This window comes from Paraburkholderia steynii, assembly GCF_900100565.1.
GTDB lineage: Bacteria > Pseudomonadota > Gammaproteobacteria > Burkholderiales > Burkholderiaceae > Paraburkholderia > Paraburkholderia terrae.
This window is the reverse complement of record NZ_FNDI01000015.1, coordinates 1-229,950: the sequence shown is the minus strand read 5'-3', so window position 1 is coordinate 229,950 and position 229,950 is coordinate 1. Positions and strand designations below refer to the sequence as shown.

Annotated in this window: 195 protein-coding genes, 3 tRNA genes and 1 pseudogene (1 of these 199 only partly in view); 97 read left to right on the top strand and 102 right to left on the bottom strand. The window is 62.7% G+C overall.

The annotated features are described in order from the left end of the window. The 8 genes from BLT65_RS26110 to BLT65_RS26075 form a co-directional block, all read left to right on the top strand. Positions 1–524: the 3' portion of a cytochrome b gene (locus BLT65_RS26110; RefSeq protein WP_091782645.1), read on the top strand. The gene continues 16 nt to the left of window position 1, outside the view; 524 of the gene's 540 nt are visible here — the last part of the coding sequence; its start codon lies beyond the left edge, outside the window; the stop codon is at positions 522–524. Between the two features lie 202 nt (positions 525–726). After that, complete coding sequence (locus BLT65_RS26105) at positions 727–1,086, top strand: hypothetical protein (protein ID WP_091782642.1); 360 nt, start codon at positions 727–729, stop codon at positions 1,084–1,086. 78 nt (positions 1,087–1,164) lie between these two features. Continuing rightward, positions 1,165–2,397, top strand: a complete 1,233-nt coding sequence (gene hpnI, locus BLT65_RS26100; protein WP_091782639.1) for a bacteriohopanetetrol glucosamine biosynthesis glycosyltransferase HpnI — start codon at positions 1,165–1,167, stop codon at positions 2,395–2,397. A gap of 57 nt (positions 2,398–2,454) precedes the next feature. Next, on the top strand, positions 2,455–3,879 hold the full coding sequence (gene hpnJ, locus BLT65_RS26095) for a hopanoid biosynthesis associated radical SAM protein HpnJ (RefSeq protein WP_042311430.1): 1,425 nt from the start codon (positions 2,455–2,457) through the stop codon (positions 3,877–3,879). Then, positions 3,876–4,739 (top strand): hopanoid biosynthesis-associated protein HpnK, encoded by an 864-nt coding sequence (gene hpnK / locus BLT65_RS26090; protein ID WP_091782636.1) that lies wholly within the window; start codon positions 3,876–3,878, stop codon positions 4,737–4,739. The genes hpnJ and hpnK overlap by 4 nt, the downstream gene beginning before the upstream one ends. After that, positions 4,736–5,725, top strand: coding sequence for a lysylphosphatidylglycerol synthase domain-containing protein (locus tag BLT65_RS26085; protein ID WP_091782633.1), 990 nt, complete (start codon positions 4,736–4,738; stop codon positions 5,723–5,725). The genes hpnK and BLT65_RS26085 overlap by 4 nt, the downstream gene beginning before the upstream one ends. Positions 5,726–5,921: 196 nt before the next feature. Then, positions 5,922–6,389 carry a Fur family transcriptional regulator gene (locus BLT65_RS26080; protein ID WP_091782630.1) on the top strand — a complete coding sequence of 156 codons (468 nt, stop codon included), beginning with the start codon at positions 5,922–5,924 and terminating at the stop codon, positions 6,387–6,389. A 408-nt stretch (positions 6,390–6,797) separates the two neighbouring features. Then, positions 6,798–7,502, top strand: coding sequence for a carbonic anhydrase (locus BLT65_RS26075; RefSeq protein ID WP_042311436.1), 705 nt, complete (start codon positions 6,798–6,800; stop codon positions 7,500–7,502). A 30-nt stretch (positions 7,503–7,532) separates the two neighbouring features. Here BLT65_RS26075 and BLT65_RS26070 read toward each other — a convergent pair whose 3' ends face one another. Continuing rightward, on the bottom strand, positions 7,533–8,939 hold the full coding sequence (locus BLT65_RS26070) for an aminotransferase-like domain-containing protein (RefSeq protein WP_042311437.1): 1,407 nt from the start codon (positions 8,937–8,939) through the stop codon (positions 7,533–7,535). Between the two features lie 725 nt (positions 8,940–9,664). Here BLT65_RS26070 and BLT65_RS46560 point away from each other — a divergent pair. The 10 genes from BLT65_RS46560 (at position 9,665) to BLT65_RS26025 (ending at position 23,837) form a co-directional block, all read left to right on the top strand. Continuing rightward, a complete protein-coding gene (locus BLT65_RS46560; protein ID WP_131240041.1) occupies positions 9,665–9,886 on the top strand; it encodes a hypothetical protein in 222 nt (73 codons plus the stop codon). Positions 9,887–9,935: 49 nt separating this feature from the next. Further along, positions 9,936–10,922 (top strand): iron-containing redox enzyme family protein, encoded by a 987-nt coding sequence (locus BLT65_RS26065; RefSeq protein WP_091782627.1) that lies wholly within the window; start codon positions 9,936–9,938, stop codon positions 10,920–10,922. Further along, complete coding sequence (locus BLT65_RS26060) at positions 10,919–11,917, top strand: iron-containing redox enzyme family protein (protein ID WP_244186600.1); 999 nt, start codon at positions 10,919–10,921, stop codon at positions 11,915–11,917. The genes BLT65_RS26065 and BLT65_RS26060 overlap by 4 nt, the downstream gene beginning before the upstream one ends. Before the next feature lie 8 nt (positions 11,918–11,925). Then, positions 11,926–13,428: a heme oxygenase-like domain-containing protein gene (locus BLT65_RS26055; protein WP_091782623.1), complete on the top strand. Its 1,503-nt coding sequence runs from the start codon at positions 11,926–11,928 to the stop codon at positions 13,426–13,428. Beyond that, positions 13,418–14,692 (top strand): aspartate aminotransferase family protein, encoded by a 1,275-nt coding sequence (locus tag BLT65_RS26050; protein ID WP_244186599.1) that lies wholly within the window; start codon positions 13,418–13,420, stop codon positions 14,690–14,692. Before BLT65_RS26055 ends, BLT65_RS26050 begins: the two co-directional genes overlap by 11 nt. Then, complete coding sequence (gene rarD / locus BLT65_RS26045) at positions 14,689–15,771, top strand: EamA family transporter RarD (RefSeq protein WP_091782617.1); 1,083 nt, start codon at positions 14,689–14,691, stop codon at positions 15,769–15,771. The genes BLT65_RS26050 and rarD overlap by 4 nt, the downstream gene beginning before the upstream one ends. A gap of 594 nt (positions 15,772–16,365) precedes the next feature. Next, the gene (locus BLT65_RS26040) at positions 16,366–18,663 is read left to right on the top strand and encodes a tellurite resistance TerB family protein (RefSeq protein ID WP_091782614.1); all 2,298 of its coding nucleotides are present in this window, start codon (positions 16,366–16,368) and stop codon (positions 18,661–18,663) included. After that, positions 18,660–19,970 (top strand): ATP-binding protein, encoded by a 1,311-nt coding sequence (locus BLT65_RS26035; RefSeq protein ID WP_091782611.1) that lies wholly within the window; start codon positions 18,660–18,662, stop codon positions 19,968–19,970. Before BLT65_RS26040 ends, BLT65_RS26035 begins: the two co-directional genes overlap by 4 nt. Then, entirely contained in the window at positions 19,942–22,170 is a 2,229-nt protein-coding gene (locus BLT65_RS26030) for a DEAD/DEAH box helicase (RefSeq protein ID WP_091782608.1), read from the top strand. The genes BLT65_RS26035 and BLT65_RS26030 overlap by 29 nt, the downstream gene beginning before the upstream one ends. A 164-nt stretch (positions 22,171–22,334) precedes the next feature. After that, positions 22,335–23,837 (top strand): MDR family MFS transporter, encoded by a 1,503-nt coding sequence (locus tag BLT65_RS26025; RefSeq protein WP_042311453.1) that lies wholly within the window; start codon positions 22,335–22,337, stop codon positions 23,835–23,837. A gap of 45 nt (positions 23,838–23,882) precedes the next feature. On the opposite strand, the gene BLT65_RS26020 is transcribed toward BLT65_RS26025, so the two are convergent. Next, on the bottom strand, positions 23,883–24,812 hold the full coding sequence (locus BLT65_RS26020) for a LysR family transcriptional regulator (RefSeq protein ID WP_091782605.1): 930 nt from the start codon (positions 24,810–24,812) through the stop codon (positions 23,883–23,885). 97 nt (positions 24,813–24,909) lie between these two features. On the opposite strand from BLT65_RS26020, the gene bla reads away from it, so the two are divergent. The 3 genes from bla to BLT65_RS26005 are packed head-to-tail and all read left to right on the top strand — an operon-like array spanning position 24,910 to position 27,413. Further along, positions 24,910–25,821 carry a class A beta-lactamase gene (bla, locus tag BLT65_RS26015; RefSeq protein ID WP_091782602.1) on the top strand — a complete coding sequence of 304 codons (912 nt, stop codon included), beginning with the start codon at positions 24,910–24,912 and terminating at the stop codon, positions 25,819–25,821. A gap of 18 nt (positions 25,822–25,839) precedes the next feature. Then, positions 25,840–27,009, top strand: a complete 1,170-nt coding sequence (ampC, locus tag BLT65_RS26010; RefSeq protein WP_091782597.1) for a class C beta-lactamase — start codon at positions 25,840–25,842, stop codon at positions 27,007–27,009. Then, on the top strand, positions 27,006–27,413 hold the full coding sequence (locus tag BLT65_RS26005; RefSeq protein WP_091782594.1) for a cupin domain-containing protein: 408 nt from the start codon (positions 27,006–27,008) through the stop codon (positions 27,411–27,413). Before ampC ends, BLT65_RS26005 begins: the two co-directional genes overlap by 4 nt. Before the next feature lie 18 nt (positions 27,414–27,431). Here the strand turns inward: BLT65_RS26005 and BLT65_RS26000 are convergent, their stop codons facing one another. The 3 genes from BLT65_RS26000 to BLT65_RS25990 are packed head-to-tail and all read right to left on the bottom strand — an operon-like array spanning position 27,432 to position 31,293. Further along, positions 27,432–28,502 (bottom strand): serine hydrolase domain-containing protein, encoded by a 1,071-nt coding sequence (locus BLT65_RS26000; RefSeq protein ID WP_091782591.1) that lies wholly within the window; start codon positions 28,500–28,502, stop codon positions 27,432–27,434. Positions 28,503–28,547: 45 nt separating this feature from the next. Further along, positions 28,548–29,861 carry an MFS transporter gene (locus tag BLT65_RS25995; protein ID WP_091782588.1) on the bottom strand — a complete coding sequence of 438 codons (1,314 nt, stop codon included), beginning with the start codon at positions 29,859–29,861 and terminating at the stop codon, positions 28,548–28,550. 10 nt (positions 29,862–29,871) lie between these two features. Continuing rightward, positions 29,872–31,293: a M20 family metallopeptidase gene (locus BLT65_RS25990; RefSeq protein ID WP_091782585.1), complete on the bottom strand. Its 1,422-nt coding sequence runs from the start codon at positions 31,291–31,293 to the stop codon at positions 29,872–29,874. A 132-nt stretch (positions 31,294–31,425) separates the two neighbouring features. On the opposite strand from BLT65_RS25990, the gene BLT65_RS25985 reads away from it, so the two are divergent. Together BLT65_RS25985 and BLT65_RS25980 are read left to right on the top strand one after the other, a co-directional pair. Next, a complete protein-coding gene (locus BLT65_RS25985) occupies positions 31,426–32,331 on the top strand; it encodes a LysR family transcriptional regulator (protein ID WP_042311467.1) in 906 nt (301 codons plus the stop codon). A 96-nt stretch (positions 32,332–32,427) separates the two neighbouring features. After that, positions 32,428–33,189 (top strand): Fic family protein, encoded by a 762-nt coding sequence (locus BLT65_RS25980; RefSeq protein WP_091782737.1) that lies wholly within the window; start codon positions 32,428–32,430, stop codon positions 33,187–33,189. Positions 33,190–33,195: 6 nt separating this feature from the next. Here BLT65_RS25980 and BLT65_RS25975 read toward each other — a convergent pair whose 3' ends face one another. After that, positions 33,196–34,572 carry a GntT/GntP/DsdX family permease gene (locus tag BLT65_RS25975; RefSeq protein ID WP_042311472.1) on the bottom strand — a complete coding sequence of 459 codons (1,377 nt, stop codon included), beginning with the start codon at positions 34,570–34,572 and terminating at the stop codon, positions 33,196–33,198. Between the two features lie 559 nt (positions 34,573–35,131). Here BLT65_RS25975 and BLT65_RS25970 point away from each other — a divergent pair. Both BLT65_RS25970 and BLT65_RS25965 read left to right on the top strand, forming a co-directional pair. Continuing rightward, the gene (locus BLT65_RS25970; RefSeq protein ID WP_091782582.1) at positions 35,132–36,271 is read left to right on the top strand and encodes a porin; all 1,140 of its coding nucleotides are present in this window, start codon (positions 35,132–35,134) and stop codon (positions 36,269–36,271) included. A 208-nt stretch (positions 36,272–36,479) separates the two neighbouring features. Then, positions 36,480–36,935 (top strand): lipoprotein, encoded by a 456-nt coding sequence (locus BLT65_RS25965; protein WP_091782579.1) that lies wholly within the window; start codon positions 36,480–36,482, stop codon positions 36,933–36,935. An 84-nt stretch (positions 36,936–37,019) separates the two neighbouring features. Here the strand turns inward: BLT65_RS25965 and BLT65_RS25960 are convergent, their stop codons facing one another. The 3 genes from BLT65_RS25960 to BLT65_RS25950 form a co-directional block, all read right to left on the bottom strand. Then, complete coding sequence (locus BLT65_RS25960) at positions 37,020–37,679, bottom strand: response regulator (protein WP_091782575.1); 660 nt, start codon at positions 37,677–37,679, stop codon at positions 37,020–37,022. Continuing rightward, positions 37,676–37,966: a DUF3303 domain-containing protein gene (locus BLT65_RS25955; protein WP_042311482.1), complete on the bottom strand. Its 291-nt coding sequence runs from the start codon at positions 37,964–37,966 to the stop codon at positions 37,676–37,678. The genes BLT65_RS25960 and BLT65_RS25955 overlap by 4 nt, the downstream gene beginning before the upstream one ends. Before the next feature lie 186 nt (positions 37,967–38,152). Beyond that, positions 38,153–39,559, bottom strand: coding sequence for a sugar porter family MFS transporter (locus BLT65_RS25950; protein WP_091782572.1), 1,407 nt, complete (start codon positions 39,557–39,559; stop codon positions 38,153–38,155). 287 nt (positions 39,560–39,846) lie between these two features. On the opposite strand from BLT65_RS25950, the gene BLT65_RS25945 reads away from it, so the two are divergent. Continuing rightward, positions 39,847–40,050 carry a DUF3563 family protein gene (locus tag BLT65_RS25945; protein ID WP_091782569.1) on the top strand — a complete coding sequence of 68 codons (204 nt, stop codon included), beginning with the start codon at positions 39,847–39,849 and terminating at the stop codon, positions 40,048–40,050. A gap of 248 nt (positions 40,051–40,298) precedes the next feature. Here the strand turns inward: BLT65_RS25945 and BLT65_RS25940 are convergent, their stop codons facing one another. From BLT65_RS25940 to BLT65_RS25925, 4 genes are all read right to left on the bottom strand, one after another. After that, a complete protein-coding gene (locus BLT65_RS25940; protein ID WP_042311487.1) occupies positions 40,299–41,552 on the bottom strand; it encodes a multidrug effflux MFS transporter in 1,254 nt (417 codons plus the stop codon). A 139-nt stretch (positions 41,553–41,691) separates the two neighbouring features. After that, complete coding sequence (locus BLT65_RS25935) at positions 41,692–42,696, bottom strand: aldo/keto reductase (RefSeq protein WP_091782566.1); 1,005 nt, start codon at positions 42,694–42,696, stop codon at positions 41,692–41,694. Between the two features lie 17 nt (positions 42,697–42,713). Beyond that, on the bottom strand, positions 42,714–43,475 hold the full coding sequence (locus BLT65_RS25930; protein WP_091782563.1) for a glucose 1-dehydrogenase: 762 nt from the start codon (positions 43,473–43,475) through the stop codon (positions 42,714–42,716). A gap of 114 nt (positions 43,476–43,589) precedes the next feature. Further along, the gene (locus BLT65_RS25925; protein WP_091782560.1) at positions 43,590–44,483 is read right to left on the bottom strand and encodes a LysR family transcriptional regulator; all 894 of its coding nucleotides are present in this window, start codon (positions 44,481–44,483) and stop codon (positions 43,590–43,592) included. Positions 44,484–44,776: 293 nt separating this feature from the next. Here BLT65_RS25925 and BLT65_RS25920 point away from each other — a divergent pair, with 293 nt between their 5' ends. Next, positions 44,777–45,496, top strand: coding sequence for a carboxymuconolactone decarboxylase family protein (locus BLT65_RS25920; RefSeq protein WP_244186598.1), 720 nt, complete (start codon positions 44,777–44,779; stop codon positions 45,494–45,496). Positions 45,497–45,579: 83 nt separating this feature from the next. Here the strand turns inward: BLT65_RS25920 and BLT65_RS25915 are convergent, their stop codons facing one another. Further along, positions 45,580–46,926 (bottom strand): MFS transporter, encoded by a 1,347-nt coding sequence (locus BLT65_RS25915; RefSeq protein WP_091782557.1) that lies wholly within the window; start codon positions 46,924–46,926, stop codon positions 45,580–45,582. A 95-nt stretch (positions 46,927–47,021) separates the two neighbouring features. Next, positions 47,022–47,939, bottom strand: a complete 918-nt coding sequence (gene kdgD / locus BLT65_RS25910; protein ID WP_091782554.1) for a 5-dehydro-4-deoxyglucarate dehydratase — start codon at positions 47,937–47,939, stop codon at positions 47,022–47,024. A gap of 208 nt (positions 47,940–48,147) precedes the next feature. Between kdgD and garD the strand changes: the two genes are divergently transcribed. The 3 genes from garD (at position 48,148) to dctA (ending at position 52,557) form a co-directional block, all read left to right on the top strand. Next, positions 48,148–49,734 (top strand): galactarate dehydratase, encoded by a 1,587-nt coding sequence (gene garD / locus BLT65_RS25905; protein ID WP_042311501.1) that lies wholly within the window; start codon positions 48,148–48,150, stop codon positions 49,732–49,734. 550 nt (positions 49,735–50,284) lie between these two features. After that, positions 50,285–51,253 carry a LysR family transcriptional regulator gene (locus BLT65_RS25900; protein ID WP_042313716.1) on the top strand — a complete coding sequence of 323 codons (969 nt, stop codon included), beginning with the start codon at positions 50,285–50,287 and terminating at the stop codon, positions 51,251–51,253. After that, on the top strand, positions 51,250–52,557 hold the full coding sequence (gene dctA, locus BLT65_RS25895) for a C4-dicarboxylate transporter DctA (protein ID WP_091782551.1): 1,308 nt from the start codon (positions 51,250–51,252) through the stop codon (positions 52,555–52,557). The genes BLT65_RS25900 and dctA overlap by 4 nt, the downstream gene beginning before the upstream one ends. Positions 52,558–52,591: 34 nt before the next feature. On the opposite strand, the gene BLT65_RS25890 is transcribed toward dctA, so the two are convergent. From BLT65_RS25890 to BLT65_RS25840, 11 genes and pseudogenes are all read right to left on the bottom strand, one after another. Then, complete coding sequence (locus BLT65_RS25890; protein WP_091782732.1) at positions 52,592–53,374, bottom strand: substrate-binding domain-containing protein; 783 nt, start codon at positions 53,372–53,374, stop codon at positions 52,592–52,594. A 53-nt stretch (positions 53,375–53,427) separates the two neighbouring features. Beyond that, positions 53,428–54,726 carry an MFS transporter gene (gene tcuC / locus BLT65_RS25885; RefSeq protein WP_091782548.1) on the bottom strand — a complete coding sequence of 433 codons (1,299 nt, stop codon included), beginning with the start codon at positions 54,724–54,726 and terminating at the stop codon, positions 53,428–53,430. A 196-nt stretch (positions 54,727–54,922) separates the two neighbouring features. Then, on the bottom strand, positions 54,923–57,622 hold the full coding sequence (locus tag BLT65_RS25880; protein ID WP_091782545.1) for a CoA-binding protein: 2,700 nt from the start codon (positions 57,620–57,622) through the stop codon (positions 54,923–54,925). A 10-nt stretch (positions 57,623–57,632) separates the two neighbouring features. Continuing rightward, positions 57,633–58,931 carry an ATP citrate lyase citrate-binding domain-containing protein gene (locus tag BLT65_RS25875; RefSeq protein ID WP_091782542.1) on the bottom strand — a complete coding sequence of 433 codons (1,299 nt, stop codon included), beginning with the start codon at positions 58,929–58,931 and terminating at the stop codon, positions 57,633–57,635. A 666-nt stretch (positions 58,932–59,597) separates the two neighbouring features. Beyond that, a complete protein-coding gene (gene chrA, locus BLT65_RS25870) occupies positions 59,598–60,833 on the bottom strand; it encodes a chromate efflux transporter (RefSeq protein ID WP_091782539.1) in 1,236 nt (411 codons plus the stop codon). A 646-nt stretch (positions 60,834–61,479) separates the two neighbouring features. Next, positions 61,480–61,683 (bottom strand): cold-shock protein, encoded by a 204-nt coding sequence (locus BLT65_RS25865; RefSeq protein ID WP_007577962.1) that lies wholly within the window; start codon positions 61,681–61,683, stop codon positions 61,480–61,482. A gap of 233 nt (positions 61,684–61,916) precedes the next feature. Next, positions 61,917–62,009 (bottom strand): annotated as a pseudogene (locus tag BLT65_RS47995) (zinc-binding dehydrogenase); the annotation flags it as partial. Between the two features lie 543 nt (positions 62,010–62,552). After that, positions 62,553–63,080, bottom strand: coding sequence for a MarR family winged helix-turn-helix transcriptional regulator (locus BLT65_RS25855; RefSeq protein ID WP_244186597.1), 528 nt, complete (start codon positions 63,078–63,080; stop codon positions 62,553–62,555). A gap of 52 nt (positions 63,081–63,132) precedes the next feature. After that, a complete protein-coding gene (locus BLT65_RS25850; RefSeq protein ID WP_091782536.1) occupies positions 63,133–65,025 on the bottom strand; it encodes a feruloyl-CoA synthase in 1,893 nt (630 codons plus the stop codon). A 158-nt stretch (positions 65,026–65,183) separates the two neighbouring features. Then, positions 65,184–66,635, bottom strand: coding sequence for an aldehyde dehydrogenase (locus BLT65_RS25845; RefSeq protein ID WP_091782533.1), 1,452 nt, complete (start codon positions 66,633–66,635; stop codon positions 65,184–65,186). Between the two features lie 63 nt (positions 66,636–66,698). Then, positions 66,699–67,535 (bottom strand): p-hydroxycinnamoyl CoA hydratase/lyase, encoded by an 837-nt coding sequence (locus BLT65_RS25840; protein WP_042313692.1) that lies wholly within the window; start codon positions 67,533–67,535, stop codon positions 66,699–66,701. Between the two features lie 472 nt (positions 67,536–68,007). Here BLT65_RS25840 and mhpT point away from each other — a divergent pair, with 472 nt between their 5' ends. From mhpT to BLT65_RS46555, 6 genes are all read left to right on the top strand, one after another. Continuing rightward, positions 68,008–69,216, top strand: coding sequence for a 3-(3-hydroxy-phenyl)propionate transporter MhpT (gene mhpT / locus BLT65_RS25830; RefSeq protein WP_091782527.1), 1,209 nt, complete (start codon positions 68,008–68,010; stop codon positions 69,214–69,216). A 44-nt stretch (positions 69,217–69,260) separates the two neighbouring features. After that, positions 69,261–70,403: a porin gene (locus tag BLT65_RS25825; protein WP_091782524.1), complete on the top strand. Its 1,143-nt coding sequence runs from the start codon at positions 69,261–69,263 to the stop codon at positions 70,401–70,403. Positions 70,404–70,413: 10 nt separating this feature from the next. Next, positions 70,414–72,120, top strand: coding sequence for a tannase/feruloyl esterase family alpha/beta hydrolase (locus BLT65_RS25820; RefSeq protein WP_091782521.1), 1,707 nt, complete (start codon positions 70,414–70,416; stop codon positions 72,118–72,120). A gap of 281 nt (positions 72,121–72,401) precedes the next feature. After that, positions 72,402–72,887 (top strand): hypothetical protein, encoded by a 486-nt coding sequence (locus BLT65_RS25815; protein WP_091782518.1) that lies wholly within the window; start codon positions 72,402–72,404, stop codon positions 72,885–72,887. A 33-nt stretch (positions 72,888–72,920) separates the two neighbouring features. Continuing rightward, entirely contained in the window at positions 72,921–73,409 is a 489-nt protein-coding gene (locus BLT65_RS25810; RefSeq protein ID WP_167306539.1) for a hypothetical protein, read from the top strand. Between the two features lie 59 nt (positions 73,410–73,468). Next, positions 73,469–74,035 carry a hypothetical protein gene (locus BLT65_RS46555; RefSeq protein ID WP_143036549.1) on the top strand — a complete coding sequence of 189 codons (567 nt, stop codon included), beginning with the start codon at positions 73,469–73,471 and terminating at the stop codon, positions 74,033–74,035. Positions 74,036–74,146: 111 nt separating this feature from the next. Here the strand turns inward: BLT65_RS46555 and BLT65_RS25805 are convergent, their stop codons facing one another. Beyond that, complete coding sequence (locus BLT65_RS25805) at positions 74,147–75,055, bottom strand: sterol desaturase family protein (RefSeq protein WP_091782511.1); 909 nt, start codon at positions 75,053–75,055, stop codon at positions 74,147–74,149. Between the two features lie 649 nt (positions 75,056–75,704). On the opposite strand from BLT65_RS25805, the gene BLT65_RS47990 reads away from it, so the two are divergent. Then, positions 75,705–77,186, top strand: a complete 1,482-nt coding sequence (locus tag BLT65_RS47990; protein WP_244186596.1) for a dipeptidase — start codon at positions 75,705–75,707, stop codon at positions 77,184–77,186. Positions 77,187–77,425: 239 nt separating this feature from the next. Here BLT65_RS47990 and BLT65_RS25795 read toward each other — a convergent pair whose 3' ends face one another. Both BLT65_RS25795 and BLT65_RS25790 read right to left on the bottom strand, forming a co-directional pair. After that, entirely contained in the window at positions 77,426–77,674 is a 249-nt protein-coding gene (locus BLT65_RS25795) for a hypothetical protein (RefSeq protein ID WP_042313672.1), read from the bottom strand. A 251-nt stretch (positions 77,675–77,925) separates the two neighbouring features. Beyond that, positions 77,926–78,240 carry a DUF4148 domain-containing protein gene (locus tag BLT65_RS25790; RefSeq protein ID WP_091782508.1) on the bottom strand — a complete coding sequence of 105 codons (315 nt, stop codon included), beginning with the start codon at positions 78,238–78,240 and terminating at the stop codon, positions 77,926–77,928. 409 nt (positions 78,241–78,649) lie between these two features. Between BLT65_RS25790 and BLT65_RS25785 the strand changes: the two genes are divergently transcribed. The 6 genes from BLT65_RS25785 (at position 78,650) to BLT65_RS25760 (ending at position 84,256) form a co-directional block, all read left to right on the top strand. Beyond that, on the top strand, positions 78,650–78,847 hold the full coding sequence (locus BLT65_RS25785) for a hypothetical protein (protein ID WP_007577192.1): 198 nt from the start codon (positions 78,650–78,652) through the stop codon (positions 78,845–78,847). 231 nt (positions 78,848–79,078) lie between these two features. Then, on the top strand, positions 79,079–79,636 hold the full coding sequence (locus BLT65_RS25780; protein WP_091782505.1) for a phasin family protein: 558 nt from the start codon (positions 79,079–79,081) through the stop codon (positions 79,634–79,636). Between the two features lie 527 nt (positions 79,637–80,163). After that, a complete protein-coding gene (locus BLT65_RS25775) occupies positions 80,164–81,243 on the top strand; it encodes a sugar ABC transporter substrate-binding protein (RefSeq protein WP_091782502.1) in 1,080 nt (359 codons plus the stop codon). An 11-nt stretch (positions 81,244–81,254) separates the two neighbouring features. Further along, complete coding sequence (locus tag BLT65_RS25770) at positions 81,255–82,238, top strand: ABC transporter permease (protein WP_425273150.1); 984 nt, start codon at positions 81,255–81,257, stop codon at positions 82,236–82,238. After that, positions 82,238–83,017, top strand: a complete 780-nt coding sequence (locus tag BLT65_RS25765; protein WP_042313661.1) for an ATP-binding cassette domain-containing protein — start codon at positions 82,238–82,240, stop codon at positions 83,015–83,017. The genes BLT65_RS25770 and BLT65_RS25765 overlap by 1 nt, the downstream gene beginning before the upstream one ends. Before the next feature lie 420 nt (positions 83,018–83,437). Beyond that, positions 83,438–84,256, top strand: a complete 819-nt coding sequence (locus BLT65_RS25760; RefSeq protein ID WP_091782497.1) for an alpha/beta fold hydrolase — start codon at positions 83,438–83,440, stop codon at positions 84,254–84,256. A gap of 299 nt (positions 84,257–84,555) precedes the next feature. On the opposite strand, the gene BLT65_RS25755 is transcribed toward BLT65_RS25760, so the two are convergent. Next, positions 84,556–85,458, bottom strand: coding sequence for a LysR family transcriptional regulator (locus tag BLT65_RS25755; protein WP_091782494.1), 903 nt, complete (start codon positions 85,456–85,458; stop codon positions 84,556–84,558). Positions 85,459–85,641: 183 nt separating this feature from the next. On the opposite strand from BLT65_RS25755, the gene BLT65_RS25750 reads away from it, so the two are divergent. Further along, entirely contained in the window at positions 85,642–86,436 is a 795-nt protein-coding gene (locus BLT65_RS25750; RefSeq protein WP_091782491.1) for an SDR family NAD(P)-dependent oxidoreductase, read from the top strand. Between the two features lie 45 nt (positions 86,437–86,481). Further along, positions 86,482–87,177: an NADPH-dependent F420 reductase gene (locus tag BLT65_RS25745; protein WP_091782488.1), complete on the top strand. Its 696-nt coding sequence runs from the start codon at positions 86,482–86,484 to the stop codon at positions 87,175–87,177. 181 nt (positions 87,178–87,358) lie between these two features. Here BLT65_RS25745 and BLT65_RS25740 read toward each other — a convergent pair whose 3' ends face one another. From BLT65_RS25740 to BLT65_RS25730, 3 genes are all read right to left on the bottom strand, one after another. Next, on the bottom strand, positions 87,359–87,730 hold the full coding sequence (locus BLT65_RS25740; RefSeq protein WP_091782484.1) for a YciI family protein: 372 nt from the start codon (positions 87,728–87,730) through the stop codon (positions 87,359–87,361). A 172-nt stretch (positions 87,731–87,902) separates the two neighbouring features. Continuing rightward, positions 87,903–88,070 carry a hypothetical protein gene (locus tag BLT65_RS25735; protein WP_244186595.1) on the bottom strand — a complete coding sequence of 56 codons (168 nt, stop codon included), beginning with the start codon at positions 88,068–88,070 and terminating at the stop codon, positions 87,903–87,905. Continuing rightward, positions 88,067–89,869: a sigma-54-dependent Fis family transcriptional regulator gene (locus tag BLT65_RS25730; RefSeq protein WP_341865835.1), complete on the bottom strand. Its 1,803-nt coding sequence runs from the start codon at positions 89,867–89,869 to the stop codon at positions 88,067–88,069. The genes BLT65_RS25735 and BLT65_RS25730 overlap by 4 nt, the downstream gene beginning before the upstream one ends. 405 nt (positions 89,870–90,274) lie before the next feature. Between BLT65_RS25730 and BLT65_RS25725 the strand changes: the two genes are divergently transcribed. The 7 genes from BLT65_RS25725 to BLT65_RS25695 all read left to right on the top strand — a co-directional run bounded on the left by BLT65_RS25725 (position 90,275) and on the right by BLT65_RS25695 (position 95,906). Continuing rightward, positions 90,275–90,544, top strand: a complete 270-nt coding sequence (locus tag BLT65_RS25725) for a phenol hydroxylase subunit (protein ID WP_042313746.1) — start codon at positions 90,275–90,277, stop codon at positions 90,542–90,544. A 23-nt stretch (positions 90,545–90,567) separates the two neighbouring features. Beyond that, positions 90,568–91,575, top strand: a complete 1,008-nt coding sequence (locus tag BLT65_RS25720; protein ID WP_091782481.1) for an aromatic/alkene monooxygenase hydroxylase subunit beta — start codon at positions 90,568–90,570, stop codon at positions 91,573–91,575. Next, a complete protein-coding gene (locus tag BLT65_RS25715; protein ID WP_042313648.1) occupies positions 91,568–91,840 on the top strand; it encodes an MmoB/DmpM family protein in 273 nt (90 codons plus the stop codon). Before BLT65_RS25720 ends, BLT65_RS25715 begins: the two co-directional genes overlap by 8 nt. A gap of 25 nt (positions 91,841–91,865) precedes the next feature. Next, positions 91,866–93,455, top strand: a complete 1,590-nt coding sequence (locus BLT65_RS25710) for an aromatic/alkene/methane monooxygenase hydroxylase/oxygenase subunit alpha (protein ID WP_091782478.1) — start codon at positions 91,866–91,868, stop codon at positions 93,453–93,455. Between the two features lie 81 nt (positions 93,456–93,536). Next, positions 93,537–93,899, top strand: coding sequence for a phenol hydroxylase subunit P4 (locus BLT65_RS25705; protein WP_091782475.1), 363 nt, complete (start codon positions 93,537–93,539; stop codon positions 93,897–93,899). Positions 93,900–93,914: 15 nt separating this feature from the next. Continuing rightward, positions 93,915–94,979 carry an NADH:ubiquinone reductase (Na(+)-transporting) subunit F gene (locus tag BLT65_RS25700; protein ID WP_091782473.1) on the top strand — a complete coding sequence of 355 codons (1,065 nt, stop codon included), beginning with the start codon at positions 93,915–93,917 and terminating at the stop codon, positions 94,977–94,979. A 447-nt stretch (positions 94,980–95,426) separates the two neighbouring features. Further along, positions 95,427–95,906, top strand: a complete 480-nt coding sequence (locus BLT65_RS25695) for a hypothetical protein (protein ID WP_143036548.1) — start codon at positions 95,427–95,429, stop codon at positions 95,904–95,906. 98 nt (positions 95,907–96,004) lie between these two features. Here the strand turns inward: BLT65_RS25695 and BLT65_RS25690 are convergent, their stop codons facing one another. Together BLT65_RS25690 and BLT65_RS25685 are read right to left on the bottom strand one after the other, a co-directional pair. Beyond that, on the bottom strand, positions 96,005–96,967 hold the full coding sequence (locus BLT65_RS25690; protein WP_091782720.1) for a D-2-hydroxyacid dehydrogenase family protein: 963 nt from the start codon (positions 96,965–96,967) through the stop codon (positions 96,005–96,007). Between the two features lie 144 nt (positions 96,968–97,111). Then, positions 97,112–98,581 carry a mannitol dehydrogenase family protein gene (locus tag BLT65_RS25685; RefSeq protein WP_091782468.1) on the bottom strand — a complete coding sequence of 490 codons (1,470 nt, stop codon included), beginning with the start codon at positions 98,579–98,581 and terminating at the stop codon, positions 97,112–97,114. A 95-nt stretch (positions 98,582–98,676) separates the two neighbouring features. On the opposite strand from BLT65_RS25685, the gene manD reads away from it, so the two are divergent. Genes manD through BLT65_RS25660 form a run of 5 tightly spaced genes read left to right on the top strand, consistent with a single transcriptional unit; the run spans position 98,677 to position 104,614 of the window. Then, the gene (gene manD, locus BLT65_RS25680) at positions 98,677–99,885 is read left to right on the top strand and encodes a D-mannonate dehydratase ManD (RefSeq protein ID WP_091782465.1); all 1,209 of its coding nucleotides are present in this window, start codon (positions 98,677–98,679) and stop codon (positions 99,883–99,885) included. 38 nt (positions 99,886–99,923) lie between these two features. After that, a complete protein-coding gene (locus tag BLT65_RS25675; RefSeq protein WP_091782463.1) occupies positions 99,924–101,294 on the top strand; it encodes an MFS transporter in 1,371 nt (456 codons plus the stop codon). 51 nt (positions 101,295–101,345) lie between these two features. Continuing rightward, the gene (locus BLT65_RS25670; protein WP_091782460.1) at positions 101,346–102,383 is read left to right on the top strand and encodes an L-idonate 5-dehydrogenase; all 1,038 of its coding nucleotides are present in this window, start codon (positions 101,346–101,348) and stop codon (positions 102,381–102,383) included. Between the two features lie 57 nt (positions 102,384–102,440). Further along, positions 102,441–103,739 (top strand): MFS transporter, encoded by a 1,299-nt coding sequence (locus BLT65_RS25665; RefSeq protein ID WP_042313626.1) that lies wholly within the window; start codon positions 102,441–102,443, stop codon positions 103,737–103,739. A 29-nt stretch (positions 103,740–103,768) separates the two neighbouring features. Next, the gene (locus tag BLT65_RS25660) at positions 103,769–104,614 is read left to right on the top strand and encodes a GntR family transcriptional regulator (RefSeq protein WP_091782458.1); all 846 of its coding nucleotides are present in this window, start codon (positions 103,769–103,771) and stop codon (positions 104,612–104,614) included. Between the two features lie 313 nt (positions 104,615–104,927). Here the strand turns inward: BLT65_RS25660 and BLT65_RS25655 are convergent, their stop codons facing one another. The 4 genes from BLT65_RS25655 to BLT65_RS25640 all read right to left on the bottom strand — a co-directional run bounded on the left by BLT65_RS25655 (position 104,928) and on the right by BLT65_RS25640 (position 110,090). Then, complete coding sequence (locus BLT65_RS25655; protein WP_091782456.1) at positions 104,928–105,617, bottom strand: ProQ/FinO family protein; 690 nt, start codon at positions 105,615–105,617, stop codon at positions 104,928–104,930. A 279-nt stretch (positions 105,618–105,896) separates the two neighbouring features. Further along, positions 105,897–107,114, bottom strand: a complete 1,218-nt coding sequence (locus BLT65_RS25650; protein ID WP_244186594.1) for a porin — start codon at positions 107,112–107,114, stop codon at positions 105,897–105,899. A 200-nt stretch (positions 107,115–107,314) separates the two neighbouring features. After that, positions 107,315–109,207: a bifunctional sugar phosphate isomerase/epimerase/4-hydroxyphenylpyruvate dioxygenase family protein gene (locus BLT65_RS25645; protein ID WP_091782451.1), complete on the bottom strand. Its 1,893-nt coding sequence runs from the start codon at positions 109,205–109,207 to the stop codon at positions 107,315–107,317. A 37-nt stretch (positions 109,208–109,244) separates the two neighbouring features. Further along, entirely contained in the window at positions 109,245–110,090 is an 846-nt protein-coding gene (locus BLT65_RS25640) for a 3-oxoadipate:acetyl-CoA acetyltransferase (RefSeq protein WP_042317187.1), read from the bottom strand. Positions 110,091–110,467: 377 nt separating this feature from the next. Here BLT65_RS25640 and BLT65_RS25635 point away from each other — a divergent pair, with 377 nt between their 5' ends. Then, positions 110,468–111,238: an IclR family transcriptional regulator domain-containing protein gene (locus BLT65_RS25635; protein WP_007585999.1), complete on the top strand. Its 771-nt coding sequence runs from the start codon at positions 110,468–110,470 to the stop codon at positions 111,236–111,238. Positions 111,239–111,274: 36 nt separating this feature from the next. After that, complete coding sequence (locus BLT65_RS25630; protein WP_091782448.1) at positions 111,275–111,946, top strand: phosphoribosyltransferase; 672 nt, start codon at positions 111,275–111,277, stop codon at positions 111,944–111,946. A gap of 73 nt (positions 111,947–112,019) precedes the next feature. Here the strand turns inward: BLT65_RS25630 and galU are convergent, their stop codons facing one another. After that, on the bottom strand, positions 112,020–112,913 hold the full coding sequence (gene galU, locus BLT65_RS25625; RefSeq protein WP_091782446.1) for a UTP--glucose-1-phosphate uridylyltransferase GalU: 894 nt from the start codon (positions 112,911–112,913) through the stop codon (positions 112,020–112,022). A gap of 263 nt (positions 112,914–113,176) precedes the next feature. After that, positions 113,177–113,320: a hypothetical protein gene (locus tag BLT65_RS47295; protein WP_007749838.1), complete on the bottom strand. Its 144-nt coding sequence runs from the start codon at positions 113,318–113,320 to the stop codon at positions 113,177–113,179. Between the two features lie 241 nt (positions 113,321–113,561). Between BLT65_RS47295 and BLT65_RS25620 the strand changes: the two genes are divergently transcribed. Next, positions 113,562–114,749, top strand: coding sequence for an acyltransferase family protein (locus tag BLT65_RS25620; protein WP_091782443.1), 1,188 nt, complete (start codon positions 113,562–113,564; stop codon positions 114,747–114,749). 926 nt (positions 114,750–115,675) lie between these two features. On the opposite strand, the gene BLT65_RS25615 is transcribed toward BLT65_RS25620, so the two are convergent. The 3 genes from BLT65_RS25615 to BLT65_RS25605 are packed head-to-tail and all read right to left on the bottom strand — an operon-like array spanning position 115,676 to position 121,871. After that, positions 115,676–118,147, bottom strand: a complete 2,472-nt coding sequence (locus BLT65_RS25615) for a glycosyltransferase family 4 protein (RefSeq protein WP_091782442.1) — start codon at positions 118,145–118,147, stop codon at positions 115,676–115,678. Next, complete coding sequence (locus tag BLT65_RS25610) at positions 118,144–119,622, bottom strand: oligosaccharide flippase family protein (protein ID WP_091782440.1); 1,479 nt, start codon at positions 119,620–119,622, stop codon at positions 118,144–118,146. Before BLT65_RS25610 ends, BLT65_RS25615 begins: the two co-directional genes overlap by 4 nt. Positions 119,623–119,681: 59 nt before the next feature. Continuing rightward, positions 119,682–121,871 carry an NHL repeat-containing protein gene (locus tag BLT65_RS25605; protein ID WP_091782436.1) on the bottom strand — a complete coding sequence of 730 codons (2,190 nt, stop codon included), beginning with the start codon at positions 121,869–121,871 and terminating at the stop codon, positions 119,682–119,684. Positions 121,872–122,391: 520 nt separating this feature from the next. On the opposite strand from BLT65_RS25605, the gene BLT65_RS25600 reads away from it, so the two are divergent. The 3 genes from BLT65_RS25600 to gmd are packed head-to-tail and all read left to right on the top strand — an operon-like array spanning position 122,392 to position 125,296. Then, positions 122,392–123,477 (top strand): acyltransferase family protein, encoded by a 1,086-nt coding sequence (locus tag BLT65_RS25600; RefSeq protein ID WP_091782434.1) that lies wholly within the window; start codon positions 122,392–122,394, stop codon positions 123,475–123,477. Continuing rightward, the gene (locus BLT65_RS25595; protein ID WP_091782432.1) at positions 123,474–124,256 is read left to right on the top strand and encodes an SGNH/GDSL hydrolase family protein; all 783 of its coding nucleotides are present in this window, start codon (positions 123,474–123,476) and stop codon (positions 124,254–124,256) included. Before BLT65_RS25600 ends, BLT65_RS25595 begins: the two co-directional genes overlap by 4 nt. Next, positions 124,253–125,296, top strand: a complete 1,044-nt coding sequence (gmd, locus tag BLT65_RS25590) for a GDP-mannose 4,6-dehydratase (protein WP_042314227.1) — start codon at positions 124,253–124,255, stop codon at positions 125,294–125,296. The genes BLT65_RS25595 and gmd overlap by 4 nt, the downstream gene beginning before the upstream one ends. 55 nt (positions 125,297–125,351) lie before the next feature. On the opposite strand, the gene BLT65_RS25585 is transcribed toward gmd, so the two are convergent. The 12 genes from BLT65_RS25585 to BLT65_RS25530 form a co-directional block, all read right to left on the bottom strand. After that, positions 125,352–126,707, bottom strand: a complete 1,356-nt coding sequence (locus BLT65_RS25585; RefSeq protein ID WP_091782429.1) for a HipA domain-containing protein — start codon at positions 126,705–126,707, stop codon at positions 125,352–125,354. Further along, complete coding sequence (locus BLT65_RS25580) at positions 126,707–126,976, bottom strand: helix-turn-helix domain-containing protein (protein ID WP_091782426.1); 270 nt, start codon at positions 126,974–126,976, stop codon at positions 126,707–126,709. The genes BLT65_RS25585 and BLT65_RS25580 overlap by 1 nt, the downstream gene beginning before the upstream one ends. Positions 126,977–127,296: 320 nt before the next feature. Then, on the bottom strand, positions 127,297–128,457 hold the full coding sequence (locus tag BLT65_RS25575) for a glycosyltransferase family 4 protein (RefSeq protein ID WP_042314222.1): 1,161 nt from the start codon (positions 128,455–128,457) through the stop codon (positions 127,297–127,299). A 51-nt stretch (positions 128,458–128,508) separates the two neighbouring features. Beyond that, entirely contained in the window at positions 128,509–129,738 is a 1,230-nt protein-coding gene (locus BLT65_RS25570) for a glycosyltransferase family 4 protein (protein ID WP_091782423.1), read from the bottom strand. Further along, on the bottom strand, positions 129,739–131,217 hold the full coding sequence (locus BLT65_RS25565) for a glucose-6-phosphate isomerase (protein WP_091782421.1): 1,479 nt from the start codon (positions 131,215–131,217) through the stop codon (positions 129,739–129,741). A gap of 3 nt (positions 131,218–131,220) precedes the next feature. After that, positions 131,221–132,372, bottom strand: a complete 1,152-nt coding sequence (locus tag BLT65_RS25560) for a glycosyltransferase family 4 protein (protein ID WP_091782418.1) — start codon at positions 132,370–132,372, stop codon at positions 131,221–131,223. Next, complete coding sequence (locus BLT65_RS25555; protein WP_091782416.1) at positions 132,369–133,331, bottom strand: glycosyltransferase family 2 protein; 963 nt, start codon at positions 133,329–133,331, stop codon at positions 132,369–132,371. The genes BLT65_RS25560 and BLT65_RS25555 overlap by 4 nt, the downstream gene beginning before the upstream one ends. Positions 133,332–133,397: 66 nt before the next feature. Then, positions 133,398–135,674: a polysaccharide biosynthesis tyrosine autokinase gene (locus tag BLT65_RS25550; RefSeq protein WP_425273149.1), complete on the bottom strand. Its 2,277-nt coding sequence runs from the start codon at positions 135,672–135,674 to the stop codon at positions 133,398–133,400. A 92-nt stretch (positions 135,675–135,766) separates the two neighbouring features. Further along, positions 135,767–136,948, bottom strand: coding sequence for a polysaccharide biosynthesis/export family protein (locus BLT65_RS25545; protein ID WP_091782414.1), 1,182 nt, complete (start codon positions 136,946–136,948; stop codon positions 135,767–135,769). Further along, positions 136,942–137,394, bottom strand: coding sequence for a low molecular weight protein-tyrosine-phosphatase (locus tag BLT65_RS25540; protein WP_091782412.1), 453 nt, complete (start codon positions 137,392–137,394; stop codon positions 136,942–136,944). The genes BLT65_RS25545 and BLT65_RS25540 overlap by 7 nt, the downstream gene beginning before the upstream one ends. A gap of 33 nt (positions 137,395–137,427) precedes the next feature. Continuing rightward, positions 137,428–138,846: a UDP-glucose dehydrogenase family protein gene (locus BLT65_RS25535; protein ID WP_091782410.1), complete on the bottom strand. Its 1,419-nt coding sequence runs from the start codon at positions 138,844–138,846 to the stop codon at positions 137,428–137,430. 75 nt (positions 138,847–138,921) lie between these two features. Then, positions 138,922–140,319 carry an undecaprenyl-phosphate glucose phosphotransferase gene (locus BLT65_RS25530; RefSeq protein WP_091782408.1) on the bottom strand — a complete coding sequence of 466 codons (1,398 nt, stop codon included), beginning with the start codon at positions 140,317–140,319 and terminating at the stop codon, positions 138,922–138,924. A 623-nt stretch (positions 140,320–140,942) separates the two neighbouring features. Between BLT65_RS25530 and BLT65_RS25520 the strand changes: the two genes are divergently transcribed. Next, positions 140,943–142,472, top strand: coding sequence for a mannose-1-phosphate guanylyltransferase/mannose-6-phosphate isomerase (locus BLT65_RS25520; protein WP_091782406.1), 1,530 nt, complete (start codon positions 140,943–140,945; stop codon positions 142,470–142,472). Positions 142,473–142,699: 227 nt separating this feature from the next. Here the strand turns inward: BLT65_RS25520 and BLT65_RS48760 are convergent, their stop codons facing one another. Together BLT65_RS48760 and BLT65_RS25510 are read right to left on the bottom strand one after the other, a co-directional pair. Next, on the bottom strand, positions 142,700–143,962 hold the full coding sequence (locus BLT65_RS48760; RefSeq protein WP_091782404.1) for a DUF6566 family protein: 1,263 nt from the start codon (positions 143,960–143,962) through the stop codon (positions 142,700–142,702). Positions 143,963–144,524: 562 nt separating this feature from the next. Next, positions 144,525–144,821, bottom strand: coding sequence for a YciI-like protein (locus tag BLT65_RS25510; protein WP_091782401.1), 297 nt, complete (start codon positions 144,819–144,821; stop codon positions 144,525–144,527). 264 nt (positions 144,822–145,085) lie between these two features. Here BLT65_RS25510 and BLT65_RS25505 point away from each other — a divergent pair, with 264 nt between their 5' ends. The 3 genes from BLT65_RS25505 (at position 145,086) to BLT65_RS25495 (ending at position 147,189) form a co-directional block, all read left to right on the top strand. Further along, positions 145,086–145,388 (top strand): PsiF family protein, encoded by a 303-nt coding sequence (locus tag BLT65_RS25505; RefSeq protein ID WP_042314200.1) that lies wholly within the window; start codon positions 145,086–145,088, stop codon positions 145,386–145,388. Positions 145,389–145,724: 336 nt separating this feature from the next. Next, on the top strand, positions 145,725–146,171 hold the full coding sequence (locus BLT65_RS25500; RefSeq protein WP_091782398.1) for a hypothetical protein: 447 nt from the start codon (positions 145,725–145,727) through the stop codon (positions 146,169–146,171). A 430-nt stretch (positions 146,172–146,601) separates the two neighbouring features. After that, the gene (locus BLT65_RS25495) at positions 146,602–147,189 is read left to right on the top strand and encodes a BPSL1445 family SYLF domain-containing lipoprotein (protein ID WP_042314197.1); all 588 of its coding nucleotides are present in this window, start codon (positions 146,602–146,604) and stop codon (positions 147,187–147,189) included. Positions 147,190–147,414: 225 nt separating this feature from the next. Here the strand turns inward: BLT65_RS25495 and BLT65_RS25490 are convergent, their stop codons facing one another. The 10 genes from BLT65_RS25490 to mltG form a co-directional block, all read right to left on the bottom strand. Beyond that, positions 147,415–148,485: a glycosyltransferase family 4 protein gene (locus BLT65_RS25490; protein ID WP_042314194.1), complete on the bottom strand. Its 1,071-nt coding sequence runs from the start codon at positions 148,483–148,485 to the stop codon at positions 147,415–147,417. Positions 148,486–148,875: 390 nt separating this feature from the next. Continuing rightward, positions 148,876–150,039, bottom strand: a complete 1,164-nt coding sequence (locus BLT65_RS25485; protein WP_091782395.1) for an AAA family ATPase — start codon at positions 150,037–150,039, stop codon at positions 148,876–148,878. Between the two features lie 85 nt (positions 150,040–150,124). Next, positions 150,125–151,570: an alpha,alpha-trehalose-phosphate synthase (UDP-forming) gene (otsA, locus tag BLT65_RS25480; protein ID WP_042314190.1), complete on the bottom strand. Its 1,446-nt coding sequence runs from the start codon at positions 151,568–151,570 to the stop codon at positions 150,125–150,127. Between the two features lie 266 nt (positions 151,571–151,836). Further along, positions 151,837–152,193, bottom strand: coding sequence for a Rap1a/Tai family immunity protein (locus tag BLT65_RS25475; protein ID WP_007585951.1), 357 nt, complete (start codon positions 152,191–152,193; stop codon positions 151,837–151,839). A gap of 141 nt (positions 152,194–152,334) precedes the next feature. Continuing rightward, the gene (locus tag BLT65_RS25470) at positions 152,335–153,072 is read right to left on the bottom strand and encodes an ankyrin repeat domain-containing protein (protein WP_091782391.1); all 738 of its coding nucleotides are present in this window, start codon (positions 153,070–153,072) and stop codon (positions 152,335–152,337) included. A gap of 51 nt (positions 153,073–153,123) precedes the next feature. Further along, entirely contained in the window at positions 153,124–153,915 is a 792-nt protein-coding gene (locus tag BLT65_RS25465) for a TatD family hydrolase (RefSeq protein WP_091782388.1), read from the bottom strand. A gap of 54 nt (positions 153,916–153,969) precedes the next feature. Continuing rightward, complete coding sequence (locus tag BLT65_RS25460; protein WP_042314184.1) at positions 153,970–154,476, bottom strand: GNAT family N-acetyltransferase; 507 nt, start codon at positions 154,474–154,476, stop codon at positions 153,970–153,972. Positions 154,477–154,541: 65 nt separating this feature from the next. Further along, positions 154,542–155,600 (bottom strand): DNA polymerase III subunit delta', encoded by a 1,059-nt coding sequence (locus tag BLT65_RS25455; protein WP_091782385.1) that lies wholly within the window; start codon positions 155,598–155,600, stop codon positions 154,542–154,544. A 93-nt stretch (positions 155,601–155,693) separates the two neighbouring features. Continuing rightward, a complete protein-coding gene (tmk, locus tag BLT65_RS25450) occupies positions 155,694–156,314 on the bottom strand; it encodes a dTMP kinase (RefSeq protein ID WP_007733170.1) in 621 nt (206 codons plus the stop codon). Continuing rightward, positions 156,314–157,324 (bottom strand): endolytic transglycosylase MltG, encoded by a 1,011-nt coding sequence (gene mltG / locus BLT65_RS25445; RefSeq protein WP_091782381.1) that lies wholly within the window; start codon positions 157,322–157,324, stop codon positions 156,314–156,316. The genes tmk and mltG overlap by 1 nt, the downstream gene beginning before the upstream one ends. A gap of 77 nt (positions 157,325–157,401) precedes the next feature. Between mltG and ygfZ the strand changes: the two genes are divergently transcribed. Together ygfZ and BLT65_RS25435 are read left to right on the top strand one after the other, a co-directional pair. Continuing rightward, positions 157,402–158,463 (top strand): CAF17-like 4Fe-4S cluster assembly/insertion protein YgfZ, encoded by a 1,062-nt coding sequence (gene ygfZ / locus BLT65_RS25440; protein ID WP_091782377.1) that lies wholly within the window; start codon positions 157,402–157,404, stop codon positions 158,461–158,463. Positions 158,464–158,567: 104 nt separating this feature from the next. Continuing rightward, a complete protein-coding gene (locus tag BLT65_RS25435; protein WP_091782374.1) occupies positions 158,568–159,389 on the top strand; it encodes an NRDE family protein in 822 nt (273 codons plus the stop codon). Between the two features lie 21 nt (positions 159,390–159,410). On the opposite strand, the gene BLT65_RS25430 is transcribed toward BLT65_RS25435, so the two are convergent. From BLT65_RS25430 to BLT65_RS25410, 5 genes are all read right to left on the bottom strand, one after another. Beyond that, complete coding sequence (locus tag BLT65_RS25430; protein ID WP_091782715.1) at positions 159,411–160,370, bottom strand: alpha/beta hydrolase; 960 nt, start codon at positions 160,368–160,370, stop codon at positions 159,411–159,413. Positions 160,371–160,458: 88 nt separating this feature from the next. Next, on the bottom strand, positions 160,459–161,328 hold the full coding sequence (locus BLT65_RS25425; RefSeq protein WP_091782712.1) for an SDR family oxidoreductase: 870 nt from the start codon (positions 161,326–161,328) through the stop codon (positions 160,459–160,461). A 52-nt stretch (positions 161,329–161,380) separates the two neighbouring features. Further along, entirely contained in the window at positions 161,381–162,379 is a 999-nt protein-coding gene (locus BLT65_RS25420) for an NADP-dependent oxidoreductase (protein WP_091782371.1), read from the bottom strand. 59 nt (positions 162,380–162,438) lie between these two features. Continuing rightward, on the bottom strand, positions 162,439–162,912 hold the full coding sequence (locus BLT65_RS25415; protein ID WP_042314243.1) for a PaaI family thioesterase: 474 nt from the start codon (positions 162,910–162,912) through the stop codon (positions 162,439–162,441). 6 nt (positions 162,913–162,918) lie between these two features. Next, positions 162,919–163,218, bottom strand: a complete 300-nt coding sequence (locus BLT65_RS25410; RefSeq protein WP_042314241.1) for a Dabb family protein — start codon at positions 163,216–163,218, stop codon at positions 162,919–162,921. 436 nt (positions 163,219–163,654) lie between these two features. On the opposite strand from BLT65_RS25410, the gene BLT65_RS25405 reads away from it, so the two are divergent. Continuing rightward, on the top strand, positions 163,655–163,948 hold the full coding sequence (locus BLT65_RS25405; RefSeq protein ID WP_007585937.1) for a GYD domain-containing protein: 294 nt from the start codon (positions 163,655–163,657) through the stop codon (positions 163,946–163,948). Positions 163,949–163,998: 50 nt separating this feature from the next. Here BLT65_RS25405 and BLT65_RS25400 read toward each other — a convergent pair whose 3' ends face one another. After that, the gene (locus BLT65_RS25400) at positions 163,999–164,622 is read right to left on the bottom strand and encodes a trimeric intracellular cation channel family protein (RefSeq protein ID WP_091782365.1); all 624 of its coding nucleotides are present in this window, start codon (positions 164,620–164,622) and stop codon (positions 163,999–164,001) included. 259 nt (positions 164,623–164,881) lie between these two features. Here BLT65_RS25400 and BLT65_RS25395 point away from each other — a divergent pair, with 259 nt between their 5' ends. Next, positions 164,882–165,373, top strand: coding sequence for an LEA/WHy family protein (locus tag BLT65_RS25395; protein WP_091782709.1), 492 nt, complete (start codon positions 164,882–164,884; stop codon positions 165,371–165,373). A gap of 31 nt (positions 165,374–165,404) precedes the next feature. On the opposite strand, the gene BLT65_RS25390 is transcribed toward BLT65_RS25395, so the two are convergent. Beyond that, positions 165,405–166,253, bottom strand: coding sequence for an SH3 domain-containing protein (locus BLT65_RS25390; protein ID WP_091782362.1), 849 nt, complete (start codon positions 166,251–166,253; stop codon positions 165,405–165,407). A gap of 157 nt (positions 166,254–166,410) precedes the next feature. Here BLT65_RS25390 and BLT65_RS25385 point away from each other — a divergent pair, with 157 nt between their 5' ends. After that, positions 166,411–166,629, top strand: coding sequence for a hypervirulence associated TUDOR domain-containing protein (locus tag BLT65_RS25385; protein WP_091782359.1), 219 nt, complete (start codon positions 166,411–166,413; stop codon positions 166,627–166,629). A 103-nt stretch (positions 166,630–166,732) separates the two neighbouring features. Here the strand turns inward: BLT65_RS25385 and BLT65_RS25380 are convergent, their stop codons facing one another. From BLT65_RS25380 to BLT65_RS25365, 4 genes are all read right to left on the bottom strand, one after another. After that, positions 166,733–167,911: an acetyl-CoA C-acyltransferase gene (locus BLT65_RS25380; protein WP_042314168.1), complete on the bottom strand. Its 1,179-nt coding sequence runs from the start codon at positions 167,909–167,911 to the stop codon at positions 166,733–166,735. A 50-nt stretch (positions 167,912–167,961) separates the two neighbouring features. Next, on the bottom strand, positions 167,962–168,588 hold the full coding sequence (gene pncA / locus BLT65_RS25375) for a bifunctional nicotinamidase/pyrazinamidase (RefSeq protein WP_079485684.1): 627 nt from the start codon (positions 168,586–168,588) through the stop codon (positions 167,962–167,964). A gap of 39 nt (positions 168,589–168,627) precedes the next feature. Beyond that, the gene (locus tag BLT65_RS25370) at positions 168,628–170,712 is read right to left on the bottom strand and encodes a 3-hydroxyacyl-CoA dehydrogenase NAD-binding domain-containing protein (RefSeq protein ID WP_091782355.1); all 2,085 of its coding nucleotides are present in this window, start codon (positions 170,710–170,712) and stop codon (positions 168,628–168,630) included. A gap of 181 nt (positions 170,713–170,893) precedes the next feature. Further along, positions 170,894–172,597, bottom strand: coding sequence for a 3-(methylthio)propionyl-CoA ligase (locus BLT65_RS25365; RefSeq protein ID WP_091782352.1), 1,704 nt, complete (start codon positions 172,595–172,597; stop codon positions 170,894–170,896). Positions 172,598–172,794: 197 nt separating this feature from the next. On the opposite strand from BLT65_RS25365, the gene BLT65_RS25360 reads away from it, so the two are divergent. The 4 genes from BLT65_RS25360 (at position 172,795) to BLT65_RS25345 (ending at position 176,183) form a co-directional block, all read left to right on the top strand. Continuing rightward, a complete protein-coding gene (locus tag BLT65_RS25360) occupies positions 172,795–174,312 on the top strand; it encodes a protein adenylyltransferase SelO (protein ID WP_482811880.1) in 1,518 nt (505 codons plus the stop codon). Positions 174,313–174,546: 234 nt separating this feature from the next. Next, a complete protein-coding gene (locus tag BLT65_RS25355; RefSeq protein ID WP_007585925.1) occupies positions 174,547–175,077 on the top strand; it encodes a septation protein A in 531 nt (176 codons plus the stop codon). Between the two features lies 1 nt (position 175,078). Beyond that, positions 175,079–175,393, top strand: coding sequence for a BolA family protein (locus BLT65_RS25350; RefSeq protein ID WP_007746662.1), 315 nt, complete (start codon positions 175,079–175,081; stop codon positions 175,391–175,393). 10 nt (positions 175,394–175,403) lie between these two features. Beyond that, entirely contained in the window at positions 175,404–176,183 is a 780-nt protein-coding gene (locus BLT65_RS25345; RefSeq protein ID WP_007585921.1) for a peptidylprolyl isomerase, read from the top strand. A gap of 921 nt (positions 176,184–177,104) precedes the next feature. Here the strand turns inward: BLT65_RS25345 and purL are convergent. Then, positions 177,105–181,184: a phosphoribosylformylglycinamidine synthase gene (gene purL / locus BLT65_RS25340; protein WP_091782346.1), complete on the bottom strand. Its 4,080-nt coding sequence runs from the start codon at positions 181,182–181,184 to the stop codon at positions 177,105–177,107. A 457-nt stretch (positions 181,185–181,641) separates the two neighbouring features. On the opposite strand from purL, the gene BLT65_RS25335 reads away from it, so the two are divergent. The 3 genes from BLT65_RS25335 (at position 181,642) to pgi (ending at position 186,520) form a co-directional block, all read left to right on the top strand. Next, on the top strand, positions 181,642–182,943 hold the full coding sequence (locus BLT65_RS25335) for an FAD-dependent oxidoreductase (protein ID WP_042312280.1): 1,302 nt from the start codon (positions 181,642–181,644) through the stop codon (positions 182,941–182,943). Positions 182,944–183,050: 107 nt separating this feature from the next. Next, positions 183,051–184,628, top strand: coding sequence for an NAD(P)H-hydrate dehydratase (locus BLT65_RS25330; protein WP_091782343.1), 1,578 nt, complete (start codon positions 183,051–183,053; stop codon positions 184,626–184,628). A 269-nt stretch (positions 184,629–184,897) separates the two neighbouring features. Further along, on the top strand, positions 184,898–186,520 hold the full coding sequence (gene pgi / locus BLT65_RS25325; RefSeq protein WP_091782341.1) for a glucose-6-phosphate isomerase: 1,623 nt from the start codon (positions 184,898–184,900) through the stop codon (positions 186,518–186,520). Between the two features lie 72 nt (positions 186,521–186,592). Here pgi and BLT65_RS25320 read toward each other — a convergent pair whose 3' ends face one another. Beyond that, a complete protein-coding gene (locus BLT65_RS25320) occupies positions 186,593–187,279 on the bottom strand; it encodes an ABC transporter ATP-binding protein (protein WP_042312273.1) in 687 nt (228 codons plus the stop codon). Between the two features lies 1 nt (position 187,280). Here BLT65_RS25320 and BLT65_RS25315 point away from each other — a divergent pair, with 1 nt between their 5' ends. Then, entirely contained in the window at positions 187,281–188,009 is a 729-nt protein-coding gene (locus BLT65_RS25315) for an arylesterase (protein ID WP_425273148.1), read from the top strand. A gap of 141 nt (positions 188,010–188,150) precedes the next feature. Next, positions 188,151–188,492 carry a hypothetical protein gene (locus BLT65_RS25310; RefSeq protein WP_007585909.1) on the top strand — a complete coding sequence of 114 codons (342 nt, stop codon included), beginning with the start codon at positions 188,151–188,153 and terminating at the stop codon, positions 188,490–188,492. A gap of 100 nt (positions 188,493–188,592) precedes the next feature. Here the strand turns inward: BLT65_RS25310 and BLT65_RS25305 are convergent, their stop codons facing one another. The 8 genes from BLT65_RS25305 to tig all read right to left on the bottom strand — a co-directional run bounded on the left by BLT65_RS25305 (position 188,593) and on the right by tig (position 197,801). Further along, positions 188,593–190,521: a SurA N-terminal domain-containing protein gene (locus tag BLT65_RS25305; RefSeq protein WP_091782336.1), complete on the bottom strand. Its 1,929-nt coding sequence runs from the start codon at positions 190,519–190,521 to the stop codon at positions 188,593–188,595. Positions 190,522–190,619: 98 nt separating this feature from the next. After that, positions 190,620–190,696 (bottom strand) — tRNA-Asp (locus BLT65_RS25300). A gap of 41 nt (positions 190,697–190,737) precedes the next feature. Continuing rightward, a tRNA-Val gene (locus tag BLT65_RS25295) sits at positions 190,738–190,813 on the bottom strand. A 70-nt stretch (positions 190,814–190,883) separates the two neighbouring features. After that, positions 190,884–191,156: an HU family DNA-binding protein gene (locus BLT65_RS25290; protein WP_007585907.1), complete on the bottom strand. Its 273-nt coding sequence runs from the start codon at positions 191,154–191,156 to the stop codon at positions 190,884–190,886. 375 nt (positions 191,157–191,531) lie between these two features. After that, complete coding sequence (lon, locus tag BLT65_RS25285) at positions 191,532–193,949, bottom strand: endopeptidase La (protein ID WP_091782333.1); 2,418 nt, start codon at positions 193,947–193,949, stop codon at positions 191,532–191,534. A gap of 183 nt (positions 193,950–194,132) precedes the next feature. Further along, entirely contained in the window at positions 194,133–195,404 is a 1,272-nt protein-coding gene (gene clpX, locus BLT65_RS25280; protein ID WP_007585899.1) for an ATP-dependent Clp protease ATP-binding subunit ClpX, read from the bottom strand. A 207-nt stretch (positions 195,405–195,611) separates the two neighbouring features. Then, positions 195,612–196,271 carry an ATP-dependent Clp endopeptidase proteolytic subunit ClpP gene (clpP, locus tag BLT65_RS25275; protein WP_007585897.1) on the bottom strand — a complete coding sequence of 220 codons (660 nt, stop codon included), beginning with the start codon at positions 196,269–196,271 and terminating at the stop codon, positions 195,612–195,614. A gap of 183 nt (positions 196,272–196,454) precedes the next feature. After that, positions 196,455–197,801 (bottom strand): trigger factor, encoded by a 1,347-nt coding sequence (tig, locus tag BLT65_RS25270; RefSeq protein ID WP_042312265.1) that lies wholly within the window; start codon positions 197,799–197,801, stop codon positions 196,455–196,457. Between the two features lie 523 nt (positions 197,802–198,324). Here tig and BLT65_RS25265 point away from each other — a divergent pair. Then, the gene (locus tag BLT65_RS25265; protein ID WP_091782330.1) at positions 198,325–199,470 is read left to right on the top strand and encodes a glycerate kinase; all 1,146 of its coding nucleotides are present in this window, start codon (positions 198,325–198,327) and stop codon (positions 199,468–199,470) included. Positions 199,471–199,533: 63 nt separating this feature from the next. Next, a complete protein-coding gene (locus BLT65_RS25260) occupies positions 199,534–199,989 on the top strand; it encodes a MarR family winged helix-turn-helix transcriptional regulator (RefSeq protein ID WP_042312261.1) in 456 nt (151 codons plus the stop codon). Positions 199,990–200,126: 137 nt separating this feature from the next. On the opposite strand, the gene BLT65_RS25255 is transcribed toward BLT65_RS25260, so the two are convergent. Then, positions 200,127–200,900 carry a class II aldolase/adducin family protein gene (locus BLT65_RS25255; protein ID WP_091782327.1) on the bottom strand — a complete coding sequence of 258 codons (774 nt, stop codon included), beginning with the start codon at positions 200,898–200,900 and terminating at the stop codon, positions 200,127–200,129. Between the two features lie 220 nt (positions 200,901–201,120). Here BLT65_RS25255 and BLT65_RS48465 point away from each other — a divergent pair, with 220 nt between their 5' ends. Beyond that, on the top strand, positions 201,121–201,255 hold the full coding sequence (locus BLT65_RS48465) for a hypothetical protein (RefSeq protein WP_255221899.1): 135 nt from the start codon (positions 201,121–201,123) through the stop codon (positions 201,253–201,255). 171 nt (positions 201,256–201,426) lie between these two features. Here the strand turns inward: BLT65_RS48465 and BLT65_RS25250 are convergent. Beyond that, positions 201,427–201,513, bottom strand: a tRNA-Leu gene (locus BLT65_RS25250). Between the two features lie 279 nt (positions 201,514–201,792). Here BLT65_RS25250 and BLT65_RS25245 point away from each other — a divergent pair. Then, positions 201,793–202,626 (top strand): squalene/phytoene synthase family protein, encoded by an 834-nt coding sequence (locus tag BLT65_RS25245; protein ID WP_042312258.1) that lies wholly within the window; start codon positions 201,793–201,795, stop codon positions 202,624–202,626. A gap of 3 nt (positions 202,627–202,629) precedes the next feature. Here BLT65_RS25245 and BLT65_RS25240 read toward each other — a convergent pair whose 3' ends face one another. Next, entirely contained in the window at positions 202,630–203,793 is a 1,164-nt protein-coding gene (locus BLT65_RS25240) for a DUF1501 domain-containing protein (protein ID WP_091782324.1), read from the bottom strand. A 99-nt stretch (positions 203,794–203,892) separates the two neighbouring features. Continuing rightward, positions 203,893–204,228: a hypothetical protein gene (locus tag BLT65_RS25235; RefSeq protein WP_091782321.1), complete on the bottom strand. Its 336-nt coding sequence runs from the start codon at positions 204,226–204,228 to the stop codon at positions 203,893–203,895. A 229-nt stretch (positions 204,229–204,457) separates the two neighbouring features. Between BLT65_RS25235 and ompR the strand changes: the two genes are divergently transcribed. From ompR to BLT65_RS25215, 4 genes are all read left to right on the top strand, one after another. Continuing rightward, complete coding sequence (ompR, locus tag BLT65_RS25230) at positions 204,458–205,192, top strand: osmolarity response regulator transcription factor OmpR (RefSeq protein WP_007585880.1); 735 nt, start codon at positions 204,458–204,460, stop codon at positions 205,190–205,192. Between the two features lie 43 nt (positions 205,193–205,235). After that, positions 205,236–206,585 (top strand): ATP-binding protein, encoded by a 1,350-nt coding sequence (locus BLT65_RS25225; protein ID WP_007585878.1) that lies wholly within the window; start codon positions 205,236–205,238, stop codon positions 206,583–206,585. 272 nt (positions 206,586–206,857) lie between these two features. Continuing rightward, the gene (locus BLT65_RS25220; RefSeq protein ID WP_007585877.1) at positions 206,858–207,406 is read left to right on the top strand and encodes a peroxiredoxin; all 549 of its coding nucleotides are present in this window, start codon (positions 206,858–206,860) and stop codon (positions 207,404–207,406) included. A 76-nt stretch (positions 207,407–207,482) separates the two neighbouring features. After that, complete coding sequence (locus BLT65_RS25215; RefSeq protein WP_091782318.1) at positions 207,483–208,007, top strand: carboxymuconolactone decarboxylase family protein; 525 nt, start codon at positions 207,483–207,485, stop codon at positions 208,005–208,007. Between the two features lie 73 nt (positions 208,008–208,080). Here the strand turns inward: BLT65_RS25215 and BLT65_RS25210 are convergent, their stop codons facing one another. From BLT65_RS25210 to ispD, 3 genes are all read right to left on the bottom strand, one after another. Then, positions 208,081–209,247, bottom strand: coding sequence for an acyltransferase family protein (locus tag BLT65_RS25210; RefSeq protein WP_208545802.1), 1,167 nt, complete (start codon positions 209,245–209,247; stop codon positions 208,081–208,083). A 187-nt stretch (positions 209,248–209,434) separates the two neighbouring features. Continuing rightward, the gene (gene ispF / locus BLT65_RS25205) at positions 209,435–209,914 is read right to left on the bottom strand and encodes a 2-C-methyl-D-erythritol 2,4-cyclodiphosphate synthase (RefSeq protein ID WP_007737832.1); all 480 of its coding nucleotides are present in this window, start codon (positions 209,912–209,914) and stop codon (positions 209,435–209,437) included. Between the two features lie 96 nt (positions 209,915–210,010). Then, positions 210,011–210,721 (bottom strand): 2-C-methyl-D-erythritol 4-phosphate cytidylyltransferase, encoded by a 711-nt coding sequence (ispD, locus tag BLT65_RS25200; protein ID WP_091782312.1) that lies wholly within the window; start codon positions 210,719–210,721, stop codon positions 210,011–210,013. Positions 210,722–211,006: 285 nt separating this feature from the next. On the opposite strand from ispD, the gene mfd reads away from it, so the two are divergent. The 5 genes from mfd to mscL all read left to right on the top strand — a co-directional run bounded on the left by mfd (position 211,007) and on the right by mscL (position 218,856). Then, entirely contained in the window at positions 211,007–214,492 is a 3,486-nt protein-coding gene (gene mfd, locus BLT65_RS25195; RefSeq protein WP_091782309.1) for a transcription-repair coupling factor, read from the top strand. Positions 214,493–214,501: 9 nt separating this feature from the next. Then, positions 214,502–215,689, top strand: coding sequence for a M20 family metallopeptidase (locus BLT65_RS25190; RefSeq protein ID WP_091782306.1), 1,188 nt, complete (start codon positions 214,502–214,504; stop codon positions 215,687–215,689). A 146-nt stretch (positions 215,690–215,835) separates the two neighbouring features. After that, complete coding sequence (argE, locus tag BLT65_RS25185) at positions 215,836–217,083, top strand: acetylornithine deacetylase (RefSeq protein ID WP_091782303.1); 1,248 nt, start codon at positions 215,836–215,838, stop codon at positions 217,081–217,083. Positions 217,084–217,157: 74 nt separating this feature from the next. Beyond that, positions 217,158–218,180 (top strand): threonine/serine dehydratase family protein, encoded by a 1,023-nt coding sequence (locus BLT65_RS25180; RefSeq protein ID WP_042312243.1) that lies wholly within the window; start codon positions 217,158–217,160, stop codon positions 218,178–218,180. Between the two features lie 226 nt (positions 218,181–218,406). Then, complete coding sequence (gene mscL, locus BLT65_RS25175) at positions 218,407–218,856, top strand: large conductance mechanosensitive channel protein MscL (protein WP_091782706.1); 450 nt, start codon at positions 218,407–218,409, stop codon at positions 218,854–218,856. A 123-nt stretch (positions 218,857–218,979) separates the two neighbouring features. Here mscL and BLT65_RS25170 read toward each other — a convergent pair whose 3' ends face one another. The 3 genes from BLT65_RS25170 to BLT65_RS25160 form a co-directional block, all read right to left on the bottom strand. Further along, positions 218,980–220,971 (bottom strand): hybrid sensor histidine kinase/response regulator, encoded by a 1,992-nt coding sequence (locus tag BLT65_RS25170; RefSeq protein ID WP_091782300.1) that lies wholly within the window; start codon positions 220,969–220,971, stop codon positions 218,980–218,982. Between the two features lie 92 nt (positions 220,972–221,063). Further along, a complete protein-coding gene (locus BLT65_RS25165; protein WP_091782703.1) occupies positions 221,064–221,558 on the bottom strand; it encodes a response regulator in 495 nt (164 codons plus the stop codon). Between the two features lie 152 nt (positions 221,559–221,710). Beyond that, complete coding sequence (locus tag BLT65_RS25160) at positions 221,711–223,321, bottom strand: sensor histidine kinase (RefSeq protein WP_091782700.1); 1,611 nt, start codon at positions 223,319–223,321, stop codon at positions 221,711–221,713. Between the two features lie 501 nt (positions 223,322–223,822). Here BLT65_RS25160 and BLT65_RS25155 point away from each other — a divergent pair. Next, a complete protein-coding gene (locus BLT65_RS25155) occupies positions 223,823–224,320 on the top strand; it encodes a hypothetical protein (protein ID WP_007750376.1) in 498 nt (165 codons plus the stop codon). A gap of 133 nt (positions 224,321–224,453) precedes the next feature. Here BLT65_RS25155 and BLT65_RS25150 read toward each other — a convergent pair whose 3' ends face one another. Next, positions 224,454–226,907, bottom strand: coding sequence for an AsmA family protein (locus BLT65_RS25150; RefSeq protein WP_091782295.1), 2,454 nt, complete (start codon positions 226,905–226,907; stop codon positions 224,454–224,456). A 120-nt stretch (positions 226,908–227,027) separates the two neighbouring features. Between BLT65_RS25150 and BLT65_RS25145 the strand changes: the two genes are divergently transcribed. Together BLT65_RS25145 and BLT65_RS25140 are read left to right on the top strand one after the other, a co-directional pair. Then, a complete protein-coding gene (locus tag BLT65_RS25145; protein ID WP_091782697.1) occupies positions 227,028–227,762 on the top strand; it encodes an ABC transporter ATP-binding protein in 735 nt (244 codons plus the stop codon). Then, positions 227,759–228,562, top strand: coding sequence for an ABC transporter permease (locus BLT65_RS25140; RefSeq protein ID WP_007585855.1), 804 nt, complete (start codon positions 227,759–227,761; stop codon positions 228,560–228,562). The genes BLT65_RS25145 and BLT65_RS25140 overlap by 4 nt, the downstream gene beginning before the upstream one ends. Positions 228,563–228,665: 103 nt before the next feature. Here the strand turns inward: BLT65_RS25140 and BLT65_RS25135 are convergent, their stop codons facing one another. After that, positions 228,666–229,232, bottom strand: a complete 567-nt coding sequence (locus BLT65_RS25135; protein ID WP_042312235.1) for a DUF6013 family protein — start codon at positions 229,230–229,232, stop codon at positions 228,666–228,668. Between the two features lie 403 nt (positions 229,233–229,635). Continuing rightward, positions 229,636–229,950 (bottom strand): integrase core domain-containing protein (locus BLT65_RS25130; protein ID WP_143036547.1); only part of this gene is annotated, 315 nt, incomplete at its 5' end.

Below are 229,950 nucleotides of genomic sequence, written 5' to 3'. Positions count from 1 at the left end.
TTGCCCAACGCCCCGCCTATGACGGCGTTGCACGCCTGTTGCACTGGCTGGTCGCGCTGCTCGTCGCCGCGCAGTTCGTGATCGGCTGGACGATGCCCGACGTGCATCGCGATACCTTGCCCAACGGCTTGATCGCGTGGCATCTCGGCGTGGGCGCGGCGATCGTCGCGGCGGTGGCGTGCCGCATTGCGTGGCGCGCGACGCATGTGCCGCAGCCCGCGGAAGTGTCGCGCGCACTCAGCGTGATTTCATCCGCGACGCATGCGCTGCTGTACGCGCTGCTGGTCGCCGTGCCGCTTGCGGGATGGGCGAACGCGTCGTCGCGCGGCTGGACGGTGAAGCTGTTCGGGACGGTTCGCTATCCTGATCTGACGGCGTCCGGCTCGCCGACGGGCCACGCACTCGGCGACGTGCATAGCTGGCTTGCATGGGTGCTGCTTGCGCTGATCGTGCTGCATGTCGGCGGCGCGTTGTTTCACCGCATCGTGCTGAAAGACAACGTGTTGCAGCGGATGCTGCCGTAAGCCGCAAGCAATGTGATGCAAGCCACCTGAAACGCACGTCGAATCTAAGTGCTTAATATTCCCTTCAGACTCCGCTCGCTACCATCGGTGCGTCGTGTCCAGCATGGCTGGGCACGCTCGAATCTGTCGCACCGTCACGCAGGCTTCACATCAGCGAAGTAGCAGCAGCGGGCCGGTGCGCGCCACGTAGGGCTGGCTCGCCATGAAGCAAACCACTGTTCAGATGATCCGCGCGCACCTCGTCACGGCTTCTGTTGCCGCGACGGCCATCGACGTCTGTGTCGTGAGCCTGCTTTTCTTCTGCAAGTTTCCACAGACGCTGTTCGAGACGGCAACGTTCCGCGTGCTGACATTCGGCCTGTTGCTGGCTGCCGTTCTGATTACACGTCACGCGGCGCGCAGGGCGTTTCGCGCGGCTGTGAAAAGACGTCATGCGCATTTCATCGGACCACGGCGCGATGCCGTTTGCGTTTCCGCAATCTGTCCCGCGCGCGGACTCGTCATCCTTCATCTGCATTTCACCGGCATGCCTTACGTTCCCGTTCAAGCGACGGGATGGTGATGCCGGTTGTGTCTTCGTGGCTGCGCGCGTCGACACGACGGCCGGCCTGCATTCATTTCAGCGGGAGCAATCGACAACATGCAGGACACGCTGTTACGTATTGACTGGTTGCCGATGATGCTTGTGTGCGGCGCAGCGCTGTATGCCGTTATGGCCGTGCTGGCCTCGCTCGTGTCGGCGGCGCGTGCCGCCGCGCGCGAACGGCGATTTTTGCCAGCGCGTGCGCCAACGCCCGTCAGCGTGCTCAAGCCGCTGTGCGGCGCCGAGCCACGGCTTTTTGACAATCTCGCGACCTTCTGTGAGCAGACGCATCCGTGCTTCGAACTAATCTGCGGCGTATCGAGCGCGGACGATTCCGCCATCGCGATCGTCCATCGTTTGCAGGCCGCGTATCCGCAATGCCGGATTTCGCTCGTCGTCGATCCGCGCGTGCATGGCACGAACCTGAAGGTAAGCAACCTGATCAATCTCGCGCAATGGGCGCACCATGACGTGTTCGTGATCGCGGACAGCGATATCGCCGTCGAAGCGGATTATCTGGAGCGCGTCTGCGCGCCGCTCGCCGATCCGCAGGTCGGCGTCGTCACGTGTCTCTACCGCGCGAAAGGCATTGCCGGATTCTGGTCGCGCGTGGGCGCGCAGTTCATCAACGAGTGGTTCGTGCCTTCGGTGCGGATCGCGCATGCGTTCGGCTCGACGCGCTTCGGCTTCGGCGCGACGCTCGCGCTGCGGCGCTCGACGCTGGCGGGCATCGGCGGCTTCGAGCGGCTGCGCAATACGCTCGCCGACGACTACTGGCTGGCCGGTCACGTGCGCGAGTTGAATCTGCAAACGGTGCTGTCGCCTGTCGTCGTCGAGACGGATGTGACCGAGTACACGCTCGCCGCGCTGTGGGATCGCGAGACGCGCTGGCTGCGCACGATCCGCTCGGTGAACCGCACGGGCTTCGCGGCGCTGTTCGTGACGTTCACGCTGCCGTGGATAGCCTGCGGCGCGTGGCTCGCATTCGAGTTGCATCGGGTGAACGCGCATCCCGCCGTGTCGATCGCGCTCGTCGTCGCTGCCGTGGCGGGCGTGTCGGCGCGCGTCGTTCTGCATGCGCTGATGGGCGCCGAACGACGCCTGTTGTGGCGCGATCTCGCGCTGATGCCCGTGCGCGATGCATTGCTGTTCGCGCAATGGATGGCAGGGTCGTTCGGCTCGACGGTAGTGTGGCGCGGCGTACGCGTACCCGTCGAAGCCAGGGACAACGCCACGACGGTTTTCCGGCCCGAGCCGGCCAAGGCACTCGAAGTATCCGATGGACGCTGAGCGCGTCGCGAGAACATCGCGCGCGCCTGGCTAAACTACAACTCGTGAAAAGAGAATATGAAGAAGACGTTATTTTTGCAGGCGCCGTCGTACGACGGTTTCGACGGGGGTGCGGGTTCGCGCTATCAGGCAAAGCGCGAGATCCGTTCGTTCTGGTATCCGACGTGGCTTGCGCAGCCGGCCGCGCTGGTGCCAGGCAGCCGCGTGCTCGACGCGCCCGCTGATGGTCTTTCCGTTGAAGCGTCGCTTGCGATCGCGCAGGAATACGAGCTCGTTGTCATTCATACGAGCACGCCGTCGTTTCCGACCGACGCGCTGTTCGCCGAGCAGCTGAAAGCGCGCGCGCCGAAGGTGTTGATCGGCATGGTCGGCGCGAAGGTCGCCGTCGATCCGCACAACTCGCTCACAGCGAGCGAGGCAATCGATTTCGTCTGCCGCGAAGAGTTCGATTTCACCTGCAAGGAGATCGCCGAAGGACTGCCGTTTTCGCAGATCAAGGGCCTGAGCTATCGCGCCGCGGACGGCTCGATCGAGCACAACGAAGCGCGCCCGATCCTTGAGAACATGGACGAGCTGCCGTTCGTCGCGCCGGTGTACAAACGCGATCTGAAGATCGACAACTACTTCATCGGCTATCTGAAGCATCCGTATGTGTCGATCTATACCGGGCGCGGCTGCCGGTCGAAATGCACGTTCTGTCTGTGGCCGCAGACGGTGGGCGGGCATCGCTATCGCACGCGCTCCGTCGAGAACGTGCTCGAAGAAGTGAAGTGGATTCGCGACAACATGCCCGAAGTGAAGGAGATCATGTTCGACGACGACACGTTCACCGACTTCAAGCCGCGCGTCGAAGAGATTGCGCGCGGTCTCGGCAAGCTCGGCGTCACGTGGTCATGCAACGCGAAGGCGAACGTGCCATACGCGACGCTCAAGATCATGAAAGAGAACGGCCTGCGCCTGCTGCTGGTCGGCTACGAATCGGGCGACGACCAGATTCTGCTGAACATCAAGAAGGGCCTGCGCACCGACATCGCGCGACGCTTCTCCGAAGACTGCCGCAAGCTTGGCATCAAAATTCACGGCACCTTCATCCTCGGGCTGCCGGGCGAAACGAAAGAGACGATCCAGAAGACCATCGAGTACGCGAAGGACATCAATCCGCACACCATTCAGGTGTCGCTCGCGGCGCCCTATCCGGGCACCACGCTCTACAAGCAGGCCGTCGAAAACGGCTGGCTCGAAGAGAACAAGGTGATCAACCTGGTGAGCAAGGAAGGCGTGCAGCTGGCGGCGATCGGCTATCCGCATCTGTCGCGTGAAGACATCTATCACCATCTCGAACAGTTCTACCGGCAATTCTATTTCCGTCCGTCGAAGATCTGGGAGATCGTGCGCGAGATGCTGCTGAGCTGGGAAATGATGAAACGGCGTCTGCGCGAAGGCGTCGAGTTCTTCCGTTTCCTGCGGGCACGCGAGGCATGACGCGACAGTCGGCGCAGCGCTCTATAAACGCACCGCGACGCGCGCTGATCGTGACGGCCGACGACTTCGGTCTGCATGTGCGGATCAACGAAGCCGTCGAGCGCGCGCATCTGCATGGCGTGCTGACGTCGGCGAGCCTGATGGTGTCCGCGCCCGCCTCGGCGGATGCCGTGCGCCGCGCGCACCTTTATCCGAGCTTGCGCGTCGGCTTGCATCTCGTGCTCGCGGACGGCGTGCCCATGCTCGCCACGCATCTGATTCCCGCGCTCGTCGACAAACATGGGCGGCTCGGCCAACGGATGGTGCGCGACGGCTTTCGCTTTTTCCTCCTGCCTGAAGTGCGGCGCCAGTTAAAGGCGGAAATCCGCGCGCAGTTTCAGGCCTTCGCGCGCACGGGGCTCACGCTCGACCACGTCAATACGCACAAGCACTTTCATCTGCATCCGACGGTGCTCGCGCTGATTATCGAAGTGGGTAGCGAATATGGGCTGAAGGCGATGCGGCTGCCGTACGAGCCGGGCTCGCCTGCGTGGATCAGGCCGTGGATGGCACGCGTGCGCAAGCAGCTGGATAATGCAGGCATCGCACACAACGACTACGTGATCGGCATGTCGCAGACAGGGCATATGGACGAGGCGGTGCTGCTCGCCGCGCTTGCACGGCTGCCGGAAGGCGTCGGCGAGATTTACAGTCATCCCGCCGTGGCCGGAGAAGGCGCGATCACGCCGACGATGCAGACCTACCGGCACAGCGACGAACTGGATGCACTGCTGTCCACGCGTGTCGCGTCGGCGATTGCCGCGAGCGGGGCGATCACGGGCGGTTTCGCCGACGTGTTCGCGCAGCCGTCTTATCTATGATCAAGTGGCTCACATGGCTGGGATTGCCCGCGGGCATCGCGGTGCTGATCGCATTGGCGTTGCACAGCGGCATCGACGACGTGCTGCACGCGATCCGTTCGGCAGGCTTCGCGCTGCTCTGGCTCGTGCCGCTGCATGCGCTGCCGTTGCTGCTGGATGCGCAGGCGTGGCGGCTTCTGCTCGGCAGAAGTGCGTCGCTCGCGTATCTGTGGTGGGTCGCGACGGTGCGTGAGGCGGTGAGCCGGCTGCTGCCTGTCGCGAGCATCGGCGGGGAGTTCGTCGGCGTGCGGCTCGCGCGCTGGAAAGTCGACGAGACGAGCTTGGTGTGCGCGTCGGTGATCGTCGAGGTGCTGGTGACGCTGGCCGTCCAGTATGTGTTCGCCGCACTCGGGCTCGTGTTGATCGTCGCGCAGACGGGCCACGATGGTTTGCTCGCGACCGTCGGCGCGGCGTTGCTGCTGTCGTTGCCGCTGCCCGTCGTTGTGTTCCTGCTGCTCAGGCGCGGCGGGCTATTTCACGCGATCGAGCGCTGGTCCGCGCGTCTACCGATGAGCGCGCACTGGAACGTCGAGCGCATCGGCGGCGCGCAGCTCGATGCCGCGATCGATGCGTTGCTGCGTGAGCCGCGTCTGCTGTTGCGCGCGTTTGTCTGGCAGTTTGCCGGCTATCTGCTCGGCGCGTCGGAGGTGTATGTCGCGCTGTGGATGCTCGGGCATCCCGTTTCCATTGGTGGCGCGATCGCCGTCGAAGCGCTTACGCAGGCGGCGCGCCATGCGGCGTTCTTCGTGCCGTCGGGGCTCGGCGTGCAGGAGGCCGTCGTCGTGCTGCTCGCGCGGATGTTCGGCGTCGATGAGCAGACGGCGCTGTCGCTTGCGCTCGTCAAGCGGATGCGCGAAGTCCTGTTCGGCTGTGTGGCGCTGGCATCGTGGCAGGCGGCAGAGCTTGTGCGCAACCGTGGCGGCGGTGTCGCGAGAAACCTTCGCTGAGTCCTGTCGAGCATCGCGCGGAAGCTTCCGGGCGGAAGCGTGCTCGCTGGTGATCCTGTTCTTCAGGCCACGCATGCTGTGCGTCGCGCGTGCATGTTGCCGAATGCGAATCGCAATCAACTAGGTTCCGGAAATATTCGTGCCGATGTCATAGGCTGAAAGCCGGTTCCCTCGATTCGATTCAGAACGGCTGCGCATGCCGCCCTTGTCAACGTCTCCGACCCGAACGCTCGACGCGCTCAAGCGAGCCGGCCTGCTAGGCACGGCTGCGCAAGTCGCCGTGCTCGACTATCTGCAACGCACGGAGCACGGCCATTTCAGCGCGGAAGAGATTCACCGCCGCATCGCTGCGGGCGGCGAACGTATGAACCTGTCGACCACCTATCGCGTGCTCAGTCAGCTGGTGGAGGCGGGCTTCGTCGCGAACGTCCCGCTCGGCAAGCATCACAGTCTCTACGAACTGAACTCGGGCAAGGCGCACGATCATCTCGTGTGCGTCGTGTGCGGGCGCGTTGAAGAGTTCTCCGACCCGAAGATCAATCGCCGGCGCATCGCGATCGCGAAGAAGTTCGGCTTGCGCATCGTCGGCAAGACGCTGGCGTTGCACGGGGTGTGCGCGGATTGCGCGGCGCGCGCGCATCCACCGAGACCGCGTGCGAAGTGAGCGTTGGACATTGGTGTGAGACATCAGCGCCGCGCCCGTTTGTGCGCGCTGGAAAGGAGTGTTTCCGCGCGACCCGTTAATCCGCGGCGCGCGAACCGCTAAAGTGGCTCTTGTGCGCGGTGCTTCCCTTCGCGCGCGAGAGAGCTTCCCCCGGTCGCCGCACCCGGCGTCCGGGGTTTTTTTCGATTGCTCCGTTTTTTTGACGCGCGTAACGTGAGCCTGCCTCTTGAGAACAGGCGAGCTTTTTGTCAAGCCCCGCGCCGCTCCGATCACGTCCGGCCGGGGCTTCTTTTATGGCGTCTCTGCGTTCGCGCGCCGTGGCTCAGCGCGCGTGACTGCCCGCTGACGCATTCCCGTCGTACACTCCCTGATCCATGATCCAGCTGCGCTGCGAAGGGGGACAGCCTCATGTCGGACGATATGTTCAACACCAGACGGCTTCGCGACCCCGCGAAGTCGGACCTGCTGCACCTGCTGGACGGCGTCGAGCAGTTTAGCGACGAGGTGTTTCCCGCCACCCAGGCGCTATTCGAAAGTCTCGCGCAAGGTCAGGCGCCGCACACGCTGTTCATCACGTGTGCTGACTCGCGTGTCTCGCCGGAAATGATTACGCAAACGCATCCGGGCGAGCTCTTCGTGTGCCGCAATATCGGTAATATCGTCCCCGCTTACGGCGAAATGCTGGGCGGCGTGTCGGCCGTTGTCGAATACGCGGTGCTTGCGCTGAACGTGCGGCAGATCGTGGTCTGTGGACATAGCGACTGCGGCGCGATGCGCGGCCTCGCGGGCACCGCGCCGATGACAGCGGAAGACATGCCGACCGTCAATGCGTGGCTGCGCAATGCGGAGACGGCGCGCAGCGTCGTGCAGGCACGCAAGGTCGACAGCGATCATCTCGTTCAGGCGCTCGTCGAGGAAAACATCCGGCTGCAACTGATGCATCTGCGCACGCATCCGTCCGTCGCTGGGCGTCTCGCGCAAAAGCGCCTCGATGTCCAGGGCTGGGTGTACGACATAGGGCATGGGCGCGTTTCAGTGTTCAACGAAAACGACGACCGCTTCGAAAGTCTCGGCGAAGCGCGCACGCGGATTCAGCGGGAGCAGGGCGGTTGATTACGCGGTGCCCGGTGCGGCCGTTTCGCTTCAATCGCCCATCGCCGCGGCGCGCCGCAGAAATCCCAGCGCCCGCTCATTGTCGAGATACGCGGTATTGAACCGGACCCACGGCGTCACCTCGCCGTGCGGCCGGTAGTAGCTGCCCGGCTGCACCGTAATGCCGGCGCGGGCCGCCTCGGCGACGAACACATCCGAATTCGGCACACCCGGCACGCGTGCCCACACTAGCGTGCCGCCGCACGGCTCGTCGAACACTTGCCAGCCGATGCCATTGAGCAATTCCACCGCGGTCGAAATGGCGCCATTCACGCGCCGCCGCAGCCGTTCCAGATGCTTGCGATACGTGCCGCGCTCGAGCAGCGCGGCCACGACGCGTTCGCTAAAGCGCGTGCCGCCGAGGCTGGTGAGCGCCTTCACTTCGACGAAGTGCTTGACCAACCCCGCTTCGGCGGCGATATAGCCCAGCCGTAGCGACGACGACAGGCTCTTCGAAAACCCGCCGATATACACGACGCGCGTCAGCCGGTCGAGCGACGCGAGACGTTGCGTGGGAATCGCCTGGAAATCCGCGTAGACGTCGTCTTCGACGATCATGAAGTCGTGTTCCTGCGCGAGTTGCAGCAACCGGAAGCCGACGTGCGGCGCGACGTTCGTACCCGTCGGATTGTGAAAGACCGTGTTGATGAAAAAGAGCTTCGGCCGATGTTCCTTCAGCAGCGCCTCGACGGCTTCGACATCCGGCCCGCTCGACAGACGCGGCACGCCGACCAGTTCGATACCTTGAAGCTTGAGCAGCCCGAACAGGTTGAAGTAGCCGGGATCTTCGACGAATACGGTATCGCCGGGCTTGAGCAGCATCCGCACGACGAGGTCGAGCGCCTCGCTCGCGCTGTTGGTCACCATGATGTTCTGTGGCTCAGCCGCCACGCCGACGAAAGCAAGACGCTGCTCGATCTGCACCCGCAACACCGGGTCGCCCTGTGGGATCGCGTAGTCGATCAGACTGCGTGCGTCGGTGCGGGACGCCTGGCGGATCGCCTGCGCAATGCCTTCGACGTCGCGCCACGCCTCGGGAATGAAGCCGATCGACAGGTTCAGCACCTCGTCGGGCCGCTCGAACTGCCGCAGGATCTGGTCGGATTCGGGCGTCGCGCGGATCGCGTCGAGCCCGCGCGTGGCGCGCGGCGCCTTTTCGAACTGTTCGGCTACGTAGTAGCCGGAACCGTGCTTGGGCTGCAGCAGGCCGCGCGTGGCGAGCCGGTCGTAGGCCTCGATGACGGGAAAGCGGCTGATGTTGTGCTCGGCCGCGAACTTGCGGATAGACGGCAGGCGCATGCCGACGCGCAGTTCGCGCGCCAGGATCAGCGCTTCGACCTGACCGACGATCTGTTCCGTCAGCGGGGTAGCCGTTGCGACGTCGAGGGTGATCTTCATTCGCCTCCCTGTCGACCAGAGTGGGCGCGCTAGCACCTTACTTTGGTCCCATCAAGATGATTGCTCTGAAAGTGTTCATGCGAGTTTGCCGAACACTTCACGCAAATTGATCGAAAGTGTTCATTCCAGTTATCGCAGTTTACCGGAACAATAGGCCCAACGAGTTAGTTTGTTTGCATGAATTTTTAAGTGAAAGTCTCGGTAAATCAGTGAGTTAGTGGAAATTCGACGAATTCCTCGAACACTGGCCAAAGCGAACGAACACTTTATCTGATTCCGCAAAAACGGAACTGTACAAACTGAATTTCCGAGGCCGTGCAAAAAAGATACGGCCCAGCAGAACCTGAGAGAAAGCAGAACCTGAGAGAAACAACGAACGGCGGCCATTGACGGGAATCCGGCTGGACCGCCCAGACCTATATCGACCTTCAGGCGCGCTCCCTTTTGCGGGAGCGCCCGTTTTGTTCGTCGAAAGGGTCTGGCTGCGGCGTGAGTCCGACACTCGGGCACGCATTCGGTGACAGCGCGCGAGGCTGCGATCGGCGGCATCGGGCCGATAAACAACACACACGTCTGACTGCGCCGCAGCGGCCGGGAAGCCGCGCAAGGCGACAGATCCACGGCGGAGAACGGGGCTACAAGTTAAGCCTGTTGCGCTCATCGGCCTGCCGCCATTGGCGAGGCGATGCTGCCCGCCACACGGCTTTGGGTTTCTGGCTTCGGGTGTGAAAGAACTGGCCACGGTGGTGGACAGCTTGTTAAGCAGTACAGAGTTAACGCCAACCCCAAAGGAGATTGAGATGACGACCCAAGTGCAGGTTCAGCAAGCGCAGCCGCAACAACAATCGCAGGCGCAGTCGCAAACGGACAGGCAAGACGACAAGAAAATCACTGTCGTGGTCAAGCCGCGCAAGGCGCGTCCCGTCCTGATCCCGGTTCACCTGTGATGAACGCGCCGGCACCGTTGCGTGCCGGCCACGAACGGAGGCCGTCGTGATGGACGACATTTTTGAACCACAGGCGTTTGTGCTGGCGGGGAAGTGTCTCAGCACGTCGCCTTCGCTCGTCATCGAAGACGACGAGAACCAATACGAATTTCCGGCGTCCGTCGACGGTGAAGACGCGGCGTCCCTGATCAGCGCGCTGCGCTCCGGCGTCAAGGCGGAGGAGGTGATCTCCCGCTATTCGCCGTACGAACAGAAAGTGTTCGACCGTCTGAAGGAGCTGCAACTCGTGCGCGCGGTGAAACCCGCGCTGGCGCGCAGTGGCCTCGACGTGCTGCTCGAACTCGAAGATCTCGCCAACGATCTGCTGTATCGCACGCTCTATACGAACGTGTTCTGGGAGAAGTGCGCGTCCGCGAGCACGGGCACTGACATTCCCCTCAATGTGATCCACGGGATGATCGTGGAGAACTACCATTTCCTGTTCCGCGAAAGCTATTTCGACGCGCCTGTACTGTCGTATGTCGCCAATACGGGTGTGCGGCTGTCGATGAACGAGTTCTACGCGGAAGAGTACGGCCACGACGAACTGTTGCTCAAGGCGCTGACCACGCTCGGCGTCACGCGTGAGGATCTCGCGCGCACGGTGCCGCTGCCGCAAACCATGGCGCTGTGTAACTCGCTGGCTTTCTGGGCACATAGCGACCCGCTGTTCTTCTTTTCGACGCTCGGCATTCTCGAAGGCAAGGACATCAAGCAGGATTCCTTCCTCGATGCCGCGTATCGGATCGGCGTCGATCCCGCGCTGCTCAAGCCCGTGAAAGCGCATTCCGACATCAACCTTAACGGCGGACACGGCAGCCTTACGCGCAAGATCTTCTCGCGCATTCCCGCCATCGCCGATGCGGACGTGCGGCGCATGCGCGCGCAAACGCATCTGTTCATCGAACTGTACGACCAGTTCTATACGGGCATCTGGGAACACTATTCGACGTCTCCGACGCTGTTGCGCACACTCGACGTCGACGGGGAGGCATGATGCAGGCCACGACCGCAGCAGATCTTTTCGCCGCGCCGCGCTTTCGTCCCGGCGTACAGCTGATTGAAGAGCACAACGGCCTGACGCTCGACTATCGCGAGCAATCGTGTTCCGTCGTCGCCGACAGCCAGGGCGCGCTCAAGGCGTTCGTCGATTCGCTGCGGCGCGGCGACACGTCAATCCCCGAACTGAAGCGCCGCCATCCGGAGCTTGCGTCTGAAGTCGACGGGCTGCTGGAGGAGTTCGACCGGCTCGGCCTGTTGACCGAGAGCGCGTTTCCCGCGCCGCGAGGCTGTTTGTCGGGCGAGGAGTTCTATCACCGGCTCAGAAAGTTCGCCGCCGAAACGATCGAGGCGAATTCGAAGTCGCGTCTCTATCAGGGGCTGTGCGACCGCACGTTGCCGAAGAGCGCGCTGATCGGCTATGCGCTCGAATACTTCTATATCGTGCGCGAGGCGCCGGGTCTGATCGCGCCTTCGCTCGCGCACGCCGAACCCGTCAAGGTGCAAAAGCTGCTGCAAGGCTTTCTCGCCTCGGAACTGAACCACGACGACATGCTGCGGCAGTCGCTGCAGGCCGTTTCCATCCGCACCGACAATCTCGACTATCTGGTGCCGCTGCCCGCCACGTTCGCGCTGTGCGCGTCGTTGGGCGTGTATGCGCGTCAGCATCCGTTGAGCTTCAAGTCGCTGCTGTTCCTGTTCGAGCAGCCGAGCGTCAGCTTTCATGTCGAACTGGCGAACTATTGCCGCGAGACGGGCATCCCGGAAGGCTTCTGGCGTCCGATCGCCCGCCACGCGACGATCAACGACGAGTTCGATCACGAAGACATTTCGCTGAGCTTGCTTGCTGAAATCGAGGCGATCTCGCCTGAAGAGCAGATGACAGTGAAGAAGCACGTGATGCTCGCCATCGAAACCATGGTGCTGCAGGAGAACCAGATTCTCGATTACTACGGCCGCCAGACCGTCGTCAAACCGCGCATCTTTGCCTGAGAGCCGTCATGGAACGCTGGGATTTCGATCGATACAGACGGCCGGCGCTGGTGCCGTGCGAAGTGTCGGCTCTCGACGGCGACGGCTTGACGATCGGCGTGGGTGACGATGCCATCGACCTGTCGTTCGAAGGCGTCGCGCGCGACGAGGTGGCCGAGGTCGTCACGCAACTGATGCGGCCTTCGTCTGATATCTGGATTCGGCTCAACGAAGGCGCATGTCCTGCGTGGATTCGCACGCTGACGGTGCAACTGGACGCGCTGTCGCTGATCGAAGAGACGGATAGCGGCATCGACAGCATCGCATCGGATGCGCAACGTGCGATTGCGTTGTGCAGCGATGTCGGGCAGCGCCTCGCCGCTGTCGTCGGGCGTCGGCTTGGGATATACGAGGATGTGCTCAGCGTCGTCAATCAGATGCTCACGAACGACGCACACGATCGCGACACGACGCCTGGCGCGTTCCCGTTTTCGGGCAAGAGTGGGCAGTTCGCCGGCAACTTCGCGCTTCAGTCGCTCCATTTCCAGTTGGCGTACGCGCGCCAGAACGCGCCGGAACTCGTGTTCGCGTGGCAACGCGTGCTCGACGAAGTGTTCCGGCATGTGGGCTGGCATCCCTCGACGGCCGTTTCTGAAGATATTTCGCAGGAACATTTCCGCAGCGTCGCATCGCTCGATCCCGTCGATCTGGAAATGTATCTGCTGTCGTTCGCGCATTTCGTCGAGATAGCGCCGCTGCGTGTCGGCAGGCGCATGACGTCGGTGGATGCGGATCGCTTCAGCGAACCCTGCAGCGGTCTCGCGCTTGCCGCGCGTGCCGAGCGCCTGCTGCTCAGCGCGCTCGATCAATTGGGCAGCAACGCATATGCATCGGCCGCGCTTGAGAGTCATGAAATCACGCCGCTCGTGAAGGGGCTGTACATCGAGCAGTATCACGTGACCGACCGCTTCGTCGAAATACTTGGACCGCTGCTGTCGCGCCGCCTCAAACGCAATCTGCGCGCGCGGCTGTTTCAGTACTTCCAGGAAGAATACGGTCACGAAGCATTCGAACTCGCCACCTGTGTCGCGCTCGGCATGAACGAAGCCGAGGTGCGTGCGTCGGTGCCGCTGCCGCTTACCGCGCTCTATATCGACGCGTACACGGTGCTTTCGCATCGCCTGCCGACCGCATTCTTCACGTCGATCATGGTCACGGAAGGTTTGCGCGACCAGCACAGTCCCGTTCACGAACACATTGCCACGCTGGTCGAAAGCGCGCTGCACGCGGGCGATATCGTCGCGAAGCACGGCGAGACGAACGACGAACTGAATCATCCGAGCCTGTCGCGCCTGTTCCTCGCCGACGTCCCGCACGTGAGCGCGGCGGAGCAGCGCTACAGCCTCGAAGCGGCGCTCTTCATGCTCGAAGTGAACATGCGGCAACTGGAGTCGGTCGCGTTCTTTTACGGCGATCAGACGCAGCTCCAGTTTCATGGGCTTCGCGATGGCAGGAGGCCGCTTGAAATCTGACGACAGTGCAGACGAAGGAGACGAACGCGGGGTCGATCACGCGCCGCGCTTCGATCCCGTCAATCCCTATTGGGAAAGGTTCCTCGACGAAGCGGGCCTCGACATGACGGGCGCGCGCGGCGACGGCTGCTATATCGAAACAGCCGATGGCCGCGCGTTGCTCGATTGTCTCGCCGGTTTTGGCACGGCGAATCTGGGGCACGCGCATGAGTCGCTGCTCGCGCGGTTTGCCGATGCGTTGCAGCGCACGTCGGTGAATGTGTTTCCGTTCGAATGCGCCGAGTCTCAACTCGCGCTCGCCGACAAGTTGCTCACGCTCAGCGGCCAGCGCTTCCAGAAAGTGTTCTTCGCGACCACGGGCGCAGAGGCCGTCGAAAGCGCCGTGAAGTTCGCGATGACGAGCACGGGACGCACCGACGTCGTCGCATTCCGCGACGGCTTCCACGGCCTGTCGATGTTCTCGTCGTTCATGACGGGCAATCCGTTCTGGACCGAGGCGCTGCGCTGGAAGCCGGGCAACGTCCATCACGTCGATGCGCACAACTTCGCCGCGCTCGAAGACGTACTCGCGAGCCGCAAGATCGCCGCCGTCGTGTTCGAGCCGGTGGCGGGGTCGTCGGCGGCGCAGCACTGGTCGGCGGACACCGCGTCGCGCCTCGCTGCGCTGTGTCGCTCGACGGGAACGAAGCTGATTGCTGACGAGGTGTATTGCGGCCTCGGCCGTACGGGCACCTGGTTCGGCATCGACGCAATCGGCATGGACGGCAAAACCCCCGCGGCACCCGACATGCTGGTCGTATCGAAAGGACTGACGGGCGGGCTGGTGCCGCTCTCAGCCGTGCTGATGAACGACGGCGATTTCGATGCCGTGTTCGGCGCACCCGGCAAGGCGAAAGTGCAGGGCTCGACCTTCGGCGGCAACCGGCTCGCGATGCAGTGCGGGCTGATCGTGCTCGACCTCGTCGAGCGCGGACGGCTGGTCGAGAACGCGGCCGCGATGGGCGCGCTGATCGGCGAGCGTATCGCAGCGCGTTTCGATTCGCGCGTGACCTTGCACGGCAAGGGCCTCGCGCTCAGCCTCAAGCTCGACCCGGGGCTCGACCTGAGCATGACCGACGTGTGGCTCGATCTGATCGACGGCGGCGTGCTGGCGATGCCGAATTCCGCCGCGCCGGATTCGCTACGCCTGTCGCCGCCGCTGATTTTCGGCGTGGATGAAGTGGAAGTTCTGATCGACCGACTCGACGAGGCGCTACAGCCATGAACGCGAATAATCAGAAGCAGAAGGAGGGCGCCGGCTACGCTGCGCTGCTCGTGGCGCTGTGCTGGTGGGGCCTGATGCCGCTGTACTACTGGCATCTGAAGGAAGTGAGCGCGCCGGAGATGCTCGCGCATCGCGTGTTCTGGTCGTTCGTGGTGCTGTCGGCCGTGATTGCGCTCAAGCCCGCGTTGCGGCAACACATGGGCGACTGGCGCTCGTTCGCGCTCGCGCTGTTGCCGGCGATTTTGCTGTCCGCGAACTGGGTTGTGTATATCCTGGCTTCGGTGACGGGCAACGCGTTACAGGCAAGTCTCGGATACTTCCTGAATCCGCTGCTGTCGGCTGCGCTCGGCATCGTTTTTCTGAACGAGCGGCTTAACGGTCTGAAAGCGGCGGCGCTGGCGCTCGGGCTGGCCGGCACCTTCGTCCAGTGCTACGCGCATGGCGGCGTACCCGTGTTCGCCGTGATGCTGACGGTGACGTTCTCGCTGCTCGGCCTCACGCGCAAGGTGTGGCCGACACGGAACGCGATCGTCAGCACGTGGCGCGAAACCGTCGTGATGATGCCGTTCGCGCTCGGCTATTTCGGCTATCTGACGTCGCATCATGCGCTCGCGTTCACGTCGTTCGGCGTCGACGCGTCCGTGCTGATGATGCTGGCAGGGCCGCTGACCGTCGTGCCGCTCGCGCTCTACGCGTACGCGATGCCGCTCGTTTCGATGACGGAATCGGCCGTGATGCAATACGTGACGCCGACCGTGACGTTCGTCCTCGCGCTCACGGTCTTCCACGAACGGCTGACGACCATCGATCTGACAGGCTATGGGCTGATCTGGTGCGGTCTCGCGCTCGCGACCTATGCGTCGGTCCGGCGTCGTCCGCTTGCGCTCGCTGTCGCAGCGCCAGGAACGGCGCAGGGAACGCAAAGTGTGCAGGGCGTGCAAGGTGCGAGCGTCGCAGGACAGAACGTGTCCTTTCTTACGTCGCACAAAAAGACGCCAGCTTCCGCTGGCGTGAATAGGTTCTGGCATTCCGAGGGCCGTCCAGAACCTGAGAGACGGTGCGAAAAGTCTGACGCATAAGGCGTCGAAGACCGAGGTTCAGATTTCGGCGCGCTCGATCGAGAATCCGGCGCGCTAGACGCATGTCGCCGAGTGTAACTCCAGTTCGCAAAATGAGCTTGCAAAATATGCGATTTAGTTGGGGTCGGATTGTACGCTTGCGCACCAAGGCATTTGTAAGCAAAACTCCGAAATCACTCGCTTCGATTCCTGTTCGACAGGGCACGAATCGGCATTTTCGCGCCATCGGAGCGATCCTGAAAAAGAACATATAATCAAAGGTCGCGACCGCGCCGGGCAACGGATTCCCGGCGACGTGGACGGGAGAACAATGAGCCGCGGGCGAAGCAGTTTTGGGAGGGGCGTGGTTGTCGACATCGGCGTTTCGATGGGACTTGCCTTTCTTGCGTCGGATGCGAGCGCGCATGCCCGCCATCCGATCGTTCTGGCGCCGGCTGTGTGGGCTGGCCCGTCCGGGCTGGCTTTCGTTGGTTCCCCTTCAAGCTTGCATCGAAAGACACGTTGGGCGGTATGCAGCGTGCCGGCAAGCCATTGCGCTTTGTGTCGCAGTTTTCATCCGGATCTCACAGGGCTCCCGAGGAGCCAGGCAATTTCATGACAAGTTCTCCCGGCTCATATGACGACGAGCCGTTGGTATCGATAGACATGGCGGGCTCAGCCGCCGACGCTTACCGCATCAGTCCCGCGCCCGGTGGCGCGCGGCCTGCTGCGCGCTCGTCCGCGCGCTTTGTCGCGCCCGGCGAAAGCATCGATATCCACGGCCTGACGGTCACGGGAGGCTTCTTCTACACGGGCGACGCGCAGCGCCTGCACGCAGATTCGATCGAAGCCTGCGTGATCGACGCACGCTTCGAAGTCGCCCGCGATTGCGCGGACCCGGCAGCCGGGCTTGGCAGCGTCGCGCTCAGCTATAACGGGCTCACGCCGGAGCAACGCCGCACGTATCTCGACTGGCTCGCCTCCGATCGCAAGAAATCGGACATCAACACCGGCTATCTGTTTTTTTACCTGTACGGGCTGGAGCGGCGCGTGCTCGTCGACGGCGCGGCGGGCAAGGTGAGCGGCGAGGAATTCGACGCGATCGCCAGAGAACTGCGGCGTCTGCTCAATCTCGATGCGAACTACGGCTGGCAAAAGCATGTGCGCGGGCTGATCGACGCGCTGTCGCTGGTGGCGTCGCGGCACACGCGGATGTATCTGCAGCCCGCGCCCGACGGGCTCGCGACGGGCTATCAGGTGCCGCTGAACGTGCGCGTCGCGTTCGGCCAGGCGGCGCTAGACCAGCATCCGTTGCCCGCCGACTGGGCGCTCGCATGGGTGAAGCTCGATCCGATGATGGTGCGGCGCACGGCGGTTGCGCGTTGCCCCGAGGAATTCGACCGGGTGTTCATGCGGCAGTATCGCGACCGCTTCGGCGCCGGCATGCTGTTGCCCGCCAACCGCACGAAGCTCGACGCGTCGCCGCAACCGTCGTTTCGCGCGTTGAAGAACGTGCCCGTGCCAGGCTTTCTGGTCGGTCTGCCCGATATCGCCGCTGTGAACGGCACGCGCAACAAGCTGCAACTGCTGATGCACGAGAGCGCCGTCGCGCTCGACGCGTACAGCCGGTATCTCGGCCGCTATCCGGAGGCGCAGGGCACGCTGGAAGCGACGCTGACGCTGCCCCCCACGTTGTGGCCGCAGGCGACGCATGACGCGATCGACGCGCTCGCCGCCGAAGTCGCGCGCGAGACGGCCGTCAGCACGTTTGGCGCGGTGCTGGCGCGCTTCAAGTCGGGCGGCAAGATGACGCGCGACAAGGCCGTGGTATTCACGACCGCGCTTGCGGAAGCGGGCATCGCCGTCGAACCCGACGTGCGGCTGGGCGCGCGCACGCCGAAGCCGACGGACGCCGTCGCGCTGTTCGCCGTCGCGCCCAGCGCGAACCCGCTGCCCATCGACGAAGCGTACGACGTCGCGACGATCATCGTCGATCTGGCCGCGACGGTCGCACGCGCGGACGGCGACGCGACGCAGCGCGAAACGGCCGTGATCGAATGGCAGATCGACCAGTGGCCGCATCTGTCCGATGCGCAGCGTGTACGGCTGAAAGCGCGCAATCTCGCGCAACTCGCACAGCCGACGGCGAGCGCCGGCTTGAAGAAGAAACTGGAACCGCTTGCGCACGACGTGAAGGCGACGATCGCGTCGTTTCTCGTGCATACCGCGAATGCCGATGGCGTCGTGTCGCGCGAAGAAGTGCGCTTGCTGGAGAAGGTGTACCGGATGCTCGGCATCGATCCGCAGCGCCTGTACACCGACCTGCATCAGCACGCGAGCGGCGCGGGCATCACGCCAGCGGGCGTGAAGCCGGCGAGGAAGCACGGCCATACGCCCAAGCCTGTTGCGGTGAAGCACGAGTTCGTGCTCGACGCGACGCGTATTGCCGCGCTGAAGGAAGAGACGGCGCGGGTCTCGTCGATGCTGGCCGATGTGTTCGTCGACGAAGCGCACGGCACAGTTACAGCCATGCACATCCACGCGACGGAGCAACCGGTCGCCGTCGAGGAACAGGACATGCTTGAGGCACAGGCAGCGGCCGCGGCGCATGACAAAGAGCCTGCGCCTGAACCGCAAACAGAACCGGCACCGAAAACGTCTGAAACGTCAGAAGCAACCGAGCCGCTGCTCGGCCTCGACGACGCGCATTCGTCCTTTCTGCGTCTGCTCGTGACGCGCGAGTCGTGGACGCGCGCCGAACTCGCCGATGCCGCGTCGCAACTCGAACTGATGCTGGACGGCGCGATCGAACAGGTGAACGAGGCGTCGCTCGACCGCTGGGACGAGCCGCTCACGGACGGAGACGATCCCGTCGAAATCAATCAGGAAGTCGCACAAAGGTTGGCTGCATGACAACGATCCGCCCCAGGGACCGCGACGCGGTCCTGCAATCCCTGCGCGCCGGCGTGGTGCCGCGCATCGGGCAACATCTGATCCAGGTCGGGCGCGCGCACGAACTCGAAGCGTTGCTGAAGGACATCGAGCGCGTCGCGGACGGCGGCTCGGCGTTTCGCATCGTCGTCGGCGAATATGGCGCGGGCAAGACGTTCTTCCTGAACCTCGTGCGCGCGATCGCGCTCGAAAAAAAGCTCGTCACCGTTCACGCGGACCTGAATCCGGACCGGCGCCTGCATGCTTCGAGCGGCCAGGCGCGCTCGCTGTACGCGGAACTCGTGAAGAACATGGCGACGCGCACGAAGCCCGAAGGCGGCGCGTTGGCCGGCGTGGTCGAGAAGTTCATCGGCCAGGCGAAGACGGAAGCGAAGGCGACGGGCCGCACCAGCGACGAAGTGATCCGCGCGCAGTTGTCGCAATTGACGGAGATGGTCAACGGCTACGATTTCGCCGATGTGATCGCCGCCTATTGCCGCGGTTTTGAAGAAGGCAATGAGAAGCTCAAGAGCGATGCCGTGCGCTGGCTGCGCGGCGAGTTCACGACGCGCACCGACGCACGCCAGGCGCTCGGCGTGCGGACGATCGTCGACGACGCGAGCATGTACGACCAGTTGAAGCTGCTCGGGCGTTTTGTGCGGCTCGCGGGCTATAGCGGGCTGATGATCTGCCTCGATGAAATGGTGAACCTGTACAAGCTCGCGAACGTGCAGGCGCGCAACGCGAACTACGAACAGATCCTGCGCATCCTGAACGACTCGCTGCAAGGCACGGCGGAAGGCCTCGGCTTCGTGCTGGGCGGCACGCCCGAGTTTCTGCTCGACACGCGCCGCGGCCTCTATAGCTATGCCGCGCTGCAATCGCGTCTCGCGGAAAACGCATTCGCGACCAATGGCCTCGTCGACTACAGCGGCCCCGTGATTCGCCTCGCCGCGCTCACGCCGGAAGATTTCTACGTGCTGCTCGACAAGCTGCGCATCGTCTACGCATTCGGCGACGCAAGCAAGGCGCTCGTGCCCGAGGAAGCGACACCCGCGTTCATGGCGCATTGCGCGACGCGGCTTGGCGAAGCGTATTTCCGCACCCCGCGCACGACGATCACCGCGTTCATCAATTTTCTCGCGGTTCTGGAGCAAAACCCGTCGGCGGATTGGCGCGAGCTGATCGGCAGCATGGACATCGAGCGCGACACGGGCGGCGCGGCCGACATCGTCAACGACGCCTCTCCCGATAGCGACGATGAGCTGGCAAGCTTCCGGCTCAACTGAGTCGCGCAGCTTCGATCTGCTCGACGAACGCATTCGCCGCTGGATCTGGCGCGAAGGCTGGACTGAGCTGCGCGACGCGCAGGAGCGCGCGGTGCCCGCGCTGATCGATGCCGACCGCGACGTGATCATCGCGGCGGCGACGGCAGCGGGCAAGACAGAAGCGGCATTCCTCCCCATTCTTTCGAACCTGCTGCGCGACGATCCATGCAGCGGCTCGGTGCTGTACATCAGTCCGCTGAAAGCGCTGATCAACGATCAATGGTCGCGCCTCGACAATCTGTGCGATGCGCTGGAGATTCCCGTCACCGGCTGGCATGGCGATGTGTCGTCGGGACGCAAGCACCGCTTCGTGAAGAAGCCGACGGGCGTGCTTTTGATCACGCCAGAGTCGCTCGAAGCGATGTTCGTCACGCGCGGCGCGTCGCTCGAAGCGACGTTTGGCGCATTGCGCTACTTGGTCGTCGACGAGTTGCACGCGTTCATCGGTTCCGAGCGCGGCATGCAGTTGCAGTCGCTGATGCGGCGCGTCGATCGCGCGTGCGGGCGCAATGTGCCGCGCGTCGGTTTGTCGGCGACGCTCGGGGACATGCGTCTTGCGGCGGAATTTCTGCGCCCACGCGCCGCGCAGGATGTGCAGATCATCGAGTCCGGCAGCGCAGGCCAGGAACTGAAGATTCTGATCAAGGGCTATGTCGAGAAGCCGCCGCGCATCCAGTTCGAGCCGGGCATCGAGAATCCCGGTCTTGAAGACGTCGTGCCCGCGAGCACCGTCGATGTCGCGAATCATATGTACAAGGTGCTGCGCGGCTCGAACAATCTGATCTTTCCAAACAGCCGCCGACAGGTCGAGCTATACGCCGACCTGTTGCGCCGCGCCTGCGAGCGCGATGGCTATCCGAACGAGTTCTGGCCGCATCACGGCAGTTTGTCGAAGGAATTGCGCGAGCAGACCGAACAGGCGCTGAAGGCAGGCGACCGCCCAGCAAGCGCCGTCTGCACGACGACGCTTGAACTCGGCATCGACATCGGCGCGGTGAAAAGCGTCGTGCAGGTGGGTGCGCCGCCGTCGGTGGCGAGCTTGCGGCAGCGGCTCGGGCGCTCCGGTCGGCGCAAGGGCGAAGCGGCGATTCTGCGCTGCTATGGCGTCGAAGCGGAACTGCACAGCGGCTCCGATCTTTCGGACCGGCTGCGGGAAACCCTCGTGCAATCGGTGGCGATGGTGAACCTGCTGCTGCGCGGCTGGTTCGAGCCGCCGCGTGCGCGCGGCATGCATCCGTCGACGCTCGTGCAGCAGATTCTGTCGATCATCGCCGAACGCGGCGGCGCGAGCGCGGGTGAACTGTGGGACACGCTGGTCGCGACAGGCCCGTTCGGCACGATCGACAAGCCGACCTTCGCCGCGATTCTGCGCGGCCTCGGCGCGAAAGACCTGCTGGTGCAGGAAGCGGGCGGCTTGCTGCTGCATGGCGTGGCGGGCGAGCGCCTCGTCAACCACTACGAGTTCTACGCATCGTTTTCGACGGACGACGAATTCCGCATCGTCGCGGGGGCGAGGGTGCTCGGGTCGGTGCCTGTGTCGCGACCGCTGTCGCCAGGGCAGGGGCTCGTGTTCGGCGGCCAGCGCTGGCGCGTGCAGGACGTCGATGCGGGCAAGAAGACCGTATACGTGACGCCCGATCAGGGCGGTGTGCCACCCGTGTTCGACGGCGGCGGCTCGCTCGTACACGACGAGGTGCGGCGCGAAATGTTCAATGTGCTGAAGGACGGCGCGCCCGTCGTGTTTCTCGATACCACGGGTCGAGAGCTACTCGAAGAGGCACGCCGCTACTTCGCGTCGAACGAACTGGCCACGCGCTCCGTGTTCACGCACGGCGGCAGCACGGTGCTCGCGACATGGTCCGGCGACTGGATCAACGATGCGCTCGTCGTGCTGCTGCGCGCCGAAGGGCTTGACGCGTGGAATCAGGGGCCGACGATCAGCGTGCGCGTAGCGGGTTCGGTGAAGGACACGCTGCAACGCATTGCCGCGCTGACGCCCGCGCAGACCACGGACGCACTGCGCACGATCGGCAACATCGACAACGAAAAGTGGGACTGGACCTTGCCCGACGACGTGAAGCGCAACGCGTACGCGTCGCTGCGGCTCGACATGCCGGGCGCGCAGGCATTGGCGCGGCGGCTCGCGACAGCGTGCGATTGACACCCGCACGCGCGGGCGCAACGTGAATGCGCGCACAATCCAAGTGCAAGCAGCGCAATTAAGCGGTAGCATACATTTCTTTGCGCGCATCGAATGGCTCGCCTGAAGCACCATGTTTCAGGGAGCTTTCGACGTTCCAGCGCCGCACACAACTACATCCCCCCATGTCGACTCATCCTCAGACGAAGCGTCATCTCGTCATCGCGGCGGTGATGGCCTCGATGGCGATGGTGGCCATCGAAGCCACCATCGTCTCGACGGCCATGCCGCAGATCGTCACCCAGCTCGGCGGCCTGCGTCTCTACAGTTGGGTCTTCTCATCGTTCCTGCTGGCACAGACGGCGATGACCGTCGTGTTCGGCAAGCTCGCCGACCTGTACGGCCGCAAGCCGACCGTGCTGGTGGGCATCGTGATTTTCCTGATCGGCTCGATCGGCGCGGGTTTCGCGTGGTCGATGCCCGCGATGATCGTGTTCCGCCTGATTCAGGGCATCGGCGCGGGCGCGATCCAGCCCGTCACGCTGACCATCGTCGGCGACCTGTATCCGGCGCGCGAGCGCGGCAAGATCCAGGGCTATCTCGCGAGCGTCTGGGCGATCTCCGCAGTGATCGGTCCGATGGCGGGCGGCTTGCTGATCCGCGATCTGTCGTGGTCGTGGATTTTCTGGATCAACGTGCCGATCGGCATTCTGGCCGCGTTTGGCTTCATCAAGTACCTGCACGAAGAGAAGCGCCATCAACGGCCGTCGATCGACATCATGGGCGCCGTGCTGTTCACCATCGCAATCGGCGCGCTGATGATGGCGCTCACGGACGCCGGCTCGGAAAACGATGCACGCGCACTGTTCGAAGTCGCGCTGTTCGTCGTCTCCTCCGTGCTGTTCGTGTGGCATGAGCGACGCGTGCCGGAGCCGATGATCTCGTTCAAGCTGTGGAGCCATCGTCCCATTGCGGCGTGCAATGCCGCGACGGTGCTGTCGGGCATGGCGCTGATGGGTCTCACCACCTTCCTGCCGATGTACGTGCAGGGCGTGCTGCATCAATCGCCCGTGGTCGCGGGTCTCGCGCTGACGATGGTGATGCTCGGCTGGCCGTCGGGCGCGACCTTTACCGCGAGGTCGTTTCATCGGCTCGGGCTGCGGCGGACGATGGTCGGCGGCAGCTTCTTCCTGCCGCTTGGCGCGATTGCGTTTGCGCTGCTGCAACCGGACGGCTCGCCCGTGCTGGCGGGTGTCGGTTCGCTCGTCATGGGACTGGGCATGGGGATCGTGAGCGTCAGCTCGCTGATCCTGATTCAGGAAATCGTGCAGCCGCTCGAACGTGGCTCCGCCACGGCATCGAACCTGTTCTCGCGCAATCTGGGCAGCACGCTCGGCGCGGCGATTTTCGGCGCGGTGCTGAATTTTGGGTTGAGCCACTACAAGGGCATGGCGATCACGTCCGACCAGTTGCGCTCGCTGCTAGACGCGACGCCGAACGCAGCGCAAGCGGCGATCTCCAGCAACGACATGGTGCGCGCAGCGCTGCATCACTCGCTGCATCTGACGTTCCTGTCGATCTTCGTGATCTGCGTGGGCGCGGTGCTGTCGGTGATGATGGTGCCGCACATCAAGCTCGGCGGACAGCCGCGCGAAACATCGGCGGCTGCGCATCTGACGGAGATGTGATTTACCTCGGGCGCACGCGTGTTGCCGCAACGGCTATACGCGTGCTCATCCCGCCGAGGCAGGCGTCTTTCTGAAGCCCAGCTCGCCTGGCGCATCGCCGCTCGCTGCGCCTTCATCCACTTCCTTCACGATCCATTGACTGAACGCGCGCATCGCGGGCGTCGCCGGTTTTGCCTTTTGCCAGGTGAGCCAGTAGCTGCCCGCGTACACGTCGATATCGAATGGACGCGCGAGACGTCCCATCGACAGATCGCGTTCGAACATCGAAGCGGGCGCGAGCGCCACGCCTGCGCCTTGCATCGCCGCTTCGACCATCAGCCGCGACGAATCGAACACCGGGCCGCGCACGGGACGCGGCGCGAGGCCCGCTGCCGCGAACCAGTTCGCCCAGTCGTCGGCGCGATATGAACGCAGCAGCTTTTCATTGATGAGATCGGCGGGCGTCTGAAGGCGTTGCGCGATCTCCGGTGTGCATAGCACGGAGAGTGGTGCATCGAAGAGTTTTTGCGCGCGCGAGCCGGGCCACGTGCCGTCGCCAAAACGGATCGCGAAGTCGAGACCTTCGGCGGCGAGATCGACGAGATTGTTGTTGGTCAGCAGACGCAACTCGATGAACGGATGCGCGTCATGAAACGCCTTCAGGCGCGGCATCAGCCAGCCGACCGCGAACGTCCCCACCGCGCCGACCGTCAGCACCTCATGAAAATGCCCGCCTTCGAACTGCCGCAACACGGCCTCGATGCGATCGAACGCGTCGCTGAGCACGGGGCGCAGCGCGAGTCCTTCATCGGTGATCGCGAGGCCGCGCGGCAGGCGCTTGAAAAGCGTCGCGCCGAGGCGCTCTTCGAGCATGCGCACCTGCTGGCTGACGGCCGCCTGCGTGACGTTCAGTTCGAGCGCGGCGCGCGTGAAGCTCAGATGCCGGGCCGACGATTCGAAGGCGCGCAGCGCGTTCAGCGGGAGATACGGTCGCATGTTCGAGCCATAAGAAATTCTGGGGCATCGAGCAATTTATCATCGTTTGTCACCCGGCTGCGAAAACGCGATAGTGGCGGCACTTCAAGGAGGAGCAATGGTCACAAGGCGGGCATTCACATTCACGTTGATGGGCAGTGGGTTAGCTGGCGTTGCGGCTCATGCGTTCGGCGCAGCGGCGAGCGCGGCGGCATCGGCGCCACGCGGCGCGTCGCACGCGAGCGCTTTGGAAAAGCAGCTCGCGCAGATCGAAGGGCAAACGGGCGGGCGCATGGGTGTCGCGATACTCGATACGGCAAGCGCGAAGCCGCAGGGCTGGCGCATGCATGAGCGCTTTCCGATGTGCAGCACATTCAAGTTCCTGCTCGCGTCGGCGGTGCTGGTGCGCAAGGACCAAGGCAAAGAACAGCTTGAACGCAAGATCGTGTATTCGAAGGACGTCGTGGTGGCCAATTCGCCCGTCAGCGGTCCGCGCGCAGGCAGCGACGGGATGACGGTCGCCGAGTTGTGCGAAGCGGCCATCACGCGCAGCGACAACACGGCGGCCAATCTGCTGCTCGATAGCATCGGCGGGCCGGCGGCGCTGACGGCTTTTGCACGTGGTATCGGCGATCGGATTACGCGGCTCGACCGCAACGAGCCGACGCTCAACGAAGCGCTCGAAGCCGATCCGCGCGATACGACCACACCCGCCGCGATGCTCGCCGACATGCGCGCGCTGTTGCTCGGCGAGCATCTGTCCGCCGCTTCGCGCGAGCAGCTCACGGCCTGGCTCGCAGCCAACAAGACGGGCGATGCCCGGCTGCGCGCCGGCTTGCCGAAGGCCTGGCGTATCGGCGACAAGACGGGCACGGGGGAGCGGGGCACGTCGAACGATATCGCCGTCATCTGGCCTGAAGGCCGCGCGCCGATTCTGGTCGCGGCGTATCTGACGGGCGCGACTCAAGCTACCTCGACGCAGCGCGACGCGGCGATCGCGCAGGTCGGGGTGCTGGTCGCGAACATTTGAACGAGGGGAAACGAAGCGATGAAGTCAGGTACGGTGAGTGCGCGGGTTGCAGCCATGCTCTGCGCGATGTGGATGACATCGGGCGCGAGTCATGCGGCCGATACGCCGCAAGAGAACATCAAACGTGCGGTCGACGCGGCGATACAACCGCTGATGACGAAAGACAAGATTCCCGGCATGGCCGTTGGCGTGATCGTCGATGGCCGGGCGGTGGTGTTCAATTACGGCGTGGCATCGACGGAAACGGGCAAGCCTGTGACCGACGCAACGCTGTTCGAGCTCGGCTCGGTCAGCAAGACCTTCACGGCGACGCTGACATCATGGGCGCAGGTCGACAAGCAATTGTCGTTGACCGACAGCGTAGCGAAGTATCTGCCGACGCTGCGCGGCACACAGTTCGGCAGCGTGAGCCTGCTGAATCTCGGCACGCATACGCCGGGCGGTCTGCCGTTGCAAGTGCCCGACGAGATTCAGAACGACGATCAGATGATCCGCTGGTTCAAGGCCTGGCGTCCCGCCCATGCGCCCGGTACGGTCCGAACCTATGCGAACCCCGGTATCGGCGCGCTGGGCATGATCACGGCGAAGAGCATGGGACAGGATTTCACCGCGCTGATCGAGCGGCGGCTTTTTCCTGCGCTCGGCCTGAAGAACAGTTTCATCGACGTTCCTGTCGACAGAGCGCCTGACTACGCGCAAGGCTATACGAAGACGGGCCAACCGATCCGCATGGCGGGTGGCGAGTTTGCGCCCGAAGCGTACGGCGTCAAATCGACAGCCGCCGACATGCTGCGCTTCATCGAAGCCAACATGAAGCAGGTCAAGCTCGACGCACAACTGCAACGCGCGATCACCGACACGCATACCGGCTACTTCCAGGCAGGCCCGATGACGCAGGATCTGATCTGGGAGCAATACCCGTATCCCGTTTCGTTGAACTCGCTGATGGAAGGCAACTCATCGGCGATGGCTCTCGATGCAACACCCGTCACGAAAATCGAGCCGCCGGAAGCGCCGAAGGACGACGTGTGGATCAACAAGACGGGCTCGACGAACGGTTTCGGATCGTACGTGGCGTTCGTGCCGCAGAAGCAGATGGGCATCGTGATTCTCGGCAACCGGAATTTCCCGATTCTCGACCGGGTTGCCGCCGCGCACAGGATATTGACGTCGCTGGAGCAGCCATGAACCGCTTGCGTTTCATCACAGCGGCGCTTGTCACGTGCGGTTGTGCTTGCGCGCAGTCCGCACATGCCGCGGATAAAGCGCCCGAAGCAAAAGAGACAGTCGTCCTGCAACGAGCGCCCGTCTTGCAAACCGATCGCGAGCTGGGCATGGGAATCGCCGAATTTCCGCCGAATGCGTCCAAGCCGCGCCACAAGGCGACGGGGCCGGAACTCTGCTACGTGCTCGAAGGCGAGGTCACCGTGCAGATCGACGGCAAGGCGGCGCATGTGTATCGCGCGGGAGAGTCGTTCGCGCTGCCGGCCAATCTCGTGCATGTCACGAAGACCGGCCCGTCCGGCGCGAAGGTGCTCGCAAGCTGGGTCCATACGCCGGGTAAGCCATTCAACGTCCCGGCGCCGGATTGATCGATACGACGCGGCGCGCTATCGCGAGCACACCGTATCGATTGCTTCGAGCATCTTGCCGAAGAACGCATCGGCGAACTGCGAATCGAGCCAGCGCACGATCAATGCGATGCGCCGCTCCGGCTCGATCCACATGAACGAACTGCCCGCGCCGACGCCGAAGTAACTCGTTTCCGGCACGCCCGGAAACACGCGGCGACCCGTGTTGAGCCACACCAGATAGCCGTAGTACGGCGCGAGCGCGCAGGGCGTTTGCATTCGCGCGATCCATTGCGCCGACAGCACGCGGCGTCCGTTGGCGACGCCGCCGTCGAGCAGCATCTGTGCGACTTTCAGCTGATCGTTCGCGCTCACCGACATGCCGCCGCCCCAGTGCGAACCGCCTGGCACCGACTGCACGCGCGTGCCGTCGATGTCGATCCACGCGTCGTCATAGCCGACCCATTGCCAGTTCTCGCTCGCGCCGACGGGCCGCATGATGGCCTCGCGAAACACCTCGGGCAAGGGCTTGCCGAACAGATGCAGCAGCGCGAGCGACAACTGGTTGATACGCACGTCGTTGTATTCCCAGTACGTGCCGGGCGGCTGCAACGGGCGCAGATCGCCCTTGTTGCCATTGGGCGGCTCGCCGAACGTCACGGCGCGATAGTGATCGGCCTGATCGGTCAGGCTGAAGCACTTGCCTTGCCATTCGCTCGTCTGCTGCAACAGCTGCGTCCACGTGATTGGCGCGTTGTGCGGATCGTCGAAGCCGATGCCTGGCACGCGCACGCGTACGGCCTCATCAGGATCGGGCAGCAGGCCGCGATCGTGCGCGACGCCCGCCAGCAGCGCCAGATAGGTCTTAGCGATGCTGAACGTCAGGTCGGCGCGATCCGGCTCGCCCCATGTCGCGAGCAGCCGGCCATCGACGGCCACGGCACCCGACACCGGCCCGCGGTCATGAATCGGCCCGAGCAGCCGGTTCCACGGCGGCGGATCGTTCACATGCACGCCGAACTTGCCGTCGGCATTGCGATCCCACTGCGATTCGTGGTCGATCGAAAACTGGATAGCGTCGCGGAGTTCCTGCGGCAAATCGTGTTGCATAGTTGCCTGTTCCTTGCTGATGGATTCGATTCAATGTGATCCGCTTCAATGTGCGTTCAGCCGCGCCCGCGCCCAGACCAGCGTCAACAGGCTCACGACGGCGGCCATCATCAGATAGAGACCCGGCGCGAGGTTGTTGCCCGTCGCCGCGATCAGCGACGCCACCGCGAGCGGCGTGAAGCCGCCGAAAATCGTCGTGCCGATGTTGTAGCCGAATGCCATGCCCGTGGTGCGCGTGCGGGGCGGAAAAAGCTCGGCCATCAACGCGGGAATCGGCGCGAAGTAAGTGGCCTTCAGCAACGCGACCCACGTGACGGCGGCGAGCAGCGTGGGCAGCGACGGGTGCGCGTTCATGAACACGAACGCCGGATAGACCGTCAGGAAAAACAGCGCGCCCGCGCCGAGCATGATGCGCGTGCGGCCCACCTTGTCCGACCAGTGTCCGACGATGGGCGTGAGCACCGTGACGACCAGCCCCGCGATCAGCGTCGCGATGAAGCCGGACGAGGGCGCCAGACCGAGTTGCCGCGCCGCGTAGGTCGGCATGTAGAGAATCATGTAGTTGGCCGTCGTGGTCAGTACCAGCGCGCCGATCGACGCCAGCACGCGCGACTTCTGTGTCGCGAGCATTTCGCGCACGGGCGAATGGGCTTTTTCGATGCGCTCAAACTCGGGCGTCTCATCGATGCGCCGGCGAATGTACAGCCCGACAGGGCCAATCAACATGCCGAACAGGAACGGAATGCGCCAGCCCCAGCCTTCGAGTTGCGGCTGCGTCAACATGCCCGTCAGCACCGCGCCGAACGCCGACGCGAGCAGCGTGCTGGCGCCCTGGCTGGAGAACTGCCAGCTCGACATGAAGCCGCTGCGCTCTGGCGCGTGTTCGATCAGGAACGCCGTCGAACTGCCGAACTCGCCGCCCGCCGAAAAACCTTGCAACAGCCGCGACACGAAAATGCCGATGGGCGCGAGCAGTCCGATCGACGCGTAGGTGGGCATCAGCGCGACCATCCCGGTGCCGACTGTCATCATCGCAATGGACAGCGTCAGCGATGCCTTGCGGCCCTTGCGATCGCTGTACGAGCCGAGCACGAGCGCGCCGACGGGCCGCGCGAGATACGACAGCGCGAAGGTGCCGAGCGTCAGCAGCAGCGAGACGGTCGCGTTGTGCGCCGGAAAGAACAGCTTCGACAGCGTGGTCGCGAAGTAGCCGTATGCAATCAGGTCGTAGAACTCGAGCGCATTACCGATCGATGTCGCGATGATCAGGCGCGAGACGCTCTTGCCCGACATCGGCTGCGCAATTGCTTCGTGCGACGAATGACCCGGATGATGCGCGGTGACGGAATCCATGTTCATTACGACTTCCTTATGCAAGGGTTGTCGAAGCATGCGGTGCGGGATTGGTTGCGTGGGTGTCCTGCGCGCCGAGATCCCAGAAGAGTCCAGCCATGATGCGAAGTCCGTCGCGCACGACGGGGCCAAGCAGATGCTCGTTCGGCGCGTGCTGCGAGCAGCCGGGATACGAGTGCGGCACCCATAGCGTCGGCATGCCGAGCACGTCGGCGAACACGTCGTTGGGTAGCGTGCCGCCCAGGTTCGGCAGCAGCACGGGTTCATCGCCCGTCGTTTGACGCAGCGAGCGCAGCGCCCACTGGACCCACGCGTTGTCGGGATCGACGCGCGTCGCGGGCGCGCCGCGCTCCACCTCCAGTTCGACCATGCCGAAGCCATGCCGGTCCAGATGCTCGCGGACGACGCGTTCCAGCGCCTGCCAGTCCGTGCCGACCACGAAGCGGATCTGCATGTACGCGACGGCCGATGGCGGAATCGCGTTGACGGGCTTGTCGGGGTTCCCCGTGCGAAACGCGAGCACTTCGAGGTTGTTCCAGCCGAACACGCGCTCGGTCGGCGTGAGGCCCGGCTCGCCGTAGTCGGTATCGACGGTGGGTTCGCCGGGATTGCCGCCCACGGCGATGCCGGCGAGCGCGCGGCGCACCGAGTCGGGAATGGGCGGCGGGCGCAGCCCTTCGACGAGAATCTTGCCGTTCGCATCGACCATCGACGCGATCGCATTCGCGAGCACGACGCCTGGATTGCGCAGCAGGCCGCCCCAGTTGCCCGAATGATGGCCGCCGTCGCGCAGCGTCAGTTCGAGCTTGAAATTGACGAGACCGCGCGAGCCGAGAAAGAGCGTCGGGCGATGCGCGGACAGGCGCGGGCCGTCGGAGGCGATCAGCACGTCGGCGGCGAGTTCATCGCGCAGTTGCGTACACAGTGCGTGCAGACCGGGCGAGCCGACTTCTTCGCCCGTTTCGAACAGCAGCTTCAGGTTGAAGCCGAGCTTGCCGCCGCGCGTGTCGAGCACGGCCTTCAGCGCGGCGAGATTGATGCTGTGCTGGCCCTTGTTGTCGGCGGTGCCGCGGCCGTACCAGCGTTCGCCGTCGACGGTGACGTCCCACGGCGTGAGGCCGTCGCGCCACTGCGCGTCGTAGCCGCGCACGACGTCGCCGTGGCCGTAGCTGAGCACCGTCGGCAGCGCGTCGTCTTCGTGGCGATGCGCGATCAGGAACGGGCCTGCGCCCTGCGCCGGGTTGTCGACGACGCGGCAGGTGAAGCCCCATTGCGTGAGCAGCGGCGTGAGTTCGTCGTCGAGATAGCCGCGCAGGCGCGCGCCGCTGTCGGCTTCCTGGCTCTCCGTGCGATACGCGACGCGGCGGCGCAGATCGTCGAGGAAACGGCCGGAATCGTATTGGCTGGCTGCGTTTTGAATGGCGATGTTACGAGTCAACTGAGCACCTATTCCTCGCGCGGTGGTCTGCGCACATTCGTGGGGTAGTAGTCGAATCGATCGTGCGGTCGCCGTTATTTCTGCACAATTACAATATTTGCCACGAATCGTTGCCGAAACGGCAAAGCGGACATGGACAACACTGCACTGCGTTACTTTCTGGAAGTGGCCCGCAGCGGGTCGCTGAGCAAGGCTTCGGAGCGGCTCTTCGTCGCCGTATCGGCGTTGAGCCGGCAGATCGGCAAGCTCGAAGAGGAACTGGGCACGCCGTTATTCGAGCGGCGTCCGCGCGGGATGGTGCTGAGCGACGCGGGACGGATGCTGGCCGACTATGCGCGGCGCAGCCTGCTCGAAACCGAGCGCGTGGTCGGCGAGATTCGCGGGCTGGCCGAGGAGGGCCGCGCGACGATACGCGTCGCCAGTTCCGAAGGCGTCGCGCCGCATTTTCTGCCGCAGGTGTTTGCGCATTTTCTGAAGACGTATCCGTCGACGCATTTTCAGCTCGACGTCTCCGCGCCTTCCGTGGCGACGCAGCGGGTAAGAGAGGGGACGACCGATATCGCCGTGTGTTTCAGCCTTGCGCCGGAGAAGGAGATCAACGTGCATTATTCGCAGCGCGCGCCGATTTTCGCGCTGGTGCGGCGCGGCCATCCGCTTGCCGCGCGCGAGTCGGTGTCGTTGAAGGATCTGACGCCGTGGCCGCTTGCCATGGACAACCAGGGCGTGACGATCCGGCAGTTGTTCGATATTTCATGCAGCCTCGAAGGGCTGATCTTCGAGCCGGTGTTCGTCAGCAACTATCACGCGGCGCTGCAGAGCTTCGTGCGGCACACGGATGCCGTGACGCTGACGGGCTATCTGACGGTGCGCAGCCGGCTCGACGTCGATGGGCTTGCCGCTGTACCGATTACGAATGCGGAATTGCATCAGCGGACGCTGCAGGTTCAGACGATGGCGGGCCGCACGCTGCCGCACACGATGCAGGCGTTTCTCGAACTGTTGATGCAGGCGATCGAAGAGCCGGAGGTGGTGGATTGAGTGCGTTGTCGTATCGGACGTGCGGTGCAAGCGCGATGCTATGATCTGGCACATGCGAACTGCCGATACGACTTTCCCTTCGCGCCCATAAAGCAGATGACACTCCATCCTACCGTGCCATTCGAGGCAATCGATAACGACAAGTCGACGCTCGATGCGGCTCGTCCGTTGCCCAAGCACTCGCTCGCAACCTTGCGCGAGAAGCTGGCGCTTGAGTGGACGTATCACTCCAATGCTATCGAAGGTAATACGCTCACGCTGCGCGAGACCAAGGTAGTGCTGGAAGGAATCACAGTAGGTGGCAAGTCGCTTCGCGAGCATTTCGAAGCAACCAATCATCGCGATGCAATCCTGTTTGTCGAAGAGCTTGTCGCCAAACAGGAGCCATTGTCCGAGTGGCAAATCCGGAACATTCATGCGCTCGTTCTGAAGGGCATCGATGACGGCGAAGCCGGGCGATATCGCCAGGAGAATGTGGTGATTGCGGGTGCAAGCCCGACGCCGCCGGATTTTCTTCATCTGCCGGCGGAAATGGCGTCACTTATCGAGTGGTACGCGCAGGCGCAAGCGCTGCACGCCATCACGCGTGCAGCCGAATTGCACACGCGTTTCGTCAAGATTCATCCGTTCGTCGACGGAAACGGGCGTACGGCTCGTCTGTTACTGAATTTCGAGTTGATGAAGGCGGGCTATCCGCCGGCGATCATCCGTAAGGAAGATCGCCTTGCCTACTACGATGCGCTGGATGAGGCCTGCGTGAGCGGCGACTACAGTGCGATCACGTTACTGGTCGCGCAAGCCGTTCAGCGTTCGCTCGACACCTACCTGCAGGTGCTGGGCTTGCGTAGCGAACGCTGAGCTTCGTCAGCTCAACACACCCCACAACACCAACGTCCCCACCAGCCCAACCACCGACACGATAGTCTGCAAAATCGACCACACGAACACCGTCTGCTTCAGTTGCAGCCCGAAGTATTCGCGGACCATCCAGAAGCCCGCGTCGTTGACGTGGCAGAAGAACACCGAACCAGCACCGATGGCGAGCGCCATCAACGAATTGTGCGTCGCCGATAGCCCCACGACGACGGGCGCCACGATGCCCGCCGTCGTCGTGGTCGCAACCGTGGCCGAGCCCGTCGCCTGACGCAGCGCGACGGCGATCAGCCACGCGAGCAACAGCAGCGGCATGTGCGCGCCGACGGCGATCTTGCCGATCGTCGTGCTGATGCCCGCGGCGACGAGCGTCTGCTTCAGGCCGCCGCCCGCGCCGATGGTCAGCAGCAGCGCCGCGATGGGCGGCAGGCTCTTGCGCAGGATGCCGCCAACGCGATCGCGCGACATGCCACGCGACCAGCCGAGCGCGACGATCGCGAAGATCACGGTCAGCCCAAGCGCGATGATCGGCTCGCCGAGAAAGTCGAGTGTGTCGAACAGCAGCGTGTCTTTTGCAAGCGCGAGTTTCGCCACCGTGCGCCCGAGCATCAGCACGACGGGCATCAGAATCGTCACCAGCGATATGGCGAAGCCGGGCAGTTCGGTTTGCGTCGACGCGGCGCGAAACAGCTTGCCCATTTCTTCCGGCTCGGCGATCTGCATGCGCTTCGACAGCGCGATGCCATAGAGCGGACCCGCGAGAATCACCGCGGGAATCGCGACGATCAGCCCAAGGCCGAGCGTGATGCCGAGATCGGCATGCAGCGCGCTCACGGCGATCAGCGGACCCGGATGCGGCGGCAATAGCGCATGCAGCGTGGTCATGCCGGCCAGCGCGGGAATCGCGATACGCAGGATCGGCTGCTGCGAGCGGCGTGCCATCACGAAGATGATGGGCACCATCATCACGAGACCCACTTCGAAGAACAGCGGCAAGCCGATAATGATCGCGACGAGCGCCATCAGCCAGGGCAGGCGACGCGGTGTGGAGTGTTCGAGGATCGTCGACACGAGCCGGTCGGCCGCGCCCGAATCGGCCATCAGCGCGCCCAGCATCGCACCGAGCGCAATGATGATGCCGACGTCGCCGAGCAGCGCGCCCGCGCCTTTGCTGAACGAGCTCGCGACGACATCGAGCGGCAATTGCGCGGCGAAGCCCGCGGCGAACGTGCCGATCAGGATCGACAGGAACGGCGCGAGCTTGAGCGCGCTGATGAAGACGATGATGAGCGCAAGGCCAAGCGCGCACGAGAGAATGAGGCGTGTGTCGTGGGCGGACCACGGAGTCAGGGCGGCGGTGAGATGCACGGGATGTCTCTTTCGGTTCGAGCGTAGGTGGTGTTGTTGGAGGAATCGAAGGTGCGTGCTGGAAGCACGGCGGCTGGCGCAGAGCGACCGATGGTAACAGCGGCTGCTTTCAGATGCCTGCTGGCGGGCAAGGGCGTCAAGTATCGATGCGCGCAATGCCTGGATACCGGGCAAAAATCAATACGCGGATTTATCAATTATTTATTGACCGATTTAAACTGTCTTGAAATACGGCAATCCAATTTCATTGTCTTACCATTATAAGAATGAGAAAGATAAATATGCAACGCACAGCTTGCAGAGTTAATGGTCGATCCCATAAAATCCGCAGGCCTGTATTCCGAGAACAGCTAGAATTGGGCACTTGGGGCGCATCCGCGAGAGGGATGCGCGCCATTTCATATGAAGTCCTGCACCATCAAAATTACGAATGCCATTACAAGGAAGATTGAGAAAGCATTTAAAGGGTGGTTTAAACACAACGACAAAGTCGAAAAGCCGATTCAATCAGATATTCTCCGCGCCACGATAGCATTCGTTATCGGAAAATGGAGAAAAGATGAAAAAGCTCGTACTCTCGACCCTCTCGCTCGCATTGTTCGGCACGGCCGGTGCCGCGCACGCTCAAAATTCCGTCACGCTCTACGGCCTGCTCGATACGGGCCTGACGTACTCCAGCAATTCCGGCGGTCATAGCAACATCCAGCAGGCCAGCGGCATCCTGAACGGCAACCGCTGGGGCCTGCGTGGCTCGGAAGATCTCGGCAATGGTCTGAAGGCGATCTTCACTCTGGAAAGCGGCTTCAATCTGTCGACTGGCAACATGGGCCAGAACAGCCGCCTGTTCGGCCGCCAGGCATTCGTCGGCCTCGCGAGCAACCAGTACGGCTCGGTTACGCTCGGCCGCCAGTACGACAATCTCGTCGACAACCTGGGCCCGCTGTCGCTGAACGGCACGCAATACGGCGGCACGCTCGCCTCGCACCCGTACGACAACGACAACCTGAACAACTCGTTCCGCGTCAGCAACTCGGTCAAGTATCAGAGCGTCGATTACGCCGGCTTCAAGGTCGGCGCGATGTATGGCTTCTCGAACGAAGCGGACGGCTTCGCGGACAACCGCGCATATAGCGTCGGCGCGACGTATACGTTCGGCGGCCTGAAGGTTGCGGCGGCTTACCTGCAACTGAACGGCGCCGGCACGAGCAACTCGAGCGGCGCCGTGAGCAGCGACGCGACCTTCACGGCTTCGCGTCAACGCACGTACGGCGCGGGCGTCAGCTACGCGTTCGGCCCGGCTAACGTCGGCTTCGTGTTCACGCAGACGCAGCTCGCGAACGCAACGTCGATCGGCGCAACGGCGTCGGGCACGTCGAGCGGCTTCACGTTGAACGGCTCGGGCGCGCACTTCACCAACTTCGAACTGAACGGCCGTTACGCACTCACGCCGGCATTGACGCTGTCGGGTGCGTACACGTACACGGATGCAAGCCTGCAAGGCGTCGATCCGAAGTACCACCAGCTCACGCTGCAAACGGACTACGCGCTGTCCAAGCGCACCGATGTGTATGCTGAAGCGGCGTATCAGCACGTCGGCAGCACGGGCAGCTCGGGCATTACCGCGCATATCGTCGGCGTAAGCGCGTCGTCGACGGATTCGCAAGTGGTTGGCACCGTGGGTATTCGCCACCGCTTCTAAGCGGCAACGTCCAGGCGATATTCGCTGCGCGTGATGCACGGGACGCCGTGATATCGCGCGCCGGGTTTCGTCGGCCGATCTGCGACCGCGCGTTCCCTGTGAGTGGGGCGCGCGTTTTTGCATTTCGGGCGGGCAGCCGAACGGATCTGCGATTGCCCAGGACACGCAGCTATAATCGCGCTCGACCGTCGCAAAGGAAGCCCCGCTCGTGAAAAAAATCCATGTCGTTGCGCTCGCCGCGCTCGTGCTCGCCGGATGCTCGTCTGCCGAAAAGGAGGCGCGCCAGGCCCAGGAATACTCGAATAACGAAACCAGCCTTGCCGCTGCGCAGCGCAATGCGGCCGTCACCTGCGACGGCGCGCAGTGCGATGCCGCATGGGTGGCGACGAAGCGCTACGTCGAGCAGCATTCCGATACATCCGTCACGCGCGCGGACGCCGTGGCGATCGAAACCGATGTGCCTTACAGTTCGGGCAAGGTGTCGTTCTCGGCGACACGCGTCGCGAGACCGGGTGGCGCGACGCTCACGCTGTTTGCGCAGTGTCGGGGCATGTATGGTCCCGACAACGCGAAGGGCTCGGATTATGACGACTGCGCAAGCAAGATCCTGAAAACGCAGAATGGGTACGTCGCGTTTATCAGGAAGCAGATGGCGGCGCAGTAAGTCGCGCTGATCCGGCGGCGCGCGCAGGCCGGTTGCGGCATGTCGTCGAGCAGGGCAGTTGCGTGGACAACGCACGCGTCGCACTCACAGTTCTTCGCTGTCGCCGAAAAGTTTGTGGCGCATCGCATAACGCACCAGCGCCGCGGCGTGCGGCATGTGCATCTTCTCCAGAATACGCGCCTTGTAGGTGCTGACGGTCTTCGTGCTCACGCATAGCTGGGCTGCAATCTCACCGATCGTTTCACCTGCCGTGATGCGCCGGAATACGTCGAGTTCCCGGTCGCTCAAACATTGATGCGGCAGCGTATCGGGTGGCTCATGAAGATTGAGTGCAAACCGCTCGGCCATCGCGAGACTCATGTATACGCCGCCGTTCGCGATCTTGGTCAAAGCGCTCACGAGTTCACTGCTCGCACTTTCCTTGGTGAGGTAGCCGGATGCGCCGGCCTTGAACGCGCGGACTGCGTACTGGTGCTCGCCGTGCATCGTCAGCACGAGAATGCGGAGCGCGGGTTCGATGTCCTTGACGACGCGGATCACCTCGATACCGTTGCGGTCCGGCATCGACAGGTCGAGTATCAGGATCTGCGCTTGCGTCGAGCGCACCAGCTCGATCGTGCCGGCGGCATTGGCCGCTTCGCCGACGACTTCGAAACTCGGGCAACTGTTCAGGATCTGACGAAGGGCTTCGCGTATCAGCGCGTGATCGTCGGCGAGGAGGATGCGGATCGCGGGCGATGTCATAGTGGGGCGTCGTCGGGCACGGTTGCGAGCGTTGCCTCCCATTCTTCGCGGGACAGTGCCGGGGTCACGGTAAAGCGGACGAGATTGCCATATCTGGCGATCTGCACCGCGATATCGCGCGCATCGTCGGCTTCCACGATTCCAACGCCTTCGGGCTCGCCAACCGCATACCATGCGTCAAGTACCTTCAACCCGGCGGGACGCAGCGCCTCGACTTCCTTTCTTCGCTGACCTGTTTCGAACGGTGTCACACCCGGATTTCTGACCCAATGCACGATGAATTTCATGGCGTCGCTCCTGGTTGGTGTCCGCGTCGTGTGGGGTGGCGCGCGCGTTGTTTCCTTTACTTTAGTACTTCGCGCGGCGCAGATCGACGGGATGCCAGTTCAGACGCTACCTCACCAGGATCTGACCGCCGAACGATGACCACGCACGCCAATGGTGAGTGCCCGGCGGCCGCTTCGAGCCACTCGTCAGTTCCCCTTGCCCAGATCACGCAGGCGCTTGCCAGCCATCAGGTCGTTACCCAGCTTCTCGAGCGAGACGCCGCGAGTCTCGGGTACATAAAAGAACACCACGATCGCGAAGATCACGTTGAGGACGGCATAGAGCACGAAGGTGTTGGCTTCGCCAACCGTGGACAACAGGCTGAGGAACGTGGCCGCGACGGCCATGTTGGCCACCCAGTTGACCAGGGTCGAGACAGCGATGCCGAAGTCCCGTCCCTGCTGGGGTTGAATCTCCGAGCAGAGAATCCACACGAGCGGACCAGCGGACATGGCGAAGCCTGCGATGAAAAGCAGCAGTGCCGCAACGGCCAGAATCTGTGCCGTGAGACCTGCCACACCGGCATGCAGCAGAAACCCGAGCGAGCACATCCCGAATGCCATGACCGCGCATCCTGCATAGAGAATCGGCTTGCGGCCCCAACGATCGACGAAGGCGATCGCGCCAAACGTTGCCACGACGTTGACGAGGCCGACGATGACGGTAGCCCACAATTGCTGTTCATGGGTGCCGAAACCGGCCAGCTCGAAAATGCGCGGCGCGTAGTACATCACGACGTTGATGCCGGTGAGTTGCTGGAAGACCTGCAGCACGATGCCGAGCAGCACGGAACGACGAAAGTTCGGGTTCTTCCGCAGCAGGCTCCATCCGCGCTGGGGTCGCGTGTTGTCCTCGGTGACCTGTGCGAGTTCGGCTTGAACGTCAGCCGGATTGCCGTGCAGGCGCTCAAGGACGGCGCGAGCTTCCGCTGCCCGGTTGCGCTGAAGCAGCCAGCGCGGACTGTCGGGGAGGGCGAGAACGCCGGCCAGGAAGAACGCAGCGGGGATCGCGATAACGCCCAGCATCCAGCGCCAGTCGGCCACGTAGGAAAGCCCGATGTTCGACAGGAAGGCCGCCAGAATCCCGACTGTAATCATCAGTTGATACGTGGAGATCATGGCCCCGCGCACCTGTCGTGGCGCCACCTCCGAAAGGTATAGCGGCGCCGTGAAGGACGCCATGCCGACCGCAAGGCCGAGCAGCAAGCGCGCTCCGATCAGATCGGCCGGGCTGCCCGCGAACCCCGACCATAGCGAGCCCACGATGAACAGTACCGCCGCCAGCGCAAGCGCGTAGCGGCGTCCGAGCCGCCACGACAGCCAGCCGGCACCCAATGCGCCGATCGCCGCGCCAACCATCATCGAACTGACGATCCATTCCTGCGCACGGTCGTTCAGAACGAAATGCTTCGCGATAAAGGGCAGGGCGCCTGAAATCACGCCGATGTCGAGACCGAACAGCAGGCCGGCGAGCGCTGCCATGAGGCAGACGAAGAGGCCATAGCGTTTGGATCTCGAATGGGTGGGGGCGATGGTGTCGGCGAGAGTGCTCATTTGATGTGTCTCCAGGGTGCTTCTCATACCAGTCACGGTCACGGGCGGGCGCTTACGCATCAATCGCCCATCTGTGTCCATGATCGAATATGAGAATTAGCGCTGGATGAGGGCACTGAATCCTTTCCGTCCTTCGCAATGCTCATTCGAAGCTAATTCACGGGACTTAATCTGCTTCACATCAGCGGTGCATGTGAAGCGGGTTCACCGACCCCATGTCATGTGCGCTGTGTCGGGTGGTGACGCAATACGGCGAACGCCGCCTTTCATACGACAAGGAGCACATCATGTTTGCACGTCTTTCCCACTTCCTCGGAAACATGGTTTCCAGCCACGACGTTTCTTCGCACGCCGACTATCTCGCGTCGTCGAGCGATCTGGCTGATCTCGAACGCCGCATGCGGCAGGTCGATGAGGAAGACCACGCGTACCGCATGCCGTTTTGCGGAGCCGTATCTCGCGATCAAAATTCGTTTGGTTCGAAGCATTGAGGGCTGGAGATAGCGCATTTCCGTGCTTGCGGGAATCATTCGGTGCGTGCGGTTGCATGCGCCTATGGCAGATCATTGAGTCGTTGAAGTATCGCGGCTAACGCGGCTGAGAGGCAGGTCGAATCGTCCTCACGGCCGCGCCTCGTTGGCGAAGTTCGATGCGGCGCTCCAGCGATGTGGTGTGGCGTTTGAGCGGGCAGCGTAGAGACGTCACCGCGAGTCAAACGCTACGCCCAACCCGCTGCGCGTCAGGCGACGGTATTCGCACATGTTTGCTTCACGTTTTCGCGCGGCACGAGAAGGCGCGTCGAGAGCCAGCAGCCGATGCCCATCAACGCAATGACGTACGCCATCGGGCGGGGCGTGCCGTCCGCAAGGAAACCGATCAACGCCGACCCCGCGATACCGGCGCCATACTGTATCGAGCCGATCAGTGCAGAGACGGCGCCTGCGCGCTCGGGGCAAGCGCCAAGCGCACCCGCGATTGCATTGGCGTTGATGAACCCGTTGGTCGAGACGAAAAGGAAGAGCGGTAGCACGAGGCCGATCAGGCCGCCCCATCCCGATCCCGCATCGAACGCGAGGAGAGCACCCGCGAGCCCGGCTACGATTGCGCCAAAACGCATCAGACGATCGCTGCCAAAACGCGCGACGAGCCGGGCGTTGATCTGGTTGGTGATCATGATGCCGACGATTCCCGCAGCGAACAGCACGCCGTAGTGCTGCGGCGACACGTGATGGTAGGTGATGTAGGCGAACGGCGTACCCGCAACATAAGCAAAGATGCCGCCGTAAAAAAATCCTACGCTCACGGAGTATCCGAGCACGCTTCGATTGCGCAACAGGCTGGCATAACCGGCAAGTGAGTTCCCGAGTGGGCCGCGAATGCGACGCTCGCCGGGCAAGGTCTCAGGGAGGCAGTAAAGCCCTGCGAGCGTCGCGATACCGACGGCGACGAGTACCCAGAAGATCGCCCGCCATGACGCAACGTGGAGAATCAAGCCGCCGACGCTCGGTCCTATCAACGGTGCAACGGCCATGACGGTCATCAGGGTCGACATCATTTGCGCGGCGCGTACACCGCTGTACAGATCGCGCACCATTGCGCGGGAAATGACCACGCTCGCGCATGCGCCGACTGCTTGCAGCACCCGCCAGCCGATGAGGGTGTGTGCGTCCCCCGATATCGCGCAGCCAGCGGAGCCGAAGATAAAAAGAACAAGGCCGATCGCGACGGGTAACCGGCGGCCGTGACGATCGCTGACAGGTCCCCACAAAAGCTGGCCCAGGCTGAAGCCAATGAGATAACCGGAGATCGTCAGTTGCAGCGTGCCGGGGTCGGAGTGGAGCGCATCGGCCATGGCCGGCAACGCGGGAAGGTACAGGTCCGTCGAGATCGACGCGAAGGCCATCAGCGTACTGAGGATCAGCAGCGTCCGCACGCGATGATGTTGCGCATCATGCTTCGTGGCAGCGGCGGTCGATTGATGGTCTGTTGGCATGATGGGAGGCGGTGGCGATACCTGGCAATAGTATGTGCTACATGAGAAGCGTGACGTGCCAGTCGCGTCCGTCAGTAAGCGGCGCGATGCTCCGGGCGTAGTCGAATGCCTCGGCAATCGCCGCTGACGGACTACGCACCTAGCGCGCCCGGCGACCTTCGACCGGGTAGCCGGGATCCGTGTAACCCGGCGTCGACGCGTGTCCAGGCGGCACCAGGCTATCGACGAACGTTTCGTCGTTGGGTCCGAGTTGCAGTTTCAGCGCCTCGATATAGCTGTCCCAATGCGCTTCCGTACGCGGACCCGCAATCGCCGCACTGACGAGCCGATTCTTGAGCACCCACGCCAGCGCGAACGCGATCGACGTCGTGCCGCGCCCGGCGGCGTGGGCCGCTACCTTTTGCGCAATCGCCAGCGACTCCGGCCGCCATTCCGTCTGCTGGATGCGCTTGTCGCCGCGGCCCGCCCGCGTGTCTGAGGGCGGGGGAGCATCCACGGCATACTTGCCCGTCAGCACGCCACGGGCGAGTGGGCTATACGAGACGATACCCACGCCGTAGTGCGCCGCCGCCGGCAACTGTTCAACCTCGGCGGTACGGTCCACCAGGTTGTAAAGCGGCTCGCTCGCAACCGGCCGGTCGATGCCGAGCTGATCCGCAAGCCGCACGATCTCGGCGATGCGCCAGCCACGGAAGTTCGACACGCCGAAGTAGCGCACTTTGCCCTGACGGATCAGATCGCCAATCGCACGCACGCCTTCTTCAAGCGGTGCATCGAGCAACGCGCGGTGAAAGTACAGAAGGTCGATGTAGTCGGTGCCCAGGCGTTTGAGGCTCGCCTCGACCGACTGCATGATCCACTTGCGCGACTGTCCCTGTTCATTTGGACCTTGCGTGGTCGGATAGCCGAACTTCGTCGCGACCACCCAGCTATCGCGGCGCTCGGCGATCGCACGGCCGACGATTTCTTCCGAGCGGCCGGCGTGATAGACATCAGCCGTATCGATGAAATTGATGCCTTGATCGAACGCCTTGTCGATGATGCGTTTCGAAGTCGCTTCGTCGGTTTCGCCGCCGAACATCATCGCGCCCAAACACAAGGGCGAAACCTTGAGGGCGCTGCGGCCCAGATATCCGTATTCCATGTCGTGCTCCTTTTGATTTAACGGGCGGTGTAGCCGCCATCGACGGCGAGTGCGTGACCGATCACGAAACTCGCGCCTGGGCTGCACAACCAGAGCACTGCCGCGGCGATCTCATCGGGCCGTCCGAGCCGGCCGATGGGCTGCTCCTTCATGAGTTCTTGCATCGCTTCGGGCTCGCGCTCCAGCATGTCCGCGACCATCGGGGTTTCGATGATGCCGGGGCACACGGCGTTGATGCGGATGCCTCTCGCTGCGTATTCGAGCGCGGCGCTTTTCGTGAGTCCGATGACGCCATGCTTCGATGCGTGATACACGCCACGGCCTGCAATGCCCACGAGCCCGCCGAGCGACGAGCAGTTGACGATCGCACCGCTTCCCTGTTCGCGCATCTGCAGCAGTTCGTATTTCATGCAGTTCCACACGCCGCGCAGGTTCACGCCGTGTACGCGTTCAAACTCGTCGCCGCTGGCGTCGGCCGTTTCGGCGACAGGGCTGTTGATGCCTGCGTTGTTGTACGCCGCATCGAGACGTCCGTAGGTGGCGACAGTCAGATCGACCATCGCTTTGACTTGCGCCTCGTCGGCAACGTTGCAGTGGACGGCGAGCGCCTGATGCCCCGAAGCGACAAGCCGGGCTGCTGCCGCTTCAACCGCGCCTTCGTCGACATCCGCGAGTACGACGCAAGCGCCTTCGGCGGCAAATGCCCGTGCTGCGGCAAGTCCCAGTCCTGAACCCGCGCCTGTCACCAGCGCGACCTTCCCTTGAAACATTCCGTCCATGTCCGTCTCACCTGAATGCTGACCAGGTGAAATGATAGGAATTGACGGTCTATCGATAAAGACCGTAAAACCGCAAGATCTTATGCACCTCATTCATGAATCAAGCGACCGCGTTCAGGGGCTGTAGCGGAGCGCATCGATCACCACCTTCATCGCGCGCGAGGACTGGCGGCGGCTTGCGTAATACGCATGGAGGCCGGCGAATGTCGGCGACCAGTCTTCGAGCACGCAGACAAGGCGGCCCGCTGTGATATGCGGCTGAGCGATGTCTGCCGGAATGTAGGCGAGTCCATAACCCGACAAGGCCGCATCAAGCATCTGATAGGTGCCATTGAAGGCAAGTTGCCCCTCTACACGCACCTGAATCTCCCGCTTTCCTTTCTTTAGCTCCCATGCGTAGAAGCCGCCATGTGTAGGTAGACGCAGGTTGATGCAATTGTGAGCGATCAGGTCTTGCGGTGTCCTGGGGGCCGCGTGCTTTTGCAGGTAAGCGGGCGTGCCGACGACGGCCATGCGCATGTCGGGGCCGACACGGACGGCGATCATGTCCTTCGCGACCTGATCGCCGTTGCGAACGCCGATGTCATAGCGATCCGCGACGATATCGGTGAGACCGTAGTCGGTGATGATTTCGACCTTGATCTCAGGATAGCGACGAAGCACTTTAGACAGCCTTGGCCAGAGGATGGTCCTGGTCGCATAGTCGGTTGCTGTGATGCGGATCGTGCCCGTCGGCATGTCGCGAAGTTCGGTGACGGCGGCCAGTTCGGCCTCGATTTCCTCGAAACGAGGCGCGACGGTCTCGAGCAGCCGCTCGCCGGCCTCGGTCGGGGCGACGCTGCGCGTCGTGCGGGTCAGCAGCCGAAGGCCGAGCCGCGTTTCGAGCGCCCGGATCGTGTGGCTCAACGCTGATTGCGAGACACCCAGTTGCGCGGCGGCGCGCGTGAAACTGCGCTCGCGCGCGACGGCGATGAACGCAAGCAGGTCGTTGAAATTTTCGCGTGGCATTGATGAACCCGTTTCATAGGTGTATGCCGATTTTAGCGCCTAGTCAGACGAGGTATGGCTGGATATCTTTGTAGGGTTCGTGTTGGCTCGAACGTTCAATGGATGGAGAAGGTGAGCGACGAGCAATACGACCAATGACGCAAGGTCCCGATTGTCCGCCAGACCTTGATTCGGCATACCGATGCAAGTTCTCCGCTCGCGCAAGGAAATCACACGTGAACAGGTTCGTCATATTGCTTGCGTCGTTTTGCCTGACGCTTTCCGCCTGTTCGCATATGCAAAGGAATATCAGCATGGAAAAAAGCCATTCGCTTTCCCCCGTTCCGACGCTCGAGGACGTGCATGCCGTCTCGCCCGCGCTCGAAAACTATACGACAGGTGCCCTTCTCGGAAATGTTTGGAAGCGTCCACAATTGTCGCCGCGCGATCGCAGCATCGTGACGCTGTCAGTACTGATCGCACGCAATCAGACCGTCGAATTGCCGTACCACCTCAACCTCGCACTCGACAACGGCGTAAAGCCTGGTGAGATCTCGGAGATCATCACGCATCTTGCGTTTTACTCGGGCTGGGCCAATGCGACATCGGCGGTCGGCGTCACGAAGGCTGTGTTCGACCAGCGCGGCATCAAGGCAGATCAAATACCGCCTGCCACGGGCAAGATGCTGCCGCTCGACGAAGCCGCTGAGGCGAAGCGAGCGAGCGCCGTGCAGCAAAATTTCGGCGCCGTCGCGCCGGGCGTCGTGCAATTCACGACCGATGTGCTGTTCCGGGATCTCTGGTTGCGTCCCGGTCTCGCGCCACGCGACCGCAGTCTGGTGACGGTCAGCGCGCTCGTCGCCACGGGGCAGGTTGCGCAGATCACCTATCACCTCAATCGTGCGATGGATAACGGCCTGACCAGAGATGAAGCGTCGGAGGCGATGACGCAACTCGCTTTCTATGCCGGTTGGCCTAACGTGTTTTCCGCGCTGCCGGTGGTCAAGGACGTCTTTGAGAAGCGTGCTCAGTGAGCGGCTGCCTTAAAAAGCCCGCAGCCACGCGGGCTTTTTGTCTAACGCTATGCGAGGTTCATCAACGTGCTGAACACGCGGACCTACGACGGGCTCAATTCGACGCGCCTGATATCCCTGACAATCACGAGATAACTGAAGATGGTTATCAGCGCGTTGACACCCACAAACGCGAGGGCGCCGTTGAACGATCCCGACTGGGCAACCAGATAGCCGATCACAATAGGCGTGACGATCCCCGCCATGTTGCCGAACATGTTGAAGATGGAGCCCGAAAGTCCGATGGCCTCCTTCGGCGACGTATCTGCAACGACTGCCCATCCCAATGCGCCCAGGCCTTTGCCAAAGAACGCCAGCGACATCAACGCGACCACCAGCCAATCCGTGTCGACGTAGTTGCATCCGATGATGCAGGCCGACAGCAGCATGCCGCCGACAATCGGCACCTTGCGGGCGACCGTCAGTGAATGACCGTGGCGAATCATGGTGTCCGACAGAACGCCACCGAGCACACCGCCGAGAAAGCCACAGATTGCAGGCAGCGATGCGACGAGACCCGCTTGCAGGATGGTCATGCCACGCGCCTGCACGAGGTAGATCGGGAACCACGTGAGAAAGAAGTAGGTGAGCACGTTGATGCAGAACTGCGCGAGATAGACGCCGAGCAACATCCGGTTAGTCAGCAATTGCCGCATGACAGACCAGCGTGCATGGCCACCATGTGAACCTGCCGCTGTCTGGTGCCCGTGAATCAGACCGCCTCCCTGCTCGATATGTTCGAGTTCGGACCTGTTGACGCCAGGATGATTGGCGGGGTTCTTCATTACCTTCAACCACGTCAACGCCAGCAGGAACCCCGCGAGACCCATCACGATATACACGTGATGCCAGCCAAATGCATGGGTGAGCCACGCCATCAATGGAGTGAAGATGACGGCCGCAAAATATTGCGCGGAGTTAAAAATTGCCGATGCCGTGCCACGTTCCTTGGTAGGAAACCAGCTGGCAACAACCTTCGCGTTGGCGGGGAAGGCAGGTGCTTCGGCCGCGCCCATCACGAAGCGTAAGACGAACAGTGCCGTTACGGCCGCCGCGCCACTGCCGAGCACGCCGATCGTACTCTGCAGCAATGTGAAGAGCGACCACAGGAAGATACTCGCCGCATACACGCGACGCGCGCCGAAGCGATCGAGCAGCCATCCGGCCGGCACTTGCGAGAGCACATAGGCCCAACTGAACGCCGAAAAGATGTAGCCCATCCGGATCGCGTCGAAGCCGAACTCGGCGCGCATCGCCGAGCCGGTGACTGACAGCGTCGCCCGGTCGGCGTAATTGAAGGTGGTGATCGCAAAGATCAGCAGCAGGATGACGTAGCGAATACGCGTGGGTGCCACGACGTCCGCCGGGTTCGCAGTACGGCTTATCGCCATGATGTCTCCTCTTGATTGCGGTGCGCGAGGCGCCCTGGCTGCCGGCTCATGCGGTAGCCGTCCAGTGCCGCCCCGCGTGTCTCCTTCACGAGCGCTTATTGCGCGCCGAGCTTGCGGATCAATGCGTCGAGTTGCGCGTGCTCTTCTTCAGTCAGGTCCGTAAGCGGCGCGCGCACGGGACCCGCATCGCGGCCAACGAGTTTGGCCCCCGCCTTCACGATGCTCACCGCGTAACCCGCACGACGGTTGCGGATGGCCAGATACGGCAGGAAGAATTCGTCGAGCAGCCGGTCAGTGGTGGCGTGATCGTTAGCGGCGATCGCGCGATAGAACTCCATGGCCGTTTTCGGAATGAAGTTGAAGACGGCCGACGAGTACACGGGCACGCCAAGGGCCTTGTACGCTGCCGCGTAGACTTCCGCCGTCGGCAGGCCGCCTAGATAGGAAAAGCGGTCGCCGAGCCGGCGCCGGATCGACACCATGCTCTCGATGTCGCCCACTCCATCCTTGAAGCCAATCAGGTTCGGGCACTTGTCCGCGAGTTGCGCCAGCGTCTCGGCGTTCAGCCTGGAATTGGCGCGGTTATAAATGATCACGCCCATGTCCGGAACCGACTTGCACACCTGTTCAGCGTGCAGGGCAATGCCCTCCTGCGACGCTTCAGTGAGGTAGTGCGGCATCAGCAGGATGCCGTTCGCACCTTTGCGCTGTGCCTCCTGCGCGAAGGCAATGGCGGTGCGGGTGGGTCCGCCAGCGCCGGCGAGAATCGGCACCTTGCCCTTGCAGACTTCCGTCGCCGTATGCACGACGTTCGAGTACTCGCTGTGCGTCAGCGAGAAGAATTCGCCCGTGCCGCCCGCGACGAACAATGCCGATGCGCCATAGGGCGCCAGCCATTCGAGGCGCTGCGCGTAAGTGTCGGCGCGGAAATCGCCGTTCGCGTCGAAGTCGGTGACGGGGAAGGAAAGCAGGCCTTCGGAAACAATCTGCTTGAGCTCTTGGGGTGTCGTCATAATCTAGTCTGTCAGAGTGTGTTGTTAGACATGTGTGTGTCGATCTGTGAAGTGATCGTACAACTGTGAACCGACAGAATCAAACAAAATCCTTGATTTCAGGCTATTTAGAGGGTTTACACGTAGCCACATATCAGGCGTTTGTTGTACGATGACGTCTAAAGTTGTTTGACGAAATGTTGGCGTCGAACCGTTCGAGTTGAAGGCAATGAAACAGTCTCCGCTTTACATTCGCGTACACCCCGATGACAACGTCGCGATCGTTGTCAATGACGGCGGTCTGGACCGTGGCGCCGTTTTTTCTGACGGCCTGACTTTGTGCGAGCGTGTTCCGCAGGGGCACAAGGTCGCGCTTCAGGATCTGGCTGAAGGCGACGCCGTCGTGCGCTACAACGTGGTCATCGGGTATGCGCTCAAGGCGATCCCGAAGGGCAGCTGGGTGAACGAGCACGTCATCCGGATGCCGACACCGCCCGCTCTGGACGATCTGCCCATTGCGACGATCAAGGCCCCCGACATGCAACCGCTAGAGGGCTACACGTTCGAGGGCTATCGCAATGCTGATGGTTCGGTCGGTACGCGCAACATTCTCGCGATCACGACGACGGTGCAGTGTGTCGCCGATGTGGTTCAACACGCGGTGACCCGCATCAAGGCCGAGCTGTTACCGAACTACCCGAACGTGGACGATGTCGTGAGTCTCGGGCACACGTACGGATGTGGCGTCGCGATCGATGCACCCGACGCGATGGTGCCCATCCGCACAGTGCGCAACATCAGCCTGAATCCGAACTTCGGCGGTGAAGTCATGATGGTGAGCCTCGGTTGCGAGAAACTGCAGCCCGAGCGCCTCATGCCGCCCGGCACGATTCCGATTTCAACGGTCGCGGACGAGGTTGCGGATATCGGCGATCTTTCGACAGAGTCGGGCAACGGCGACGTGGTCACCTTGCAGGACGAATCGCACGTCGGCTTCCAGTCGATGATCGATTCGATCATGAAGATGGCCGAAGGGCACCTGAAGCGGCTCGACAATCGACGTCGGGAAACCTGTCCGGCGTCCGATCTCGTGCTCGGCGTCCAGTGCGGCGGCAGCGACGCGTTTTCCGGACTCACAGCCAACCCTGCCGTTGGTTTCGCAACGGACCTGCTGGTTCGCGCGGGCGCCACGGTGATGTTCTCTGAAGTGACGGAAGTACGCGACGGCGTCGGGCAACTTACGGCTCGCGCGGCCAATGCCGATGTCGCGGCAGCCATCATCCGCGAAATGCAGTGGTACGACAGTTACCTCAAGCGCGGCGGCGCGGATCGCAGCGCTAACACGACGCCCGGCAACAAGAAAGGCGGCTTGTCGAATATCGTTGAAAAGGCCATGGGCTCGATCATCAAGTCGGGCAATTCGGCGATCTCCGGCGTTCTCTCGCCGGGCGAGAAGGCCACGCAAAAAGGCTTGATCTACGCGGCAACGCCTGCAAGCGATTTCATTTGCGGCACGCTGCAGGTCGCTGCCGGCATCAATCTGCACGTCTTTACCACGGGCCGCGGCACGCCTTATAGCCTCGCGGAAGTGCCGGTGATCAAGGTCGCCACGCGCTCGGACCTCGCACGCCGCTGGTTCGACCTGATGGACATCAACGCTGGCACGATCGCAACCGGCGATACAACGATCGAAGACGTGGGCTGGGAACTGTTCCACCTGATGCTCGAGGTTGCAAGCGGGCGGAAAAAGACCTGCGCCGAAGCGCTCAAGCTTCATAACGCACTCGTTCTTTTCAATCCCGCGCCGGTGACGTGATCGCAGACACGGCGGGGACGAGATGGGGGCGCCGGCAACGTATCGGTGGGGCGCTCGAAGCACTACACCGATGGCCCCAAAAAGCCATGTGCGTGCGCCATCGCGATCGATAAACAGAAGGGGACATGACGTCCCGTTATCGTCGTTGCCGTATTGCTCTTTTTCGCTGGGATGCTGAACTGTGCTGGTGAGCGCGTTAGCGGCGCTTGTTCTTTCGCGAGCGATGCATCCAGTTTGCACTTGGTCCCGGATACAGTACTGTAAGGCGGGTAGGGCGCCAACCGCATGTGCCTCGGTGGTGACCTGCGTCGCTGAGCTAACTGGTTGACCAGTCCCGTAGCTCCCGGCGTGGACAAACAGTACCTCGTTTTTATATTTTGCGGAGTGGCGTAGGGGCCATTACTCGACGGGTGGACATAATCAGCCTTAATGTAAGCCCATCGCTCCTCAACTGCGGCATTCCCGGAATCTAACGCGGCACTAGCAATATTCTCGGTCGAACTTGTCTGGATTCACGCAAAATATCAATACCGATAATGCGGAGATAGGCGTGGGCGTAAACTTCGACCTGAACGACTTGCAGGCGTTTCGAGCCGTTGTGGAACTGGGAAGCTTCCGCAAGGCCGCCGATGCGGTCAACATTTCTCAGCCGGCCTTGAGCCGCCGCATCGACAAGCTCGAGGCGGCACTCGGCGTGCGCCTCTTCGAGCGCACCACGCGCAGCGTCACGCTCACCACCGTCGGACGCGTGTTCGCCCCGAGCGCCGAGCAACTGCTCGACGATCTCGACGTCGCACTGCTTGGCATCCGGGATGTCTCGTCGAGCCGCCTGGGCCATGTGACGATCGCCTGTGTACCGTCGGTGGCCTACTATTTCCTGCCGAATGTCGTCGCGAGCTATCACAGCCGCTTTCCGCGCATCAGGGTCAAGCTGCTGGATTCGAGCGCAAATGAAGTGCTTGGCGCCGTCATCAGTGGCGAAGCCGATTTTGGTGTGAGCTTCATGGGCAGCCAGGAGTCCGAGGTGGAGTTCAAGGTCCTATTGCAGGAGCGCTTCGTTGCCGCGTGCCGTCGTGACCATCCGCTCGCGCGCAAGAAGCGTGTGTCCTGGAACGAGCTTTACGAGCACGAGTATGTGTCCGTCGACAAGACCTCCGGCAATCGCCTGCTGCTCGATCAGGCGCTCTCCGCCGTGGCCCCGCGCGTGCCGAGCGTCTGCGAGACGCGCCACGTCACTACCATGCTCGGGCTGGTCGAAGCGGGGCTCGGCGTCGCGGCGGTGCCTTCGATGGCCATGCCCGGGCGCGATCACCCCATCCTCACGAGCGTGCCGCTGGTCGATCCCGTGGTGAAAAGGCGCGTGGGAATCGTGACACGGCGCGGACGGCCGCTAACGCCGGCCGCGCAGGAGTTTTACCGGACGATCATTGAAATGAAGCGCGCCGTTGTCGTGAACGGTGATGTCAAGGGCAGTGGTGTGAACACGAAAGAGAAGACTGGAAGGAAGACAGCATCGTGACGTTGGCAAGGCCACTTCGGTTGCTTTACGTGCAGGTCTTGCTGGGCATGGCGCTCGGCATGAGTTTGGGCCACGTGTGGCCACAAGCCGGCGCTTCGCTCAAGCCACTCAGTGACGCGTTCATCGGTCTGGTGCGGATGATGATCGCGCCGATCGTGTTTTGCACTATCGTCTCAGGGATCACGTCGCTCGCAAGCGGCACAACGATCGGACGCACGATCCTCAAGGCACTGGCGCTCTTCTATTTCCTGACGGCCATCGCGCTCCTGATCGGCCTTGCAACCGCATACGCGTTGCGCCCCGGCGCGGGCATGCACATCGATCCGCATCATCTGGACACGAACCTCCTCGCGCAGTTTGCCGCACGCTCGCAGCCGCGCGGGGTCGAGGAGTTTGCGTTGAGCGTGATCCCCGAGACGCTCGTCGGCGCATTCGTGAAGGGCGAAGTGCTGCCCGTGCTTCTGCTTTCTCTGCTCTTCGGCTTCGCGCTGAACGCGAACCCGCGTGCGGGGCGGCCCGTGCTCGAACTCATCGAAGGGGTCGCCAATCTGCTCTTTCGCATTCTCGCGATGATCATGCGGCTTGCTCCCATCGGCGCGTTCGGCGCGATGGCATTCACCGTGGGCCGCTTCGGTATCGGCTCGGTCAGCTCGCTCGGCATGCTGATGGTGTCGTTCTATACGGCGTGCCTGCTATTCGTCGCACTGGTCCTTGCGCCGCTCGCACGGCTGCATGGCTTCGCGCTCTGGCGATTGCTACGCTACCTGCGCGAGGAGCTCGCGATCGTTCTCGCAACCTCTTCGACGGAACCCGTCTTGCCGCGACTGATCGTGAAGCTGGAAGCACTTGGCTGCGACAGGGGGATCGTCGGCCTCGTCCTGCCCGCAGGCTACTCATTCAACCTTGACGGCACGGCGATCTATCTGACGCTCGCTTCGGTGTTCATCGCGCAGGCGTGCGACGTACCACTTACCTGGCCGCAGATTGCGACGATGCTCGCCGTCATGCTGCTCACTTCCAAGGGCGCGGCCGGTGTGTCCGGCAGCGGGCTCGTCGCGCTCGTCGCGACGTTGACCGTGATTCCGGACTTGCCCGTCGCCGGGGTGGCGCTGCTGGTGGGGATCGACCGGTTCATGTCCGAGGCGCGCGCCCTGACAAGCGTGATCAGCAATGCCTGCGCGGTAATCTTCGTTTCGCAGTGGGAGGGGGCTTGCGACCGTGGGCGTCTTTTCCAGATGCTGCGCGGCCCAGCGCCGCGCGACGCGGACGACATTGACGCCCCCGCCACGAACACGCCAGGCTGACCGGCAGGCGGCTCTCGGCACGCATTCCGGCGTATCAATGCATGGTGACGGAATCGAGCCCTGTTGATTTCACTTCGGGCTGCGCTTCGGGCGAAGCGAGATAGTCGAGGAGGGCTTTGGCCTCCTTCGGATGCTGTGCGCCGATGGGGATGCCGGCCGCGTAACGCGTGACGGACTGGAGGGACTCGGGAATCTTTCCGACGTACGTCGCGCCCTTGATGGGCAGCAACTCGCTCACCTGCTGGAAGCCGATTTCGTAGTCGCCGTTTGCCACCACCGACGCCACCGGAATCCGCGGGATCATCTTCGCCTTCGGCTTGACCTGATCCTCGATGCCGAGCCGCTTGAAGAGCTCGCGCTCGATATAAACGCCGCTCGCGCTATCCGAGTAGGCGATCGACCTGGCGTGGAGCAGGGCTTGCCTGAGTGCCTCGACCGAGCCGATGTCGGGCTTCGCCGCGCCTTCGCGCACGACCATGCCGATGCGCGAATCCGCCAGTTCGACCCGCGATCCGGGGACGATCTTGCCTTCCTTGATCAGATCGTCGAGTGCGTAACCGACCATGATCACGACGTCGGCGGGCTCGCCGCGTTCGAGGCGGTTGGGAATCGCCTCGGGCGATTTGCCCATCGAGGGCCCAAGCGCGGTGTCGAGCGTATTGCCCGTAGTGGACGCGAATCTCGGGCCGAGCAACTTATACGCGGCGGTGAAACCGCCCGAGCTCATGACGTGCAGGTCGGCGGCCTGCACGTTCGCTGCGGCGGTGGACATTGCCACGAGCGCCACCGTACAAAGTTTCAGAAGCAGGTTTTTCATGGATGAAGGCGTGTCGGGTTGCGCGTTCAGGAATATGCGGGACGAGAGCAGCATCAGTGCGCTGGCGTCAGCGTCACTGCGCGGCGGCGATAGAGCGCGAACGTCGCGCACAGGGCGCAGACGGCGGCGAAGCTCATCCAGTATCCGGGTGCGGCCTTGTCGCCGGTAACGTGAATGAGGGCGGTCGAGATCGCGGGAGTGAAGCCGCCGAACACAGCCGTCGCGAGACTATAGGCTAGCGAGAACCCTGCGACGCGCACTTCCACTGGCATCACTTCCGTCAACGCGACGACCATCGCGCCGTTGTAGATGCCATACATGAACGAGAGCCACAGGAGCACGAGCAGCATGTTGACAAAGCTCGGCGCGTGAGCGAGCAGCGACAGTGCAGGGTACGCGGTCGCGATGGCGAGCGCCGTCATGGCGAACAGCAGCGGCCGGCGGCCGATCCTGTCGGAGAGCGCCCCGCCAATCGGCAGCCAGACGAAGTTCGACACGCCGACGCACAGCGTCACGAGCAGGCTGTCCGCGGTGCTCAGGTGCAGGACCGTCTTGCCGAAGGTGGGCGCGTAGATCGTGATGAGGTAGAAGCTCGTGGTGGTCATCGCCACCAGCATCACGCCGGCGACTACGACGGCCCAGTTGTGGACCAGCGTGCGGAACACCTCCTTCATGGTCGGGCGATGCTGGCGCGCCTTGAACTCCTGCGTTTCCTCGAGATTGCGGCGCAGCATGAAGATGAACGGCACGATCATGCAGCCGACGAAGAACGGCGCACGCCATCCCCACGCCGCGATGGCCGTCGCGTCCAGCCATTGATTGAGCGCGAAGCCGAGGCCTGCGGCCACGACGATCGCCACCTGCTGGCTCGCGGACTGCCAGCTCGTGAAGAAGCCCTTGCGGCCGGGCGTGGCCATCTCGGCGAGATACACGGACACACCACCCAGCTCCGCGCCCGCAGAGAAGCCCTGCAGCAGCCGCCCGACCAGCACGAGCGCCGGTGCCATGAGGCCGATCGTGGCATAGCCCGGCACGAATGCGATCAGGATGGTGCCGCTCGCCATGATGGAGAGTGTGACGATGAGGCCCTTGCGGCGGCCGACATCGTCGATGTAGGCGCCGAGCACGATCGCGCCCAGCGGCCGCATCAGGAAGCCGGCGCCGAAGACCGCGAAGGTCATCATCAGCGAGGCGAATTCGCTCGCGGCGGGAAAGAAGACGTTGGCGATCTGGGTAGCGTAGAAGCCGAACAGAAAGAAGTCGAACTGCTCCAGGAAATTCCCGGCCGTCACGCGGAATACCGCAGCGGCCTTCGACTGTCCGGGCGAAAGGGTAGAGGACGAGGGGTGCATCGAGGTGTCTCCTGAAATCCTGTAAATGCGCGGTGATCCGGCGGATTGTCGTTTCGGGAATGTTCGCCCGGAACCGGCAAAACGATAAGTGCAATGTTCTGAACGATTGATGTTCATTGGTTATCAATCGATGCTGTCGCGTCGCCACGCCTTCCATTGCGGAAGCGCGTGGCGGCGACCGTCAGGGGCCTTCCGGTCAGGCCACGAAGCGGCACTGCGAAGCGGCCGTGCGCGTGTCCATGTTGCGGCCGCGATTGAGGTGATCGTCGATTTCCGCGGCGCAGCCGAGCATGCGCGGATACAGGAAGATCGTGAATGCGGCGGTTTCGAGGTCCGCCTCGCTGAACTCCCCGCGTCGCAGCGGCTGCCATAGCATCTTCAACAACAGCGCGGCGATGACCGCATCGACGTTGACGCAATAGACATTGCGCGACACGCCCGCGTCGAACAGCGCTTGCACCAGGGCACGGTAGTACGCATGAAACGCGTTGTATTCGCCGCGCCCTTCATACAGATTGGCGATGAACACCTCGCGCGGATCGTGGTTCACCGGCTTGTCCTTGAAGACCGGGTGATTCACGCCCGGAAGCTTGGCGATGTCGAGGCTGCCCGCATGCTTCTGACGCGCCTTGTACTGCGCATACTGCTCGACGGATCGCCGTGCGAGCGCTTCGAGGTCCACGCCGTGTTTTGCGTCGGCAGGATCGTCGAGGCCGCTGTCGCGAAACGCCTCGTTGAGGAACGCAATACCTTCGTAGCCGTTGCCGCCATGCGTATAGCCGGTGTGCGTGAGAAAGCCGGCCAGCGCCTTGTTCAGTTGCACCCGCTCGGGGCTCTCGGGGCCGTCGGCGGATACCGCGCCCTTCGCGCCTTGCGCCGAGATTGCGCCGGGTCCGTTCGTGAGCAGCAGGCCGACGAGGGTCTTGAACGCAAACAGGTCGTCCGCGGTAGGCCTGCGGTTGAGAAGCGCCGCAAAGGCGACCTCGGTCAGCGTGCGTTCGCCGAGCAACGCTTCGGCGCCGATGCCGCAGAAGCTGTCGGGGCCGTGACGCGATGCTTCCGCCGAGGCGCCGATCAGCGTGCCGAAGAGCTGCGTCCACCACGGCAGGCTCTCCGCCGTCAGACGCGAGATGCGTTTGCGCATGAGCGGGCCCCAGGCGAGGGTCGTCGTGATCGCGGCGAGTACCGCGTCCGCACGCGGATGGCCAGGGCCGCACGCAAGCCAACGAACAAACGCGGAACTCACGCCGCGCGCAGCCAGACCCGCAAGCAATGCTTCGGCCTTCGGGTCGCGTGCTTCAGAGAAGAGCGCTTCGCTGCCGGTGGTATCGACGGCTTCGACATCGAAAGTCACGTCGAACGCGTTCGTGAGCTTCGCCGCCGCGAAGCGGTCGATCATCAGCTTTGCCGCTTCGCGCGCCGCACGCTGGCGATTCGGCCCGACAATCACCGCCGCCGCCGCGAGCACCGCGTTGGGCGCATTGCCCGCCTCGCGCGCGGCCTGCGCCGCCGCCAGTTCGGGCGTGCCGTGCAGGTTCACCGCTGCGCCTACCGCCACATTGATGAGCATCTCGTCGTTTGTTCCACCGAACTCGTGCAACAGCGCGAGGCAGACGTTCGCTTCGAGCGAACGCGTCGCTGCTTCTAGCATCGATGCACCGTGCAGGCTGCTCACCTGCGTCTTCGCGTCCATCTGCGAGGCGCCCGAGGCGTCCTTCAGTGTCTGGCGCGGCGGGATCGCGCCGATCTGGCCGTTCACCCGCGCCACTTGCTCGTTGTAGGGCGCGACCGCCTCCACCACCGGAATGGCGAGTTCGTTGGGCAGTTCAAGCCCCTGGTCCGAGCCGAACCACGGCTTGAGCGCGAGGCTGCCTTCTGGTTCGAAATCGGGCATCGTCGCGTTGGCGCGCATCACCGCCGTGAGCGCGGCGGGAATGTGCGCGATGTTCGTCACCACCGCGCCCCTGGCCGAGCAGCACGGTTCGTCCGGTGTAAAGAGCCGCTCGACGCCGAACTTTTCCATGAACCAGCGCTCCTTGGCGAGCGCGTCGTCGGCGCCGCCCGCCATCGCGCCCGCATGTCCGACCGCGCGCGTGAGGCGGCTCTTCCAGCGGCCCACCACGCACGCGACCACCGGCTTGGTGAACGTGGCGTCGGCCTCGTAGTAGCCGCCCGGCTCGCAGTACAACACGGCAGCCTTGCTGCGCGCGTCGTTGGCGAGAGCGAACGCGAACTCCGGCGCGGCGTAGTGGATGTAGACGTCTTTGCCGCTGGAAATGACGGTTGACGTACCCCAGCCGCTCATCCGGAGATACTGCGCGATGGTGGTGCTGAAGCCGCCCGAGTTCGAAAAGATTGCGATCGAGCCCCGGCGCAATGTCGCAGCGGGATCGTCGCCGCCGAGCGCGCCGCCGATGCGCACGCTCTGCCACGAATCCGCGACACCCAGCCCGTTCGCGCCGAAGATGTCAATGCCCGCCTGCTGGCCCATCGCCCGGATCTCACGAGCGTCATGCACGGCGATCTTCTCCGTGATGATGAAGATCTTGCGCAGATCGGGATTCACGCGGATCAGCTCGGCCACACCGTCGCGCGCAGCCGACGGCGGAAGGTACACGACGCCGCAATTGAAACGGTGCCCGGCTTCGAGGCCTTCGCGGACGTTGTTGTAGACCGGGATGTCGCCGGAGGGCGTCGCTAGCACCTGGCCACCTTTGCCGGGGGCGGTGCCGAACACGATATTCCCGCCCGAGAACGCATGGCTTACGGGTGTCACGTCCGACGATTCACCACCGAGAATATTGAGCACGCACACGCGGTCCTCGCGCGTGGCAATCTGCGCGAGCGACTGGATGCCGACGAAATACTTGAAATGATTGCTGGCTTGCCTGTACATGTCAGTCTCCTTACGCCTTTGCCGTTTCAGACTGCGACTCGCGTGCGCCGATGCTCGCCGCGACCTGCGCGCGCCCGCCCGATTGCATCCACGCATCGGCCTTGCGTGCGTACTGGATCACTTCGCTGATGTCGGAATCGAAGCCGAAGAGGCGATAGGGGAGGCCGAGCGAATCGCAGGTGTCGCGCAGCGCCGACATGCCACGCACGAGGTTCGGACCGCCGCGCCCGAGGACGACGTAGAGTGGTGTCGGGCCGTGCTCGCTGAAGTGCTCACGCAGTGCGTCGGCCATCGCGCGCAGTGTCTCGTAGATATCGGTGTTGTTGGATTTGCCACCGATGATGAACAGCACATTCGACTGTTTCAGCCAATGCCTGAAGCAGATGCGCGCCACTTCCTTCATCTTCTCGTAGGGGGGATTGCCGCCGAAGTCCGACGAGATGACGGCCGCGTCGCCAAGCATCTCAGTCACAAGTGAGTTCGCGCCGCCGCCGAAGGTGGGCGCGAGGATCGTGCCGCGGTCGTTGATCACGTACACATCGCTTTGGCCCTGATGCGTGCGAAGCTGGTTGATCTCCTGCTCGAAGTCCGAGTAGTCGGCGGCGAATAGATGCGCTGGCAGGCCGAGGCGCGAGAAGCGCGGATCATCGCGATCGAAGCCGCATTTGAAGTCGCACGCCACGGGCGTGAGACGCCCTTTCTTGTCTTCGCGCATGCGGATCGGATTGAGTTCGAGCGTCGTCATGCCGAAGTCGTGAAAGAGCTCCCAGAGCTTCGGCAACTGCTGCACGAGCGGCGAGATGATCTCGCGCGGCGCGCCGATCTCGCTGAGTGCGTTTGCGACGACGAACGCCTTCAGCCCGGTCAATGCATCGAAAGGCACCATCGCGACGTGCTTCGGATCGACTTCCTCGATGTCCATGCCGCCCATGTGAGAGAGCGTCATCGTGGGGGCGCGGAAGCGGGTGGAATCGGTGATCGAGAAATAGACTTCGTGCGTTGCCGGCACGCCCGCTTCGAACGTCACGCCGTTCGCCTTTGCCCTCATGTGGCCCACGACGTGCTCGGCGAAGTAGAGCCGCTCTTTTTCGGCGAGGGCCGTCTTGAGGTCGGACGCGCGGCCGAGCAGGCCAGCCTTGCCCTTTTTGCCGACGCCGCCCTTGAACACGGGCTTGATAAAGACCTGGCCGTGACGGTCGATCAGTGACTTGATCTCCTCTTCGCTTGCGCCGGGGCCCAGCACTTCGCTGGCCGGGAATCCGACGAATTGCAGCAGGCGCGCGCCGTGCAACATTCCGGTGATCTGCATGTGAGTGTCTCCTGAATTTTCAAGGCAATGACGAATGAAGTAAGTACGCGGAATTCATCCCGCTCGCTGCAGCAGGCGCAAAAAGCACCGCTGCCCTGGGCGCGCTCGAAGCGGCGGCAGAAATAACAAAGCGAAGTGTTGTGATGCGAGACGCGCGTCGGTGACGGGTCGCGGCGCCCATGACCGGGCTCGCGCTGGAATACGGCGAAACGCTGTTCACGTTTCGAGCCTGTCTCCGATGCGTTCTTCTGTAGATGTGTTTATGAACCTCTTGAGCACCGATATTTGCTCAAGACGTCAGAAACGAGAAGTGCGATTTTTGGATGCATTGATGTTCAATGGTTATCAATGCGAGTGCGGCCTGCTACGCCTAAATCGAACTAGCGACGTTGTTATATGGATGACTAATTAAATTGAAGTGGGATTGATCCGGGATGGTCATCTCAAACCGGTGGTCACTATGTCGAATTGATGCCCATTGACGGCGAAGGCGTAAGACACTTGTCGGCCGCTTCAGCCTTCGCCTGGGGCACCGCACGGCGAATAGCGTCGGCACAAACGGTTTCATGACAAACCGTTCGCTATCGCAGCATTGTGCGATCAGCCGGTTGACGATCGTCGGTCATGATCCCAGATACTTGCTGCGTTGCCTATGCACTCACCGATTCAGCGCAAGGTCACCTCGGCAACGCCGGCCAGCGCACAGAGCGCGACGACGGCGAGCGGTGGAATCTTCCAGCGTGTCAGCAAGAAAAAACCGATGGCCGCGATGGCAAAGTCGAGTTCAGAGAGAACCGCGCTGGTCCAGACCGGCGAGTACAGCGCGGTGGCCAGCAGTCCAACGACCGCCGCATTCACCCCCGCAAGCAGTGCAGCCATCGACGGAAGATCGCGCAGCGCTTGCCAGTAAGGTAGCGCCGCAAGCACGAGCAGAAGACCCGGCAAAAAAATGCCCACTGTGGCGAGCAACGCGCCGGTCCAGTGATTCGGCGCTTCGGTCATCGTCCATCCGAGAAATGCAGCAAACGTGAATAAGGGGCCCGGGACAGCCTGTGCGGCGCCGTAGCCAGCGAGAAAATCGTTCGACGAGACCAGGCCGGCCTCAACGGTTTGCTGCTGAAGAAGCGGTAGCACAACGTGACCGCCGCCGAAGACAAGCGCGCCCGATCGATAGAACGCATTGAAGACCTCGAGTGCCTGGCCCGCATGGAGTCGGACCAGCGCGGGAAGCCCGAACAGCAAGACACAGAAAAGGATCAACGCGACGGCACCCACCGTGCGGGATACACGGATTTCGAGCGTGTGTCGTGGTACTCGACTGGCGTCTGACGATGTCGTCGTCTGGCAAAACGCGAGTCCGAGCACAGCACCGAGGGCGATAACGATGAGTTGCGCATAGACGGTCGTCAGAATGCTGAGCACCCCGATGGCGATGAGCGCGATGGCAGCACGACGTTGATCCGGACACAGGCGCCGCGCCATATCCCAAACTGCTTGAGCGACGACAGCGACAGCGACGAGCTTCAGGCCATGGATCAAGCCGCCACCGACCAGGCCGCCAAGACTTGGGGCGATGGCAGCAAAGCTGAGCAACAACAGGACTGAAGGCAGCGTGAATCCGCACCACGCCGCGAGTCCCCCAAGCCACCCCGCTCGCAAGAGACCGATCGAGTACCCCACCTGGCTGCTGGCCGGTCCCGGAAGGAACTGACAGAGCCCGACCAGATCCGTGAAGGTTTCGTCATCAAGCCAGTGGCGCCTCTCAACGAATTCCCGGCGAAAGTATCCCAGATGGGCAATGGGACCGCCGAAGCACGTCAGCCCCAATCTGAGAAAAACCGCGAGAACCTCCGGTGCGGAACCCTCCCGAGTCGAGTGCGCAGAGGTGACACCAGTTTCCATGATTGCCGGTTTTCCAGATTGAGAAGATCAGCACGCCCGCATGAAGATCTCGGTCATCTATCGTTGTTCGGGGGCGACAGCATCGGGATTATGACTCGATCTGGTCTCACGGTGCAGCGGCGTGAACGGTCCATGTCGGGCGTTCGCGGATATCTCGTGACTGTCTCAAAACGGGACCGACTTGAGACGCCGGCGCTCCGCGGAGCCGCAAGCGCGCGCGTTGATGCCCGATGAACGCGGCGTGCTGAACTTCCCGACTGCAAAACGGGTCACCGGGAGGACTGTTGTTTGAGAGGCCGTGCGTGGTGATGACACTTTGCGCCAGCGAGAACGCGGCGATAAGCGGAAGTGGACGAGGGGGAATTGCGAGGACGAGAAAAGCGGGGGCAAGCAACGCAACCGCGGAGGACGTGCCCCATAATCGGGCAGTGCCTGCGCCGACCAGTGATAGCGCCTCGGCGCTGGTCGTCGCGTAATTTATGCGCCTTGATTGTGCGTGCGGTGATGGGTCACGAGCAGGACTTGTCCGTCCTGCCCGTATCGGGGCACCTGGAATGCCGTCACGCTCACGGACTCCTGACACGCCGAACGTGAGAAACGTGACCCGCGCGGGGCGGGTTACGCGCCAGGATAACGCCCGTGCCGGTTACACAGGCTTGATATTTGCAGCCTGCTTGCCCTTCGGTCCCATCTTCACTTCGAAGCTTACTTTCTGGTTTTCCTGCAATGACTTGAAGCCTTCAGTCTTGATTTCGGAGAAGTGAGCGAACAGGTCTTCGCCACCTTCGTCCGGCGTGATGAAACCAAAGCCCTTCGCGTCGTTAAACCATTTCACTGTACCAGTTGCCATTTTTTGAACCTGTAGATGTTGAAAATCGCATTTGCGAACGCGGTACGGCACGGAGCGACCGCCCGCGGTGGAGACTTTTTACCATGTCGGGATGAAACCTGCCAACCAGGAGGTGCACGGACAGCACACCGGCACGCTTTCCGGTGGCCCGAACCGGTTCAGGCGCTGGTCGCTCTGGCCAACGGCGGCTGCGTCACCGGGTGATTTTTCGCGCACCGGGCCCGGCCGCCCTATCAGATCTTGATGACAACCTTACGCTTTGCACGTCCAGTTTCCACGTAAGCCAAAGCCTCTCGTGTTGACCCGAACGGGAAAACCCGATTGATCGATACGATAACCGTTGGGGAAGCCCTCAATGTCGATGATGCATCAGATCGACGTAATGGGTATCAAGCCATCGGCTTGATCGTCCCTCGCTTGTGTTCCTGTGATGGCGGGTGGCAAGCCACAACACCACGCCGACTATCAACATCACAGCCGGACCCATCAGGTACGCCATAAACGTTTCACTCACGACATCCTCCTTCAGGTCGGTCGCCGCACTTACATTCTAGGCGACGGTCGATGCCAACGCGCACCCGCCCGTTGCCACTCGCGTTGAATCCCGCCATTGCAATGTCCAGCCTGACGCCAGCTGCGGATGGCAGATTGATGCAAGTGTTCGCCGCTCAAGCACGGGTTGGGAAAGGAGATTCCGGTGAGTGCGTCAGCTTCATCAAGGATCGGATGGAAAGGTTACCGGCTGGAGGCCCACCGACAAAGCGAGGGGGCGTGCGCGCGCCAGTTCTCGACCGCGCCGACGTACGTGGGTGGAAAGGGAGTGAGGGCGACGTTACCCGGGCGCCGCAAAAGAGCCAGAGGACCGACCGTTACTCCCGAAGGTTCCGGACGAAGCGTTCGAGCATCTCTTGCACGGCCGACGCATCGCTCGCCTCTGTCCCCGAGAGCATCCGGGCCTCCAGAACCCGCACCGCACTCATGCACCGATGTAGCACCTCGCGTCCTTCATCGGTGAGGCGAAGTACAACGATACGCCCATGATTCGGATCCGGTTCGCGCGTGATCCAGTTGCGCGACGCCATCACGCTCATGACTTCGTTGGCCGATTGCGGCGTGATGAACGATCGCTCGGCGAGTTGCGCGTTTGACGCCTCGCCCCGCGCTTCCAGCACCGAAAGCGCGGTGAATTGTGCAAGAGTCAGACCCAACGGTGCGAGTGCTTCCGTCATCTTGCGGCGCAAAATGCGATCCAGGCTGCCGACCAGATAGGTGAGACGGGGACGCGCCGCCGCCTTGCGCGCTGTCGGCGCCGGGCGCTGGCGACCGGCGCTTGCGGATGCTGCTTTCGTCGTTTTTGCAGGAGATTTGCCCGTCATCAGATCGCCGGATGCTGTCATCGAAGACGCCATGTTACCGCGCGATTCGCCCGGTACATCGTCCTGTTGGCTTTCACGCCTTGCAACGCGCGGCATAGATCACGGTTGGATCGTCGCGCCGCGCATCGTGCATTGCCTCGACGAGTTCCGCACGATGCGTCAACACCGCGCGCTGGTTGATCGAGCCCTTGTCGGTGATCTCGCCGAGATCGAGCGACGGAGCCACGTCGAGCAGTTGCAGCCGTGCGATCGCCGTCGCGCTACCGGTCGATTCGCGGTTGAGCCGGTCGAGCAGATCGATGAAGAACGCGCGCACGGCCGGGGCGCCGACAATCTCGCCAGCACCCGCCGATGCAGGCAACTGCGCGAGCCGCCGGCAATCGTCGAGCCTCGGAAACACGAGCAGCCCGACATCGTCGCGGTTCAGGCCCGTGACGACCACGTCCTGCACATATGGTGTACCCGCCGAAATGACGCGCGCCCTCATGGGCCCGACGCTCACGAAAGTGCCCGAACTCAGCTTGAAGTCTTCGGCGATGCGTCCGTCGAACGCCAGGCCGAGTTCCGGGCGCTGCGGATCGACGAACTTCAGCGCGTCGCCGCTGCAGTAATAGCCTTCTTCATCGAACGATCCGGCGGCGGAGGCGTCGTTCATTCGCCAGTATCCGGACATCACATGCGGGCCGCGAAAGCGCGCCTCCAGCTTGCCGGAGACGGGCACGAGCTTCACTTCGCAGCCGGGCGCGGGCATGCCGACGTAACCCGCGCCCATGACGGGGCCCGTCGTGAACAGACACGAAGGCGATGTCTCCGTCATGCCCAGACCGGCCATGATGCGGATGCGCTCCCCGCAAAAACGTTCAGTGACGCTCTGAAGCCGATCCCACGCGGCCTGTGACAGTCCCGCGCCCGCGAAGAAATACACCTTCACGCGCGAAAAGAATGTCTCGCGCAGCTGCGCGTCGGTTTCGAGCGCGCTCGTCAGTTCTTCCCATCCCTTGGGCACGTTGAAGTAGATCGTCGGCGCGATCTCGCGCAAATTCCGCAGCGTTTCGTCGAACTTCTTTGCAACGGGTTTGCCGTCGTCGATATACAGCGTGCCGCCGTTATAGAGCGCGATGCCGACGTTATGACTGCCGCCGAACGTGTGATTCCACGGCAACCAGTCGACCAGCACAGGTGGCTCGTCGGCGAACTCCGGGAACGTGTCGAGCAGCATCTGCTGATTGCTGCACAGCATGCGATGCGTCGTCGGCACGGCTTTCGGCAGCATCGTCGAGCCGGAGGTGAACAGGAACTTGGCGATGGCGTCGGGCACGATCGCGTCATGTGCGGCATCGACTGTCGTGGGAAGCGTGTCGAGCAACGCTGACAGGGGCGTCGCGTTACGTGCTCCGCACGTACCCGTGGCCGTGACCACTTCGACATTGCCCGGTACGGTGGCGTCGATGGCGGCGGCGAATGTGTCGCCATCGGTGGCGAACACGAGTCCGGGCGTCAGCAGATCGAGCGTGTGGCGCAGCTTGCCATAATCGCTGGAGACGAGCGAATAGGCGGGCGAGATCGGCGCATAGGGCACGCCCGCCCACATCGCGCCGAGCGCGACCATCATGTGCTCGAGATCGTTGCCGGAGAGAATCACGACAGGCCGTTCAGCCGACAGATTGCGATCGAGCAGTGCCTGACCGATTGCCCGGGCACGCGCAAGCATCTGCGCGTAGCCAATACCCTGCCATTCGCCATCGGCGCCGCGACGCGCGACGAGCCAGCGGTCCGGATGCGCCTGCGCGCCGCTCGCGAGCCGGTCGGTCAGCCGCTTCGGATACGCGCCCGGCGTCGCGCCCGATTCCATGTACCAGATGTCGCCTTCGCGGCGCACGCGGACGGGCGCAGTACCGATCCGCACCGCGCGGTAAGGCACAGACGTCTCTCTGTCGACAGCGGATTGTGTCGGCTGGGAATTCACCTTGTTGTCTCCTGTCGGCCCGCGTTGGCGCTTTGACTCTGACGCGGGTGTGGGCTCGCTCAAGCGGCGCGCCGAAGCCCGCCGCGAGATATCCGCCTTGTGCGAAGCATGCCCGATTTAGATTGGTATGCGTGAACGGCGCGTCGATATCGACGCGTTCAGATCGGGTAATGACGTGGACCCGTTTGTATCGTGATCCACCGCAGATCGGTGAATTCGGCAATCGACGCCTTGCTGCCGAAGCGCCCGTATCCGCTGCTCTTCACGCCGCCAAACGGCATCTGCGCCTCATCGTGTACGGTCGCCCCGTTGATATGACATATGCCGGACTCGATGCGTCTGGCGACCTGCATCGCGCGCGCAATGTCACGACTGAACACGGCAGCCGACAAGCCGAACTCGCTGTCGTTGGCGACGCGCACCGCTTCGTCGTCGCTATCGACGCGCAGCACCGTCACAACGGGCGCGAACGATTCCTCCGCGTACAGCTTCATCTCGGCAGTCACGCCATCGACGATGGTCGGCTGCATGATCGCGCCATCCGTTGGGCCGCCCGCGCGTATCGTCGCGCCATAATCGCGGGCGTCCTGTACCAGCGCCGTCGCGCGCTGCGCAGCCTGTGCGCTGACCATCGCGCCGAGCACGGCACCCTGCGCGGCGGGCGCCGCGGCCACCAGTTTGCGTGCTTTCTCTGCGAGCTTGTCGACGAGCGACGCTGCAATGCTGCGATGCGCGATCACACGCTCCGTCGACATGCAGATTTGCCCCTGGTTGAAGAACGCGCCGAACGCAATGGCTTCGACGGCCGCGTCGAGATCCGCGTCGTCGAGCACGAGCACGGGCGCCTTGCCGCCGAGTTCGAGCAGGGCGGGCTTCAGATGCTTTGCCGCATGCATCGCGATGATTCGGCCGACATGCGTCGAGCCCGTGAAATTCACGCGACGCACGGCGGGGTGCGCGATCAGCCGCTCGACGATGGCAGGCGCATCTTCGGGCGCATTCGTCACGACGTTGACGACGCCGTCGCCGAGCCCCGCTTCCTGCAATACGCTGCCGATCATCCGATGCACGGCGGGGCAGACCTCCGACGCCTTCAGCACCACCGTATTGCCGCACGCGAGCGGCATCGCGACGGCGCGCGTGCCGAGGATCACGGGCGCATTCCACGGTGCGATGCCGAGCACCACGCCGCACGGCTGACGCACGGCGAGCGCCAAATTGTCTGGCGTGTCGGTGGGAACGATGCTGCCGTCGATTTGCGTCGTCATGGCTGCGGCTTCGCGCAGCATGTTCGCCGCGAGATGTACGTTGAAGCCGTACCAGTTGGCCATCGCGCCCGTTTCCGCGATGCCCGTTTCGATGAATGCGCCGGCCCGCGCGTCCATGATGTCGGCGGCCTTGAGCAGACGCGTGCGGCGCTCCGTGGGCGGCAGCGCCGACCATGCGGGGAACGCGGCTGCGGCGGCATCGACGGCCGCGTCGGCGTCTGCCAGCGTGGCAGCGGGCGCGCGCGAAGCCACGGCGCCCGTGACGGGATTCAGGCGCGCGAAAGTCGCGCCGCTAACGGCGGCGCAGTCCTTGCCGCCGACCAACATGCTCACTTCGTTCACGATGGCTGTCTCCTTTGTCGACCGGAACGCCCGGCGTCATTGCACGCCGGGCGTCGTGCGTCGTCATTCCGCGCGCTTGTAGGCCTGAAGGCCGGGCTTGATCGACTTCTGGTCGAGGAACTGTTTCAGTCCTTCTGCACGTCCGTTCTCGGGGTCGCGCAACTGGGCCTGGTCGAGCTTCGCGTACAGATAGTCTTCGTTCTGTTCCCACGTCAGCTCGCGGCAGCGCTTGAAACCATGCTTCGCGACGCGCAGCACGACGGGGTTCTTTTCGAGCAGCTTCGCGGCCAGCGCAATCGTCTCGGCGCGCAACTGCTCGCGCGGCACGCTCCGGTTCACGAGCCCCATGGCGGCAGCCTCCGTTCCCGTGAAGGTGTCGCCCGTCATGATGTAGTAGAGCGCCTGCCGATGCCCGACCGTATCCGCCATGGCCTTGCTGACGAGATTGCCCGGCGGAATGCCCCAGTTGATCTCCGAGAGGCCGAATACGGCCTCGTCGGCGGCGATCGCGAGGTCGCACGCGACCAGCGGCGAGAAACCGCCGCCGAAGCACCATCCGTTGACCATCGCGATGGTCGGCTTCGAATACATGCGCAGCAGTTTCCATTGCCACTGGCACGCATCGCGGCGAATCTTTTCCTGCAGGATCTCCGGGCCCGCATCGACTTCGCGGAAGTATTCCTTCAGGTCCATGCCGGCTGTCCATGCATCGCCTGCGCCCGTCAGGACTAGTACCCTGGCGTCGGCGTCGAGTTCGAGCGTCTCGAGTACCTGCACCATTTCGCTGTTGAGCGTGGGACTCATTGCATTGCGCTTCTCCGGGCGATTGAACATCACCCATGCAATGCCTTCCTCGACCTTCACGTCGACCGTCTTCCAGCGACCCTCATAACTTGCCATGTTCGTAGCTCCAGCGCGTGTTGCGCGTATCAATGTATGCCGTGATGTCCGAGTTACCCGACAGCGTTTTAATATCAGGTAGCCTGATACGAAGTCTATTATCAAGCAGCCTGATAAACAATCGTTCTATCCTCGGTGAAAACCCTCGTATGGGAGTGGCCACGTTCGGCACGCGTGCCACGGATGGCGCCTGGATACGGCTTCGCGCGGCGTTCGCGATGCGGCGCACGATAGAGATGTCCCTGTTCCCTGGGGTATTCACCAAAAGCATTCGCCTTGCATTGTCAGGTTGCCTGATATTAAATGCGCTCCATCGCGGTGATCTGTTGCGCGTTCTCACGAACGCGCTTTTATTCGGCCTAAATATCAGGTTGCCTGATATAAACGGAGGCGGCCTCAAAGCGTTTGCAGGTATCGACACAACAATCAGGTGACAGACATGAAATCCAGAACAGCACTGCCAGGAGACGGCATGACGATGCAGCCCATCGCGGGCACGGGCGCCGTCATGACATTGAGCCTTTGTTTCGCTATCGCCCTGTTGGAGGGGCTGGACCTGCAATCGGTCGGCGTCGCGGCGCCACGCATGGCGCGCGAATTCGGCCTCACAGTCGCGCAAATGGGCCTTGCGTTCAGCGCGGGCACATTCGGCCTGTTGCCCGGCGCGATGTTCGGCGGCCGTCTTGCGGACCGCATCGGACGCAAGCGCGTGCTGATTCTTAGCGTGTGCGTGTTCGGCTTGCTGTCGATCGCGACGGCGTTTGTCAGCAGCTTCAACATGCTCGTGCTCGTACGCGTGTTGACGGGCATCGGTCTTGGCGGCGCGCTGCCGAACCTGATCGCGCTATCGTCGGAAGCGGTCTCGCCGAAGGCGCGCAACACGGCCGTGAGCGTGATGTATTGCGGCATCCCATTTGGCGGCGTGATCGCATCGATCATCGGCATTGTCAGCATCGGCGATACGGGCTGGCGTCACATCTTCTACGTAGGTGGCGCGGGGCCGCTGTTGCTGGTGCCGCTGCTGGTTGCCTTGCTGCCCGAGTCCAACGCGTTTCGCAAGGCGTCGCACGGCACGAACCTGACGCCTGCACCCGTCGGCGAAGTGCTGTTCGGCGCAAGCCGCGGCCTCTCGACGCTGCAAATCTGGATCAGCTACTTCTGCACGCTGATCGTCCTGTACTTCCTGCTCAACTGGCTGCCGTCACTGATGGCTGCGCGCGGTCTGGCGCGGGCCGAAGTCGGCTACGTGCAGATCTTCTTCAACATCGGTGGCGGCCTCGGCGCGCTGTGCATCGGCATGTTGATGGACCGACTGCGCGGAGCCGTCGTCGTGTCCGGCATGTACGTCGGGATCATTGCTTCGCTGGCGGCATTGTCGGTTGCACCAGGCTTCGCGGCGCTTGCTGTATCCGCATTCTTCGCCGGGATGTTCGTTATCGGCGGGCAATCGGTGCTGTATGCGCTCTCCGCCGTGTTCTATCCGACGGCGATGCGCGGCACGGGTGTCGGCGCAGCGGTGGCGGTGGGGCGGGGCGGCTCGGTGGTGGGGCCGCTCGCAGCGGGCCAACTGCTGGCGATGGGCCGCAGTTCGTCGACGGTGATCGGCGCAAGCATTCCCGTCACGCTGATCGCCGCCGTTGCGGCGCTGCTTCTCATCCGCCGCCCGCGCGCGACCGATTGATTCTCGACTTCAAAAAACTAATCACACTGTTTGGAGACAACGACATGCAAACAACACCGGCCCGCTTTCTGATATGCGGCGCAATCTGCACATTGAGCACGACTGCTTTCGCGCAATCGAGCGTCACGCTCTACGGCATCATCGACACGGGCATCGAATACGTATCGCATGCGAATGTCGCGGGCGATCACGTGTTTCGCATGCCGGCTGTGACGGGCGAATTGCCGTCGCGCTGGGGGCTGCGCGGCGTCGAAGATCTGGGCGGCGGCTACAGCGCGATCTTCACGCTCGAAAGCGGCTTCAACGTGCGTGACGGCAGTTCGGGGCAGGGCGGACGGCTGTTCGGCCGCCAGGCCTTCGTCGGCCTGAAGAGCGCGTATGGCACCGTCGCGTTCGGGCGGCAATACACGATGACCTATCTGGCGCTGCAGGGCGCCGACATCATCGGGCCGGACATCTACGGTATGGGTTCACTCGATGCGTACGTGCCCAATGCGCGCGCCGACAATTCCGTCACCTACATGGGCACCTATAAGGGCGTCACGCTGGGTGCTGGGTATTCGTTCGGACGCGATTCGGCGGGCACGGGCAACTCGCCGGGCCAGGGAACGTGCGCGGGGTCGGTGCCGGGACACGCAACGGAATGCCGCGACTGGTCGGTGATGCTCAAGTACGACGCGCCGAACTTTGGCGTGGCGGCGTCGTATGAAGAGCAGCGCGGCGGCGCCAACGCGGCTGCCAATTTTTTCGACGGCGTTGCGACCACTCCGCTCACCAATGCCGCCGACAAGGACGCGCGCACGCATGTCAGCGCGTATGCGCAGTATGCCGGCGTAAAGGTCGGCGCGGGCTGGCTCGGGCGCCGCGTCGTCACCGATTCTCCCGCCGTGCCGAACGTGCGCTCGAATCTGTTCTTCGTCGGCGCTTCGTATTACGTGACGCCGGCGTTTCTCGTCGATGGCGAGGTGTTCCGCATCGTCAACAGCGACCACGATACGCGCGCGACGATGGGCACGCTGCGCACGACGTATCTGCTGAGCAAACGTTCGTCCGTCTATGCCCAGGCCGCGTATCTCGCGAACAGCACGAAAGCGCGCTACTCGGTGAGCGGCGGCGGTGGCGGCACGACGCCGGCGGCGGGCATGGGGCAGACGGGCGTGATGGTCGGCATCAAGCACATGTTCTAGGAGATATCGGATGAAGACTTCTGCGATTGCATTGTGCGTGTCGGCCATGCTTGCCGCCTGCGGTGGCTCGTCGAGCAATACGTCGACGTTGCCCCGACTCACCGCGGCGACGCCCGCGACGCTCGCCGGAAACTGCGCGACGCTCGCGGCCAGGCTCGCGTTTGCGAATACGACCTTCACGTCCGTGCAGGACGTGCCTGCGGGGACGCTGACAGTAGCGGGCAAGCCGATCGCCGAGCATTGCGTGATCGAAGGGCAGATGAACCAGCGCGTGAGTTCCGTCGATGGCAAGACGTATGCGATCGGCTTCGAGATGCGTCTGCCCGTTGCCTGGAATGGCCGCTTTTTCTACCAGGCCAACGGCGGGCTCGACGGCAACGTGCTGACTGCAACGGGCGAAATCGGCGGAGGCGGCCCGCTCAACGATGCGCTCAACATGGGCTTCGCCGTCATCAGTTCGGACGCGGGGCATTCGTCGTCGCAGAACCCGCTGTTCGGTCTCGATCCGCAAGCGCGCATCGACTATGGCTATAACGCGGTCGCAACGCTCACGCCGATGGCGAAGCAGGTGATCAAGACCGCGTACGGCAAGGCGCCTGATCGCAGCTATTTCGGCGGCTGCTCGAACGGCGGGCGTCATGCGATGGTCGCAGCGGCGAGGTCGTCGGCGGAGTACGACGGCATCATTGCGGGCGACCCGGGCTTTCATTTACCGAAGGCGGCGATCGGCGAAATGTGGGGCGCGCAGCAGTTCGCGAAAGTCGCAACCGCAACGACGACGAACGGCCTGCCCGACATCAAGACGGGTTTTACGGCGGCCGAGCGGCAACTGGTGGCGTCGCGGATCGTCGCGAAGTGCGATGCGCTCGACGGCGTCGCGGACGGCATGGTGCATGACATCAAAGCGTGTCAGGCGAACTTCAGCCTGGCCAACGACGTGCCGACCTGCTCCAGCAACGTTCGCGACGGCACGTGCCTAACCGCCGCGCAGAAGGACGCGATCGGCAATGTGTTCTCCGGCGCGCGCAACAGCGCGGGTACCGCGCTCTATGCGAGCTTTCCATACGACGCCGGTATCAACGGCGCAAATTGGACCTTGTGGAAGCAGAGCAATTCGATCGCGCTCGATCCCGCGGCGGCCGCCTTCACGTTCACGACGCCGCCGCAGAGCGCATCGTTGCTCAGCCAGTTGTCCTCGTACGCGCTGAACTTCAGCATGGACACTGATGCGCCGACAATCTTCGCCACCAGTGGCGTCTACACGGAATCGTCGTGGTCGTTCATGACGCCGCCCGACGAGACGAACCTGAGCGCGCTGAAACAGCGGGGCGCGAAGCTGATGGTGTATCACGGCACAAGCGACCCCGTGTTTTCGTCGAACGATACGACTGACTGGTATCAGCGCCTGATGGCCGCGAACGGGGGCGATGCGAGCAACTTCGCGCGGCTCTATACGGTGGCGGGCATGAACCATTGTTCGGGCGGTCCAACGGCGGACCAGTTCGACATGCTGACACCGATGATCGCGTGGGTCGAGCAGGGCCAGTCGCCAGACAGCGTGATCGCGACGGCGCGCGATGCAAGCAACGCGATACCGAACAGCGAGGTGCCCGCCGATTGGGGCGCGGGACGCACCCGGCCGCTGTGTCCGTATCCGAAGGTCGCGCGCTACAAAGGGGGTGACGTGAACTCGGCGGCAAGCTTCTCATGTAGTTGAAGCAACTGTTGTCGACGCAGTCTCACATGACGCACCAGGACGAAAGGTACTCGTCGCTTGACAGGTCTGGCGAGTGACGAATACGCGCTTGTGATGATGCGTCTTGAATCACACGCCAGACAGCCAGTCAGGCTAAAGCAAATCGACGTCCGTGCCGATAAAGCGGATGCGGCCGTCCGAGCGTCAATGGCGCTACATCATGCGCTGAATTCTTCGCATAGGAATAAGGAAATGAGTGACGGCGCGCAATAGCCCTAAATAATAGTTACTGAGAGATTGACATGAAAGTTCGAGCTATCACCACTTCACTCATCGGTACCTTGCTCCTCGCAGCATGCGCTGGCAGCCCATCGATGACGCAACTCCCGCCCGATCGTGGTCATGACGTAACCGTTGCACTCGCCAACGGCGTGGGCGATCTTCAGATCGATTCTGGTTCCTTTGAGATCTCGGATGAAGCGAAGAAGGAGCTACTGGGTGCGTTCCACACCGAGATGACGAAAATCGGCGTACCGGTAACGCCCACCGGCGCACCCGTCACGCTGCATGTCAGTGAATTCAAAACACGACCGGTGGCGGCTCGAATCCTGCTCGGCGTTCTCTCGGGCAGCGACCATATCAAGGGAACGGTATCGGTCGCCGGAACCGGATTTGATGTGGCCGACACAGGGGTCTCGGTCGTTGGTGGGTTGGGAGTGGTCGCGAGAAACGTGGGCACTCAAACCGCGGACGGAATTGGGCAACTCGCCGGGGTAGCGGTCAAGTAAATCGGAAGCGGGGCTACCCTGAATTCCTGGCAGATGAAAATGAAAATTCGCAAACTTCTACTTCTTGCGTTTAGCGCCGTCAGCACGGCTGGTTGTGTATCGAACTTCCAGGATTCAACGAAGACAGATGCCGCAACAATCGTGTTCCGCAAGGAAGGTGATTTTACGGCGCAGGCGTTCATCTATGACGGCGCGGCAGAATGCACGAATCGCCACAAACTTCCGATGATGACGGCGGCGAAGGAAGTCGCCAGCAAGGTTGACACGCGAGCGCCGCTGTCATTTTCGATGTTCTATACGAAGAACATGGGGATCGCGGAGAGATATTGTGTTGCGACGCGAACCTTCACGCCTGAGCCGTCACATCGTTATCTTGCTTCTTTGTCGGTGATTGATGGGCACTGTCAATTGAACCTCAGTGACGAAGGAACACCAGCCAGCCCCATCGACCCGCCATCCAGAATCGAGTCACAGACGAAGTCATGGAAGCGTGCGATGAGCGAGCAGGGACCCTTCTGCTAGCGTACCGTCGCGTTAGCAACCGGATCAAACGGAGCGTTGGTAAATCAATTGAATGGAAAATGAAAATTCTAAGAAATGTGAGGCGTTTTCCCGTTAGTCGTACGTTGTTTACGTTGACTGCAGTGGCGATACTGGCTGGATGTGACACTATTCCGAGCACCCAATCGAATACTGCGACACCGACACAGAAACAGGCTTTGGCAGCCGAGATTGTCAAGTTTGGAATCGAAGGTGATGTGAGCAATTCGAGCTCGATTGCACAAACGTTTAACGTGACATTCACAATCAAAGACCGCTACCAGGCGTTGATAGGCGGAGATTCAACCGAATGGTACCGGGTGTTCCAGAAGCAACGATCCTTTACACCTGGATCAACTTATACGCTGCGATTCCATAAGGGGAAGCTGTCAGACGCGTCGCTCGATCTGAACGTCAACGCAGCATATTGTTTGACGCCGAATGATGTACAGGAAGTAATCCCTGCGCACTATCGAGGTCAAGGGAAATTGGCAGGAATAGTGGGGATCTTTGAGCCGACCGGAGAGAAATTGAAGAACTCGACGATGTTCTCTTTTACACCGGATAATTCGTGTCTGAAATCAGTTTCCTTTTGGTCTAGAACTTGATCTGGTGTTTGTGGCCGACGCCGGGCATTTGAACCTCGAAATAGACCTGCGTTGGTCCGAACCAACCCATTAATCGATGCTGAAAGCGGCGGTGCGTGGGCGGCTAACGTGCTACCGGCAGTCCCCGGAAGATGGCCGGTCGGCGCGATGCCTTAGCTCTTCAGTCGTCTCGCCCTTGCCATCGGGCCGCCAGCCTGGTGGTTCGACAATGAACCCACAAATATCGCGCACTGAACGCGACGAAAGAAGATCGCGCCACAACGCACGCCAGTGGTCAAACTCAATTGCGAGCAGGTTGCCGGTCGTAATCGGCTTGACGAGACCGAAGCGACACGGCACGTCGTGTCGCTCTGCGATATAGGTGCCAAAAAGCCGATCGAATACGATCAGCACACCGCCATAATTGCCGTCCAGGTATTCGAGGTTGCAAGCATGATGCACGCGATGGCTCGAAGGCGTATTGAAGATCCATTCGAGCGGGCCAAGGCGCGGAATCCACGTGACATGCAGCCAGAATTGATACAGCAGATTGAGCGAAAGCAGTGTCAGCACGATCTGGGGCGGCATACCGAAAAGCGGTGCAACCAGAAAGAACGTCAACGAACCCGTGAGGCGGCCAGTCCAGCCGAACCGGTATGCGGCAGAAAGATTGAGCTGATTCGGCGAATGGTGTACGGCGTGTGTACACCAGAACCAGCGCATCCGATGCGCGGCGCGGTGATACCAGTAGTAGCAGAATTCCTGGCCGACGAAGCAGGCCAGCCAACCACTCCAATGATTGATCGGCAAAGTCCAGAATCTGTGCTGCCAGACCCAGTTCATGGCGTTCCCCCAGAACGCGAGCGGTAGCAACCAGCGCAGCGGATACTCACGAACGAGAAAATCGGCGACCGACACGGTAGCTGCTTTCCAGTCGTAGCTTTGTCGACCGTACCGGAGAGCAAGAACCAGCGCCTCTGCCACAGAGGCGACCAGAACCAGAGCATTAGCGTATTTCAGCAACGCAAGCAAAGCAGCCATAACCGGACCGTAGGTTCGATGATGTCGTCCAGCGTAGACCGCAATCCCATGCGCCGCAACTCGTGCGGGAGCCGGTGTCACTGGTTGATCGTTAAGCAGCTTCCGCGAGTCTTAGGCGTTGAACGGTCGCCGCCACAGTCTCTCCCGTAAGACATTTGTAGACGCTGTGAAAGAGTGAAAAGGAAAAAATGCGCGATCGCCGCGAGGCTATCGAGGCTATGAGGCTTGCCAGGTTCCGTGAGAATCGCTTCTACGACACGAGCGATCGTTCGTAGGTCGTCACGTTCGGTGGTTGATTTCACAATGAAACAGCTTGGCTTGCCGGCGCTCGATGAACGGTGCAGGGTTTGAGCATTTTTCGACTGAACGGCAATCGGTCGAGGACCTCACGACGCCCGAGTGCCAGTGCTTGAAAGCGCTGTGTTCGTCGTGCGAAAGGTGATGCGTATTGCCGGTCGGGATATCGGTTGTGCGCGCATGGCGAACGCGTGTCTCCAGCATTGACGCAGCGAAGATGTCAGGCGACCCCAAAGAAGTCGTTCGCTTGGCGACGGAATGTCTGTCGTCGGGGCGTTTAATTGCATGGCGTGCGAAAACACGGCACGCAAGACGTCAGCAACGCTAACCGTTCAACCGGACCAGAACGACAATGAGAAGCAACGAAGACTCCTCCTCATCAGCATCGATATGGGCGGCAATCCGGACTGAGGCTTCGATCGCGCTACGCGCATCCGTGGTGGAGATCACCGGATGGATGATCCCACTCGATCCGACCGCAACCAATGTCGACTACTTTCTGCTTGCCTTCCAGGAACCTTGTTGTGGCGGGTGCGTGCCACGCGATCCTTTCAGTTGCATTGAAGTCATGGCGCATGAGCCGGTTGTGCTCAACGCGGGCCCCGTTTGTCTCCGTGGCCGTCTGGTACGGCTGGTTGACGATCCGGCAGGCTGGCGCTACCGACTCGAATCGGCTGAGCGCGTCTTTGGCGCAACCGGCGAGTCGGCGTCGCAATCCGGAATGAGCAGGCGAGCGTTTCTTGCGTCGGGGACGGCATTGGGACTTGCGGCATGCATGCCGGGTCGCTTTGCGGGATACACGGATGCGCACACGGACGCTGAACCGGGCGACATCGAACAGACGAAGTGGCAGGCAATCGCGGGCGTATTGACAATCGACATGCACAGCCATGCTGGCCATGTCATCGTCTCGCGTGATCCGGCTATCGGCGCACATCGGCCGCTGACGCCCGTCAGTGCCCCGATGCGCGCAGGCGGCATGAACGTGATCTGCCTTGCGATCGTCACGGATACGGTTGTCACGCGCGTGTCCGCCGACCGAAAGCGCTTCGAGGCGTGGCGCACGCCGCAACCTGGAGAGCTTTACCAGCTTGGTCAGACGGAGTTTGTACGCGTGAAGGAGTTGGTCCAGCGCGAGCAGCTTGATATCGTGACGAGCGCGGGCATGCTCATGTCGACCGATACGCAGAAACCACGCGCGATCATTGCGGCAGAGGGCGCCGATTTTCTGGAGGGGCAGCTAGACCGTGTCGACGAAGCGTTTTCGCTCCATCAGCTTCGGCATCTTCAGTTGACGCATTATCGGGTCAATGAACTCGGCGACATACAGACAGAGGCGCCCGTTCATGGCGGCTTGACCGATTTTGGCGCGGACGTCGTGCGCCGCTGCAATACGCTCGGGATCGTGGTGGATATTGCGCACGGCACCTACGATCTCGTGAAACGGGCGGCGTCTGTCACGACAAAACCACTGGTGCTCTCTCACACGGCGCTGGCAGGACATCCGGGCCCGCGCAGCCGTTTGATCACGGCCGACCATGCGCGCGCCGTCGCGGAGACGGGTGGCGTTATAGGCGTCTGGCCGAGTTCAGGGTCATTCCGCGATCTGGATGGGATGGCGCACGGCTTCAGACGCATGGCGGATGTGGTGGGCGTCGAACACGTGGGACTGGGCACGGATATGCTCGGCTTCATCTCTCCCCCTGTGTTCCGTAGCTATGAGCAGTTACCCGCGCTGGGCGCGGCACTGCTTGCCGCTGGTTTTTCACAGGCAGAAACAGGGCAGATTCTCGGTGGCAATTATCGGCGCGTGTTTGAGGCCTCGGTCATTTGACGACGCATCATCACGACGACAACGGGAGCATCGGACACTCAACCTATGTGCGAAGGATGACCGCGTCGGCTCGCAAATAGTCCCGGTCGAATCAAAATCGCGATCCGCAACGCTCGGTAGAACGTGAGCGGCGGATAGACATAGCCCGCCCCTGTAGGCCAGCTCGTGCCAGGTGCGCGCAATTCGAACAGGGATTGTCGCGACCTGTTCGAATCACGACTGCACATGCGTGTGATCAATCAGGCCGCCCAGAGGCCTGTACCCATTTCAAGACGGCGTCCGTCCGGCGGGAATACGTGCCACGTGTGGTCGGCGTGACGAAAGAAGAACAGTGAGAACGAACCGTCGTATCGCTCGATCTGAATGCACACGCGACGCACATTGCCGACGCGCGAGCGCTCCAGCAGCCGTACTCGCGCTGTATGCCCACGCGTCGTGCCGATCAGTTTTTCCACCTGAAAGCGAAGTGATGTGTTGCCCACCGCCATATCTCTTCCCCCGATGTCCGATGAATCGATGCTACGCAAAGCGTCATGCGCATCAAATCGGGGGGCAACGGAATCTGTCCTCAGGAAATTCTGATTTGCTTCATCAGGATTTCCCGGGCGGTTGCGGCGTGAAGCGTCGGCATACGACAGTTTTACTCAACCCCGGTGGCCTCCCGGGCGGCTAGTATGCCGTTTTTGCATGCCGTGATCCGGCAGCGGAGGGGCAAGCGTCAGTGCAAGTGTTGCCCGGTTCAGTTGCCGAAGTAGATCGAACGTGGCGACGTAGGATCTGCTGCTACACGATGGCCTGCCTGATGCGAACCTTTGGCGACCGAACCATAGCCGCTCGCGTCACCATTCTGGGCAGCGACCTTCGCTTCCGCCGCCTGGATGTTCTGCGGATAGTCATCTGGGTTAGATGTAGCCGGGTTGTATCCCGCCTTCTCCAGCTGAACCAGCTCTGCGCGAACCTGTGCACGTGTCACTTCGCCATTCGATTGGGCGAAAGATGCAACGGGAACGAAGATGATTGCGGCGAGTGCGACAGCCTTGATGAGCGACTTCATGATTGACCTCCAGTATCTTGTTTTCGGTTCTCGCGGACCTGTTGTTCCGTAACCGTTGAAAAGATTCTAGACGCGGGGAAGTTTAGGGTAAACGCTTGGTCGACCAATTCATTGTTGTGGCATTTAAGACAATGCGACGCCCTACGAATCTGGGTTGTGGGTGTGGATTTGTGTAGCGGGTTCGATCAAATACCACCCTATCAAAGATGCAATTTCCATGCGTTATTTTCATCCGGTACGCGCCCCGTTTCCGATTTAACATTTGGGTCCGGCTCTGGAGGCTGCCGAATTCGCAGGGTCGGACATAAGAAGACTGGAACAAAACTATCGAATACCAAACGGTCGGGCGGCGTCAGCAGAAACGATGCGCCTGGCAACGTTTAATCCAGATAAGGCCGGAGACAAATTCATGCTGAGCCCTCACGAATTCGCCACCCTCATGCTCGTGAAGTCCGCGCCCGAGCAGATTGACCTGAACCGGGAAGAACTTGACACCCTGCTGGAACGTCAGTTGATCGCGCTCGAAGAGCTTGCGTCTGGCGCCCAGCGTCCCCGCCTCACCCGCGATGGCGATTCAGTCCTTCGCGCCATCACCGGAAAACACTGAGCGGCAACCGTCACGGACGTGTTGAGGATTGCATTGTCGCAACCCGAACGCGTCACGCGTATAGCGACGTGTCTACGGTGACGGTCGATTCCGCAAGCACGCTGTAAAAGCACCGCACATGCGCGCGCCACCTCTGTGCATGTGCGGTCTACTCACGCGATCCCGATGTCCCACGTGACCCGCCAGAATGGTGCGGCACGTCCACGGGAATCGCCCACATGGGAGTTCAACATGCTTAACCAGGACCAGATTGCTACAACCCGACAGGCCAATCTCGATCTGTTTTTCGGCCTGAGCAGCAAGGCAGTCGAGGGCGTCGAGAAACTGGCTGCGCTGAACATTCAGGCGATCCGGGCAACGGTCTCGGACACGTTCGATCTGGCGCAGAAGTCGTTGTCGGTGAAGGAGCCGCAAGACTGGCTTGCGCTGCAAAATGGCGCCGCCGCGACGATCGCAGAAAAGGTACAAAGTTACAGCCGCCAGGTGTTCGACATCGCATCGGCGACGCAAGCCGAATTCGCACGGGTTGGGCAGGCGCAGGGCGAAGCCTACCGACGCCAGATGCAGACAGTGGTGGAGGACGCGACCAAAAACGCGCCGTCCGGCTCTGAGGCCGCCATGGCCGCGCTGAATTCCGCCATCGCGGCCGCCAACACGCTGTATGAAACCTTGCAGGGCGCTGGCCAGCAGGCGGTCGAAGTCACGCGGAGCAACCTCGACATGGCCGCGGCCGCCTCGAAAAGCGCCCGACGTGCGATTGATCCCGTATTGCCTGCAGCAAAGCGATAGCTGCAGCGAGCCGGTGCCGTTTCTGATGACGACAACATCAAGAAATCCCTGACAGGGGCGTCACCGGCTGATAGCTGTGCGAGGCACTCCGGGTTCGCAAGGCCGGCCGTCTCAGGCGGACCGGCTCCGCGATTCCCGCCAATCCGAGCGACGGCAGGCAGTGGTCACATTCACTTTCCCATTGCGCGGGTGGAATCAGCAACGGCTCTGTCTCAGTACGGATGACGCCGCGTGAGTATCCGGCATGGTCAGGAATGCTTATGTCGTAATCAATGAAAAAAATTGCCCTGACCCGCAGTAGTGGGCTATCCATCACTACGGCACGACAGCATCTAAATAGTCCGACTATAGTTAAGGGTATACGTTGATTAGTGAGAAAAAGTACGTGATATAGGATTTTTGGCAGGGTCGTCAGGCGCACACGCATGCACACGGGGTCGTGAAGTGTGGTGCGGCCCGGCCGGGGCTTCACGCCTGCGCCGTCATGCACAGCAAGTTATCCAATAACTCAAAGTCTGGAGGATGACATGACAGGCAAGCAGGGCCCCAAAGACGAAGTTCAGGGCATGCGTCGCGGCATGCTGCAAGGCGCCGCGCTGACTGCGGCAATGGCAATGCTTGGCGGAGCGATCACACCGGCACAAGCGGCTGAGGCGGGGCCGTTTCCCGCCCACAAGCGCTGGAAGATCGTCTTCGTCAATCATGTGACCACCAATCCCTTTTTCGTTCCGACGCAATACGGCATTCAGGACTCCACGGCTTTGCTCGGCATGGACTACCAGTGGACGGGCTCGGCCAATGCCGACATCGCTGAGATGGTCAATGCCGTGAATGCCGCCATTGCCGGTAAGGCCGACGCGATCGCCGTGCCCATCGTCGATCCAAAGGCTTTCGACAAACCCATCCAGGCCGCGCTCGACGCCGGTATCCCGGTGTTCGCGTATAACGCCGATGCGCCACAGGGGTCCGCGAATCCACGCTTGAGTTACATCGGTCAGGATCTTTATCTGTCCGGGTATCAGATGGGTGAGCGCATCGCCAGTCTCGTCGATAGCGGTCTGGTTGCGCTGTTTATCGCAACGCCGGGGCAACTCAACATTCAGCCCCGGCTCGACGGGGCCGTCGCTGCCATCAAGAAGTCGGGCAAGAAAATCGACGTGCAAACCATTGCCACTGGCGCGACCGTCAACGAAGAACTCTCGAAGATCAAGTCGTTTTATCTGGGCCACCAGGATCTCAAAGGCATGTTTGCCGTCGACGCGGGTAGCACTCAAGGCGTCGCCGAGGTGATGAAAGAGTCCAATCTGCCCGCCAAGGGCGTGCATGGCGGCGGGTTCGACCTGCTGCCGCGCACGGTCCAGCTGATTCACGATGGCTTCCTCGATTTCACGATCGACCAGCAGCCTTACGTGCAAGGCTTCTATACGGTGGTCGAGGCGTTCGTGTTCCTGGCGTCGGGCGGGCTCGTCGGACCGGCCAATGTGAACACCGGCCTGAAATTCGTGACCAAGGGCTCGGTCGATCCTTACCTGAACACCTCCACGCGTTACGAAGGCAAGAGCACGAAGCCTGAAATCGTGCCACGCACGGGGGCGATCAAGGGGTGACCTCGCCTGTGGTGGACATCAAGAAAGCACAACGACCGCGGCTCCGGCCGTGGTCGTTCGTGCGCTCGAGCGAAATCCGTATCCTCGCGGTGGCGATCATCCTGTGCGCCTACTTCGAGACTGCGAATCACGATTTTCTGCTGACGCACGCGAGCCTCCAGAACCTGTCTCAGTTCATTGCGCCCGTAGCGATCATTGCCTTTGGCGAAATCATGTTGATGATCGGCGGAGAGATCGATCTTTCCGCCGGCATGGTCTTCGCCTTTGCGCCTTTCGTCATGCATTTCGCCCACGAGGCGGGTGCGCCCGCCTGGCTGGCGTTGCTGGCGGGAGTCGTCGCGGCGGGCCTGGTTGGGCTTTTCAACGGCGCAGTATCGGTCTATCTGCGGATCCCTTCGTTTGTCACCACGTTGGGCACGCTGTTTTTCGTGAACGGATTCACGCTGACCATTTCACGCGGCACGCCTGTTTCACCGCCAGAGGAGGGCGTTTTCGCCGAGTTCGTGGGGGCGTGGGGCTACAGTGAAATCATCTGGACAATCGCCATCGCCGCGATCATGCACGTGCTGTTGCGTCACACGCGCTGGGGTTTGCACACGATCGCATCGGGGGCCAATCCGCTGGGCGCGAGCGAAGCGGGCATCCATGTCAGGCGTCTGAAGCTCCGCAATTTCATACTCGCTTCGGTGCTCGCGGGTTTGACCGGCATCCTGGAGGGCTTCCGTATTTCGTCCATCGATCCGCAAGCGGGCGGCAATCAGATCATGTTCCTTGCGGTGGCGGCGGCGGTGATTGGCGGCACGCCACTCGCGGGAGGATCGGGCACGATCATCGGCGGTCTGATCGGCGCGGCCGTCCTCGGCATTCTGAACGATGGCTTCACGCTGATCGGCATCAACGCGTTTACCTTCAACATGATTCTTGGTGCGGCGATTCTCGCTGCGATGATCTTCAACATCCACGTCGTTCGTCTGGCGCGCAAAGGAGAGTTGTGATGTCCTCGTTGCCGCAAGAGGCATTGCGTGGGGAAGATATCGTCAAGCGATTCGGCGCTGTGACCGCGCTCGATGGCGTGTCCCTGACGCTCAAACAAGGGGAAATTCTCGGCATCCTCGGCGACAACGGCGCGGGCAAGTCGACGCTCATCAAGATTCTCACCGGCTTTCATCAGCAGACGAGCGGCAAGCTGTTTCTTGGCGGCGAAGAGACCTTGCTGCGTTCGGTCGATCACGCGCGCGCGCTAGGTGTCGAGTGCGTGTATCAGGATCTGGCGCTCGCGAATTCGCTGAGCATCTATCACAACATGTTCCTGAACAGGGAGATCATTCGTCCCGGTCCGTTCCGTCTGCTGAATCATCGGGCGATGCGTCAGCGCGCCGCGGAATGTCTCGAAGAGATCGGTGTGCATGTTCCATCCGTCGACCTGCCTGTCGAGCAGCTTTCCGGTGGTCAAAGGCAGGCCATCGCGGTGGCGCGCGCGGTCAACTCGAACGCGCGGATTCTGTTGCTCGACGAACCGCTCGCGGCGATGGGCGCCCGCGAGGCGGGGCTGATCATCGATCTGATCCTGCGCCTGAAGGAAAAGGGCGGTCTGTCGATCATCATGATCATGCACAACTACGCACAGACGCTCGACATTGCCGATCGCGTGATGCTGATGCAACGAGGCCGTGTGACGTATCAGCGCGAGACGGCCAGCACGTCCGTCGCCGAGTTGATGGATATCGTTCGCCGCGAATATCGGACGATGCGCGGGCAGGCATCGTCAAGCTGAATCAACTACGGCAATTCCTCAAGCGCTCGCGAACGAGAAGTTCTTCATCGCATCGAAGCGCTGACAGTCTCGCGGCGTCTGGATATCCGGTTTTGATGAAAAGTATGCTTTTTGAACGGCCGGTTCTCGTTACATTCTTGCCAGCCTTCACCTTTTTGGCGGAAGGCAACGCGACACGTCCTTCCAGTGATGCCTGAGCCAATGACATCGAGCGCGAGGGTACGAATCGTTAGCACGGGAGCGAATGGCGGCATCGTGTTCTGCCACGGCATTCCGTCGCAGCGTTGTCGGAGTGCGCTCCGCTCGCATGTTTTCAGATGCGCGTTGTGAAATAAGCCTTCGAAAGAAGCCGCTGGCAGCATTCTCGATGCCTCGCGGAGCACCAACACTTCAATCAATCTCTTATAGGAGGTACCAGCGATGCCTACGATCACCACTCCGGACGGCGTAACGATCTTCTACAAGGACTGGGGGTCCGGTCAGCCGATCGTCTTCAGCCATGGCTGGCCCCTGTCGGCCGACGACTGGGACGCCCAGATGATGTTTTTCCTTCACCACGGCTACCGGGTGATCGCCCATGACCGGCGCGGGCACGGTCGGTCGGAGCAAGTCGGCACCGGCAACGACATGGACCACTGGGTCGCCGACCTCGCTGCACTGACCGAACACCTCGACATCCGCGACGCTATCCACATCGGGCACTCGACCGGCGGCGGCGAGGTCGCCCGCTACGTCGCTCGCCACCAGGAGCGGGTCGCCAAGGCAGTACTAGTCGCCTCGTTGACGCCGAACATGGTGAAGACCGACGCGAACCCTGGAGGTCAGCCGCAGGAGTTTTTCGACGGGGTTAAGTCAGGCGTGCTTGGCAACCGGTCGGAGTTTTACCGGGCAGTCCCGGAGGGTCCGTTCTATGGATTCAACCGCCCGGGCGCCAGGCCATCTGAGGCTGTGATCGCGAACTGGTGGCGCCAGGGCATGGCTGGCAGCGCCCAGGCCCACTACGAGACCGTATTCTCCTGGCTGGAGGACTACACCGAAGATCTGAAGAAGATCACTGTGCCGGTACTGGTCATGCATGGCGAAGACGACCAGATCGTCCCATTCGCCAGTTCGGTGCCCCGCGCGGTCGACCTGCTCGCGAACGGTGTGCTGAAGACATACTCTGGTTTCCCGCACGGCATGCTGACTACCCATGCGGACGTCCTCAACCCCGACCTTCTCGAGTTCATCAAATCCTGACGGGACGCCAGCCCGAACCAGAACCAGGCAATTCGAGCGGCGCGCTCCACGGGTGCGCCACTCGACCTACGTGTCCGCTTAGGGTCAACCTGATCCAACCGCGTCAGGCAGAAGTTGGCTGCCCTATGCTATTAGGCGTCGTTGCATCATTCGCTGTAGCTGTGGATTCCTGTGATCTGCTAGCGACCGTGGCACAGTGGCGCGCGTGTCTGCGCTCAAACGCGAAGGCCGCGGCGCATCTTTCGGAAATGTGACACGCGCGTGCGTAGCGTCGGTGCGCGTCGCAGGACAGGTGCCAGTCAAGTCGCGCAAGCCGTTACCGCAAGTGCTCTGACCAACGCGTCAAACACGTGCCGCACCCGCTTGGGTACGGGGCCGCGCTGCGGCCGGTAGACATAGAGATTCCATGGATCAGGATCGCTGCGCGGTAGCACCCGTACGAGCCGGCCCTCCGCCAGTTGCTCGCGCACGAGGTACTCTGGGCACTGGCTGATGCCGCGCGCTGCGATACAGCCGAGCACTTCAATCTCGGGATCGTCGGTGACGAGTGCCGGCAGCGGCGGGACGAGCTGACGGTTATGGCGAAACGTCCATGGCCATGCACGGCCGGTGCTGCGCTCGATTAGCGCGGTCAGCGGCATGCCGAGCAATGCATCGACGCTCTTCGGCGCGCCGATCGTATCGAGCAGGCGCGGTGCCGCAACAGTGTGAATCGGCAGCGCGCCGACGCGCCGCGCGATGAAGCGGCCATCCGTGATGAAGCCAGCGCGCACGCCGATATCGATCTGCTCGTCGACGACGGACGACAGCGTATCCGACAGGCGCATGTCGATCACAATCCCAGGCTGCTCTTCCATCAGTTGCATCAGCACGGGAGCGACATAGCGCCTGCCGAGTCCGCCCGGGGCGGTGACGCGCACCGTGCCGCTGATTGAACCCGCCTGATCGCTGTTCACCTCGAATAGTTCGTCGACCGACTGCAGGAGCGCGTACGCACGCACGGCAAAGCTCTTCCCGAACGTCGTGATGCGCACGCTGCGCGTGCTGCGATGAAAGAGCGTTTCGCCCAGCCGTTCTTCGAGTTGCTGGATTGCACGTGTGACGACCTGAGGCGACATGCCAAGGCGGCTCGCCGTCTCGCGGAAACTGTCCGATTGCGTCGCTGCCGTGAAGATACGGATGAGTTCGATCTGGTTGTCCATGGTCTGCCGGTTTTATGTCCGTCGATGCCGTCGATGCCGTCGATGCATCTTAGCGCAGCAGAAAGACGCTGCAATTATTCCTTGAACGGGAATTCTGAATGCCCCGTATGGTCATTCTCTTCGACATCGGTGCTCCGCATAATGCATTGCATGCGGTTAGCCGCGATTCAACTGGAGATCATCATGAACGCATCGGATACCTCGACAGATAGCAGCCATTTCCGTCAACTGGAAGGGAAGGTCGCGCTCGTTACGGGCGCGAGTTCTGGCATTGGCAGGGCAACGGCGATCCTGCTCGCGCAACGAGGTGCGAAAGTGATTGTCACGGCGCGGCGTCGAACCGAACTGGACGAAGTCGTGGCCGCGATCACGGCGGCGGGCGGAGACGCGACCTCGCTCGTCGTCGATGTGACAAAAGAGGACGACATTGCCGCGATGGTGAGGCTGGCGGTCGATACTTACGGCAAGCTTGACATCGCGTTCAACAACGCAGGTACGGAAGGTATATTTGCGCCGCTCGTTGAACAGAACAAGGAACGCTTTGACATGGTGTTCGAACCAAACGTGCGTGGCGTTTTCAACAGCATGAAATATGAAGCGGAAGTCATGCTGAAACAGGGTTTTGGAAGCATTATTAACAATGCGTCGATGGGTGGGGTGATCGGCTTCGAGAACGCGTCACTCTACATCGGCACGAAGCATGCTGTGATCGGAATCACGAAGACGGCGTCGATCGAATGGTTCAGGCGCGGCGTGCGCGTCAATGCCCTATGTCCGGGGCTGATCGAGACGCCGTTCCATCATCGTGGCATCTGGCCGTCGGTCGAGGCGCAGCATGCGTTTGCCGCCAGCACGCCAGCGGGCCGCTTCGGTTCCGCCGAGGAAATGGCGACGGTCGTCGCGTTCCTCGCATCCGACGACTCGTCGTATGTGTCCGGTCATGCGCTGCTTGCGGACGCTGGCTATTCCATCGCCTGAAGGTTCCAGCGCGGAGCGCGGCTCGTTCATTTTCAAGAGGTCGTCATGAATATCAGCATCATCGGAGCGGGAAACATCGGCAAGGTGCTCGCACGTCGTTTCGTCGAAAACGGGCATGCCGTGCGGATCGCGAACTCGCGCGGAGCGGCATCGTTGAGGGAGGTTGCGAAGGAAACGGGCGCGACGGCAAGCGACGTGCAGGATATCGTCGCGGACGCGGACGTGATCGTCGTGACGATTCCGCAAGCCAGGGTGACGAATTTGCCGAAAGGTTTGTTCGAGAACGCAAAGTCGTCAGCTGTCGTCGTGGATACAGGTAACTATTACCCTCGTCAACGTGATGGTCGCATCGACGGCATCGAGATGGGCGCGCCCGAAAGCCGCTGGGTTGAGGAGCAGATCGGCCACACCGTCGTCAAGGCGTTCAACAACATTTATGCCGCGCACCTCGAAGGGATGGGCAAGCCGGCTGGTACGTCGGGACGCATCGCGCTGCCCGTGGCAGGCGACGACCCGACGGCGAAGGAAGTCGTGTTCGGACTCGTTGATCAGATCGGCTTCGATCCAGTAGACGCAGGCACGATCGCTGACTCATGGAGGCAGCAGCCCGGCTCGCCTGTCTATACGGGCGATTTCGATGTACAAGGCGTTAAAGATGCGCTGGCGCGGGCGACGAGGGAGCGCACCGAAAGCTGGCAGGCGACGCCCACAAGTCCTGGCACGTTTGATCGTCCGGCCTGAAGTGATGTCCGGATGAACCGAGCCCGCGCGCGACGAGCAGTCAGTGTCCCGCCAGGGCTCGCGCCGACACATTCGGCGCGAGCCGGCCAACAGAGGACATTGCCGCGATGAGTTCCGACACGGTGAAGGTGTCTGTGATGAAAGGAAAGCGGACGCCTTCTTTAGACAGGCGTCCAGATCCTCATCGCGCCAGATAGAAGTCCAAGGGGATAAGCTCCACGGCCCATCCGCCTTCTTCGCCCAGTGTGGCAGCCGGGTGCATGGACGCGATGCGTAACGCCTCGTCAGGGCTGTCCGCCTCGATGATGAACAGGCCGCCCACGACTTCCTTCGACTCGGTGTAAGGCCCATCGGTGATGCGCGTTTCTCCAGTGCGCGGGCGGAGGGTCTTCCACTTGTCCAGATCGCCAAGAGAGGCGGAAATCAGAACCTTGCCGGTAGCGCGCATCTTCTCGTCCAATGCCGGGCACTGGTTCACCAATTCCTTGACGTCGTCTGGCGCCATCGCGGCGAATTTTTCGGGGGAGAAGTAGGCCAGGCCGAGGTATTTCATGGGAGATCCTTTGAATGGGGTTCAGTGACGACGAATCTGATGATCGGAAATCGACAATGCCCTGGCTAGTTTGTAGCATGTCTCGCCAGCCTGTCCGCTTTGGGCCCCCTCCTGATTTGTACTGCAATACAAAATGCGAGGTCGGCGCGACAAACGGATCAAACCAAACGGATCAAACGACTTTCTCGAACACCACGCCCTGAGGACGGCCGCAATCCGCGATTGGCGCAAATGCGAGTTCGCGTGCTTCAGCCTCGTCGACGCCGAAACCGCGTAACAGGGCGAACATGGACTGTTCGGTGTAGTCGTCGGGCTGGATCCAGTACGCAACAGTCGTCACACCTGAATCCGCAATCCCCGGCTCTTCAAGCGGTAAACCAGTTGCGGCCTCGTAATACCCAGCGTGCGCGCCGCCGCCGACAGATTGCCGTCGGCGCGCTGCACCGCGCTCTTGAGCAGCGCGGTTTCGATGTCGTCGAGCGATGTCGGTTGCGCATCGTCGCCGCCGATGCCGAGCAGCAGGCTGTTCACCTTGCGCGTTACCCGCTGGACTTCGCCGCCCGTATCGCCCGCCTGCGCCTGCAGCGCACTCGCTGCCGTGAGCGAACCATCGCCGCCGATACCAAAACTCCCGGTTTCGATGCTTTCGCCGCTCGTGAACAGATGGCCGATATCGATCGCGCCGCCGTCGTTGGCGAGAATCACGCCGCGTTCCACGATGTTCTCCATCTCGCGGATATTGCCCGGCCAGGCATAGTTGAGTAGCGCGTCGAGTGCTCGTGGCGTGAAGCCCGTGACGTCGCGCTCATGCCGCTCGCGATACTTGCGCAGCATGTGATTGAGCAGCACGGGCAAGTCCTCGCGTCGTTCGCGCAGCGACGGCACGCGAATCGGAAACACGTTCAGGCGGAAGTACAGGTCCTCGCGAAAGCGGCCCGCGCGGATCTCATCGCGCAGATCGAGATTGGTCGCGGCGACGACGCGCACGTCGACACGTTTGGTCTCCGTGCCACCGACGCGCTCGACCTCGCCTTCCTGCAGCGCGCGCAAGAGCTTGCCTTGCGCGGTCATGCTGAGAATGCCGATCTCATCGAGAAAGAGCGTGCCGCCATGCGCACGCTCGAAGCGCCCGGGTCGGCTTTGCGTTGCGTCGGTATAGCCGCCTTTCTCCACGCCGAAGAGCTCGGATTCGACCAGCGCCTCGGGAATCGCAGCGCAATTCACTGCAACGAAGGGGCCAGCGCTGCGCGTGCTGATCCGGTGCAGCGTTCGCGCGCACACTTCCTTGCCCACGCCGCTTTCGCCAAGAAACAGCACAGTCGCGCGCGTACTCGCGACGCGCTTGATCATGTGGCATACGGCATTGAAGCCGGGTGACGCACCGACCATGTTCACATCGCCGAATGCGCCTTCGCTGCCGTGATCGACTTTGCCGGACGCAGATAAGCCTTGCGTGAAAGCCTGCGCTTGCATGAAGCGCAGATCGTCGGCAGCTTCGTCGCCCCATTCCTCAACCGGCTTGCCGATGATGCGGCAATGCGCCTGGCCGAGCGCGCGGCATTCCACCTCGCGGTAGAGAATCGGGCGGCCCATGAAAACGCTCGTATAACCCGCCGCATAGCCGAGTTGCGTCCAGCACACCGGTTCGGCACCGATGCCGTAGATGCGCACGTGCTCCTCGTCTTCCGCGCAGTTCTTCCAGATGAATTCGCCGTAGTACTTGCCGCGCTCGACATCGATTTCGAGCCGTACTGGCTCCACCACCGTCATCCCTTCGAGCATATGCAGCTGGGGACCGACCGCGAACATTTCGGTGATGCTGTTCTCCGGACGCACGCGGCGCGCGAGTTCGGCATCGCGCGCGCCGGAGTTGTAGCCCATGCGGGTGAGCAGGCCGCGTGCGGCATCGATCCCGAGGCTTTCGATCAGCTCACGGCGCATCGAGCCCATCGCGCCCGTGTGTACGAGCACCATGCGCTGCTCGTCGAGCCAGATGCGGCCGTCACCGGGCGAGAAGTGCAGCCGTGACATCAGATCCGCGATGTCGGGATAGCGGAGGCTGTCGACGGGGGCGCCCTTGGGCGCGACCATCGACATGCCGTCTTGCGCGCTCGCGGGCGCTTTCTCGCGGCGTGGCATTGCTCGTGTCTCCTGCTGTCTGGTCATATTCATTGCGCCACGATAGGCGATCTCCGTACGTGGAGCAATGCTTTGCCGCATGGTTCGTGGATGGCGCCAGCGGCGCCATCGGTGCGTTCCCTGATACGGATTTGATCGATACGCGGCGCACGAAATGATGGGTTTTTCGAGCATTTCATCAAACCGATTGTGCGCGCATCCGGGCCGCACTGCCTGCTTCCGGAAATGATCGGTTGTCGTCATGGCCTTGCAGGGCAGGGGCTTCACGGCCTCACACCGCTGCCGTCGGCTCGCCTGCAAACCCACGTTGGCATACGTGTTGCCTTATAGGGTCCGCAAGCCGGTTCCCGATCAAATCATTCAATCACAACGCCGGCCACGAACACGAAACCCAAGGAGACAGCGATGCAACTGCCCGCTTATGCGCAGCCCCCACGTGCGTTTGACATCACCCGTCGCTATGTGCGCTTCAGGGAGCAGAGGGACGACGGCTTCGTCGAGTTCGATTTCTCTATTGGCGACCCGGCCCTGAGCGTCGAGCTCGTGATGCCGTTGCGCGACTTCCAGTCGTTCTGCCGCGCGAATCGCGTGATCTATCTGACGCGAGACGAAGGCACGCAGCTCGACCACGATCAGGCGAAGTGGCGCTACGGCCAGCCCGGACTCTCTGAATGAACACCCAAAGAAAGGAGTGAAGTATGCAGATCGACATCAAGACTTCGGCTGTCGAGCAGGTGCGGCAGACATTCTCTCACGTCGCCCGGCGGCTTGGCGCAGACAAGCCCGCGTCGCGCTATCAGGAAGCCACCTTCGACTTGCAGCCCGAGGTGAATTTCCACTATCGACCGCTGTGGCAGCCGGAATTCGAGCTCTATGACAAAGGGCGCACCGCTATCGTGATGAGCGACTGGTATGCGTTCAAGGACCCGCGCCAGTACTACTACGGCGCCTACACCATCGCCCGCGCGAAGCAGCAGGACACGATGGAGAAGAACTTCGAGTTCGTCGCAAAACGTCGCCTGCTCGCTGATCTTTCCGACGACGCGAAGGCGCATATTGCTGCGCTCATGGTGCCGCTGCGTCATGTCGAATGGGCCGCCAATACGAATAACTGCTTCGTGACAGGCTATGGCTGGGGCACGGCCATCACGCAGGCGACGATGTTTCATTGCATGGATCGCCTTGGCATCGCACAGTACCTGTCGCGCATCGGGCTCGCGCTGGACGGCAATCAGGGCACGTCGCTCGTCGAGGGCAAGGAGCGCTGGATGAGCGATCCCATGTGGCAAGGACTGCGTCGCGTGGTGGAGGACACGATGGTCGTGAAGGACTGGTTCGAGACCTTCGTCGCACAGAACCTGGTGCTCGACGGCCTGTTGTATCCGCTCGTGTATCGGCATATCGACGAGCGCATCGCGCGTCTATATGGCCCGGGCTTCGGCATGCTCAACGAGTTTGCAAGCAGCTGGTTCGATGAAACGAGCCGCTGGGTCGACGCGACTATCAAGACGGCGGCCACGGAATCGCCTGAGAACAAGGCATTGCTCGCGCAGTGGGTAGCGAAGTGGCGGACGGCCGTGCTCGATGCACTGAAGCCGCTCGCGATCGCAGGTCTCGGCGACGACGCGCATCACGCACTCGAACACATCGCACAAACCTTCGACGCACGTGTCGCGAAACAAGGCGTGGAGGTGAGTCATGGCTGATTCCGTTTTCATCGCGTTTCAGGCCAACGACGATTCGCGGCCGATCATCGAGGCTATTCAAGCCGACAACCCGCATGCCGTCGTCAACGCGTTTCCCGCGATGGTCAAGATCGATGCCGTCGGCAAACTCGTGATCCGGCGCGAATCGATCGAAGCACTGATCGGACGTGAGTTCGATTTGCGCGAACTGCAACTGAACCTGATTTCACTCGGCGGCAACATCGACGAGACGGACGACGAATTCATCCTCGAATGGAAAGCCTGAACGGCGACATAAAGGAGACAGGACAATGAGCACACAACAGGCAACCCCGAAGAAGCTGAGTATCAAGGAAAACTACGCGATGCTCACACGCGGACTCGGCTGGGAAACCACCTATCAGCCGATGGACGAGGTCTTTCCGTATGACCGGTTCGAAGGCATCAAGGTACACGACTGGGACAAGTGGGAAGATCCGTTCCGCCTCACGATGGACGCCTACTGGAAGTATCAGGGCGAGAAGGAGCGCAAGCTTTATGCGATCATCGATGCCTTCCAGCAGAACAACGGCCAGTTCAACGTCACTGACCCGCGTTATATCAACGCGCTCAAGCTCTTCCTCACTGGCGTGAGCCCGCTCGAATACGCGGCGCATCGCGGTTTCGCGCTGGCGGGGCGGAACTTTCGTGGCGCGGGCGCGCGCATCGCATGCCAGATGCAGGCCATCGATGAACTGCGTCATGCACAGACGCAGGTGCATACGATCAGCCACTACAACAAGTACTTCAACGGCTTTCACGACTTCCGGCACATGCACGACCGCGTGTGGTATCTGTCGGTGCCAAAGTCGTACTTCGAGGATGCGATGAGCGCGGGCCCGTTCGAGTTCGTGACGGCCATTTCGTTCTCGTTCGAGTACGTACTGACCAATCTGCTCTTCATGCCGTTCATGTCGGGCGCAGCTTTCAACGGCGACATGGCGACGGTCACGTTCGGCTTCTCCGCGCAATCCGACGAATCGCGCCACATGACGCTGGGTCTCGAAGTCGTGAAGTTCCTGCTGGAACAGGACCCGGGCAACGTACCGATCATCCAGAAGTGGATCGACAAGTGGTTCTGGCGTGGCTATCGGCTGCTGACGCTGGTCGCAATGATGATGGACTACATGCTGCCCAAGCGCATCATGTCGTGGCAGGAAGCGTGGGAAACGTACTTCGAAAAAAATGGCGGCGCGCTTTTTCACGACCTCGAGCGCTACGGCATCCGCATGCCGAAGTATCACGACGTGGCAATGAAGGAGAAAGACCGTCTCTCGCACGAGGCGTGGGGCATCTTCTACAACTACACGCATGCAGCCGCGATGCATACGTGGGTTCCATCCGATGATGAAATGCAATGGCTCGCGGAAAAATATCCCGCCACGTTCGACAGGCTCTATCGTCCGCGCCTCGAATACTGGCGTGAAGAGCAGAAAGGGGGACGCCGCTTCTACAACAATACGCTGCCGATGTTGTGCCAGATCTGCCAGATCCCGATGGCGTTCACCGAGCCCGACGATCCGACGAAGATCTGTTATCGCGAGAGCGACTATCTCGGCAACAAGTTCCACTTCTGCTCGGACGGCTGCAAGGACATCTTCGACAACGAGCCGGAGAAGTACGTGCAGGCGTGGATGCCTGTGCAGCAGATCTATCAGGGCAACTGCTTTGCAGAAGACGCCGATCCGGGCGCGCCCGACTTCGACCCGATGCGTGAAGTGCTGCGCTACTACCACATCCATGTCGGCGAGGACGGTCACGAGTTCGAAGACTCGCCCGACCGCAAGAACTGGTTGCGCTGGACGGGCAAGCCAAGCCACGGCGGCGAGGAAGCCCCCGAGGCGAATCAGAAAGCTGCATAGGCACCGAACAGATCAACCCTCTTTCATGGGACGGGAGTAAGGCGCTAAAGCGCCGACTCCCGTCGACACAGGAGACGAACCATGTCAGTCATCGCGCTCAAGGACGGTTATACCGGCGAGATCAAGGACCGTGTCGAGAACTTTCACGGCAAACAGTTGCTCTTCGTCGGCTGGGAGGATCATCTGATGTTTTGCGCACCCCATTGCATTCCCGTCGAAGCGGCCATGCCGTTCGGCACGCTCGTCGACACGATGCTGCCGGCCATGTATGCATCACATCCCGACTGGCAGAAGGTCGATATCCGCGCTGCCGAATGGTTCCGGTCGGGCCGGCCGTTCACGCCCGACTTCGATGCGAGCCTGGGCGAGAACGGGCTCGGTCACAAGGCGGTGATCCGCTTTCGCACGCCGGGTCGGAACGGCATCAACGGATCGTTCAGCTAGAAGGAGGATGATGCGATGAGCTATCAACTGACCATCGAGCCGATCGGGCAGACGATCGAAATCGAGGAAGAGCAGACCATACTCGATGCATGTATGCGCGCGGGCGTGTGGCTGCCGCACGCGTGCTGTCACGGCCTGTGCGCGACCTGCAAGGTGCAGGTCGTGGAAGGCGAGATCGAGCATGGGCAGGCATCGCCGTTCGCGCTGATGGACTTCGAGCGCGACGAGCGCAAGTGCCTCGCGTGCTGCGCGACGGCGCAATCGGATCTGACGATCGAAGCGGACATCGACGAGGACGAGGACGCGTGCCATTTTCCTGTACGCGACTTCACAGGCCGCGTGAAAGAGATGGTCGACCTGACGCCGACCATCAAGGGCATCTTCATCGAACTGGAGGGCGACGGCATCGAGTTTCAGGCGGGCCAGTACGTGAACGTACACATTCCGGGCGAGGGCATGCCGCGCGCGTTTTCGTTGGCGGACAAACCGGCTTCGCGCACGCTGATCGAATTGAACGTGCGACGCGTGCCGGGCGGCAAGGGTACAGGTTATCTCCACGATGAGATCACGTCAGGTGACGAAATCCGTTTCAGCGGCCCGTATGGGCGCTTCTTCGTACGCAAGTCGGACCCACAGCCAGTGATTCTGATCGCAGGCGGGTCCGGTCTGTCGAGTCCAAAGTCGATGTTGATCGACATGCTGGAAGAGAACGACGCGCGGCAAATCACGCTGGTTTATGGCGCGCGCAATCGGCCAGAGCTGTATTACCACGATCTCTTTTTACAGCTCAAAAGCGTGCATAAGAACTTTACCTATGTGCCAGCGCTGTCCGACGAGCCGGCGGATTCGTCATGGGAAGGGTTTCGCGGCTACGTGCATGACGCGGCGAAGGCGCACTTCAACGGCGTCTTTCGCGGACACAAGGCCTATCTGTGCGGGCCGCCCGTGATGATTGAAGCGGCGATCCGCACGTTGATGCAAGGTCAGCTCTTCGAACGCGACATCTACACAGAGAAGTTTCTGACCAGCGCGGACGGCGCCGAGGCGCTCGCAAAGAGTCCGCTATTCAAGTCGATCTAGATCTTCTTGTCATTTCGATATCGACTCAACGGAGACATCCATGAATCACATTGCGATCCAGTCATTCATACGATAAAGCAGCATTCCTGCAGGACAGAGATGGGCGAACTGCTTTTACGCCCGGATTTGATGGTGCGATGTCTTTTGTCTGATTACGACGTCGCACCGAACCGAACGCAGAAGAGATGAGCACGGGGGCCGAAAACGCGCTACGTCAGAAGAATCTTTCTCCGCTTCCGCGCAGCACACCGGTCGATTGCCTAACGTCTTTGCAGCGTTTATGCTGAATGGAGTGCTGCGTGGTGAAGCGAACGGCAGTCCGCGCGGCCAGATGGCCTATCCCACTTGCTGTGACATGGGACTCAGGTTAGCCCGACGCGGGACATCCAATGTTTCAGTTCGAGTCGGATCGTTGAACACAAGATGTTCGAGCGACGGGAGAAGTCCATGCGCAAGCCTCTACAGACAAGCGCTATGTTGATGGCACTTGTCCTCAGCGGAAACGCGGTTGCTCATCCGAACATCGAAAGTTGCTGCATTCGAGAATCTGGTTCCGGAGAGAATCCGGCAAGCTCATCGCGGGCAATTGCGACTGGCGATGACAGGAACGTAGAAACCCAGGATGCCGCTCTTCCAGGGGATTCGTTCCGTCCTACCGAACGCGTTGCGCCCGGTAGACTGGACAAATCGGTAGGTAAGGTGAGCACTGCTCCTGAGGGACCTACGATCAGCAACAGGGATGATGGAAGGGGCGACATCGAAAACGGCAGACCGGCCCTCCATCCGGCGACGCCGGATACGGTGACAACACTACCTACCGCGTTCGCCGCGCCGCACGTTGTCCTTGACGGCACACCCGTGCTCACCGGCAGCTGGCTGAGCAACGGCCAGTATGTACTCACGTTCGGCCTGAATGCCCGGAATTGACGCTGAGCGACCACTACGCGCACGAGCGGCTTGAGAGAAACGGGATCAAGCTTCAATGCGCGCTGCTCTACTGACCGCGCACAAGCGTTTGCCGCACGTCATGCGTGAGGCTGTCGCGTCTGTTCCAGCCATTCGACTATATTGCGAACCGTATCGCCGTAGAACGTCTGATACAACTCCTGCGTCACATACCCGATATGCGGCGTCGCAAGCACGTTGGTCAGCGAGCGAAACGGGTCCGTCAGTTGGAGCGGTTCGGTGTCGTATACGTCGACGGCGGCGCCCGCGATCTGTCCGCTCTTTAGCGCGGCGATCAACGCCGCCGTATCGACGATCGGACCGCGTGACGTGTTGACGATGCGACTCGTGCGCTTCATTCTGGCTAGCTCTTCAGCACCGACCAGACCCCGCGTTCGGTCACTCAGGCGGACATGGATGGAGAGGAAGTCGGAAGCTGAGAACAGGGTATCCCTGTCGACCAGTTGCACGCCTTTCGACTCCGCGCGCTCGGCTGTCAGGTTCTGGCTCCACGCAATCACATTCATTCTGAACGCGCGGCCGATCACGCCGACGGCCGAACCAATATGCCCAAGCCCTAGCAGGCCGAGCGTCTTGCCCGCCAGTTCCGTGCCGAGCATCTGTTGCCAGCCGCCTTCGCGCAACGATTGGTTTTCGGCCGGGATATGGCGTGCCATCGCGAGAATCATCGCCCATGTGAACTCGATGGTCGGCGTGGACGAATAACCCGTGTGGACGACCTTGACGCCGCGCTCTGCCGCTGCGTCCGTGTCGATCGACGCGTTGCCCGATCCCGTCGACGCAATCAGCTTGAGGTTCGGCAGGCGTTCGATGATCTCACGCGTCACCGGCGTGCGTTCGCGCATCGCGCACACGACGTCGAAGGGCTTCAACCGTTCTATCACTTGTGCCGGGTCTGCCAGATGGTCGTTGAAGACCGTGATTTCCGCGCGATTGTCTAGCGGTGACCAGTCCGCCGCTTTGAGCGCGACGTTCTGGTAGTCGTCGAGGACAGCAACCTTGATGAGGGGCGAGTTGGTCATGATGAGCTTCCATATTTGATTGCCGTCATGTGCATCGCGCAGCAAGGGCTGCCGGGCAGTGTGACATAAGCCTGCAGCTATTGCTGGTGCTCTGCCAACTCATATCGCTTGGCGTTCGAGCAGTTGCAGGCTCGAGCCGGCGCGTCAGTCGCGCTCAATCGCGATGGCGTGTCGTGCGCCGTGCTGCAGCAGCCTGACAGCGTCCACCAGCCGTCGCCGGAAAACCTCCCGGTTCGCCAGTTCGGGCGGGAACACCTCCTTGATCGCCAGCATCGTTTCGACGAGTTGCTGCGGCTCGCTAGCGACACTCGCCGTGAGGCGTGCAGCCATCGGATCGCTGATTTCATAACGCGTGCCGTCGTCGGCGTGTCCGCGCAGGAACACGAGCCATGCCGCGACGGCCAGCGTAAGCCGTTCGATCGATTGCCCTGCGTTCAAACGCGCCTCGATCGTTGCAAGCAGCCGAGGCGGAATCTTCTGGCTTCCGTCCATCGCGATCTGCGCGGTGCGATGCTTGAGCGCCGCATTCGCATAACGCGCGAGCAGTGCGTCACGATAGGCGAGCACGTCGAATGAAGGCGGCACGTCGAGCGTCGGCGCGATTTCGTCCGTCATCATCGCGTGGATCAGTGCTCTCAGCGGCGGATGGGCGATCGCTTCGTCGATGGTCGTGAAGCCCGCGAGCATCGACAGATACGCGAGCGTCGAATGCGTGCCGTTGAGCATGCGCAGCTTGGCGAGCTCGAACGGCATCACGTCATCGACGAGTTGTGCGCCGGCTCGTTCCCACGCGGGGCGTCCCGACGGAAAGTAGTCTTCGATCACCCATTGGCGAAACGGCTCGCACGGCACGGGCACGGCGTCGTGCGTATTCAACGCGTTCAGCGCCGCTTCGCGGTCGGCGTCGGTGGTGGAGGGCACGATGCGGTCCACCATCGTCGAAGGAAACGCGACATGCGCGTCGATCCAGTCGGCGAGTTCACGCTCGAGCATGCGTGCGAACGACACGACTGCCTGCTTCAAGGCCGCGCCGTTGTGCGAGAGGTTGTCGCACGACAGCACAGTGAAGGGTGGCGTGCCGGAATCGCGTCGTTGTCTGAGAGCGGCGGCGAGGATGCCAGGCACAGTGGACGGCTCGTCCGGATGTGCCAGGTCGTGCGCGATCCCTGCGTGGTTCAGGTCCACGTCGCCCGTTCGCGTATCGCGGCAATAGCCCTTCTCGGTGACCGTCAGCGAGACGATGCGCACGTTTTCATCGGCTAGCAGTTCGGAAAGACGCGCACGGTCGTGAGGCATCGCGAGCACTTCCTTGAGCGCACGAATCACCGTGACGCGCACGCCTTCGGGCCCGCGTTCGACCACGCTATACAAACCGTCCTGCGCCATCAAGGCATCGCGTTTTCCCACGTCGCCTTGCAACGTCACGCCGCAGATGCCCCAGTCACCACCCGCCACGAGCATGGCTTCTTCCGTATAAACCGCCTCGTGCGCGCGATGAAAATTTCCGATCCCCAGATGAACGATACCGATACGTGGATCGCGCCACGCCGGCCCCAGCAGGTGGTCGTTCAATGAGTCGAGTGCATTGCGGCAAAGCGATGGCTTGGCGGTCATGTTCAGGTCCGAAGCGCGGGAAAACCCGTTGTTGACGATTGAATATACTTGTATGGTAGCATCACTTCCATCGAATGCGACTCAAGGAAATCCCCATGAAAATCGTCCGCGCCGATGTGATCGTCACGTGTCCCGGCCGCAACTTCGTCACGCTCAAGGTTGTGACGGACGAGGGCGTGCATGGCATCGGCGATGCCACGTTGAACGGCCGCGAACTCGCGGTGGCGTCGTATCTGAAGGACCATGTGTGTCCGTTGCTGATCGGGCGCGATCCGGGACGCATCGAGGATATCTGGCAATTTCTTTACAAGGGCGCGTACTGGCGCCGCGGCCCGGTAACGATGACCGCGATCGCCGCCGTCGACATGGCGCTGTGGGACATTCTCGGCAAGGTGGCGAACCTGCCGCTGTACCGCTTGTTGGGTGGCGCGTCGCGTGAAGGCGTGATGGTCTACGGCCACGCGACAGGGCGCGACATTCCCGAAGCGCTCGACCGTTACGAGGAACACATCGAAGCCGGCTACAAGGCTATTCGCATTCAGTGCGGCGTGCCGAACATGCGCTCGGTCTATGGCGTGTCGAAGGGCTCTGGCATGTACGAGCCGGCGACCAAAGGTGTCGTCGAGGAGCAAAGCTGGTCGACAGAAAAGTATCTCGACTTCGTACCGAAACTCTTCGAAGCCGTGCGCGACAAGTTTGGCTTCGATACCCACATGCTGCACGACGTGCATCATCGGCTCACGCCGATCGAAGCGGCGCGCCTGGGAAAATCGGTCGAACCGTATCGGCTCTTCTGGATGGAAGACCCGACGCCCGCCGAAAACCAGGCGGGCTTCCGTCTGATCCGCGAGCACACGGTCACGCCGATTGCGGTCGGCGAAGTGTTCAACAGCATCTGGGACTGCAAGCAACTGATCGAAGAGCAGTTGATCGACTACATCCGCGCGACCTTGACGCACGCGGGGGGCATCACGCACCTGAAGCGCATCGCCGATTTCGCTTCGCTCTATCAGGTGCGCACGGGCTGTCACGGGCCATCGGATCTGTCACCCGTCTGCATGGGCGCGGCGCTTCACTTCGACCTGTGGGTGCCGAACTTCGGCGTGCAGGAATACATGGGCTTCCCGAAGGAAGCGCTCGACGTGTTCCCGCATGCGTGGAGCTTCGATCGCGGCATGATGCATCCGGGCGAGGCACCGGGACATGGCGTCGATATCGATGAGGAAGCGGCCGCGCGCTATCCGTACGACCCGGCGTATCTGCCCGTCGCGCGGCTCGAAGACGGCACGCTGTGGAACTGGTAAGCCCCTTCGACAGATAAAACGACAGCCAGGAGACAGGCATGGCAGACAGGAAAACCCGTGCGATGCTGCGGCGCGTGGCGGCTGCATCGACGATCGGCACAGCCGCCGAGTACTACGATTTCTTCGTGTACGGCACGGCTGCCGTGCTCGTGTTCGGCGCGAAGTTCTTCCCGTCGAGCGACCCGCTGATCGGCACGCTCGCGGCATTTGCGACCTATGCCGTGGGGTTCGTGGCACGGCCGCTCGGCGGCATCGTGTTCGGCCATTTCGGCGATCGCATTGGACGCAAGAAGGCGTTGATCGCCACGATCCTGATCGTCGGGCTGGGGACGTTCGCGATCGGCTTGCTGCCGGACTATTCGCAGATCGGTGTCTGGGCGCCTGCCTCGCTGATCCTGATTCGCGTGCTACAGGGCTTCGGGGTAGGCGGTGAACAGGCGGGCGCGGTGTTGTTGACGGCGGAATATGCACCGCCTCGCGAGCGCGGTTTTTTTGCGAGCCTCGTGCAACTCGGCGCACCTGCGGGCTTCCTGATTCCGTCGGGTCTCTTTGCGTTACTGAGCGCGACACTCACGCATGAGCAACTGATGGACTGGGGCTGGCGTCTACCGTTTCTGGGCAGCATCGTACTGGTCGTAGTCGGTCTGTATATCCGGTTGCGCACGGAAGAGTCGCCCATCTTCGCCAGCATCCGCGAAACAAAGGCAGTCGAGTCGCGGCCAGTGGTCGAGGTCGTGAAGCAGTTCGGGCCAACCATCGTGAAAGGCGTCGGCGCAAAGCTGATCGAGGCATGCACCTTCGCGATGTACACGATGATCGTTCTCGCCTACGGACGTGCGCACGGCATCAGCGAAAGCTTGCTGCTGCAGACCATTATCGTTGCTGTCGTGCTCGAGCTATTCGCCATTCCGCTGGCGGGCGCGCTGTCGGATCGGATCGGCCGGCGCACGACTTTCATCGCAGGAGCGGTGCTGCAGGTGCTGCTCGTCGTGCCGCTGTTCCATGCCGTCGATAGTGGCAACCGCCTCGCGATCCAGGCCGCGATGATCCTCGCGATCTCAGTCGGTCACAGCCTGTGCTATGCGCCTCAGGCGTCGCTTTTTCCCGAGCTTTTTCCTGCGCGCGTTCGATGCAGCGGCATCGCGCTCATCTGGCAGATTGGATCGCTGATCGGCAGCGGCGTGCTCGGACTTGTCGCGGTCAAACTGATTCAGGCGACGCACGGAAATTCGATCGGGCTCGTCATTTATGTGGCGCTGCTCGGGATCGTCTCGGCCGTGTGCATTTTCCTTCTACCCGAAACGGCTCCCGCGCGACGCGGCGGGGATCTCCACGACTGGGGCGCGCCGCAGCGCGAGTCAGCCTTGCACGAAGCACACGCATCGGCCGCATTCGCTGCGCGCCAATAGCACGCCAACAGGCGCGCCGATACGACAGTACTTTGATACAGGATCACGATCATGTTTGCAGCCGTTCTCCACGAACCGAAGAAACTCCTCATCGACGAACTCGATGATCCGCAACCGCAAGCCGGTCAGGTCCAGATTCGCGTGCGCGCCGGCGGCATCTGCGGCTCCGATCTCTCGTATTACTTCAAGGGCAAGAGCGGCGATTTCGCGGTACGCGAGCCGTTCGTGCTGGGTCATGAAGTCGCGGGTGAAGTTGCGGCGCTAGGCGAGGGCGTGAGCGGCCTTGCAGTCGGGCAGCGTGTCGCCGTGAATCCGGGACTCAACTGCGGCGTCTGCCGATACTGCGTCAAGGGCATGCCGAATCATTGCCTGAACATGCGCTTCATGGGCAGCGCGTCGACGTTTCCGCACATGCAGGGCATGTTCCGTCAGTTCATCGCGGTGAGCGCGCATCAATGCGTGCCCGTACCGGACGGACTCGACTTCGCGCAGGCGTCGATGGCCGAGCCGCTTGCGGTGGCGCTGCATGCGCTGCGTCTTGCGGGGTCGCTGGTGGGAGCGAAGGTGCTGCTGGTGGGTTGTGGACCGATCGGTTGCATTCTGCTCGCGGTGGCGAAGCGGGCGGGCGCGCACCGCATCGTCGCGCTCGATCTCGCGGAGAAAGCGTTGCAAATGGCAGCGACACTCGGCGCCGACGAAACCGTGCTCGCCAACGATCAAACACGCATCGATCAGTGGGCGCAGCAGCGCGGCACCTTCGATGTGGTACTGGAAGCGTCGGGTAGTACGGCGGGCCTCGACACGGCACTACGCGCCGCGCGCGCGGGCGGCACGGTCATCCAGGTCGGCAATCTGCCGGCGGGGCAGTCGCCCGTGGCGGCAAACCTGGTGATGTCGAAGGAGCTTCGCTATCAGGGCTCGTTCCGTTTCACCGACGAATACGCCGTTGCTGCCGAAGAACTCGGCGCGCACAAGATCGATCTGCGCCCGCTGATGACGCACGCGTTCTCGCTAGAAGAAGCGAACCGTGCGTTCGAAGTCGCGCATGACCGCACGCAATCGATGAAGGTCCATCTGAAGTTCGACTAACTTTTCCACATGAACCGCCCGGGCACACAAAGAGGCGGAGCACTGGAGACACACACCATGATCAAGAGCCAGCGATGGTTCGTCGTCGGCCTGCTGTTTCTTGCGGGCGTCATCAATTATCTCGACCGCGCGGCGCTTTCGATTGCCGCGCCGCTGATACAGAAGGACCTGAACTTTTCGCATGCGCAGATGGGCATCGTGTTCAGCAGTTTCTTCATCGGCTATGCGCTGTTCAACTTCATCGGCGGCGTAGCCTCCGATAAATTCGGCGCGAAGAAAGTGTTCGGCGGCGCGATGGGCATCTGGTCGATCTTCTGCGGCGCCACCGCGCTCGCGAGCGGGCTTGTCTCGCTGATCGTGCTGCGCGTGCTGTTCGGCATGGGGGAGGGCCCGTTCAGTTCGTCGAACAGCAAGATGGTGAACAACTGGTTTCCGCGCCGCGAAGTGGCGAGTGCGATCGGCGTCATCAGCTCGGGTACTCCGCTCGGCGGCGCGCTTGCGGGGCCTGTGGTCGGCTATATGGCGATCCAGTTCGGCTGGCGCTGGGCGTTCGTCGCGATCATGGTGTTCGGCCTCGCGTGGCTCGTGTTCTGGTCGTTTGCCACGACCGAGCATCCGCAGCAGAACAGGCGCGTGAAGCCGGCCGAACTCGATCTGATCGTCGCCGGCCAGCAGCAGGCTTCGTCGATGGAACATGCGCCTGCGGGCAAGAAGACGGGACTGGGCTTCTACCTGAAGCAACCCATCATCCTGGCGACCGCGCTGGCGTTCTTCTCCTACAACTACGTGCTGTTCTTCTTTCTGTCGTGGTTCCCGACCTATCTGACGGAAGCTCATCACATGTCGCTGCACGACATGAGCATCGCGACGGTGATTCCGTGGGTGCTCGGCAGCATCGGGCTCGCGGCAGGCGGCTTCATCACCGACTTCATCCTGCGACTGACGGGCAAGCCGTTGCTGTCGCGCCGGATCGTGCTGTCGGTGTGCCTGGGCGCGGCGGCCGTATGCGTGGGCTTCGCCGGACGCGTGCAGAGCATGCAGGGCGCCGTGGCGCTGATGTCGGTTTCGATTTTCTTCCTGTATGTCACCGGCTCGGTCTACTGGGCAGTGATCCAGGATACGGTGCGCCGCGAGAACGTGGGCGGCGTGGGCGGCTTCGTGCATCTGCTCGCCAATCTCGCAGGCGTGATCGGACCGGCCGTGACGGGCTTCATCGTGCAGGCGACGCACGGCGCGTACGGCAGCGCGTTCGTGCTGGCTGGGGCGATCGCGGTGATCGGCGCGCTGTGTGCGCTGGTTTTCATCCGCGAGCCCAAGTCGCAAAAAGCCCCGGCAGAGCGTAAACTAGTATGGTAGTTTGACGATACTAGTCTTCGATTACCTGTATGGATACGAAAATTGCAAGCCCGAAGCCCGCGTCGCGGCGCGAGAAGAGAACCGCCACGCTGACCGTTGCCCACGTCGCAAGTCAGGCCCGCGCGGTTTCCGACGGCGAAGTGAAAACGCCGCTGCGCGGCGCGCTGATGGGTTTGTCCGTCGAATCGCACGAACCGATCGGCAAGCAGATCTTCCGTTCGTTGCGCGAGGCGATCTTTACGGGGCTGCTCGCGCCCGGCACACCGCTTTCGGAGAAAGAGGTGTCGGAGATGTTTCAGGTGTCCCGGCAGCCCGTGCGCGAAGCCTTCATCAAGCTCGTCGAGGCTGGCGTGCTGCAGGTGTTGCCGCAGCGCGGCACCTTCGTGAAGCGGATCTCCCCGCGCAAGGTGCGCGAGGGGCGTTTCATTCGCGAGGCGATCGAGGCGGCGGTCGTACGCAAGGCGGCCGTGGCCATTACCGATGCCCAACTGGCGGAACTTGCCGCGAATCTGCGCGAGCAGAAGGTGGCGGCAAAAGTCAATGACACGGCCGCGTTCCTGGCCTGCGACGAGCAGTTTCACTTCCTGATCGCTCAGTCCATCGATTGCGTGGCGGCGTGGGAGACGATCCAGGACATCAAGGCGCAGATGGATCGTGTGCGCTATCTGAGTCTGCATGAAGTGTCGCCGCTCGACCTGCTGATCAGGCAGCACGCGCTGATCGTGAGCGGGCTGAAGGCGCACGATCCCGATGCCGCGGAAAACGCGATGCGCGCGCATTTGCGGGAGATTCTGGTGTCGCTCGGGCCAGTGGCGCAGCTCAACCCGGACTGGTTCGAACCGGACGAGCCTGAAGCCGTACGGTTGATGCTCTAGAGCTTCTCGGGGTCTTCAAAAACGGCTGTGTGCCTGGTAAGGCGTCCTGCTGCGGGAATGGGCCGGGTGCGGCGCAACGCCGGGCGGTGGGACTTTCGTTTTCGGCGACCGACTCAACATCGCTGCGTGGAGGGCTTGCCAGCTGTAAAACGCGACATCTGTAAATAGCCAGAACACGACATTAGGATATAGCCGCTACCCAGACAATGTTGATAATTAAGATTATGTAAAATCACAAACAGGTAGCAGCAAACCAACCACCGCTCCCTCCAGCCTCAATCCTCAACGACCCGCCGGATCAACCCGCAATCGATCAACCTTGCGCCTGATCCGCAGCCGGTGCATTTCCTTCACCGTCCGTCTGGTCCGTCTGCGCCGCAGCCGCGTCATCCGCAGGCTTCGCAGCCGCAGCCGCATTTTCACCAGCCTTCACAGCAGGCTTGTTCCGTCCACCCGAACGGCGTCGCGCGAACGCGGATTCCGACGCGGTGACCTTGCTCGTTTCCGCGCCATTCAGATCCACACGCGACGCGCCTTCCGTCAAGCTCGCCCAGTAGCGGCTGCCACGGCACCAGGTGCTCACGGCATCGCGGACTTCCTGCTCGGTCAGCTTCAGTTCGCCGGCCTGCTTGAGCAGATCGTCGAGAATGCCAATTTTCAGCGCCACCTTCGGCGCAGGATTCTTCGGAAACGCCAACGGAAAACGCTTCTGCAGCTTGCCGATCGTATGCACGACGGGATCGACGGGATTCTGCTGCTTTGCCGCCGGACGAGCCGACGCCGGCTTGCCGTGCGTCTTCGCGTCCGCAGACCTGGGCGCCCGTCGCGCGTCCCGGGGTTTCGCGTCGCGCGCATTAGCGTCGCGCGGACTTGCGTCCTTCGCCTTCTGATCCTTGCCGCCCGCGTGAGGAGCCGGCTTGTCCGCAGCCTGCTTTTCCTTGCGCTGCGCCTTTGCCTGCTTGGCGAGTTCGTCCCTCAGCTTCGCCAGTTGTTCAAAGCCCATGTCTTCACCTTCATTGCAATGACGCAGGATTGTAGCAGCCGCTGAGCACCTTCATGCCGGGCGACTTCTCGCTGCCGTCCGCCAATCATGCGCCCGGTCGATGGCCGTTTCCTGTCATCGCCCCATGTCGGCGCGGCAAGCAACGGACTCCGCCAGCCGACGCGAGCAGCAAGCGACGGTCCTGCATCGAATGCGCGCGCAGCGCACATCGCCACGCACAAAACGAAAAAAGCGCCGCAATCGCGGCGCCCTGTCCTGCTTTAGCTTCGTCGTACAGCGTCAGAACCGATGCACCATGCCGACGCCGACACCCACCATGCTGCGCGATGACGAAGGCGTCGAATTGAAGCCGTCGCCGATCGTCGCCGTCGCGTTGATGATGCTGCGGCCGTTCGTGCCGAGCGTCTGGCCGTTCGCGCGCTGATACGCCTGCAACGCATACAGACCCGTACGCTTGGACAGCGAGTAGTACTCGGACAGGTTGACCTGCGAATACGACGCGCTGCTCGAGATGCCATTGGCCTTCGTCGCGCGCGTGTAAGCGTAGCCCGTTGCGAAATCCCATGCAGCCGCCGGCTTCCAGTGCAGCACGATGCCGCCCGTGTTCCAGATCGACAGGTCGTGGAAGCCCGAACCGATGCCCGGAATGTACTGCACGTTCGAATACGTCGCCGTGATGTCGAACTGGCTGTTGAACGTATAGCCCCCGCCGACGGCGAAGCGCTGCTGCGCGCGTGCCGACTGGTAGCCATTGGTCACGGCCGAAATGCCCGCCTGCGCGCCCGCGTTCGACGTCGTCGTATCGGTGCCGAACGTGCCGCCATTCACGTTCGAGTTGTTGATCTTCGAGAAGCCCACCGCGATGCCGATCGGACCTTGCGAATACTGGACCGCCGTGCTCCACGTCGAGCCCTGATACGCGCTGCCCGGCACGCCGCCGAACGAATACGAGCCGCTGAACTTGAAGCCGTAAAGCTGCGGCGACATGTACAGCAGCGTGTTGTTCGCGCGATAGATCGTATCGAGACCGTCGACGTCGCCCGCATGCGCGCCGTAGAAACCGGTAAGCCACGTCGTCGGGCTATACGGCGACAGCAGCTGGTAGTACGACGCGTACTGGCGGCCAGCCGTCAGCGAACCGTACGTGGCGTTCGTCACGCCGACGAACGCCTGGCGGCTGAACATCAGGTTGTTCGTCGACATCGCTCCGCTGTTCGCGCTGAAGCCCTCTTCCAGTGTGAAGATCGCCTTCGTACCGCCACCGAGGTCTTCTGCGCCCTTCAGGCCGAAGCGGCTGCCCGCCCATACGCCCGTGACCATCTTGACGGCCGAGTGTCCGCCTGTGGTCGAACCGAGCGTCGTCGAGCTCGACTGATAACCGATGCCGTTATCGACGATGCCGTACAGCGTCACGCTGCTTTGCGCGAACGCGGGCAGTGTGGCCAGCATCGCTGCGCCAGCCAGGGCGGCTTTGACTTCGGGGTAACGTCGTTTCATCTCCTGATCCTTTGTCATTGAGTGTTATGACGATGCGTCGCATCGTTTTGTCGGCGGCGGGACAAACGCGTGCCGTCGCCGCCGGTGCTGCGGGTAGTGCGAAAAGCTGAAGTAATGCGGGAAAATCCGGATGCTGCGAGGATCGCTACGGGTAACCACCACTATCGGGCCAAGCGATCCTTCACTGCATGCCGTTGCGCCTAGCTGTGCTTGCGCTGGGCCTGCGCTGCGAGCCTCACAGGCGCATTGACTGCGCCGTATCCGTCGTAACCGCCCTTGCGCTGCACGACCTCCAGAAAGAAGCGGCCATCCATCTGCTCGGTGTACACATGGAAGAACTCGCCGCCCTGCGCGTCTCTGTCGTAAAGGACGTGGGCCTCTTTCATCTGCTTCACCACGTCGTCGGCGAAATCGTAACGCGCTTCAAGGTCATCGTAATAGTTCGACGGGATTCGCAATAGCTGAACGTCGCGTGCGCGCAACTGTTCGACGGCCGCAAAAATATTGTCGGTGTCGAATGCGACGTGATTGAGGCCCGATCCACGATACGTGTGCAGCGATTGCGCGGTCGAAGTCCGTCCGTCCACCGACGCGTTGAGAACGATGCGCACCGATCCGTCTGCGCTGCGCACCGCGCGGCTGCGCACGAGTCCGTAAGGATCGGGAAGCAACCAGGCGGGCTCCGCGTCGAAACCGAACACGGCCCTGAAGTAAAGAATCCACGTATCGAGTGTGTCGGCGGGCAGGTCGAGGCACACGTGATCGATGCGCTTCAACTCGCCCTGCACTGATTGCGTGCGTTCGCTGTCATGTGCGCTCAGCACGAAGTCAGCTTCATAGAGCGTCGGCTCGTCGGGCCGCGCATCGACGAAGTAATGCAGGCTGCCATCGGGCGCGCGCACACCCGGCACGACGCGTTCGTTCGGACCGACTCGGCCCGAAAACGGTGCATAGCCGAACGACGTCGCGCGCTCGAACACGCGCGCTGCATCGTCGACCTGAAACGCCGACGCGCATAGCGACAGCCCGTGCCTGTGAAAGAACTCACTGGCGAACGAATCGGTCTCCGCGTTCAGCACGATCGACGCCCCGCCCTGCTGATACAGCGTCACGTCCTTCGAGCGATGCTTGCCCGCCGCATGAAACCCTGCTTCGGCGAAGCGCTGCGCGAGACGCGGCGCGCTCGTCGAATCGACGGCGAACTCGATGAACTGGAAGCCCGAATGCGCGGGCGGCGCAGGCGGCGTGAAGAGCGGCTGACCGTCCTTCGAGCGGGCGCCCTTCAGCCCGGCCTGCTCTTCGAGATACAGTAGCGAGCGGTAGCCATCGGCGGCCGTGGCGGCTGTCGGCGCGGCGCGAAAACCGTCGTTGAAAATTTCGAGCGAGAACGGGCCTTGATAACCCGTTGCGAGCACGCGATCAGCAAACCCGGCGACATCGAGGTCGCCCTGCCCCGGGAAGCATCGATAGTGTCGGCTCCATTCGAGCACGTCCATCTTTTGCAGCGGCGCATCGGCGATCTGCACGAAGGCGATGCGATCGCCCGGAATCTCCGCGATGGGATCGATCGGGTCGTCGATCGACAGCGTGTGGAAGCTGTCGAGTATCAGGCCGAGACTCGGATGATCGACGGTATCGACGAGCCGCCATGCATGTCGATACGAGTTTATGTACTTGCCCCACGCGAGTGCTTCGAAGCCCACGCGCACGCCTTCGCGTTCGGCGAGCAACGCAAGCTGGCCGAGCTGATCGACGATCAGCGCATCGTCCGCGATCACGTTTGGATTGACGTTGCTGCACACGAGCACGAGATCCGTGCCGAGTTCGTGCATCAGCTCGAACTTGCGCTGCGCGCGGTTCAGGTTCTGCGCGAGGCGCTCCTGCGTTACGCCCTCGAAATCGCGGAACGGCTGGAACAGCGTGATCTGCAGGCCGAGATCGGCGCAACGCTTGCGGATGTCGGCGGGCGAGCCGTCGAAGTACAGCAGATCGTTTTCGAAAATTTCGACGCCGTCGAAACCCGCTGCACGAATCGCAGCGAGTTTCTCGACGAGCGTGCCGCTAACCGACACGGTGGCAATGGAGCGAAGCATGATATGGCTTAGGTCGGGAATCGTGCGGGAATCGTGTTTATGCAGCGGGCTTGAGCGCCAGCAGCTCGCGAGCCTGCTTCGCCGTCGCGACAGGACGGCCGTATTCGCCGCATAGCTTCGCGACGCGCTCGACGAGTTGCGCATTGCTTTTTGCAAGCGTGTCCTTATCCCAGCGCACGTTGTCTTCGAGACCCGTGCGGCAATGGCCGCCCATTTCGAGCGTCCAGTAGTTCACTTCGAGCTGATGCCGGCCAATGCCTGCTGCCGTCCACGTCGCGCTCGGCAGCAGCTTCTGCAGTTGCGCCACTTCGAATTCGAGAATCTCGCGTCGCGCGGGCAATGCGTTCTTCACGCCCATCACGAACTGCACATGCACGGGCTCTTTCAACAGGCCTTGTTGCACGAGATCGACGGTGCTGTACAGCATGGCCAGATCGAAGATTTCGATTTCGGGCTTCACGTCGTGATCGAGCATGGTCTGCGCGAGGGTGCGGACGAAATCGGGCGGATTCTCGTAGACAGTGGTCGGGAAGTTCACCGAGCCCGTGGCCAGCGACGCCATATCGGGCCGCAAATCGAGCATCGCGCCGCGTTGTTCGAACGAACGTCCGCGCCCGCCCGTCGAAAACTGGATGATGATGTCCGGGCAATGCTTGCGGATGCCTTCCTGCAGCGTCGCGAAGCTGCTGCGGTCGGAACTCGAGCGCTCTTCTTCGTCGCGCACGTGCAGATGCACGAGCGTCGCACCGGCTTCATACGCTTCATGCGTGCTCTCGACCTGCTCGGGTATCGAGATCGGCACCGCCGGGTTGTCCTTCTTGCGCGGCACGGAACCTGTGATCGCGACGGAGATGATGCAAGGCTGATTCGTGGCGTGACTCATGGCAGAACCTTTCTCGATGAAACCTGTGATGCCGCTGCGCGGCGCATCCGAAGTGCTCATCCGATGCGGCGCGGCCTGAAGCGCTAAGGTGGCTCAAGAATAGGCAAGCGCCATGGGGTGGGCAATGCTCCTGGTGCCCGGAATGTGCGTTAATCGCACGTTTCTGTGCGATTAACGCGCGCTTCGCGGGTTAGCACCAGGCTGGGTGTCGTGTGGCGCATACAGTGGCGGCGCGGTTTTCCGCCTGATGCGGAAGTGATCGAGGCGACATTCCCCTTGCGCCACGCGATCTCGACAAACGGTGCGTAGTGGCCGATAAGTGAGCGATAATCGCGCATACCGATACGTTAGCCGCGCAAAATCAGGGATCGATTGCCATGAACCGACCGCCATTGGACAAACGCGACTGGATCGCAGGCCTCGAAAAAGGCCTTGCGATCCTGGAGTCGTTCGACAGCGAACACGCCCGCCTCACGCCGAGCCAAGCCGCCCAACTGACGGGCATGACTCGCACGGCTGCGCGCCGCTACCTGTTGACGCTCGAACATCTCGGCTATGTGCAGGGCGACGGCAAGCTGTACGGGTTGACGCCGCGCGTGCTGCGCGTCGGCTGGTCGTATTTCGATTCGGCGCGGCTGCCGAAAACCGTACAGCCGTACCTGCAGCAACTGAGCGCGACGATCGGCGAATCCGTCTATGTGAGCGTGCTCGACGATTGGGAGCTGGTGTTCATCGCGCGCAACGGCACGTCGCGCGTGATGACGACGGGGTTCGTGCTCGGCGCGCGCGTGCCCGCCCCGCTCACCTCCCCCGGCGTCGTGCTGCTCGCGTATCACCGCGATCAGGAAGCGATGCAGACGTGGCTCAACGACGCCGAGCTCACGCCCTTCACGCCGCACACGGTCACGAACAAGACGGGCCTGCTCGAAAAGGTCCGCCGCGCGCAGGCCGACGGATTCGCGGTGATCGAGCAGCAGCTGGATATCGGCGTGCGCGGCGTCGCCGTGCCGATGAAGAACCGTCATGGCGAAGTCGTCGCGGCGCTCAGCACGAACATGCCGATGGGCAAGGAAACGTCGGAAGCGGCGCTCAACCGCGTGTTGCGCGCACTGCAGGAATCGGCACTCTCGATGCTCAACGTCCTATAGTGAATGACGTAGAGGTAGCGGACGTGGGAGCGAATCATGCACCGTCGATTTGCGGATCGCGCCGACGCGGGCCGTGCGCTCGCCGATCAACTGAAGCATTACGCACAACGCGACGATGTCGTCGTGCTCGGGCTGCCGCGCGGCGGCGTACCCGTTGCGTATGAAGTCGCCTGCGCACTGGGCGCGCCGCTCGACGTGCTCGTGGTTCGCAAGCTCGGTGTGCCGTGGCAATGCGAGCTGGCAATGGGCGCGATCGCGTCGGGCGACGCGCTGTATGTGGACGACGAACTGATGCGCGAAACGGGCGTATCGCAGCCCGAATTCGAACGCGTGCTCGCGGATGAGAAAGCGCAACTCGCGCGGCGCGAGGCGCTGTTTTGCGACCCGCGGCGCGCGAGCGTCGACGTGGCGGGCCGCGTCGCGATCATCGTCGACGATGGGCTCGCGACGGGCGCTTCAATGAAGGTAGCCGCGCGTGCATTGCGCGCACGCGCGCCGGCGAAGATCGTTGCCGCGTTGCCCGTCGCGCCGCACGACGCGGCCGGGCGCATTGGCGATGACGTCGACGAATATGTCTGCGTTACCGCGCCGGAACTGTTCTTCAGCGTCAGCCAGTTTTATTCGGACTTCAGCGAAACCACCGACGACGATGTGCGCGCAATACTCGCACGCGCATCGTCGGCCAGCGGGCCCGCGTCGTCCGGATGACGCGCGCGCTTGCACCGACTGACCTGCAGCGCGACGGCCGGTAGACGCGCCGTCGTTGCCGCAGGCGTTGCTTTCAGGCGGCGGCCGCGGTCAGATGCAGCGGCAGATAGCTTTGCAGATAGTCCTCGAACTCGTTGCGCACTTCCGGGTGACGCAGCGCGAATTCGACCGTCGCCTTCAGATAGCCAATCTTGCTGCCGCAATCGAAGCGCGTGCCGAAGTAGCGATACGCGAGCACCTGCTCTTCCGTCAGCAGCGATTGCAGCGCGTCCGTCAGTTGCAGTTCGCCGCCCGCGCCCGGTTTCAACGCGCGAATGTGCTTGAAGATGGTCGGCATCAGCACATAGCGGCCGACCACGCCGAGATTCGACGGCGCCTTGTCGGGTGCCGGCTTCTCGACGATGCCCGACAGCTTGATGACGTCCTCTTCCCACTCCTTGCCGTCGACCACGCCATACGAGCGGCTTGCCTCGCGCGCGATGGTTTCGACACCGACCACGGAGCTGTGATAGTGGTTGAAGACGTCGACCAGCTGCTTCATCACTGGCTGTTCGCTGTGCAGCAGGTCGTCGGCGAGGATCACGGCGAACGGGCTCTCGCCGACCAGCTTTTCGGCGCACAGCACGGCATGGCCGAGACCGAGCGCTTCGGCCTGACGCACGTAGAAGCAATCGACGTTCGCCGGTTTGATGCTGCGCACGAGATCGAGCAGTTGCTCCTTGCCGCGCGCTTCGAGTTCCGCCTCGATTTCATAAGACTTGTCGAAGTGATCTTCGATCGCGCGCTTGCTGCGCCCTGTGACGAAGATCATTTCGGTGATGCCTGCCGCGATCGCTTCTTCTACCGCGTACTGGATCAGCGGTTTATCGACGATGGGCAGCATCTCCTTCGGGCTCGCCTTCGTGGCGGGCAGAAAACGTGTGCCGAGGCCCGCAACAGGAAAGACGGCTTTGGTGACTTTCAGCATGGTATGCATTTCCACTCGGTTGATTGAATGTATGCAATCGCCGTGAGAGGCGGCGCATTGTCGTTCGGGAAAAGACTAGCGGAAAATTATTTTGAAAGGACTGATAGCGCCCCGTTGAAATTAATTCAAATTGTTCCTTTCCAATGCTTCGTTCCGATATTTGAAACTCGTGCGGAAAGAATGACGTGAACAATCTGAATCGCCATGCATGCGGCGCGTAAATCTTGCCAATCACGCCGAGGGCGAGCGCCGCCCTCATGCGCTCATTCGTTTTCTTCGAACTGCGGCATCTTTTCCGGGTTCATCCGGATACGACTGATCGGCTCGTTGCGCAATGCTTCACGGTACGCGGACACGGCAACGAGTAGTAGCAACACGGCGACGCCGGCGATCAAATGCAGGTTCATGACCCCACCCCTGTCAGAAGTTTTCCCCGCATGAACGTAACACGAAAAAAACGTCAAATAATTCAGACGCCTATTTGAATTTCTGTCGGTTTCGGCAATCCATTGGCAATATGAAAGCTTGAATAATTCGAATCATTTCTTGTCGATTTTTTGCACGCCCTTTCACCTAGGATACGCAAGCGGGCGTGCTGCGTCTTGAGGGCGGCGCGCCAATTCATTCATCAACGAACAAGGACCGCGCATGAGCGACACAGCACTGGACGCCACCGGCTCGTCCCTGTCCTTTGCGCCGGCGGCGCGCAGCGAGGCGAAGGTCGCCGGGAAGGAACATGTCATCGACGCGATGCGCGGGTTTGCCGCGTTGCTGGTGGCCTATTTTCATTGCCGCCAGGTCGAGTGGGTGGGCATGCAGAGCTTTCACCATGTGGCGGGCAAATCATTCGATCTGAATACGATCGTTGCGTACCTGACGCTGCCCATTGCGTGGGGTTCGGCAGGGGTGCCGATTTTTTTCGTTATTAGCGGGTATTGCATTCATCGTGGTGCTGCGCAGCGTCTTGCGAACAATTCTGCGTATCGGCTCGATGCGATGAATTTCTGGGCGCGGCGGTTTGCGCGCATTTACCCTGTGCTGTTTGCCGCGCTGCTGCTCACGCTTGCGCTTGACTGGGCCAGCCTGCACTTTCCGCCCGTTAATCACAAGATTCTCGATATCGGGCCTCAGGCGTTTTTTGTCAATCTGTTCTCGCTGCAAGGTTTGGCCGGCAAGACGTATGGCTCGAATGGCGCGCTGTGGACGCTGTCGCTCGAAGTGCAGTTTTATGCGGTTTATCCGCTGGTATTTGCGCTGCGGCGCCGGCTTGGGATCTTGCCTGTGCTTGGGATTGTAGCGCTCGTTAATCTCGCTTCGGTTTTTGTGTTCGAGCGGCATGACTTGCAGTTCTTTACATCGTTCTGGTTCTCCTGGATGCTCGGGGCGTGGATCGCTGAATTGCAGCTGAAGCGCGGTGATGATTCTTCGCGTAAGCGCATGCCGTGGCTGATGTATGGGTTGGCTGTCTTGCTGACGGTGCTTGGGTGTCTTGCTTTTCGATTTGGGCAGTATCTGGCGTTTCAGTTTTGGGCTGTTGGGTTTGCGTTCTATCTGAATGAGGCGCTCAAGAGCCGGCGGCAGAACGATACGGCTGTGATTCGGGTGCTTTCTCGATTTGGCGATTTCAGCTTCTCGCTCTATTCGATTCATTTGCCTATTTTTGTGTTGCTGTCTTCGGTGTTGTATCGATCGGCGTTGCAGATGTCGATCTTGCCGACTTTTGGTTTTATGGTTGTGGCAGTCGCTGTTGCGTGGGTCTTTTATCGTTGTGTTGAGTTGCCTGCGATGAAGTGGTCCGGTAGTTTGAAGTCTGTTAGTCGTGGGAGTGCGCGTTAACGTGGGCGTGGGCTGTTTGCGTTTTCGCTGGCATCCGCGTTATGCCTTCGTGCTTCAGGCGTTGCCGGTTGGTGTTTTGGCCTTTGCGCTGGCATCCGCGATTTGTTAGCGCGCTTCAAGCGTCGCCCCTGTGCGGGGCGGCACCTACTTTTCTTTGCCGCCGCAAAGAAAAGTAGGCAAAAGAAAGCGGCTAACACCGCCAGTTCTTGTGTTTGCCTGAGGGCCCCCAAAGGGTCTTACGCTTCACACGGCAACCACGTGACCCACGTTCGTTGCCAGCGCTCTTGCGGTGCGCCTCACCCGCTTCACGCTCCCGCACTACAGCGCGCCGTGCCAGCTATTCCACTGCCGCCCAGGTGGCAAACTGTGTGTAGGCCGTAGCACCACACACGCCTCACTTCGGACCAATAGCACACGCGTCCCACCTTGTAAGAGCGCCAGGCTATACGACGCGACAACCTACACACAGTTTGCCACCTGGGCGGCACATATCATTCGCTGCCGCGAGCTCTTCTGCGGGTGTTTGAAGTGGGTGAGGCGATCATTCGAAGCGTTGGCAACGCACGCAAACAGAAAGGCTGCCGTGTGAAGCGTAAGACCCTGTGGGGGCCCTCAGGCAAGAACAAGAACTGGCGGTGTTAGCCGCTTTCTTTTGCCTACTTTTCTTTGCGGCGGCAAAGAAAAGTAGGTGCCGCCCCGCACAGGGGCGACGTGTGAAGCACGCTAACAAATCGCGGATGCCAGCGCAAAGGCTAATACACCGACCGGCAACGCTTGAAGCATGAAGGCATAACGCGGAGGCCAGCGCAAAGGCCAGAACAACCAAACCGGCCGCGCCACGAACCACGAACCACGAAGCCAAACCGCGGATCCCATCGCAAGAGCAAAAAACACCGCCCCTGCGTCGCAGACAAAAAAACAAAAACTCAAACCCCATTCGCCACAGTGGCAAGAATCCTCTCTACCCCTTCGACATACGCCTGCGTCCCAAACTTCCGCACAGCGGTCTGATACCCCTGCGCAACAAGCCGGTCGCGCAGCGCCTGATCCGACCGCAACTCAGCAAGCGTATCGGCCAGCGCATGCGCATCGCCCGGCGTACACATCAACCCATTCACGCCATCATCGATGATCTCAACCACACCACCAGCTCGTGCCGCCACGACCGGCCGCCGCGCCAACATCCCCTCAACGATCACGCGACCAAACGGCTCCGGCGTAATCGAAGTATGCGCAACGACATCGACAGCACACATGCACGCAGCCACATCATCCTGAAACCCAAGAAAATGCACCCGCCCTTGAAGCCCATTCGACGCAACAAACTCCCGTAGCCGGGCCTCGTAAGCATCTTCACCAAACAGCGGCGCGCCCACCAGAACCGCATGCATCTGCGGATTGAGCACCATCGCCTCGAGCAACACATGCTGCCCCTTCCACTGCGCAAGACGGCTAAACGAGCCGACAAGAAACGCATCCTGCGGCAGCTTCAGCCGCGCACGCAGGACACTTTGCGGCGTATCCCGCAACGCACTGAACGGCGCCGCAGAAATCCCGTTGAACACCACATCGATGCGCTTGTCGCCAAAACTGGTCAGCTCGGCAAACGCACGCGCCGAAGCCGCCGAATTGGCGATCACATGCGCAAGCCCCAATTTCGCGCACCATTTGATGATCGCAAGCTGCTTGCTGCCGAAATGCTCGGGGCTAACAATATCGCGCAGATGCCAGACCACAGGACGCCCCGCGAAGCGCCCAGCAATCGCGCCAATCACCATCGCCCGCTGCGTGTTCGCGTAGATCACGTCGCTCTGACGGGCCCGCGCGACCGTCGCGCGAACCAGTGATGCAACGCCCTTCACCGCCTTCGCGATGGGCGGCGTGCCGCCCTGCTTGCGGATGTCGCGCGTGGCGCCGGGATCGAGCACATCGACGGCCACGCCCTCGCGATGCAGCGCCATGCGAAACGGTCCGTCATCAAACAGCACGACCTGCACGCGCGCCTTGAGCGCCTTCACGACTTCCAGCAGCGACAGTTCGGCGCCACCCATCACGCCGCTCTGATCAATCGCAAGCACGCGCAAGGCGCTCGATGCCGGCTTCGGTTCGCTAACCTTCGCGGGCGGTTCATCCACAGGCAGCGTCGCCCCCTGCAACGCGGGCACCGTTTCGCGCACGAAGCCAAAGAAGCGCTCGCGGAAATGCCGGATCGAAAAACGCTCGGCATTCGCGCGGCAATCGGCGGGCCTAAAGCGCGTGGGATCGTCGGCGAAATCCTCGATCGCGCCGATGATCGAATCGGCCGTCTGCTCGTTGAAGAAAATCCCCGTCGGATGCGACTCGTACTGGTCGCGCACGGTTTCGAGCGCCCCGCCCTTGCCGTATGCAATCACGGGCGTGCCGCACGCCTGCGCTTCCACCACGGAAATGCCGAAGTCTTCTTCCGCTGCGAACACGAACGCCTTCGCGCGGCGCATGTGATCGCGCAACACGTTGAACGGCTGATAGCCCATGATCTGCACGTTCGGCGTCGCCTTCGCGCGCACCTTCTGCATGTCGGGGCCGTCGCCGATCACGACCAGCTTGCGCTCGGGCATCCGCGCAAACGCCTCGACGATCAGGTCGATCTTCTTGTACGGCACCATGCGCGAGGCCGTCAGATAGAAGTCGTCCTTCTCTTCGCATAGCGAAAACGACTCGACGTCGACGGGCGGAAAGATCACTTCGGAATCACGCTGATAGACCTTGTGGATGCGTCGCGAGATGAACTCGGAGTTCGCGACGAACGCATCGACGGAATTCGACGTGCGGATATCCCAGTTGCGCATGTAATGCAGGATCATCCGCGCCAACGCGGACTTCGGGCCGCTCGTCAGCTTCGACTGCTGCAGATACTGATGCTGCAGATCCCACGCATAGCGGATCGGCGAATGCACGTAGCTGATATGCACCTGGTCCGGGCCCGTCAGCACGCCCTTCGCGACGGCATGGCTGCTCGAGATCACGACGTCGTACGCGGACACGTCGAGCTGTTCGATCGCGAGCGGCATCAGCGGCAGATAGCTGCGGTACTTCGTGCGCGCCTTCGGCAGCTTCTGGATGAACGAGGTCGTCACGGATTTGCCGCGCAGGAACGTGCGGTCGTCGAGAAAATCGACGAGGCTGAAGATGTCCGCCTCCGGAAAACACGCGACGATCTGTTCGAGCACGCGCTCGGCGCCCGCATAGGTGACGAGCCAGTCGTGAATGATGGCGACACGCACCGGACCGACGCTGCGCGCGCCGCGCCGTTTCGCGGGCGGCTTTGCACCGGGCGTGGTCGTGATGAGATCGCGGCCCGCATCGCGCGTCACGGGCGTGGGACGCAGGAGGTCTTCTTCAACGATATCGTGGTTCATGCGCTATTCCTCGGATTGAGTCGCAACTTCAGACGCACAAGCAGCGAACGCGCAAGATCGCGCAATGCAGGGGTCATCGTGAGCGACCACGCGACGTTCGCGCTCACGATGAGCGCGCCCGCGGCAATGGCCATCGGCAGGCTGGAGAGCAAGGTGGCGAGCCACAACGTGCCCACCAGAAAAGCAAGATGCGCGAGCATGTCGAGCACGATCGGGCGCGCGTGAATGGCCGACAGTTTCAGCAGCGCGACGTAGTCGAACAGGCCGCGCGCGGCCACGACGACGGCCGCGCCCGTGAGCCCGAAATGCGCAATGCCGAACCACAGCGCGCCCGCGAAGAAAGGCAGCTCGAAGAGACCGAGGCGCGCGGCGGTCGCAGGATGGACCTGCGATTGAATAAGAATGCGCGCGAGGTTCGCCTGGCCGACGAGCCACACGGAGATGATCAGAATGCGTCCCACGGGGCCGCCCGCGTCGGCGACTTCGCTGCCCACCCACGCATGCAGGAACGGTTCGAGCACGATGATCGCAACCAGCGCAATGGGCGTGAACACGCCGTTCAGGAATTCAAGCGACTGCCGCATGATGACGTCGGCGTCGTCCCGGCCCACTGCCGACAGACGCGGAAACAGCGTGCGCTGCAGCGCAGTCGGCACGATGTTCAGGCGCGTGACGAGGTTCTGCGGCACCGTGTAGTACGTGACGAAACGCGCGCCGAGACTCGTGCCGAGCATCACGCGGTCAAGCGATTCGGCGACCATCCCCGAGATGCTCGCAATCAGCATCCAGCCGCCGAAGTTGAAGAGCCCCTTAGCGACCTTGAACTGCGGCGCGCGGATATGGCGGATGCCGAGCACGTTGAGCGCCGAGCGTCCGAGCAGGATCGCGGCGAGCAAACGCGCGACGACGGCCGCCGCGAGCACGTTCTGCAACGTCGGCCCCATCATCCATGCGGCGGCGAGCGGTAGCAACTGGAACAGGAATGTGCCGAGCGTCTGGTTGGTGTTGTAGATGCCGAAGCGTTCCGCGCCATTGATCGCGCCCGCGAACACCCACGACACGTTGGCGAGCGGAATCGCTACCGCGAGCCACGGCAGCGCCATATAGACCTCGTGCTGCAACTCGGGCGACACCTTCGAGAAATACGCGGTATAGAGCGCCGCGCCGAAGTAAATGACGAGCCCGCCGACGATGCCCGTCGCCAGGTTCAGCCACGTCGCGCTCCAGAACACCTGCTCGCACGCCTGCTCATCGTTCGATGCACGCGCCTTCGAGATGTGGTTTTGCGCGGCCATGCTCATGCCGAGGTCGAGAATGCTGAAGTAGCCGATCAGCGTCCAGACGAGGCTGATCACGCCGTAGCGTTCGACGCCCAGCAGCTTGATGTACGACGGCACCGTGACGAGCGATACAAACGTCGGCAACACCAGTCCGATCAGGTTGATCACTACGTTTCTGAGGATGCCTTTATCCATCGGATGCCTTTCTGGTCAGTCATAGGTTTGGGTAGCGTGTGGGTGGAGAAGCGTGTTGTTTATGTCTTTGATGCTGGTTTCCAGCGGTACATCAGGACCTTGCCGCGCGCGTCTTCTTCGACGAACACGAGGTACTCGCCGTCGTCGCGGCGATACGCGCTGATGCCGTTGGGCACGTCGACCCAGCCCGATGCATGGCCCACTTCCGGCCCCGGCTGCATCGTGCCGACGGGCGTGCCCGTCTCCTTGTCGTAGACGTGTACGGTGCCGACGGGCTCGACAGCGAACACGTACTTGCCTTCGACGGTGAGGCCGATCAGCGTCGAGACGGGCTTCGCTTTCGTGTCCCACGGCAGCGGCAGCGTGTAGCGCGCAACGGGGTTGCCGCTCGACCACTTGTCGTAGCGCACCATCACGCGGCCCACTTCCTTCCAGAAGCCGCGGTCGAACGGCGCTTCGGCTGTGTAGCCCGTCACATACATCGAATCGGTTTGCGGGTCGTAGATCGCGCGTTTGACTTCGCTGAACGGTTGCGGCACCGGGTATGAAGTCATGTCCGCGTACGAGTAGACGGGATTGCCCTTCGCATCGAGACCGCCGAACCGGAAGCGGTTGATGCCCTTCGAATCGCGCGCGCGCCAGATGTCGCCGTTCGTGTCCACCCACCAGCCCCAGCCGCCCGCGAGGTGCGTGCCCGTCGTGTTCGGCGTGAACTCGTCGGCATCGAAGCGGCCATTGCCGTTGCTGTCGCGCCAGATCCAGTCGCCGCCCTTCGGCGCGTTCGGCACCTTCAGTACGGCACGCTCGCGGCCCGCGATGAAGCCCGAAGGCGTCGCCGTCTCGCCGTCGCGGCCGCCGTCGAAGCGATAGATCTTCAGATGGTCCGCGTACATGTCCGTGAGGAACAGGAACGTGCGGCCCTTCAGCTTGCGGGCGATGGGCAGGCCCGGCCACTGGTCGGTGTTGAAGACGGGATCGTCGGGATACCTGAAGCGGTTCGTCAGGAAGCCCGCGTAGGTCCATTGCTGGCCCGCCGGCTTCGACAGATCGAGCGTGAAGCGCTTGTTGCCCGTATAGACGCTGTCGGGCCGCGCCGGGTCCATCCACGCGCCATCGACGAACAGCAGCCCTTCGACCTGCCACACGCGCTTGCCGTCGGGCGCATAGCTTTCGAGCGTCGCGCCCAGGCCCGCGCCCGTCGGCTCGAAGCGCGGACCGATGCCGTTGGTCGATACGTAGACGTTGCCGCGCGCATCGACGCCCACGCCTGTGAGTCCGTTGAAGCGCTGTGGTCCCGGCTTGCCCGCGACGCCCGAGAAAATGCCGCCGCGCTCGCCGAGCGTCGATGTCAGCGCATAGCCGCCATCGCGTTTGCTGAAGAACAGCACCTGCTGGCGCGGGCCGTTATCGGCGATCAGCACGCGGCCTTGAGGATCGACGGCGATATCGACGGCAACCGTGTCGGCAGGCAGCGGTAGTTCGTCTTTCAGACGCTGGCCGTTCGCGTCCAGGTGCGCCACTTTCGGCTTGTCGCCGAGCGTGTCCGTGAGCACCCACAGCGTGCCGTCGCCCGCGCGCGCGATGCGGCCCGGTGCAGGCACGCTCCACTGCGCCTTGCGCTGCATCGATTCGGCGTCGTACACCTCGACGCGGTTCTGCGACGTGTTCGACGCGTAGAGCGTCGTATCGCTCGCAGCAAGCCCGTTGATGTCGCCGCGCGTGCCCGTGGGCACATCGTTGACCATCGCGAACGCGGCGGCCGCCTTCGCATGGGGATCGATGCTGCTCACGGCGGCCTGGAACGCGGCGACGCGCTTCGTATCGCCGATCTCGCGCCGCGAGATGCCGTACCACTGGCGGCCCTTGTCCGGCCACACGCCCTGCCCGACGAGATGCCCCTTCTCGTTGCCGACGCCGACAGCCACATACGCATAGCGTTTGTTGATCGCGATCGCGTTGCCGCCGCTGTTGCCCCAGCCGTGCGTGCCGCCCGCGAAGCCGAGCATCTTGCCGTTCTCATAGACGCTCGCTTCCGCGCCGCTCTCGTCCCACGGCGCGTTCGTATAGACCTTGCCATCAGGCGATACCGCGAGCGCCGTGATGTTGATCTGCGTCCATGCGCCGTCGCCAAAACCGAAGGTATTGCCGATCCATGACGTCTGCACGTTCAGCGCGGGTTCGGCGAACGCATGCAGTGTCGCGAGAAGGGCAAACGCGCACATCGCGCGGGCAAGCGTGAGTCGGGACAACGCGAGTTCTCCAGTCGAGGCGAAACGAAGGCAGGCGATAACGATGCGTGTTCGCCGGATGCAAGGCGGAAATTCGAATGGCGGTGCAATACGCTCAGTGGCGTTAATGCCCATTGATCCAATCAGCGCTTAACGGTAAGTGCAAAGAATGCAGGACGAAATTCGCAAATAATTCAAAATTATTCGTCGGTTGAAACGCACGAAAAGAAAGCAGAAAAAATGTGCGCCGAATTTTTTTCGGGCATTTTTTTGCTTGAAACCCCCGTCATTTACCGATACGACCATCCGATCCGAAGTTCTTACCGGTTCACATCGCGTGGATGTTTCGAGGTGTAACCGGTCGTATGCGGATATGAAAATCCGCTTTCCATTATTCAAATCAATTCGTTTATTTCATTCGTGTTTTTTAGGGTTTTTATTTACCTAGAATCAAACCCGTTTTTACCGTCTTCATGGTGATCGCCTCGCGACACCGTGCATGGCCCATTGACAGCCGCATCAGGCGCATACACGGACGCTCATGACAGCCAGCACCCTGCCCGCTACGCCCTCTCATCACCGACGCATCGTCCAGCTCGACGGCTTGCGTGCGATCGCCGTGCTCGCGGTGTTCGCGCAGCATGCGCTGAAGGCGCCGCTGTGGATGGGCGTCGACCTGTTCTTCGTGCTGAGCGGCTTTCTGATCACGGGCATCCTGCTGGATCGCAAGGCGCGCCAGCAGTCGTATTTCAGCTACTTCTATGCACGCCGCGCGCGCCGCATCCTGCCGCCGTATCTGCTGCTGATGGTGGTGTCGTCGCTGCTGTTCGGCTTCGGCTGGGCGCAGCACTGGGAGTGGTATGCGTTCTTCGCGACGAATATCGGCGATGCGCTCAACCAGAGCGGCCATGACAGCCTGAACGTGCTGTGGTCGCTCGCCGTCGAAGAGCAGTTCTATATTGTCTGGCCGTTCGTGATCCTGTTCGTGCCCGAGCGTGCGCTCGGCTATGTCGCGGGCGCGCTGATCGTGCTCGTTCCCGTGCTGCGCGCCGTCGCGACGCCGTGGTTCGATTCGTTCTGGCCGATCTATTACCTGACGCCGTTCCGCATGGATCTGCTGGCGGCGGGCGCGCTGCTCGCCGTCGCCGTGCGGCGCGATGCGAACGCGCTTGCGCCGTTCAAGCTGCTGGCCGTCCTCGGCGTGTGCGTCGCGCTGGCCGTGCTCGCGTGGCTGCATCTGCACTATCCGCGTTTTCGCGCGGCCAATACGCCGCTGTCGAATGCGGGGCTGTATAGCGTGTCGCTGTTGCTGTGTACGTCGGTCGTCGTAATTGCGCTGCAGAGCAAGGGCATCGTCAAGCGTGTGCTGTGCAATCCCGTACTCGTCTATATCGGCACGATCAGCTACACGATCTACCTGATCCACCTGACCGTTCTCTACGCGCTCTGGCCTCTGCATTACAACCGCTACACGACGGCCGCGCTCGCGCTCGCGATCACGCTGGTCTATGCAAGCGCATCGTGGTTCGGCTTCGAGCGCCGCCTGATTCATGGTAGCGCGACGCGTAGCCAACAGCCCGACGCCGCGTTGCATGCGACACGCGAAGCATCGAGGACAAGCGCATGACGCGCGCGCCGATGCTGCGTGCCGCGCTGTGCGCGCTCTTTTGCGCCGCCGCGCTCGCACATGCTGACCAACGCGCACAGCCGCAAGTGCTGATCGAAGCCTACGGCGACTCGACCACGCTCGGCATTTCGTGCAGCGACGGCCGCTGTGGGCCGCGCGCCGATAACGCGGTGACGTATCTGCAGGACGCATTGCGCGCGAAATATGGCGGGCGCGTGTCGGTCGTGAATGACGGCGTCGGCGGCACGATGGCGACGCAATTGCGCGACGGCACAGGCCCGGGCCGCAACGGCCCATGGAAAGACCGTCTGGCAGCATCGAATGCGCAGATCGTCACGATCAATTACGGCATCAACGAAGTGATGCACAACCAGACGCCCGAGCAGTTCTATCAGGCGGAAACCGATCTCGTGAAAACGGCGCAGGCGCTCGGCAAGCTGCCCGTGCTGCAAACCTCGAACCCGATGCCCGATGGGCGTCTGAATGCACGGCTCGCTGAAATGGCCGCGATGACACGGCGCGTCGCGGCCGAACAGCAGGTCCCGCTCGTCGACCACTACGCGGAAATCTCCGCAATGGCCGACTGGAAGACCCATATGTCCGACGGCGCGCATCCGAAGCCCGAACTGTATCGCGTGAAGGCGCAGCAGGATTTTCAGGTGATCGATCCGCTCGTGCGGCGTGTGTTCGGCGTCGCAGCCGACGCGCAAGACCAGCCGCCACGCGCCGCATCCCCGCTTCACTCCACTTCCGACAACCCGACGAGAGGCAACTCATGACCACACAACGCAAAGCTATCATCACGGGCGTATCCGGCCAGGACGGCGCCTATCTGACGAAACTGTTGCTCGGCAAGGGCTATCAGGTCACAGGCACGTATCGCCGCACCAGTTCTGTCAATTTCTGGCGGATGGAAGAACTCGGCGTGATGGACAATCCGAATCTGCAACTCGTCGAGCACGATCTGACCGACGCCGGCTCGACGCTGCGTCTGCTCGACACCGTGCAGGCCGACGAGCTTTACAACCTCGCAGCACAGAGCTTCGTCGGCGTGTCGTTCGACCAGCCTTCTACGACCGCGCAGGTCACGGGCGTGGGCGTATTGAATCTGCTCGAAGGCATTCGCACGGTGAACCCGAAGATGCGCTTCTATCAGGCGTCGACGTCGGAGATGTTCGGCAAGGTGCAGGCCGTGCCGCAACGCGAAGAAACGCCGTTCTATCCGCGCAGCCCGTATGGTGTCGCCAAGCTGTTCGCGCACTGGTCGACGATCAATTATCGCGAGTCGTATGGCATGTTCGCGACGAGCGGTATTCTGTTCAATCACGAATCGCCGCTGCGCGGTCGCGAGTTCGTCACGCGCAAGATCACCGACACCGTCGCGAAGATCAAGCTAGGCAAAGCCGACGTGCTCGAACTCGGTAATCTCGATGCGAAGCGCGACTGGGGCTTCGCACTCGAATACGTCGAAGGCATGTGGCGCATGCTGCAGGCGGATGAACCCGACACCTACGTGCTCGCGACGAACCGCACGGAGACGGTGCGCGATTTCGTGAAGATGGCGTTTGCCGCTGCGGGTTATCAGCTCGAATGGTCGGGCCGCAACGAGAACGAAAAGGGTATCGACGTACGCACGGGCAAGACGCTGATTCGCGTGAACCCGAAGTTCTACCGCCCTGCCGAAGTCGATCTGCTGATCGGCTGCGCGGACAAGGCACGCGAGAAGCTCGGCTGGAACCCGGAGACCTCGCTCGAGCAGTTGTGCAAGATGATGGTCGAGGCAGATGTTGCGCGCAATCAGAATGGGGTGTCGTGCTGATAGCGGCTTCTGACCACTGACCGCAAAAGGGCGCGTGAAGCGCCCTTTTGCTTTTCTAAAGCAGCTTGCGGTCGACCTGCGGGACCATCGGCGCGAATTGCAGCAGCCGTTCGGCTTGCACGGCGATGAAGTCCGATATCGTATGCACCAGCGCCCGTTCGTCGCCGACATAGCCGTCCGAACGTGCCAACTCCGGCGCGAGCGCCTTCGCGGCCTGCGCCATGCGCGTCATTTCGCGGCCGAGAAAGCGTGGCACCGTGCCCGTTCGCCGCGCGAAATCCGCCAGCGCGAACGGCGTGATGTCCTCCAGCCGGAAGGCGTCGCCATAGCCCATCGCCATGTCCTGCTCGACGCGCTCGCCATACGCATTGACGGATACCAGGTCGTAAAGCGGCGCGGGTTCGAGACCGCCGCCATGCATGAAAAAGGACAGGTTCTTTCCATGCGCGTCGCTGTTGCCGATCAACAGTTGAAACAGCGCCCACCGGATCATGAAGGTACGCGCGGCAGCGGGATTGTCGAGGTGCCGCTGAAGCGCGAACAGCTTCTCGAAGCTCACGCCTTCGCGGATGTTGCGCACGTCCGGCGTGTTGCCGAAATTGCGCTCGTATTTGAACGTGACGGGTAGATCGAGCGCCTGGCAGCCGTCGATCACATGCCGCCGCCGCACGGCCTGAACGGACTCGCCATCCGACGGGTCCAGCTCGACCGTCCGGTCGAACCGCCCGATCAACAGGATCGGCTCGGGAATGCGCCGGATCGAAACGGGCGCGGTGAGCAAGCCCATGCGGGACGCCAGCGTCATGCAGTAATGCTCGTTCGCGACCATGCAGGGCGTGACGGGGCTGCGCGATTCCGGTTTCAGGATGTGCGTCGAGCTGAGCGGCCCGTCGGCAAGAGCGATGCGATCGCCTTCCACCAGCACTTGCAGCTTGTCCTGATAGCCCGCCACCGACAGGCGAACCTTGCCATCCCATACAGGGAACGGAATCACGTCGCGCTCGCGGATGCGCTGGCTCAGTTCATCGGGTGAAATTTCGCGGCGCGCGGGCGGCCGTTGTTCCGGGTGAACGGGCTGGCCGTCTTCGTCCGCTGCAAGAAAGCTCAAGGCGCCGACGGGCTCCTTGCCGAGCATCCGGATAAGCCCATACGTGTTGTCTTTCGACACCTGATAGACGACCGACGCGACATCGAGCGCCCGCCCCTCCGGCAACAGATTGGCGATGAATCGATGCACGGCGCCCGCCGGCGGCTCGTCGCGTGATAGCGGGATGTGCGGAGACAGTGGAAACGCATTCCGGCGGCCCGGCCAACCGGCGTCGTAGTCGAAGCGGTAGAGGCTTTGGCGCGCGTCGAAGTCCAGACGGCCTACGGCCCCTTCGTGTGCCGTGACATGGAGGGCGTGGGGCATCAGGACGTCTCGCGCGGCGTGCCGGGCGCCGTGTTCGCGTCGAACGGTTCGACGGCGTCCAGCACCGCGCTGATTTGCTGGTTCGTGAAAATCAGCATGTTCAGACCGAGTCCGTTCAACACCTTGAACACCTTGTCGAGACTGACCGAGCGGCCGTTTTCCAGCCGCGACAGCACGTCTTTGGAGATGCCGAGCATATCGGCGGCGTCGTCGATGCGAAGCTCGCTTTGCGCACGCCGGTTACGCACGAGCTGACCCAAGGCTGCCATGTCGCCAGCTAATGGGTTGACGGAGGTGGGTCGAGGCAAGGTGCGAGCCATAGTTCCGGGATTCCAGGAATAAACCGTCTCACGGAAGTCATGAGATCGATAATTACGAGAATATCGGAATTATGGGTGGGAAATGTGCGAACTGTCAATAGTTCTGATATTCAAGGAATTAAGCGTCGTGAGTTGTGTGAAACCTAGATAATTCCTTAAATATCGGAATTATAGCGGCGCTGGTCAGCGACGAATGCCTGGCCGCCCGGTGCCGCAAAAAGAAAGGGACGGCTCACGGCCGTCCCTTTCCCTAACGGCGTTATCCGCCCCTACGCCGCCGCCTGAATCGCCTCGTTGTACACGGCCGCGACCCGCTTCGCGATCACCGGGTTATCGAAATTGGCCCGCGCATACGCACGGCAAGCATCCGAATCCGGCAGCCTGATCGTTCCATCCAGCGCCTTGCCCAGACCATCGGCGATCGCATCCGCGCCCGTCGAAGGCAGCACGAGATCCTGCGACAGCCCCGCCACCGCTTCCGGCAGACCGCCCACGGGCGTCACCAGCACGGGCGTTCCCGACGCCAGCGATTCGACGGTGATCAACCCGAACCCTTCGAGCGCCACAGTCGGCACGACGCTGATCGTGGCAGCGCGATAGAGCGCCGCCAGATGCTCGTCCGGCACGAAGCCGAGCAGCTTCACGTTGTCGCCGAGACCGGCGTCGTCGATGCGCTGCTGCAATTCCACCTGCAAGCGCCCCTTCCCTGCGATCAACAGCAGCACGTCGGGATTGCGACGCTTGACGACCTTCACCGCATCGATCAGATCCTCGAGCCCCATGCGCCGCACGAGACGCCGCACGGCCAGCACGATCGGCCGGCCGAGCGGCAGTTGCAGGCGCAGGCGTGCTTCGTTTTGCGTCAACGGCAGATTGAACTGGTCGACATTCACGCAGCCCGGCACGACGCGCACGCGGTCGGCGGGAATGCCGTAGCGCGACGTCAGAATGCGGCCGAACGCATCGGACAGTACGATCAGCCGCGACGAGCGCGCATACACCGTCTGCTCCAGATAACGCTTCGCGCGCTGCCCGAGCGAGTCCGCGCCTTCGACGTGACTCTCATCAGCCCACGGCCCCTGAAAATGCGACACCTGCGGAATGCCGCGCATCGCGTCGAGGCCAGGAAACGTGTACAGCGCGAAGTGCGACGAGATCACGTCGGGACGCTGCTCGCGAATCTCGCGGCGCAGCGCGCGGCGCGCGGCCATCAGGCGCAGCGGCAGCGATTGCGCCGCGGAACCGAAGCCCTGGATCGCGCCGTTGGTGTCCTGCGCGACGCGCTCCGAGCCCGCGACGACGCCGCGCACTTCGACGCCTGCGCCGGGCAGCGCGCCAATCAGCGAGTAATACATGCGGTCGAGACCGCCCGCGCGCTCGGGAAACCAGTGCATGCCGATCTGCAGCGATTTGATGGAACGAGTGGTCATGGTGTGTGCTTTCCTTGTCGTTTTGTCGATGTGCGCGTCAAGCGGCCTGCGTCACGCGCGATCCGCGCGTTGCGGGCCTGCGAGCACGTTCGCCGCCAACGGTTCGGCGTCGTTGTCACTGATGTTTTTCGCGCGGCGGCGGTCTTCGCGCTGCCCCGCAATCTGCCGGTACAGCGCGATGTACTGCTGCGCCATGCGCGCCCAGCCGAAGCCCGTCGCGAGTTCGTTGGCCGCGCGGCCCATCGCGAGCCGTTGCGCGTCGTCCGATGCGAGACGTCCCACGGCTTGCGCGAGCGCCTGCGGATCGTCGGGATCGTCGAGCACGATGCCGCATTCGGGCGTGATGATCTCCGCCCCGCCCGCCGTGTGCGCCGTGACGACAGGCAGACCCGCCGCCATCGCTTCGAGCAGCGACAGGCTCATCGCTTCGTAGCGCGACGGAAACACGTACGCATCGACGGAATGCATCAGCACGGGCATCTCTTTCACGAGGCCGAGAAAATGCACGCGGTCCGCGATGCCGAGCGCCTTCGCTTCTTCCGGATACGGACTGCCGGGCAGATAACCGGCCACCGCCATATGCACGTGCTCGGGCAGATGCTTCAACGCCTTGAGCACCGTGCCGAGATTCTTGCGCGGCGTGCGCAGATCGCCGACGAACAGCAGCAGGAATTTGTCTTCGGGCAACTTGAAACGCGTGCGGTCGCCCTGCGCAGCGGCAAAGCCCTGCGTATCGACGCCGTTATAGATCACGTCGAGCCGGTTGCGCGGCGTCAGACCGATCGCTGCGATCTCGGTCGCGACCTTCTGCGACACGGCCGTGATCACGCGCGAACGTCGATACGCCCAGCCTTCGAGCACGGCATTCACGCGCGTATAGACGAACTGATACGCGGACCACAAACCCTTGCTCAAACCGAACGGGTAGTACTTGCTGTTGAACCAGCCGCTATGGACGAAGTGCGCGGTGTTCACGTCGGCGGGCATCCACGTGATGAAGCCGTTGACGTGCAGCACGTCGTATTCGGCGCGGTGCTTGCGCAGCCACCACGCGCTCTTCAACGCGAACACCTGCTGGCGCAGCAGATTGGTCGGCCAGAAGCGGCCGATTTTCACGGGCGCCCAGCGCACCAGCGGATGTTCGAGCAGTTCGGGCGCGACATGCGAGGCGACCAGCGTGACCTCGATGTTCTCGTCGAGCGCCGCGCGCGCGATCTCGTGATTGACGCGGCCCTGCCCGTCGTTATGACGCACTACGTGCGTGACGATGGCGACTCTCAATCAGTGGCCTCCAGGAAAGAATGATTGGCGGCGCCGGTTCAGCTTCTGCCAGTGCGCCGCGGAAATAATCGAAAACACGCCCATGAAGAGCAGCAGGCCGCCCGTGCCGACGAGCGAATTGGTGAACACCAGCATCGCGAAGATCGCCAGCGCGAGCGACAGCGAAGCGGACGCGAACTTGTCGTCGCGCAACTTGAACGAGGCGCGCAGCGCGCGCACCAGCAGCCAGATCACGCCCGACATGTACAGCAGCGTGCCCGGCCAGCCGAGCACGAACGGAATGTTCATCACGCCGCTGTCGAAGTTGCCGTACTGGCCGAGTTGGCCGCCGTCGTTCGACAGCTTGGTCGAGGTGCCCGTCGCGCCCAGCCCTTCGCCCGTCACATCGGTGAATGCGGTTTTCGCGAAGGTCGCGTAAAACTCGTTACGCGCAGCGTAGCTCTGGTCGTCGTGCAGATTGACGATCGTGTCGAGACGCGCCTGCATCCGCTCGGCGACCGGGCCGATCGCTAGCAGCGGCACGCACAGGCCAACCAGCAGCACCGCGCTCGCAACGATGCGGATACGCACCTTGTTGTTCGACTTGGCGAGCTGGATCAGCATCGCGATCACCCAGCCGCCCCACGTCGAGCGCACCAGCGACAGACAAAACGACAGGAAGCCGAGCGCGCCCGCCACCCAGCGCACGCGATGGTTCGCGGCCATCACGTAGACCATCGCGCCCATCATCGCGAGCGCGAACGGGCCCGACGAATTCATCGTGCTGAACACGCGCACGCCGAACGGCACCGGGTCGCCCTGCGAATTCATCTGCGAGCCGAGCATCCACAGCGCGTCCCACTGCGGCATGATGAAGAACTGCACGAGGCCGTAGCCGCCCATCAGCAACATGCCCCAGATAAAGGTATTGATGATGGTCTCGCGGAATTCCGGGTACTGCCGCGAGTAAGCCATGATGTGAAAGCCGATCAGGATCGGATAGACCCAGTTTGCGAGGTCGTACAGGGCCGCCAGCGGGCCGCTGGAGACGACGCCGATCATGAACGCATACCCAAGCCCCGCCAGCACCAGCAGGACGGGCAGACCGCGCCGTTGCGCGAGCACGGGGTAGAAGCGGATCAGCGACAGCCCGCTGATCATCGTCACGGCGAGGGGCGCGACCTGGATCAGACTGGTCGGCGTGAAGGCACCCTTGGACCAGTCGGCGAGACGCCGCACTTCTGGGCTCAGGAACCACAGCCACCACATGTAGCCGACGTATTTCGCGGGCGCCTTGAAGTACAGCCAGAAACCGACGGCGATCGACAGTACCGGGAACGCGAGCGTCAGCACCGTGCCCTGATGCGCAACGATCAGCATCACCGTGACGAGCCACAGCAACGCGGGCGGCAGCCAAATGCTCTTTTGGCTCTTCTGGCGCTTGTCGCTCTTGACGGCGCGCACAGCGCTATCGATCCCGGCTCGTGCAATCGACGACATCGCTTACATCCCTCCCCGGCTCTGCGACGGCACGCGGGCGTTTCCACCGGCGTTCGCCTTTTGCGCGGGATGCGCATGCTGCGCTTGCCGGCGCAGCAGATCGCGCGTGAGCTTCACGTGCTGCTGCGCGTAGTGCTGCGTCGTGTGATCGCGCGACACCAGTTCCATCGACGCCGCCTGCGCCTGTTGCAGCGCTCCGTCCGGCGACGCGATGAGGCCGAGCAGCGCCTCGCGCAGCGCGTCGGCGTCGAACGGCGGCACATACGCTGCTGCGCGCGCCGAAAAATAATCCTGCAACCCGCCAACGTTCGTCACGACCATCGGCTTGCCGACGGCGGCCGCCTCCAGCATTACCGTGATACCGGATGCATGCGTGTTAGGACGCAGCGGCACGACAACCACGTCGGCCCAGTCGTACAGTTCGCGCTGCTTCTTCAGGCCCGCTGCGGGCGCGACTTGCACGTTCAGCGAGCGCAGTGCGCGCGGAATGCGCCGGCGCGTCGCGAGACGCACCGCAAAGCGCGGATCGTTGCCGACGGCCTTGATCAGCGTTTCCCAGTCGCGGTCGCGATCGTTGCCGATGGCGGCGATGCGCAGCGGCGTATTCGGTTGCCATGCCTTTGGCTGCTGCACAGGAAAATCGCGCGTGTTCAGCCCGTAGAAAAGCTGCGTCGCGTCGCGGCCAAAGTACTCGCGGCACAACTCGGCGTTATCGCGCGCGAGCGTCGTCAGAAGATCGGCACGCCCGATCAGCTTGCGATAAAACCAGCGGCGCAGAACGCCATAGTTCGGCCACTTGTCGATCAGCCACACGCTTTGCGCGAGCAATAGCGGTTGCGTCTCGCGCTTGCCGTTCATCAGCAGCATCAGCGCGGCCGATAGCCATTCCTGTTCGGTGTGCGTCCAGATCACGTCCGACCGTAGCATCTCGTCGCGATTGCGCAGCGTGTGGACCAGGTCGAAACCGAGCAGCGTCTTCAGCGCGCGGCGCACGAGACGTACCGGCTTGCTCTCCTTCGCGTCCTGCGAATAGCTCAGCTGGAATTCGTCGGACTCGGCGTGGTGATAGCCATACAGGCAACCGATGTTCTCGCCCGGGCGGTAGAAACGCGGATCAGCGCCGTAAAACAGATGCACGTGGACCTTTGTCGTCATGCGTGTACCCCCGTCCCGGTGCCCGTGCCGCGCTGCTGCGCATACGCGCGACGCGCCTCACGTGCGCCCGTGCGCACGGCATGCCAGCGCGCGAGCTTGGTACGCGCGCCCTTCGACGTCAGCGCCAGCACCGCATGCAGCGCGCCTGGATAAACGCGCGTGCCGACGAGCGCATACCACCACCACGCGACTTCGCGCTGCCCGGCGGGCAACTGCTCGCGCAGGGTCAGATGCAGGTTGTACGCGGCGTTGCGCACGGCCGTCAGCGACTGCGCATCGCGGCGGTCTTCGTCGAAACGTTCGGCGGGGTAATGGTCAACGGCGACGCGCGGATCGTAGACCAGCTTCCAGCCCGCGTTCTTCACGCTCATGCTGAACGCCATGTCGTTGTGGACCTGCGCGCCCGCGCCGCGCAAGCGGCCGTCGAAGCGGATCGTGCGCACCGCGTCGCGCCGGTAGCTCATGTTCGCGCCTTTGAGCAGATCGACTTCGCGCGCTTCGCCCACGCCGAGGTGATGGTTGCCGATGATCTTGCCCGACTTCATCATCTTGCCGACCAGAAAGCGCGAGCCGTCGAGCACACCGCCCTTCTGATGCACCCAGTCGCGTCCGCCCAATGCACCGAGGCGTGCATCGCTCTCGAACGCGGCGCCGATGCGGCGCACCCAGTCGGCGTGCGGCGCGGCGTCGTCGTCGGTGATGGCGATCACGTCGCCTGTCGCGGCATCGAGGCCGCGATTGAGCGCGGCCACCTGACCCGGCAACTCGACGGCGGCGACGTTCAGCGGCAACGCGCCGACCACGAGGGGATCGGCGAGGCATGCATGCGTCGCGTCATCATCGGGACGTGCGACCACGACCACTTCGTCGGGCACGCGCTCCTGCTTCTGCAAGGCCGCGAGACAGCGCGCGAGGTCCTGCGGGCGGCGATAGGTCGGCACCAGTACCGTTATCTTCATCCTGTACTCTCCGTGGCTTGTTGACGGCGCAGGGGCCTTGCCTCGCGGCAAGACCCAATGCGCGCATCAGGTGCTCAGGTATTCCTGCACGGCCGCATAGCTGCGGTCGTAGTTGCCGCGCGCGCGCGGCGGCATCGCGTTAAAGATCGCGCCCTGCACGTGTACGCCCGCCGAATGCAGGCGCTTCAACGCGTCGGCGATCTCGCCTTCGCTGTGCATGCCCGAGCGCACGACGAAGAACGTCGAGCCCGCATAGCCGCCGATGATCGACGCGTCGGTCACGGCCAGCACGGGCGGCGTGTCGATCAGGATCACGTCGTAGCGCTTGCCCAGCCCGTCGAGGTATTGCGGCAGGCGCGGCGACATCAGCAGTTCGGACGGGTTCGGCGGACGGCGGCCGCACGAGATGAACGACAGGTTGTCGATTTCCGTTGCGCGCACCGCTTCTTCCAACGAAATCTGCCCGCTCAGCAACTCCGACAGGCCGTTGTCCTGCGAGCCGCCCAGATGCTTTTCGAGCGCGCCGCGCCGCATGTCGCCGTCGATCATCAGCACGCGCTTGCCCGAATGCGCGAGGAGCACGGCGAGGTTGATCGTCAGGAAGCTCTTGCCGACGCCCGGCAGCGGGCCCGTGAACATCACGATGTGGTTGCGCGAATCCTGCAGCGTGAACTGCATCGACGTGCGCAGGCTGCGCAGGCTTTCGATACACACGTCCTTCGGCTTCGCGTTCGCGAGCACCGCGCGCTGGCGCGTGCCGCCGCGCACCGCGGCGTTCTCCAGCAGCGCCTGTTCAGACGACAGCGGCACGAGGCCATAGACGGGCAAATGGAAGGTGCGCTCGACCGTTTCGGGGTCGTCGATGCCCTTGAACATATTGCGGCGCAGGAACACGAAACCCGTGCCGATGATCAACCCGAGAATCGTCGCCGCCGACAGGATCAGCGCCTTTTTCGGCTTGATGGGCGAACCGGGACGCAGCGCGGCGTCGACGATATGCACGTTGCCGCCCGTGCCCGCTTTCTGCACGGACAGTTCCTGCACGCGGTTGAGCAGCAGCACGTAGATGTCTTCGGCGACCTTCGCGTCGCGCTGCAACTGCACGGCCTTCACTTCGGTAGCGGGCAGATCGCGGAAACGGTCCGCGTATTTCGTGCGCTGCGCCTGGAGTTCGGCCATCTGCTGCTGCGCGGCCTTGATCATCGGGTGATCGTCGCCGTAGCGCTGTTCGAGTTGCGAAATCTGCAGGCGCAAAGCCGAGATCTGCTGCTCGTACTGCACGCTGCCTTCCAGATAGACCTTCGCCTCGTCGCTTGCGTTGATCGAACCGCTCTTGCTCTGATAGGCCGTCAACGCCGCTTCCGCGCGTTCGAGATCGGACTTCAGGCGCGGCTCTTCGCTTTTCAGGAAGTCGAGCATCCGGCTCGCGTCGGCCTGCTTGGTGCGGATATGCTCCAGCAGATACGACTGCGCGAGCGCATTGGCGACAGCGGCTGCGTGCTCGGGGCTCTGATCTTCGAGCGAGATCGAGATGACGCCCGTCTGTTTGCCCTGCTCCTGCACGTTGATCGCGGACTGGAACGCGGCGATCGCGTCGAGGTCGTTCGCGCGCATCACCGTGAACTGCGTGCCGGGCCGCGCGACGAGCTTGTTGAGCAGCATCGTCACGCCGCCGCCCTGCGCCGGCTGGCCCGCCTGGCCGCGCAACAGCAGTTGGCCGTCGGGCGTCATCAGCGTGTAGCGTTCGTTGTCGAGCGCGGTGAGGATCAGCTTCTGACCTTCGAGCGCGGGCGTCACGTCGAGCGAATCGACGTCGGCCACTTCGCCGCCCCATGCATACGAGCCGAGGCCGAGCCACGCCTTGGCGGGCTGGCCCGGCGTCGCGAGACGCGCAGCGAGGCTGCCGAGCACGGGAATCGTCTTCGGCGCGATCGAGAAGTTCAGCTTCATGTCGTGAACCACCGGCGCAACCACGCCGCGGCTCTTGATCATTTCGATCTCGGCGTCGGTCGGGATCGTCGACTGTCCCGTCGAGATCGTCGCGCCCGTTTGCGTCTGCGTGAGCGCCTGCGACGTGTTGTCCGACGTTTCCACGCGCACGTGCGCATCGGCCGAATACACGGGCTTCGCGACATAGCAGTAGAAGCCGGCAATCGCGACGATGGTCGCGGCGATGCCGATCAGCCACCAGATGTCGTCGATGATCACCTGTAGCAGTTGGCCGAGGACCACGTCCTCTTCTTCGGTTCTGGCCTGTATGGCCAGATGGGGATTGGCTTGAGTGCTCACTTGGATACTCGCTTGAGTGCTCAGGGTTGACCCGGGTCGGGTCGCCGGCGGCATCCGGTGCGTTGCATCCGTTCGTGTTCCGGATGCGAAGCGCCGGGATGCCGGCAGCGGTTCAGGCATTGCAACTGCAATGAGACGTCAGGACATCAGCGCGTCAGCTGCTTCAGGTAGAACAGCGTCTGCACCGTCGGCAGGACCTGTTGCAACACGCGGTTGAACGTCGTCGAGGCGGCCGTGCCCACGTACACCACGTCCATCGGCTGCAACTGGAATTGCGACGACAGCATGATCGCGTCGGGCTGCGTCATGTCGAGGCGATACACGTCGGGCGTGGTCGGCTTTTCCTTCATGCCGCGCATCACATAGATCTGGCGCGGATTCGCGTCGGTGTCGAGAATGCCGCCCGCCTGCGTGAGCGCATCGGCGATCGTCAGTTCGCCCTTGTTCATCGGCACGGGGATCGGCGTCTTCACTTCGCCCATCACGAAGATGCGCGTGTCGCTGCGGTCCGGCACGTTGACGATGTCGCCGGATTCGAGCATCACGTTCTGCGTGGTATCGCCCTTGTCGAGCATGCGGTTCGCGTCGAGCACATAGAGCTTGCCCTTGCGCGTGAGACGCACGCGCTGCAGATCGGCGTTGTCGGACGAGCCGCCCGAGCGGGTGATCGCGTCGACCAGCGTGAGCGGCACGTCGGACAGCGCGAGCGGTCCCGGTGTTTTCACGTCGCCCGTCACCTGCACCTTCTGGCTGCGGTACGACAGCACGCGCACGTCGACCTGCGGATCGCGGATGTACGGAATCAGCTTCTTGCCGAGTTCGTCGCGGATCTGCGCCGTGGTCCGGCCCGACGCGCGAATGCGGCCGACGAACGGGAAATAGATCGTGCCGTCGGGCGCGACCGTCTGTCCGTACGGATCGGCCTGGCCCGGCAGCGCCTGCGTGTACGGCTGCTGCAACGCGCCGCCGATCGACTGCGTGGTGTTGCCGCCCGAAGAGAGCGTGCTGCCGTTAGGCGTCGTCAGTTCCGGGTGATCCCACACGGTGATGCCGAGAATGTCCTGCGGCGCGACGTGATAGATGTACTGCGTCGGATCGGCGAACGGGCCCGGCGGCGGCAGCACCTGCTTCGCAATGCTATCTGCCGTTTGCGCCTGCTGCTTCTGGATCACCGAGGCATCGATCAGCGTGACCGGGTACGTCTCGGCCGGCTTGTTCTGCGAGTCTTCCTTCAGGCGCGACGTGTCGAGGTAATTCCCCGGCGCGGTCGCGCACGCCGACAGAAAAGTCGTCAGCGCAATAGTTAACGCAATATTTCGTTTCAGCATATTTTGTCCAGCCATCCCATGACGAGGTGTTCGATGTGCGCGAGGCTGTCGCGATACGCGCCTTCGTCGCGTCCATGCGGATCGACGACGTCGGCGCTTCCCCACTTGTTCCACTTGCCGAGCGCATAGACCTTGCCGCGCGACGTGGGATCGAGCGCTTCCACGTCCTTGACTTGCCGCTGTTCCGTGACGAGGATCAGGTCGGCATCACGCACGAGCTTGCCGTCGAGCCGCCGTGCGCGATGCGCGCCGCTTTCCACGCCGCGTTCTTCGAGTAGACGCCGCATGACGGGGTCCATGCCGTATCCGTCGATCGCGCGCAGGCCCGCCGAGCGAAACGCAATGGGCTGCGCGCCGCGCGCGTCCTGACGCGACTTGAACAGCCGCTCGGCGGCCGGCGAGCGGCACACGTTGGCGTGGCAGACGATCAGGACGTTCGCGAACATGGGCGGCCTCTTTGCAGTCGATGACGCCAGGGGTTACAGCGCAGCAGCCGTGGCAGCCGAGGCAAGCGAAGCGACAGCGGCTTCGGATTGCGCAGGCTGACGGCCAATCGCGTGATACTCGATGCCCAATTCGCGCATCGTGTCCGGTTCGTACAGATTGCGGCCGTCGAAGATCAACGGCGTTTTCAGCAGCGTCTTGAGGCTGTCGAAATCCGGGCTCTTGAAGACCTTCCATTCGGTGAGGATCACCAGCGCGTCAGCCTGCTCAGCCGCCTGCATTTCTTCGTCGGCGAACGTGAGGCGCGCGAGATGTTGCGGCTTGTCCTTCAGGTCGAGCGCGAACACGCGCTTCGATTCGTCGACGGCGACGGGGTCATAGGCCACGACCTTCGCGCCGCGTGCCAGCAGTTCGGCGATCAGCGCGCGGCTCGGCGCTTCGCGCATGTCGTCGGTATTCGGTTTGAACGCAAGACCCCAGACGGCGAACGTGCGGTCCGACAGGTCGTCGCCCAGACGCGCGACGATCTTGTGCGCGAGAATCTTCTTCTGCGTTTCGTTGACGGCTTCGACGGCTTCGAGAATGCGCAGGTTGTGGCCCATCTCGCTGCCCGTGCGGATCAGCGCCTGCACGTCCTTCGGAAAGCACGAGCCGCCATAGCCGCAGCCCGCGTACAGGAAGTCGTAGCCGATACGCGGGTCCGAGCCCATGCCGCGGCGCACCGCTTCGATATCGGCGCCGACGCGGTCGGCGAGATTCGCGAGGTCGTTCATGAACGAGATGCGCGTCGCGAGCATCGCGTTGGCCGCGTATTTCGTGAACTCGGCGGAACGCACGTCCATGTACAGCGTGCGTTCGTGATTGCGGTTGAACGGCGCGTACAGGCGCTTCATCAGCTCGCGTGCCTTTTCGCCCGGCACGTCCTCGTCGCAACCGAGGATGATCCGGTCGGGCCGCGTGAAGTCGTCGACGGCGGCGCCTTCTTTCAGGAACTCGGGGTTCGACACGACCGAGAACATCTGCTTCAGGCCGCGCGCATTCAGCTCTTCCTGCACGGCCTGCGCGACGCGGCGCGCAGTGCCGACGGGCACCGTCGATTTATCGACGATCACCTTGAAGCCCTTCATATGGCGGCCGATATTGCGCGCCGCTGCCAGCACGTATTGCAAGTCGGCCGAGCCGTCCTCGTCGGGCGGCGTGCCGACGGCGATGAACTGGATGTCGCCATGCGCGACGGCCGCTTCGATATCCGTCGAAAACTTCAGGCGCCCCGCCTTGCGGTTGCGCGCGATGATCTCCAGCAGACCCGGCTCATGGATCGGCACGCCGCCGTTGTTCAGCACGTCGATCTTGCGCTGATCGACGTCGAGGCAGAATACGTCGTGCCCGATGTCTGCCAGACAGGCACCCGTCACGAGGCCAACGTATCCGGTTCCAACGATCGTCAGGTTCATGAATTACACCTCGGAGATTGAATGGTTCAGTGAATGAAGAACGCCAGGCGTTCTATCCGATGGACGCCACGCGCGTCAGTACGCGTTGCTGCCCACGAAGCCCTTCCAGAAAGTCAGGCCAACGATCTTGATGTCGAGCCAGAAGCTCCAGTGCTGCATGTAGTACAGATCGAGCTTCACGCGGCCCATCATCTTTTCGATGCGGTCGGTTTCGCCGCGATAGCCGTTGATCTGCGCCCAGCCGGTGATGCCGGGCTTGATCCGGTAGCGGTGCATGTAGCCCTTCACCAGATCCTTGTAGATGTCGTCGTGTTCGAGCGCATGCGGACGCGGACCGACCACCGACATCTCGCCGCGCAGCACGTTGATGAACTGCGGCAGTTCGTCGAGGCTCGTGCGGCGCAGGAACGCGCCGACGGGCGTGATGCGCGGATCGCGGCGCGTGGCCTGCGTGATCTTGCCCGCCTGTTCCTGGTGGACCTTCATCGAGCGGAACTTGAAAATCTCGAACTCGCGTCCGTCGATGCCCTTGCGCCGTTGCCGGAAAAACACCGGGCCCGGCGACGAAAGCTTCACGGCCACGGCGATCGCGAGCAGCAGCGGCGTGAGCGCGGTGAGCGCGGCGAGTGCGAACAGGCGGTCGAAGATCCGCTTGGGCAGCACGCGCAGATCGGTGATCGGCGACGCGGCGAGATTGATCGCGGGCACGCCGAGCAGATCGACCATCGGCTGGTTGAGGAGCGTCAGGCTGCGCACATCCGGGATAAAGCGGATGTTCACGAAGTCGTTGCGGAACTCCATCACGAAGCGATGGATGACCTTCTCTTTCGACATCGGCAGCGCCATCCACAGCTCGCGCACCGAGCGGCGGCGCATCTCGTCGATCATCGCCGCGTAGTCGCGCTGCACGGCCACGCCTTCGATCGTTTCCGGTTCGTCGATGTCTTCGTAGTGGCTGCGGTTATCGTTCTCGTCATAGACGAGCACGGGGCTGAAGCCGGCTTCGGGACGGCTGCGCATCTGCTCGATCAGAAACTTGCCGTACGGCGCGCCACCGACGATAGCCACTTTCTTCTGGTTGAAGCCCTCGCGGCGCAGGCCGCGCAGCACGGCATGCACCACCGCCTTCGTGACGATCAGCAGCACCACGCTCGCGCCGGCCCAGTACGCGAGCCACAGGCGCGACAGCATGTCCGAACGGTGCAGGCTGAAGCTCATCAGGATGCCCGTCACCTCGACCATCAACCAGCCCATCGACACGCGCCACAGCAGGTCGTACAGCGGCTTGCCGCGCCACGACTGATAGATGCCGAGGGCCGGAAAGAACAGGATCACGAGCAGGCAGTCGAACGCCAGCGACACGCTTTGCATGTCGTCGAGCCACACGAAATGCCCTGCGTGCAGCGCGGCCGCGATCAGCGCGCCGAGCGCGACCATGCCAATGTCGATGATTCTCGATAGAACGCTCAGCATCTGCTGCCCCTCGCCTTGTCTGTCAGTTCAATCAAGTTCTATCCACGGTCCGTTGAAAAGTGCGCTGCGTGATTCGCCAACCGGTTTTGCGTCTTGCGAATGAACAGGCAACGCGGAAAAAGCAAAGCATTTCGCATTCGACGTATTGCGGTTTGCATCGACAGTCGAATACGGAATGATTTGCGCCGGTGAGTGAATACCCTTGTACAAGCCTAGATAAAGCGGCATTAAAATTCCGGCTGCAAGGCGGCAAAAAATCTCAAAATGTATCGGCACGATTTACGATATTTTTTTCGCTTTTATTCGGTAACTTTTGCCGAATTATGCGTATTTGCACCGTGCTTCGCGCCGCTCGGTGCGCCTTTGCTGCGCTTTTTTTCCTCTGCAGTGTCAGTCGATCTCGTGCGCGCGTCGGTCAGCCTCCGCATTCCGCGCCCGCGAATTGTGTCGTGTCAATTTTTACGCGATTTATTTTCTATTTTTCCGGCATTGCGAAATTATTCGTTAATGCATGACGAGCATTTTGCATTGGAATTATTCGGCAGAAATTCAATGTCGATTTATTGACGCATTACGACGTGATAAAAACGAAGGCATTCACCCTGCTTCGAGGAGTTATCACCATGACTGCTACGGCGTCAGACGTCGACAATCGCCAGGCGAATCAAACCCGGCTCAACGTCAAGCTCAAGGTTCATCCCGTGATACTGGCTGGCGGTTCGGGAACACGGCTGTGGCCGATGTCGCGCGAACAGCATCCGAAACAGCTTATCGGTCTGCTGGGCGCAGACTCGCTACTGCAATCGACGACGCAACGGCTCGATGGGCTCGATGCCGGCTATCCCGTCGCCGAGCAACTGGTCGTTGTCTGCAACGAAGATCATCGCTTCACGACGGCCGAGCAATTGCGCGTGAGCGGCAAGCAGAGCCGCCTGATTCTCGAGCCCTGTGCGCGCGACACCGCACCGGCGTTGACGATCGCGGCGCTTTCCGTGCTCGCGCAGGACCAGGACGGCATCATGGTCGTGATGCCCGCCGACCACGCCGTGACGGACACCGAAGGTTTTCACGCCGCCGTTGCGGCGGGCGTGCAGCATGCTGCGAACGGCCAGATCGTGACGATGGGCATCGTGCCGTCGCGTGCCGAAACGGGCTACGGCTACATTCGTATCGGTGCTTCACTGCCCGCAGTCGAAACGGCGAGCGAGCGCGTGATCGACGCGCATCAGCTGGACCGCTTCGTCGAAAAGCCGCACATCGAACTCGCGCAGCGCTACGTCGAATCGAAAGAGTATTGGTGGAACAGCGGCATCTTCATTCTGCGTGCGTCGACGTGGATCAAGGCCGTGCGTCATTTCCATCCGGCCATTTACGAAGCCTGCGAAGCTGCGCATGCGCAAGGCACCACGGACGGCGACTTCTTCCGCGTGCAGCGCGACGCGTTCGGCGCGTGCCCGTCCAACTCGATCGACTACGCGGTGATGGAACGCCTCGGCGGCGATACGTCGGTGTGTACGGGCGTCGTCGTGCCGCTCGATGCCGGCTGGTCCGATGTCGGCTCGTGGGACGCGATCTGGGACATCCTGCCGAAGGACAGCGACGACAACGTCGGCCGCGGCAACGTGATGTTCGAAGGCGCCGAGTCGACCTTCGCGCATTCCGAAGGCCGCTTGATCGCGTGCGTCGGTACGCAGGATCTCGTCGTCGTCGAAACGGACGACGCGATTCTCGTCGCCGACAAGAGCCGCGTGCAGGACGTGAAGAAGGTAGTGGGCCGCATCCGCGAAGCACATGGCGCGGAAGCCGTGAACCATCGCAAGGTGCATCGCCCGTGGGGCCACTACGATTCCGTCGACATGGGCGAGCGCTTCCAGGTGAAGCGCATCGTCGTGAAGCCGGGCGCGCAACTGTCGCTGCAGATGCACCATCATCGCGCCGAACACTGGATCGTCGTGCGCGGCACGGCGCTCGTCACACGTGGCGAAGAGCGCTTCATCGTGTCGGAAAACGAATCGGCATATATCCCGCTCGGCGTCACGCATCGTCTCGAGAATCCGGGCAAGATGCCGCTCGAAATCATCGAAGTGCAATCGGGCTCGTATCTCGGCGAAGACGACATCGTGCGTTTCGACGACACGTACGGCCGGCGATAACGTGCATTGCAGAGACGGACGCTGATTGATTGCGCCCGTCTCTGCTGCTACGCATTGGCAGAGGCTTCAGGTTGAAATAGCTGGATGAAGCGCGCGATGCGTATACCACTGCATCGAATCACGACAATGAACGACGAGACAGCAACAACGCGCCTACCCGCTGCGCGTCTGCCCAAGTAACCGGTTCCAGTTCTGGCTCAAACGATGGCGTGCCTACGCCATCGTCATCATCCTGCGTGCGAAAGCAGATTCGACGGTAACGGGTAGCGTTCGCCCGTTTTGTCCTTTACGACTTCGGACGGATAGCGGCGCAACGGCATCAGACGCGGATTCAGATGCTGCGGCAAATGCGGATTACCCGTTGTGGCGACAACGTTTGCCGCGGCGAGCGCAGGCGTCGGCGTGAGTTCCGGCATGGCGCGCGTGACCGGCCGCACGGCGACCTTCGGCGTGTGCAGACCCACGCTCGACGGGCTCGCGTGCAGTCCTGCCGCGGCTTCCTGCGTGCGGCATTCGCGGTCGATCCATTGCCGCGCCCAGTCGAGCGCAAAACGGTGCGCCGCGTCGACATCGGCGAAACGCGGGCCGATCAGGCCGGAGCGCTCGACGCGCTTGCCGTCCTTCATGATCTCGGCCCACGCGCGGAATGCATCGTTGGGCACCTGCTCTGCCTCGACGTAAATCGTATAGCCCTGGCGGTCAGCGACCTCCAGGCCGCGCGGCGCCGTGAGGCTCATCCACAGCGGCGTGTGCTGGCTATCCACCGAGTTATCCGTCGAAGCGGTCGCGGTGGACGCGTCTTCGCCATGCGCATCGGTTTGCACCGACGCGGCATAAGAGTCTGCGGCGTGCGCCTGCATCGGCGCTTGCACAGCTTGCACGTCGACACGCTGCGCGTCGCCGAAGACGACGCCGGCATCGAACGCACTCGCAGCCGGCAAAGCGGTCACGGCACTTGCGCGCGGGGCCTCGACGAAGCCCGTCTCGACGGCAGACGAGCCCGCCAGCTGACGCGTGATGTCGGCCATCGGCGCGAGCGCACGCCAGCCGGACGGCGCGCCATTCGGCACGCCCGACTCAGGAGCAGACGATTGCCACGTCTCCGGACTCTTCCAGAACACGCCGCGCGCGAGATCGTCGCGCGGCTTCGGCGTTTCGACCACAGGCGCCGGCTTCGGCGCAGCAGGCGGCGTCGGCTCGGGAATGTACGCGAACGCGCGTCCGTTCAGTGTCAACAGACGGATTACTTCGGCCAGCGTGCCATTGGCTTGCCACTCCTCGAAGCGGCGCCGGCACGTAGGACCTGACGGATAGCGGCCGGGAAGCCTCGACCACGGCTCACCCGTAGTCAGGATCCACAGAACGGCATTGGCCACGATTCGAGGTTCGGCGCGGGGCCGTCCGCGTCGGTTCAGGCGGACGGCTGGCTCGTCGGAAACAAGCGCTGATACTTGCGCCCATTCGTCATTGCTTAGCTCATCGAAAAACATTGAGTTCTCCACGCAGCCTGGCCCGGCTGCGGCGTTGGGCTCGCACGAACTTCATTTTGGCGGTTCGTGTCGGGTCCTCGGTTGCACAATATGCTTATACGTTCGTGCGCCGGGATTGAGAAAAGCACATCGATAGTGCGCTAATTCACCGGGACGACGCACAAAACGTGGTCTCACTCGTGCATGGGAGAATTTGTGCATGAAGCATACCATTCCTAGGGTTTGTCTGAATATGACGGAGACAAGTGTTACGGATAGAAACAAACTTGTCCTTTTTGCTGCGTCGTTTAGTTCATGACTGTCACAGAAATGACGTCGGTTGCAACGCTTCGCACATTGCGTGAACAGCGCGACGCAGCGCGTTCATACTCGCGTCGTCGCGATGACAAACGCCTGTTCGCGTGGATTGCGAACAACAGAATTGACGCAGTTACATTCGCTTCGATGTAAAACGCATAAGGTGCGCGTGTGCAGCGGCGTTTTTATTTGTGATGCATCGTTGCCGCTGCGTGAAACGAATATTGCGTGGGGGTGGCGTTGATCTGTGGCGTTGATTGACGGCTCAGCGCACGGGCGTCGCCGCGTGCTCGCCGACGACTGTGGTCCACGACCGCACGCGCCATTTCGTGACGAGTCCGTTGAGCACATACGGATCGGCTTGTGCGAACGATTCGGCGACGGCGGGTGAATCGCCTTCGAAGAGCAGCACGGCCATATCGACGGGATCGGCGAGTGCGCCGCCGAGATGCAATTCGCCGCGTTCGGCGGCCGCCCATGCGAGCTTCAGATGCGCGCCGCGAAACTCCGCGCGACGCTCAAGATAATCCGACGACACATCGTAGATCAGCAGATAGTGCATGGCGAAAACTCCAGGATGGCGATGACAGTAACGACTCAAGCATAACGGTTCGCGCGTTCAGGGTAAGCGATCTTAGGGAAAGACCTGTCCAGTCTGAATGCGGCCGCCGTCAACCGTTTGCACTGTCCGCTCGTTCTGACAGCACCATGCATAGCAATGGTGACGGCGATCACAGCGAAAGCTATCTGCCCGAGGCTGTCCGCTCCGGCTCGATGCCCGTCTCACGATAACCAACAACATTCACAACCCGTGATGGAGTGTCCCATGAAGATCCAAGCCGCTCTCGCTGCCCTCGCCCTGACGGGTCTGCTCGCGTCGCCTGCTTTCGCCGCGAACAGCCAGCAATCGAAGATGACCGACTGCAACAAGCAGGCAGGCGACAAGAAGGGAGACGAACGCAAGGCGTTTATGCAGAGCTGTCTGTCGGCAAAGCCGGCGGCGGCCGCTGCCGCGTCCGGCCCGATGACGCAGCAGGACAAGATGAAGATGTGCAACAAGCAGGCGGCCGACAAGAAAGGCGACGATCGCAAGGCATTCATGAGCACCTGCCTGAGCAACAAGGGCTGAGATCCTGGTTGCGGGTCGCGTTGCGTGGGTTCGCGCGGCGCGATCGGCGATGCGGTGTATAAACGGGCGGCGTCCAGTGCGGACGCCGTTTTTCTTTTTGGGCTTCGTCATCGTGCAGCGGCGGGGTCACGTCGAACTTGACGCGTCGCTCAATCGCTTCCTGCGCCGCCTGCGACATGGCGCACACAAGCCGTGCATTCGCGTCATCACACCCTGCACTTCCCCGGCCGTTTTCTTCTATGATGGCGGCACAGACGGCCCATGCCCCACACAAAACAAGTCCCACGGGCCGCCAGCTTGTCGTTGATGCCGCAAGCGCATCGCACGGAGGCAAGGATGGTTGGGAGACACAAGAACCGCTGGTTGCGTCGCTGGCTGGTGGTGATCGTATTCTGGGCTGTGCCCGTGGCGATCGTCGCCGTGCGCGAGATTCAGGAGGAAATGGCCTATAACCGGGTCGACCTGAACAACGCGCTCACGACGTGGCAGCTGACCGACGCGCAACGCGCCGCAGGCGCCGCCGCGCGCTGTCACGGCACGCCCGACGTTGCGCGCGAGGCGGGCTGCCCCGCCGACGTGCTGAGCGCGAACGCGCCGCGCCAACAGGACGCGATCAACGAATATGCGGTCCGCAAGAGCACGTTGGCAGGCTATCTGTGGCATGCGTTCGTCGGTTACTGGGTCGTGCCCGCCGCAACCATCTTTGCGATCGGCTTCATCATCGGCATGGTGCGCCGCGCGCTGAGGCGGCCACCCGTCAACAAGAGTCCGGTGAATCACTAGCTCTCAACCCGCGTGTTCGCGCTGCATAGCGTTCCGAAAGAGAGTTTGCATACGGCATGCGGTGCGCTTCCGACGCGCCGCTGCGGTTTTCCCGCAACACTTTCCGTTCGCTTACAACCAGGTTTGGCGCAGTGCAGAAACGGTAAATACGACTGCTTCCGGCGGACGTTCTCGCGGCTCGAATCCGGGCCAACGACGCGCATTGCCGTCTCCGCGCGCGAGCGTCGGACAGCAACCGAACAGGCTTCCCACCCGCGCAACCGACCAGCCAGAATTACCCAACAGAGCGCTGACCATCGGCGGAGCGCCCGTCACACAAGGGTTTGCGCGGTGTCCCCAGAACCCTTGCATTACTGGTTGGTGTGATATAACTGAATAGGCAACCCGCGTGAACTGAGGCTGCACCCCGGAACCACGATGGAGAAAAACGATGCAAAGACGAAACTTCATGCTGAAGAGTACCGCCGCGCTCGCTTTCGGAACCCTTGCACTGGCCGGCTGCACCACCACCAAGAGCAGCGGGGAGTCTGCCGCTACGGACATGTCGAAACGGCAGTCGATCGACGCCAGCGTCGACGGCACCATGTCCCGCCTCTACACGACGGTTCAAGGCTCGCGCGAGCTGGTTTCCAAGGCGCGCGGCATTCTCGTTTTCCCGTCCGTGCTGCAGGTCGGCTTCGTGGTCGGCGGCCAGTATGGCGAAGGCTCGCTGCGCGTGGGCGGCAGCACGGTCGGCTACTACAGCACGATTTCCGGCTCGTTCGGCTTGCAAGCCGGCGCGCAGTCGAAAGCGATCATCTTCCTGTTCATGACCCAGGACGCGCTCGACAAATTCCGCAGTTCGGACGGCTGGTCGGTCGGCGCCGATGCGTCCGTCGCGCTCGTCAAGATGGGCGCGAACGGCGCCGTCGATACGACCACGGCCACCGCGCCCGTCGAAGTGTTCATCCTGACGAACGCCGGCCTGATGGCCGATGTGTCGCTGGCGGGCACCAAGGTGTCGAAGCTCAAGATCTGACGGCACGGCGGCTCCGATGCGGGCCGCCGCGGCGCAGCGCTACGGGACGCGGACGCGAGTCCGCCTTGCGGTTCCGGCAAGTCGTCGATGACGGGCGCGCGGCCACGCCGCCCTCGCCCATTGGCGACGGATGTGATGAACACGATGAATGACGGGTGAATGACCAAGGGCGACGCAATCGTCGGATTGCGTCGCCCTTTCTTTATGCGGCTTTGTCGTCTGGCTTCAGCTGCTCGACGACGCGTCGATCACCTTGAAACGCGAACGCTTCTGCGCGCGGATCACCGACTGATACGCCTCTACGTATTGCTGCGCCATGCGGTGCGACGTGAAGCGCTCTTCGAAGCGCTGGCGCACGCCCGCGCGCGGCAACTTGTGCAGACGGTTGACGGCTGCCACTGCGCCGATCTCGTCCTCGACGATGAAGCCCGACACGCCGTCGTCGATCACTTCGGGCACCGAGCCGCGATTGAATGCGATGACGGGCGTGCCGCACGCCATCGATTCGATCATCACCAGGCCGAACGGCTCCGGCCAGTCGATCGGAAACAGCAGCGCATGCGCGCCGGACAAAAACTCGGCCTTCTGATGATCGGCGATCTCGCCGATGTACTCGACATACGGCAGATCCAGCAACGGCTTGATGTCGCGCTCGAAGTACTCGGCGTCGGCGGCATCGACCTTCGCGGCGATGCGGATAGGGATGCCGCAGCGGCCCGCGATGCGGATCGCCGTATCGACGCGCTTTTCCGGCGAGATGCGGCCGAGAAACGCGAGGTACTTCTGCTCGACGGGTTGCGGCGTGTAGAGCGTTTCCGGCAAGCCGTGATAGACGGTGCTGAGCCAGCGCGCCTGCGGCAACGGATGACGCTGCGAGTTCGAGATCGAGATCACGGGTGCGGTGTTGAACGTGTCGAACACCGGCTGCTGCTCGGGCAGATCGAGGCGCCCGTGCAAGGTCGTGACAAACGGCGTGTCCTGGCGCTTGAACACCGAAAACGAGTAGTAGTCCATGTGAAAATGGAGCACGTCGAATTCTTCGGCCTGACGGCGCACCAGTTCCATCAGCAGCATGTGCGGCGCGATGCGGTCGCGAATGCCGGGGTCGAGCCGCAGCGCGCGCGGCCACACGGGTTCGAGCTTCGCCCGCGTGACGGAATCCCCGCTTGCGAAGAGCGTCACGTCATGGCCCAGGTCGACGAGCGCCTCGGTGATGTACGACACGACGCGCTCAGTCCCGCCATAGAGCTTGGGGGGCACCGATTCGGTCAAAGGAGCGATCTGCGCAATTCTCATCTGTGTCTCCAGGGGCCGCATGAGAGCGGCAGCAGCGAGCGGTGGCGAACGAGTATGACAGCAGGCAGGCAGCCGATCAAACGCGGTTTGGCGATTTCATGCGCGCTGTAGCGCAATGTCGGGTTTATCCGTACGCGGCGTCTGGATGTCGGGTGCGCAATGCTTCCAGGCGTTCCAGGCTTTCCAGGAATACGCGCGCCCGACCTTCGGGCCACTTGCGTCCAATGCGCCGATTATTGCCCGGGGCCTCCCGAAACGTCGCAGGTATTTCAATTGCATTACGCTGTTACAGTCGGGAAACACTCCCTTCGGGCAATCCCTTGTTGCTCTTTCTCGCGATTTAGTGCGGCGTGCGAAGCGTCTTGCCCTTCCCGCTCGCTCCACATCGCGCTAGCGGGCGGGCCATTTCCACGCGGGCAGATCGCGCGACTCGGCATCGGCAATGCGGGTCGCGCCCAACTGTTTTTCGAGCACGATGGATTCGCCGCCGTCCTCGCGTTCCAGCGCCGCGATGAGCCGCGCCGCATGCGACACGACGATAACCTGCGAACGCAACGACGCCCGCGCGATCAGCCGCGCAAGCGCCGGCAGCAGATCGGGATGCAGACTGGTTTCCGGCTCGTTCAGCACGAGCAGCGCGGGCGGCCGGGGCGTGAGCAGCGCCGCGACGAGCAACAGATAGCGCAGCGTACCGTCGGACAATTCGGCGCCCTTCAGCGCGCGCAGCAAGCCCTGCTGCTGCATCGTCACTTCGAAGCGCCCTTCGATATTGGTGATCGCCACGCGCGAGCCGGGAAAGGCGTCGTCGATTGCGGTATCGAGCGCGGCCGCGTCGCCGATTTCGCGGATCGTCTGCAGCGCGGCGGCCAGGTCCGCGCCGTCGTCGCCGAGCACGGGCGTGTGCGTGCCGATCTGCGGCAGGCGCACGGGGGACTCGGCATCTGTTCTGAAATGATCGTAGAAGCGCCAGGAACGGATCTGCTCGCGCACCGCGATCATCTCCGGTGCGCTACGTGGGTCGGAAAACTCCGTCATCATGCTGTCGAAACTGGCGACGGTATGCGGAATGGTCTGCCATTCGCCGTCGTCTGCACGGGTGCGGATCGACGCGCCATGCCGGTCGACCAGCAGCGCCGACGGACGCAACACGGGCCCGCTCCAGATGCATTCGCGCTTGATGACGGGATCGAGACCGAACTGCGTTTCGCCCGGAATGGGCAGACCGAGATCGATTGCATAGCCGAACTCGTCGCCTGCAAAACCGAGCCGCAGATTGACGGGCTCCGTGCGACGCGTGCCCTGCACGGGCGTGTCGCCCGCCAGCATCGCGCGGGAAAAGCGCTCGGGGCCCGCCCATAGCGTGGATTGCAGCCCGCCCTCGCGCGCCAGCGACGGAATCACGCCGCCGCGCGCCGTCACAGCCAGCAGCCGCAACGCGCGATACACGCTCGACTTGCCGCTGCCGTTCGCGCCCGTAATCACGTTCAGACGCGCGAGCGGCACGATCAGATCGCGCAGCGAGCGATAGTTGGCGATGGCGAGCGTCGTCAGCATTCGCGCTCCGCACGGCCGGCGCCTCGGTCGGACAAATCAGACAAGACAGGATTGTTCTGACTTTCGAATGGATGCCCGCGCCGCATTAGCCGCGCCCCGCCTTCTTTGCCGGCGCCCGTCCTTCGCGGGCGCTATCCGACAACGGTGCAGGCGTGGGGACGCTGCGCAGATCGCGCAGAAACGAATCGCGCCACACGCCCAGATCGTTTTTGCGCAGTGCCTGCATATCCGTCTCATGACGCCGCTTGCGCTCGTCGAGCGGCATCGAGAGCGCGCGCTGCAACGCGTCGCACATGCCGAGCGAATCATGAGGATTCACGATTAATGCGCCTTCCAGTTCGGCCGCCGCGCCCGCGAACATCGACAGCACCAGCACGCCTGGATCGTCCGGATTCTGGGCAGCGACATATTCCTTCGCGACGAGATTCATCCCGTCGTGCAAAGGCGTGACGAACCCGACCTGCGATTCGCGGAACAGCGACATCAGTTTCCAGCGGTCGTACTGCTGATTCAGGTAACGGATCGGCGTGTAGTCGAGACCTGAGTATTTTCCGTTGATGCGCCCTGCTTCGTATTCAAGCTGCTGACGGATGTCCTGGTATGTGGTGACGTCGGAGCGCGTGGGCGGCGCAATCTGCACGAGCGTGACGTTGCCGCGCCACTCGGGCGAACGCTCCAGCAACGCTTCGAACGCGCGAAAGCGCTCGACCAGCCCTTTCGAATAATCGAGCCGGTCGACGCTCATGATCAGCTTGCGTCCTTCGAGGCTCTGCTTCAGGTCGAGCACATGCTGACGGCTTTCGTAGCGCTTCGCCTGTTCGGCGATCTCGTCGGGAAACACGCCGATCCGGTAGACGCCCGTGCGCAACTGCCGTCCGAACGCTTCAGCATGGCCATCGTTCGACACCGTGCCACGCGCGTGCCGGCGCAGATAGTCGTGAAAAGCGAGTTCGTCGTTGTCGGTCTGAAAACCGAGCAGGTCATAGCAGCACAGCGACTTCACCAGCTCTTCGTGCGGCGGGATGTTCAGCAGAATCTGCGGCGACGGAAACGGAATGTGCAGGAAGAAGCCGATGCGGTTCTTGACGCCCTCCGATCGCAACGCCTCTGCAAACGGAATCAGGTGATAGTCATGCACCCAGATGATGTCGTCCGGTTTCAGCAGTTTGATCAGCTTGTGCGCCAGCCACGCGTTGACGCGGCGATAGCCCGCGTACTCTTCGCGCTCGTAGCGCGCGAGATCGTTGCGATAGTGGAAGACGGGCCACAGCGTCGCGTTCGAAAAGCCACGGTAGTACTGGTCGTAGTCCTTGCGCGTGAGGCCCGTGGTCGCGAAGGTCACGGTGCCGTCGACGTCGAGCGTCGGCCCGGCGTTGGCGACTGTTTCGCTGACGACGTCGCCGCTCCACCCGAACCACACGCCGCCCGCGTCCTTCAGCGCGCCGAATACGCCAACCGCGAGGCCGCCCGCGGAGCCTTTGGTCTCCGTGGGTGTTGCCACGCGATTCGACACGACGATCAGTCGGCCCATGTTGCTGTCCCTCCGCTCTGTTGGCGCGGCCGGTCTGCCGTGGCCGGCGCGCATTGTTCAGTGCTGGTTCGACCGCGGTTGCGCCCGATCAGTTGCACATTTGTGCGGGGGCCGGACGGCATAGGCCAAAAGACCGGCTTGGAACCGTGTCTACAACGCGTCTAAAGCGGTGAAAAAAGCAGAAAACGCGCGCGGTGCAGCGAGCACGGCGCGCGTCGAGATGAATCGCGATAAACGAAACTGAAGCGACGAAAGCGAAGCGCCGATCAACTGCCCGACTTGCAGGGGAATGCCTTGCCGAGCCCCAGCGAGATGGCCGTGCTGGCGTTGTAGCCCGCCACGTTCGGGTTGTCGGCGATGTACTTGCGTACGGCGTCCGTCAGTTGTTGCGAGCGCGCGTCGGGCGGCAGGCAGAAATATTGGCCGACGCGCGGGCCCGTCGTCCCGCCGATCGCGTCGATCGTGTTGAACACGCCGTCCGCGGCGCCTTCGATATAGGCTGCACACGCGCTACGCGACGCAACGTCCGTCTTCGTACACAGCTTGTTGAGGTCGCCCCCCGTAAACGCGGCAGCCGTCAGCGGCACGGCGAGCGCGCCGGCGCAAATCAAAACCCGCAGCATGTTTTTTTCCTTCCTGGTGTAAGTCCGGAACTTGACGGTGTCCGGCGGTCTTTGCCGCGCGGTTTTAGCCACCCGTCCCGGCTGCAATTCAGGCGCGTGGTGACCCGCGCCCAAGCTGCTATTTTGCACTGTTTTGCGGCGTTACTGGGGCGCCTGCGGGGCCTGTTTCTGCATTTGCTGGAGGCGTGCCGTCAGCCCTTCGACGACATCGGGCTCCTTGTACTGTTTGGCGAAATCGAGCGCGGTCAGGCCGAGCTGGTTTTTCACGTTGAGGTCCGCGCCGCTGTCGAGCAGCAGCTTCACAGTCGACACATGGCCGCCGCGCGACGCCATCATCAGCGGCGTGGTGCCGTTCGGCGAGCCGGCGTCAATGTACGCGTCATGATCGAGCAGCAGTTTGACGATGTCGTCATTGCCGTTCGCCGCCGCGTAGTGCAACGGCGCCCAACCCTTCTTGTTGACTTCCGCGTCCTTGGCGATCAGCTGCTTCACGATGTCGATGTCGCCGGTCAGCGCGGCCATCATCATCGCGTTTTCGCCCGCCTTGTCGAGAATTTCGATATTCGTCTTCGGATTCTCGAGGAGCGCGGCAACCACCTTGTCCGATTTCTCGCGCGCGGCGATCACGAGTAGCGGGATGCCCTGGTTGTCGGCCATGTTCGGGTCCATGCCGTTCGCCAGCTGCTTCTTCACTTCCTTCACGTCGTCGAACTTGACGGCCTTGATCATCGTGTCGGCGGGCGCCGCGTGCGCGGGCAGCGCGCCGAGCGTCGCGAGCGCGACACCCGCTGCCAGCGTCAGTCTCGCCAGGCCACGGCGCAGGCCGGCTGCGCGTGCGGGTGCGGCGTTTTGGTGGCTCTCAGTCAGATAATTTTTCATGTATTACTTTAGGAAAATTTCCTATCCTATTGATACTACGTATTTTTCACTTCAAACGCCTGCCGGCGCCGGAATCTTGAACAGACGGAAGAAGTTATCGCTGGTCGCCGCCGCGAGCGCTTCGTCCGCCATCTCGCGCTGCTGCGCGATGAAGCGTCCGACATAACTGACGTACGCAGGTTCATTCGGCTTGCCGCGATACGGCACGGGCGCGAGGTACGGCGAGTCGGTTTCGATCAGCAGACGCTCGAGCGGCACGCGGCGCGCAACGTCTTGCACGTCCGTCGCGCTCTTGAACGTGACGATGCCCGACAGTGAAATATAAAAATTCTGCGCGAGGGCCTGTTCGGCGACAGCCCACGGCTCCGTAAAGCAGTGCATCACGCCGCCCGGCACGCTCGCGCGTTCCTCGGCCATGATCCGAAGCGTATCCGCCGACGACGCCCGCGTATGCACGATCAGCGGCTTACCCGTCTCGTGCGCGGCGCGGATATGCACGCGAAAACGCTCGCGTTGCCATTCCATGTCGTCGATCGAGCGGCCTTCGAGGCGGTAATAGTCGAGCCCCGTCTCGCCGATCGCGACCACCTTCGGATGCTGCGCCAGTTCGACCAGTTCGGCGACCGTCGGCTCCCGCGCATCCTCGTGGTCCGGATGCACACCCACCGACGCATACACGTTGTCGTACGAACGCGCGATGTCCAGCACGGACGGCAGCGTTTCGAAGTCGACGGACACGCACAGCGCGTGCGTGACCGAATGCGAGCGCATGTTTTCCAGCACTTGCGGCAGACGGTCTCCGAGTCCTTCGAAGTTGATATGGCAGTGGGAATCGACAAACATGGTGAAGTCCTGCGAAAAATCCGATGACGTTTGAGGCGAGCTGTAGCGCGACGCTTACTGCGCGCCGTCCAGACGCTTGCCGAGGATGACCAGATCGCGCTCGACGCCATCCAGCACCGCGACGCGCGGCAGCGTGCCCCATGCCGCAAAGCCGAACGCCTGGAACAGTCGCACGCTAGGCTCATTGTGGCCGAATACAAAGCCGAGCACCGTGTCGATACCCAGTTTCGGCGCGGCTTCCAGCGCGGCTGCCAACAGTTTCTTGCCCAGCCCCTTGCCGCGCGCGGCTTCGTCCAGATAAATGCTGACTTCGGACGTGCGTTGATAGGCCGGGCGTCCGTAGAAATCGGAAAAACTCAGCCACGCGATCACTCTTCCCTGATCTTCGACGACCCACAGCGGACGTTTCTCAGGACCGTGCGCCTCGAACCACGCGCGGCGGCTGTCGATGCTCACCGGTTCCAGGTCGGCCGTGACCTGCCGCGACGGCACGGTCGAGTTGTAGATGGCGACGATGGCGGGCAGATCGTCGAGCGTAGCGTCGCGGTATTGAAGAGTCATGTCGATGTCGTTGATGGAATGAGCTAAAAACGGTTGTGCTTCACATACGCTGCGAACGGACTCGGCTACTGGACGAACAGGTCGCGATACCCGAGAAACAGTTCTTCGAACACGAGCCGCGCGTTGAGCGGATGGTTTTCGACCGCGCGTTGCCGCGTGACCGTCCGCATGAAGCGCGCGAAACCGTTCGCGTCGGCCTGCGATGCGCAACGCGAGAGCGCCGCCGACGCCGTCGGGAAATAACGTGGTGTGCCCGTCGTGCCGACCGTGGACTGGGCGAGCAGATCGTACATCCAGCGCTGAAGCCAGCCGAGCACGAGCGGCACGGGGAGCTTCTGCAAGGTCTCGCCGCACGCGAACGCATCACAATTGGGACCGGCCGCCAGCTGTTTCAGGGTCCAGTCGCGCAGCGGGCGGTTTTCGTCGCTCGCAAGGGCGAGCGCGGCGAGCGGTGCGCCGCCGGCTTCCGCGAGCAGGCCCGGAGCGTCATCGACACCCTGTTGCGCGAGCCACGCAGTGGCGGACTGCGGCGACGGCGTCGTCATCGGCCACTGGCGGCAACGGCTGATGATGGTCGGCAGCAGCCGGTCGATCCGCGCAGACACCATCAGGAAAATCACGCCCGCAGGCGGCTCTTCGAGCGTTTTCAGCAGCGCGTTGGCTGCGGCGACATTCAGCGCCTCGGCGGGATACAGCACGACGACGCGCACGCCGCCCCGATGCGAGCCGACGCCGCAAAAGTCCAGCAGCGCCCGCACCTGTTCGATCTTGATTTCCTTGCTGGGCGTGCGCGTTTTCTTGCCGCCTTCGTCGGCGTCGGCTTTCTCTTTTTCGGCCTTTTCATCGGCGGCGGCGCTGGTGAAGCCCGCTTCCGCAGCGAGCGCCTCCGGCAGCACGATCCGGTAGTCCGGGTGATTGCCCTGTTTGAACCATGTGCATGCCGCGCAGGTGTCGCACGGCTGGCCGTCCGGCAGCGCTGATTCGCACAGCAGGCCCTGCGCCAGGTGTTGGGCAAAGCGCAGCTTGCCGATGCCGGCCTGCCCGTGAAGCAGCAGCGCATGCGGCCAGTGGGCGCGCAATTGCTGCAGGCGGTTCCAGTCGTCGGTTTGCCACGGATAAATCATCGTTTCTCTTTACATTCAATTGGTTGAAGGAATTTTTTGATGTATTGGATGAATTTTTTCGCAGATATAGAATGAATTTATATCGACGTAAAATCAAAGAGATACAATCAATTCCTCAAGGTGTTTCTGAATTTCAGCGATGCTGCGCGTCGAGTCGATGATATCGAATCGATAAGGCGCTTCCTCCGCGCGGCGCAGATATTCGGTGCGGGTACGCGTGAAAAACGCATCCGATTCGCTCTCGAAACGGTCCGGCGCGCGCGCCGCGCTGCGCCGCTCGCTGGCCGTTTCGGGCGGCACGTCGAACAGCACGGTCATGTCCGGCTGGAAGCCGCCCTGTACCCAGCGCTCGAGCGTTTCCAGCTTGTCGCGCGGCAGCCCGCGTCCGCCGCCCTGATAGGCAAAAGTCGCGTCGGTGAAACGGTCGGACAGCACCCAGTCGCCGCGCGCAAGCGCCGGCTCGATCACCTGCGCGAGATGCTCGCGGCGCGCGGCGAACATCAGCAGCGCCTCGGTTTCGAGGTCCATCGACTGATGCAGCAGGATGTCGCGCAGCGACTCGCCGAGCTTCGTGCCACCCGGCTCGCGCGTCATGACGACGGAACGGCCGGTGGGCGCGAGCTTCTGCTCCAGCCGGTCACGGAACCAGCCGAGATGCGTGGTCTTGCCCGCACCGTCGATGCCCTCGAACGTGATGAATTTTCCCCGAGCCATCATTGACCTCGAATGTATTTGTCGACGGCCTTGTTGTGATCGCCGAGCGTGTCAGAAAAGATGCTGCTGCCGTCGCCGCGCGACACGAAATACAACGCGCTGGTCTGCGCCGGATTGAGCGCGGCCTGTAGCGACGCGACGCCCGGCAGCGCGATGGGCGAAGGCGGCAGGCCCATCCGCGTATAGGTATTGTAAGGAGTGTCCGTCTGCAAATCCTTCTTGCGCAGATGGCCCGAGTAGCTCTCGCCCATTCCATAGATGACAGTTGGATCGGTCTGCAGCGGCATGCCGACGCGCAGACGGTTGGCGAACACGCCCGCCACCATCGGGCGGTCGGACGCCTTGCCCGTTTCCTTTTCGATGATCGACGCCATGGTCAGCGCATCGTACGGCGTCTTGTACGGCAGGCCAGGCGCGCGCGCCGCCCATGCTTCGTCGATGCGCAGCTTCATCAGCCGGTACGCGCGGCGATAGACGTCCAGGTCGCTCGTGTCCTTGTCGAACAGGTAGGTGTCCGGGAAGAACAGCCCTTCGCCGTTGCCTGTCGGCGTTTCAGGCGCGCCGATTGCCTTCAGGATATCCGCGTCGGACATGCCCGCCGTGTCGTGCTTCAGCGCCAGGTTCGAATCCAGCTCGGCGCGCATGTGCCTGAAAGTCCAGCCTTCGATGATCGTCGCCACGTACTCGTTGACGTCGCCGCGCGCGATCTTCTGCAGCACGTCGTACGGCGTGATGCCCTGCTTGAATTCGTAGTTGCCCGACTTCAGCGCCGACTGCAGTCCGAGCACGCGCGTCATCATCACGAACAGTTCCGGCTCGACGGGCACGCCGCCACGGTTGAGCTGCGTCGTAACGCTGCGCAGGCTGCTGTGCGGCTTGATCGTGACATCGAGTTGCGGGGTGGCGAGCGGGACGGGCGTGGTGGCCCAGTGGTAAGCGCCGTACGCCGCGGCGGCGAGCAGCATCGCGAGCACGACGCAGGCGATGAGGCATTTCTTCAGGAGGGACATGGAAACGTGGTTCGGGTGAAGCCAATATAATACTTGCTTGCCTCCGCCAAAGTCAGAATTGACTGTTCCCCGAATCCATGAACGCACCGCTTGCTTCTGCTCCTGGCACCGCCGTCCCCGCTTCTGCTGCTGTTTCCGTCGCGCTTCCCGTGTTCCCGCGCCCCGCGCGCGAGGAGTTCGACGCCGTCCTCTCGCGCGGCGCGTTCATGCCGCTGCCGCAGTTCGGCGTGATCGACGCGACGGGCGACGACGCCGCTGCCTTCCTGCACTCGCAACTCACCAGCGACACGCAGCACCTCGACGCCGCGACGGCACGCCTTGCTGGCTACTGCTCGCCAAAAGGCCGGCTGCTGGCGTCGTTTCTCGTGTGGTGCAGCGGCGAATCGATCCGGATGCTGGTGTCGAAGGACGTACAGGCCGCCGCGCAAAAACGTCTGTCGATGTTCGTGCTGCGCGCGAAAGCGAAGCTCAGCGACGCGTCGGTCGATACGCTCGCCATTGGCCTCGCCGGTGACGTGCGCGGCGCGCTGTCGGGCGTGTTCGACGCGATTCCCGACGGTGTACACGTGAAGGTGGACGGACCGGCGGGATCGCTGGTGCGCGTGCCCGATGCGGCGGGCCGCCTGCGTTACGTGTGGGTCGGACCGAAAGCGGAAGTCGAAGCGCGCCTGCCCGTACTCGAAGCCAAGCTGCGACGCGTGTCGCCTGCCGTGTGGGACTGGCTCGACATCCGCGCCGGCGAGCCGCGCATCACGCAGCGTGTGGTCGAGCAGTTCGTGCCGCAGATGATCAACTTCGACGTACTCGGCGGCGTCAATTTCCGCAAAGGCTGCTATCCGGGCCAGGAAGTGGTCGCGCGCAGTCAGTATCGCGGCACGATCAAGCGGCGCATGTCGCTCGCGAATGTCGCGGGCGAAACGGAGAGCGTCGTGCCGGGCGCGGAGTTGTTTCATTCGGACGATCCAGGCCAGCCGTGCGGGATGCTCGTCAACACGGCGGCCGCGCCTGACGGCGGCGTCGATGCCCTCGTCGAGATCAAGCTGGCCGCGCTCGAAAACGGCAGCGTGCATCTGGGTTCCGCCGATGGCCCCGGGCTGACGTTCCTGCCGCTGCCCTACGCGCTGCCGACGGAAATCTGACGCACTAGCGCAACATCCGCACGGCGTCGCGCCTTCCTTCCTGGATGTCTGGCGCGGCGTGTTCCCGCCGTATCCACGCCTTCTCGTTACCAAGACTTCTGCCGATGTGTCTGATCGTGTTCGACTGGCGCCCCGAAGCGTCTGACGGTCCGCTGTTCACGCTCGCGGCGAATCGCGATGAATTCCTCAAGCGCACGGCCGAACCAATGCATTGGTGGGACGATGCGCCCGGTTTGCTCGCGGGCCGAGATCTGGTTGGTGGCGGTACGTGGCTGGGCATGACGCGCGACGGGCGCTTTGCCGCGCTCACCAACTATCGCGCGCCAAGAGAAATGCGCGCCGATGCGCCGACGCGCGGCACGCTGGTCAGCAACTGGCTGTCAGGCGATCACGGTATCGAAAGCGGCGCGCCGCTCGATTATCTGTTGCGCGTCGCGCAAGACGGCGACATGTACAACGGCTTCAATCTGCTCGTCGGCGACTGGACGCGGCGCGAACTCGCTTGGTACTGCAACCGCTCGCCCGCCGCGCCAACGCTGCTCGCGCGGGGCACGCACGGCATCTCGAACGCGGTGCTCGATACGCCCTGGCCGAAACTCGTGCGCAAGCGCGCCGAGCTTGCCCAGGCGCTCACCGACGAAGCCCGCCCGCCGCTCGCGACGCTGATCGGCCTGATGCGCGATCCGCACGTCGCGCGCGACGACGAACTGCCGGCGACAGGCATTTCGCTCGAACGTGAACGCGCGCTGTCGGCGGCCTTTATCGATACGGCGGATTACGGCACGCGCGGCACGACGGCCGTGCAGGTGTTTGCGCAGAATGGACGCCTGAGCGTCGCGGCGCTAGAACGCAGCGACGACAACGGCTCGCATCGCGTCGTGCGCCCCGGGCATTACGAGCGCAGTTTTACGTTCGATATTGCCTGACGGCGAAACGGCCGCTGACCTTCATTCGATTCCGAACGCGGCGCGCAATGCCGCCGCCGCGTCCGCATGCGCGATGGCCACGTCGGGCACGTAGCCGCCCATCTTGAAGAATTCGTGAATCATGCCCGCGTAGCATTTGAACGCGACGGCATTGCCCGCCTCGCGCAGCTTGTGCGCATAGGCTTCGCCTTCATCGCTCAACGGGTCGTATTCGGCCGTCGCGATCCATGCGGGCGCCACCCCGTGAAATCCGGGCACGCCGCGCGTGCCGTCGAGAGGCGCGAAACGCCAGTCGTGACGGTCGTCGGCATCGCGCAGGTATTGCTCGAAGAACCATTGGATCGTGTCGCCGGACAGCAGATAACCATCCGCCAGGCGTTCATGCGAGTCGGTCTGTTGATGGCCTGTCGTGCCAGGGTAGATCAGCAGTTGCAGCACGAGCGGAATGCCTGCGTCGCGCGCAAGCACGGCGCACACCGTGGCGAGCGTGCCGCCCGCACTGTCGCCGCCGACGGCAATCCGGCTCGCGTCGATGCCGTAAAGCGGCGCGTTCTCGCGCAGCCACTTGAGCGCGTCGAACGCATCGTCGACGGCGGTGGGAAATTTGTGCTCCGGCGCGAGCCGGTAGTCGACCGACATCACCACGCACTGCGCGTCGCGCGCGAACATCCGGCACAGTGCGTCGTGCGTGTTGACGCCGCCGACCGTGAAACCGCCGCCGTGATAGTAGACGAGCGCGGGCGCGGGACTGGCCCATTGCGGCTCGGCGGGATGATAGAGACGCACGCGAATCGACGTGCCGTCGCGCACCGGCACGTCGATGTCCTCGACGGAAAACATCGGCGCCGTGGGCACTTCGAGTATCGGCGCGCTTTTCTCGTACGATGCCCGCGCCGCTTGCGGCGTCAGATCGTGATACGCGGGGCGCTTTGCGCGCGCGATCATGTCGAGCACCTGCTCGATCTTCGGATTCAGCGGCATGATCGGACGACGGCGCAGATGCGCCGGACGGTTGAATGAGCGCGCCATGATGCCACGAACGCGCGTTGAAGCGCTCGCATCGAGCGCGCTAGCGTGCTTCCTTGACCTCGGGTTTGAGCGACAGCGGATCGGTCGGATTGCGCAGCTGCTCGATATCCTCGTGCCGCAGGCGCACCGTCTCGAGAATGGCGGGATGCGTGAGGATATAGAAGCGCCGCGCGGCGATCGCGTCGAACGTCAACGCTGCGACGTCCGCCGCGCCCAGCTTGCCGGATCGCACCGCGCGCTGTAGCTGCTTGTCGGCGGCGAGTTGCGAGCGCGTGGGTTCGACGCTGTTGCGCAGCGACTCGGGACGCGCGCGCTCGGCATCGGCGATGCCCGTCGGCACGAACGCAGGACACAGCAGAGAACATCCGACCTCGCCGCCCGCATTCTGCAGATCGTGATACAGCGTCTCCGTCAGCGAGACGACCGCGTGCTTCGACGCGTTGTAGATGCCCATCGACGGCGGCGACAGGAGCCCCGCCACCGACGCCGTATTGACGATGTGCGCCGGCTCGTTCTGCTTCAGCATGATGGGCGTGAAGATACGCACACCGTGGGCTACGCCCATCACGTTGACGCCGAATACCCACGCCCAGTCGTTCGCCGAGCTTTCCCACAGAAAGCCGCCGGAGCCGACGCCGGCATTGTTGAATAGCAGATGAACCTTGCCGAAGGCCGCGAGCGCGGCATCCGCGAGCGCCTGAACCTGTGCGCCATCGGACACGTCCGTTGGCACGCCGATGGCATCGGCGCCCGATGCGCGCAATGCATCGACGGTTTGCGCGAGCGCGTTCGCGTCGACATCCGCCAGCACGAGCTTCATGCCGAGCGACGCGCCCTTTTCCGCGAACGCGCGGCCGAAGCCGCTCGCCGCACCTGTAATCACGGCGACTTTGCCGTCGAACTCGAACATGCCGTTTCCCTCGTTCAGCGATTGCGCGTGGCGCGTTGCGATATGCGCCAACTCAGATCAGCTTGACGAGCTGCTTGCCGAAGTTGTGCCCCTTGAGCATGCCGAGAAACGCCTCGGGTGCGTTTTCCAGACCTTGCGCTACAGTCTCGCGATACTGCAGCTTCTTCTGCGCGACGAGCGTGCCGAGTTCTTTCAGCGCATCCGGCCACACATCCATATGCTCGCTGACGATGAAGCCCTGAACGAGCAGACGCTGCGTGAGCAACAACGCCGGATGCTTGAGCGGCATAGGCGCGCCGTCATAACCCGCGATGAAGCCACACAACGCAATGCGGCCATGCGCGTTCATCCGCGCGAGCGTCGCGTCGAGCCCTTCGCCGCCGACGTTTTCGAAGCAGCCGTCCACGCCGTCCGGCGTCGCCGCCTTGAGGTCCTGATAAAGGTTGCCCGCCTTGTAGTCGACGCATGCGTCAAAGCCAAGCGTCTCAACCACATAGCGGCACTTGTCTGGACCGCCCGCGATGCCGACGGCGCGCGCGCCTGCCTGCTTCGCCAGTTGCCCGACGACGCTGCCGACCGCCCCGCTCGCCGCGCTGACGACGACCGTCTCGCCCGCCTTCGGCGCGATGATCCGGTTCAGGCCGTACCACGCCGTCACGCCGGGCATGCCGACGGGGCCGAGATATGCGGAGAGCGGCACATGCGTGTCGTCGATCTTGCCCAGGCCCTTGCCGTCGGACGTGCCGAATTCCTGCCAGCCGAACATGCCGACCACCTTGTCGCCGGGCTTGAATGCCGCGTTCTTCGACTCGATGACTTCGCCCGTCGTGCCGCCGATCATCACTTCGTTCAGCGGCTGCGGCGTCGCGTACGACTTCGCGTCGCTCATGCGGCCGCGCATGTACGGATCGAGCGACAGATAGTGATTGCGCACGCGCACCTCGCCATCGGCGAGCGGCGCAAGCGGCGTCTCGACGAGCTTGAAGTTGTCGGCGGATGCCGCGCCCTGCGGACGCGACACGAGCAGAATCTGACGATTGATCTGACTCATGACGGGTTTGTCTCCGGAAATATGGGTTGAAATAGGGAACCGGCAGCAACACGCGGCGTTCAGCCGTCGCTCGGCCCCGGCTTCGCCGACGGATCGCTGCGCAGTCGCTGCTGTCGCACTTCGCGTCCAACGGCAAGACGCCGCATGTACTTGAACGTGCCGAGCGCCTTCGCGACGAAATGGCCTTCACTGTCGCGGATCTCGCCTTCGCAATAGGCCATCGTGGTCGAGCGGTGCAGCACGCGGCCCGTCGCGCGCAACTCGCCGCTGCCGGGCTGCATGAAGTTCACCTTCATCTCGACCGTGACGACGCCGACGCCGTCCGCAGCGAGGCTGCGCGCGGCCATCGCGAGCGCGACGTCGGCGAGCGTCATCGTGATGCCGCCGTGCGATACGGCCCACGTGTTCAGATGTTCGGGACGCAGCGCCAGCACGACTTCGCTGGCGCCGTCCCCCGCCGAAATGAGTTGAACACCGAGGTGATCGATGAACGGGCTTTCGATCACCAGCTGGTTGCTGGAAGAGTCGGTCATATGGATTCAGAGTTCGTAGTCGACGGCCTGACGCGCCTCGCGGATCGGCGCGAGAAACGCCTTCACGGCCTGATGCGCGGGATGGACCTGATACGCGTCCAGCGCTGCCTTGTCGGTGAAATCGGATACGAGCACGACGTCATAAGTCGAGTCGAGGCCCGGTGTCGCGATACCGACTTCGAGATGCACGATGCCCGGCACGGCATCGCGGCAGGCCTCCAGTTTTTCCTTCAGCACCGACGCGTTCTGCTCGCGCGTCCGGCCTTCTCCCTCGTTCAACTTCCACATCACGATATGACGAATCAAGACGTTCACCTTTGCTGTTGACCTTGCGTCGCGGTCCGCACGGAGCGCATGCAGGACACACATGAAACACGCTTCGTCAGATGATACCTGCACTGCGCGAGACGATGAACCGAGCTGCACGGCATAGGACAAACGCACAGGACGTCCGTGCGATCAACCGCGTCACGGTGCTTGGCGTCGCCTATACTTTTCAGGCAATCAGCCCGGCCGTGCGCGCAAGCAGCCGTCACGCGCAACGCGAAACCGGGCGCCATCAACCTGCGGCCATTCCTTCTCCCGCGCGCGAGCTCGCCGCGCCCCGGCCGCCTTGTCTTCCTTCCTCTTTGCCGCCTTATGCACGCATGGAAAACGGCCCGCGCCGTTGATGCGTTCGTCGCTCTCGCCGGGAGCCGCCGCATCGTGTGCGGATCATCTGAATTCACTTCACGAGGACAACATGGCCACTTACCTCATGCTGGTCAACTGGACCGATCAGGGTGTGCGCACCGCGAAAGACACTGTCAACCGGGCGCGCGCGTTTCGCGAAGCCAGCAAGGCGATGGGCGTGACAGTCGGCACGGTAAACTGGACGCTCGGCGCGTACGACCTCGTGATCTCGTTCGACTCGCCTGACGACGAAACCACGACCCGTCTCGGTCTCGCGCTCGCCGCGCAAGGCAACGTGCGCACGGCGACGATGCGTGCGTTCAGCGAAGCGGAGATGGAAAAGATCGTCGGAGGTTTGAAGTAGCCTGGCGTCCCGCGCGCGGGGTGCTCGCAGCGTGCGTGCGCGCGCCGCAGTCAGAGCTGCGCGCGCGGCAGATGCCAGCCATGCGTTGCGGCAGCCACGCGCAATACGAAGCAAGCGACGCCGCCCGCCACACCCGCCATCGCCGGCGACAGTCCGAAGCGTCGCGCGATCAGCACCACGGCTGCACCGAAGAATGCTGCCGTCGCGTAGATATCGGTGACGAGCACGGACGGAATGCGTGCGAGCAGCACATCCTTGATGACGCCGCCGCCGACACCCGTCACCGTGCCCATCAGCGCCGCGACGAACGGGCGGATCCGGTACAGCATCGCCTTTTCGACGCCCGCGACGGCGAACAGCGACAGGCCGGCCGCGTCGAGCACCATCAGCCAGAACTCGGGGAAGCCTTGCGCGTTGGTGTGGAAGAGGAACGTGAGCAGGCCCGCAGCGAACGTCAACGCGGGATAGCGCCAGTCGCGGATCGCGTTGGGCGGCGTCGCGCCGATCAGCAGGTCGCGCGTCACGCCGCCGCCGAGCGCCGCGACGAACGCGATCACCATCACGCCGAGCAGGTCGAGGCCGCTGTGCATCGCAGCCACCGCGCCCTCGATCGCGAAGATGGACGTGCCGGCGAGATCGGCGCCAAGAACGATAGTTTCGATTTTCGGTTTCATGCGGATTGTCGTGCGCCTGTTTTGCCCCCGGGACGAGCCGAACGGTACAACGAAACGTCACGCGCTGGCATGCGTCCGGGCCGTCCTGTTGCGGCGCAAACCGGCCGCGCGCCGAGGGCGCCGCGATTGTCTCATCGCCGTGGCGACGGGCAAAGCGTGTCTGGCTTTGCGCATGATTGCGCCCGCTTCAGCGCCCTGCGCCGCTATAGTGCATACGACGCGCGCTCATTCACGCGTTCCCTTCGAGAGGATCATGACCATGACCGCCGACCGCGCCGCGCACTTCGCCCGTTTGCTGCTCCTCTTCGTCGCGATGCTGTCGCTTGGCGGCTGCGCGGGTATGTTCGGCGGCGATCCGCTGCGCGTGACTGTCGCCGGGATCGAGCCGCTTGCGGGCCAGGGAATGGAGATGCGCTTCACTCTGAAGCTGCGCGTGCAGAACCCGAACGAAACGCCGATCGACTACAACGGCGTTTCCGTCGAACTCGACCTGAACGGCAAGCCGTTCGCGAGCGGCGTCAGCGATCAGAGCGGCACCGTGCCGCGCTTCGGCGAAACCGTGATCGGCGTGCCGTTGACGGTGCCCGCCTTCACCGTCGTCCGCCAGGCATTCGCATTCGCCGACAGCGCGCAGTCGGGCCAACTTCCTTATAGGTTGCGCGGCCGGCTGGCTGGCGGCATCACGGGCGGCACGCGCTTTACCGACCAGGGCGCGCTATCGCTGCCGACGGGCAGCCTGAGCGGTCTGTAGTGCATCAAAAAGGCCGCGTCCCGCCTCGCAATCAGTGATTCGTGCCTTCGTTGCCTTGTCCTGAAGGCGCTGGCGGCCGGGCGTTGCCACCGCCGCCCGGAGGCCCGGACGGATGTCCGCCGCCCTGGCCGGGCGGCGGTCCCGAAGGACGCGCAGCAGGCGGCGCAGCAGGTGGCCCGGGGGGACGGCCACCGCCTTGCGCGGGCGGCGGCCCGGGTGGGCGTCCTCCCTCGTGCGCAGGCGGCGGGCCAGGAGGGTTGCCACCCTGTCCCGGCGGACGACCACCTTGCTCCTGTGGCGGCGCTTCTGGCGGACGACCGCCTTGTTGCGGCGGCCCAGGCCGATGTCCATGCCCAGCGCCAGGCGGCCCAGGCGGAGGTGGCGATGCGGGCGACGTGGACGGCGGCCGGTTCCCACCGGGCGGCGGACGATTACCGCCAGGCGGCGGCGGTGGCGGACGGTGCGGCGGCGGCGGATGATTCGCCCAGCGGCCACGCTCGCCGTACCACGGGCGTCCGCGATAGTAATGGTCCCAGTAGGAGCCAATCGAAAACGTAATCAGCGGCAGGCCGATCGCCGTCCCGTACGTCATGATGGGCACATTGCTGCCCTGATAGGGATACGTCAGATAACCGCCATAGACCCAACCGCGCGCCTGCGCGATCGCCACGTCACACCATGTGTAGCCGCTCACGCAGCCGTAGACGGCCACCGGTTGCCCGGCGGGCAATTGCGCGACGACCGGGTAATCCTGCGCTGGGCCCGCGTACAGGTAGACAGGCTGATTCGTGTAGGCCTGCGATTGCGCCGACGCCGCTCCCGATGCGATCGACAGCGCCACCGTCCCCATGACAGCTACGCAAGCAACCCGCATTCGCATGATTGTTCTCCTTATCGTCTGGCGGATATGTTCGTGAAACGACCAGCGAATTGTGTGCCTGACAGGCATTTGTCATCCACGTGCTGTCACAGGATTGAGCGGAAACGGGAACAACGGATGCGCCATCCGCCTGCATTCAACCTGTCGGGAGCGCGGCGTGAAACATGATCTGAAACCGGGCGATCGCGTCAACTGGAACACGCCGCAGGGCATGACGACGGGCAAGATCGTCCGCGCGATCACCACGCACACGGAACGGGACGGTCATACCGTGGCCGCTTCGAAGGACGACGTGCATTACGAGGTCGAAAGCGAGAACGGCGGCAAACGCGCTGTCCATCGCGCGGAAGCTTTGCACAAAATGCCGAAGCACTGAAGCATGGCAAAGCCCGCGTAAGGCAAAGCCGATGTAAAAAAGCCCGCGCGCTTCCGCACGCGGGCTGCCATATTCCCCAGGTACTCGCTACGCGCAGGCGCGCTCAGACGACTTCGAACAAGCCCGCCGCTCCTTGCCCACCGCCGATGCACATCGTCACCACGACGAACTTCGCGCCGCGCCGCTTGCCTTCGATCAACGCATGGCCCGTCAGACGCGCACCCGACACGCCATACGGATGACCGACGGCAATCGCGCCGCCGTTGACGTTCAGGCGTTCGTTCGGAATCCCGAGCTTGTCGCGGCAATACAGCACCTGCACGGCGAACGCCTCGTTCAGTTCCCACAGACCGATGTCATCGACCTTGAGACCTGCCTGTTTCAACAGCTTCGGCACGGCGAACACGGGGCCGATGCCCATTTCGTCCGGCTCGCAGCCCGCGACCGCGAAGCCGCGAAAAATACCGAGCGGCTGCAGGCCTTCGCGCTCCGCGACCTTCGCGTTCATCACGACGCATGCCGACGCGCCATCCGAAAACTGGCTCGCGTTGCCCGCCGTGATCACGCCGCCCGGGAGCGCCGTACGGATCTTCGATACGCCTTCGAGCGTCGTGTCGGCGCGGATGCCTTCGTCGGCGGCAATCGTCACTTCCTTTGTGAACAGGCGGCCGCTTGCCTTGTCGGCGATGCCCGCGAGCACCGTCATCGGCACGATTTCGTCATTGAAGCGCCCCGCTTCCTGCGCGGCCGCTGCGCGCTGTTGCGACTGCACGCCGTATTCGTCCTGGCGGTCCTTCGAAATCGAATAGCGTTTCGCGACGGTCTCGGCCGTTTGCAGCATCGGCCAGTAGATTTCCGGCTTGTGCTCCATCAGCCAGCCTTCGCGCAGCATGTGCATGTTCATTTCGTTCTGCACACACGAGATCGACTCGACGCCGCCCGCGACGAACACATCGCCCTCGCCGACCATCACGCGTTGCGCGGCGAGCGCAATAGTCTGCAGGCCCGACGAGCAGAAGCGGTTCACCGTCATGCCCGGCACGGTCACGGGCAACCCGCCGCGCAGCGCGATCTGCCGCGCGATATTCGAGCCCGTCGCGCCTTCGGGGTTTGCGCAGCCCATGATTACGTCCTCGACGCGCGCCGGGTCGATCTTCGCGCGTTCGACGGCGGCCTGCGTCACGTGGCCGCCGAGCGTCGCGCCGTGCGTCATGTTGAACGCGCCGCGCCACGATTTGGCGAGACCCGTGCGGGCAGTCGATACGATTACGGCGTCAGTCATGCATGTCTCCTGCAAATTTCAAAGAGTGTGTGTGGTTCGCGTTGCGTGGCTCAGACAAGCAAGTCCGCCGATTGCACGCGTTCGACGCCCGCAGCGCGCATCTCGCGCCATGCGTTGTCGAGCGAACCGTTCAGATCGATTGCGCGGGTCGCGTCTTCGATGACGACGACCTCGAAGCCAGCCGCGCGCGCGTCGAGCGCGGACCACGCGACGCAATAGTCGGTCGCGAGGCCGCAGCACCACACGCGCGTCACGCCCGTGTCGCGCAGATAGCCGGCGAGTCCCGTCGGCGTCGTGCGATCGGCTTCGAGGAACGCCGAATAGCTGTCGACGCCCGCGTGATGCCCCTTGCGAATCACGGCGCGCGCATGCGGAATGTCGAGTTCCGCGTGCAGCGCCGCGCCCGGCGTGTTCTGCACGCAGTGCGTCGGCCACAGCACCTGTTCGCCGTACGGCAGGGTCATCATCTCGAACGGCTGGCGGCCCGCGTGATTCGCGGCGAACGAAACATGCGACGGCGGATGCCAGTCCTGCGTCAGCACGACATGGCTGAAACGCCGCGCAAGCTGGTTCACGAGCGGCACGATTTCGTCGCCGCGCGCGACGGCGAGCGCGCCGTCCGGCATGAAGTCGTTCTGCACGTCGACGACGAGCAGAACTTCACTGGCATCTTTCATCACTGTTCCTGTTGTCTCGCGATGGCGGTGCGTGCGCGTTCAGCTATTGAAGCCGCGCCCCTGCGCCGCGCGCTCGACGATGCCCGCTGCAATCTGCCAGGCGTCGCCGTTCGGTTGCGCCGCATAACGGCGGATCGCGTGCTCGACGTTGTAGAGGCCGACGGTATCCGCGTACAGCATCGGGCCGCCGCGCCACAGCGGAAAGCCGTAGCCCGTCAGATAGACCATGTCGATATCCGACGCCTTCGACGCGATGCCCTCTTCGAGAATCTTCGCGCCCTCGTTGACGAGTGCGAACACCAGACGCTCGACGATCTCATCGTCGGAAAGCTTGCGCCGTTCGACGCCGAGTTCCTTCGAATACCCGACGATCATCTCGTCGATCTGCTTCGACGGATAGGCGTTGCGGTCGCCCGCCTTGTAGTCGTACCAGCCGCCACCCGTCTTTTGCCCGAAGCGCCCCGTCTCGCACAGACGGTCGGCGATCTTCGAGTAATGCATGTCCGGGTGCTCCTGATAACGCCGCTTGCGGATCGCCCAGCCGATATCGTTGCCCGCGAGATCGCTCATGCGGAACGGACCCATCGCGAAGCCGAACTTCTCGATGGCCTTGTCGACCTGCGCGGGCAGCGCGCCTTCTTCGAGCATGAAAAGCGCCTGACGGATGTACTGCTCGATCATCCGGTTGCCGATGAAGCCGTCGCAGACGCCCGATACCACGGCCGTCTTCTTGATCTTCTTCGCGACCTTCATCACGGTGGCGAGCACGTCCTTCGCCGTGTCCTTGCCGCGCACCACTTCGAGCAGCTTCATCACGTTGGCGGGGCTGAAGAAGTGCATGCCGACCACGTCCTGCGGACGCTTCGTGAAGGCGGCGATCTTGTTCAGATCGAGCGTCGACGTGTTCGACGCGAGGATCGCGCCCGGCTTTGCCACTTCGTCGAGGCGCTTGAATACCTGCTCTTTGACGCCGAGTTCTTCGAATACGGCTTCGATGATGAGATCGGCGTCTTTGAGGTCGTCATACGAGAGCGTCGGCGTGATCGACGCCATGCGCTGCTCGAGCGCTTCCATCGTCAGCTTGCCTTTCTTGACGGTCGCCTCGTAGTTCTTGCGGATCGTAGCGATGCCGCGATCGAGCGCGTCCTGCTTCGTTTCGAGCATCATGACGGGCAAGCCCGCGTTGATGAAGTTCATCGCGATGCCGCCGCCCATCGTGCCCGCGCCGATCACGGCGACTTTTTTGATGTCGCGCACGGGCGTGTCGGACGGCACATCGGGAATTTTGCTTGCCGCGCGCTCGCCGAAGAATGCATGGCGCAGCGCACGGCTTTCGGGCGTCTGCACGAGCGCGAGGAAGCATTCGCGCTCCACCTTCATGCCTTGCTCGAAGCCTTCGAGCACGCCCGCTTCGACTGCGTCGATGCACTTGTGCGGCGCCGGGTACTGCTTCGCGATGGCGGCGACGCTATTGCGCGCGAACTGGATGAAGCCCGCCGCGTTCGGATGCTCGATCTTGCGATCGCGAATCTTCGGATGCGGGCCGCTTTGTGCGCCGACCTTGCGCGCGAACGCGAGCGCGGCTTCCATCAGATCGCCTTCGATCAGCGCATCGAAAATCGGCGTGCCCGCGAGCTTCTCGGACATCACGGGCGCGCCCGACACGATCATGTTGAGCGCGGTTTCCAGCCCGAGCGCGCGCGGCAGACGCTGCGTGCCGCCAGCGCCCGGCAAAATGCCGAGCTTCACTTCGGGCAGCGCGATCTGCGCGCCGGGTGTCGCCACGCGGTAATGCGCGCCGAGCGCGAGTTCCAGGCCGCCGCCCATCGCGACGCTGTGGATCGCCGCGACGACGGGCTTCGCGCTGCCTTCGACGGCCTTGATGACCGTCATCAGCGTCGGTTCCTGCAGTGCTTTCGGCGTGTTGAATTCGGTGATGTCGGCGCCGCCCGAGAAGGCCTTGCCCGCGCCCGTCAGCACGATCGCCTTGATGGCGGGATCGCCCTGCGCGCGCTCTACGCCTTCGATGATGCCCGTGCGCGTCGACAGGCCGAGGCCGTTGACGGGGGGATTATTCAGCGTGATGACGGCGACGCCGTCGTGTGTCGTGTAGTCCACTGCCATCTGCCTGCCTCCATGCGATGCGGACGCGCCTGATATGCGCAGCCCGGATGGGAACACCCGAACCATTGTCCGCTGATTCGCTGTTCGTTTGCGATAGCAGGCAGAATACACAAAAAAGCACGCTCGTTCAATTTGAACTTCATTTTGAACGAGCGTGCTTGGATGGGCGTAAACCCGAGGTTTACGACAGATCGGTTCTCGCGTGCCGGACCGCGTCCGCTTCTTCCTCATCGAACGGGCAGTTCTCGATGTCGAGCGCCGACGGCAAAACGTGGTCGCGGAAGCGCTCGCGCAGCTTGAGTTTTTGCAGCTTGCCCGTCGCCGTGTGCGGCAGTTCGTCGACGAATACGACGTCGTCGGGAATCCACCATTTCGCGACTTTGCCTTCGTAGAACGCGAGCATCTCGTCTCGCGTCACATCGGCATCCGGACGCTTCACGACGACGAGCAACGGCCGCTCCGTCCACTTCGGATGCGAGCACGCGATGCACGCCGCCTCCGCCACCGCGGGATGCGCAATCGCGACGTTCTCGACGTCGATCGAACTGATCCACTCGCCGCCCGACTTGATCACGTCCTTGCTGCGGTCGGTGATGTTCAGGAAGCTGTCCTTGTCGATCGTCGCGACGTCGCCCGTCGGGAACCAGCCGTCGACGAGCGGCGACGCATCGCTGCGGAAGTACCGGTCGATCACCCACGGACCGCGCACGTGCAGATCGCCGAACGCGACGCCATCCCACGGCAGGTCGCGCCCGTCGTCGCCGACGATCTTCATGTCGACGCCGTACATCACGTGGCCCTGCTTTTCGCGCAGCTTGCGCTGCTCGTCGGGCGAGCGCTGCGACTGCTCCCATGTGAGCTTTGCGAGCGTGCCGAGCGGCGACATCTCCGTCATGCCCCACGCGTGAATCACCTCGACGCCGTAGACCTCCTGGAACATCTTGAGCATCGCGGGCGGACACGCGGACCCGCCGATCACCGTACGCTGCAGCGTCGAAAATTTCACGCCCGCTTCGCGCAAGTGGTTCAGCAAGCCGAGCCACACGGTCGGCACGCCCGCCGAATACGTGACGCGCTCCGCTTCCATCAGTTCATACAGCGACTTGCCGTCGAGATCCTTGCCCGGAAACACGAGCTTCGCGCCCGTCAGCGGCGCGGAGTGCGGAATGCCCCATGCGTTCACATGGAACATCGGCACGACGGGCAGCACGGAATCACGCGCGGACAGGCCCATCGCATCGGGCAGCGACGCGCCGAATGCATGCAGCACCGTCGAGCGATGCGAGTAAAGCGCGCCCTTCGGATTGCCCGTCGTGCCCGAGGTGTAGCAAAGGTTGGATGCGCAACGTTCGTCGATTTCCGGCCAGTCGAACTCGCCGTTGTGCTGCGCGAGCAGCGATTCATAGCTCGACGCGGCCGTCGACATGCGCGGCATGTGCGCTTCGTCCGTCATCGCGATCCAGCCGCGCACGTTCGGACACTGCGGCGCGAGCACATCGACGAGCGCGGCAAACGTGATGTCGAACAGCACGTAGCGGTCGTCGGCGTGATTGACGATATAGGCGATCTGATCGGGAAAGAGGCGCGGATTGATCGTGTGGCACACGGCGCCGAAGCCCGTCGTGCCGTAGTACGTTTCCAGATGCCGGTAGCCATTCCATGCCAGCGTGCCGATCCGGTCGCCCGCTTCGACACCGAGCGCGATCAGCGCCTGTGCGAGCTGCTTCGCGCGCTTCTCGCAATCGCGGTACGTGTAGCGATGCACGTCGCCCTCGATGCGCTTCGACACGATCTCCGTCGTGCCGAAGTGGCGGGACGCATGCGCCAGCAGCGAGGAAACCGTCAGCGGCACGTCCATCATCTGTCCATAGAGCGGCGTCGTCATACGCGGGTGTCTCCCAGAGGTGTGATGTTGTGTTGTCTCGTGTTGTTATTCGACATCGATACGCGCTTCTCTATACGCTTCGATATGCGCTTCGGATGCGCGCGCTGCAGCGCGGCAGGCGCGGAATTACAATATCGGTTAATAAAGAGGCGCTCAATATGTCGTTTTCCCCATGCAATGCAGGGTTATCGGGTTCCATGTCGACGGCCGCCGGCGCGATCGACAACCAGCGCGAAGGCAGCTTCGCCGCGCTCGGGAACGTCTTTCTGACACGCCTGCCAGCGGCGCCGTTGCCGGCGCCGTATGTCGTCGGCTTCGCGCCTGATGTCGCGGCGATGCTCGGCTTCGATGCGTCGCTGGCGAGCGCGCCGGGCTTCGCCGAGTTCTTTTCGGGCAATACGACGCGGGATTGGCCAGCGTCGTCGTTGCCGTATGCGTCGGTGTATTCGGGGCATCAGTTCGGCGTGTGGGCGGGCCAACTGGGCGACGGACGCGCGCTCACGCTCGGCGAAGTCGAGCACGACGGCCAACGCTTCGAGCTTCAATTGAAAGGCGCCGGGCGCACGCCCTATTCGCGCATGGGCGACGGACGCGCGGTGCTGCGCTCGTCGATCCGCGAATATCTGTGCTCGGAGGCGATGCATCACCTCGGCATTCCGACCACGCGCGCGCTTTGCGCGACGGGCTCCGATCAGCCCGTGCGCCGCGAAGAGATGGAAACGGCCGCCGTCGTCACGCGCGTGTCGCCGAGCTTCGTGCGCTTCGGGCACTTCGAGCATTTCTACGCGAACGATCGTGTCGATGCGCTGCGCGCGCTGGCCGATCAGGTGATCGACCGCTTCTATCCGTCGTGCCGCGACGCCGACGATCCGTATCTCGCGCTGCTGAATGAAGCCGTGCTGTCGACTGCCGATCTGATCGCGCAATGGCAGGCGGTCGGTTTCTGCCACGGCGTGATGAACACGGACAACATGTCGATTCTCGGCCTGACGATCGACTATGGCCCGTTCGGCTTCATGGATGGCTTCGACGCGAATCACATCTGCAACCACTCGGACTCGCAAGGCCGTTACGCGTACCGGATGCAGCCGCAGATCGCGTACTGGAACCTGTTCTGTCTCGCGCAAGGTTTGCTGCCGCTGTTCGGCGAACGGTACGACGATGCGCAGCGCAGCGAGCGCGCGGTGCAGGACGCACAGCGCGTACTCGAAGGCTTCAAGGCGCGCTTTGCGCCCGCGCTCGAAGCGCGGATGCGCGCGAAGCTCGGCCTCGAAACCCAACGCGAAGGCGACGACGCGATCGCGAACAAACTGTTCGAGATCATGCATGCGAACCGCGCAGACTTCACGCTGACGTTCCGCAATCTGTCGAAACTGTCGAAGCACGATGCGAGCGGTGATACGAGCGTGCGCGACCTGTTCCTCGATCGCGCCGCGTTCGACGCCTGGGCGACCGACTACCGGGCACGGCTGTCGCACGAAACACGCGATGACGCCGCGCGCGCCGAAGCGATGAACCGCGTGAATCCGAAATACGTGCTGCGCAATCACCTGGCCGAGGCGGCGATCCGCCAGGCGAAGGAAAAGGATTTCTCCGAAGTGGAACGCCTTGCGACCGTGCTGCGCCGCCCGTTCGACGAGCAACCCGACTATGAAGCTTATGCAGGACTGCCGCCCGACTGGGCGTCATCGCTGGAAGTGAGCTGTTCGTCGTGAGCCGGCGGCCGTTCCCGCGTGCCCGCGTCGACGGGCTTCTGCAACTGCATCAACCCGGCTGCGCTACAATTCGAGCCCAGATAGCGTCGCGTGCGGTCTGATCGTCATGCCGGCGTGGCCAGCACTTTTCGGACGGATCGGACTGGCTCTCGCCGCCAATGCGCCGATCTCATCCGAACCATCGCAGACAGCGCGCACGATGCGCCCAACACTCTCCGGATTCCCAACCCGACAATGAAATTCCTGTTCGATCTGTTTCCGATCATCCTGTTCTTCGTCGCGTACAAGGTGTGGGGCATTTTCACGGCAACGGCCGTTGCGATCGCCGCCACGCTCGTCCAGATCGCATGGGTCGCGTTCCGGCACCGCAAGGTCGACCCGATGCTGTGGGTGAGCCTCGGGGTCGTCACCGTGTTCGGCGGCGCGACGCTCGTGCTGCACAACGACACCTTCATCAAATGGAAGCCGACCGTGCTGTACTGGGCGTTCTCGGTGGCGCTGGTGGTGTCCGCGCTGGCGTTCAACAAGAACCTGATCGAAGCGATGATGGGCAAGCAGATCCAGTTGCCGCATCGCATCTGGGGCCAGCTGAACTACGTGTGGGCGATCTTTTTCGTGCTGCTCGGCATTCTCAATCTGTTCGTCGCGTTCAACTTTTCCACCGATGCGTGGGTGAACTTCAAGCTGTTCGGCGCGACGGGCTGCCTGGTCGTGTTTATCGTCGGGCAGAGCTTGTGGCTATCGAAGTATATGAAGGAAGAGTGACATGAACGACGACGTTTTCCTGCACGCCAGCCCGGCCGAGCGGCTCGCGCTAATCGAAGCGCGAGTCACAGCGGCGCTCGCGCCCGTCGACTCGATCACCGTGCGCGACGACAGCGCGCTGCATGCAGGTCATGCGGGCGCATCGGCGGGCGGTCACTATGCGGTGACGATCGTGGCCGCCGCCTTTGCTGGCAAGGCTCGCGTGGCGCGGCACCGCATGGTGTATGATGCGCTGGCCGATGCCATGCAGCGCGGCATTCACGCTCTCGCCATCACGGCTTACACGCCAGAAGAATTCAATTTGCTGTCCCGTTAGGAAACTTCCGATGACCTTGAAAAACACCCGCTACTGGGTCTTGCTGGCTGCATTTGCGGCCGCACCTGCATTCGCACAGAACATCGCCGTCGTGAACGGCACACCGATTCCGAAGTCGCGTGCCGATGCGCTGGTTGCCCAACTCGTGCAGCAGGGTCAACAGGATTCGCCGAAGCTGCAACAGGCTGTTCGTGAAGAACTCGTGAACCGTGAAATCCTGATGCAGGAAGCGATCCGCGAAGGGATTCCGTCGAAGCCGGACGTCAAGGCGCAGGTCGCGGTTGCGCAGCAGACTGTGGTGCTGCGTGCGTTGATCGAAAATTTCGTGAAGAAGAACCAGCCGACGGATGCCGAAGTGAAGGCGAAGTACGACGAGCTGGTCAAGCAGATTGGCGGCAAGGAATATCACCTGCACCACATCCTCGTCGACAACGAGCAGCAGGCGAAGGATCTGATTGCGAAGATCAAGGCTGGCGCGAGCTTCGAAGACCTCGCGAAGCAGTTCTCGAAGGACCCGGGATCGGGCAAGAATGGTGGCGACCTCGACTGGTCGGATCCGAAGGCTTATGTGCCTGAGTTTGCCGCTGCCGCGGAGAAGCTGCAGAAAGGTCAGATGACGGATGCGCCGGTGCATACGCAGTTTGGCTGGCATATCATCCGCGTCGATGATGTGCGGCAGACGCCGCCGCCGCCGTTCGAGCAGGTGAAGGCTCAGATCGCGCAGCAGATGCAGCAGGAAAAGCTGCAGGCGTTTGAGGAGGACCTTCGGTCCAAGGCTAAGGTTCAGTAAAGGTTTTTTGCGTGCGTCCGCACGGAGATGGCCGCCTGCGGGCGGCTTTTTCTTTTTGTAGGTCTAGGTTTGGGCTGCGCGGGCTGTTGGGTTTGCTAGTGGTTTTGCGGGCATCCGCGAGTTGCTTTCGAGCTGGTGTTTTTGGCCTTTTCGCCGGCATCCGCGATTTGTTATCTAGCTTCACGCGTCGCCCCTGTGCGGGGCGGCACCTACTTTTCTTTGCCGCCGCAAAGAAAAGTAGGCAAAAGAAAGCGGCTAACACCGCTAGTTCTTGTGTTTGCCTGAGGGCCCCCAACGGGTCTTACGCTTCACACGGCAGCATTTCTGTTCACGCCAGTTGCCAACGCTTCGAATGAGCACCTCACCCGCTTCGAATACCCGTACATCGGCAAGCGGCAGCGAATCGTACCTGCCGCCCAGGTGGCAAACTGTGTGTCGGCCTCTTGTGCTCCACACGCCTCACTTCGGACCTATAGCGCATGCGTCCCACCCTGTAAGAGCGCTAATGCATACGACGCGACAACCTACACACAGTTTGCCACCTGGGCGGCGGTGGACTATCTGGTACGGCGTGCTGTAGTGAGGGTGTGTGAAGCGGGTGAGGCGCAGCGCAAGAGCGCTGGCAACTAACATGAGTCACGTGATTGCCGTGTGAAGCGTAAGACCCTGTGGGGGCCCTCAGGCATGAAGAAGAACTGACGGTGTTAGCCGCTTTCTTTTGCCTACTTTTCTTTGCGGCGGCAAAGAAAAGTAGGTGCCGCCCCGCACAGGGGCGACGCGTGAAGCTAGATAACAAATCGCGGATGCCGGCGAAAAGGCCAAAAACACCGAACTGGCAACGCCTAAAGCACAAAGACAAATCGCGGAAGCCAACTCAAAAGCAAAAACCGCAAACCGCGACTGCCCGCGCAGGGCAAAAAATCACCCCAGCCACTTTCGCGCATTCTGAAACACGCGCATCCACGGGCTGCCATCCGTAGCGCTGTTCTTCCAGGCGTCGGGATGCCAGCTCATCTGCACATTGCGATGAACACGTTCAGTGTGCGGCATCAGCACAGTAAACCGCCCATCCGGCGTAGTGACCGACGTGATACCAGCCGGCGACCCATTCGGATTAAACGGATACTGTTCAGTCGACTGCCCACGATGATCGACATACTTCATCGCAACAGCCACACGCCCCATATCCCCCTGCTGCGAGAAGTCCGCAAAACCTTCACCGTGCGCAACGGCAACAGGAATCCGCGACCCTTCCATGCCGGCAAAGAAAATCGACGGCGACGACTGCACTTCGACCAGCGAGAAGCGCGCTTCAAATTTCTCCGACTTGTTGCGCGTGAACTTCGGCCATGCATCCGCGCCAGGAATCATCGACGCGAGACTGCTCATCATCTGACAGCCATTGCAGATCCCAAGCGCAAACGTGTCATTGCGACCAAAGAACGCCGCAAACATATCGGCAAGCTGCGCGTTGAACCGAATCGTCTTCGCCCAGCCCTCACCCGCGCCCAGCACGTCACCGTACGAGAAACCGCCACATGCAACAGCACCCGCAAAATCAGCAAGCGTCGCGCGTCCCGACAGCAGATCGCTCATGTGAACGTCGTGCGCATCGAAACCCGCGCGGTCGAACGCGTAGGCCGTTTCGAGGTGCGAGTTCACGCCCTGCTCCCGCAGAATCGCCACGCGCGGACGCGCGCCCTTGCCGATGAACGGCGCAGCGACATCCTCGACAGGATCGAACGACAGATGCGGCTGGATGCCAGGGTCCGACGCGTCGAGCAACGCATCGAATTCCGCGTCGGCGCACGCGGGGTTGTCGCGCAGACGCGAGATGCGCCAGCTCACTTCGCTCCACGTACGATGCAGTTCGGCGCGCGGCGCGTCAAAAATCTTCTTCGCGTCGCGGTAGATTTCAACCATGTCGCGCTCATTCGGCTTGCCGACCACATGCGAGCACGCCGACAGACCATGTTCGCGCAGTACCGCAAGCACGGCGTCGCGATCGCCAGCACGTACCTGGACCACCGCGCCGAGTTCTTCGTTGAAGAGCGCGCGGATCGTGCGGTCTTCGCGGCGGCCGCTGGTCTGCTTCGCCCAGTCCTTCGCGTCGCCGTAATCGAATTCGTGATTGGGGTCGAGCGTCAGCATGTCGACGTTCAGCGACACACCCACGTGGCCCGCGAACGCCATTTCGCAAACGGTCGCCCACAGCCCGCCGTCCGAGCGGTCGTGGTACGCGAGCAGCTTGCTATCCGCGTTGAGCGCCTGGATCGCCGCGAAGAAGCGCTTCAGATCTTCCGGATCGTCGACGTCAGGTACCGTGTCGCCGACCTGCTGCGTCACCTGCGCGAGGATACTGCCGCCCAGACGCTGCTTGCCGCGGCCCAGGTCGATTGCGATCAGCACCGTTTCGCCCGCTTCCTTCAGGCTCAGCAACTGCGGCGTCAGATGGCGGCGCACGTCTTCGACGGGCGCGAATGCCGAGATGATCAGCGACACGGGCGCGACCACTTCCTTCTCGACGTCGCCGTCCGCCCACTTGGTGCGCATCGACAGCGAATCCTTGCCGACAGGAATACCGATACCAAGCGCCGGGCACAGTTCCATGCCGATCGCCTTCACCGTGTCGTACAGCGCCGCGTCTTCGCCCGGGCTGCCGCATGCCGCCATCCAGTTCGCCGACAGCTTCAGTTTGTCCAGCGACGCGATCGGCGCCGCCGCAATGTTCGTCACCACTTCACCGACAGCCATGCGTCCCGACGCGGGCGCGTCGATCACGGCGAGCGGCGTGCGCTCGGCCATCGTCATCGCTTCACCGCGGAAGCCCGCGTAATCGACCGTCGTGATCGCGCAGTCGGCGACGGGCACCTGCCACGGGCCGACCATCTGGTCGCGCGCCGTCGTACCGCCTACCGAACGGTCGCCGATCGTGATCAGGAACGACTTGCTCGCCACGGTCGGATGACGCAGCACGTTGACGGCTGCCTCGTGCAGTGCGACGTGCGTGACGTCGACGGGCTGCAGCGGCGTCGATACGCGCGTCACGTCGCGGTGCATGCGCGGCGGCTTGCCGAGCAGAACTTCCATCGGCATGTCGACGGGCTGGTGCGCGTCCGCTTCCGTCAGGTCGGCGTCGATCAGCTTCAGCTGACGCGCTTCGGTCGCCGTGCCGACCACCGCGAACGGGCAACGCTCGCGCTCGCAGATCGCCGCAAATTCTTCGAGGCGCGACGGCGGAATGGCCAGCACGTAACGCTCTTGCGCTTCGTTCGACCAGATTTCGCGCGGCGACAGCCCGCTTTCTTCCAGCTGGACTTTGCGCAGTTCGAACAGCGCGCCCTTGTCCGCACCGTCGACCAGTTCCGGGAATGCATTCGACAGACCGCCCGCGCCGACGTCGTGGATACTCAGGATCGGATTGCCCGCGCCCAGCTGCCAGCACGAGTTGATCACTTCCTGCGCGCGCCGCTCGATTTCCGGGTTGCCGCGCTGGACGGAGTCGAAGTCGAGCTCGGCTGTGTTCGTGCCCGTCGCCATCGAGCTCGCCGCGCCGCCGCCCATGCCGATACGCATGCCGGGGCCGCCGATCTGGATCAGCAGCGAGCCGGCGGGCAGATCGTGTTTGTGCGTGTGCTGGTCCGAGATATTGCCGAGGCCGCCCGCGATCATGATCGGCTTGTGATAGCCGCGCACGCGGCCCGCGACATTCTGCTCGTATGTGCGGAAGTAGCCGCCGAGGTTCGGACGGCCGAATTCGTTGTTGAACGCGGCGCCGCCGAGCGGCCCGTCGATCATGATCTGCAGCGGCGACGCGATGCGGTCCGGACGGCCGTACGTGTCGAACTGGTCGGCAGCGTTGCGATGACCGATGGGCTGCGTAGTGTCGCGGGAGTTTTCCCACGGCTCGCGCGCGTCGGGCAGATCGAGGTTCGACACGGTGAAGCCCGTGAGGCCCGCCTTCGGACGCGCGCCGCGGCCGGTCGCGCCTTCGTCGCGGATTTCGCCGCCTGCGCCCGTCGCGGCGCCCGGGAACGGCGAGATGGCCGTCGGGTGGTTGTGCGTCTCCACCTTCATCAGCGTGTGCGTCAATTCGGTGTGACGGCCATAGCGCTCGCCCGGCTCGCTGGCGTCGTCTGCCTTGCGCGGGAACCAGCGCTCGGCCATGCCGCCCACCATGATCGACGAGTTGTCCGAATACGCGACGATCGTGCCTTGCGGATTGAGCTTCTCGGTGTTGCGGATCATGTTGAACAACGAGATGTCCTGTGCCTCGCCGTCGATCGTCCAGCTCGCGTTGAAGATCTTGTGGCGGCAGTGCTCGCTGTTGGCCTGCGCGAACATCATCAGTTCGACGTCGGTCGGATTGCGGCCGAGCTTCGTGAAGGCGTCGACGAGATAGTCGATTTCGTCCTCGGCGAGCGCCAGGCCCAGTTCCGTGTTCGCCTGCTCCAGCGCCTTGCGGCCCTCTGTCAGCACCGCGACCGTTTGCAGCGCCTTGGCGGGCAGTTCGTCGAACAGGTGCATCGCGTGATCGCGCGACGGCGCGACGCTTTCCGTCATCCGGTCATGCAGCGCCGCGACGACGGCGGCACGCGCCTCGTCCGACAGCGCCTTCTTGCCGCCGAGCAGCCCGCTTTTCAGCACGACCGTGTACTCGATGCCGCGCTCGATGCGGCGCACATGCGTCAAGCCGCAGTGAAGCGCGATGTCAGTGGCCTTGCTCGCCCACGGCGACACGGTGCCAAAGCGCGGCACGACGAGGAAGGTTTCAGCGGCACCCTTGTCCTTGCCGGCGTCGAACGGATCGCCGTAGTGCATCAGCGCTTCGATCTTCGCGCTGTCTTCCGCGGCAAGCGGCGTCTGCGAGTTCACGAAATGCAGATACTGGCCGCGCACGCCGACGATGTTGGCGTCGATGCGCGACAACGTGTCGAGCAGGCGGGTTTGACGGAAATCGGAGAGGGCCGAAGCGCCGGGGAAACACGAGAAGTGAGCCATGGACTTGACGTTGCGTCGATCGGTTGCGTCGCTGGGTGCCGCGCGCGATTGCTTTGGCAACCGCTCGGACAGTCGCGCGTGGAGGCGACGTGAGGCGTAAGGAAGTCCAGGATTATAACCCGGGAAGACCCGGCAGACCTGCCCCACATGACGCTCCGCGCGCTTTGGCGCCCTGTCCCAGATGGCTGCATGCCTCGCCGGCAATACGCCGCGCCATTTCGAGATGCGTTTCTGGCCGTTCGTGGTAGGCGAATTGCGCGTTCCTTATCACCGCTTGTCCAACGCGCGCGCCGCTGTCGAGCGATCCTTCCCGCGCCGAACGGCAGCGTGCCGAACGGGTCGTTTGACTGATATCATTCGGCCTTTCATCAGATCGGTGCAGCATCGGCTGTCGCGCTGCGCCGCATGTCACGTCATACGCCTGGCCCACGCGTGCCGCCGGCAACACGAATTAACCATGGATGTCATTGTCATTGGCGGCGGGATCGTCGGCGTCGCCACCGCCTATCAGCTTCGTGCGGCCGGTCACCGGGTGTGCGTCGTCGAACGGCACGCCACCGTCGCGCAAGGCGCCACTTACGGTCACGGCGGCACTTTGCTGCCCACCCCGCTCGATGTGTGGTTCGGCCCAACCTTCATGCAGCACCGCCAGGCAGCCAAAAGCGGCGTGATCAAGAAGACGGGCTTCAACGGGCAGGTGCGCGATTTCGTCCGCACGCTCGCGGCGCTCGCCGAACCCGAGGCGTTCCAGAAGCAGTTTTCGCTGCTGCGTCCGCTGATCGAATCGGCGCGCCAGTCGCTCGCGGACATCGAACATCACTTCAATCTGGAGTTCGAGCAGTCGAAGGGGCAGCTCTATCTGGTGCGCAGCCAGCAGGACTGGGACCACACACATGCCGCGCTCGACCTGCTGCGCAAGTTCGAAGTGCCGCATCACGTGCTGAGCCCGCAGGAATGCCAGACCATCGAGCATTCGATTCCGCTCGAGCCGCATTTCGCGGGCGGCGTGCTGTTCGACGACGAAGGCACGGCGAACTGTCCGCTGTTCGCGAAGTTGATCAAGCAGACGCTCGATTCGCAAGGTGGCGTGCAGTTTCAATGCGGCCGCGAAGTGACGGGTATCCGCCTCGACAATCAGCGTGCGGCCGTCGAACTGGCGCCTGCCAACGGCGAATCGTCACGCTCGCGCGAAGTCGATGTGATCAGCGCGGATGCCGTGGTCGTCGCTGCGGGTGTCGGCAGTCTCGCGCTGCTGGAAAAGCTCGGGCTGAATCTGCCGCTGCATCCGCTGCGTCTGCACAATCTCGTCGCGCCGATCGCACGTGAGGAGTTCGCGCCCCATACGACGGTGATCGATGCAGTCAAGCGCATCACGATCACGCGCAGCAACCATCGGCTGCGCATTGCAGGCGGCGCGGTGCTGCAAAGCGCGAGCCAGTCCCGGCTGCCGCTGCCGGAGCCGCTGACGAAGGAAGCGCTCGCGCTGCTCAGCCAGGCGACGCACGACTGGGTGCCGGGTTCGGCGCGCATCTCCGCCGCGTTGCCGTGGGAAGGCGTGAAACTGTTGTCGCCGGACGGCCTGCCCGTCACGGGCAATGCGCTGCATCCGCGGCTCTTCGTGAACGCGGCGCACGGTCCCGTCGGCTGGGGCCTCGCATGCGGTTCGGGAAAGCTGATTGCGAGCCTCGTGTCCGGCGCACCGTCGGAATTGCCGCCTGACACGATCGCGGCGCTTCGCCCCGAACGCTTCAACGGATAACCCCTTCCGGCACGGGACGGTCATTCGTCCTATGCCATTGCGCGTGCTGGCGACAGCACGCGCAATGCCACTACCATGGGCGTACCCTGTTGCTCTCGTACGCTGCCATGACCGATACCTCCTTGCCTTTCCTTCACGACGTTCTCGTCAAGCCGTATGACAGGCCGTTTCCGCTTCTGAGCGTCGCCGAACTGCGCGCGCTCGAAAAAGATGCCGAGGCGACGCTGCCCGCGCACACGCTGATGGGCCGCGCAGGACGCGCGGGCGCGCGTTTTCTGCTCGAACGTATCGAACTTGACGGTACGACCAATCGGCACGAGCCGGTATGGCTCGTAGCCGGCCCCGGCAACAACGGCGGCGACGCGCTCGTCGTTGCGGCTGAACTGCATCGCGCCGGTATCACCGTCGAAGTCTGCATGCCCGTCGAAGTGAAGCCCGACGATGCCCGTTGGGCGCTGGCCGAAGCACGCGCGGCAGGCGTGCCAATTTCGACCGCCGTGCCGGACTCGTTCGACGATTACAGCTGGGTTGTCGACGGCATGTTCGGCATTGGGCTGGCACGGCCACTGGACGGCGTGTTCGCGTCGATTGCCGGGCGGTTGTCCGCGCGTGCGAAAACACGCGGCCGCGTGCTCGCGCTCGACGTGCCCAGCGGGCTGGACGGCGATACGGGTAACGTCGTCGAAGGCGGCGACGCCGTTCGCGCGACGCACACCGTCACGTTCATTGGCGCGAAGCCGGGTCTCTATATGGCCTCGGGACGCGACCTTGCGGGCGATGTGACCATCGCCCGCATCGGCCTTGAATGGCCGCTCGAACCGCAAGTCCGGCTCAACGGGCCTGCCCTCTTCATTCCGCATTTCCCGCCGCGCGATTACTCGACGCACAAAGGCACGTTCGGCAGCATGGCCGTCGTGGGCGGCGATACAGGCATGTGCGGCGCGCCGATTCTCGCGGCGCGCGCGGCGCTGTACGCGGGCGCGGGCAAGGTCCACGTCGCGTTTCTCGGCGCGGGCAGCCCGCCCTACGACCCGCCCCATCCTGAACTGATGCTGCATCCGCTCGACGACCTGCCGCTCGCGGAGATGGACGCGTTGTCGATTGGCTGCGGAATGGGCAAGCGCGAGCGCGCTGTCGGCGTGCTGCGCGACGTGCTGTCGCTCGACGTGCCGAAGCTGCTCGACGCCGATGCGTTGAATCTCATCGCCGGTCACACCGACCTCGCCGCCGCCGTGAAGCAGCGCGGCGAGTCCGCGAACGATCCGTGCGTGCTGACCCCTCATCCGCTCGAAGCGGCGCGCCTGCTCGGCACCGACGCAAAGAGCGTGCAGCGCGATCGGCTGGAAGCGGCGCGCGCACTGGCCACGCGTTACGCGAGCGTCATCGTGCTGAAAGGCACAGGCACGGTGATCGCGGCGCCGGACGGGCGCATTGCCGTCAACCCGACAGGCAATGCGGCGCTCGCGACAGGCGGCACGGGCGACGTGCTCGGCGGCCTGATCGGCGCGCTGCTCGGACAAGGTCTTCCGCGCTACGAGGCAGCACTTGCGGGCGTCTTTCTGCACGGTTTTGCCGCCGACGCGCTCACCACACGCGGCAAAGGTCCAGCTGGCCTCACAGCGGGCGAGCTCGCGCCGATGGTGCGCAAGTTGTTGAACCGGCTCGTCTATCCGTTGCAGGATTGACGGCCTGCGCGTGCCGCCGGGACCGTCCCGCTATCTGGCGACGCGTCCCATCTATCCCGGCTGTCATCCTGGCCCGCTATACTGATTGACTGCGTAGTGCGGCCGTCCATCGGCCGCGACGCGAACCGCAGACGCCCGCTGACGGGGCACGAGACACGCCGCCGCGCATCCGGCGACCGTACCGCTCAGCCAACCGCGCGTCTGCAGATCACCCCCGGCACGCCCGATGCGCGGCCGGCCATTCGTTTTCCTTCGTTAGACGGACGGTTATGACTCTCAACTCGCTCCCCGCCTGGAACTCGCTGCAAACACACTACGAACAGATTCGCGATGCGCGCCTGCGCGACTGGTTTGCACCCGAGAACGATCCCGCGCCGACGCGCGCCGAACGGTTCACCCTTGCCGGCGGCGGTCTCGCAGCCGACTTCTCGAAGAACCGCATCACCGACGAAACGCTGAAGCTGCTCGTGCAACTGGCGCGTGAAGCCAACGTCGAAAAACGCCGCGACGCGATGTTCGCGGGCGACATCGTCAATCCGACGGAAGGCCGCGCGGTGCTGCATACGGCGCTGCGCGCCAGCAATCCGAATGCGCCGTTCTACGGCAAGATACAGGCCGAGCGCGCCAAGATGGCCGCGTTCGCCGACAAGGTCCGCAGCGGCGAATGGAAGGGCTATACGGGCAAGCGCATTCGCTATGTCGTGAACATCGGCATCGGCGGTTCGGACCTCGGGCCGAAGATGGTCGTGCATGCGCTGCATCACCTCGCCACACCGGACATCACCACGCACTTCGTATCGAACGTCGACGGCGCGGACCTGTATCGCGTGCTGACTGAGATCGATCCGGAAGAAACGCTGGCCATCATCGTCTCGAAGACGTTCACGACGCTCGAAACGATGACCAACGCCAATTCGCTGCGCGACTGGTTCGTCGAGAAAGGCTGCCCTGAAAACGAACTGGCGAAGCACTTTGTCGGCGTCTCGGCGAATCCCGCCGAAGTCGTCAAGTTCGGCATCGCGCAGGAAAACGTGTTCGAGATGTGGGACTGGGTTGGCGGCCGCTATTCGCTGTGGTCGGCTGTGGGCCTGTCGATCATGATCGCCGTCGGTCCGAAACAGTTCGACGAACTGCTCGCCGGTGCAAACGAGATGGACGAGCATTTCCGCAGCGCGCCGCTCGATCGCAACCTGCCCGTGCTGATGGGCATGATCGGCATCTGGTATCGCAACTTCTTCGGCTCGCAAAGCTATCTGGTCGCGCCGTATTCGGAAGCACTGCATTTCCTGTCGTCGTACCTGCAGCAGCTCGAAATGGAAAGCAACGGCAAGCAGGCGTGTCTGGACGGCTCGTTCGTCACCTACGATACATCTGCCGTCACGTGGGGCGAGCCGGGCACAAACGGCCAGCACGCGTTCTTCCAGATGCTGCACCAGGGGCCGACCATCGTCCCGATCGACTTCGTCGCCGTGCTGACACCCGAGCATCCGCTTGTGTCGCATCATCCGAAGCTGCTGGCGAACTGCTTCGCGCAAAGCGAAGCACTGATGCTCGGCCGCACGCGTGAAGAAGCCGAAAAAGTGGCCGGACCGGACAAGGCGGAACTCGTGCCTCACATCATGTTCCCGGGCAACCGTCCCACCACCACGCTGCTCGTCGATGCACTCACCGCCCGTTCACTCGGCGCGCTGATCGCGCTGTACGAACACAAGGTGCTGGTGCAAGGCACGGTCTGGAACATCAACTCATTCGACCAGTGGGGCGTCGAACTGGGCAAGATCCTCGGCAAGGTCGTCGAGGCGGATATCACTAGCGCAAGCCTGGACGAGAAGAAGCACGACTCGTCGACGTCGGCACTGATCGCGCGCGCACGCGCGGCACTGAAGCGCTGATCCTTCGTTCAGCGGCGTGAATGCAAACGGGCCTTCAACTTGAAGGCCCGTTTTTTACGTCGTACCGTGCGATCAGATCAGGCGCCCTGCTTCGATCGTCACTGTCGTATCGCAGCGGCGCGCAAGCTCGACGTCATGCGTAACCAGCACCAGCGTCGCGCCGTTCGCCCGGTTCATCTCGAACATCAGATCAATGACGGCATGGCCCGTTGCGGCATCGAGGCTGCCCGTCGGCTCGTCGGCGAACAGAATGGCGGGATGCGTGGCGAACGCGCGGGCCAGCGCCACGCGTTGCTGCTCACCGCCCGACAGCAGCTTCGGATAATGCCGCATGCGCTCGCCGAGACCCACCTGCGTCAGCAGCGTCCGTGCGCGCGCGTGAATGTCGCGCGCTGACAGCTCGCCTTGCAGCTCGAGCGGAAGCGTGACGTTCTCAAGCGCGGTCAGATGCGGCATCAACTGGAAGGACTGAAACACAAAGCCGACGGAGCCATTGCGCAGCGCGGCGCGTCCGTCTTCATCGAGTTCCGTCAGCTCGCGGCCGAGCAGACGAACCGACCCCGAGGTCGCGCTGTCCAATCCGGCAAGCAGTCCGAGCAGCGTAGACTTGCCGGAACCCGACGCGCCGACGATCGCCACCCGGCTACTTGCCTGAATCGACAGGTCGATGTTGTCGAGGATCGTCAGCTCACCCGTCGCATCCTTAACCTTCTTGCATAAACCCCGTACTTCGATGACTGGATCGGTTTTCTTTTGCATGGTGAAGCGTAGGTTGAAAATGCGCGCCGTTGCGTCGTTCACGGCGCTGACTGCGGCGTGTTTTCCCATCGTGTTCGCCGCGACTTTTTCTGCGTCCGCCCAGGCCGCCAGCAACACCACCGCGGCCGTTGCCATGGCGAACCCCACAGGCAGCAATACGCAACAGGCGAAGCCGACGATCATCGTGCTCGGCGACAGCCTCTCCGCCGAGTACGGCCTGCCTCGCGACACCGGCTGGGTTTCGCTGATGCGTCAGCGTTTGTCGAGTGAGCGAATCGATTATAACGTTGCAAATGCGAGCATCAGTGGCGACACGACGAGCGGCGGGCGCGCCCGCTTGCCCGCCTTGATGCAGCGGCTCAAGCCCGCCATCGTGATCGTGGAACTCGGCGCCAACGACGCGCTGCGCGGCGTCCCGCTCGACACCACGGAAGACAATCTCCGCACGATAATCGAACAGGCGCAGCAAGGCCACGCGAAGGTCCTGCTCATCGGCATGTACGTGCCACCCAATTACGGCCCTGACTACACGCAAAAGTTCCACGGGCTCTACGGCCAATTGTCGAAGCAGTTGCGCGTGCCACTCGTCCCATTCCTCCTTGCCGGAATCGAAGACAAGCCGGACATGTTCCAGTCCGATCAGATTCATCCGACCCAACGGGCACAGCCCCTGCTACTGGACAACGTGTGGTCAGCGCTGAAGCCGCTGCTCCGCACCTCGTCTCAGTGAAAGTGAAAGCGCCATCAGGTGTTACAGCGCGCTAACAACTTGTTTCCGAATAATGGGAACGTGATCACCCATGGTCGATCAGACAGGTTCGTCTGCATTCGACATCCGGCTCCATGTGAGCGATTTCTGGAAGGAGATAACGTGAAATACTTACCGATTATCGCTATGGCCGTCGCCATTTCCGCTTGTGCCGCGCAACCGCCCGCCGGTGTGCAATCGGTTGGCACCAGCCAGCAGCCGCCGAAGGTCGTCGGCCAGTGCATTGCCAAGAAGTGGGCTGACAAGACCCAGCAGCAGGTCGTCGCGCAAGATACATTGGCCAACGACGCAGCGATGGACGTCTACGTACCCGGCCAGCAACCGCCGAACGGCGCGGCTGCCGTCGTGCGGCCGAACTATCAGGGCTCCGGGACCTGGGTCGGCTTCCGCGCCGCGGGCGGCGCCGGCAGCGACGCAACGGGCGATATCAGCGCCTGCCTGTAATCCTTCCCAACGCTTCTCGCAAAGCAAAAAGCCCCGCAGCGTGCGGGGCTTTTTTTGTGGTGTCTCAAGAAGCCGCACGCATGCGGCTCCCTGGACCGGCTTATTCGCCTGACTGCGGGTTGTCGAGCGAACCGTACATCTTCACCTTCGACCGCGTGCGCACTGCATCCAGGTACGACTCGGCCTCAGCCTGTGCATTCACCGAAGCGATCTGCTGCTGCGCCGACGCCAGACGCTGCGCATCGGTCGGCGCGGGTTGCACGACAGCGTTCACGCGATAGATCGCATAGCCGTCTGCGCCGAGGTCGACACCGACGTACGCCGGCAATTTCTGCGCATCGACCTTGTAAATTGCGCTCAATGCGGCGGGCGGCACACCTTGCGCGTCACTGCGCGACACCTTCAGCGCGGACGAGAAACCCTGCGTCGACTTCGACTTCTGCAGGTCCGCCAGCTTCGCCGCGCCTTCCTTACGCGCGAGATCGGCAGCCTGCTGCGCGACCACCTTCTGACGCACGGCATCCTTGACGGCCGCGAGCGCGGGCACGGCGGCCGGCTTGTAGTCGGTCACGTGTGCCGCGATCAGCGTGTTGTTGCCGACGTCGATTGCCTGCGTGTTGTTGCGGTCCTTCGCCGAATCGTTCGCAAACACGGCCGCGAGGAATTTCGGGTTGTTGAGCGGGCTATCCGGCGGCAACGCGCTGCTCGGCTGCGGCGTAACCGTCGCCGTCTGGATCTGCAGCTTGTACTTGTCCGCGGCCGGTTGCAGGCTCTTCGACTGTTCGTAGACGGTCGACGTGAAGCCTTCCGAATCGTCGCTGAATGCCTTCGTGGCGAGCTGCGCCTTGAGATCCTTTGCGATCGAATCCTTCACTTCGTCGAACGGCTTGGTCACCGACGGCTTCACGTCCGTCACCTTGACGATGTGATAGCCGAAGTCCGACTGGATCAGATCGCTGATCTCGTCCTTCTTCATCTTGAAGACGGCGTCGTCGAATGCCTTGCCGCCCGCGATCATGCCCGGGCTGAAGTAGCCCAGATCGCCGCCCTTCGACGCCGAACCCGGGTCCTGCGAATCCTGCTGCGCAAGCTGCGCGAACTGGTCGGGATGCGCCTTGATCTGCGCGAGGATTTCCTGCGCTTTCTGCTTTGCCTTGTCCTTGTCGGCGGCGCTCGCGTCTTTCGGCGCCGAGATCAGGATGTGGCTCGCGCGCACTTCACCCGCCGTACGGTAATGGGCGATGTTGTCGTCGTAGTACTTCTTGAGATCTGCGTCGCTCGGATTCGCCGATGCCGCGATCGTCGCGGGCGACATCACGAGATACTGGATCGTGGCCGTGGCGGGCGTCGCGAAGTCGTCGCGATGCGCATCGTAGTACGCCTGAATTTGCGCATCAGTCGGCTGCACCTTCGACTCGTACTCCTTCGAGCGGAACGCGAGACCCTGCACTTCGCGCTGTTGCTCGGCGAGTTCGGTCAGATGCTGCGCGAGCGTCTTCGGCGTGAACGAGGTCTGCGTGATGGCTGCGGGCAACTGTTGCATCGCCATGCTGTAGCGAACCTGCTCCTGGTATTGATCGGGCGTGATGCCCTGCATCGCAAGGAGTTCTTTGTATTTGTTCAGGTCGATCGAGCCGTCGGGATTCTTCAGCGAGCCGATGACGGGATCGGCCATCAGCGCGCGACGCAGTGCATCGTCAGAGACCGTCAGATGCAGACGTTGCGTCTCATCGGCGAGCACGCGCTGCTGGATCAGCCCGTCGAGCATTTCCTTGCGGCGCTCCGGCGTGTCGAACATCTTCGGGTCGAACTGCGCGCCGAGCATCTGACGCGCGCGGTCCATCTGCTGACGCCACGCGTTGTCATATTCGCCGCGGGTGATCTTGTGTCCGTTGACGCTAGCGACATTCGCGCTCTCGTCAAAAAAGCCTCGGAACCCTTGGATACCGACAAAACCCAAACCCGGCAGAATGACCAGGATGAGCATGAACATCATCAGACGTTGGTGATTGCGAAAGAAATCGAGCATGCTTGAGGAGGCAGAAGTCGGATGCCAAAAACGGAACGCCCGATAGTACAACAGCGGGCAATAAAAAAGGCGAACCGGAGTTCGCCTTTCTAGGATACTGGCGGAGTGGACGGGACTCGAACCCGCGACCCCCGGCGTGACAGGCCGGTATTCTAACCGACTGAACTACCACTCCTTATGCTGCATACACCGCAGCGTGTCACTTCGATCTGGAACTGGTGGGTGCTGAGAGGCTCGAACTCCCGACCTACGCCTTGTAAGGGCGCCGCTCTACCAACTGAGCTAAGCACCCGCTCCGAGATCGCCGCTGCCTGACTTTTGATGCCGACTCACATCGACATATTCATCAAGCAGCGAGCCCATTAGTTTAACGCATCCTTCAGAGCTTTGCCAGGCCTAAATTTAGGAACCTTGGCTGCCTTGATCTTGATTGCTGCGCCCGTGCGCGGATTGCGACCCGTGCGTGCCGTGCGCTTGCCAACGGCGAACGTGCCGAAGCCGACCAGCGTAACCGAACCACCCTTTTTCAACGTGCCTTTGACGCCACCGATCACGGCATCCAACGCGCGACCTGCTGCCGCTTTCGAAATGTCGGCTTGCTGCGCGATGTGATCGATCAATTCCGTTTTATTCATTCCAAGCCCCCGAGAATGTAGTTGGCCAATCATGAAAGCGCTTATGCGCCCGGTTATATACGGCACGGCAGAATTTGCCGGCCACTCATTAGAATGGGCCGAAACCCTTGTGTCAAGCGGGATTGAGCCTGATTCGAGGGGCTCGTCGAGCGTCTGTCGATGACAAACTCTTGCAAGGCGATCGATGCGGATACAACCAGTTTGCCGCGTGTCTTCGCGCATCCTGGATAGCGGGTGAATTGATCTATCGACGGCAATTGATTAAACGTTTGCGTCCCTTGCGCGAGCAATAAAAAAACCCGCGGACGAGGCCGCGGGTTCTTGTTCGCTGAAGACTGAGTGAGCCGTTAAGGCGCTCAGTACTTTGCGTTTGGCTTAGTGCTTCACGACATCGCTTGCGCCAGCGTCTTTCGACTCACTAACGGGCGCAGCCGCCTTCGGCTCTTCTTCCGGCAGCGGAGCCGGGCCATGTTCCAGCGCCAGTTCCAGTACCTTGTCGATCCAGCGGACGGGCACGATCTCGATCGCGTTCTTCACGTTGTCCGGAATCTCCGTCAGATCCTTGACGTTTTCTTCCGGGATCAGCACGAGCTTGATGCCGCCGCGATGCGCTGCCAGCAGTTTCTCCTTCAGCCCGCCGATCGGCAGCACTTCGCCGCGCAGCGTGATTTCGCCCGTCATCGCGACATCCGCGCGCACGGGGATGCCCGTGAGCACCGACACCAGCGCCGTCGTCATCGCGATACCGGCAGACGGACCGTCCTTCGGCGTCGCGCCTTCCGGCACGTGGATGTGGATGTCCTGCTTCTCGAACGCTTCGTCCTTGACACCAAGACGGCGCGAACGCGAACGCACTACCGAGCGCGCGGCTTCGACGGATTCCTTCATCACGTCGCCGAGCGAACCCGTGCGGATCACGTTGCCCTTGCCCGGCATCACGGCCGCTTCGATCGTCAGCAGATCGCCGCCCACTTCCGTCCACGCGAGACCCGTGACCTGGCCAGTCTGGTTTTCCTTCGCGGCCAGACCGAAGTCGTACTTGCGTACGCCGAGGAACGTGTCGATGTTCTTGCCGTCGACGGTGACTGCCTTGTCTGCCTTCTTCAGCAGAAGCATCTTCACGACCTTGCGGCAGATCTTCGAAATTTCACGCTCGAGCGAACGCACGCCCGCTTCACGCGTGTAGTAACGAATGATGTCGCGGATGGCGGTTTCCGTGACTTCGATCTCGCCAGGCTTCAGGCCGTTGTTCTTCTTCTGCTTCGGCAGCAGATAACGTTGCGCGATGCTGACCTTCTCGTCTTCCGTGTAGCCCGACAGACGGATCACTTCCATCCGGTCGAGCAGCGGCGGCGGAATGTTCAGCGAGTTCGACGTCGCCACGAACATCACGTCCGACAGGTCGAAGTCCACTTCGACGTAGTGGTCGGCGAACGTGTGGTTCTGTTCCGGATCGAGCACTTCGAGCAGCGCCGACGACGGATCGCCGCGGAAATCCATGCCCATCTTGTCGACTTCGTCGAGCAGGAAGAGCGGATTGCGCACGCCGACCTTGGTCAGGCTCTGCAGGATCTTGCCCGGCATCGAGCCGATGTACGTACGACGGTGGCCGCGAATCTCGGCTTCGTCACGCACACCACCCAGTGCCATGCGCACGAACTTGCGGTTCGTTGCGCGCGCAATCGACTGGCCCAGCGACGTCTTGCCGACGCCCGGCGGCCCGACGAGGCACAGGATCGGCGCCTTCACCTTGTCCACGCGCTGTTGAACCGCGAGGTACTCGAGAATGCGTTCCTTCACCTTCTCGAGACCGAAGTGGTCTTCGTCCAGCACGCGTTCGGCATTCGAGAGGTCGTTGTTGACCTTGCTCTTCTTGCGCCACGGCAGGCCGATCAGCGTGTCGATGTAGTTGCGCACGACGGTAGCTTCCGCCGACATCGGCGACATCAGCTTGAGCTTCTTCAGCTCGGCGTCGGCCTTCTTCTTGGCTTCCTTCGGCATGCGCGCAGCGGTGATGCGCTTCTCGAGTTCTTCGAGATCCGCACCCTCTTCGCCTTCGCCCAGTTCCTTCTGGATGGCCTTGACCTGCTCGTTCAGGTAGTACTCGCGCTGGCTCTTCTCCATCTGACGCTTGACGCGTCCACGGATGCGCTTTTCGACCTGCAGAATGTCGATCTCGGCTTCGAGTTGCGCGAGCAGATGCTCGAGACGCTCGATGACCGGGAACATTTCGAGAATCTGTTGCTTCTGGTCGAGCTTGAGCGGCAGATGCGCAGCGATCGTATCGGCAAGACGCCCGGCTTCATCGATACCCGACAGCGACGTCAGAATCTCCGGCGGGATCTTCTTGTTCAGCTTCACGTACTGATCGAACTGCGACACGATCGCGCGACGCAGCGCTTCCGTTTCAGCGCTATCGGCGTGGTCGGGCTCGAGCGGCATCACTTCGCACGAGAATTGCGTTTCCTGCTCTTCGATCGACAGCGTCTTTGCGCGCTGCAGACCTTCGACCAGCACCTTCACGGTGCCGTCGGGCAGCTTGAGCATCTGCAGGATGTTGGCGATACAGCCAACTTCGTACATGTCCTTTTCGGTCGGCTCGTCTTTGGCCGCCGTTTTCTGGGCAACAAGCATGATGTGCTTGCCACCTTCCATTGCGGCTTCCAACGCCTTGATCGACTTCGGGCGACCCACGAAGAGCGGGATCACCATGTGTGGGAAAACGACTACGTCGCGCAGCGGGAGCAGCGGGAGTGTGACGCGTTCCGGCGGGAGGAGTTGGGTTCCTGACATTTCATTTCCCCATGAGTGGAATCAGTTTGTTCGATAGTTGAGGCCGCCAAAAAAGATTGCAAGCCTTCGCGTGTGGGAAAAGTTCAGTGACTCCAGAAAAACAGTCCATCCTGACGACACGATAAACGAAAAAAGCCGTTCACGTTGCCATGAACGGCTTTTTTTCAAAAATCGGGAAGCCGATCAATTCGAACCCGCAACCTTTGGCGCGTCTTCGTAGATCAGTAGCGGCTTTCCGTCACCATCAATGACATTGTCGTCAATAATGACTTTGCTGACGCCCTTCATTGTCGGCAATTCATACATGACGTCAAGCAACGCCTGTTCCAGGATCGAACGCAAGCCACGTGCGCCCGTCTTGCGGCGGATCGCCTTGCGGGCGATGGCTTGCAGCGCGGCGGGACGGATCTCCAGCTCGACGCGCTCCATGTTGAACAGCTTGTGATACTGCTTGATGAGCGCGTTCTTGGGTTCGACCAGAATCTTCATCAGCGCGACTTCGTCCAGCTTGCCGAGCGTCGCCACGACGGGCAGACGTCCGATCAGTTCTGGAATCAGGCCGAATTTGATGAGATCTTCTGGCTCGACTTCGCGCAGTACTTCCCCTGCATCACGATCCTGCTTGCTCTTGACGCTCGCACCGAAACCGATCCCTGTTTTCTCGGTACGGTCGACGATCACCTTTTCGAGGCCATCGAACGCGCCGCCGCAGATAAACAGGATGTTGGTCGTATCGACCTGGATGAAATCCTGGTTCGGATGCTTACGGCCACCTTGCGGCGGCACCGACGCCATCGTGCCTTCGACCAGCTTCAGCAGCGCCTGCTGCACGCCTTCGCCGGACACGTCACGGGTAATAGACGGGTTGTCGGACTTTCGGCTGATCTTGTCGATTTCGTCGATATAGACGATGCCACGCTGCGCCTTGTCGACTTCGTAATTGCAGTTTTGCAGCAGCTTCTGAATGATGTTCTCGACATCCTCGCCGACATAGCCGGCTTCCGTCAGCGTGGTCGCGTCGGCGATCACGAACGGCACGTTCAGAAGGCGTGCAAGGGTCTGCGCGAGCAGCGTCTTGCCGGAGCCGGTCGGCCCGATCAGCAGGATGTTGCTCTTCGACAGCTCGATGTCGTCCTTCTTGTCGAGATGTTTCAGGCGCTTGTAGTGGTTGTAGACCGCGACAGCGAGAATTTTCTTCGCGCGTTCTTGCCCGATCACGTATTGATCGAGAATGTCGCGGATTTCCTGAGGACTGGGCAGGTCGGACTTGGACAGGCCCGTTTCCAGACCCGCGCCCGCTGCTTCGTCGCGAATGATTTCGTTGCACAGGTCGATACATTCATCACAGATGAATACCGACGGGCCAGCAATCAGTTTTTTAACCTCGTGCTGGCTTTTGCCGCAGAACGAGCAATACAACAGCTTCTCGCTGTTAGAACCTTTTTTGTCCGCCATAGATGTGTGAGCCTCCGGACACTCGAATGACATGATACGCCGTTTGCCCGCCTCGTTCAGTTCGGGGCGGGACGGATGCGCAAAAGCTGTGACGGCGTTTGCCGCAGGCGTTCAGACGGGTCTTATTATTTCACAAGGTCTCGCGCCGGCGCTCTTCCCCCAATTTGGAGAAAAAGCGCTCCGGATCAGCCATGTTTCAGCGATTGTTTACGGACGCTTGTGCAGCACCTGGTCGACGAGGCCGTAAGCCTGCGCATCGTCGCCCGACATGAAGTTGTCGCGGTCCGTGTCGCGCTGGATGCGCTCGACGGGTTGACCGGTGTGGTGCGACAGCAACTGGTTCAGGCGCTCCTTCAGGTACAGGATTTCGCGTGCCTGAATTTCGATGTCCGATGCCTGGCCGCGCGCGCCGCCCAGCGGCTGGTGAATCATCACGCGTGCGTTCGGCAGCGCAAAACGCTTGCCCTTCGCGCCCGCCGCCAGCAGGAACGCGCCCATGCTGGCCGCGAGGCCCATGCACAGCGTCGAGACGTCCGGCTTGATGAATTGCATCGTGTCGTAGATCGCCATCCCTGCCGACACCGAACCGCCCGGGCTGTTGATGTAGAAGCTGATGTCCTTGTCCGGATTCTCGCTTTCGAGGAACAGCAACTGTGCGATCACGAGGTTCGCGGTCTGATCGTTCACTTCGCCAACCAGGAACACCACACGCTCCTTCAGCAGGCGCGAGTAGATGTCATACGAACGTTCACCGCGGCCGCTCGTTTCGACGACGATCGGCACGAGGCCGAGCGCTTGCGCTTCGAGATCCCGATCCCGCGACGACTGCGAGGTCAACGTGTCCAGCATTTGAGCGCGAAAGGTCATGCAATGGATCCTTGTCAGGAAATGTTCTGATAATCGGTTCTGGACAAGTAGGTGCGGCCGCGCGTTTCTTCAAGAGCCAAAACGGCCGACAAGCGTTCTTTTAGCATAATCGGCCGTGCTCATATGGAAAAACGGCGTGCGGGCCGTCGCTCGGACAGCCAGCACGCCGTTACAGCGATGCTATTACGCTTGCGCCGTTGCGCTTGCCAGCTCTTCGAAGCTCACTTCCTTGTCCGTCACCTTCGCCTTGCTCAGGACGAAATCGACGACGTTGGACTCAACGACATACGCTTCCATCTCGGCAAGACGCTGCTGGTTCGAATAATACCAGCGGACGACTTCCTTCGGGTCTTCGTAGCTTTTCGCAAATTCATCGACTTCCGCGCGGATCTGTTCCGGCTTGGCCTGCAGTTCGTTGGCCTTGACCAGCTCGGCCAGCACGAGGCCCAGCTTGACGCGGCGCTCTGCCTGCTCGGCGAACATTTCTGCGGGGATCGGTGCATCCTTCGCGTTCGGCACGCCGCGTTGCGTGAGGTCCTGACGCGCCATTTCGACGAGGCGCTCCTGATCCTGCTCGATCAGCGCCTTCGGCACGTCGAGTTCGGAGATTTTCAGCAGCGCGTCCATCACCTGGTTCTTCACGACAGCCTGCGTACGGCGCTTCGCTTCGCGCTCGAGGTTGTCACGGATTTCGGCGCGCATCTTGGTCAGATCGCCGTCTTCGATACCGAGCGACTTCGCGAATTCGCCGTCGATTTCGGGCAGATGCGGCCACTCGATCGTCTTCATCGTGATGGTGAACTGCGCGGTCTTGCCGGCGACTTCCTTGCCGTGATAGTCCTCGGGGAACGCAAGGTCGAATTCCTTCGACTCGCCGACCTTCAGGCCAAGCGCGGCCTTTTCGAATTCCGGCAGCATGCGGCCTTCACCCAGGACAAACGCGAAGTCGTCCGCGCTGCCGCCCTGGAATGCTTCACCGTCGATCTTGCCGATGAAGTCGACCGTCACGCGGTCGCCGTCCTTCGCAGCCGTGTCCCCGCCGCCGTCGCCATGCTCGCCGGCTTCGCCGCGAGCGTGGTAATGCACGCGCTGCTTGCGCAGGATGTCCAGCGTGCGGTCGATTTCAGCGTCGCTGATGGTGGTCTTCGTGCGTTCGATTTCAGCCGTCGCGACGTCGCCGAGCTTCACTTCCGGGTAAACCTCGAAGGTCGCGTCGAATGCGTAGTCGCCTTCGGTAGCGTCCGTCTTCGGGCTGAAGCTCGGCTGGCCAGCGACGCGCAGGTTTTCCGCGCGGCTGATGTCGAAGAACTCTTTGCCAACCTTGTCGCTCAGCACTTCGGCTTCCACCTGACCCGCGTACTGCTGCGTCACCATCTTGAGCGGCACCTTGCCCGGGCGGAAACCCGGCATGCGCACGTTCTTCGCGAGTTGACGGATGCGCGAATCCACTTCCTTCTGCACGGTGTCTTTCGGCAGGGAAATCGTCACGCGGCGTTCGAGCTTGCCGAGGTTTTCAACAACGTTAGCCATGGCTTCAATCGTCCTAAAATTATTCGAGCGAATCAGTTATCTTGTGTGCGCCGCCTGTCGATGTCCGCTTTGCGTCGTGCGTTCGACACTGCGCGCTGCATTCGCTTTTGCGCGGGTCGCCGCTACGCTTCGCTCAGTCAAGTGTGACATCGATCGCGTGCCTCTCGCCGCGGGCTGTGAGGCCGCCGGCAGCACAGTTTGGGTCAGAGAGCCAAATATTTTAGCAAACTATTTGCGCGCCTAGCCGGATTCGCTGTTTCGCGATTTTTTGCGGGCTGCGAGGCGCGATTCCCACCGCCTTTTGAACGATTCCAAACATGCACTTGATCCACCACGGTCCGCGCCAGCTGTGAATCAAAGTCAATTCTGCCTATACCTTCGGGTATATTCAGTCGCGCGCCGCATGCTGATAAGCTTCACCACATCCTGATACGCCGCTGCCGCGCGCATAGGCGGTCCGGGTGCTTCATCGCATCGCGACGAGCACAGCGATGCCTACTCACAGAAAATCATCAGAGACACCATGCCGAATACGTCGTCCGCGCCCATCGTCGTCATCGCCCCTGATTCGTTCAAAGGTTCGCTCTCCGCGGAGCAGGTCGCGCAATCCATCGCGACGGGCATTCTGCGCGCGCGGCCCGACGCGACCGTTCGCGTCTGCGCCATGGCCGACGGCGGCGAAGGCACGCTCGACGCCATGCTCACCAGCGGCGGCGAACGCCGCATGCTCACGGTGCGGGGCGCGGCAGGCCCTGCGCGTGAAGGCGTGACGGGTCTGCTCGCCGACGGCAGCGCGATCATCGAAACAGCGGAGGTCGTCGGCATCACGGACCCCGTCGGCATGGGCGTTCCCGTGGAAAAGCGCAGCACGCGCGGTATGGGCGAAGCCATCCGCTCGCTGCTGGACGCGGGTGTGCGGCGCTTCTTCGTCGCGCTCGGTGGCAGCAGCACGAACGACGGCGGCGCGGGTTTGCTCGTCGGTCTCGGGCTCAAGCTATTCGATGCGCAAGGGCATGAACTCGACGCGACGCCCGAGCAACTTGCTCAACTGGCGCGCGTCGATGCATCGGGACTCGATGCCCGTCTGCGCGACGCAACGTTCGTCGGCATGTCGGATGTCGACAACCCGTTGACGGGCGATCACGGCGCAACGACAGTCTTCGGTCCGCAAAAAGGCGTAAAGCCAGAGCAGGTCGCGACGATCGACGCCGCCCTCGCCCGCTTTGCCGACCTCGTCGAGCCGGCCATGAACCGTGTCGCGCGCAACCAGCCGGGTGCGGGCGCGGCGGGTGGACTCGGTTTCGCACTGCATATGCTGGGCGCCGATTTCGAGCCGGGCGCGGAAGTCGTCGCGCGACAGATCGGCCTCGACGCGGCGCTCGAAGGCGCCAATTGGCTAATCACAGGCGAAGGCCGCTCCGACGTGCAAACGCTGCACGGCAAGGCGCCCTTCATCGCCTGCCGGCATGCGCGCGCCGCGGGCGTGCCGGCCACGCTGCTCTCGGGCGCTGTCGACCCAGCGGCGCTGCCAAAACTCGCGGAGCATTTCAGCGGATGCTTCTCGCCGGCCCCCGGCCCGATCACGCTCGAAGTAGCGATTCGCGACGCAGCCATCTTGCTTGCGAACGAAGCCGAACAGATGACGCGACTCAGGTTTGGCCCGCGTTGACCGCGCGAGCGGATGCAGCAACAATCACATCACCGGACTGCATCCACTCACAACAGGAAGACCATGAAGGCCTCCGACAAAGCCGGACTCGAACAGTTTCTGACGTATCGTCTGCACGTGCTGAATAAACTTTCCGAGCGGGGCATCAGCGAACGGTATATGGCCAAGCTCGACGTGACGCTTCCCGAGGCGCGCGTAATTGCATCGGTTGGATCGTTCGGACCATTCTCGATCATGGATCTCGCGCGCCACGCGAACCTCGACAAGAGTCAGGCGAGCCGTGCAGCCGAAGCCTTGATCAGACAAGGCCTCGTGCAACGCGAAGCGAGCGCGGACGATGGCCGCGTGGTGCTCGTATCGTTGACCACGGAAGGCCGTGCGCTCTACCGCAAGGTGATGCCCATCGCGCGCAAGTGGAACGTCGATCTCTTCGATTGCCTCGACGACCGCGAGAAGATCGCGCTCAGCGAAGCACTCGACAAGGTGATCGAAACCGCGATCGCGCGTAACGCAGCGTAGTCAGGTCAGACGAAGTCCGGGCCGACGCTCATCGATCGGCGCTTGCGTGGCGCCGTCGACTCCGTCGTTGCCTAATTCCTTAAACACTCATTCACAAGTCGGCCCGCATGGGGTCTCGCACGGCGGCTTTCACGCCTCTACTCGCGATACGACGGATTGATCCGATCGACCTGGCGCAGCAACGCATTCAGCACATCTTCTCCTGCGCCGTGCCGCGGATCGAACTGTAGTGAATCACGCGTGCAGCGCGTGGCGATCTCGTCGCCGATCGTGCGCGCGGGTCCGAGCATCGCCGTTGCCAATTGAATTTCGCAGGCGCGGTTGAGCGTCCAGAGCCGCGCGAAGGCTTGCGCGATCGTTTCGCCAATCGACAGCAGGCCGTGATTACGCAAGATCAACAAACGTTTGTCGCCGAGATTCGCAACGAGGCGCGGCCCTTCGTCGGCGCGCACGGTAATGCCTTCGAAGTCGTGATACGCGACCATTCCGTGCAGTTGTGCCGAATAGAAATTGTTGTTGACGAGACCCGTCTGCGAGCATGCGACGGCAAGACCCGCCGTCGTATGCGTGTGCATCACGCAGTGCGCATCGGGCAACGCGCGATGAATCGCAGCATGCACGACGAAACCCGCCGGATTCACCGGATGCGGCGAGCCGTCGAGCACATTCCCGTTGACATCGATCTTCACCAGATTCGACGCCGTCACTTCCGTGTAGTGCAGGCCGAACGGGTTGATCAGAAAGTGGCTGTGCGTGCCGGGCACGCGCAAGGTGATGTGGTTGTAGATCAACTCGGTCCAGCCGAGCATCGCGAACACGCGATAGGTGCCTGCGAGTGTCACGCGCAGCGTGCGTTCCCCGTCGGCATACGCGCCGATGTCTGAGGGTAGTCGAACATCGGTCGATGCCATTTGCACGCTCCTCTTCTTGCACCGTGATGAGCTAAAGGATCGCAGATCGCTTGAACGCAGGATAGGAGAATCTGGTTGTGCGTGCAACCAGATGGGTCGATGGCCGCGCTTCACGATACACAGCGTACTTCACGCACAAAACGACCGAGTCCAAGCCAATCGTAAACGGGACTTGTTACGATCGCCGCTCGCTTTATCTCTCTGATTTTAAGGATCGAAAATGAAGAAGGTTGTTCTGGCACTGGTCGCCGCTGCCGCTGGTTTCATGAGCATGTCGTCGGCATTCGCAAACGACCATCATCACGAGTGCCATAAGGTGAAAGTGCATCATCACTGGGAAAAGCGCTGCCACTAAACAGCCGCGGATCGTCGACGTGATGAGCCAGCCCCGCCTTCGCGCGGGGTTTTTTTGTGCGCGTCGATTGATCGGGTGCGAGTCTGCGCGATCACCGTGTCGGTGCGCAAAAACAAAAAACCCCGCGCGTTGGATACGGGCAGGGTTTTATGTACGGCAATGAGAAAAAAGTGGTGCGAGGAAGGGGACTCGAACCCCTACACCCTTGCGGGCGTCAGGACCTAAACCTGGTGCGTCTACCAATTTCGCCATCCTCGCAGCCGGGCGATGCGTGAGGTGCAACACCCGATGTCTCGCCGGCGAATGGACGCCGCGATTTCATCGCGATCTCGTTCGCGCTAACAAATCCGAACCTGTAGGATCAGACCCGCCGTCGCCACGAACGAACGCGCTGAAAAAGCCACGGCCAAAAGCGTAAGCGCGAGATTCTAACCGATTGGTCTGCGCTTGTCTGCATCTGTCGAATACCGTCGATGCTACAATTTTCGGTCCGTCGCGCACAGCCGTGCGCGACCGCCTCCCCACAAGCCAATCCCAGTGAATTTCGACGAATACTGCCTGCAGAAAGCAGCGCCTCCCGGCTCGAGCACTTACTACGCACTGCGCCAGGCGCCCATCGCGCGGCAGCCGTTGCTCACCGCGCTGTTCGCGCTGCGTCGCGAGTTCGAAGAAACCGTGAAGGAAACGACCGATCCGACCATCGGACGCACGAAGCTCGCGTGGTGGCAAAAGGAAGCGGCGGCGCTCGCCGCGGGCGAACCGACGCACCCTGTGTCGCAGGCGCTCGCTGCGCATCTGCCCGACGTGCAGGCTGAATATCCCACGTTGCAGGCGTTGATCGCGGGCTTCGAAATGGACCTCGACCAGGCTCGCTATCTCGACTATCCGAACCTGCGCCGCTATATGGCCGGGGTCGGTGGCAACTTCGCATCCGTGGTTGCGCGCGCGACGGCGCGCGATCCGTCGCAGGCGCAAGTGTGGGCCGCACCGCTCGGCGAGGCCTTGATGCTCGCGCAAATCGTCGTCGAACTCGGCAACGACGCGCGGCATGGCCGCATCTATATTCCCATCGACGAGATGCAGCGCTACAACGTGACGGCGGCGGATCTGATCAACCGCAAGTACACGGACGCGTTCACCGAACTGATGCGCTTCCAGACAGCGCGCGCCCGCGACGCGATCCGCAAGGCGCTCGATGCGCTACCCGTTGGCGAGCGTCACTCGCAGCGCACGCTGCGAGCGTTGGCCGCACTGGCGCTGGCGTTGCTCGACGAGATCGAGCGCGACGGCTACCGCGTGCTTCATCAACGCATCGCGCTGACGCCGATCCGCAAGCTTTGGGTCGCTTGGCGAGCGGCGCGCAAGCACTGACGTTCAAGTGCGTAGCAACGGCAGCGGCAGGACGTCGTCCTGAAGGACCGCGTTTGCATCCAGTTTCAGGAACGGGCCGAGCGCGGTCGCGTAGAGCTGCCTGAAGTCGATCTCGACAGGCAGATTGCCGCCGGTATCGAGCCGCGCGAGATCGGGCGCGCGACCGTACAAGCCTCCACGCACCTGACCACCCAGCACGAAATGCGCGGCGCCGCCGCCATGCCCGGTGCCGTGATGAGTGTTCTCGCGCGCGGACCGGCCGAATTCCGAGTACGTCATGATGAGCGTGTCGCGCCAGCGGCCGCGTCGCGTAAGCTCCGCGCGAAGGGTCGCGCAGCCTTCGGCGAGTTGCGCGAGCAAAGCTGCGTGCCGCGCGGGCTGATTGCTGTGCGTGTCGAAACCATCGAGGGTTAGCCGGATCGCGCCGCACGTATGCGGCGGCGTCCCGTCTACGACCGTGCGCAGCGCAGCATCGATCGAATTGCGAAGCGTCGGCGCGTTCACCTGAAGTGCGTGCATGGCGCCGGTAACGTGGACGCCCTCGCCTTCTTCCGCGTCGACTCCATCGACGTGCGACGCGGCATCGGGGTCATCGACACGCGCCCACACCTCATCGGTCCCGGCACGATCCGCGGAACCGGCGAACGGCCCCGGCTCCACGCTGCCGAACGATGCCGCCGCAATGCTCTGCTGCATCGCGGCGCATTGCCCGACCGCACGCGTCAGCCAACCGTCGCGCCGGTACACATCGGCGCACGATGCCGTGTCCCAGATCTCCGTCGAGCGGAAATGCGATGCATGATCCTGCACGCAACCGACACCCTGCACGACAGCCAGTTGCCCGTCGCGCCAGAAAGGCAGCAGCACACGCATCGCGGGATGCAGCGCCATACGCCCGTCCAGCGGCAGCACACGGTCGCGCGGTATCGCGATGTGCTCCCGCAGCGCGTAGTACGTGGAATCGGCGAAAGGAATGACGGTGTTCAATCCGTCGTTTCCGCCTTTGAGTTCGATCAGGATAAGCAGCTTGCCCGGCGCGCGACCCGTTGCGCCCGCATCCAGTTGCGTCGATATGCCGCTGCTCGCGTGTGGCGCGGCGAACACGCGCGGCATCGATAGCGAGGCGCTCGCTGCCGCCGCCATCGTCAGAAACTCGCGTCGCTTCATCGATGCCTCACTGGATGAATGACTTTGCCCGACACCAACGGCAAACGCACGGCCATCGTGCCGAAGCGGCGACGGTCCACTGTGCGTAAAAACCAGGCGTCAGCGCTTGTACAGTTCGCGAACGGCGTCTTCGATATGCTGCCGCAACAAACGCCGTTCTTCAGGCGTCATATGTCCGTCGCGCCGACGTTGATCCAGATCGGGCGGCACGGCGGTTGCTCGCATGATCGCGTCTGATGCGGGACGATCCGCGTCGGGATTGTGCGGCTGGCGGCCCGTGCGCGTATGCGGACGCTGGGGCGGGCGTGTGTCGGTGTTGCGGTCCGTCGAGGAATCGGCATAGGCGGGAACCGGGCTCAACGCGCTCGCGAACACGATCGCAACAGCGACAGCGATCACGCTCAGGCGCACGTTCGGCCAGACCCCTCCCTTCATCTTTTTCCCTTCGTGGCGCGGCAACCGGCAACCTCAGATACGTGTATTGACTCCGGCTTGAAACCGGGTGCGAGAGCTTTATTCGAGTGAAGTATCTACCGAACTGGCGCAAACAGTAAAGGAGTGTAAGCGCCAAGCCTTTACGTCGTGCCACAGGCCGGGTAAATTTTGTAACTGACTGTTACGTGATAATTGGTGCAAACGTGCGCCTCTCTCTAATCGCGCTAAGATGCCGACCATGGAAACCAAAAACCCTTCGAAAATTCTCGTCGTCGATGACGACCCGCGTCTGCGCGATCTGCTGCGCCGCTACCTCGGCGAGCAGGGCTTCAACGTTTATGTCGCCGAGAACGCGCCGTCGATGAACAAGCTGTGGGTGCGTGAACGTTTCGACCTTCTGGTGCTCGACCTGATGCTGCCGGGCGAAGACGGTCTTTCCATCTGCCGGCGTCTGCGCGGCAGCAACGATCGCACGCCGATCATCATGCTCACCGCCAAGGGTGAGGATGTCGATCGTATCGTCGGCCTCGAAATGGGCGCCGACGACTACCTGCCCAAGCCATTCAATCCGCGCGAGCTGGTCGCGCGCATTCACGCGGTGCTGCGCCGCCAGTCGCCGTCCGAATTGCCGGGCGCGCCGTCGGAGACGTCGGAAGTGTTCGAGTTCGGCGAATTCGCGCTGAACCTCGCCACGCGCACGCTCACCAAGGCCGGCCAGGAAATCCCGTTGACCACGGGCGAGTTCTCGGTGCTCAAGGTGTTCGCGCGTCATCCGCGCCAGCCGCTGTCGCGCGAAAAGCTGATGGAACTGGCGCGCGGCCGTGAATACGAAGTGTTCGACCGCAGCCTCGACGTGCAGATTTCGCGTCTGCGCAAGCTGATCGAGCCGGACCCGGGCAGCCCGCGTTTCATCCAGACGGTTTGGGGTCTGGGATACGTGTTCATCCCCGACGGCGCAGCCTGAATTTGCCGTTCCAGTTGTCTCTCTTCTTCCATAAGAAGGCCGCATGCGGATCGACCGGCGCCTCCTGACGCTCGCGTTCGGCGGCCTGTTCTGGCGAACGTTCCTGCTGATCGCGCTGTTGATCGCGGTCAGCCTCGCCGCCTGGTTCCAGAGCTTCCGTGTGATCGAGCGCGAGCCGCGCGCGCAACGCGTCGCGCTGCAGCTCGTCGCGATCGTCAAGCTCACGCGTACCGCACTCCTCTATTCCGATCCCGATCTGCGGCGCGCGCTGCTGCAAGATCTGGAGAGCAATGAAGGCGTGCGCGTGTATCCGCGCGAAACCACCGACAAGTACAAGCTGCAGCCCGATGAATCGCTCAACCGTCTGATCGAGCATGACATTCGCGGGCGTCTGGGTGACGACACGATCATCGCGCAGTCGGTGAACGACATTCCAGGCGTGTGGATCAGTTTCAAGATCGACGACGACGATTACTGGGTGGCGCTCGACCGCGATCAGCTCGACAGTGTGACGGGCCTGCAATGGGCAGGCTGGGGTATTTTCGCGCTCGCGCTATCGCTGTTCGGCGCGGCGTTCATCACGAGTCTCGTGAACCGGCCGTTCGCGCGGCTTGCGATGGCCGCGCGCAAGGTCGGTTCGGGCCAGGCGCCGGAGAAACTGCCCGAGCGCGGCATGGGCGTCGCGGCCGAAACCAACCGAAGCTTCAACCAGATGGTGCAGGACCTGGAGCAGCTCGAAGCGGACCGCGCGCTGATGCTCGCGGGCATTTCGCACGACCTGCGCACGCCGCTGGCGCGTCTGCGCCTGGAAACGGAAATGAGCCCGTCCGACCAGGCGACCAAGGACGCGATGATCGACGACATCGAGCAGATGGACATGATCATCGGGCGCTTCCTTGACTACGCGCGCCCTGTGCAGCGGATGCCGGAACCTGTCGACCTTTCGGTGATCGCAGGAGAACTGGCTGCGCGTATGTCGAGCGAAGACGGCATGCGTCTGGTTACGCGGCTGGCGCCGTCCGCCGTGATCGAAGCGGACGAGACGGATATCCGGCGAGTCGTCGGCAATCTGATCGAGAACGCGCGCAAGTACGGACTGTCCGAGTCCGATGGCATCCCGCATGTGATTCTTGAGACGCGGGTGTCGCATTCGCGAGTCGAGTTGTCGGTGGTCGATGAAGGTCCAGGCATTCCCGAAGATCAGCTCGCGCTCGTCACGCGCCCGTTCTACCGTGTGAACTCGGCGCGCACGCAGGCCAATGGCACGGGGCTTGGGATGGCGATCGTGCAGCGGCTCGTCGGACGCTATCGGGGCGCGTTGCGACTGCGCAACCGCACGCCGCTGCCGGGGCTCGAAGTGACGATCGAGTTTCCGCTCGCCAAAAGCGTCTGAAACGGCCAGAGATCCGGCTGAAGTAGCCGGCATCCATTTCGGGCCGCTGCTTTTTTGTGCAATATTTTCCCCGATTCCGTGCGAAACCGATTATTCCCAAACTGCCCTATCGCCGCGTTCGAGAAAATCCATCCACTTTGTTAGAGAAAAACTATTGATATGATTTATTAATAGAGTTATAGTCTTAAGCGTGTAACGTGTTCGTTACAGCCAGCAGGTAGTTTGAGCGGGTTGTCGTGAATCTCATTTGCCAATTCTCAAGGAGTCAACGCATGAAAACTGTCGGCGATAAAGTCGAAGCCTTTACCGTGACGGCTGCGAAGCCAGGTTTCAACAACCACGAAGAGAACGGCGTATCGGCGTTCGAAGAAATCACCGAATCGTCGTTCCCGGGCAAGTGGAAGATCATCTATTTCTACCCGAAGGACTTCACGTTCGTTTGCCCGACGGAAATCGTCGAGTTCGGCAAGCTGGCCAAAGACTTCGAAGAGCGCGATGCCGTCCTGCTCGGCGGCAGCGTCGACAACGAATTCGTCAAGCTCGCATGGCGCCGTGAACACAAGGACCTGAACAAGCTGAACCACTACGCGTTCGGCGACGTCAAGGGCGAACTGATCGACCAGCTCGGCGTGCGCGACAAGGAAGCTGGCGTCGCACTGCGCGCCACGTTCATCGTCGATCCGGACAACACGATCCAGCACGTTTCGGTGAACAACCTGAACGTCGGCCGTAACCCGGAAGAAGTTCTGCGTATTCTGGACGGTCTGCAAACGGACGAACTGTGCCCGTGCAACCGCGCTGTCGGCGGCGCGACGCTGTAAGGACTCGCAGTTGAAAGCCCGCTAAGCTTGAAAAGGCCAGCGGGCTTTTTTATCGGCAATTTGATAGGAGATATCAATGGAATTCATCGCAGCGATTAAAGAGCTTATTCCTGATTACGCCAAAGACATTCGCCTGAATCTGGACGGCACGATTGCGCGTTCATCGCTGCAAGGCAACGATGCCGTTGGCGTCGCGCTGGCCGCCGCGTTCGCTGCGAAGAGCCCGAAGATCATCGCCGCGATCCGCGAAGCGGGCGTACTGTCGCCGGAAGAAGTCAATGGCGCGCTGACGGCCGCCGCGCTGATGGGCATGAACAACGTCTGGTATCCGTACGTCGAGATGACGGAAAACGCCGATCTGAAATCGCAGCCGGCTGGCTTGCGGATGAACGCGTACGCGTCGCATGGCGGCGTCGACAAGCGTCGCTTCGAAATGTACGCACTGGCCGCGTCGATCATCGGCAAGTGCCATTTTTGCGTGAAGTCGCACTTCGACACGCTGGTCAACGAAGGCATGAGTTCGACGCAACTGCGCGACGTGGGTCGCATTGCAGCTGTCGTCAATGCGGCTGCACAAGTGATCGTGGCTGAAGGCAAGTAAGCCGCTCGCACTTCGCGCCTGAAGAGAAACGCCACGCCGAATGCGTGGCGTTTTTGCTTTCGCGATTCACATGTCAGCGCGGTTGCGTTTGGGTGCGCAGACGGCGCGCCGGCAATCTGCGCCCTATCGCGGCCTCGAAAGGCTTCTTTAGTTCGAGCAGCCGCTTCTCGATCAGATGCCACGACAGATGCGCGAGCAGCACGGCAAGCGCGAATTGCAGCGTGAGCGCGCACAGTACGTGAATCCATGTCGGCGCGGCAAACCAGGCCGGAGCGAAGCCGAGCTTCGACGGAATCAGGTTGTGGAACAGATAGAAGCCGTAGCTTATCGTGCCGAGATAGTCGAGCGGTTTGAGTTCGAGCGCCGACACGACGATGCTGCCCGGACGGTGTACGATCCACGCGAACAGCACGCAGAGCGAGAGCGCAAGGCCGATGTCGATCCACGGGGAACTGGCGGCTGAAAACGGTAAGGCCCAATTGCTCCATGCCGGCTGCGTCGCGAATATCAGCACACCGAGTGCGCCGGCCATGCCCGTTGAAAAATGCCCCGCCGCGCGCGCAAGACCAGTCTCCTGCCCCAACATCCCGCACAGTCCACCGAGCGCGAGCAGCGCGAAATTCAACGGCGATAACGCGTAGATCAACGGCTCGCTGGCGCCCGCAGCATGCATCGCGAGATGACCAGCGACGCCCGTCAGCACCACAAGCGCGCACACCATCCGATGCCGCGACGCCGGCGTCAGCACAAGCAGAAACGGCGCGACGAGATAGAACTGCTGCTCGACGGCGAGACTCCAGAAGTGCGACACCGTCCCCGGCCAGCCGTCCTTCACCACGCCGATCCAGTAGTCCGACAGAAAAAAGTAATGCCACGCCAGACCGAGATCCACATCGCGCTGATAGAACAGCGCATGCGCGATCGTCAGCGCGAGCAGCAACAAGTAGTAGATCGGGAAGATGCGCAATGCGCGCTTCATGAAGAACACGCACATCACGGCTTCGCGGCGCGCGTTGCCCGCTTCGATACGCACGCGATTGCGATGCAGTTCCCCGATGATCAGAAAACCGCTAATGAGAAAGAAGATCCAGACGCCGAGCTTGCCGACGTCGACGGTCTCGACGTGCGCCTTGTGCGACAGGAACACCAGCACGACGGCCAGCGCTCTCAGCCCGTTGAGACCTCGTACGTACTCTTTCGCGTGTCCTGAATGTTTGACGTGCGTGTCGACCGCCGTCATTGTCCGTCCGCTTGACTTCATGCGGACCACTCTAAGCGGACAAATATCGACAAAAATGCGCGACGGCGACTATCGATTTTTTTAATGCACGTTAGCGCGCGAAACCGGCAAATGATGCACGTTCATGCAAACGCACACGCGCGGATCAGGCAAATCTGACCCGCTCTACACAACTACGCAGCAACGTTCAGGCGCGCAGCAACAGCGCAGCCGCCTGCGCTTCAATGCCCTCGCCACGACCCAGATAGCCGAGCTTTTCGTTGGTCTTCGCTTTCACGTTGACGCGGTCGATGGGCAGATTCAGGTCTTCGGCGATATTCGCGCGCATCCCGTCGATATGCGGCGCGAGCTTCGGCGCCTGTGCAATCACGGTGCTGTCGACGTTCTGAATCGTGAAGCCCGCCTTCGCGATACGTGCCGCACATTCGCGCAGCAGCACGCGGCTGTTCGCGCCCTTGAACTCGGTCGCGGTATCCGGGAAATGACGGCCGATATCGCCGAGCGCGGCCGCGCCGAACAGCGCGTCGGTGATTGCGTGCAGCAGCACGTCGGCATCCGAATGGCCGAGCAGCCCGCGCTCGTACGGAATCGTCACGCCGCCGATGATGAGCGGGCGTCCCGGTACCAATGCGTGAACGTCGTAGCCTTGTCCGATTCTCAAATCCATATGCGTGGGGTTCCGTTGTTTCGTGAAAGCGTTGTGATGATGCTTAAGCCATGACGGCCGCGCGCCCACGTCCGGAGAACGCAGGCCAGGCGCCCGTCAGCCCGTCGTGCCGCGCCCGAGTATCGCTTCGGCCAGATCGAAATCTTCCGGATACGTGACCTTGAAATTACGCAAGCTGCCCTGAACCAGTTTCGGCGCGTGCCCCGACCATTCGATCGCGCTCGCTTCGTCGGTGAGATCGTGGCCGTCGCCTTGCGCGCGCAGAATCGCTTCGCGCAACATGCCGATCCGGAACATCTGCGGCGTCTGCGCCTGCCACAGGCCGTCACGCGGTTCGGTGTGGTCAATGCGGTTGTCTGTATTGGGCGTCACCCGCTTGAGCGTATCCGCGACGGGCAGCGCCATGATGCCGCCCACGGCGTCGTCCTTGAGCGTGCCGACCAGCGCGCGGATCAGCGCGGGCGTGATGCCGGGGCGCGCCGCGTCGTGTACCAGCACCCAGTCGTCGTCGCGCGCGCCGAACTCGGCTAGCGCATGCAGCCCGTTGAGCACGGAAGCCTGCCGCGACGCCCCGCCGCAACGCCGCACGGCGAAGCGCAGGCCCGCGAAGCGGCGCGCGTCGAAGTGCTGGTCGTCGGGCGCGATCACGACAAGCGTCTGCGCGAACTCGCTGCAGGCGTCGAACGCTGCAAGCGAGTAGTACAGCATGTCGCGTCCCGCGACGGTTCGATATTGCTTGGGCATCGACGCGCCCGAACGGCTGCCGGTACCGGCGCAAGGAATCAGTGCAAAGAGGCGGGAAGTCACGGAGCGGACGCGTTGCAGGTGAAAGTGAAGGACGGATTTTATAATAGGTCTTCGGCACGCATGCCCCGGCACGCGTAAACTTGCCGCTCACGCGCCGCCAGCGACGCGCCCACAAGGCGTCCGCTGGGGGGTTCCATTGGTTCGCGTCTTGCGGGCTGGTGGTGTTTTTAGCCGTTTGCAGCCCAGTTTGCGGTTCCGTTTGCCGTCATCCATTTGCCGTCATCCGTTTGCAGTCGATCGTTGAACCGTTGTTCATTGGCGTCACCCAAAGGCCGTTTCCCTTTTATGCCCGACATCGCCGCATCCACGCAGTCCTCCTCAACGCCCGTCGCGCTGGTCAAGGCCGGCCAGCGTTTCGTGTTCGACGGCACGCACGGCTCGTCCGACGCGCTGCTGATAGCGCGCTACCACCTCGCGCACAAGACGCAGATGCCGCTGCTGGCCGTCGTCTGCGCGAGCGCCGTCGACGCGCAGCGGCTGACACAGGAACTCGCGTTCTTCGCGCCTGAAGCGCGCGTGCGCCTGCTGCCCGACTGGGAAACACTGCCGTACGACTCGTTCTCGCCGCACCAGGATCTCGTCTCCGAGCGTCTCGCGACGCTGCACGACCTGGGCGAAGCACGCTGCGACATCCTGCTCGTACCGGCGACGACTGCGCTGTACCGGATGCCGCCCGCCTCCTTCATGGCGGCCTACACCTTTTCGTTCTCGCAGGGAGAACGTCTCGACGAAGCGAAGCTGAAAGCCCAATTGACGCTGGCCGGCTACGAGCACGTGAGCCAGGTCGTGCGGCCCGGCGAATACTGCGTGCGCGGCTCGCTGATCGACCTGTTTCCGATGGGCTCGCCACTGCCGTACCGGATCGACCTGTTCGACGATCAGGTCGATTCGATCCGTGCGTTCGATCCCGATTCGCAGCGCAGCCTGTATCCCGTGAAGGACGTGCGGCTGTTGCCCGGCCGTGAGTTTCCGTTCGACGAAGCCGCGCGCACCGCGTTTCGCAGCCGCTGGCGCGAAGTGTTCGAGGGCGATCCGAGCCGTGCGTCGATCTACAAGGACATCGGCAACGGCGTGCCGTCGGCGGGTATCGAATACTATCTTCCGCTGTTCTTCGAAGAGACGGCGACGCTCTTTCACTACCTGCCTGAAGGCGCGCAACTCGCGTTCGTCGGTGATCTGGACGCGGCCATCCGGCGCTTCACCGCAGATACCAAGCAGCGCTACAACTTCCTGTCGCACGACCGCGACCGGCCGATTCTCGAACCGCAGCGCCTGTTCCTGTCGGACGAAGATTTCTTCACGTTCGCCAAGCCGTTCGCGCGGCTGTCGCTGCCCGGCAATGCGGGCGGCGGCTGGGCCGTGCCGCTGCCCAATCTCGCGATCGACCGCCACGCCGACGATCCCGTCGCCGCCTTGCGCGCGTGGCTCGCCACGACGCCGAACCGCGTGCTGTTTGCCGCGGAATCGGCGGGCCGCCGCGAGACGATCGCGCAACTGCTCGCGGACAACGCGCTGCGCCCCACTTCCGCCGACAGCTACGGCGACTGGCTGACCTCCGACGCGCGCTTCGCGCTCGGCGTTGCGCCGCTCGCGAACGGCTTCGCGATTCCGGGCGAAGGCGTCGCGATCCTCACTGAGACGGAACTGTACGGCCCGCTCGCAAGACGCGCGGGACGCCGTCGCCAGGAACAGGCGAGCAATGTCGATTCGATGGTGCGCGACCTGTCGGAGCTGAAGGTCGGCGACCCGGTCGTGCATTCGCAGCATGGTATCGGCCGCTATATGGGCCTCGTGACGATGGATCTCGGCGAAGGCGAAACCGAGTTCCTGCACCTCGAATACCAGGGCGACAGCAAGCTCTACGTGCCCGTCGCGCAACTGCATGTGATCTCGCGCTACAGCGGCGCCGATCCCGAAAGCGCACCGCTGCACGCGCTCGGTTCGGGCCAGTGGGAAAAGGCCAAGCGCAAGGCCGCGCAGCAGATCCGCGACACGGCCGCCGAACTGCTGAACCTCTATGCGCGCCGCGCCGCGCGCGAAGGCCACGCGTTCGCGCTCGAACCGCGCGATTACGTGAAGTTCGCCGAGAGCTTCGGTTTCGAGGAAACGCCCGACCAGGCCGCTGCCATTGCCGCCGTGATCGGCGACATGACGAGCGGCAAGCCGATGGACCGCCTCGTCTGCGGCGACGTCGGTTTCGGCAAGACGGAAGTCGCGCTGCGCGCGGCGTTCATCGCGGTGATGGGCGGCAAGCAGGTCGCGCTGCTTTCACCCACCACGCTGCTCGCCGAACAGCACACGCAGACCTTCACCGACCGCTTCTCCGACTGGCCCGTGCGCATCGCCGAACTGTCGCGCTTCAAGAGCACGAAGGAAGTCAGCGCGTCGATCCAGCAGATCAACGAAGGCACTGTCGATATTGTGATCGGCACGCACAAGCTGCTGTCGTCGGATGTGCAGTTCAAGCGGCTGGGGCTCGTCATCATCGACGAGGAACACCGTTTCGGCGTGCGCCAGAAGGAAGCGCTGAAAGCGCTGCGCGCCGAAGTCGACGTGCTCACGCTCACCGCGACGCCGATTCCGCGTACGCTCGGCATGGCGCTGGAAGGCTTGCGCGATTTCTCGGTGATCGCGACGGCGCCGCAAAAGCGCCTCGCGATCAAGACCTTCGTGCGTCGCGAAGAAGACGGCGTGATCCGCGAAGCCATGCTGCGTGAACTGAAGCGCGGCGGCCAGGTGTACTTCCTGCACAACGAAGTCGAGACGATTGAAAACCGCCGGCAGATGCTCGAAGCACTCGTGCCCGAAGCGCGCATCGCGGTGGCGCACGGCCAGATGCACGAGCGCGAACTCGAACGCGTGATGCGCGATTTCGTCGCGCAGCGCGCGAACGTGCTGCTCTGCACGACGATCATCGAAACGGGCATCGACGTGCCGAGCGCGAACACGATCCTGATTCACCGCTCCGATAAATTCGGTCTCGCGCAGTTGCACCAGTTGCGCGGACGCGTCGGCCGTTCGCATCACCAGGCGTATTCGTATCTGCTCGTGCATGATCCGCAAGGGCTGACGAAGCAGGCGCAACGGCGTCTGGAAGCCATTCAGCAGATGGAAGAACTCGGCGCGGGCTTCTATCTCGCGATGCACGACCTCGAAATTCGCGGCACGGGCGAAGTGCTTGGCGACAAGCAGTCGGGCGAAATTCACGAGATCGGCTTCCAGCTCTACACCGACATGCTGAACGACGCCGTCAAGGCGCTGAAGAACGGCAAGGAGCCGGACCTCACCGCACCGCTGGCGGCGACGACCGAGATCAATCTGCACACGCCCGCCATCCTGCCCGCCGACTATTGCGGCGACGTGCAGGAGCGTCTGTCGCTGTACAAGCGGCTGGCGAACTGCGAGCACAACGATTCCATCGACGGCATTCAGGAAGAGCTGATCGACCGCTTCGGCAAGATGCCGCCGCAGGCGCATGCGCTCGTCGAAACGCACCGCTTGCGCCTCGCCGCGAAGCCGCTCGGCATCTCGAAGATCGACGCGGGCGAAGCGGTGATCGGCCTGCAGTTCATTCCGAATCCGCCCATCGACGCGATGCGGATCATCGAGATGGTGCAGAAACACAAGCACATCAAGCTCGCGGGTCAGGACAAGCTGCGTATCGAAAGCCGGAGTCCCGATTTCACCGTGCGCGTCGCGACCGTGAAGGAAACGTTGCGCGCGCTAGGCGCGCCGGTGAAGGGCGCGGCGGACCGGCGTGTCGCTTCATAAGGCCAGCAGATGACGGACGCTGTCGACACGGCATCGATCGTTGAACTGTTGACGGCGCTCGTGCGCGTGCCTAGCCGCGGCGGCATCGATGCGTGCGCGCCCGTGCTCGAATGCATCGAGGCGTGGTTTGACGCGCGTGGTGTGCGCACGCGCCGCCTCGTTGCCGACGATGGACAGCCGCTCGCGCTTCACGTGGAAATACGCGGCTCGGATCACGGCCCGCATTACCTGCTCAACGCGACGCTCGACACCGCAAGCTTCGGCGACGAATCCACGTGGACTTATCCGCCGCTCGCTGCGCACGTTGAAAACGGCTGGCTCTACGGACGCGGCAGCGCCGACAGCAAAGCCGCAGTCGCAATCTTCGCGCACCTCGCCACTGCGTTCGCCCAGCGCATCGATGCGCTCGCGGGCACGCTCGGCGTGCTCTACGATCTCGACGAGCATACGGGCCGTTTCGGCGGTGCCCACGCGTTCTTCGATGCGCCTGATGCGGTGAAACCTGATGGCGTATTGATCGGCTATCCGGGCATCGACCGCATCATCGTCGGCGCGCGCGGGTTCATTCGCGCGAAGCTCGTCGTGCGCGGCGTCGCTGCGCACTCCGGCGCGAGCAGCACGCGCGGACTCAATGCGGCGATACGCGGCGCGCACCTTGCCGCTGCTTTAAACGAAGTCGCGCTGCCCGTGGACGACGCATTCGATCGCCCCGCGCAGTTGACCGTCACCGGCATCCGCGCGGGCGACGGCACATTCACCAGCGTGCCGGATCATTGCGAACTCACCGTCGATTGCCGCCTCACGCCGGGCTTCGATGCCGCAGAAGCGCGGCGCGTGATCGAAGGCATCGTTCGCGATCAGGACTCACAACACGATCCGTCGCTTGCGACGTCGATCGAATGGATCGCGGGCTGGCCCGCGTATCGCGTACCGGATTCGCATCCGATGACGCAATCGCTGTATCACGCGGTACGCAACGAAGTTGACGCTGGTGTCACGCTGGCCGTCGCGGGACCGTCGAACATCGGCAATTACCTCGCGTCGCTCGGCGTGCCTGCGTTGTGCGGCTTTGGCGTGCAATGCGAAGGCATTCATGCGGCGAACGAGCGCATCGAACTCGCCAGCATCGCGCCCGTCTATCGCGCGTACGAAAGCGCGTTGCTCACGCTGCTCGCTCCTGACGCGCAACGAGCCTGACCCGTCGCCGATAACGATTTCAGCGCGCGCCATCAATTGCTGCATCGCGCAAAGCCCCGTCCCGCAAGCAACCGGGCTTTATGAGCTTTGGCTAATTAAGCGTTTTTTGGGTATCATCAAAACACACCCAAGCTGGAGCCCAAGTCATGTCACAGGTCGCTGACAAAGCGCTGTCCGCCCAAACGTCGTCCTCTTCCGCTGCATCCGCCGAGTCCCCTTCCCCCGCTTCGCTTCCCTGGGTCACACGCCTCGTGTCGATGGACACGGTCAGCCGCAATCCGAATCTCGGCCTGATCGAAACGGTGCGCGACGCGCTGCGCGAACGCGGTGTCGAAGCCACCCTCACGCACGACGAAAGCGGCAAATGGGCCAACCTGTTCGCGACGATTCCGGCGCATGACGGCGAGACCAATGGCGGGATCGTGCTATCGGGGCACACGGACGTCGTGCCCGTCGACGGCCAGAAATGGGACAGCGATCCGTTCAAGCCTGAAATACGCGGCGACAAGCTTTATGGGCGCGGTACCTGCGACATGAAAGGCTTTATCGGCGCGGCGTTGACGCTTGTGCCGCAAATGCAGCAGACCAAGCTCGCCAAACCGATCCATCTGGCGTTCTCGTTCGACGAAGAAGTGGGTTGCGTCGGCGCGCCGCTGATGATCGCCGACCTGATGAAGCGCGGCGTCAAGCCGGACGGTTGTATCGTCGGCGAGCCGACCAGCATGCGGCCCATCATCGCGCACAAGGGCATCAACGCTTACCAGTGCTGCGTGCGCGGCTTCGCGGCGCATTCGTCGCTCACGCCCAACGGCCTGAACGCGATCGAATACGCGGCGCGCCTGATCTGCTACATCCGCGACATGGCCGACCAGTTCCGCGAACAAGGCCCGTTCGATCAGCTCTACGACGTGCCGTTCACGACGGCGCAGACCAGCACGATCAAAGGCGGCAACGCGATCAACACCGTGCCCGCCGAATGCAGCTTCGAGTTCGAATTCCGCAATCTGCCGACGCTCGATCCCGAGCCGATCTTCGCGCGCATCGATCAATACGCGCGTGAAACGCTGCTGCCGAAGATGAAGCGCGAGCACGAAGCGGCCGCGATCGAGATCACGAAAATCGCCGCGGCGCCCGGGCTCGACTCGACGGAACAGGCGGCCATCACGCAACTCGTGCGCGCGCTCACGGGCGATCAGGACAAGCGCAAGGTCGCGTACGGCACGGAAGCGGGGTTGTTCTCGCTGGCGGGCATTCCGAGCATCGTGTGCGGCCCCGGCGACATCGTGCAGGCGCACAAGGCAAACGAATTCGTCACGCTCGATCAACTGGCTCAGTGCGAGCGGTTCCTCGGCAAGTTCATTCACAGCATGTCGGTCGATGCGCACGCGCACTGACGCAAGCAGCAGATAACAACAAACACAACAACAAGGCACAAAACGCGGACCTCACCCACAAGACGACGCACGCCATGTCCACCGCCACGCCGCAGCACACCGACCGCACGATCGACGGCGAACCGATACCGACGCTCGACGACATTGCTTCGCAGCACTTCGCGCTGACACCGTGGGTCGTGCGAACGCCCGTGTTCGACCGGATGGATTTTCCGACGCTCGAAGGCACGCTCGTCAACTTCAAGTTCGAGCTGCTGCAGGCGGGCGGCAGCTTCAAGGCGCGCGGCGCGTTCTCGAACCTGCTCGCACTCGACGCAGCCCAGCGCAGCGCGGGCGTGACCTGCGTGTCGGGCGGCAATCACGCGGTCGCCGTCGCTTATGCGGCGATGCGCACGGGCATCAGCGCGAAGGTCGTCGTGATGCACGCGGCGAATCCGGCGCGCATTGCGCTGTGCCGGCAATATCGCGCGGAAGTCGTGATGGCCGACAACGTGAATGAAGCGTTCGAGATCGTGCGACGCATCGAGGCCGAAGAAGGCCGCTATTTCGTGCATCCGTTCAACGGTTACCGGACGGTGCTCGGCACCGCGACGCTCGGCTACGAATGGGCGACGCAATCGCCCGATCTCGACGCCGTGATCGTGCCCATCGGCGGCGGCGGGCTCGCGGCGGGCATTTCGACGGCGCTGCGCCTGGCCAATCCGCGTGTGCATGTGTACGGCGTCGAGCCGGAAGGCGCGGACGTGATGAACCGCAGCTTCGCCGCGAATCACACGGTCAAGATGACCCACATGCATTCGATCGCCGATTCGCTGATGGCGCCGCACACTGAGCAATACAGCTACGAGCTGTGCCGCCGGCATGTCGACCGTCTCGTCACCGTCACCGACGACGCCTTGCGTGCCGCGATGCTCACACTCTTCACACAACTGAAGCTGGCCGTCGAACCTGCGTGCGCAGCCGCAACGGCCGCCCTGCTCGGCCCGTTGCGCGAGCAACTGCAAGGCAAGCGCGTCGGCGTGCTGCTATGCGGGACGAATACCGATCCAGTCACGTTCGCCGCGCATATCGAACAGGCGCGGGCAGCAGAGATTTAAGCGGCTCGCTTCACGTTCTTTTCGCGTTCTTTGGCGTCGCTCGATTCGAGCTTGGCGATTGCAGGCGCATCGTTTGCAAGCGTCGACGGTTCCTCGTCACTTCTGCGACATATCGGCTGAACGAGCGTGGCGTGTCGAAGGTTCGTTGCGATCGGGCGCTAAATCATTTCACGCTGCGCCGATCGTTGGCTATCATGTCGCCATCGACTTCAAGGAGAACTGCCCGATGAGCATGATTACTGAATTCAAGGAATTTGCCCTCAAAGGCAACGTGATGGACCTCGCGGTTGGTGTGATCATCGGCGGAGCGTTTTCGACTATCGTCAACTCCGTCGTGAAGGATCTGATCATGCCTGTCGTCGGCGTCGCGACGGGCGGCCTCGATTTCTCCAACAAGTTCGTCCTGCTCGGACACATCCCCGAGAATTTCAAGGGCAATCCCGAGTCTTACAAGGACTTGCAGACGGCAGGCGTCGCCGCGTTCGGTTATGGCTCGTTCATCACCGTAGCGATCAACTTCGTGATTCTCGCGTTCATCATCTTCATGATGGTGAAGTCCATCAACAAGCTGCGTGCGCCCGCCCCGGCCGCGCCCGAAGCACCGGCGCCCACGCCCGAAGACGTGCTGCTGCTGCGTGAAATCCGCGATTCGCTGAAGAATTCGCCACGAATCTGAACCTGACGACGACGGTTCATCGAAGCGCCACGAAAGCGGTGCCTGCATAAACTCAAGGGCGTGTTGCGCTTCGCGCGCAACACGCCCTTCTCTTTTCACCAGACTCACATGTGGCACGCGGGCTTAACCCGCTCTCGCCTCGCCCGCGTTTTTCTGCGTCTTCACGGCTGCCGCGCTCTCGATCACCTGCTCGAGCTGCGAGAAATTGACGGGCTTGGTCAGATGCGACGTGAAGCCCGCTTCGAGGCAGCGCCGGATATCCTCGTCGCTCCCGAAACCCGTCAATGCAACGGCAGGCGCATCGTCGCGCTCGCGGAACGCCTTGACGAAGTCGAGGCCCGTACCGTCGGGCAGGCCTACGTCGCTGACGATCAGATCGAAGGTGGCGCTTTGCGTCGCGGCGAGCGCATCGGCCACACGCCCGACCACGGTCACCTCGTGGCCGAGCGTGCGCATCAGTTGCGCCATCACTTCGGCCGTGTCTGCGTGGTCCTCGATCAGCAAGATCCCCAGCCCGCCCGCCGGCTGCACGCTCGCTGCCTCGGGCACGACGGGCTCGGCGTGCGGCTCCGCGGCCGTGGGCAGCGTAATCGTGAAAGTCGCGCCGCAGTGCGCGCCTGGGCTTCGTGCCGTCACCGTGCCGCCATGCGCGTCCGTCAGCGCCTTGGTGATCGCGAGTCCCAGCCCCAGCCCGCCGAACTGCCGCGACATGTTCTGGCTGCCCTGTTCGAACGCGTTGAAGAGCTTGCCGATCTGCTCGGGCTCGATACCGACGCCCGTGTCTTCCACGGATATCTGCACGTGCATCCGTTCGTCGCGCGTGCGCACGTAGATATGGCCGCCGTCCGGCGTGAACTTCGCGGCATTGCGGATCAGGTTCCACAGCATCTGCTGCAGACGCGCGCGGTCGGCGAGCACGAAATGATGATGCGCATCCGTGCTGATGTGTACGTCCTGCTGCTTGGTCTGGATCTCGCTACGGAACAGTTCGAGCACGCTGTCGATGACTTCATGCACGTCGACCGTTTCCAGCGAGAGCCGCAGCTTGCCATTCGCGACCCGCGTCAGATCGAGCAGATCGTCGATCAGGCGCGCTTCCAGCTCGACGTTGCGGCGAATCATCACGACGCCCGCGCGCACCGCGTCCGGCACGTCCTGCATCATTTCGAGCATGCGCGCGCCCGCCAGCACGGGCGTGAGCGGCGTGCGCAATTCGTGCGACAGCATCGCCAGAAAACGGTCCTTCGCGCGGTTCGCTTCTTCCGCCGCCTGGCGCGCGCCCTGCTCGGACGCAAGCAGACGCTCGCGCTCCTCGATGGCTTCGCGTTGCGAATGGATGTCGGTGCAACTGCCGAACCATTTACTGACGACGCCGCCCGCGTCGCGCATCGCGGCAATGCGCGCGTCGAACCAGCGATACGCGCCGTCGTGGCGGCGGATGCGGAATTCGCTGCGATAGTCGGCGCCGTCGCCGCGCACCGTTCTGAGCCAGCTGCGGCGCGTCTCTTCGCGGTCGTCGGGATGCACGGCGTCGATCCACGCAAGACCCAGCGAACGCGCGCCGTCGAGGCCCGTGTATTCGACCCATTGCTTCGACACGAAATCGCAGTCGCCATGGGCATTGCACGTGAACACCAGGTGCGGCAGCGCCTCCGACAGCATCCGGTAATGCGCCTCGCGCTCGCGCAGCAGCAGCGCTTCCGCCGATGCGCGCTGCATCCGCATCTGCGATAGCACGCGTTCGACCGCTTCGGGCAGATAGTCGAGATAGTCGCCCGCTTTCGGCACGACGTCGGAGACGCCCGAACGCAGCGCTTCGATTACGCGGGATTCATCCGTGAAGCCCGTGACGAGAATGGCGGGTATGCGTACGCCTTCGTTGCGCAGGCGCCGGAAAAAGTCGAGCCCCGTCTCCGCGCCGTCGAGCTGATAGTCGAGCACGATCAGATCGGGCGGATTCGCAACGATCGCGCGATGCGCAACCTCGACGCTGCTGCTCAGTTCGACCCGGCAGCCGGCGCGCTCCAGCGACTTGCGCGCAAGGCGCAAGATGCCTTCGTCGTCGTCGACGACGAGCACGAGGGCTGCAGGTAGCGTGGTTACGTCTTCTGTCATGCCAGATGATTCAGTTCAAGGAACGAACGAGGCCGCGATGGTGCAGCGTGAATGTTGCGTGAATACTTCGTGAATGCTTCAACCCATCGGAATTATGCTGCGGGCGCATAGCGCTGTCCCGGCGGCAGCTTCACGACCTGCAGGAAAAAGCCCAGCCGCCGCACGGCTTCGATGAACGCATCGTATTCGACCGGCTTCGTGATGTAGACGTTGCAGCCCAGTTCGTAGCAGCGTTCGATTTCGCGTGGATCGTCGGTGGTCGTGAGCACGATGACGGGCATCGACGACGTCGACGGCGATTCCTTCAGCCGCCGCAACACCTCGAAGCCATCGACGCGCGGCATCTTCAGGTCCAGCAGCACCACGTAATTCGCGAGTTCGTCGCGTGTCGGGCGGCCATTGGCGCGGTCGCCGGCGCGCGGCTCGCCGAAGAAATAGTCGAGCGCCTCCTGGCCATCGCCGAAACGGACAAAACCGTTTGAAATCCCCGCGCGCCGCAGATTGCGCTCGACGAGCGTGGCATGCCCGTCATCGTCCTCGACCAGCACGATGCCGACCGACTTACCGACCGCTTCCCCGTGTGACATGTTCCCTCCGAAGCCCTTGCGCCGCATCTGTTTGATGCGTTGCGCGTGAGCTGCGACTGCGTGAATGGTATGACGCACCGCCGCTATTATGCGGCCGTTGGCTTACGGCTTGCTGCGCCTTTGCGCATGAGCGGCGCTGGGTTTTATGCGCATCAATAGCGCATCGGCTGATCGGGCAGCGTGATGAAGAATGTCGACCCCGCCCCCTCCGCCGATTCGACCCACACACGCCCGCCATGCCGCTCGACTGTGCGTCGCACGAGCGCAAGGCCGATGCCGTCGCCTTGCGCGACATCGCCGTGCAGCCGCTGGAACGCGCGAAATACTTTCGACATGTAGGCGGCGGGAATGCCCATTCCATTGTCGCGCACAAAGTAAGTGCGCGTCCTTGGCGCCGACGCGAGCGCGCTCTCTGCAAGCGCGCCATCCAGCGCCCCGACTTCGATGCGCCCCGGCCGCGACGAATCGAGAAAATTGATTGCGTTCGAGAGCAACTGGCTGAACACCTGTTCGATTGCGGACGGATCGCCCCATGCCGTGGGCAGATCGCGCACGACGACTGCGATCTTGCGCTCGTCGATCCGCTTTTGAAGCGCGTCGACGGCACGCGCGACTGCGCGGCCGACGCTCACGCGCTGCCATTGATATTCGAGCCGCCCCGCGCGCGAAATGCGCAACAGCGCTTCGATAATGGCCGCGGCGCGCGTCACCGACGAGCGCACATAGCGCAGCGATTCCTGCACGTCGCCATCGAGCACGTGCGCGAGGCGCTTGTGTTCGACCTCGGGCAGCCGCGCATCGTCGATGGTCGCGCGCAGTTCGTCGCACGAAACCTGCAGTTCCTTCGAGAAACCCTGCATGTTCACCAGCGGCGAACGCAGATCGTGCGACACGCTGTAGATGAACATCTCGTTGTCCTGCGTCTCCTGACGCAGGGTCTCATTGACGCTCGCCAGTTCCGCCGCGCGCAGTTGCAGCGATGTCTTGAGCGCGGCCTGTTTCTCGTCTGCCTCGCGCAACAGCGCGCTCGTGCGATTCAACGCGGAATCGAGCGCGGCGATTTCGTCATTGCCCGACAGCGGCGTGGGCAGCGGCTGCCCGCTGGCGAGCCGCTGCGCGTTTTCCGCGAGTACGTCCAGCCGCCGGCCGATGCTGCGCGCGAATCCAAATGCCGTGCCCGCCCACAGCAGCATCGAGCCGATCACGGCGCCCACCAACGTCCATTGCTGGCGCTGGCGCGTTTTCGCGAGCGTCGCGTTGCGCTCGACTTCGAGCCGCGATGCTTCGTCGATGAATTCTTTCAACTGCTCGCGAAAGCGCATCACCTGCGCAGGCAACTCGCCGCCTTCGAGCGTGACGAATGGTTTCATCGTTGCGCCCGTACGCATCGACTGCGCGACGGACAGCGCCTGCTGCCGGTAGCTGTCCACTTCGTCACGCATGCGCAGCACGCGCGCGCGCTGCGCGGGCGTATCGGCGACGGCCGTTTCAAGCCGCGCGAGCCGGTCGCCGATATCGACCCATGCCGCATGGCGGTCCATGAAAGAAGCGTCGCCCGCGACGATGCCCGTACGCACGCGCGCGACTTGCCGAAGCACGGGGTTTTCGAGCGCTGTCGCCTGATACAGGATCTGCTTGCTGTCCGACGAGCGCTCGACGGCCCGCGTGGTTTGCGCCTGCATGTCGAAGACGACGCCGAGCAGCGCCAGTTCAATGGCGCTCGGCAACGCGATCAGCAATAGACCTTTGGTGAACAGTTTCATCGATGGCTGGCGCAATGCGGCATGAACGTGCGAGGCAACTGCTTCCGCTTCCCGACATGTGGAACTGACGCGCGCAATCATGAGCGGCGCGCATGCATCATGGTTGTGCGCCGCGCCTTTAACGTCGCTGCGCGGCGAGCGCCATTGATATTTTCACTCATGCGCCGCGCCCGTCGACTCGCCAGATCGGCGCAATGTGCGTGAAAGCCGCGCCGCAACTGGGACGCGGCCATTATCGGCGGGCCCAACGGATATTTCAATGCACGCCGAGGAGGGCTTGGCGCACATAAAAATGTCTTTTTTTACGGTGCCGGAAACACGCGCAGCGCGGGTGAGTCTATTATTGAGACCAGATGCACAGGGGATGCGAAAGCGCACGGCGACGCGATTCGGCCTGGTTCGCACGGAACGTTGGAGTGAGACAGACGAATCACCGTGTATCCGGCATTTTCGTATGCTATAAAAGATCGACGTGCGGCGCGCGAAGCCGGGAGTGGTCGCATGAGGACGCTGCGTTTCTTGCAATTCTTTTTCAGGCGAGTTTTTATGTCCTTCCCGAAAAAGCGCAGGCGCGCGAAGGTGGACGGCGACGAGTCGTTCCTCGCTGTGCTGCGACACTTCAAGCCCTTCGGTCAGCTCGACACCAAGATTGCGCGCGCCCGCGCGCAAGATGAGCCTGTGCTCTACGCGCATGTGCTGCCGGGACTTGATGTCCTGCTATGCAGCGTGCGCGGCGCGCATCCACCGTATCCCGCCGTCGCGGAGTTGCGCAGGCGCTGCATCGAGTCCATTGCGAATGCGCTCGAGCAGCCGCTCGACGGACTGGAAAACGGCGGCTACTGGTACGAGGCCGACGGTTTCGGCTTCCTCGTGTTCGCGAGCCGCGCGAGAGCGCGCATCCTGCCCGAGTTCGGCGCGACGCGTACGGCCGCCAGCACGCGGCGCGGCGTGCGTCGCCAGGATGCGGCGGGCGACGCGACACCGCGCTCGCTGCGTTGAATCCCACAGATTACGCGTAGCAATTCACACGAAACACGGCCGCGAAGATTCGCGGCCGTGGTGTTTTTGCGAAGCAATCATTGCGGGTGATGCATCCGCGCCCGCGCGCTCAACTTCCCTCTCAACTTCCCTCTCAACTTCCCTTATAGTCCGCCGCGTTCGCCGGTCCCGGCAGTGCCGCGCCATTGTTCGGCTTTGCAGGCTGCTTCGACGGCGCTGTTGACGGCGAGACGGCCGACGCGCCCGGCGTTCCCGGCGGCAGCGCCAGTGCTTTGGCCTTTTCGCGCTGTCCCGGCGGCGGCGCCGTCGGATGCTGCGCCTCCATGGCCGCCATCAGTTGCTGACACGGCAAAGGCTTGTTGTTGCTCGGCGCAATCAACGGGATCAGCGCGGCGAACGGATTGATCAGACCGAGCCCGACCATCGCACCGCCGCGCACCGCGAGCGCCGCTGCGTTCACGCCGACGTGCGGGTCCTTGAACGTGCCCTTCACGTAGAGCGGCGAGCGCAGCGAGAAGACCCGGAAGCCCTTCGTGTGCGGATGCACGCCGAGGTCCATCGACTCGTTCTTCAGGTTCACCGTGCCGTCCACGTTGATCACGGCGTCTTGCGTGTCGAGTGCGAACACGCGTGAATCGAGCACGCCGTCCGTCACGACGAAGTCGCCTGCCGCGCAGTTGATCTGCACATCGCGATTGCCGAACAGCTTTTCATAGACGACATTCGCCACGTTCAGCCCGGCCGCTTCCATCAGCAAACGGCTCACAGCGCCATCGGTGACGAGCAGTTTCACTTCGCCGTTCGACGAAGCCGCGAGCGCCGCGGGCGAATTGCCCGTCGCCGACAGCGCGGCGTCGCCGTTGACCTCGCCGAGCGCGTTCTGCATCGTCTTCGCGGTCGGCAGCAACTGCTTGAGCTTCAGATGCCGTGCCTCCGTCGAAACACGCCCCTTGAGCGGCGTGGCGCTGCCGTCGAGATGAATGTTCGACGCGAGCGACCCGCCCGCGACGCCGAACTTCAGCGGCTCGAACGACAGCACGCCGTCCGTCATCACGACGTGTGTGTAGAGATCGGTGATGGGCAGCGCCGGGTCCTTGATGATGCGGCGGCCCGTGAACTTCACGTTCGCGTCGATCGCCTTCCAGCGGTCGGTCTTGAACTCTTCGGTCGGCAGCGCCTTGTCGGATGGCTGGCGCGCGGTGTCGCCGCGTTTCGCCTTGCTCGCGTTGCTGTCCGCGCCGATGATCGGCGCGAGGTCCTTGAACTGCAACAGATTCGAGACAAGCGTGCCTTCGAGCAACGGACGTGTCGCGCGTTGCGTATAGACGACCGTGCCGTTCACATCGCTGCCACCCACGCGGCCTGTAAAATTTTCATACCGGAACACGCTGGCGCCCTGCTTGAAATTGCCGACCAGATGGCCTTCCGTCGCGTACGGCGGCGTCTCGGGCAGCGTGATGCCCGTCAGGTCATACAGATGATCGAGGCTCGTGCCCTGCAGCCACAGACGCAGATCGACGGCGGCGAGATGCGCCGGATCGGTGACGGTGCCGACCAGCGCGATACGCAGATCGCCCGCCTTCACGTCGGCCTGCACGGGAAACGGCCGGGATGTGTCCTGCAACGCAAGCACGCCGCCGAGCTTGCCGCTGCCCGATATGGGCGAGCGGTTGTAGGTGCCCTTCACGGTCCAGCCGATGCCGTATTGCGGTGAGTTCGTGCTCTGCGCGACGGGCGTGCCTGTCGCGCTCGCGGGCACTCCGGACGCGGCCACTACGCTCGATGCGCCCACGCCAGCCGTCGCCGCCGGTACGGACGCGCCCGACGCAACAGGCACGCCAGGCGCCACCGCGGATGCACCCGACGCCTCGGAAGCGGCGACCGCCTTCGCCTGCGCGGTCAGTTGCTTCGCGCCCTGCTTGCCGACGACTTCCGCCGACGACCTGCGCGACGCCTCTTCCTGTTGCTTCATCGCTTCGCCGATCGGAATTGGCTGGCCGAGCGTATCGACGACGGCCTGCATGTCGAGTTTCTTCTGCTGGTCCGAAAGCGCGATATTGCCTTTGTTCAGCTGGATGTCGTGCAGATCGAGCTTCCACTCGGACGGTCCCGCCGACGATTTCAGCTTGAACGTCCAGTTGTTGCGTCCGTCGAGGAGCCGTTCGAGATCGACGGATGGATTCACGACATTGATCGCCGGGATCACGATGTCATGCGCGAGCAGCGGCAGCACTTTCACCTGGAAGTCGATTTCATCGAGCGTCGCGAAGTGCTTCTGTTTGGTCCAGTCGGGATTGGCAATCGTGATGTTCTGCGCCGAGAAGCGCGGCCACGGCACCCACGAGCGCCAGCCCGTCTCGCCAACGGGATGGCGCCAACCCACCTTCAGATCGCCTTCGATGGCAAACGGCCGGCCGATTGCTTCACTGACCTTGTCGTTCACATAGGGCCGCGCGCGGTTCCAGTCGAACGTCAGAATGAAAACCGCCAGCGCAACGATCAGGATCGCCAGCACCGCGAACAGCCACGCGAGGGTCTTGCCGATTGTCTTGCGGACGGATATGCCAGTCGAGTGCAGCACAGCCATGAGCGCTCCGAAAAATACCTGCGTCATTCGTTTGCGCAGCACGTGCTGTGCCCGCGTGTACGCTTCGTTATGATGATGCGCTGCGACACATTCGAATATGCCATGCCCCACGACACGAATATAGCGGACGCACCCCTCGTCCACGCGCAAGAGCTTGTGCGGCGCGACGCGACGCGCGGCCAGACGCTGCTGCACGCCACCAGCATCGCCATCCACGCGGGCGAGCGGATTTCGATCACCGGCCCGTCCGGGTCGGGCAAAAGCGTGTTCATGCGCGCGCTCGCGCTGCTCGATCCACTCGATAGCGGCGAGGTGCTGTGGCGCGGCAAGCGCATCGCGCGAGCGACGATCCCGCGCTACCGTCGCCACGTCGCCTACATTCGTCAGCGGCCCGCGTTGCTCGACGGCACCGTCGAAGACAATCTGCGTTATCCGTACACGCTGCGCGCGTATCGCGACGTCCGCTTCGACCGCGCGCAGGCTGCGGCGCTCGCGTCGCAGGCGGGACGTGCGAGCGACTTTCTCGAGCGTTTTGCGAGCGAGCTGTCGGGCGGCGAAGCGCAGATCGCCGCGTTGATCCGCGTCCTGCAGCTCGCGCCGGACGTGCTGCTGCTCGACGAACCGACGGCATCGCTCGATCCCGAATCGGCGCTGGCGATCGAAGGCCTGGTGCGCGCATGGTTCGACGCCGCGCCGCAGGTGCGCGCATGGCTGTGGGTGTCGCACGATCCGGCGCAAGCGGCGCGCGTGAGCAACCGTCATCTGACGATGCGCGCCGGCGTGCTCGACGACGCACAGCGCAATATGCCGGATACGCCCGATACGTCCGCGCACACCGGGGAGACGCCGCGATGACCTTGCAGAACCTGAGCCTCTGGGACGTCGCGCTCGCGGCGCTGCTGATCGTGGTGAACGGCGCGGTATCCGTTCTGCTCAAGCTCGATCTCGAACGCAAGCTCGCGTGGGCGGCAGTGCGCACCGTCGTCCAGTTGCTCGCGATCGGCTATGTGCTTGCGTGGGTGTTCGCGTACGCCCGCTGGTACGTGGTGCTGCCGTTGATGATCGCGATGACGCTGATCGCGGGCTTCGCGGGCGCGGGACGCGGTTCGCGCACGTATGCCGGGCAGCGCGTCGACAGCATCCTGTCGATCTGGGCGAGCGCGTGGCTGGTCGCCGCCGTTGGACTGTTTGCCGTGATCCGCATTCGACCGTGGTACGAGCCGCAATATGCGATTCCGATTCTCGGGATGATTCTCGGCAATACGCTGACGGGCGTGTCGCTAGGCATTGAACGGATGACGGAGGAACTGACGGCGCGCCGCGACCGCGTCGACATGGCGCTCGCGCTTGGCGCGACGCGCTGGGAAGCCGCGCAGGGACCGGCCCGTCAGGCGGTGCGTGCCGGCATGATTCCGACGCTGAACCAGATGGCCGTGGTCGGCGTCGTGAGTCTGCCGGGGATGATGACGGGCCAGGTGCTCGCCGGGCAATCGCCGCTGCAGGCCGTGCGCTACCAGATCGTGATCATGTTTCTGATCGCGGCATCGTCGGCGCTGGGAACGGTGGGTGCCGTGCTGCTTACGTATCGGCGGCTGTTTTCGCCGGAGCATCGGTTTCTGGCATCGCGGCTCGTCGAGCGGCGCTCGAAACGCTGACGTGCAGCGCCAGGCGCGCGCCGTGATCGATGCATGCACATCGTATGCAATTCAGTCGATACGCATGGCTTGCGATACCGACTCCGATGCTCAAACGCTAGCGTCACCGTTTGGCCGAGACGGCCACCTGCGAGCCGTCGGTGAGTGTTAGCGTCTTCGTGGTGCCGTTGGTCGGCATGGTGAAGCGCAGCACCTGACTGACGCTCGCGTAGTTCGGGCACTTGAGCGACTTGCCGTTGTTCGACACGGCCTTCGTTCCCTTCGGCGTTTGCGCCTGGAAGTTCATCTGCACGGTCGCGGTGCCGTCTTTGGCGACCACAGGTGCGAAGCGGATCTGCGTCTGACGGATCATGGCGCCGTTCGTATCGAGCGGCAGCGACGACAGGCCCGGGCAGTCGCCATCGGCTGCGACGGGGCCGCCGGGCGGCACGGTTTTCCAGGTGAAGTCGTCCGATTCGCCGGAGCGGATGGTGCGGGTTTCCTGCGAGTTGCCGAACTGCTTCGACGTGACCTTGACCGTATAGCGGATGGGGCCGTCCGTGGCCGCCTGCGACGTCACGGTGATGGGTGTCGCCGCGTGCGCCGGTGCCGGCAATGCGGCGAGCGCAAGCGTTGCGCATGCGATAGAAGCGACAACAGAAACGGCGGGAAGTTTGACGCTGATGCTCATACTGTCACCTCGTTGTTGTGCTGCCGCGCGGTGCCATGCAGGTGCGATCGCGCTGGCCGCGCGTGGCGGTTTTTTTGCATGTTGCACGGAAAGTCTAACGCCAAGTGGTTGGCGTGGAGTTTGGTTTGGGCTGGGATTAACCCGGGGATGGGGTGGATTTTTTTTGCGCTGCCGCGCGGTGGGGTGTTTGGCTGCGCATGCCTTGTCGGTGTGGTTTAGCTTTTGTGCTGGCATTTCTCGCGTTGGCGCCTGCGCGGCGTGGGCGGTTTTTTTGAGTTTGCGATGGGGTTTGCAGGGCGGTGTTTTGCTGCGCAAGCTGTTTGGTTTATTTGGCTTTGCGCTGGCATCCGCGATTTGTTAGCGCGCTTCACGCGTCGCCCCTGTGCGGGGCGGCATGAAGTGGTCAAGTAATCCTGGACACTTTTTCTGCTTTCCCTCTTTTCTTGCTGGTTACTTCATATTCGGCGGGCGGCATGTTGCCGGCCGCCGAATGTAGCCGCTCGTGGTTGTAGAACGTCACGATGTAATCGGTGACATCGGACTTTGCAGTGAGATAGTCAGGGTATGGACGTAGTCTCACGCGCTCCGTCTTCAGGCTTCGAAAGAAGCGTTCTACCACTGCGTTGTCCCAGCAGTTGCCCTTGCGGCTCATGCTCTGTGTGATGCGGTTCTTGCCGAGGAAGGCCCGGAAAGCGTTGCTGGTGTACTGGCATCCCTG

What these genes read in the sequence shown, in the direction of transcription:
- BLT65_RS25915 (WP_091782557.1), bottom strand. Translation starts at nt 46,926, where the DNA reads ATGGCGATAAGCCGTACTGCGAACCCGGCGGACGTCGTGGCACCCACG.
- BLT65_RS25805 (WP_091782511.1), bottom strand. Translation starts at nt 75,055, where the DNA reads ATGGCTGCTTTGCTTGCGTTGCTGAAATACGCTAATGCTCTGGTTCTG.
- bla (WP_091782602.1), top strand. Translation starts at nt 24,910, where the DNA reads ATGGTCACAAGGCGGGCATTCACATTCACGTTGATGGGCAGTGGGTTA.
- BLT65_RS46555 (WP_143036549.1), top strand. Translation starts at nt 73,469, where the DNA reads ATGAAAATTCTAAGAAATGTGAGGCGTTTTCCCGTTAGTCGTACGTTG.
- BLT65_RS25305 (WP_091782336.1), bottom strand. Translation starts at nt 190,521, where the DNA reads ATGCTCGATTTCTTTCGCAATCACCAACGTCTGATGATGTTCATGCTC.
- BLT65_RS26035 (WP_091782611.1), top strand. Translation starts at nt 18,660, where the DNA reads ATGACAACGATCCGCCCCAGGGACCGCGACGCGGTCCTGCAATCCCTG.
- BLT65_RS25650 (WP_244186594.1), bottom strand. Translation starts at nt 107,114, where the DNA reads ATGAAACGACGTTACCCCGAAGTCAAAGCCGCCCTGGCTGGCGCAGCG.
- BLT65_RS25180 (WP_042312243.1), top strand. Translation starts at nt 217,158, where the DNA reads ATGTCCACCGCCACGCCGCAGCACACCGACCGCACGATCGACGGCGAA.
- BLT65_RS25165 (WP_091782703.1), bottom strand. Translation starts at nt 221,558, where the DNA reads ATGTCACACGGGGAAGCGGTCGGTAAGTCGGTCGGCATCGTGCTGGTC.
- BLT65_RS48760 (WP_091782404.1), bottom strand. Translation starts at nt 143,962, where the DNA reads ATGTTTTTCGATGAGCTAAGCAATGACGAATGGGCGCAAGTATCAGCG.
- BLT65_RS25580 (WP_091782426.1), bottom strand. Translation starts at nt 126,976, where the DNA reads ATGGCAGCCTTGGGTCAGCTCGTGCGTAACCGGCGTGCGCAAAGCGAG.
- BLT65_RS25155 (WP_007750376.1), top strand. Translation starts at nt 223,823, where the DNA reads ATGAGGACGCTGCGTTTCTTGCAATTCTTTTTCAGGCGAGTTTTTATG.
- BLT65_RS25825 (WP_091782524.1), top strand. Translation starts at nt 69,261, where the DNA reads ATGCAAACAACACCGGCCCGCTTTCTGATATGCGGCGCAATCTGCACA.
- BLT65_RS25815 (WP_091782518.1), top strand. Translation starts at nt 72,402, where the DNA reads ATGAAAGTTCGAGCTATCACCACTTCACTCATCGGTACCTTGCTCCTC.
- chrA (WP_091782539.1), bottom strand. Translation starts at nt 60,833, where the DNA reads ATGGAAACTGGTGTCACCTCTGCGCACTCGACTCGGGAGGGTTCCGCA.
- BLT65_RS25690 (WP_091782720.1), bottom strand. Translation starts at nt 96,967, where the DNA reads ATGACCAACTCGCCCCTCATCAAGGTTGCTGTCCTCGACGACTACCAG.
- BLT65_RS48465 (WP_255221899.1), top strand. Translation starts at nt 201,121, where the DNA reads ATGAAGAAGGTTGTTCTGGCACTGGTCGCCGCTGCCGCTGGTTTCATG.
- BLT65_RS25545 (WP_091782414.1), bottom strand. Translation starts at nt 136,948, where the DNA reads ATGCTGAAACGAAATATTGCGTTAACTATTGCGCTGACGACTTTTCTG.
- BLT65_RS25260 (WP_042312261.1), top strand. Translation starts at nt 199,534, where the DNA reads ATGAAGGCCTCCGACAAAGCCGGACTCGAACAGTTTCTGACGTATCGT.
- BLT65_RS25655 (WP_091782456.1), bottom strand. Translation starts at nt 105,617, where the DNA reads ATGGGCTTTGAACAACTGGCGAAGCTGAGGGACGAACTCGCCAAGCAG.
- purL (WP_091782346.1), bottom strand. Translation starts at nt 181,184, where the DNA reads ATGGCTCACTTCTCGTGTTTCCCCGGCGCTTCGGCCCTCTCCGATTTC.
- BLT65_RS25395 (WP_091782709.1), top strand. Translation starts at nt 164,882, where the DNA reads ATGACCGCCGACCGCGCCGCGCACTTCGCCCGTTTGCTGCTCCTCTTC.
- BLT65_RS25970 (WP_091782582.1), top strand. Translation starts at nt 35,132, where the DNA reads ATGAAAAAGCTCGTACTCTCGACCCTCTCGCTCGCATTGTTCGGCACG.
- BLT65_RS26085 (WP_091782633.1), top strand. Translation starts at nt 4,736, where the DNA reads ATGATCAAGTGGCTCACATGGCTGGGATTGCCCGCGGGCATCGCGGTG.
- BLT65_RS25620 (WP_091782443.1), top strand. Translation starts at nt 113,562, where the DNA reads ATGAGCGACACAGCACTGGACGCCACCGGCTCGTCCCTGTCCTTTGCG.
- BLT65_RS25490 (WP_042314194.1), bottom strand. Translation starts at nt 148,485, where the DNA reads ATGAGAATTGCGCAGATCGCTCCTTTGACCGAATCGGTGCCCCCCAAG.
- BLT65_RS25190 (WP_091782306.1), top strand. Translation starts at nt 214,502, where the DNA reads ATGACGGACGCTGTCGACACGGCATCGATCGTTGAACTGTTGACGGCG.
- BLT65_RS25980 (WP_091782737.1), top strand. Translation starts at nt 32,428, where the DNA reads ATGACACTCCATCCTACCGTGCCATTCGAGGCAATCGATAACGACAAG.
- mscL (WP_091782706.1), top strand. Translation starts at nt 218,407, where the DNA reads ATGAGCATGATTACTGAATTCAAGGAATTTGCCCTCAAAGGCAACGTG.
- garD (WP_042311501.1), top strand. Translation starts at nt 48,148, where the DNA reads ATGAAACAGTCTCCGCTTTACATTCGCGTACACCCCGATGACAACGTC.
- BLT65_RS25235 (WP_091782321.1), bottom strand. Translation starts at nt 204,228, where the DNA reads ATGAAGGGAGGGGTCTGGCCGAACGTGCGCCTGAGCGTGATCGCTGTC.
- BLT65_RS25510 (WP_091782401.1), bottom strand. Translation starts at nt 144,821, where the DNA reads ATGCACTATCTGCTGATCTACGATGTGTCGTCGGATTATCTTGAGCGT.
- BLT65_RS26025 (WP_042311453.1), top strand. Translation starts at nt 22,335, where the DNA reads ATGTCGACTCATCCTCAGACGAAGCGTCATCTCGTCATCGCGGCGGTG.
- BLT65_RS25840 (WP_042313692.1), bottom strand. Translation starts at nt 67,535, where the DNA reads ATGGCAAGTTATGAGGGTCGCTGGAAGACGGTCGACGTGAAGGTCGAG.
- BLT65_RS25610 (WP_091782440.1), bottom strand. Translation starts at nt 119,622, where the DNA reads ATGGATAAAGGCATCCTCAGAAACGTAGTGATCAACCTGATCGGACTG.
- BLT65_RS25265 (WP_091782330.1), top strand. Translation starts at nt 198,325, where the DNA reads ATGCCGAATACGTCGTCCGCGCCCATCGTCGTCATCGCCCCTGATTCG.
- BLT65_RS25575 (WP_042314222.1), bottom strand. Translation starts at nt 128,457, where the DNA reads ATGACCACTCGTTCCATCAAATCGCTGCAGATCGGCATGCACTGGTTT.
- BLT65_RS25640 (WP_042317187.1), bottom strand. Translation starts at nt 110,090, where the DNA reads ATGAGTCACGCCACGAATCAGCCTTGCATCATCTCCGTCGCGATCACA.
- BLT65_RS25520 (WP_091782406.1), top strand. Translation starts at nt 140,943, where the DNA reads ATGACTGCTACGGCGTCAGACGTCGACAATCGCCAGGCGAATCAAACC.
- BLT65_RS26030 (WP_091782608.1), top strand. Translation starts at nt 19,942, where the DNA reads ATGAGCTGGCAAGCTTCCGGCTCAACTGAGTCGCGCAGCTTCGATCTG.
- tmk (WP_007733170.1), bottom strand. Translation starts at nt 156,314, where the DNA reads ATGGCTCGGGGAAAATTCATCACGTTCGAGGGCATCGACGGTGCGGGC.
- BLT65_RS26080 (WP_091782630.1), top strand. Translation starts at nt 5,922, where the DNA reads ATGCCGCCCTTGTCAACGTCTCCGACCCGAACGCTCGACGCGCTCAAG.
- BLT65_RS25645 (WP_091782451.1), bottom strand. Translation starts at nt 109,207, where the DNA reads ATGCTTCGCTCCATTGCCACCGTGTCGGTTAGCGGCACGCTCGTCGAG.
- manD (WP_091782465.1), top strand. Translation starts at nt 98,677, where the DNA reads ATGAAAATCGTCCGCGCCGATGTGATCGTCACGTGTCCCGGCCGCAAC.
- BLT65_RS25955 (WP_042311482.1), bottom strand. Translation starts at nt 37,966, where the DNA reads ATGAAATTCATCGTGCATTGGGTCAGAAATCCGGGTGTGACACCGTTC.
- BLT65_RS25920 (WP_244186598.1), top strand. Translation starts at nt 44,777, where the DNA reads ATGGAAAAAAGCCATTCGCTTTCCCCCGTTCCGACGCTCGAGGACGTG.
- BLT65_RS25335 (WP_042312280.1), top strand. Translation starts at nt 181,642, where the DNA reads ATGGATGTCATTGTCATTGGCGGCGGGATCGTCGGCGTCGCCACCGCC.
- BLT65_RS25475 (WP_007585951.1), bottom strand. Translation starts at nt 152,193, where the DNA reads ATGCTGCGGGTTTTGATTTGCGCCGGCGCGCTCGCCGTGCCGCTGACG.
- clpX (WP_007585899.1), bottom strand. Translation starts at nt 195,404, where the DNA reads ATGGCGGACAAAAAAGGTTCTAACAGCGAGAAGCTGTTGTATTGCTCG.
- BLT65_RS25365 (WP_091782352.1), bottom strand. Translation starts at nt 172,597, where the DNA reads ATGACGACGCCGCTCTATGGACAGATGATGGACGTGCCGCTGACGGTT.
- BLT65_RS25485 (WP_091782395.1), bottom strand. Translation starts at nt 150,039, where the DNA reads ATGCTGACGACGCTCGCCATCGCCAACTATCGCTCGCTGCGCGATCTG.
- BLT65_RS25875 (WP_091782542.1), bottom strand. Translation starts at nt 58,931, where the DNA reads ATGCAGATCACCGGAATGTTGCACGGCGCGCGCCTGCTGCAATTCGTC.
- BLT65_RS25435 (WP_091782374.1), top strand. Translation starts at nt 158,568, where the DNA reads ATGTGTCTGATCGTGTTCGACTGGCGCCCCGAAGCGTCTGACGGTCCG.
- BLT65_RS25320 (WP_042312273.1), bottom strand. Translation starts at nt 187,279, where the DNA reads ATGCAAAAGAAAACCGATCCAGTCATCGAAGTACGGGGTTTATGCAAG.
- BLT65_RS26020 (WP_091782605.1), bottom strand. Translation starts at nt 24,812, where the DNA reads ATGCGACCGTATCTCCCGCTGAACGCGCTGCGCGCCTTCGAATCGTCG.
- BLT65_RS25240 (WP_091782324.1), bottom strand. Translation starts at nt 203,793, where the DNA reads ATGAAGCGACGCGAGTTTCTGACGATGGCGGCGGCAGCGAGCGCCTCG.
- BLT65_RS26005 (WP_091782594.1), top strand. Translation starts at nt 27,006, where the DNA reads ATGAACCGCTTGCGTTTCATCACAGCGGCGCTTGTCACGTGCGGTTGT.
- BLT65_RS25945 (WP_091782569.1), top strand. Translation starts at nt 39,847, where the DNA reads ATGTTTGCACGTCTTTCCCACTTCCTCGGAAACATGGTTTCCAGCCAC.
- tig (WP_042312265.1), bottom strand. Translation starts at nt 197,801, where the DNA reads ATGGCTAACGTTGTTGAAAACCTCGGCAAGCTCGAACGCCGCGTGACG.
- BLT65_RS25810 (WP_167306539.1), top strand. Translation starts at nt 72,921, where the DNA reads ATGAAAATGAAAATTCGCAAACTTCTACTTCTTGCGTTTAGCGCCGTC.
- pncA (WP_079485684.1), bottom strand. Translation starts at nt 168,588, where the DNA reads ATGAAAGATGCCAGTGAAGTTCTGCTCGTCGTCGACGTGCAGAACGAC.
- BLT65_RS25405 (WP_007585937.1), top strand. Translation starts at nt 163,655, where the DNA reads ATGGCCACTTACCTCATGCTGGTCAACTGGACCGATCAGGGTGTGCGC.
- BLT65_RS25790 (WP_091782508.1), bottom strand. Translation starts at nt 78,240, where the DNA reads ATGAAGTCGCTCATCAAGGCTGTCGCACTCGCCGCAATCATCTTCGTT.
- BLT65_RS25215 (WP_091782318.1), top strand. Translation starts at nt 207,483, where the DNA reads ATGGAATTCATCGCAGCGATTAAAGAGCTTATTCCTGATTACGCCAAA.
- gmd (WP_042314227.1), top strand. Translation starts at nt 124,253, where the DNA reads ATGACCACACAACGCAAAGCTATCATCACGGGCGTATCCGGCCAGGAC.
- BLT65_RS25290 (WP_007585907.1), bottom strand. Translation starts at nt 191,156, where the DNA reads ATGAATAAAACGGAATTGATCGATCACATCGCGCAGCAAGCCGACATT.
- BLT65_RS25710 (WP_091782478.1), top strand. Translation starts at nt 91,866, where the DNA reads ATGAGCACACAACAGGCAACCCCGAAGAAGCTGAGTATCAAGGAAAAC.
- BLT65_RS25170 (WP_091782300.1), bottom strand. Translation starts at nt 220,971, where the DNA reads ATGACAGAAGACGTAACCACGCTACCTGCAGCCCTCGTGCTCGTCGTC.
- ygfZ (WP_091782377.1), top strand. Translation starts at nt 157,402, where the DNA reads ATGAACGCACCGCTTGCTTCTGCTCCTGGCACCGCCGTCCCCGCTTCT.
- BLT65_RS25255 (WP_091782327.1), bottom strand. Translation starts at nt 200,900, where the DNA reads ATGGCATCGACCGATGTTCGACTACCCTCAGACATCGGCGCGTATGCC.
- BLT65_RS25495 (WP_042314197.1), top strand. Translation starts at nt 146,602, where the DNA reads ATGCAAAGACGAAACTTCATGCTGAAGAGTACCGCCGCGCTCGCTTTC.
- BLT65_RS25715 (WP_042313648.1), top strand. Translation starts at nt 91,568, where the DNA reads ATGGCTGATTCCGTTTTCATCGCGTTTCAGGCCAACGACGATTCGCGG.
- BLT65_RS47990 (WP_244186596.1), top strand. Translation starts at nt 75,705, where the DNA reads ATGAGAAGCAACGAAGACTCCTCCTCATCAGCATCGATATGGGCGGCA.
- mfd (WP_091782309.1), top strand. Translation starts at nt 211,007, where the DNA reads ATGCCCGACATCGCCGCATCCACGCAGTCCTCCTCAACGCCCGTCGCG.
- hpnK (WP_091782636.1), top strand. Translation starts at nt 3,876, where the DNA reads ATGACGCGACAGTCGGCGCAGCGCTCTATAAACGCACCGCGACGCGCG.
- BLT65_RS25160 (WP_091782700.1), bottom strand. Translation starts at nt 223,321, where the DNA reads ATGAAACTGTTCACCAAAGGTCTATTGCTGATCGCGTTGCCGAGCGCC.
- BLT65_RS25420 (WP_091782371.1), bottom strand. Translation starts at nt 162,379, where the DNA reads ATGAGTCAGATCAATCGTCAGATTCTGCTCGTGTCGCGTCCGCAGGGC.
- BLT65_RS26070 (WP_042311437.1), bottom strand. Translation starts at nt 8,939, where the DNA reads ATGAAGATCACCCTCGACGTCGCAACGGCTACCCCGCTGACGGAACAG.
- argE (WP_091782303.1), top strand. Translation starts at nt 215,836, where the DNA reads ATGTCACAGGTCGCTGACAAAGCGCTGTCCGCCCAAACGTCGTCCTCT.
- BLT65_RS25670 (WP_091782460.1), top strand. Translation starts at nt 101,346, where the DNA reads ATGTTTGCAGCCGTTCTCCACGAACCGAAGAAACTCCTCATCGACGAA.
- BLT65_RS25425 (WP_091782712.1), bottom strand. Translation starts at nt 161,328, where the DNA reads ATGTTCGAGTTCGACGGCAAAGTCGCCGTGATTACAGGTGCGGCGAGC.
- BLT65_RS25795 (WP_042313672.1), bottom strand. Translation starts at nt 77,674, where the DNA reads ATGGCGGTGGGCAACACATCACTTCGCTTTCAGGTGGAAAAACTGATC.
- BLT65_RS25360 (WP_482811880.1), top strand. Translation starts at nt 172,795, where the DNA reads ATGTCGACGGCCGCCGGCGCGATCGACAACCAGCGCGAAGGCAGCTTC.
- BLT65_RS25560 (WP_091782418.1), bottom strand. Translation starts at nt 132,372, where the DNA reads ATGACGACAAAGGTCCACGTGCATCTGTTTTACGGCGCTGATCCGCGT.
- BLT65_RS25500 (WP_091782398.1), top strand. Translation starts at nt 145,725, where the DNA reads ATGGTTGGGAGACACAAGAACCGCTGGTTGCGTCGCTGGCTGGTGGTG.
- BLT65_RS25950 (WP_091782572.1), bottom strand. Translation starts at nt 39,559, where the DNA reads ATGAGCACTCTCGCCGACACCATCGCCCCCACCCATTCGAGATCCAAA.
- otsA (WP_042314190.1), bottom strand. Translation starts at nt 151,570, where the DNA reads ATGGGCCGACTGATCGTCGTGTCGAATCGCGTGGCAACACCCACGGAG.
- BLT65_RS25465 (WP_091782388.1), bottom strand. Translation starts at nt 153,915, where the DNA reads ATGTTTGTCGATTCCCACTGCCATATCAACTTCGAAGGACTCGGAGAC.
- BLT65_RS25565 (WP_091782421.1), bottom strand. Translation starts at nt 131,217, where the DNA reads ATGTCGTCGATTGCACGAGCCGGGATCGATAGCGCTGTGCGCGCCGTC.
- BLT65_RS26055 (WP_091782623.1), top strand. Translation starts at nt 11,926, where the DNA reads ATGGAACGCTGGGATTTCGATCGATACAGACGGCCGGCGCTGGTGCCG.
- BLT65_RS25705 (WP_091782475.1), top strand. Translation starts at nt 93,537, where the DNA reads ATGTCAGTCATCGCGCTCAAGGACGGTTATACCGGCGAGATCAAGGAC.
- BLT65_RS25740 (WP_091782484.1), bottom strand. Translation starts at nt 87,730, where the DNA reads ATGAAATACCTCGGCCTGGCCTACTTCTCCCCCGAAAAATTCGCCGCG.
- BLT65_RS26105 (WP_091782642.1), top strand. Translation starts at nt 727, where the DNA reads ATGAAGCAAACCACTGTTCAGATGATCCGCGCGCACCTCGTCACGGCT.
- BLT65_RS25600 (WP_091782434.1), top strand. Translation starts at nt 122,392, where the DNA reads ATGACAGCCAGCACCCTGCCCGCTACGCCCTCTCATCACCGACGCATC.
- BLT65_RS25865 (WP_007577962.1), bottom strand. Translation starts at nt 61,683, where the DNA reads ATGGCAACTGGTACAGTGAAATGGTTTAACGACGCGAAGGGCTTTGGT.
- BLT65_RS25630 (WP_091782448.1), top strand. Translation starts at nt 111,275, where the DNA reads ATGCACCGTCGATTTGCGGATCGCGCCGACGCGGGCCGTGCGCTCGCC.
- BLT65_RS25780 (WP_091782505.1), top strand. Translation starts at nt 79,079, where the DNA reads ATGCTTAACCAGGACCAGATTGCTACAACCCGACAGGCCAATCTCGAT.
- BLT65_RS25350 (WP_007746662.1), top strand. Translation starts at nt 175,079, where the DNA reads ATGAACGACGACGTTTTCCTGCACGCCAGCCCGGCCGAGCGGCTCGCG.
- BLT65_RS25665 (WP_042313626.1), top strand. Translation starts at nt 102,441, where the DNA reads ATGATCAAGAGCCAGCGATGGTTCGTCGTCGGCCTGCTGTTTCTTGCG.
- BLT65_RS25675 (WP_091782463.1), top strand. Translation starts at nt 99,924, where the DNA reads ATGGCAGACAGGAAAACCCGTGCGATGCTGCGGCGCGTGGCGGCTGCA.
- BLT65_RS25820 (WP_091782521.1), top strand. Translation starts at nt 70,414, where the DNA reads ATGAAGACTTCTGCGATTGCATTGTGCGTGTCGGCCATGCTTGCCGCC.
- BLT65_RS25555 (WP_091782416.1), bottom strand. Translation starts at nt 133,331, where the DNA reads ATGAAGATAACGGTACTGGTGCCGACCTATCGCCGCCCGCAGGACCTC.
- BLT65_RS25470 (WP_091782391.1), bottom strand. Translation starts at nt 153,072, where the DNA reads ATGAAAAATTATCTGACTGAGAGCCACCAAAACGCCGCACCCGCACGC.
- BLT65_RS25460 (WP_042314184.1), bottom strand. Translation starts at nt 154,476, where the DNA reads ATGACTCTTCAATACCGCGACGCTACGCTCGACGATCTGCCCGCCATC.
- BLT65_RS25635 (WP_007585999.1), top strand. Translation starts at nt 110,468, where the DNA reads ATGAACCGACCGCCATTGGACAAACGCGACTGGATCGCAGGCCTCGAA.
- BLT65_RS25745 (WP_091782488.1), top strand. Translation starts at nt 86,482, where the DNA reads ATGAATATCAGCATCATCGGAGCGGGAAACATCGGCAAGGTGCTCGCA.
- BLT65_RS25985 (WP_042311467.1), top strand. Translation starts at nt 31,426, where the DNA reads ATGGACAACACTGCACTGCGTTACTTTCTGGAAGTGGCCCGCAGCGGG.
- BLT65_RS25960 (WP_091782575.1), bottom strand. Translation starts at nt 37,679, where the DNA reads ATGACATCGCCCGCGATCCGCATCCTCCTCGCCGACGATCACGCGCTG.
- BLT65_RS25995 (WP_091782588.1), bottom strand. Translation starts at nt 29,861, where the DNA reads ATGAACATGGATTCCGTCACCGCGCATCATCCGGGTCATTCGTCGCAC.
- mhpT (WP_091782527.1), top strand. Translation starts at nt 68,008, where the DNA reads ATGACGATGCAGCCCATCGCGGGCACGGGCGCCGTCATGACATTGAGC.
- BLT65_RS25355 (WP_007585925.1), top strand. Translation starts at nt 174,547, where the DNA reads ATGAAATTCCTGTTCGATCTGTTTCCGATCATCCTGTTCTTCGTCGCG.
- tcuC (WP_091782548.1), bottom strand. Translation starts at nt 54,726, where the DNA reads ATGCACCCCTCGTCCTCTACCCTTTCGCCCGGACAGTCGAAGGCCGCT.
- BLT65_RS25330 (WP_091782343.1), top strand. Translation starts at nt 183,051, where the DNA reads ATGACCGATACCTCCTTGCCTTTCCTTCACGACGTTCTCGTCAAGCCG.
- ampC (WP_091782597.1), top strand. Translation starts at nt 25,840, where the DNA reads ATGAAGTCAGGTACGGTGAGTGCGCGGGTTGCAGCCATGCTCTGCGCG.
- rarD (WP_091782617.1), top strand. Translation starts at nt 14,689, where the DNA reads ATGAACGCGAATAATCAGAAGCAGAAGGAGGGCGCCGGCTACGCTGCG.
- BLT65_RS25730 (WP_341865835.1), bottom strand. Translation starts at nt 89,869, where the DNA reads ATGCCACGCCGCGAGAAAGCGCCCGCGAGCGCGCAAGACGGCATGTCG.
- BLT65_RS25370 (WP_091782355.1), bottom strand. Translation starts at nt 170,712, where the DNA reads ATGGCAGTGGACTACACGACACACGACGGCGTCGCCGTCATCACGCTG.
- hpnI (WP_091782639.1), top strand. Translation starts at nt 1,165, where the DNA reads ATGCAGGACACGCTGTTACGTATTGACTGGTTGCCGATGATGCTTGTG.
- BLT65_RS25685 (WP_091782468.1), bottom strand. Translation starts at nt 98,581, where the DNA reads ATGACCGCCAAGCCATCGCTTTGCCGCAATGCACTCGACTCATTGAAC.
- BLT65_RS25135 (WP_042312235.1), bottom strand. Translation starts at nt 229,232, where the DNA reads ATGAGCATCAGCGTCAAACTTCCCGCCGTTTCTGTTGTCGCTTCTATC.
- hpnJ (WP_042311430.1), top strand. Translation starts at nt 2,455, where the DNA reads ATGAAGAAGACGTTATTTTTGCAGGCGCCGTCGTACGACGGTTTCGAC.
- BLT65_RS25220 (WP_007585877.1), top strand. Translation starts at nt 206,858, where the DNA reads ATGAAAACTGTCGGCGATAAAGTCGAAGCCTTTACCGTGACGGCTGCG.
- clpP (WP_007585897.1), bottom strand. Translation starts at nt 196,271, where the DNA reads ATGACCTTTCGCGCTCAAATGCTGGACACGTTGACCTCGCAGTCGTCG.
- BLT65_RS26065 (WP_091782627.1), top strand. Translation starts at nt 9,936, where the DNA reads ATGGACGACATTTTTGAACCACAGGCGTTTGTGCTGGCGGGGAAGTGT.
- BLT65_RS25750 (WP_091782491.1), top strand. Translation starts at nt 85,642, where the DNA reads ATGAACGCATCGGATACCTCGACAGATAGCAGCCATTTCCGTCAACTG.
- lon (WP_091782333.1), bottom strand. Translation starts at nt 193,949, where the DNA reads ATGTCAGGAACCCAACTCCTCCCGCCGGAACGCGTCACACTCCCGCTG.
- BLT65_RS25140 (WP_007585855.1), top strand. Translation starts at nt 227,759, where the DNA reads ATGACCTTGCAGAACCTGAGCCTCTGGGACGTCGCGCTCGCGGCGCTG.
- BLT65_RS26040 (WP_091782614.1), top strand. Translation starts at nt 16,366, where the DNA reads ATGACAAGTTCTCCCGGCTCATATGACGACGAGCCGTTGGTATCGATA.
- ompR (WP_007585880.1), top strand. Translation starts at nt 204,458, where the DNA reads ATGCCGACCATGGAAACCAAAAACCCTTCGAAAATTCTCGTCGTCGAT.
- BLT65_RS25415 (WP_042314243.1), bottom strand. Translation starts at nt 162,912, where the DNA reads ATGACCGACTCTTCCAGCAACCAGCTGGTGATCGAAAGCCCGTTCATC.
- BLT65_RS25430 (WP_091782715.1), bottom strand. Translation starts at nt 160,370, where the DNA reads ATGCCGCTGAATCCGAAGATCGAGCAGGTGCTCGACATGATCGCGCGC.
- BLT65_RS25595 (WP_091782432.1), top strand. Translation starts at nt 123,474, where the DNA reads ATGACGCGCGCGCCGATGCTGCGTGCCGCGCTGTGCGCGCTCTTTTGC.
- BLT65_RS25455 (WP_091782385.1), bottom strand. Translation starts at nt 155,600, where the DNA reads ATGATTTATCCGTGGCAAACCGACGACTGGAACCGCCTGCAGCAATTG.
- BLT65_RS25400 (WP_091782365.1), bottom strand. Translation starts at nt 164,622, where the DNA reads ATGAAACCGAAAATCGAAACTATCGTTCTTGGCGCCGATCTCGCCGGC.
- BLT65_RS25930 (WP_091782563.1), bottom strand. Translation starts at nt 43,475, where the DNA reads ATGGACGGAATGTTTCAAGGGAAGGTCGCGCTGGTGACAGGCGCGGGT.
- BLT65_RS25785 (WP_007577192.1), top strand. Translation starts at nt 78,650, where the DNA reads ATGCTGAGCCCTCACGAATTCGCCACCCTCATGCTCGTGAAGTCCGCG.
- kdgD (WP_091782554.1), bottom strand. Translation starts at nt 47,939, where the DNA reads ATGACGACACCCCAAGAGCTCAAGCAGATTGTTTCCGAAGGCCTGCTT.
- BLT65_RS25880 (WP_091782545.1), bottom strand. Translation starts at nt 57,622, where the DNA reads ATGTACAGGCAAGCCAGCAATCATTTCAAGTATTTCGTCGGCATCCAG.
- BLT65_RS25505 (WP_042314200.1), top strand. Translation starts at nt 145,086, where the DNA reads ATGAAGATCCAAGCCGCTCTCGCTGCCCTCGCCCTGACGGGTCTGCTC.
- BLT65_RS25695 (WP_143036548.1), top strand. Translation starts at nt 95,427, where the DNA reads ATGCGCAAGCCTCTACAGACAAGCGCTATGTTGATGGCACTTGTCCTC.
- BLT65_RS25660 (WP_091782458.1), top strand. Translation starts at nt 103,769, where the DNA reads ATGGATACGAAAATTGCAAGCCCGAAGCCCGCGTCGCGGCGCGAGAAG.
- BLT65_RS25225 (WP_007585878.1), top strand. Translation starts at nt 205,236, where the DNA reads ATGCGGATCGACCGGCGCCTCCTGACGCTCGCGTTCGGCGGCCTGTTC.
- BLT65_RS26075 (WP_042311436.1), top strand. Translation starts at nt 6,798, where the DNA reads ATGTCGGACGATATGTTCAACACCAGACGGCTTCGCGACCCCGCGAAG.
- BLT65_RS25535 (WP_091782410.1), bottom strand. Translation starts at nt 138,846, where the DNA reads ATGAACCTGACGATCGTTGGAACCGGATACGTTGGCCTCGTGACGGGT.
- pgi (WP_091782341.1), top strand. Translation starts at nt 184,898, where the DNA reads ATGACTCTCAACTCGCTCCCCGCCTGGAACTCGCTGCAAACACACTAC.
- BLT65_RS25530 (WP_091782408.1), bottom strand. Translation starts at nt 140,319, where the DNA reads ATGCTGAGCGTTCTATCGAGAATCATCGACATTGGCATGGTCGCGCTC.
- BLT65_RS25345 (WP_007585921.1), top strand. Translation starts at nt 175,404, where the DNA reads ATGACCTTGAAAAACACCCGCTACTGGGTCTTGCTGGCTGCATTTGCG.
- BLT65_RS25585 (WP_091782429.1), bottom strand. Translation starts at nt 126,707, where the DNA reads ATGCCCCACGCCCTCCATGTCACGGCACACGAAGGGGCCGTAGGCCGT.
- BLT65_RS25925 (WP_091782560.1), bottom strand. Translation starts at nt 44,483, where the DNA reads ATGCCACGCGAAAATTTCAACGACCTGCTTGCGTTCATCGCCGTCGCG.
- BLT65_RS25935 (WP_091782566.1), bottom strand. Translation starts at nt 42,696, where the DNA reads ATGGAATACGGATATCTGGGCCGCAGCGCCCTCAAGGTTTCGCCCTTG.
- BLT65_RS25775 (WP_091782502.1), top strand. Translation starts at nt 80,164, where the DNA reads ATGACAGGCAAGCAGGGCCCCAAAGACGAAGTTCAGGGCATGCGTCGC.
- BLT65_RS25755 (WP_091782494.1), bottom strand. Translation starts at nt 85,458, where the DNA reads ATGGACAACCAGATCGAACTCATCCGTATCTTCACGGCAGCGACGCAA.
- BLT65_RS25615 (WP_091782442.1), bottom strand. Translation starts at nt 118,147, where the DNA reads ATGAACCACGATATCGTTGAAGAAGACCTCCTGCGTCCCACGCCCGTG.
- BLT65_RS25855 (WP_244186597.1), bottom strand. Translation starts at nt 63,080, where the DNA reads ATGACAGCATCCGGCGATCTGATGACGGGCAAATCTCCTGCAAAAACG.
- BLT65_RS25390 (WP_091782362.1), bottom strand. Translation starts at nt 166,253, where the DNA reads ATGCGAATGCGGGTTGCTTGCGTAGCTGTCATGGGGACGGTGGCGCTG.
- ispF (WP_007737832.1), bottom strand. Translation starts at nt 209,914, where the DNA reads ATGGATTTGAGAATCGGACAAGGCTACGACGTTCACGCATTGGTACCG.
- BLT65_RS25540 (WP_091782412.1), bottom strand. Translation starts at nt 137,394, where the DNA reads ATGTTCGCGAACGTCCTGATCGTCTGCCACGCCAACGTGTGCCGCTCG.
- BLT65_RS26000 (WP_091782591.1), bottom strand. Translation starts at nt 28,502, where the DNA reads ATGCAACACGATTTGCCGCAGGAACTCCGCGACGCTATCCAGTTTTCG.
- BLT65_RS25760 (WP_091782497.1), top strand. Translation starts at nt 83,438, where the DNA reads ATGCCTACGATCACCACTCCGGACGGCGTAACGATCTTCTACAAGGAC.
- mltG (WP_091782381.1), bottom strand. Translation starts at nt 157,324, where the DNA reads ATGTCCCTCCTGAAGAAATGCCTCATCGCCTGCGTCGTGCTCGCGATG.
- BLT65_RS25550 (WP_425273149.1), bottom strand. Translation starts at nt 135,674, where the DNA reads ATGCCGCCGGCGACCCGACCCGGGTCAACCCTGAGCACTCAAGCGAGT.
- BLT65_RS25210 (WP_208545802.1), bottom strand. Translation starts at nt 209,247, where the DNA reads ATGACGGCGGTCGACACGCACGTCAAACATTCAGGACACGCGAAAGAG.
- BLT65_RS26060 (WP_244186600.1), top strand. Translation starts at nt 10,919, where the DNA reads ATGATGCAGGCCACGACCGCAGCAGATCTTTTCGCCGCGCCGCGCTTT.
- BLT65_RS25700 (WP_091782473.1), top strand. Translation starts at nt 93,915, where the DNA reads ATGAGCTATCAACTGACCATCGAGCCGATCGGGCAGACGATCGAAATC.
- BLT65_RS25380 (WP_042314168.1), bottom strand. Translation starts at nt 167,911, where the DNA reads ATGACTGACGCCGTAATCGTATCGACTGCCCGCACGGGTCTCGCCAAA.
- BLT65_RS25725 (WP_042313746.1), top strand. Translation starts at nt 90,275, where the DNA reads ATGCAACTGCCCGCTTATGCGCAGCCCCCACGTGCGTTTGACATCACC.
- galU (WP_091782446.1), bottom strand. Translation starts at nt 112,913, where the DNA reads ATGCTGAAAGTCACCAAAGCCGTCTTTCCTGTTGCGGGCCTCGGCACA.
- BLT65_RS25940 (WP_042311487.1), bottom strand. Translation starts at nt 41,552, where the DNA reads ATGCCAACAGACCATCAATCGACCGCCGCTGCCACGAAGCATGATGCG.
- BLT65_RS25720 (WP_091782481.1), top strand. Translation starts at nt 90,568, where the DNA reads ATGCAGATCGACATCAAGACTTCGGCTGTCGAGCAGGTGCGGCAGACA.
- BLT65_RS25150 (WP_091782295.1), bottom strand. Translation starts at nt 226,907, where the DNA reads ATGGCTGTGCTGCACTCGACTGGCATATCCGTCCGCAAGACAATCGGC.
- BLT65_RS25890 (WP_091782732.1), bottom strand. Translation starts at nt 53,374, where the DNA reads ATGAAAAACCTGCTTCTGAAACTTTGTACGGTGGCGCTCGTGGCAATG.
- BLT65_RS47295 (WP_007749838.1), bottom strand. Translation starts at nt 113,320, where the DNA reads ATGAACCTGCATTTGATCGCCGGCGTCGCCGTGTTGCTACTACTCGTT.
- BLT65_RS25765 (WP_042313661.1), top strand. Translation starts at nt 82,238, where the DNA reads ATGTCCTCGTTGCCGCAAGAGGCATTGCGTGGGGAAGATATCGTCAAG.